This window comes from Peribacillus sp. S4 (genome assembly GCF_046715815.1).
Lineage (GTDB): Bacteria > Bacillota > Bacilli > Bacillales > DSM-1321 > Peribacillus > Peribacillus frigoritolerans.
Window position 1 is genome coordinate 3471932 of record NZ_CP175708.1, and the last position, 230686, is coordinate 3702617.

The 230686-nt window shown below is 41.4% G+C and carries 234 protein-coding genes, 5 pseudogenes and 2 riboswitches (2 of these 241 cut by a window edge); of the genes and pseudogenes, 34 read left to right on the plus strand and 205 right to left on the minus strand.

What is annotated here, in order from left to right; translation table 11 throughout:
* The 17 genes from hpaE to ACJ9PY_RS16465 form a co-directional block, all read right to left on the minus strand.
* On the minus strand, window positions 1–901 hold the 5' portion of the coding sequence (gene hpaE / locus ACJ9PY_RS16385; RefSeq protein ID WP_057276308.1) for a 5-carboxymethyl-2-hydroxymuconate semialdehyde dehydrogenase. 614 nt of this gene lie to the left of the window's left edge; only the first 901 of its 1515 coding nucleotides appear in the window; its start codon is at window positions 899–901; its stop codon lies beyond the left edge, outside the window.
* A gap of 77 nt (window positions 902–978) precedes the next feature.
* The gene (gene hpaI, locus ACJ9PY_RS16390) at window positions 979–1896 is read right to left on the minus strand and encodes a 2,4-dihydroxyhept-2-ene-1,7-dioic acid aldolase (protein ID WP_057276307.1); all 918 of its coding nucleotides are present in this window, start codon (window positions 1894–1896) and stop codon (window positions 979–981) included.
* Window positions 1897–2005: 109 nt separating this feature from the next.
* A complete protein-coding gene (locus tag ACJ9PY_RS16395) occupies window positions 2006–2683 on the minus strand; it encodes a GntR family transcriptional regulator (RefSeq protein WP_057276306.1) in 678 nt (225 codons plus the stop codon).
* Window positions 2684–2907: 224 nt separating this feature from the next.
* A complete protein-coding gene (locus ACJ9PY_RS16400) occupies window positions 2908–4092 on the minus strand; it encodes a pyridoxal phosphate-dependent aminotransferase (protein ID WP_063575758.1) in 1185 nt (394 codons plus the stop codon).
* A gap of 19 nt (window positions 4093–4111) precedes the next feature.
* Complete coding sequence (locus ACJ9PY_RS16405; protein WP_034307930.1) at window positions 4112–4588, minus strand: DUF5590 domain-containing protein; 477 nt, start codon at window positions 4586–4588, stop codon at window positions 4112–4114.
* A gap of 18 nt (window positions 4589–4606) precedes the next feature.
* Window positions 4607–4777, minus strand: a complete 171-nt coding sequence (locus tag ACJ9PY_RS16410; RefSeq protein WP_065310840.1) for a YpmA family protein — start codon at window positions 4775–4777, stop codon at window positions 4607–4609.
* Between the two features lie 150 nt (window positions 4778–4927).
* Window positions 4928–7708 carry an ATP-dependent DNA helicase DinG gene (gene dinG, locus ACJ9PY_RS16415; protein ID WP_411738592.1) on the minus strand — a complete coding sequence of 927 codons (2781 nt, stop codon included), beginning with the start codon at window positions 7706–7708 and terminating at the stop codon, window positions 4928–4930.
* A 160-nt stretch (window positions 7709–7868) separates the two neighbouring features.
* The gene (gene panD / locus ACJ9PY_RS16420) at window positions 7869–8252 is read right to left on the minus strand and encodes an aspartate 1-decarboxylase (protein WP_057276303.1); all 384 of its coding nucleotides are present in this window, start codon (window positions 8250–8252) and stop codon (window positions 7869–7871) included.
* Window positions 8253–8276: 24 nt separating this feature from the next.
* Complete coding sequence (gene panC / locus ACJ9PY_RS16425) at window positions 8277–9125, minus strand: pantoate--beta-alanine ligase (RefSeq protein ID WP_057276302.1); 849 nt, start codon at window positions 9123–9125, stop codon at window positions 8277–8279.
* Window positions 9122–9958 carry a 3-methyl-2-oxobutanoate hydroxymethyltransferase gene (gene panB, locus ACJ9PY_RS16430; RefSeq protein WP_053535578.1) on the minus strand — a complete coding sequence of 279 codons (837 nt, stop codon included), beginning with the start codon at window positions 9956–9958 and terminating at the stop codon, window positions 9122–9124. Before panB ends, panC begins: the two co-directional genes overlap by 4 nt.
* Before the next feature lie 342 nt (window positions 9959–10300).
* Window positions 10301–11281: a biotin--[acetyl-CoA-carboxylase] ligase gene (locus ACJ9PY_RS16435; protein WP_411738593.1), complete on the minus strand. Its 981-nt coding sequence runs from the start codon at window positions 11279–11281 to the stop codon at window positions 10301–10303.
* Window positions 11266–12450, minus strand: coding sequence for a CCA tRNA nucleotidyltransferase (locus tag ACJ9PY_RS16440; RefSeq protein ID WP_411738594.1), 1185 nt, complete (start codon window positions 12448–12450; stop codon window positions 11266–11268). Before ACJ9PY_RS16440 ends, ACJ9PY_RS16435 begins: the two co-directional genes overlap by 16 nt.
* A gap of 13 nt (window positions 12451–12463) precedes the next feature.
* Window positions 12464–13603 carry an N-acetyl-alpha-D-glucosaminyl L-malate synthase BshA gene (bshA, locus tag ACJ9PY_RS16445; RefSeq protein ID WP_063575754.1) on the minus strand — a complete coding sequence of 380 codons (1140 nt, stop codon included), beginning with the start codon at window positions 13601–13603 and terminating at the stop codon, window positions 12464–12466.
* Between the two features lie 7 nt (window positions 13604–13610).
* Window positions 13611–14321, minus strand: coding sequence for a bacillithiol biosynthesis deacetylase BshB1 (gene bshB1, locus ACJ9PY_RS16450; RefSeq protein ID WP_369314989.1), 711 nt, complete (start codon window positions 14319–14321; stop codon window positions 13611–13613).
* Window positions 14305–14730 (minus strand): methylglyoxal synthase, encoded by a 426-nt coding sequence (locus tag ACJ9PY_RS16455; RefSeq protein ID WP_328118643.1) that lies wholly within the window; start codon window positions 14728–14730, stop codon window positions 14305–14307. The genes bshB1 and ACJ9PY_RS16455 overlap by 17 nt, the downstream gene beginning before the upstream one ends.
* Before the next feature lie 18 nt (window positions 14731–14748).
* Window positions 14749–15549: a 4-hydroxy-tetrahydrodipicolinate reductase gene (gene dapB / locus ACJ9PY_RS16460; RefSeq protein ID WP_096337595.1), complete on the minus strand. Its 801-nt coding sequence runs from the start codon at window positions 15547–15549 to the stop codon at window positions 14749–14751.
* On the minus strand, window positions 15542–15901 hold the full coding sequence (locus tag ACJ9PY_RS16465; protein WP_369315034.1) for a nucleotide pyrophosphohydrolase: 360 nt from the start codon (window positions 15899–15901) through the stop codon (window positions 15542–15544). Before ACJ9PY_RS16465 ends, dapB begins: the two co-directional genes overlap by 8 nt.
* Window positions 15902–16068: 167 nt before the next feature.
* On the opposite strand from ACJ9PY_RS16465, the gene ACJ9PY_RS16470 reads away from it, so the two are divergent.
* On the plus strand, window positions 16069–16941 hold the full coding sequence (locus tag ACJ9PY_RS16470; protein ID WP_098937403.1) for a YitT family protein: 873 nt from the start codon (window positions 16069–16071) through the stop codon (window positions 16939–16941).
* A gap of 136 nt (window positions 16942–17077) precedes the next feature.
* Here the strand turns inward: ACJ9PY_RS16470 and ACJ9PY_RS16475 are convergent, their stop codons facing one another.
* The 34 genes from ACJ9PY_RS16475 to ACJ9PY_RS16640 all read right to left on the minus strand — a co-directional run bounded on the left by ACJ9PY_RS16475 (window position 17078) and on the right by ACJ9PY_RS16640 (window position 52115).
* Window positions 17078–17752, minus strand: coding sequence for a zinc metallopeptidase (locus tag ACJ9PY_RS16475; RefSeq protein ID WP_411738595.1), 675 nt, complete (start codon window positions 17750–17752; stop codon window positions 17078–17080).
* A gap of 85 nt (window positions 17753–17837) precedes the next feature.
* Complete coding sequence (gene ypjB, locus ACJ9PY_RS16480; RefSeq protein ID WP_034307968.1) at window positions 17838–18623, minus strand: sporulation protein YpjB; 786 nt, start codon at window positions 18621–18623, stop codon at window positions 17838–17840.
* A gap of 119 nt (window positions 18624–18742) precedes the next feature.
* Window positions 18743–19339 (minus strand): DUF1405 domain-containing protein, encoded by a 597-nt coding sequence (locus ACJ9PY_RS16485; RefSeq protein ID WP_098865335.1) that lies wholly within the window; start codon window positions 19337–19339, stop codon window positions 18743–18745.
* A 177-nt stretch (window positions 19340–19516) separates the two neighbouring features.
* Window positions 19517–20284 (minus strand): menaquinol-cytochrome c reductase cytochrome b/c subunit, encoded by a 768-nt coding sequence (locus ACJ9PY_RS16490; RefSeq protein ID WP_034307972.1) that lies wholly within the window; start codon window positions 20282–20284, stop codon window positions 19517–19519.
* A gap of 56 nt (window positions 20285–20340) precedes the next feature.
* Window positions 20341–21015 carry a menaquinol-cytochrome c reductase cytochrome b subunit gene (qcrB, locus tag ACJ9PY_RS16495; RefSeq protein WP_034307974.1) on the minus strand — a complete coding sequence of 225 codons (675 nt, stop codon included), beginning with the start codon at window positions 21013–21015 and terminating at the stop codon, window positions 20341–20343.
* A 3-nt stretch (window positions 21016–21018) separates the two neighbouring features.
* Complete coding sequence (locus ACJ9PY_RS16500; RefSeq protein ID WP_057276295.1) at window positions 21019–21525, minus strand: ubiquinol-cytochrome c reductase iron-sulfur subunit; 507 nt, start codon at window positions 21523–21525, stop codon at window positions 21019–21021.
* A gap of 160 nt (window positions 21526–21685) precedes the next feature.
* Window positions 21686–22147 (minus strand): YpiF family protein, encoded by a 462-nt coding sequence (locus ACJ9PY_RS16505; protein ID WP_053535588.1) that lies wholly within the window; start codon window positions 22145–22147, stop codon window positions 21686–21688.
* Window positions 22148–22308: 161 nt separating this feature from the next.
* Window positions 22309–22860 (minus strand): ReoY family proteolytic degradation factor, encoded by a 552-nt coding sequence (locus ACJ9PY_RS16510; RefSeq protein ID WP_034307987.1) that lies wholly within the window; start codon window positions 22858–22860, stop codon window positions 22309–22311.
* A 41-nt stretch (window positions 22861–22901) separates the two neighbouring features.
* Complete coding sequence (locus ACJ9PY_RS16515) at window positions 22902–24173, minus strand: tetratricopeptide repeat protein (protein WP_057276293.1); 1272 nt, start codon at window positions 24171–24173, stop codon at window positions 22902–22904.
* A 369-nt stretch (window positions 24174–24542) separates the two neighbouring features.
* On the minus strand, window positions 24543–25829 hold the full coding sequence (gene aroA / locus ACJ9PY_RS16520; RefSeq protein ID WP_057276292.1) for a 3-phosphoshikimate 1-carboxyvinyltransferase: 1287 nt from the start codon (window positions 25827–25829) through the stop codon (window positions 24543–24545).
* Window positions 25830–25851: 22 nt separating this feature from the next.
* Window positions 25852–26955: a prephenate dehydrogenase gene (locus ACJ9PY_RS16525; protein ID WP_057276291.1), complete on the minus strand. Its 1104-nt coding sequence runs from the start codon at window positions 26953–26955 to the stop codon at window positions 25852–25854.
* A 47-nt stretch (window positions 26956–27002) separates the two neighbouring features.
* Window positions 27003–28115: a histidinol-phosphate transaminase gene (gene hisC / locus ACJ9PY_RS16530; protein WP_411738596.1), complete on the minus strand. Its 1113-nt coding sequence runs from the start codon at window positions 28113–28115 to the stop codon at window positions 27003–27005.
* Between the two features lie 81 nt (window positions 28116–28196).
* Complete coding sequence (aroH, locus tag ACJ9PY_RS16535) at window positions 28197–28565, minus strand: chorismate mutase (RefSeq protein ID WP_082609239.1); 369 nt, start codon at window positions 28563–28565, stop codon at window positions 28197–28199.
* A 24-nt stretch (window positions 28566–28589) separates the two neighbouring features.
* Window positions 28590–29669: a 3-dehydroquinate synthase gene (gene aroB, locus ACJ9PY_RS16540; RefSeq protein WP_063575747.1), complete on the minus strand. Its 1080-nt coding sequence runs from the start codon at window positions 29667–29669 to the stop codon at window positions 28590–28592.
* 3 nt (window positions 29670–29672) lie between these two features.
* The gene (gene aroC, locus ACJ9PY_RS16545) at window positions 29673–30845 is read right to left on the minus strand and encodes a chorismate synthase (RefSeq protein WP_034308003.1); all 1173 of its coding nucleotides are present in this window, start codon (window positions 30843–30845) and stop codon (window positions 29673–29675) included.
* 361 nt (window positions 30846–31206) lie between these two features.
* A complete protein-coding gene (locus tag ACJ9PY_RS16550) occupies window positions 31207–31398 on the minus strand; it encodes a hypothetical protein (RefSeq protein ID WP_101226107.1) in 192 nt (63 codons plus the stop codon).
* A gap of 92 nt (window positions 31399–31490) precedes the next feature.
* Window positions 31491–32438 (minus strand): IS110 family transposase, encoded by a 948-nt coding sequence (locus tag ACJ9PY_RS16555; protein WP_411738497.1) that lies wholly within the window; start codon window positions 32436–32438, stop codon window positions 31491–31493.
* A gap of 225 nt (window positions 32439–32663) precedes the next feature.
* Complete coding sequence (locus tag ACJ9PY_RS16560) at window positions 32664–33479, minus strand: CheR family methyltransferase (protein ID WP_411738597.1); 816 nt, start codon at window positions 33477–33479, stop codon at window positions 32664–32666.
* Window positions 33480–33666: 187 nt separating this feature from the next.
* Window positions 33667–34113 (minus strand): nucleoside-diphosphate kinase, encoded by a 447-nt coding sequence (gene ndk / locus ACJ9PY_RS16565; RefSeq protein ID WP_034308008.1) that lies wholly within the window; start codon window positions 34111–34113, stop codon window positions 33667–33669.
* Window positions 34114–34209: 96 nt separating this feature from the next.
* Window positions 34210–35172: a heptaprenyl diphosphate synthase component II gene (hepT, locus tag ACJ9PY_RS16570; protein WP_053535594.1), complete on the minus strand. Its 963-nt coding sequence runs from the start codon at window positions 35170–35172 to the stop codon at window positions 34210–34212.
* A 34-nt stretch (window positions 35173–35206) separates the two neighbouring features.
* Complete coding sequence (locus tag ACJ9PY_RS16575) at window positions 35207–35917, minus strand: demethylmenaquinone methyltransferase (RefSeq protein ID WP_034308012.1); 711 nt, start codon at window positions 35915–35917, stop codon at window positions 35207–35209.
* 3 nt (window positions 35918–35920) lie between these two features.
* The gene (locus ACJ9PY_RS16580) at window positions 35921–36751 is read right to left on the minus strand and encodes a heptaprenyl diphosphate synthase component 1 (RefSeq protein ID WP_063575744.1); all 831 of its coding nucleotides are present in this window, start codon (window positions 36749–36751) and stop codon (window positions 35921–35923) included.
* A gap of 250 nt (window positions 36752–37001) precedes the next feature.
* Window positions 37002–37250 (minus strand): trp RNA-binding attenuation protein MtrB, encoded by a 249-nt coding sequence (gene mtrB / locus ACJ9PY_RS16585; protein WP_034308017.1) that lies wholly within the window; start codon window positions 37248–37250, stop codon window positions 37002–37004.
* A gap of 20 nt (window positions 37251–37270) precedes the next feature.
* Window positions 37271–37837, minus strand: coding sequence for a GTP cyclohydrolase I FolE (folE, locus tag ACJ9PY_RS16590; protein ID WP_034308020.1), 567 nt, complete (start codon window positions 37835–37837; stop codon window positions 37271–37273).
* 305 nt (window positions 37838–38142) lie between these two features.
* The gene (locus ACJ9PY_RS16595; protein WP_034308023.1) at window positions 38143–38415 is read right to left on the minus strand and encodes an HU family DNA-binding protein; all 273 of its coding nucleotides are present in this window, start codon (window positions 38413–38415) and stop codon (window positions 38143–38145) included.
* A 504-nt stretch (window positions 38416–38919) separates the two neighbouring features.
* On the minus strand, window positions 38920–40398 hold the full coding sequence (gene spoIVA, locus ACJ9PY_RS16600) for a stage IV sporulation protein A (protein ID WP_034308024.1): 1479 nt from the start codon (window positions 40396–40398) through the stop codon (window positions 38920–38922).
* 233 nt (window positions 40399–40631) lie between these two features.
* Window positions 40632–41357, minus strand: coding sequence for a hypothetical protein (locus ACJ9PY_RS16605; RefSeq protein ID WP_268936402.1), 726 nt, complete (start codon window positions 41355–41357; stop codon window positions 40632–40634).
* A gap of 13 nt (window positions 41358–41370) precedes the next feature.
* Window positions 41371–41568 carry a DUF2768 domain-containing protein gene (locus ACJ9PY_RS16610; RefSeq protein ID WP_048681698.1) on the minus strand — a complete coding sequence of 66 codons (198 nt, stop codon included), beginning with the start codon at window positions 41566–41568 and terminating at the stop codon, window positions 41371–41373.
* 698 nt (window positions 41569–42266) lie between these two features.
* The gene (locus ACJ9PY_RS16615) at window positions 42267–43640 is read right to left on the minus strand and encodes a putrescine aminotransferase (RefSeq protein WP_048681701.1); all 1374 of its coding nucleotides are present in this window, start codon (window positions 43638–43640) and stop codon (window positions 42267–42269) included.
* 302 nt (window positions 43641–43942) lie between these two features.
* Window positions 43943–46051, minus strand: coding sequence for a sigma 54-interacting transcriptional regulator (locus tag ACJ9PY_RS16620; protein ID WP_057276285.1), 2109 nt, complete (start codon window positions 46049–46051; stop codon window positions 43943–43945).
* An 853-nt stretch (window positions 46052–46904) separates the two neighbouring features.
* Entirely contained in the window at window positions 46905–48242 is a 1338-nt protein-coding gene (locus ACJ9PY_RS16625; RefSeq protein ID WP_063575742.1) for an APC family permease, read from the minus strand.
* Between the two features lie 375 nt (window positions 48243–48617).
* Window positions 48618–49670, minus strand: coding sequence for an NAD(P)H-dependent glycerol-3-phosphate dehydrogenase (locus ACJ9PY_RS16630; RefSeq protein WP_034308035.1), 1053 nt, complete (start codon window positions 49668–49670; stop codon window positions 48618–48620).
* A 16-nt stretch (window positions 49671–49686) separates the two neighbouring features.
* Window positions 49687–50997, minus strand: coding sequence for a ribosome biogenesis GTPase Der (gene der, locus ACJ9PY_RS16635; RefSeq protein WP_034308039.1), 1311 nt, complete (start codon window positions 50995–50997; stop codon window positions 49687–49689).
* 497 nt (window positions 50998–51494) lie between these two features.
* Window positions 51495–52115 carry a hypothetical protein gene (locus tag ACJ9PY_RS16640; protein WP_063575741.1) on the minus strand — a complete coding sequence of 207 codons (621 nt, stop codon included), beginning with the start codon at window positions 52113–52115 and terminating at the stop codon, window positions 51495–51497.
* Window positions 52116–52227: 112 nt separating this feature from the next.
* Between ACJ9PY_RS16640 and ACJ9PY_RS16645 the strand changes: the two genes are divergently transcribed.
* Entirely contained in the window at window positions 52228–52359 is a 132-nt protein-coding gene (locus ACJ9PY_RS16645; protein ID WP_065311210.1) for a YpzI family protein, read from the plus strand.
* A gap of 67 nt (window positions 52360–52426) precedes the next feature.
* Here ACJ9PY_RS16645 and fni read toward each other — a convergent pair whose 3' ends face one another.
* From fni to ACJ9PY_RS16745, 20 genes are all read right to left on the minus strand, one after another.
* Complete coding sequence (fni, locus tag ACJ9PY_RS16650; protein WP_057276316.1) at window positions 52427–53473, minus strand: type 2 isopentenyl-diphosphate Delta-isomerase; 1047 nt, start codon at window positions 53471–53473, stop codon at window positions 52427–52429.
* Between the two features lie 19 nt (window positions 53474–53492).
* A complete protein-coding gene (gene rpsA / locus ACJ9PY_RS16655) occupies window positions 53493–54632 on the minus strand; it encodes a 30S ribosomal protein S1 (protein WP_034308045.1) in 1140 nt (379 codons plus the stop codon).
* 215 nt (window positions 54633–54847) lie between these two features.
* Window positions 54848–55435, minus strand: a complete 588-nt coding sequence (locus ACJ9PY_RS16660) for a lysophospholipid acyltransferase family protein (protein ID WP_170946979.1) — start codon at window positions 55433–55435, stop codon at window positions 54848–54850.
* Window positions 55432–56106 (minus strand): (d)CMP kinase, encoded by a 675-nt coding sequence (gene cmk / locus ACJ9PY_RS16665; protein WP_057276282.1) that lies wholly within the window; start codon window positions 56104–56106, stop codon window positions 55432–55434. The genes ACJ9PY_RS16660 and cmk overlap by 4 nt, the downstream gene beginning before the upstream one ends.
* A gap of 195 nt (window positions 56107–56301) precedes the next feature.
* Window positions 56302–56487: a YpfB family protein gene (locus ACJ9PY_RS16670; RefSeq protein ID WP_098865327.1), complete on the minus strand. Its 186-nt coding sequence runs from the start codon at window positions 56485–56487 to the stop codon at window positions 56302–56304.
* Between the two features lie 201 nt (window positions 56488–56688).
* Window positions 56689–56937: a hypothetical protein gene (locus ACJ9PY_RS16675; RefSeq protein ID WP_411738598.1), complete on the minus strand. Its 249-nt coding sequence runs from the start codon at window positions 56935–56937 to the stop codon at window positions 56689–56691.
* A gap of 422 nt (window positions 56938–57359) precedes the next feature.
* Window positions 57360–58715 carry a germination protein YpeB gene (gene ypeB / locus ACJ9PY_RS16680; RefSeq protein WP_283928833.1) on the minus strand — a complete coding sequence of 452 codons (1356 nt, stop codon included), beginning with the start codon at window positions 58713–58715 and terminating at the stop codon, window positions 57360–57362.
* A 14-nt stretch (window positions 58716–58729) separates the two neighbouring features.
* The gene (sleB, locus tag ACJ9PY_RS16685; protein ID WP_371748539.1) at window positions 58730–59554 is read right to left on the minus strand and encodes a spore cortex-lytic enzyme; all 825 of its coding nucleotides are present in this window, start codon (window positions 59552–59554) and stop codon (window positions 58730–58732) included.
* Window positions 59555–59690: 136 nt separating this feature from the next.
* The gene (prsW, locus tag ACJ9PY_RS16690; RefSeq protein WP_034308057.1) at window positions 59691–60377 is read right to left on the minus strand and encodes a glutamic-type intramembrane protease PrsW; all 687 of its coding nucleotides are present in this window, start codon (window positions 60375–60377) and stop codon (window positions 59691–59693) included.
* Window positions 60378–60474: 97 nt separating this feature from the next.
* Window positions 60475–61440, minus strand: a complete 966-nt coding sequence (locus ACJ9PY_RS16695) for an asparaginase (RefSeq protein ID WP_411738599.1) — start codon at window positions 61438–61440, stop codon at window positions 60475–60477.
* Between the two features lie 27 nt (window positions 61441–61467).
* Window positions 61468–62436, minus strand: coding sequence for a YpdA family putative bacillithiol disulfide reductase (locus ACJ9PY_RS16700; protein WP_411738600.1), 969 nt, complete (start codon window positions 62434–62436; stop codon window positions 61468–61470).
* 153 nt (window positions 62437–62589) lie between these two features.
* Window positions 62590–63867 (minus strand): Glu/Leu/Phe/Val family dehydrogenase, encoded by a 1278-nt coding sequence (locus ACJ9PY_RS16705; protein WP_034308065.1) that lies wholly within the window; start codon window positions 63865–63867, stop codon window positions 62590–62592.
* Window positions 63868–64136: 269 nt separating this feature from the next.
* A complete protein-coding gene (locus ACJ9PY_RS16710) occupies window positions 64137–64712 on the minus strand; it encodes a genetic competence negative regulator (RefSeq protein WP_034308068.1) in 576 nt (191 codons plus the stop codon).
* 91 nt (window positions 64713–64803) lie between these two features.
* A complete protein-coding gene (locus ACJ9PY_RS16715) occupies window positions 64804–65697 on the minus strand; it encodes a MerR family transcriptional regulator (RefSeq protein ID WP_411738601.1) in 894 nt (297 codons plus the stop codon).
* Window positions 65698–65795: 98 nt separating this feature from the next.
* Window positions 65796–66614 carry a metallophosphoesterase gene (locus tag ACJ9PY_RS16720; RefSeq protein WP_411738602.1) on the minus strand — a complete coding sequence of 273 codons (819 nt, stop codon included), beginning with the start codon at window positions 66612–66614 and terminating at the stop codon, window positions 65796–65798.
* 91 nt (window positions 66615–66705) lie between these two features.
* Window positions 66706–67164 carry a YpbF family protein gene (locus tag ACJ9PY_RS16725; RefSeq protein ID WP_034308074.1) on the minus strand — a complete coding sequence of 153 codons (459 nt, stop codon included), beginning with the start codon at window positions 67162–67164 and terminating at the stop codon, window positions 66706–66708.
* 397 nt (window positions 67165–67561) lie between these two features.
* Window positions 67562–68314: a LysM peptidoglycan-binding domain-containing protein gene (locus tag ACJ9PY_RS16730; protein WP_411738603.1), complete on the minus strand. Its 753-nt coding sequence runs from the start codon at window positions 68312–68314 to the stop codon at window positions 67562–67564.
* Complete coding sequence (locus ACJ9PY_RS16735) at window positions 68292–68918, minus strand: lysostaphin resistance A-like protein (RefSeq protein ID WP_411738604.1); 627 nt, start codon at window positions 68916–68918, stop codon at window positions 68292–68294. The genes ACJ9PY_RS16730 and ACJ9PY_RS16735 overlap by 23 nt, the downstream gene beginning before the upstream one ends.
* Complete coding sequence (locus ACJ9PY_RS16740; protein ID WP_411738606.1) at window positions 68908–70413, minus strand: RecQ family ATP-dependent DNA helicase; 1506 nt, start codon at window positions 70411–70413, stop codon at window positions 68908–68910. Before ACJ9PY_RS16740 ends, ACJ9PY_RS16735 begins: the two co-directional genes overlap by 11 nt.
* Complete coding sequence (locus tag ACJ9PY_RS16745; protein WP_106026847.1) at window positions 70413–71477, minus strand: helix-turn-helix domain-containing protein; 1065 nt, start codon at window positions 71475–71477, stop codon at window positions 70413–70415. The genes ACJ9PY_RS16740 and ACJ9PY_RS16745 overlap by 1 nt, the downstream gene beginning before the upstream one ends.
* 290 nt (window positions 71478–71767) lie before the next feature.
* On the opposite strand from ACJ9PY_RS16745, the gene ACJ9PY_RS16750 reads away from it, so the two are divergent.
* Entirely contained in the window at window positions 71768–72016 is a 249-nt protein-coding gene (locus tag ACJ9PY_RS16750) for a ferredoxin (protein ID WP_034308087.1), read from the plus strand.
* Window positions 72017–72131: 115 nt separating this feature from the next.
* Here the strand turns inward: ACJ9PY_RS16750 and ACJ9PY_RS16755 are convergent, their stop codons facing one another.
* Window positions 72132–72713 (minus strand): ECF transporter S component, encoded by a 582-nt coding sequence (locus tag ACJ9PY_RS16755; RefSeq protein WP_034308089.1) that lies wholly within the window; start codon window positions 72711–72713, stop codon window positions 72132–72134.
* Between the two features lie 164 nt (window positions 72714–72877).
* Window positions 72878–73014, minus strand: a riboswitch (FMN riboswitch).
* Between the two features lie 320 nt (window positions 73015–73334).
* Between ACJ9PY_RS16755 and serA the strand changes: the two genes are divergently transcribed.
* Entirely contained in the window at window positions 73335–74909 is a 1575-nt protein-coding gene (serA, locus tag ACJ9PY_RS16760; protein ID WP_063575733.1) for a phosphoglycerate dehydrogenase, read from the plus strand.
* 47 nt (window positions 74910–74956) lie between these two features.
* On the opposite strand, the gene ACJ9PY_RS16765 is transcribed toward serA, so the two are convergent.
* The 18 genes from ACJ9PY_RS16765 to ACJ9PY_RS16850 all read right to left on the minus strand — a co-directional run bounded on the left by ACJ9PY_RS16765 (window position 74957) and on the right by ACJ9PY_RS16850 (window position 92947).
* Window positions 74957–76186, minus strand: coding sequence for a hypothetical protein (locus ACJ9PY_RS16765; RefSeq protein WP_098865320.1), 1230 nt, complete (start codon window positions 76184–76186; stop codon window positions 74957–74959).
* Window positions 76152–76712 carry an RNA polymerase sigma factor SigX gene (gene sigX / locus ACJ9PY_RS16770; protein ID WP_098865349.1) on the minus strand — a complete coding sequence of 187 codons (561 nt, stop codon included), beginning with the start codon at window positions 76710–76712 and terminating at the stop codon, window positions 76152–76154. The genes ACJ9PY_RS16765 and sigX overlap by 35 nt, the downstream gene beginning before the upstream one ends.
* 216 nt (window positions 76713–76928) lie before the next feature.
* The gene (locus ACJ9PY_RS16775) at window positions 76929–78722 is read right to left on the minus strand and encodes an ATP-binding protein (protein ID WP_098865319.1); all 1794 of its coding nucleotides are present in this window, start codon (window positions 78720–78722) and stop codon (window positions 76929–76931) included.
* The gene (locus tag ACJ9PY_RS16780) at window positions 78719–79435 is read right to left on the minus strand and encodes a response regulator (RefSeq protein ID WP_034308096.1); all 717 of its coding nucleotides are present in this window, start codon (window positions 79433–79435) and stop codon (window positions 78719–78721) included. Before ACJ9PY_RS16780 ends, ACJ9PY_RS16775 begins: the two co-directional genes overlap by 4 nt.
* A gap of 294 nt (window positions 79436–79729) precedes the next feature.
* On the minus strand, window positions 79730–80908 hold the full coding sequence (gene ccsB / locus ACJ9PY_RS16785) for a c-type cytochrome biogenesis protein CcsB (RefSeq protein ID WP_098865318.1): 1179 nt from the start codon (window positions 80906–80908) through the stop codon (window positions 79730–79732).
* Complete coding sequence (locus tag ACJ9PY_RS16790) at window positions 80901–82550, minus strand: cytochrome c biogenesis protein ResB (protein WP_098865317.1); 1650 nt, start codon at window positions 82548–82550, stop codon at window positions 80901–80903. Before ACJ9PY_RS16790 ends, ccsB begins: the two co-directional genes overlap by 8 nt.
* Window positions 82551–82568: 18 nt before the next feature.
* On the minus strand, window positions 82569–83099 hold the full coding sequence (gene resA, locus ACJ9PY_RS16795; RefSeq protein WP_098865316.1) for a thiol-disulfide oxidoreductase ResA: 531 nt from the start codon (window positions 83097–83099) through the stop codon (window positions 82569–82571).
* Window positions 83100–83309: 210 nt separating this feature from the next.
* On the minus strand, window positions 83310–84050 hold the full coding sequence (gene rluB / locus ACJ9PY_RS16800) for a 23S rRNA pseudouridine(2605) synthase RluB (RefSeq protein WP_034308106.1): 741 nt from the start codon (window positions 84048–84050) through the stop codon (window positions 83310–83312).
* Between the two features lie 304 nt (window positions 84051–84354).
* Complete coding sequence (locus ACJ9PY_RS16805) at window positions 84355–84882, minus strand: spore maturation protein (protein ID WP_411738607.1); 528 nt, start codon at window positions 84880–84882, stop codon at window positions 84355–84357.
* Window positions 84883–84896: 14 nt separating this feature from the next.
* Window positions 84897–85490 carry a nucleoside recognition domain-containing protein gene (locus tag ACJ9PY_RS16810; RefSeq protein WP_063575727.1) on the minus strand — a complete coding sequence of 198 codons (594 nt, stop codon included), beginning with the start codon at window positions 85488–85490 and terminating at the stop codon, window positions 84897–84899.
* A complete protein-coding gene (locus tag ACJ9PY_RS16815) occupies window positions 85483–86643 on the minus strand; it encodes a D-alanyl-D-alanine carboxypeptidase family protein (RefSeq protein WP_411738608.1) in 1161 nt (386 codons plus the stop codon). The genes ACJ9PY_RS16810 and ACJ9PY_RS16815 overlap by 8 nt, the downstream gene beginning before the upstream one ends.
* 158 nt (window positions 86644–86801) lie before the next feature.
* Window positions 86802–88448, minus strand: a complete 1647-nt coding sequence (locus tag ACJ9PY_RS16820) for an FAD-dependent oxidoreductase (protein ID WP_411738609.1) — start codon at window positions 88446–88448, stop codon at window positions 86802–86804.
* Between the two features lie 178 nt (window positions 88449–88626).
* Window positions 88627–89190 carry an alkyl hydroperoxide reductase subunit C gene (gene ahpC, locus ACJ9PY_RS16825; RefSeq protein ID WP_034308115.1) on the minus strand — a complete coding sequence of 188 codons (564 nt, stop codon included), beginning with the start codon at window positions 89188–89190 and terminating at the stop codon, window positions 88627–88629.
* Window positions 89191–89632: 442 nt separating this feature from the next.
* The gene (locus ACJ9PY_RS16830; RefSeq protein ID WP_063575724.1) at window positions 89633–90508 is read right to left on the minus strand and encodes a superoxide dismutase; all 876 of its coding nucleotides are present in this window, start codon (window positions 90506–90508) and stop codon (window positions 89633–89635) included.
* 120 nt (window positions 90509–90628) lie between these two features.
* Window positions 90629–91117 (minus strand): YpuI family protein, encoded by a 489-nt coding sequence (locus ACJ9PY_RS16835; protein WP_214923430.1) that lies wholly within the window; start codon window positions 91115–91117, stop codon window positions 90629–90631.
* Between the two features lie 22 nt (window positions 91118–91139).
* Window positions 91140–91556, minus strand: coding sequence for a hypothetical protein (locus ACJ9PY_RS16840; protein ID WP_034308118.1), 417 nt, complete (start codon window positions 91554–91556; stop codon window positions 91140–91142).
* A gap of 55 nt (window positions 91557–91611) precedes the next feature.
* Window positions 91612–92193: an SMC-Scp complex subunit ScpB gene (scpB, locus tag ACJ9PY_RS16845; RefSeq protein WP_411738610.1), complete on the minus strand. Its 582-nt coding sequence runs from the start codon at window positions 92191–92193 to the stop codon at window positions 91612–91614.
* Window positions 92180–92947 carry a segregation/condensation protein A gene (locus ACJ9PY_RS16850; protein WP_057278754.1) on the minus strand — a complete coding sequence of 256 codons (768 nt, stop codon included), beginning with the start codon at window positions 92945–92947 and terminating at the stop codon, window positions 92180–92182. The genes scpB and ACJ9PY_RS16850 overlap by 14 nt, the downstream gene beginning before the upstream one ends.
* A gap of 215 nt (window positions 92948–93162) precedes the next feature.
* Here ACJ9PY_RS16850 and ACJ9PY_RS16855 point away from each other — a divergent pair, with 215 nt between their 5' ends.
* On the plus strand, window positions 93163–93255 hold the full coding sequence (locus tag ACJ9PY_RS16855) for a YjcZ family sporulation protein (RefSeq protein WP_072273196.1): 93 nt from the start codon (window positions 93163–93165) through the stop codon (window positions 93253–93255).
* Window positions 93256–93420: 165 nt separating this feature from the next.
* A complete protein-coding gene (locus ACJ9PY_RS16860; protein WP_048680145.1) occupies window positions 93421–93957 on the plus strand; it encodes a DUF309 domain-containing protein in 537 nt (178 codons plus the stop codon).
* Between the two features lie 28 nt (window positions 93958–93985).
* Here ACJ9PY_RS16860 and ACJ9PY_RS16865 read toward each other — a convergent pair whose 3' ends face one another.
* The gene (locus tag ACJ9PY_RS16865; protein WP_411738611.1) at window positions 93986–94330 is read right to left on the minus strand and encodes a GNAT family N-acetyltransferase; all 345 of its coding nucleotides are present in this window, start codon (window positions 94328–94330) and stop codon (window positions 93986–93988) included.
* Between the two features lie 586 nt (window positions 94331–94916).
* On the opposite strand from ACJ9PY_RS16865, the gene ACJ9PY_RS16870 reads away from it, so the two are divergent.
* Complete coding sequence (locus ACJ9PY_RS16870) at window positions 94917–95777, plus strand: DUF1002 domain-containing protein (protein ID WP_057278872.1); 861 nt, start codon at window positions 94917–94919, stop codon at window positions 95775–95777.
* 343 nt (window positions 95778–96120) lie between these two features.
* Here ACJ9PY_RS16870 and lysA read toward each other — a convergent pair whose 3' ends face one another.
* The 5 genes from lysA to ACJ9PY_RS16895 all read right to left on the minus strand — a co-directional run bounded on the left by lysA (window position 96121) and on the right by ACJ9PY_RS16895 (window position 100846).
* Window positions 96121–97449 (minus strand): diaminopimelate decarboxylase, encoded by a 1329-nt coding sequence (gene lysA / locus ACJ9PY_RS16875; protein WP_098866123.1) that lies wholly within the window; start codon window positions 97447–97449, stop codon window positions 96121–96123.
* A gap of 271 nt (window positions 97450–97720) precedes the next feature.
* Window positions 97721–99187, minus strand: a complete 1467-nt coding sequence (locus ACJ9PY_RS16880) for a spore germination protein (RefSeq protein WP_231892250.1) — start codon at window positions 99185–99187, stop codon at window positions 97721–97723.
* Complete coding sequence (locus ACJ9PY_RS16885) at window positions 99168–99773, minus strand: stage V sporulation protein AE (RefSeq protein ID WP_063577676.1); 606 nt, start codon at window positions 99771–99773, stop codon at window positions 99168–99170. The genes ACJ9PY_RS16880 and ACJ9PY_RS16885 overlap by 20 nt, the downstream gene beginning before the upstream one ends.
* Before the next feature lie 43 nt (window positions 99774–99816).
* Window positions 99817–100239 (minus strand): stage V sporulation protein AB, encoded by a 423-nt coding sequence (locus ACJ9PY_RS16890; RefSeq protein ID WP_034308131.1) that lies wholly within the window; start codon window positions 100237–100239, stop codon window positions 99817–99819.
* The gene (locus ACJ9PY_RS16895) at window positions 100229–100846 is read right to left on the minus strand and encodes a stage V sporulation protein AA (protein WP_309138957.1); all 618 of its coding nucleotides are present in this window, start codon (window positions 100844–100846) and stop codon (window positions 100229–100231) included. The genes ACJ9PY_RS16890 and ACJ9PY_RS16895 overlap by 11 nt, the downstream gene beginning before the upstream one ends.
* A 208-nt stretch (window positions 100847–101054) precedes the next feature.
* Here ACJ9PY_RS16895 and ACJ9PY_RS16900 point away from each other — a divergent pair.
* From ACJ9PY_RS16900 to ACJ9PY_RS16910, 3 genes and pseudogenes are all read left to right on the plus strand, one after another.
* A pseudogene (locus ACJ9PY_RS16900) lies at window positions 101055–102399 on the plus strand (IS3 family transposase).
* A 290-nt stretch (window positions 102400–102689) separates the two neighbouring features.
* On the plus strand, window positions 102690–102815 hold the full coding sequence (locus ACJ9PY_RS16905) for a hypothetical protein (RefSeq protein ID WP_255256748.1): 126 nt from the start codon (window positions 102690–102692) through the stop codon (window positions 102813–102815).
* Window positions 102815–103002, plus strand: a pseudogene (locus tag ACJ9PY_RS16910) (transposase); the annotation flags it as partial. The gene ACJ9PY_RS16905 and the pseudogene ACJ9PY_RS16910, both read left to right, overlap by 1 nt.
* A gap of 156 nt (window positions 103003–103158) precedes the next feature.
* Here the strand turns inward: ACJ9PY_RS16910 and ACJ9PY_RS16915 are convergent.
* From ACJ9PY_RS16915 to spoIIM, 12 genes are all read right to left on the minus strand, one after another.
* Window positions 103159–104448: an NCS2 family permease gene (locus tag ACJ9PY_RS16915; RefSeq protein ID WP_187050872.1), complete on the minus strand. Its 1290-nt coding sequence runs from the start codon at window positions 104446–104448 to the stop codon at window positions 103159–103161.
* A 280-nt stretch (window positions 104449–104728) separates the two neighbouring features.
* Window positions 104729–105496 (minus strand): RNA polymerase sporulation sigma factor SigF, encoded by a 768-nt coding sequence (gene sigF, locus ACJ9PY_RS16920; RefSeq protein WP_034308137.1) that lies wholly within the window; start codon window positions 105494–105496, stop codon window positions 104729–104731.
* A gap of 13 nt (window positions 105497–105509) precedes the next feature.
* Complete coding sequence (spoIIAB, locus tag ACJ9PY_RS16925; protein WP_034308139.1) at window positions 105510–105950, minus strand: anti-sigma F factor; 441 nt, start codon at window positions 105948–105950, stop codon at window positions 105510–105512.
* Window position 105951: 1 nt separating this feature from the next.
* A complete protein-coding gene (gene spoIIAA / locus ACJ9PY_RS16930) occupies window positions 105952–106302 on the minus strand; it encodes an anti-sigma F factor antagonist (RefSeq protein WP_034308142.1) in 351 nt (116 codons plus the stop codon).
* Between the two features lie 131 nt (window positions 106303–106433).
* Complete coding sequence (locus tag ACJ9PY_RS16935) at window positions 106434–107600, minus strand: D-alanyl-D-alanine carboxypeptidase family protein (RefSeq protein WP_063575718.1); 1167 nt, start codon at window positions 107598–107600, stop codon at window positions 106434–106436.
* A gap of 206 nt (window positions 107601–107806) precedes the next feature.
* Window positions 107807–109111, minus strand: coding sequence for a pyrimidine-nucleoside phosphorylase (locus ACJ9PY_RS16940; RefSeq protein WP_411738612.1), 1305 nt, complete (start codon window positions 109109–109111; stop codon window positions 107807–107809).
* A 66-nt stretch (window positions 109112–109177) separates the two neighbouring features.
* Window positions 109178–109990: a purine-nucleoside phosphorylase gene (locus tag ACJ9PY_RS16945; RefSeq protein ID WP_048680164.1), complete on the minus strand. Its 813-nt coding sequence runs from the start codon at window positions 109988–109990 to the stop codon at window positions 109178–109180.
* Window positions 109991–111193, minus strand: coding sequence for a phosphopentomutase (deoB, locus tag ACJ9PY_RS16950; RefSeq protein ID WP_063575716.1), 1203 nt, complete (start codon window positions 111191–111193; stop codon window positions 109991–109993). It abuts the gene before it with no gap.
* Between the two features lie 296 nt (window positions 111194–111489).
* Complete coding sequence (gene xerD, locus ACJ9PY_RS16955) at window positions 111490–112383, minus strand: site-specific tyrosine recombinase XerD (RefSeq protein WP_034308151.1); 894 nt, start codon at window positions 112381–112383, stop codon at window positions 111490–111492.
* Between the two features lie 5 nt (window positions 112384–112388).
* Window positions 112389–112616, minus strand: a complete 228-nt coding sequence (locus tag ACJ9PY_RS16960) for a YqzK family protein (protein ID WP_034308153.1) — start codon at window positions 112614–112616, stop codon at window positions 112389–112391.
* Window positions 112617–112784: 168 nt separating this feature from the next.
* The gene (locus ACJ9PY_RS16965) at window positions 112785–113234 is read right to left on the minus strand and encodes a Fur family transcriptional regulator (RefSeq protein ID WP_034311309.1); all 450 of its coding nucleotides are present in this window, start codon (window positions 113232–113234) and stop codon (window positions 112785–112787) included.
* 119 nt (window positions 113235–113353) lie between these two features.
* Complete coding sequence (spoIIM, locus tag ACJ9PY_RS16970; protein ID WP_057278761.1) at window positions 113354–114001, minus strand: stage II sporulation protein M; 648 nt, start codon at window positions 113999–114001, stop codon at window positions 113354–113356.
* 139 nt (window positions 114002–114140) lie between these two features.
* On the opposite strand from spoIIM, the gene ACJ9PY_RS16975 reads away from it, so the two are divergent.
* Window positions 114141–114704, plus strand: a complete 564-nt coding sequence (locus ACJ9PY_RS16975; protein WP_057278762.1) for a GNAT family N-acetyltransferase — start codon at window positions 114141–114143, stop codon at window positions 114702–114704.
* Between the two features lie 36 nt (window positions 114705–114740).
* Here ACJ9PY_RS16975 and ACJ9PY_RS16980 read toward each other — a convergent pair whose 3' ends face one another.
* Complete coding sequence (locus ACJ9PY_RS16980) at window positions 114741–115922, minus strand: endonuclease Q family protein (RefSeq protein WP_411738613.1); 1182 nt, start codon at window positions 115920–115922, stop codon at window positions 114741–114743.
* Complete coding sequence (locus tag ACJ9PY_RS16985) at window positions 115923–116474, minus strand: NUDIX hydrolase (RefSeq protein ID WP_034308163.1); 552 nt, start codon at window positions 116472–116474, stop codon at window positions 115923–115925.
* A gap of 75 nt (window positions 116475–116549) precedes the next feature.
* On the opposite strand from ACJ9PY_RS16985, the gene mciZ reads away from it, so the two are divergent.
* The 3 genes from mciZ to ACJ9PY_RS17000 all read left to right on the plus strand — a co-directional run bounded on the left by mciZ (window position 116550) and on the right by ACJ9PY_RS17000 (window position 118343).
* Window positions 116550–116711 (plus strand): Z-ring formation inhibitor MciZ, encoded by a 162-nt coding sequence (mciZ, locus tag ACJ9PY_RS16990; protein WP_082854579.1) that lies wholly within the window; start codon window positions 116550–116552, stop codon window positions 116709–116711.
* 56 nt (window positions 116712–116767) lie between these two features.
* Window positions 116768–117676 carry an aldo/keto reductase gene (locus ACJ9PY_RS16995; RefSeq protein WP_187049719.1) on the plus strand — a complete coding sequence of 303 codons (909 nt, stop codon included), beginning with the start codon at window positions 116768–116770 and terminating at the stop codon, window positions 117674–117676.
* A 241-nt stretch (window positions 117677–117917) separates the two neighbouring features.
* A complete protein-coding gene (locus ACJ9PY_RS17000; RefSeq protein WP_034308168.1) occupies window positions 117918–118343 on the plus strand; it encodes an Ohr family peroxiredoxin in 426 nt (141 codons plus the stop codon).
* 45 nt (window positions 118344–118388) lie between these two features.
* On the opposite strand, the gene ACJ9PY_RS17005 is transcribed toward ACJ9PY_RS17000, so the two are convergent.
* Complete coding sequence (locus tag ACJ9PY_RS17005) at window positions 118389–118826, minus strand: MarR family winged helix-turn-helix transcriptional regulator (RefSeq protein ID WP_057278765.1); 438 nt, start codon at window positions 118824–118826, stop codon at window positions 118389–118391.
* A gap of 143 nt (window positions 118827–118969) precedes the next feature.
* Window positions 118970–119230, minus strand: a complete 261-nt coding sequence (locus ACJ9PY_RS17010) for a YqkE family protein (RefSeq protein ID WP_063575712.1) — start codon at window positions 119228–119230, stop codon at window positions 118970–118972.
* A 130-nt stretch (window positions 119231–119360) separates the two neighbouring features.
* On the opposite strand from ACJ9PY_RS17010, the gene ACJ9PY_RS17015 reads away from it, so the two are divergent.
* Complete coding sequence (locus tag ACJ9PY_RS17015; RefSeq protein WP_411738614.1) at window positions 119361–120263, plus strand: alpha/beta hydrolase; 903 nt, start codon at window positions 119361–119363, stop codon at window positions 120261–120263.
* Between the two features lie 42 nt (window positions 120264–120305).
* Here ACJ9PY_RS17015 and ACJ9PY_RS17020 read toward each other — a convergent pair whose 3' ends face one another.
* From ACJ9PY_RS17020 to ACJ9PY_RS17030, 3 genes are all read right to left on the minus strand, one after another.
* Window positions 120306–120629 carry an iron-sulfur cluster biosynthesis family protein gene (locus ACJ9PY_RS17020; RefSeq protein ID WP_034308178.1) on the minus strand — a complete coding sequence of 108 codons (324 nt, stop codon included), beginning with the start codon at window positions 120627–120629 and terminating at the stop codon, window positions 120306–120308.
* A gap of 189 nt (window positions 120630–120818) precedes the next feature.
* Window positions 120819–121151: a YolD-like family protein gene (locus ACJ9PY_RS17025; RefSeq protein WP_034308183.1), complete on the minus strand. Its 333-nt coding sequence runs from the start codon at window positions 121149–121151 to the stop codon at window positions 120819–120821.
* A 27-nt stretch (window positions 121152–121178) separates the two neighbouring features.
* The gene (locus ACJ9PY_RS17030; RefSeq protein ID WP_057278767.1) at window positions 121179–122438 is read right to left on the minus strand and encodes a DNA polymerase thumb domain-containing protein; all 1260 of its coding nucleotides are present in this window, start codon (window positions 122436–122438) and stop codon (window positions 121179–121181) included.
* 414 nt (window positions 122439–122852) lie between these two features.
* Here ACJ9PY_RS17030 and ACJ9PY_RS17035 point away from each other — a divergent pair, with 414 nt between their 5' ends.
* Window positions 122853–123512, plus strand: coding sequence for a C40 family peptidase (locus ACJ9PY_RS17035; RefSeq protein WP_063575710.1), 660 nt, complete (start codon window positions 122853–122855; stop codon window positions 123510–123512).
* 52 nt (window positions 123513–123564) lie between these two features.
* Here ACJ9PY_RS17035 and ACJ9PY_RS17040 read toward each other — a convergent pair whose 3' ends face one another.
* The 3 genes from ACJ9PY_RS17040 to ACJ9PY_RS17050 form a co-directional block, all read right to left on the minus strand.
* Window positions 123565–124092, minus strand: a complete 528-nt coding sequence (locus ACJ9PY_RS17040) for a DUF3221 domain-containing protein (RefSeq protein ID WP_063575709.1) — start codon at window positions 124090–124092, stop codon at window positions 123565–123567.
* Between the two features lie 149 nt (window positions 124093–124241).
* Complete coding sequence (locus ACJ9PY_RS17045) at window positions 124242–125033, minus strand: SDR family NAD(P)-dependent oxidoreductase (RefSeq protein ID WP_095678600.1); 792 nt, start codon at window positions 125031–125033, stop codon at window positions 124242–124244.
* 22 nt (window positions 125034–125055) lie between these two features.
* Window positions 125056–126024: an MBL fold metallo-hydrolase gene (locus tag ACJ9PY_RS17050; RefSeq protein ID WP_145504700.1), complete on the minus strand. Its 969-nt coding sequence runs from the start codon at window positions 126022–126024 to the stop codon at window positions 125056–125058.
* Between the two features lie 460 nt (window positions 126025–126484).
* Here ACJ9PY_RS17050 and proC point away from each other — a divergent pair, with 460 nt between their 5' ends.
* Window positions 126485–127606, plus strand: a complete 1122-nt coding sequence (gene proC / locus ACJ9PY_RS17055) for a pyrroline-5-carboxylate reductase (RefSeq protein WP_411738615.1) — start codon at window positions 126485–126487, stop codon at window positions 127604–127606.
* 110 nt (window positions 127607–127716) lie between these two features.
* Here the strand turns inward: proC and ACJ9PY_RS17060 are convergent, their stop codons facing one another.
* A complete protein-coding gene (locus tag ACJ9PY_RS17060) occupies window positions 127717–128148 on the minus strand; it encodes a VOC family protein (protein WP_411738616.1) in 432 nt (143 codons plus the stop codon).
* Between the two features lie 272 nt (window positions 128149–128420).
* On the opposite strand from ACJ9PY_RS17060, the gene ACJ9PY_RS17065 reads away from it, so the two are divergent.
* Window positions 128421–128972, plus strand: a complete 552-nt coding sequence (locus ACJ9PY_RS17065; protein WP_052137288.1) for a MerR family transcriptional regulator — start codon at window positions 128421–128423, stop codon at window positions 128970–128972.
* Between the two features lie 157 nt (window positions 128973–129129).
* On the opposite strand, the gene ACJ9PY_RS17070 is transcribed toward ACJ9PY_RS17065, so the two are convergent.
* The 5 genes from ACJ9PY_RS17070 to rnz form a co-directional block, all read right to left on the minus strand.
* Window positions 129130–129924: an ABC transporter ATP-binding protein gene (locus tag ACJ9PY_RS17070; RefSeq protein ID WP_048678506.1), complete on the minus strand. Its 795-nt coding sequence runs from the start codon at window positions 129922–129924 to the stop codon at window positions 129130–129132.
* Window positions 129899–130930 carry an ABC transporter permease gene (locus ACJ9PY_RS17075; RefSeq protein ID WP_411738617.1) on the minus strand — a complete coding sequence of 344 codons (1032 nt, stop codon included), beginning with the start codon at window positions 130928–130930 and terminating at the stop codon, window positions 129899–129901. The genes ACJ9PY_RS17070 and ACJ9PY_RS17075 overlap by 26 nt, the downstream gene beginning before the upstream one ends.
* Before the next feature lie 32 nt (window positions 130931–130962).
* Window positions 130963–131958 (minus strand): ABC transporter substrate binding protein, encoded by a 996-nt coding sequence (locus ACJ9PY_RS17080; RefSeq protein WP_411738619.1) that lies wholly within the window; start codon window positions 131956–131958, stop codon window positions 130963–130965.
* Window positions 131959–132165: 207 nt separating this feature from the next.
* Window positions 132166–132984 carry a squalene/phytoene synthase family protein gene (locus ACJ9PY_RS17085; protein WP_411738620.1) on the minus strand — a complete coding sequence of 273 codons (819 nt, stop codon included), beginning with the start codon at window positions 132982–132984 and terminating at the stop codon, window positions 132166–132168.
* Between the two features lie 63 nt (window positions 132985–133047).
* A complete protein-coding gene (rnz, locus tag ACJ9PY_RS17090) occupies window positions 133048–133989 on the minus strand; it encodes a ribonuclease Z (RefSeq protein ID WP_411738621.1) in 942 nt (313 codons plus the stop codon).
* A gap of 229 nt (window positions 133990–134218) precedes the next feature.
* Here rnz and zwf point away from each other — a divergent pair, with 229 nt between their 5' ends.
* Both zwf and ACJ9PY_RS17100 read left to right on the plus strand, forming a co-directional pair.
* Window positions 134219–135715 (plus strand): glucose-6-phosphate dehydrogenase, encoded by a 1497-nt coding sequence (gene zwf / locus ACJ9PY_RS17095; protein ID WP_063575706.1) that lies wholly within the window; start codon window positions 134219–134221, stop codon window positions 135713–135715.
* Window positions 135716–136212: 497 nt separating this feature from the next.
* Entirely contained in the window at window positions 136213–136386 is a 174-nt protein-coding gene (locus ACJ9PY_RS17100; RefSeq protein WP_411738622.1) for an asparagine synthase, read from the plus strand.
* 92 nt (window positions 136387–136478) lie between these two features.
* On the opposite strand, the gene gndA is transcribed toward ACJ9PY_RS17100, so the two are convergent.
* The 5 genes from gndA to mce all read right to left on the minus strand — a co-directional run bounded on the left by gndA (window position 136479) and on the right by mce (window position 142663).
* The gene (gndA, locus tag ACJ9PY_RS17105) at window positions 136479–137891 is read right to left on the minus strand and encodes an NADP-dependent phosphogluconate dehydrogenase (protein WP_411738623.1); all 1413 of its coding nucleotides are present in this window, start codon (window positions 137889–137891) and stop codon (window positions 136479–136481) included.
* A gap of 41 nt (window positions 137892–137932) precedes the next feature.
* Window positions 137933–139207, minus strand: a complete 1275-nt coding sequence (locus ACJ9PY_RS17110; protein WP_053535660.1) for a DNA polymerase IV — start codon at window positions 139205–139207, stop codon at window positions 137933–137935.
* 174 nt (window positions 139208–139381) lie between these two features.
* The gene (locus ACJ9PY_RS17115) at window positions 139382–140503 is read right to left on the minus strand and encodes a tripeptidase T (protein ID WP_048678525.1); all 1122 of its coding nucleotides are present in this window, start codon (window positions 140501–140503) and stop codon (window positions 139382–139384) included.
* 187 nt (window positions 140504–140690) lie between these two features.
* Entirely contained in the window at window positions 140691–142241 is a 1551-nt protein-coding gene (locus ACJ9PY_RS17120; protein WP_063575704.1) for an acyl-CoA carboxylase subunit beta, read from the minus strand.
* Window positions 142238–142663, minus strand: a complete 426-nt coding sequence (mce, locus tag ACJ9PY_RS17125) for a methylmalonyl-CoA epimerase (RefSeq protein WP_063594078.1) — start codon at window positions 142661–142663, stop codon at window positions 142238–142240. Before mce ends, ACJ9PY_RS17120 begins: the two co-directional genes overlap by 4 nt.
* 167 nt (window positions 142664–142830) lie before the next feature.
* On the opposite strand from mce, the gene prli42 reads away from it, so the two are divergent.
* Window positions 142831–142926 carry a stressosome-associated protein Prli42 gene (gene prli42, locus ACJ9PY_RS17130; RefSeq protein ID WP_156500278.1) on the plus strand — a complete coding sequence of 32 codons (96 nt, stop codon included), beginning with the start codon at window positions 142831–142833 and terminating at the stop codon, window positions 142924–142926.
* 37 nt (window positions 142927–142963) lie between these two features.
* On the opposite strand, the gene ACJ9PY_RS17135 is transcribed toward prli42, so the two are convergent.
* From ACJ9PY_RS17135 to ACJ9PY_RS17205, 15 genes are all read right to left on the minus strand, one after another.
* Entirely contained in the window at window positions 142964–143479 is a 516-nt protein-coding gene (locus tag ACJ9PY_RS17135; protein ID WP_034308230.1) for a L,D-transpeptidase, read from the minus strand.
* A gap of 30 nt (window positions 143480–143509) precedes the next feature.
* The gene (locus ACJ9PY_RS17140; RefSeq protein WP_411738624.1) at window positions 143510–144499 is read right to left on the minus strand and encodes an aromatic acid exporter family protein; all 990 of its coding nucleotides are present in this window, start codon (window positions 144497–144499) and stop codon (window positions 143510–143512) included.
* Between the two features lie 190 nt (window positions 144500–144689).
* A complete protein-coding gene (locus ACJ9PY_RS17145; RefSeq protein ID WP_034308235.1) occupies window positions 144690–145412 on the minus strand; it encodes an amino acid ABC transporter ATP-binding protein in 723 nt (240 codons plus the stop codon).
* A complete protein-coding gene (locus ACJ9PY_RS17150; RefSeq protein ID WP_057278878.1) occupies window positions 145405–146064 on the minus strand; it encodes an amino acid ABC transporter permease in 660 nt (219 codons plus the stop codon). Before ACJ9PY_RS17150 ends, ACJ9PY_RS17145 begins: the two co-directional genes overlap by 8 nt.
* 119 nt (window positions 146065–146183) lie before the next feature.
* Complete coding sequence (locus ACJ9PY_RS17155; protein WP_170946886.1) at window positions 146184–146987, minus strand: transporter substrate-binding domain-containing protein; 804 nt, start codon at window positions 146985–146987, stop codon at window positions 146184–146186.
* 1049 nt (window positions 146988–148036) lie between these two features.
* Window positions 148037–148474, minus strand: coding sequence for a BrxA/BrxB family bacilliredoxin (locus tag ACJ9PY_RS17160; RefSeq protein WP_034308239.1), 438 nt, complete (start codon window positions 148472–148474; stop codon window positions 148037–148039).
* A gap of 203 nt (window positions 148475–148677) precedes the next feature.
* On the minus strand, window positions 148678–149811 hold the full coding sequence (meaB, locus tag ACJ9PY_RS17165) for a methylmalonyl Co-A mutase-associated GTPase MeaB (RefSeq protein WP_268564106.1): 1134 nt from the start codon (window positions 149809–149811) through the stop codon (window positions 148678–148680).
* Window positions 149811–152003, minus strand: coding sequence for a methylmalonyl-CoA mutase (gene scpA / locus ACJ9PY_RS17170; protein WP_057278782.1), 2193 nt, complete (start codon window positions 152001–152003; stop codon window positions 149811–149813). Before scpA ends, meaB begins: the two co-directional genes overlap by 1 nt.
* Before the next feature lies 1 nt (window position 152004).
* Window positions 152005–153906, minus strand: coding sequence for a methylmalonyl-CoA mutase family protein (locus tag ACJ9PY_RS17175; protein WP_411738625.1), 1902 nt, complete (start codon window positions 153904–153906; stop codon window positions 152005–152007).
* A 318-nt stretch (window positions 153907–154224) separates the two neighbouring features.
* The gene (locus ACJ9PY_RS17180; protein WP_063575700.1) at window positions 154225–155508 is read right to left on the minus strand and encodes a dihydrolipoamide acetyltransferase family protein; all 1284 of its coding nucleotides are present in this window, start codon (window positions 155506–155508) and stop codon (window positions 154225–154227) included.
* Window positions 155509–155534: 26 nt separating this feature from the next.
* A complete protein-coding gene (locus tag ACJ9PY_RS17185) occupies window positions 155535–156518 on the minus strand; it encodes an alpha-ketoacid dehydrogenase subunit beta (protein WP_053535667.1) in 984 nt (327 codons plus the stop codon).
* A 12-nt stretch (window positions 156519–156530) separates the two neighbouring features.
* A complete protein-coding gene (locus ACJ9PY_RS17190) occupies window positions 156531–157526 on the minus strand; it encodes a thiamine pyrophosphate-dependent dehydrogenase E1 component subunit alpha (RefSeq protein WP_057278785.1) in 996 nt (331 codons plus the stop codon).
* A 24-nt stretch (window positions 157527–157550) separates the two neighbouring features.
* Window positions 157551–158972, minus strand: coding sequence for a dihydrolipoyl dehydrogenase (gene lpdA, locus ACJ9PY_RS17195; protein ID WP_411738626.1), 1422 nt, complete (start codon window positions 158970–158972; stop codon window positions 157551–157553).
* A gap of 131 nt (window positions 158973–159103) precedes the next feature.
* Window positions 159104–160201, minus strand: a complete 1098-nt coding sequence (gene bcd, locus ACJ9PY_RS17200; RefSeq protein ID WP_268564102.1) for a branched-chain amino acid dehydrogenase — start codon at window positions 160199–160201, stop codon at window positions 159104–159106.
* Between the two features lie 368 nt (window positions 160202–160569).
* Window positions 160570–162627 (minus strand): sigma 54-interacting transcriptional regulator, encoded by a 2058-nt coding sequence (locus ACJ9PY_RS17205; protein WP_411738627.1) that lies wholly within the window; start codon window positions 162625–162627, stop codon window positions 160570–160572.
* Window positions 162628–162832: 205 nt separating this feature from the next.
* Between ACJ9PY_RS17205 and ACJ9PY_RS17210 the strand changes: the two genes are divergently transcribed.
* Entirely contained in the window at window positions 162833–163069 is a 237-nt protein-coding gene (locus ACJ9PY_RS17210; protein WP_034308264.1) for a DUF2627 domain-containing protein, read from the plus strand.
* A 143-nt stretch (window positions 163070–163212) separates the two neighbouring features.
* Here the strand turns inward: ACJ9PY_RS17210 and ACJ9PY_RS17215 are convergent.
* From ACJ9PY_RS17215 to ACJ9PY_RS17350, 28 genes and pseudogenes are all read right to left on the minus strand, one after another.
* Window positions 163213–164141: pseudogene (locus ACJ9PY_RS17215) on the minus strand (transposase); the annotation flags it as partial.
* Between the two features lie 267 nt (window positions 164142–164408).
* Window positions 164409–165143 carry a glycerophosphodiester phosphodiesterase gene (locus ACJ9PY_RS17220; RefSeq protein WP_191928966.1) on the minus strand — a complete coding sequence of 245 codons (735 nt, stop codon included), beginning with the start codon at window positions 165141–165143 and terminating at the stop codon, window positions 164409–164411.
* 410 nt (window positions 165144–165553) lie between these two features.
* Complete coding sequence (gene spo0A, locus ACJ9PY_RS17225) at window positions 165554–166345, minus strand: sporulation transcription factor Spo0A (RefSeq protein ID WP_034308269.1); 792 nt, start codon at window positions 166343–166345, stop codon at window positions 165554–165556.
* A 329-nt stretch (window positions 166346–166674) separates the two neighbouring features.
* Window positions 166675–167967: a SpoIVB peptidase gene (gene spoIVB, locus ACJ9PY_RS17230; RefSeq protein WP_063575695.1), complete on the minus strand. Its 1293-nt coding sequence runs from the start codon at window positions 167965–167967 to the stop codon at window positions 166675–166677.
* Window positions 167968–168128: 161 nt separating this feature from the next.
* The gene (gene recN / locus ACJ9PY_RS17235; RefSeq protein WP_411738628.1) at window positions 168129–169844 is read right to left on the minus strand and encodes a DNA repair protein RecN; all 1716 of its coding nucleotides are present in this window, start codon (window positions 169842–169844) and stop codon (window positions 168129–168131) included.
* 22 nt (window positions 169845–169866) lie between these two features.
* The gene (gene ahrC, locus ACJ9PY_RS17240; protein WP_034308279.1) at window positions 169867–170316 is read right to left on the minus strand and encodes a transcriptional regulator AhrC/ArgR; all 450 of its coding nucleotides are present in this window, start codon (window positions 170314–170316) and stop codon (window positions 169867–169869) included.
* A 243-nt stretch (window positions 170317–170559) separates the two neighbouring features.
* Window positions 170560–171387 (minus strand): TlyA family RNA methyltransferase, encoded by an 828-nt coding sequence (locus tag ACJ9PY_RS17245; RefSeq protein ID WP_411738629.1) that lies wholly within the window; start codon window positions 171385–171387, stop codon window positions 170560–170562.
* Window positions 171388–171391: 4 nt separating this feature from the next.
* On the minus strand, window positions 171392–173284 hold the full coding sequence (gene dxs / locus ACJ9PY_RS17250) for a 1-deoxy-D-xylulose-5-phosphate synthase (protein ID WP_411738630.1): 1893 nt from the start codon (window positions 173282–173284) through the stop codon (window positions 171392–171394).
* A 249-nt stretch (window positions 173285–173533) separates the two neighbouring features.
* Complete coding sequence (locus ACJ9PY_RS17255; protein ID WP_057278792.1) at window positions 173534–174427, minus strand: polyprenyl synthetase family protein; 894 nt, start codon at window positions 174425–174427, stop codon at window positions 173534–173536.
* Between the two features lies 1 nt (window position 174428).
* Entirely contained in the window at window positions 174429–174662 is a 234-nt protein-coding gene (gene xseB, locus ACJ9PY_RS17260; RefSeq protein ID WP_411738631.1) for an exodeoxyribonuclease VII small subunit, read from the minus strand.
* Window positions 174659–176011: an exodeoxyribonuclease VII large subunit gene (xseA, locus tag ACJ9PY_RS17265; RefSeq protein WP_336866499.1), complete on the minus strand. Its 1353-nt coding sequence runs from the start codon at window positions 176009–176011 to the stop codon at window positions 174659–174661. Before xseA ends, xseB begins: the two co-directional genes overlap by 4 nt.
* 139 nt (window positions 176012–176150) lie before the next feature.
* Entirely contained in the window at window positions 176151–177026 is an 876-nt protein-coding gene (gene folD / locus ACJ9PY_RS17270) for a bifunctional methylenetetrahydrofolate dehydrogenase/methenyltetrahydrofolate cyclohydrolase FolD (protein ID WP_106026875.1), read from the minus strand.
* A gap of 69 nt (window positions 177027–177095) precedes the next feature.
* The gene (nusB, locus tag ACJ9PY_RS17275; RefSeq protein WP_034308295.1) at window positions 177096–177488 is read right to left on the minus strand and encodes a transcription antitermination factor NusB; all 393 of its coding nucleotides are present in this window, start codon (window positions 177486–177488) and stop codon (window positions 177096–177098) included.
* A gap of 450 nt (window positions 177489–177938) precedes the next feature.
* Entirely contained in the window at window positions 177939–178343 is a 405-nt protein-coding gene (locus tag ACJ9PY_RS17280; RefSeq protein ID WP_222620245.1) for an Asp23/Gls24 family envelope stress response protein, read from the minus strand.
* A 37-nt stretch (window positions 178344–178380) separates the two neighbouring features.
* The gene (gene accC, locus ACJ9PY_RS17285) at window positions 178381–179733 is read right to left on the minus strand and encodes an acetyl-CoA carboxylase biotin carboxylase subunit (protein ID WP_057278794.1); all 1353 of its coding nucleotides are present in this window, start codon (window positions 179731–179733) and stop codon (window positions 178381–178383) included.
* A gap of 14 nt (window positions 179734–179747) precedes the next feature.
* Window positions 179748–180248, minus strand: a complete 501-nt coding sequence (gene accB, locus ACJ9PY_RS17290) for an acetyl-CoA carboxylase biotin carboxyl carrier protein (RefSeq protein WP_034308306.1) — start codon at window positions 180246–180248, stop codon at window positions 179748–179750.
* Between the two features lie 622 nt (window positions 180249–180870).
* Window positions 180871–181452, minus strand: coding sequence for a SpoIIIAH-like family protein (locus tag ACJ9PY_RS17295; RefSeq protein ID WP_057278796.1), 582 nt, complete (start codon window positions 181450–181452; stop codon window positions 180871–180873).
* 14 nt (window positions 181453–181466) lie between these two features.
* Window positions 181467–182138 (minus strand): stage III sporulation protein AG, encoded by a 672-nt coding sequence (gene spoIIIAG / locus ACJ9PY_RS17300; protein WP_048681803.1) that lies wholly within the window; start codon window positions 182136–182138, stop codon window positions 181467–181469.
* A gap of 7 nt (window positions 182139–182145) precedes the next feature.
* Window positions 182146–182754 carry a stage III sporulation protein AF gene (spoIIIAF, locus tag ACJ9PY_RS17305; protein WP_034308312.1) on the minus strand — a complete coding sequence of 203 codons (609 nt, stop codon included), beginning with the start codon at window positions 182752–182754 and terminating at the stop codon, window positions 182146–182148.
* Window positions 182755–182770: 16 nt separating this feature from the next.
* The gene (spoIIIAE, locus tag ACJ9PY_RS17310) at window positions 182771–183979 is read right to left on the minus strand and encodes a stage III sporulation protein AE (RefSeq protein ID WP_411738632.1); all 1209 of its coding nucleotides are present in this window, start codon (window positions 183977–183979) and stop codon (window positions 182771–182773) included.
* A 30-nt stretch (window positions 183980–184009) separates the two neighbouring features.
* Window positions 184010–184390, minus strand: coding sequence for a stage III sporulation protein AD (gene spoIIIAD / locus ACJ9PY_RS17315; protein ID WP_223255841.1), 381 nt, complete (start codon window positions 184388–184390; stop codon window positions 184010–184012).
* Window positions 184391–184413: 23 nt separating this feature from the next.
* On the minus strand, window positions 184414–184617 hold the full coding sequence (gene spoIIIAC / locus ACJ9PY_RS17320; protein WP_034308319.1) for a stage III sporulation protein AC: 204 nt from the start codon (window positions 184615–184617) through the stop codon (window positions 184414–184416).
* A 21-nt stretch (window positions 184618–184638) separates the two neighbouring features.
* Window positions 184639–185154 carry a stage III sporulation protein SpoIIIAB gene (gene spoIIIAB, locus ACJ9PY_RS17325; RefSeq protein ID WP_034308322.1) on the minus strand — a complete coding sequence of 172 codons (516 nt, stop codon included), beginning with the start codon at window positions 185152–185154 and terminating at the stop codon, window positions 184639–184641.
* Window positions 185147–186079, minus strand: a complete 933-nt coding sequence (gene spoIIIAA, locus ACJ9PY_RS17330; protein WP_057278798.1) for a stage III sporulation protein AA — start codon at window positions 186077–186079, stop codon at window positions 185147–185149. The genes spoIIIAB and spoIIIAA overlap by 8 nt, the downstream gene beginning before the upstream one ends.
* A 1165-nt stretch (window positions 186080–187244) precedes the next feature.
* Entirely contained in the window at window positions 187245–187802 is a 558-nt protein-coding gene (gene efp, locus ACJ9PY_RS17335) for an elongation factor P (protein WP_034308328.1), read from the minus strand.
* A 26-nt stretch (window positions 187803–187828) separates the two neighbouring features.
* Entirely contained in the window at window positions 187829–188890 is a 1062-nt protein-coding gene (locus ACJ9PY_RS17340) for a M24 family metallopeptidase (RefSeq protein WP_057278800.1), read from the minus strand.
* The gene (gene aroQ / locus ACJ9PY_RS17345) at window positions 188887–189336 is read right to left on the minus strand and encodes a type II 3-dehydroquinate dehydratase (RefSeq protein ID WP_048677783.1); all 450 of its coding nucleotides are present in this window, start codon (window positions 189334–189336) and stop codon (window positions 188887–188889) included. The genes ACJ9PY_RS17340 and aroQ overlap by 4 nt, the downstream gene beginning before the upstream one ends.
* Window positions 189337–189429: 93 nt before the next feature.
* Complete coding sequence (locus ACJ9PY_RS17350; RefSeq protein WP_057278801.1) at window positions 189430–189942, minus strand: YqhR family membrane protein; 513 nt, start codon at window positions 189940–189942, stop codon at window positions 189430–189432.
* A 334-nt stretch (window positions 189943–190276) separates the two neighbouring features.
* Here ACJ9PY_RS17350 and ACJ9PY_RS17355 point away from each other — a divergent pair, with 334 nt between their 5' ends.
* Together ACJ9PY_RS17355 and ACJ9PY_RS17360 are read left to right on the plus strand one after the other, a co-directional pair.
* Complete coding sequence (locus ACJ9PY_RS17355) at window positions 190277–191233, plus strand: DUF1385 domain-containing protein (RefSeq protein WP_283928864.1); 957 nt, start codon at window positions 190277–190279, stop codon at window positions 191231–191233.
* Window positions 191234–191370: 137 nt separating this feature from the next.
* Entirely contained in the window at window positions 191371–191745 is a 375-nt protein-coding gene (locus tag ACJ9PY_RS17360) for an SA1362 family protein (RefSeq protein WP_048677789.1), read from the plus strand.
* A 22-nt stretch (window positions 191746–191767) separates the two neighbouring features.
* Here ACJ9PY_RS17360 and ACJ9PY_RS17365 read toward each other — a convergent pair whose 3' ends face one another.
* The gene (locus ACJ9PY_RS17365) at window positions 191768–192649 is read right to left on the minus strand and encodes a patatin-like phospholipase family protein (protein ID WP_411738633.1); all 882 of its coding nucleotides are present in this window, start codon (window positions 192647–192649) and stop codon (window positions 191768–191770) included.
* Window positions 192650–192734: 85 nt separating this feature from the next.
* Window positions 192735–193760 carry a spore photoproduct lyase gene (gene splB, locus ACJ9PY_RS17370; RefSeq protein WP_057278804.1) on the minus strand — a complete coding sequence of 342 codons (1026 nt, stop codon included), beginning with the start codon at window positions 193758–193760 and terminating at the stop codon, window positions 192735–192737.
* 137 nt (window positions 193761–193897) lie between these two features.
* Here splB and ACJ9PY_RS17375 point away from each other — a divergent pair, with 137 nt between their 5' ends.
* Window positions 193898–194083 (plus strand): hypothetical protein, encoded by a 186-nt coding sequence (locus ACJ9PY_RS17375; RefSeq protein WP_048688331.1) that lies wholly within the window; start codon window positions 193898–193900, stop codon window positions 194081–194083.
* A gap of 138 nt (window positions 194084–194221) precedes the next feature.
* Here the strand turns inward: ACJ9PY_RS17375 and ACJ9PY_RS17380 are convergent, their stop codons facing one another.
* The gene (locus ACJ9PY_RS17380; protein ID WP_145504681.1) at window positions 194222–196792 is read right to left on the minus strand and encodes a vitamin B12-dependent ribonucleotide reductase; all 2571 of its coding nucleotides are present in this window, start codon (window positions 196790–196792) and stop codon (window positions 194222–194224) included.
* Window positions 196793–197179: 387 nt separating this feature from the next.
* Window positions 197180–198016: a biotin/lipoate A/B protein ligase family protein gene (locus ACJ9PY_RS17385; RefSeq protein ID WP_048688324.1), complete on the minus strand. Its 837-nt coding sequence runs from the start codon at window positions 198014–198016 to the stop codon at window positions 197180–197182.
* Between the two features lie 201 nt (window positions 198017–198217).
* Between ACJ9PY_RS17385 and ACJ9PY_RS17390 the strand changes: the two genes are divergently transcribed.
* Window positions 198218–198601: a rhodanese-like domain-containing protein gene (locus ACJ9PY_RS17390; protein ID WP_034308355.1), complete on the plus strand. Its 384-nt coding sequence runs from the start codon at window positions 198218–198220 to the stop codon at window positions 198599–198601.
* 138 nt (window positions 198602–198739) lie between these two features.
* On the opposite strand, the gene gcvPB is transcribed toward ACJ9PY_RS17390, so the two are convergent.
* The 3 genes from gcvPB to gcvT are packed head-to-tail and all read right to left on the minus strand — an operon-like array spanning window position 198740 to window position 202660.
* The gene (gcvPB, locus tag ACJ9PY_RS17395) at window positions 198740–200197 is read right to left on the minus strand and encodes an aminomethyl-transferring glycine dehydrogenase subunit GcvPB (RefSeq protein WP_057278806.1); all 1458 of its coding nucleotides are present in this window, start codon (window positions 200195–200197) and stop codon (window positions 198740–198742) included.
* Window positions 200190–201536 (minus strand): aminomethyl-transferring glycine dehydrogenase subunit GcvPA, encoded by a 1347-nt coding sequence (gcvPA, locus tag ACJ9PY_RS17400; RefSeq protein WP_187049738.1) that lies wholly within the window; start codon window positions 201534–201536, stop codon window positions 200190–200192. Before gcvPA ends, gcvPB begins: the two co-directional genes overlap by 8 nt.
* 17 nt (window positions 201537–201553) lie before the next feature.
* On the minus strand, window positions 201554–202660 hold the full coding sequence (gcvT, locus tag ACJ9PY_RS17405; protein WP_411738634.1) for a glycine cleavage system aminomethyltransferase GcvT: 1107 nt from the start codon (window positions 202658–202660) through the stop codon (window positions 201554–201556).
* Between the two features lie 227 nt (window positions 202661–202887).
* A riboswitch (glycine riboswitch) is annotated at window positions 202888–202975 on the minus strand.
* A 377-nt stretch (window positions 202976–203352) separates the two neighbouring features.
* Between gcvT and ACJ9PY_RS17410 the strand changes: the two genes are divergently transcribed.
* Window positions 203353–205041: a DEAD/DEAH box helicase gene (locus ACJ9PY_RS17410; protein ID WP_057278810.1), complete on the plus strand. Its 1689-nt coding sequence runs from the start codon at window positions 203353–203355 to the stop codon at window positions 205039–205041.
* Window positions 205019–205816 carry a YqhG family protein gene (locus ACJ9PY_RS17415; protein WP_048688306.1) on the plus strand — a complete coding sequence of 266 codons (798 nt, stop codon included), beginning with the start codon at window positions 205019–205021 and terminating at the stop codon, window positions 205814–205816. Before ACJ9PY_RS17410 ends, ACJ9PY_RS17415 begins: the two co-directional genes overlap by 23 nt.
* A gap of 43 nt (window positions 205817–205859) precedes the next feature.
* On the opposite strand, the gene ACJ9PY_RS17420 is transcribed toward ACJ9PY_RS17415, so the two are convergent.
* From ACJ9PY_RS17420 to ACJ9PY_RS17460, 9 genes are all read right to left on the minus strand, one after another.
* Window positions 205860–206045 carry a YqzE family protein gene (locus ACJ9PY_RS17420; RefSeq protein WP_057278811.1) on the minus strand — a complete coding sequence of 62 codons (186 nt, stop codon included), beginning with the start codon at window positions 206043–206045 and terminating at the stop codon, window positions 205860–205862.
* Between the two features lie 115 nt (window positions 206046–206160).
* Window positions 206161–206547, minus strand: a complete 387-nt coding sequence (gene comGG / locus ACJ9PY_RS17425) for a competence type IV pilus minor pilin ComGG (RefSeq protein ID WP_053535692.1) — start codon at window positions 206545–206547, stop codon at window positions 206161–206163.
* Window positions 206540–207019, minus strand: coding sequence for a competence type IV pilus minor pilin ComGF (gene comGF / locus ACJ9PY_RS17430; RefSeq protein ID WP_082854575.1), 480 nt, complete (start codon window positions 207017–207019; stop codon window positions 206540–206542). Before comGF ends, comGG begins: the two co-directional genes overlap by 8 nt.
* On the minus strand, window positions 206967–207305 hold the full coding sequence (locus tag ACJ9PY_RS17435; RefSeq protein WP_063575683.1) for a type II secretion system protein: 339 nt from the start codon (window positions 207303–207305) through the stop codon (window positions 206967–206969). The genes comGF and ACJ9PY_RS17435 overlap by 53 nt, the downstream gene beginning before the upstream one ends.
* Window positions 207292–207735, minus strand: a complete 444-nt coding sequence (gene comGD, locus ACJ9PY_RS17440) for a competence type IV pilus minor pilin ComGD (RefSeq protein WP_034308382.1) — start codon at window positions 207733–207735, stop codon at window positions 207292–207294. Before comGD ends, ACJ9PY_RS17435 begins: the two co-directional genes overlap by 14 nt.
* 7 nt (window positions 207736–207742) lie before the next feature.
* Complete coding sequence (gene comGC, locus ACJ9PY_RS17445) at window positions 207743–208054, minus strand: competence type IV pilus major pilin ComGC (RefSeq protein WP_034308384.1); 312 nt, start codon at window positions 208052–208054, stop codon at window positions 207743–207745.
* Between the two features lie 77 nt (window positions 208055–208131).
* Entirely contained in the window at window positions 208132–209166 is a 1035-nt protein-coding gene (comGB, locus tag ACJ9PY_RS17450; protein ID WP_063575682.1) for a competence type IV pilus assembly protein ComGB, read from the minus strand.
* Complete coding sequence (gene comGA / locus ACJ9PY_RS17455; protein ID WP_372464768.1) at window positions 209150–210235, minus strand: competence type IV pilus ATPase ComGA; 1086 nt, start codon at window positions 210233–210235, stop codon at window positions 209150–209152. Before comGA ends, comGB begins: the two co-directional genes overlap by 17 nt.
* 94 nt (window positions 210236–210329) lie before the next feature.
* The gene (locus tag ACJ9PY_RS17460) at window positions 210330–210710 is read right to left on the minus strand and encodes a Spx/MgsR family RNA polymerase-binding regulatory protein (RefSeq protein ID WP_095678573.1); all 381 of its coding nucleotides are present in this window, start codon (window positions 210708–210710) and stop codon (window positions 210330–210332) included.
* A 215-nt stretch (window positions 210711–210925) separates the two neighbouring features.
* Between ACJ9PY_RS17460 and ACJ9PY_RS17465 the strand changes: the two genes are divergently transcribed.
* Both ACJ9PY_RS17465 and ACJ9PY_RS17470 read left to right on the plus strand, forming a co-directional pair.
* Window positions 210926–211627, plus strand: a complete 702-nt coding sequence (locus tag ACJ9PY_RS17465) for a helix-turn-helix transcriptional regulator (RefSeq protein ID WP_411738635.1) — start codon at window positions 210926–210928, stop codon at window positions 211625–211627.
* A gap of 85 nt (window positions 211628–211712) precedes the next feature.
* The gene (locus tag ACJ9PY_RS17470) at window positions 211713–211955 is read left to right on the plus strand and encodes a DUF2626 domain-containing protein (RefSeq protein ID WP_034308393.1); all 243 of its coding nucleotides are present in this window, start codon (window positions 211713–211715) and stop codon (window positions 211953–211955) included.
* A 52-nt stretch (window positions 211956–212007) separates the two neighbouring features.
* Here ACJ9PY_RS17470 and ACJ9PY_RS17475 read toward each other — a convergent pair whose 3' ends face one another.
* Together ACJ9PY_RS17475 and ACJ9PY_RS17480 are read right to left on the minus strand one after the other, a co-directional pair.
* Window positions 212008–213108 carry a class I SAM-dependent methyltransferase gene (locus tag ACJ9PY_RS17475; protein ID WP_411738636.1) on the minus strand — a complete coding sequence of 367 codons (1101 nt, stop codon included), beginning with the start codon at window positions 213106–213108 and terminating at the stop codon, window positions 212008–212010.
* A gap of 285 nt (window positions 213109–213393) precedes the next feature.
* The gene (locus tag ACJ9PY_RS17480; protein WP_057278817.1) at window positions 213394–214020 is read right to left on the minus strand and encodes an MBL fold metallo-hydrolase; all 627 of its coding nucleotides are present in this window, start codon (window positions 214018–214020) and stop codon (window positions 213394–213396) included.
* A gap of 233 nt (window positions 214021–214253) precedes the next feature.
* Between ACJ9PY_RS17480 and ACJ9PY_RS17485 the strand changes: the two genes are divergently transcribed.
* Entirely contained in the window at window positions 214254–214427 is a 174-nt protein-coding gene (locus tag ACJ9PY_RS17485; RefSeq protein ID WP_034308396.1) for a DUF2759 domain-containing protein, read from the plus strand.
* Between the two features lie 41 nt (window positions 214428–214468).
* On the opposite strand, the gene ACJ9PY_RS17490 is transcribed toward ACJ9PY_RS17485, so the two are convergent.
* The 7 genes and pseudogenes from ACJ9PY_RS17490 to ACJ9PY_RS17520 form a co-directional block, all read right to left on the minus strand.
* Complete coding sequence (locus tag ACJ9PY_RS17490) at window positions 214469–215641, minus strand: hypothetical protein (protein WP_411738637.1); 1173 nt, start codon at window positions 215639–215641, stop codon at window positions 214469–214471.
* Window positions 215642–215814: 173 nt separating this feature from the next.
* A complete protein-coding gene (locus tag ACJ9PY_RS17495; protein ID WP_411738638.1) occupies window positions 215815–216981 on the minus strand; it encodes a M14 family metallocarboxypeptidase in 1167 nt (388 codons plus the stop codon).
* Window positions 216982–217166: 185 nt separating this feature from the next.
* Window positions 217167–217286 (minus strand): annotated as a pseudogene (locus ACJ9PY_RS17500) (transposase); the annotation flags it as partial.
* 342 nt (window positions 217287–217628) lie between these two features.
* Window positions 217629–218973: pseudogene (locus ACJ9PY_RS17505) on the minus strand (IS3 family transposase).
* A 98-nt stretch (window positions 218974–219071) separates the two neighbouring features.
* Entirely contained in the window at window positions 219072–220925 is a 1854-nt protein-coding gene (locus tag ACJ9PY_RS17510; RefSeq protein WP_411738639.1) for an LTA synthase family protein, read from the minus strand.
* A 152-nt stretch (window positions 220926–221077) separates the two neighbouring features.
* The gene (locus ACJ9PY_RS17515; protein WP_411738640.1) at window positions 221078–222049 is read right to left on the minus strand and encodes an ROK family glucokinase; all 972 of its coding nucleotides are present in this window, start codon (window positions 222047–222049) and stop codon (window positions 221078–221080) included.
* 14 nt (window positions 222050–222063) lie between these two features.
* Window positions 222064–222273, minus strand: a complete 210-nt coding sequence (locus ACJ9PY_RS17520; protein ID WP_034308407.1) for a YqgQ family protein — start codon at window positions 222271–222273, stop codon at window positions 222064–222066.
* A 212-nt stretch (window positions 222274–222485) separates the two neighbouring features.
* Between ACJ9PY_RS17520 and ACJ9PY_RS17525 the strand changes: the two genes are divergently transcribed.
* Entirely contained in the window at window positions 222486–223343 is an 858-nt protein-coding gene (locus ACJ9PY_RS17525) for a hypothetical protein (RefSeq protein ID WP_411738641.1), read from the plus strand.
* On the opposite strand, the gene ACJ9PY_RS17530 is transcribed toward ACJ9PY_RS17525, so the two are convergent.
* The 5 genes from ACJ9PY_RS17530 to ACJ9PY_RS17550 form a co-directional block, all read right to left on the minus strand.
* Window positions 223338–224876 carry a rhomboid family intramembrane serine protease gene (locus ACJ9PY_RS17530; RefSeq protein ID WP_057278823.1) on the minus strand — a complete coding sequence of 513 codons (1539 nt, stop codon included), beginning with the start codon at window positions 224874–224876 and terminating at the stop codon, window positions 223338–223340. The genes ACJ9PY_RS17525 and ACJ9PY_RS17530 overlap by 6 nt on opposite strands.
* Before the next feature lie 163 nt (window positions 224877–225039).
* Window positions 225040–225228, minus strand: coding sequence for a hypothetical protein (locus tag ACJ9PY_RS17535; RefSeq protein ID WP_034308414.1), 189 nt, complete (start codon window positions 225226–225228; stop codon window positions 225040–225042).
* A 76-nt stretch (window positions 225229–225304) separates the two neighbouring features.
* Window positions 225305–225877, minus strand: a complete 573-nt coding sequence (locus ACJ9PY_RS17540) for a 5-formyltetrahydrofolate cyclo-ligase (protein WP_063575675.1) — start codon at window positions 225875–225877, stop codon at window positions 225305–225307.
* 182 nt (window positions 225878–226059) lie between these two features.
* The gene (gene rpmG, locus ACJ9PY_RS17545) at window positions 226060–226209 is read right to left on the minus strand and encodes a 50S ribosomal protein L33 (RefSeq protein WP_028391797.1); all 150 of its coding nucleotides are present in this window, start codon (window positions 226207–226209) and stop codon (window positions 226060–226062) included.
* Between the two features lie 117 nt (window positions 226210–226326).
* On the minus strand, window positions 226327–226935 hold the full coding sequence (locus tag ACJ9PY_RS17550; protein WP_057278825.1) for a hypothetical protein: 609 nt from the start codon (window positions 226933–226935) through the stop codon (window positions 226327–226329).
* 583 nt (window positions 226936–227518) lie between these two features.
* On the opposite strand from ACJ9PY_RS17550, the gene ACJ9PY_RS17555 reads away from it, so the two are divergent.
* Window positions 227519–227944, plus strand: a complete 426-nt coding sequence (locus ACJ9PY_RS17555) for a hypothetical protein (RefSeq protein ID WP_411738642.1) — start codon at window positions 227519–227521, stop codon at window positions 227942–227944.
* A 2-nt stretch (window positions 227945–227946) separates the two neighbouring features.
* On the plus strand, window positions 227947–228378 hold the full coding sequence (locus ACJ9PY_RS17560; RefSeq protein WP_411738643.1) for a hypothetical protein: 432 nt from the start codon (window positions 227947–227949) through the stop codon (window positions 228376–228378).
* A gap of 68 nt (window positions 228379–228446) precedes the next feature.
* Here the strand turns inward: ACJ9PY_RS17560 and phoU are convergent, their stop codons facing one another.
* The 3 genes in view from phoU to pstA are tightly spaced (at most 19 nt apart) and all read right to left on the minus strand, a layout consistent with a single transcriptional unit that may run on beyond the window.
* Window positions 228447–229100, minus strand: coding sequence for a phosphate signaling complex protein PhoU (phoU, locus tag ACJ9PY_RS17565; protein WP_411738644.1), 654 nt, complete (start codon window positions 229098–229100; stop codon window positions 228447–228449).
* Between the two features lie 19 nt (window positions 229101–229119).
* Complete coding sequence (gene pstB / locus ACJ9PY_RS17570; protein ID WP_371748449.1) at window positions 229120–229947, minus strand: phosphate ABC transporter ATP-binding protein PstB; 828 nt, start codon at window positions 229945–229947, stop codon at window positions 229120–229122.
* 15 nt (window positions 229948–229962) lie between these two features.
* Window positions 229963–230686: the 3' portion of a phosphate ABC transporter permease PstA gene (pstA, locus tag ACJ9PY_RS17575; RefSeq protein ID WP_411738645.1), read on the minus strand. It continues 155 nt past the right edge of the window; the window shows 724 of its 879 coding nt (coding positions 156–879); its start codon lies beyond the right edge, outside the window; its stop codon occupies window positions 229963–229965.

Sequence of the window (230686 nt, forward strand, 5' to 3'; positions counted from 1 at the left end):
TCGATTCATGGACAAATAATCTGGAATTGGCTGTGCAGCGCTCCCCATTGAACGAATAGATTCCCCATACCACTGAATCCAGGGCCTTTTCTAAATCGGCATCTTCAAAAATGACTGCTGGTGATTTACCGCCGAGTTCCATGGAAAAACGTTTCATTGTATCTGCACCATTTTTAATGATTTCAGCGCCGGTTGTCGTTTCTCCGGTAAAGGATATCAATTGGACTTCAGGATGGGCAACCAAGGACGCCCCCGCTGTCTCCCCAAAACCGTGAACAATATTGAATACGCCTTTTGGCAGACCGGATTGATCAATGATTTGAGCTAATTTATTGGCAGTCAATGGAGACCACTCCGCTGGTTTAAGGACACATGTATTACCTGTAGCCAGGGCCGGGGCGATCTTCCAGGTTTCTAACATGAAAGGTGCATTCCAAGGAGTGATTAATCCTGCCACTCCTATCGGTTTATGAATCGTATAATTGATGAAAGTGTCATCCACTTGATATGACTCTCCTATCAGCCTGCTTTTCACCATTTCAGAATAAAAACGGAAATTCTCCGCTCCCCTTGCCGCTTGTTTTTTTGTCTGGCTAATCGGCAACCCTGTATCCAGTGATTCCAAAAAGGAGATTTCTTCGGCATTTTCTTCAATTAGATCAGCAATCCTATTCATGTACTTCAATCTTTCTTCCACTTTCATCGTTCTCCATGGGCCATTATCGAATGCAGCTCTTGCGGCGGCGACCGCTTGATCAATATCCTCTTTAAAGCCTTCTGCCACATTATTGATTGCTTGATTATTAAAAGGGCTTAGATTTTCAAATGTTTTTCCTGAGATACCATCCACAAATTGACCATTGACGTAATGCTTCACATCCTGCACGGGAAAAGTTTGCATGATAAATCCTCCTTTAAAAATTAATTCGGGAAGATGACAAAAATCGTTTGGATTTGTGCAATCTTCCCAATCTAGCTTTATGACTGGATTTTTTGGTCAATCAACCCGTATGATTGAAGGGTTTCACGCAGTTCTTTTTCCAATGGTTCCGAAGGCGGTCCCATAGGCGGCCTTAATGCCGGATTGATTTTCCCCATCATCCCCATCGCAGCTTTTAATGGTCCTGGATTGGTTTCTTTAAACAAAACATCATTCAATGGCATTAATTTGTAATGGAGGTCAAGCGCCTTATCTACATCACCCTCCACCCAAAGGTTATAAATGTCCGCCACTTCTTTAGGAGTGATATTGGCAGTAGCACTTATATGTCCTGCCCCTCCAATAGCCAACATTGGATAGCATAATAATTCAATGCCAGAATATAAGAGAAAATCCCTTCCGCAATTCAATAAGACACGGTTCACATGTTCGAAATCTTTATTAGATTCTTTTACACCAATAATATTTTCACAATCTTCAGCAAGACGTGCCAATGTCTTCACTTCTAAATTCGTCGCCGTTCTTCCAGGAATGTTATAAACGATCAGCGGGATATCAACAGCATTGGCTACGGTTTTAAAATGATTATAAAGTGCCTGTTGATTCGGTTTATTGTAATAAGGTACGATGACTAAAGCAGCATCCGCGCCCATTTCCTGTGCCCTTTTTGTCAAATGCAACGTTTCTTTCTGATTGGCAGATCCGGTACCTGGTGCAACTGGAACACGGGCTTTTGCTGCTTTAATTGCCGTTTCCATCACTAATTCCCGTTCCTCAATCGTAAGTGAGCTCGGCTCGCCTGTAGTCCCGCATACCGAAATTCCATGGGAACCGCTTTCAATATGCCAGTTTACTAGATTTTCAATTGCCTTTACATCAACTTCCATCTTGTCATCAAAGGGAGTGATTACGGGTGCGATGGATCCTCTTAAACGACTTTTGATTTCCTTGTACATTTTTTCTACCACCTTTTTATTATTTGAATATTCCGAATAATTTAAGTGAAAAAATCGGCTTTGCTTTTATCAATAATCAATCGACTATAATAAAACAAAGCCTGGGTCATCAAAGTGCCTGATCTTGATTAGTTTCCGCCCTCTGCTTAAAAGTGCTTATCGCATTCAGTTTATGCTTTCTCACCAATGATTCAATTTCTTCAAAAGATGCTTTTTCCTTTAGGAGCTTTATGATGCTTTCATGTTCGCGAATCGATTGGACTGCGCGTTGAGGCACCATGGTGAACATGGACTTTCTGACTCTATTCATTCTTTGTTGTGCCTGTTTAATTTCCTCTATTAAAAAGGAATTTCCGCACTTTTCATAAATTTCCGCATGGAAACATTCGTTTAATTTACCAAACAGCTCTAATTCAAAGTTATGGAGGGCTTTTTCCATTTCATTGTTTAAATTAATTAGATTTTCAAAATCATGATCATTCATGGTTAAAGAACTGAGTGCAGCTGCATATCCTTCAAGCAGAGATAAAACAGAAAGAGTTTCAATGTATTCGCTCTCATTTATGCTTGTAACCACCGCTCCACTATAAGGCTTATATTGAATAAGGCCGTCAGATTCCAGTTGCCTGATTGCTTCCCTGACAGGAATCGGACTTAAACTAAGTTCTTTTGCCGTTTGATCGATAATGATCCGCTGTCCAGAACCATATGTTCCATCCAAAATTAATTTACGAAGGTGCTCATAAGCTAGTTGCTTTTTGCTGGGGTTTTTGCTTTTCTCTTCCATATTTTCATCATATATGAAATCATATATGATTGCAATCGATTTTCATTAAAAATCATATATGATTTTTCACATGCTTGTTTTGCATATATGAATGACCTGTGCCTATGAATAGACACAATGTATCAAGAAAATCCGGCAGCCCACGCAATGTCCCGCCTTCTTCACGTATCGAAATATAATCCAACTAAAAAACCTGCAGACTCAGTCTGCAGGTTTTTAATAAATTAGGCCATTTTTGAATTAACGAATGAATGTATTCTTTCAACGGCTGCTTCCAGCAGCTCCAGTGAAGTTGCATAAGAGAGTCTGATGTTATCAGGTGCACCGAACCCTGAACCTGGAATAACAGCCACTTGAGCTTCTTCAAGCAACGCAGTCGTAAAATCTTCGACATTGCTATACCCTGTTAATTCAACTGCACGTTTAACGTTCGGGAATAAATAAAATGCCCCTTGTGGTTTTATGCAGCTTACGCCTGGAATTTCAACCAATTTATCATAGATTTTATTCAAACGGCTTTCAAATGCTTGACGCATTTCCTCAACAGGCTCCTGTGTACCTTCATAAGCCGCAATCGCACCATATTGAGCGGTTGTCGTTGGGTTGGATGTGCTATGACTAGCAAGGTTCGCCATTGCTTTAATGATGGATTCATCACCGGCTGCATAACCTATTCTCCAGCCAGTCATCGAGTGCGATTTAGAAACACCATTGATGATGATCGTTTGCTTTTTCAATTCAGGTGAAATCTCTGCAATGGATGTATGTTTAGCATTTCCATAAACCAATTTTTCGTAAATTTCGTCGGAAACGATCAAGATATCATGAGCCAGGCAAACTTCCCCGATAGCCGCCAATTCTTCCCTGGAATAAAGCATGCCCGTTGGATTGCTTGGAGAGTTGATGATAACCGCTTTCGTTTTATCGGTAATTGCTTGTTCTAATTGTTCTTTCGTGATTTTATATTGATTTTCTTCCGTACCGACTATATAAACCGGCTTACCGTCAGCAAGCTTGATTTGCTCAGGATAGCTCACCCAATATGGTATCGGAACAATGACTTCATCTTCTTCATCCAGGATAGCTTGAAACAATGTGTACAGCGAGTGCTTTGCACCTGAGCCAACTGCGATTTCAGACGGTTTGTAATCCAAGCCCTGATCACGCTTCAATTTAGCCGCAATTGCTTCTTTTAACTTCGGCAGACCAGCGGATGGCGTGTATTTAGTTTGACCTTCATTCATGGAAAGAAGTGCTGCATCTATGATATGTTTGGGCGTATTATAGTCTGGTTCACCTGCACCCAAACCAATTATATCTAAACCTTGGGCCTTAAGTTCTTTTGCTTTTGCCGTTATGGCCAATGTTGTTGATGGCGTTAATGACTGAACACGGTTCGCTAATTTCATTTTAAATTAATCCTCCATTCTAAATGCTTCGATAATACTTTAGCCATTCCCCAGTTTTAAAATCATAATAGTCATAATTAAAGCGCTCGGATTCATCAAGATACGTTACTTCCCAAAGCGGGACGTTCTTTTCCATGCCTAGCTTAACCGAAATGATTTTTTGGGGATTAAGCTTTTCTTTGACAATGTTCATGATTTCTTTTTTTGATTTACCATCTTTATAGTTTTCCACTACTATTTCTTTCTTCTTGTCCTCAGGAAGCCAGACTATTTTTTTAGTCCCTTTTTCCCCCTTACCAATGATGACAGAGTATGAATCCTGCCCATTATAAAGGTAGAATTCTTCCATGGTAACAAGGCCGCCCTCTTCCTTTGCCTTTTTAAAAGCCTCATTACCAGCCTCTTTTTTAGGCTGCAACGCTTTAATATATGCCCCGCTGACAAATCCGATAAAACAAAGGACTAGGATAGAAGCAATAATCAACCATTTTTTCAAAGCTGCTTTTCCTTCTTTCTATGTACGATAAATTGTAAATATCGCTTTTTCTTGATCTTGGGAATCCAATGCCAGACCGAACATCAAATCATCTTTTTTCAATGTTCGGTTCAAGGAATCCACAATTTTATACAGATCAGGAGAATGTTGCAACCTGACTGTTGAAATTACTTCGATTTTACTTTCCATGAAAATGCCCCTCCATTTTAATAAATTGTCAACAACCACTGGTATGAATAGGATTTGAAGGCTTTACCACCTATCACATTATACCAGTTCAGTGGTTATTTTTCTTTAAAAATTATAAAAATTCCTGAATTAATGAATTATCAAGATCCTTTAAATCCACTCTTCTATCATTTCAGCCATTTCTGAAATAGTGCCTTGGTGCCAGTCCACTTTCGGAATCGCCTTTTGAAATTCAGTTCCATATTTAGCAGTGATGATGCGGCGATCAAGTATAACCAAAATCCCTTTATCTTCTGGAGTGCGTATAAGCCTGCCGAAACCTTGTCGGAACCTTAATAGGGCTTCGGGTAATGAATACTCAGAGAATGGATTGCGCCCCTGCTTCTCGAGAAGGTGGCATTTTGCAGCTGTCACTGGTTCATCCGGTGGCGAAAAAGGCAGCCTGACAATGATTAAACAAGATAAATCCTCGCCAGGGATATCGACGCCCTCCCATAGGCTTGTTGTCCCAAACAGGACCGCTTTCTCGAAGTTTTGGAAATTCCTGAGCAGCCTCATCCGGCTTCCGCCAGAAATCCCTTGTGCAAACAGGGTGAACTCATCCAGAACACCACAATCTTTGACCGAATGATAGGTTGCGCGCAGCATTTCATGCGAGGTGAATAATACCATCATTCTCCCTTTCGCTGCCTGAGCGGCAGCAATAATATGGTTTGCCGCGGTTTCGGAGAATTCCTCCACCGATAAATAATTGATATCTGGTAGATCATTTGGAACCAGTACCTTTACGAGTTTCTTATAAGGAAAGGGTGATGGAAAACTTGCTGTTTGCATAGGCTCATTCTCTAATCCGAGTTGTTCCTTAAAATACTTAAAAGAATCCTTCACCACAAGGGTTGCCGATGTCATGACCACACTTTTTTGGCGCCCGAAATAGGAATCCCATAGCCGTTTACTGCCTGCAATCGGCTGAACCGTCAAAGTCACCCCATGCTGAGGTGCTGCATTCGTATAATCAAGCCAATAAATATTTTCTTCATGCGGCTTGATGAAAAACTCATGCAAGGAGTCCCTGGTATCCTGTAAATGTCCAAGCAGCACCTCGATATCATTTAAGTGAAATAATGAATTTTTCCCTAATGGGGACTCATTATTCAATAAAAGGGCCAATCTTTTCTCTAACTCCGTGATGATGTATCCTAATAAATCTACCAACCGCTCAGCGACAAGAATCGCTTTTCCCCATCTTCCGTCATCTATTTTGAATGAAAGCCGTTTTGGACTTACAGAACGTGAAAGTTTTTCCGCCTGATTGGAAAGGTAATAAAAAAGCTGTTCGAATTCATACGAAAAATCACTAAGCTTTTGATCCAATTCATGTGAAGATCTCCCGTCCGTCAGTCCGTTATTCAAAAGCATCCTGTCCAATTTATATAATAATTGCTTTTGATCCGATGTCCCTAGTCTGTTCAAAATCGTCTTCACCGAAATGTAATTAAGCCTGCTCCCAAGCTGTTTGGATGCAGCCTGTTCCAAATGGTGTGCTTCATCGAGAACCAAATACCCTTTTTTGGGAATCAAGGCGTCTTCCGTAAGAAGATCCGTCATTAAAAATGAATGGTTAGTAATGATGATATCCGCCTTTGCAGCTGTTTTTTTTGCCCGTTCAAAAAAATCCAATTCAAGCCAGGGCTGTTTTAAACCGGCGTATGTAAGACCATCACTTTGAAGCCTATTCCAAAATAGCTGACCGCCGCTTGTAAGGTTCAATTCATCTTTATCACCTGTTACGGTCTCAGTAAGCCAAACCAATATCTGCATTTTCGTTAGGGCCGTTTCATAGTTATCTTCCTTTTCACGCAAAGCCCTTTCGAACTTTGCCAAGCTCAAATAATTGCTTCTCCCCTTCAGTAAAACAGCTTGAAAGGTAAAAGGAAGGATTTTCTTAAGCTTAGGAACTTCGTTTTGAAGTAGTTGGTCCTGCAACTGAAGCGTATACGTCGAAACGACGACAGGTTTTTGATGTTTTTTTGCAAAATAAACGGCCGGAAGCAGATAACCTATCGATTTACCAATACCGGTTCCAGCTTCAATGATTGCATCCTGGCTGGTTTCGAAAGAATTGTGAATCAGGTTCATCATATCAAGTTGTCCGCTTCTTGCTTCGAATGCAGGGAATGCACTTTGGAGCATGGCTACTTTTTCCTCATTGTCGAGCGGAAATTTAGACCCCGTGTCTTTATGATCACCTTCATGTTCAGCCTTTTTAAAGGCAAGGCCCCTATAAGTAATTAGATCAGGTGAATGGACTTCTGCTTTAGCTAGTTTGCTTGCAATGCAAGCATCTATTAATTCGGAAACCTCACTTTGTAAGGAATAAGATAATCGATACAACTGTTTAAGTGTCATGACTGGAAGATTCATCAGCTTTTTTTTCAATTCCAACAATAATAAAGCGGTGGCATATGCATCACTATCCGCTTGATGGGGCCTGGAATGATCTAGGTTTTCTTCTTTAGCCAGCTGGTGCAGCTTATATCCATCGGATGTTGGTTTTAATATTTTCGCTAACTCCACTGTATCAAGGGTGGAACCATAAAACGGCTCAAACCCGCATCGCACTAGTTCTTCCTGTAAAAAAGATAAATCAAATAAAACATTATGGGCAACAAAACAAGCCCCTTCTATAAGCCGGGCAATATTTTCTGCAACATCTTCAAAGTCAGGTGCATTTTTTACCGTCTCGTTGCTTATTCCGGTCAATTCTTCAATAAACAAGGAAATTTCCTGTCCAGGGTGGATGAATGTCGAGTATTCATCCACGATTTGGTCATTTTCGATGACCACTCCAGCAAATTGAATAATCCTATCTCCTTTTTTCGGAGAATTCCCTGTTGTTTCCAAATCGACCACTACATATCGTTGCATCATGAATTGTACACCTCAAACTTCGCTTTCTCCACTTCCTGATGGAATTCTCTTATCTTTTTTATACCATAATAATCGTAATAAAGGAAACAAGCCGTTCATCAAAAGACGAAAAGGGCCGGCACCTATATGCATGTTTCATGCACATGTGCCGGCCCTCCGCTTACATGATTGTAGCTGCAGGTTCGTTTGAAATTAAATCAATGATTTTATTGTATTCATCCATGATCGCAACTTTTGGTTTGTGATCTCCCAGTTTATCCTCAGAAACCATCACATAAGAAATGATTATCACGATATCATCCGGCTGCACCAGTCTAGCTGCCGCTCCATTCAAACACACGACACCGCTACCCCGTTCACCCGCAATCACATACGTTTCAAGCCTTGCACCATTATTATTATTCACGATGGCGACTTTCTCATTAGGCAAAATCCCCACCGCATCTATTATATCTTCATCAATCGTAATGCTGCCTACATAATTCAAATTAGCTTCAGTTACCCGTGCACGGTGGATTTTTCCATTCATCATCGTTCGAAACATCTCAATTCCCCCTGATCTTATGATTTATTCTATATATAAGGTGATATTATCAATTAGTCTTGCATGCTTGAACTTTACAGCCATTGCAATGATGATGTTTCCTGCCAGTGATTCAAGTGGTTTAAGTTCCGGGTATTGATAGACTTCAATATAGTCAATCACGCCACTTGTTTGGGCAGTAATATGTTCACTAATTAGAGCCGTGACGGTAGCTGCATTTCTTTCACCTGATTCAACCGCCTCTTTGGCCTTCAATAAACTTTGGTACAGCTCTTTAGCCTCCATGCGTTCTTGATCTGATAGGTTCACATTTCGCGAACTCTTCGCTAACCCATCTTCCTCGCGTACGGTATCTACAGCTACAAGCTGGATAGGGAAATTGAAGTCTTTGATCAGTCCATCTATCACGGCGACTTGCTGGGCATCCTTCTTACCAAAGTAAGCTCTATCGGGAAGGATGATATTGAAGAATTTCGTTAAGACTGTCGCTACACCATCAAAGTGTCCAGGCCTTTGTCTCCCGCATAAAACATCCGTCCTGCTTTGGACAACAACTTTCACAGATGGTTCTTCACCGTACATTTCATGGACTGTTGGATAGAAGAGATAATCCACTCCGCCATTGGCTGCGACATTTTCATCCCGTTCCAAATCCCGCGGATATGTTTCAAAATCCTCATTCGGTCCAAACTGCATCGGATTTACAAAAATACTTAATACCACAATATCATTCTCTTTGCGGGCCTTTTCCAAAAGGGTTGCATGCCCCTCATGCAAAAACCCCATTGTCGCTACATAGCCAATGCTTTTGTGATTGTTTTTTTCCTCTCTAAGTGCCAATTGCAAATCAGCTGCTGATGTAAAAGTTTTCATCTTTTTCCTCCGTAAAGTTCAGAAAGCTGCTCTTCCTTCATCGTGAATGTATGTTCTTCCGACGGAAAATCTTTAGATTTCACTTCATTCACAAAGCTTGTAATCGATTGGCCAATCAGTTCATTTGCATCTCCATAAACTTTTACGAATTTCGCTAGCCGGTCTACCCCATACTTGATGACATCATGGTAAACGAGGACTTGACCATCCGTTTCTGCACCTGCTCCAATTCCAATGGTTGGAATTTCGAGGTTCCGTGTGACGAGTTCCCCCACTTGATATGGAACACATTCAAAAACTACTAGCATCGCCCCTGCAGCTTCACACTTTCTCGCATCTTCCAAGAGTTGTGCTGCACTTTCTGCATCTTTTCCTTGCACTTTATATCCGCCCAGAACACCGACGGATTGAGGAGTCAAGCCAAGATGGGCTACAACCGGGATGCCTGCCTTTGTCAATGCTGATATTTTTTCAACAACATCATCCGCTCCCTCGAGCTTCACGGCGTCCGCATGACCTTCCTGCATGATCCGGGCTGCATTCTTCAGTGTTTCATCCATAGATAGGTGATAGCTCATAAAGGGCATATCCGTCACGACAAATGTATTTGGTGCCCCGCGTTTTACTGCCTTTGTATGATGGATCATGTCATTCACCGTAACTGGAATCGTTGAGTCATACCCCAATACGACCATTCCTAAAGAATCACCGACTAAAATCATGTCTACACCTGATTGTTCGGCTAACTTTGCTGACGGGTAATCATAAGCCGTGAGCATGACAATCTTCTCTTGATTTTGTTTCATCTTCAAAAAATCTCCGGACAATTTCATTACGTTTCCTCCTTTTAATGGAGGAGATGAAAACATCAGCGAAAACTGGTGTCTATACATTCATGCGCAAAAAAAGGACTGACTAAAAAAGTATCTGTTTCGCTACGAAAAATGGCATGAAAAGCCACAATTCGATCAATAAACAGCACTTAGCTTTTTAGTCAATCCCTTTGTTTCATCAGAAGTTTCATCCCTCCGTCCCAGTCCAGTTCTCTGGATCAAGGCAGATTTTCAAATAATTTGGTATTTATGGGGGTGCAGTTCACATGAGATACTGCCCACTTGCATTATATCAAGCAAATTTGAAATTTTCTATTTAATTTTCACGAATTTGACAAAAATCTACTGAATTTCAATATCAGCAGAATATATGGAATGTACGGTACCTTTTCCGTCTTCGAGAAGTAAAACGCCTGAATCCGTTATGCCCAATGCTTTTCCGACAATCATGTCATTAACGGTACTGGCTTTGATTACCTGTCCAAGACTGATCGCATAACTCTCCCATAAATCCTTTATAGGCATGAACCCTTGATCTAAATAGAGTTCGTACAGATTTTCAAGACGAAATAATGCTCGTTGAATGACCTTGGACCTTGAAATCGTCCCTCCACTTTCTATGAGTAGGGAGGACGCTTTTTCCTGCAGTTCTTCAGGAAAATCCTCCAATTGCTGATTGATATTCATTCCAATTCCGATAATGACAGAATGGATTCTATCTGACTCCGCCTGCATCTCCGTCAGGATGCCCACCACTTTCTTGCGATTCACCAAAATATCATTCGGCCACTTTATCTGCGGCTTCAAATCAGTGGTATCCTCTATAGCCTGAGCTACAGCGACCGCGGCCAATAATGTAAGTTGTGGCGCCTCATGAATCGGAATTTTTGGTCTTAGGATCAGACTCATCCATATCCCGCTGAATTTTGGGGAATGCCAAGATCTCATTAGCCTTCCTTTGCCGGATAACTGCTCCTCGGCAACGACGAGGGTTCCCTCCTGAACGCCTTCATTTGCTAGTTGATGCGCAATTTTTTGAGTGGATTCAACAGTTTCCTGATAATGGATCATCTTGCCGATCGTTTTTGTTTCCAAGCCAAGTTGTATTTCGCTCTCGGACACTTTTTCCGGCGCCGATAGGATCCGGTAGCCTTTTTTCCTAACAGCTTCGACATTATATCCTTCACTGCGCAGATCTTCTATATGCTTCCAGACCGCTGTGCGCGAACAGCCAATGTATTCAGCAATTTCCTGACCGGATATAAACGCACCATCCGCTTTTGAGAGGGCTTCCATCAGCTTTGTTCTTAACTCAGATTGCATTTCACCAGCCACCTCTTAATTTCTTCTTTATCATTTCTTAATTCTTCATTCAAGACAGCTTTCAATATTTTTTCCAAGTATTCCTTGACCCATGGACCTGGCTTCTCTTGATGCCAAATCAATAAATCCGTCCCCGTGACGGCAAGATCCGAAATTTGTTTTATAATAAGTTCATTGTAGCGTTGGTGTGCATTCTCTTCAGCATCCGATACATTCCCGGCATTCAGTGCAGCTCTGACTTTAGCAGCTTGTACCGTTATGCCATGACCTGCCTGAAATACATCGATGGCTGATGGTTCCTTACTCTTCACCAGCTTTATCGTACGTTGAACGTTTCTTATCGTTTTCAATGGCAGCTTCCATGCCCTCAAAGCCTCTTCGATTTCTTGATCCTTTGTGTGAATCATGATGATAGACCATATCTCTGCCGCATTCAGTTGATGAAGCGGCAGGTTCAGTAAGTCCATCAGATGATCTTTTTTACTTGAGAATAGAGGCAGGTATTGATATAATCCGCTTTCCAGCAAGAGTGAGAAAGCCTTTATCTTATTGGAGCCGGCCGCTAGTTTCTCAAATTCAACCAGGATTCTTTCGACAGCGATTTCACTGATGTTCTGGGCGTTCTCTTTAAGGGAATCAAAGGTTTCTTGATCCAGTTCAAAATCAAGTTGACTGACGAACCTTAAAGCACGCATCATTCTCAATGCATCTTCATGAAACCTTTCATGCGGGTTACCAACTGTGATAATCCTTTTTTGTGCCAAATCACGCTTACCATTAAATGGATCGATGATCTTTCCGGTCTTATCCATTGCTATTGCATTCATGGTAAAATCTCTTCTTTGCAAATCTTCGGTCAAAGAACGGACAAACTTTACGGCATCGGGCCTGCGAAAGTCCGAATATCCGCTTTCCGTTCTAAACGTCGTAATTTCGTATGTACCCATATCCGTAATGACAAGCACTGTACCGTGGTCGATTCCGATATCAGCCGTATTAGGAAAAATCCTTTTGATTTCCTGGGGTGTTGCGGAAGTAGCGATGTCCACATCGTTTATTGTCCTGCCAAGGATATAATCCCTTACAGAGCCGCCAACGAAATAAGCCTCATATCCTGCTTCTTCAATCAATTCCAGAATGGGTACTGATTTCAAGAATAACCGATCCATCAGCGTCTCCTCCCTATTCCATGGATTTACCTTCAAGTGCTTGAATGTAGATGGCTTCATACTCTGACATAACCGTATCACTATGGAAATCAGTATTGGCCCTTTCCAGCGCAGCTTCAGAAAAGCGTTTATGTAAACTCGGGTCGCTTAAAAGTCCAACCGCTTTTTCAGCAACCATTTTGACATCTCCCAATTCACAAATATAACCAGTCTCCCCATCAACGATGACTTCAGGTATTCCCCCGATATTCGTCCCGATACAAGGAACTCCGCATGCCATCGCCTCGAGCAGCACAAGTCCGAAACTCTCTTTTTCCGATAACAGGAATATCAAATCACTGATTGAATATAATTCCGCAAGGTTATCCTGCTTACCAAGGAACAAGACCGCATCATCGATTCCAAGATCTTTAGCCAATTTCAATACGGTTGTCACTTCCGGCCCATCTCCTACGAGCAGTAGCTTTGCAGGCATTTTCTTTTGAGTTAAATAAAACGCCTGGATGACATCTTTCACTCGCTTGACCGAACGGAAATTCGAAACATGTATGATCACTTTTTCATCTTCCCTGATTCCGTATTCATCCTTAAGGTAATCTGAATCGGATTTATGGTACTCTCTTTCATCAATGAAATTATAAACGGTTTTGATTTCCTTATCCGGCGCGATTAATTCGTGCGTTTGCTGAACAAGGGAATTAGATACTCCTGTAACGACATCTGATTGCTCTATGCCGAATTTAATCAAATTGGTCAATGAGGGATCCTGGCCCAAAACGGTGATATCCGTACCATGCAGTGTCGTTACGATCTTTACTTCATTACCTGACATCTGTTTTGCAAGGATCGCACAAACAGCATGTGGAATTGCATAGTGAACGTGAAGGATATCTAATTTTTCCCGTTTTACGACATCCGCCATCTTGCTCGCAAGCGCCAAGTCATATGGCGGATATTGAAAGACTGAATATGAGTTCACTTCAACCTGGTGATAAAAAATATTACAGTACATCTTATTTAAGCGAAAAGGGATGCTTGAAGAAATGAAATGTATTTCATGTCCCTTTTCTGCAAGCATCTTACCTAATTCAGTTGCTACGACACCAGAACCCCCAACTGTCGGGTAACAGGTAATTCCAATTTTTAATTTCATAAGATTATTATTCTCCTAACAAGTCGGCATCGATCAGTAACGGTTTTTTTGTCATGAATCCCTCCGCAAAGGCGACACCCACTTCTTTGCCAAACATCCGCTCCCGTGCCTCTACAGTCTCGATATAGCCATTAACTAACGGTGTTTCTACAGATACCTGACTTTTTTCGAATTGGCTCCCATATGCCCTAAGGCTATCCAGCTTTTTCGATATTGTAGACGTGATATCCACGACGAAGTCCGGTTTGTGAAACCCATTGATCATATAATAGTGCATATTTTGGATACGATGGGAACCCAGACCTTCTTCTTCCATATACTTTCTTACTCCTGCCGAAAAAACTGCTTCCTCGACTAATTTGGCACAGTTACCATGATCGGGATGGCGATCTTCCAAAAATGGTGCAAATACAAGTGCAGGTTTATATTGGCGAATGACCGTGATGATTTGGTTTATGTATTCCGCCTTCATGTATAGTCCCCTGTCGGGTAGATTAAGGGAAATCCTCTTCACCCCAAGGATTTCAGCAGCCTTATCGGCTTCCTCTTGCCGCAGTGGAACGGTTCCATTGGACGACATTTCAGCTTTTGTCAAATCACAAATGACAATTTTCCTGCCTTGTTGCACATATTTAGCGATTGTGCCACCCATACCGATTTCAACATCATCAGCATGTGCCCCGAAAGCCAGGATATCTATATTACTTTTGTTTATCATTTATCTCACCTTGTTTTTGCCGTAGTTTTAGCCAGTCCATATACCCATGTTTTAAACCTTGTATGAGCACTTCTGCAGTGCCCATATTTGTTGCCAAGGGAATTTCATATACATCTGATAGGCGGATAAGCGCAGATACATCAGGTTCATGCGGCTGTGATGTCAAAGGATCGCGGAAAAATAGGACCATGTCCATTTCTCCGCGTGCAATCATTGCACCTATTTCCTGATCTCCGCCAAGAGGTCCTGAATGAAAACGATGGACAGGCAGTGATACTTCTTCCTTGATTCGTTTCCCAGTCGTACCTGTTGCAAATAATTCATGCTGCTCAAATACATCTTTATAGGCTGTCACAAATTGAATGATATCTTCTTTTTTCATATCATGGGCAATTAAGGCAATTTTCATAATAAATCCTCCTGATCCCTATTCAATAATATTTTCCAAGCCGTATACAAGAACATCCAATTTCATGACGGTATCAACAGCAAGTTTGACTCCTGACATGAAGGAAGCTCGATTAAAGGAATCATGCCTAACCGTCAATAGCTCTCCATCACTTCCAAAAAGCACCTGTTGATGGGCAACGAGTCCCGGTAGACGGACACTGTGGATATGCATGCCATCTACATTTGCACCTCTTGCCCCCTGGATGGTTTCTTTTTCATTAGGGTGCCCCTGTTGTTTTGTTTCACGTACCGCTGCAATCATGTCTGCCGTTTTGGAAGCAGTTCCAGAAGGTGCATCCAGTTTTTGATCATGGTGCATTTCTATGATTTCCACATCCGGGAAATACTTTGCGGCCATTTGGGAAAACTTCATCATCAAAATGGCGCCAATTGCAAAGTTTGGCGCGATGATGCAACCAATGCCTTTTTCTTTTGTCAATGAATCCAGCTTTGCTAAATCTTCTTTTGTAAAACCAGTCGTTCCCACTACAGGGCGGATGCCATGATTAAGTGCCGTTTCTGTATGGAACATGCCCACTTCCGGTGTGGTCAAATCGATCAATACGTCTGCCTCTACAGAAGAAAAGCATTCATTTATATCAGAAAAAACCGGTGCTTCAATCCCGTGAAAACCTTCTATTGCGGAAAGGCTTTCCCCGTTATGCTTGCGATCTATGACAGCTGCCAATTCAAACCCTTCTGTCCTATGTACAAGCTTCACCGCTTCATTTCCCATTCTGCCTCGTGGACCTGCTACAATCACTTTCACTTTACTCATCTTTACCTTCCTCCTCCATTTCCTCTTCTTTTCTTGTCCATCTATCTTTATCGCGGGTTGTGAATTTTTCCATGACCAAATCATGCGAGTTTTGAAGATCAATCCCTAAAGAATTGGCAAAACAAATCAACACAAAAAGCATGTCCCCCAATTCCGCTTCAATGGTATTCTCTTCCTCTGTCGCCTTCTTTGGTTTTTCACCATGGTAATGATTGACTTCCCTAGCCAATTCCCCAAGTTCTTCAGACATGCGGGCGAGCATGGCCAGAGGGCTGAAATATCCTTCTTTAAATTGTCCTATGTATCGGTCGACTTCCGCTTGCATTTGTTGGATCGTCTTTTGATTTTCCATATGAGTCACCCATTCTTGATTTTCGTTTTCAAACATCATACCTTCTCCATGTTAGCTAAAAGTGAAACAGATGACAACAGATACGTTTGGAATCAAAATTGCCCATAGTTGGTTAATTAGTTATAATAAGTAAATTGATGCTATGCAAACCTTTGGAGGTATGGGACATGCTTTTGGGCTTAAAATTGAAAAACATCATATTTATCCTTTTTGGGGCTGGAATATTCGCTTTTGGCCTTGTGCATTTTAACATGCAGAACAACTTGGCCGAGGGCGGATTCACCGGCCTCACCTTGATTATATATCAACTTATCGGGATAAATCCTTCTTATTCTAATTTGATTTTGAATATTCCCTTATTTTTAATCGGGTGGAAATATTTAGGTCGCACATCTTTCTTTTATACGATTATCGGAACGGTTGGCCTCTCCGTTTGGCTATGGGTTTTCGAGAGATACGAATTTGAAATCAATCTCGGTAATGATTTGATGCTTGTGGCATTGTTTGCCGGGGTCTCGGTCGGTGTCGGGCTGGGCATCATTTTTCGTTACGGCGGTACAACAGGCGGAGTGGATATCATTGCCCGTTTTGCCCATCGTTACTTAGGTATTGGCATGGGTCGGACCATGTTCATCTTTGATGCCGTCGTCATTGGCCTATCGATCCTTACCTACCTGGATTACCGGCAAGCGATGTATACCCTCGTTGCCGTTTTCATAGGTGCCCGAGTAATCGACTTTATGCAAGAAGGAGCCTATGCTGCTAGAGGTGCAATGATCATTAGTGATAAAAACAAGGAAATTGCCGAAAAAATCATGAATGATATGGAGCGGGGCGTAACTGTATTAAGGGGCTATGGGTCCTTTACACGCAATGACCGGGAAGTCCTCTATTGTGTTGTTGGGAAAAATGAGTTAGTCCGCTTAAAAAATGCCATAACTTCTGTGGACCCTCATGCATTTGTATCAGTCAGTGAAGTTCATGACGTATTGGGTGAGGGCTTTACCCTTGATGAGAACAAGAATCCCATTGAAAGGTGATCCATTGACTGTACATACCGATTGAATGCAACCCTTATGAATGTTGCCCTGTCCAAATGAATTTTATTAGCAATGTGCAGCAAATACTCTTAAAAATGAAAAAAGGACCCCATCCCAAGATGGTGTCCTTTTCTCATTAATCTTCTTCCCTCATTCCTGTATACATAAGCAGAAGACGAACTAATTCCAGTACGGCTACAAGAGCGGCAGCAACATAAGTCATCGCAGCGGCACTTAATACTTTTTTCGTTTCCCGTTCTTCATCGTTCCGGATGACCCCGGCGGAAACGAGTTGATCCATCGCCCTAGAAGAGGCATTGAATTCAACCGGCAGGGTAATCACTTGGAACAATACAGCGGCTGCCATAAATGCGATACCCGCCAATAGCAACTGAGGAATTGAAGCTAACATCCCGATTAAAATCAAAATCCAAGATATGTTAGAGCCAAAATTAGCTACCGGTACTAATGCATGACGGAAACGCAAGAATGCATAGGCTTCTTTATCTTGAATCGCATGTCCAACTTCATGGGCTGCTACCGCTACACCGGCAACTGAATGGCCGTGATAGTTATCCGATGATAAACGCACCGTTTTATCCCTTGGGTCATAATGGTCCGAAAGCATTCCAGGTGTCTCTTCGACCCTGACATTGAACAGTCCATTTTGATCTAAAATGGCCCGCGCCGTCTCAGCACCGCTCATACCGGAAGAGGCCGATACCTTTGAATATTTTTTATATGTGCTTTTCACTTTCATTTGTGCATAAATCGGGATTAAAATGATAATCGCCAAATAAATGAAATACATGGTATCCTCCTATAACTATTATTACTCTTAATTCTATGGATTGAAGGCAACCGTGTCAAATATAGTGTTCTCTTCCCCTGTCTATTTAATCATTATGTTCTTTCCTTGGTTTTTCCCTATCACCTTTATATTTTCTCCAGCCTACATAAGAAAGCGTCATGATAATGATTGAGCCTGTCGATATGATGACCCACCAAAGGGAAGGATCTGCATCATCTTCACCCATATCATCAAAAATGGAAGTTAGTTCGTTTTGCAACGCATCCAGTTCCTTCTGACTTTCTCCATCACTGATTACCTCCGGACGGTATTGGTTGATGTATTGAATCCTCGTGTCCAGTTGCTGCATCGTTTCTTTAGAAAGGTCGACTTTCAAGCTTGGATATATCATTTCATATTGTGATAGGAATAAGTTCAATTGGCTATTGAAGGTAATTGTGTCTTGATTGATCGCGGCATTCTTTGTCTGCTGGAAAGAATTCATCATTTGATCCTCCATCTCTGTCCAAAGAGGCTGATGGGTGGACTTGACCGCATCAACAACAAGCCGGAACTTTGTAACAGAATTAACCTTTTCGGAATCTCCCTTGTTCATATCCTTTATTGTCATCAACGCCTCATTATGAGCTACTGTGATAATTCGAAGTTCGTCCATGTCAAGGATCTGCTCTTTCGCTGTCTCTTTTAAAAACCGGTCAGAAAAAAACGTCAGCATCTTTTCCGAATCTCCATATCGCTTCAACTTGGTCATTTCCAAGGCTCTATCGGAAATGTTATCTAATTGCTCCAAACTTGAAGAGGATTCTGCATAGACAGGGAAATGTAAGACGACAAATAAAACAGCAATGGTTAATATGAATTTTTTCAACATGCTACTCGTCCCTCCTCATATCTCTACTAAAACGATATGAAAGAAAAAACATGAGTAGACCTCGTTCAACATAAAAAAGTTAACCCTGATTTTACAAAGCTGTATTTAGAGTTAACTTTTTAATGGATGAAGGATAGGGTGGTCCGCTTTTTTCTATATCCAAAGTACCAGCCGACAAAAATGGATAGTATACTGAGCCAAAAAGTGAAATAACCTATCGAATTCATATATACCAATAAATCACGATAAATTGGCATCATTTCGAAAACATAATCGATTATGTCATTATGTATGGTCCAAATCCCTGCCACTATCAAATGCCAAGGTTTTATTCGATAAAATGGTGCATATAATACCCCTTGTATCGCCATCCCCAAATGAGAAGCCATTAACATATAACCTTCCCATGGCAATGAACCGGTTGTCACGAAGGTCATCAAATTCATTGCAACCGCCCATATTCCATATTTGAATAGTGTTATGATCGCCAACGCTTCCATAAGTCCGAAATTCCTTCTTAACAGGAACCCCAATAAAACAAATACAAAAAACAGGCTAGCTGTCGGGCTGTCCGGTACAAATGCCAAAAAAATCGCCGGAGTGTTTTCCAATTGACTACCATACCAATAATATCCATAGGCAGTACCGAATATATTTATTAATAATAACAAAGCGAGCATTTGCCGGTTTGCAAGCAAACTGTAAATAACATTCATTCTTTTACCCTCACTTACATTCTCAAGTATATTCATTTTACAGGCCATCAACCAGAAAACCAAGTATTCATTTCAAATTCCTCTCATATACGCTTCAATTTACCAATAAAAAAGCCGACAACCGTAGTCGTCAGCTTTATTTGCAGCCTATGAAAGAAATTGAAGTTTATGGCTATATTACTTTGTCGATAAACCAGATACAAATTCAGCTAATGTTTTCAGTTCTTCATCTGTACCTTTGAACATGCCAGCTGGCATGGCACCCTGGCCTTTGACTGCGATTTTAGAAATTTCTTCTGGCTTCAATCCAGTGTCAATTAAGCTTGGCGCTCCTGCTCCACCAGTTAATTCTGCTCCGTGACAGCTAATACAGCCATTGGAATCCATCAGTTTATACCCATCGCTCTCTTTATCAATGTCTGCACCTTCCACGATGGCTCCTTGCTTCTTGGAAGCTTCCCAATCGTGATGGGCTGCGGACTCCCATGTTAGATAGAAAACGCCGGCCATTGCCAATAGCATGAAGCCTACAGCAAAAGGACGTTTCGCCGGGCTCCGCTCTGGACCACGATCTAGAAAAGGTGCCAAGAGCAACGCTCCGAAAGCCAAGCCGGGTATTACCATGGACCCGATAGCATTATAAGGACCTGAAGCATAGGTATACTTAAGTAATTGGTAAAGGAATAGGAAATACCAGTCCGGCAGCGGAATATACCCTGTATCTGTTGGATCTGCTATCCTTTCCAATGGTGACGGATGTGCGATTGTCAGGCAAAGGTAGCCTACAAGAAATACAGCTCCTACCATCCATTCTTTTAAAAGGAAATTAGGCCAAAATGCTTCAGTTTTCCCAGGATATTCTGAATAATCTTTCGGAATATTCGGTTTACGGTCCGCGGAGATACGCGAGTCACCTACGAATTTCATACCTTTCCCACGATGCATTGAACAATTCCCCTCCTTTATGAAAAGGTTTTTTTGGTTTTTGGTTCACCATTCTTTTATAGCGGACCTGAAATACCTTGTTTTCGGATCATCAGGAAATGAGCCGCTAGTAAAGCAAATAATGCTGCTGGCAGGAAGAATACATGAATTGCAAAGAATCGTGTCAATGTCTGTGCTCCAACGATGGTTGGATCTCCTGCTATCAATGTCTTGAGTGCCGGTCCCATCAACGGTACCGATTCGACAATTGTCAACGTAACTTTCGTTGCGAATAGCGCTTTCATATCCCATGGCAATAAATAACCAGTCAAGCCTAATGCCAGCATGATGAAGAAAATCAATACGCCGACCATCCAGTTCAATTCACGCGGTTTTTTGTAAGCTCCCTGGAAGAAGACACGAAGAGTATGTAAAAACATCATAACGATAACTAGACTTGCTCCCCAGTGATGCATACCACGGACAATTTGACCGAAGGCAACTTCATTTTGCAAATAATAAACAGATTCCCAAGCGTTTTTAATGTCCGGGACATAGTACATCGTCAAGAACATGCCTGACAAGATTTGGATGACCGTAATAAAGAAAGTTAACCCACCAAAACAATATACGAATGCAGAAAAATGATGTGCGGGGTTAACATGTTCAGGAACCTCATGGTCAGCAATATCCCGCCATAACGGCGTAATATCTAAACGCTCGTCCACCCAGTCATATAACTTTGTTAGCAATGTTTACGCCTCCCCGTGCGGTTTTAGTTGACCCAAATAAAGTATTCCGTCTTTTTCTTTCGTGTCAAAGACATCCAATGGTGAAACTGGCGGTGTCCCTTTCACATTCACCCCATCTTTCGTATACCTGCCGTAATGGCAAGGACAGAAAAATTGATTCGGATTAGTCTTATCCGTATTCCACCCTACCGTACAGCCTAAATGTTTACAGATTGGAGATAAAGCAACGATCTTACCATCATCCGTTTTGTAAACCCAAGCTGTATTTGTTTCTTCAGACTCATACCACCCATCGACCTGTTTAAAACTAAAGTCGACACGGGTTGGTTCGGTAGTGAGTTCACCTACCTTTTGCTTAGTTGCAACGTAATCCCCGCCTTTATCAGCTGATAATACAGGATCAATTGCAAACCTAACCATAGGCATCAACATACCGGCCGCCATAAATCCACCAACGCCAGTAAGTGTGTAATTAAGGAATTGACGTCGTGAAACATTATGCTTGCTCATGCGTTTTCCCCCCCTCTATTACTATACTGAGAGCCCAAAGGACCAATAAATAGCGACACTATAAAACTAGGACATTTCCATGATATCTCAATAATTTACCAAGGTCAATATTTGTAAAACCCAAAAGGTGGCAACTATGTGTCAAATAATGCGAAAAATCCTACTTTTTTTCATTTTTCCAATTATAAGAGAAAATATCAAGGATTTGGAGAACTTGCTGGTTAATCATTTCCCTTGCTTGTTCAATTTCAAGCCCCTCCAAGGGAATGGCAGGAATCCATACTAAATTATTTTCTAATTCCCGCTCTTCTTTTTTCCACTCGAAATCCGATGTAAGAAAGAAAACATGCTCGAAATTATTTTCTTTCACTTCATTGGCCCAACGCTTTAACCGTTCAACCTTATCCATTTCATCGCTTAAATAATGAAATGTCGGCAATAAAAGAATTCTACCTTTCATCTGCTTTTCAATTTCCAAGCTTAAAATGGTAAGAAATTCATTCATTGAGCCCGTTTGCTTCATTTGCCCTTTAAAAGATAGGGGAACCAAAGGAATCAAAACGGTATCCACATACTCTTTTGATTGCATATACATGTCAAGATCTTTTGCTGTCCATTTCATGTTTTTTCTTCACTCCCGATTTTTGAATCAACTCCTTATCATTTTACCATTATTTTTATAACATCTTTACCATATACCCATAGTCTTTACAAAAATGTGGATTTTATCAATATTTTATAAAAAATAAAAACCTTTCCTGTTTAAGGAAAGGTCAATTTATTTCATCCAAGTACTTTCAATTGATTCAATTGTTCGGTTAAATCCTTAAATGCTTGTTCATCATGCTTATCAAGTGCTTCATCGATTTCCTTAAGAAGACGGTCCCTTTGAAAATACAACATGCTTCTTTCTAAAAATTGTTCAGCTAGCAGCTGATCTTTTTCATTCGATGCCGTCGATTTCGGCATGAAGGGATTATGCTCGAGTACCGCTGCATATTGATAGGAAGAGTAAGACGATTTAAAATTAAGCTGAATATAAATGTCTTCGTCCCGATTTAAACGGATATCATGAAAAGATTTCTCTGCATCGGTCGTCATGATATTGGACTTATAGAACCTGAAAGGGACCTCATCCACACAATGTGTCGACATGATCAGTCCACGTGGGCAATATTGTGCATTTTCTACAAAATGAACCTTTTTCATCAGTTGATCATGACTCATTAAGTAATTCAATATCCACACGCATTCTCTTCGTTTCAGTTGATAATGATTTAAGAACCACCGAATAAAATCCTTCTTCTCATTCACAGAAACAGGGGCAGCCACCATGAATTCCCTCCTCTGTCTTGATTTAGTTTTATTTCACTTATCTACATTTCCTCTGTGCTTTCACCTAGCCGCTCCAAGATCATTGCATACTCATCATTCGCCGGATTCATCTCAAGCAGCTTATTAAATACTTCTCTAGATGTGGCTCTGTCTCCTTCTTCAATTAAAAAGAAACCATAATCTTCAAGGAAATCTTGATTGCTCTTGAATGAATTATATGCTTTATGATAGCTGGTTAATGACTCTTTAAATTGTTCGGTATGCTGATAAGATACAGCAGCAATCCAATCAAACTGAGGATCATCCTCTCCATATCGCCTTACTTCACCTATACACTCCAATACATCTTCATACCTTTCTTGGTGCATATACAATTTCAAAAGGGTGAGTGCAGCTTCCAGATATCCCGGATCAATGGCAAGTGCTTCTTTAAATAGATTTTCAGCCTCTTCGTCAAGCCCGCTTTTCAAGGCTATTTTACCACCGAAGAAGTAAAGTTCCTTATTGAATTCATCAGCCTTGATTCCTTCTTTGACCGTTTTCAAGGCATTTTCGAGATCTTCAAGATGTTCATAACTCTTTGCCAGGTACAAATATAGTGAATGATATTCATGATCTAATTCTTTCAGTTCAATAAACTTTCGTACGGCTGTCTCATAAAGACCTGCCTGAAAAGCAGTAAATGCATATTCAAATAGAGTATTGATTTCAAGTCCGTCCTTCAAGGCCTTCTCAAAGTGCGGAAGGGCCTCCTCGAACTTGCCCGAGCTGCTTAATGCTTCAGCAAGCCTCTGATTGACATTAACACCAGCGATTTCTTGTTCCTGTTCCAAAACCTTTATGTAATTTGCAATGGCTTCCTGATCCCTGCCTTGATGAAAGAACAGTTCAGCTAGTGCAAAATCAATGATGATCTCATCTGGAAGCATTTCCTTAGCCTGCAGTAATTTCCGTTCGCTGACCTCATCCATCCCCTGCAATTGATAAAGGTCCGCTTCCAAAAGCAAAGCACTTGGATATACTTCATCATCTGCACTTACTTTTTCAAGCATCAGCATCGCTTCATCTTCCTGGTCCATATCAATTAGGATTTCCGCCAACGAAACAATCAATTCTCCTTCATCGGGATAGAGTTGCAGCAGATGTTCAAAGAGATCCTTTGCCTCTTCCGCAAAGCCAAGCTGGAGCATTTCTTCGGCCAGCAATAAAATGTCCTCTGCTGACTCTGATGATTTAATTCGATTTATATGTTTAAGAGCTTCTGTTAATTCCCCTTTTTTTAAATGCTGTATAACTTGTTCCACTGTGTTCATTGTTGAATCCTTCCTTTTGCATGATAGACTTGGTCCCTAGTCATACACACTCACGCCCTAATGTAATATACTCTGCCATTAAGAACAAAATACCATGTAATCGCGAGATGCATAGTAAACAGTATTCATTAGTTTACCATACTGCAGCCTTGTATTCCATCGATGAAGTCCCCTCCCATTCTCATTAAAAAAAGGTTACTAGTTAATTCTCCATGCTACGGTAAATCTCCTTTTTGATCTTGAACCCCTTTTTCATTATTTTCATGATCAATTCAGGTACAAAACACCCCTGATGTTAGCGCTTTCAACACTTTTAAGCATTTAAAAAAAGTTTACAGACCAAATAAGGTATGTAAACTTTTTTTATATTTACTTTATCAATTGCGTCAAATGCCCAAAAAATTGTGGGTATGATACATCGATGGCATCAGGGTCGGCAAGTTCCACTTCCCCATCCGTTATCAAAGCAGCTACAGCAAGCATCATCCCGATACGATGATCCCCATGGCTTGTAACCATACCTCCATTCAGGGCTTTACGGCCTTTGATGATCAATCCGTCTGCTGTCGGGGTTATATCTGCCCCCAGGATGGAAAGCTCATTTGCAACAGTATCAATTCGATTCGTCTCTTTCACTTTTAATTCTGCTGCATCCTTGATCGTCGTTATCCCTTCTGCCTGTGTCGCCAGAAGTGCAATTACCGGTATTTCATCGATGAGACGGGGAATTAAATCACCGCTGATGGTCGTTCCTTTTAATCGGGAGCTTCTGACCGTGATGTCACCTGCAGGTTCTCCCTCGCTCGTCTTCTTCTCTATCGTGATATCAGCCCCCATCGATTTCATGACTTCGATGATTCCAGTCCTTGTCGAATTAAGGCCCACATTCTTTAATACCACTTCACTATTTTCCGTAATCGCTGCAGCCACCATGAAGAAAGCTGCCGAAGAAATATCACCCGGCACATGGATGGCCGTCCCTTTGAAGACTTGATTTCCGCTTACTTTAATCGTATGGCCGTCCTTTTCGATTTTACCGCCAAACTCCTGGATCATTCGTTCTGTATGATCACGGGTCTCTTCCGGTTCGATAATGATCGTTTCACCTTCTGCCTGTAAACCGGCCAAGATTATCGCAGATTTCACCTGTGCACTCGCTACAGGCAATTCGTAGCGAAACCCTTGTAATTTGCCTCCTCTTATGGCGAGGGGGGTATATTCGGCTCCTTTTCGGCCATCAATGGTTGCTCCCATCTGACGTAGAGGGTTGACTACCCGGGTCATTGGACGTTTGGCTATCGATTCGTCACCTGCCAAAACGGCTGAAAAATCCTGTCCTGCCAATATTCCCATCATTAACCTGATCGTGGTACCAGAATTTCCGACATCCAGTACTGATTCAGGTTCCTTTAATCCATTAAAACCTTTGCCTTCAATTTTGACGTGCTGGCCATCTTGTTCAATATGGACTCCAAGCTGCTTAAAACAGGAAATCGTACTTAAACAATCAGCTCCCGGAAGAAAATTAGTTACTGTCGTTTCCCCTTCGGCAAGGGCTCCAAACATTATCGAACGATGGGAGATCGACTTATCTCCAGGTATGGCAATCGAACCACGCAATGTTTGGATTTTTGTTTGTAATTTTTTAGTATTCATAAAACCATCCTTCCCTATATTATTATGCCAGGATCGTTTCATAATCTGTATGTCTTGAAATACACTCCGCAGCTTTTATGCGATCAACATCCGTTTGGAAACTGATGACCAGCACACCGTATATCTCTTCCCTGGTTTCAATGATCCTTATGTTTGTAATGCTGATACCTTCTTGTGCCAAATATCCGGTAATCTCAGAAATTATTCCGGCATAATCCGGTATATCGATATATAAATCATAAAACGCTGGTATGGCGCCTTTCGCATGTGTCGGCAAATCATCCCTGAAAATCTTGGCATCGGTAAAGAATCGAAGGATTTCTTCACTTTCTTCATTCGCAACCAGACCTTTTATATGCTCCATTTCATTCAGCCAATCATTCATTAATTCAAGCAGCACATCACGGTTATGTAACAAAATGTCACGCCACATTTCCGGACTGCTTGAGGCGATTCTGGTAATATCCCGGAACCCACCAGCTGCGAGCCTTGAAATCAACTTGTTTTCCTTACTGTAATTTTCTGCCTGCTTAACGAGCCCTGATGCGACAATATGCGGAAAATGACTAATGACCCCAGTCAGCTTATCGTGTGTGGCAGGACTAACAATAAGAAAGTTAGCTCTTGTCCCCTGCAGCCACCCTTTCAGCTGCTCAACTTTTTCTTCTTTGATGGTGTCCCCGGGAGTAAGCAAATAAAATGCATGTTCAAATAAATGTAATTTGGCTGCCGCAGCGCCGCTCTTATGGGAACCAGCCATAGGGTGCCCCCCGATGAAGGCCACCCCTTTATCTATCAATGGTTTCGCTGCCTTAACGACTGTATCCTTCGTACTTCCAGCATCAGATATGAGGACATCACTTTTCAAATCCATATCAGCCAATTGAGCTAAAATCTTCACGGTTTCATTGACAGGCACAGCAAGTAGAATCAAATCAGCTTCACATGCTCCCGCTTCCAAAGATGATACAGAATCATCAATGATCCCCAATAGCATCGATAGTTGAATATTCTTTTCACTTAGGTCCATACCAACAATCACGGCTTCAGGATGTGCATGGCGTACAGCCATGGCCAGTGATCCGCCTATTAGACCTAAACCTATTACAAAAACCTTACCCTTCACTCTTCTCTCCCCCGCATCTTTTATGCTCCTCTAGGTTTGATGAAACGTTAAAGCAGCGAATCAGAAGGTGCCTCAACTTCATTCAAAAAAGCTTTAATAGCATGGATCATTCCTTCATTTTCTTCCGTGGAACCAATCGTTACCCTCAGGCTGTTAGGAAAACCGAAAGATTTCCCCGACCTTGCGATGAAGCCGCGCTCAAGCAAATATTGAAATACCACATCGGCATCCTGTTTAAAATGGATAAAGATGAAATTACCTTGTGACGCGTAATAAGCCAAATTTTCCTTATTGCAAAATTCATAGTACTGCTTTAGCCCTTTTTGATTTTCTTCCTTGCATTTTTCAATGAAGGCCTGATCTTCCAAAGCGACGATAGCAATATTCTGTGCAAATGTGTTCACATTGAATGGTTCCCGGGATGGATCTAGTTTCTGGATGATATCCTCATCCGCCAAACCGTACCCTACCCTAAAACTGGCAAGTCCATAAATTTTTGAGAAAGTCCGGAGTATGATCAAATTTTTATATTTATTGATCCATTGATTCGTTCTAGGGTAATCCTCAGCCGTTGCATATTCACAATAAGCTTCATCCAAAACGATAAGAACATCTTCCGGCACTTTTTCGATGAACGATAATAAGTCCTGTTCCGAAATGTATTTACCTGTTGGATTATTTGGTGTACAAAGCCATACAACCGATGTTTCATCATCTATTACTTTAAGCATTCCTTCTAGATCATGAGCACCGTCAATATGAGGAACTTCCCTTATTTCCGCTCCTTCTAGTGTGGCATTATGGCGATACTGCGAAAAAGTGCCTGTTGCCATGACCGTATTCTTTCCAGCTCCCAATAGACTCCTGGAGATGATTTGAATGTTCTCATCAGATCCATTTCCAAAAATAAGCTGTGTTTCTTTCACACCTGTATGTTTCGCAACAGCTTCCCTTAGCATCGTTGCATATCCATCTGGATAGATGGCAAACGAATGGGTTGAATTCCTAACGGATTCCTTGACCTTTTCCGAACAGCCAAAAGGATTTTCATTTGAAGCTAATTTCGTGATTTTTTCCAGCCCGTATAATTTTTTCACTTCATCAGTGGATTTTCCCGGTTGATAAGACTTCAAGGAAAGGACCGCATCATTCCATTTCATGTCAATCACCTCTATATATTTATCACTTTAAAGTAAGAAAGTGTGAGAATAGTATATCATATTAATAGATTTATAATCATCTTATATCTGCTTTGTCAAATCTGGCCGTAATACCGTAGCCCCTGCCTGGTATACATGCTGTATCTCTTTTTGAGATTTTGTCGTATTTACGTGGATCATGACCCGGATGCAAAATGGCAAGGAATTGCTCACCGGTATTTCTTTCATGCATGTAACCGGTACATAAGTCCAGCCTTCGAATTTCCTCAAGGCTTTGGCAGGGAAGACAGAACGAATCTCTTCCGTAGCAGAAAAAAATACAGAAGCTACCATATCGGGATCAACTTCGTTGACCTGAATGATCTCGGCCATCAACTTTTCGACAGCTGAAATCACTTCCATTTCTGTGTCACTTTCTACTGTAGTGGCACCCCTTATTCCTCTTATCACACATAGTCCCCCTTCTACTGAACTCTAAATCATCTCCGCCATTTCCTCTATCAGCTCAGAGTCGGCTATATCCATTAATAGCGGTGACCCCACTTCGTTTAGCAGGACAAAGGTAGCTGCATCATTGACCGATTTTTTGTCTGTTTTCATTAATTCTAGCAGCATTTCATGTTCAAGTCGGGTTGGAATGGTTATTTCATAACCTAAAGAAGAAACCCAGGCAATAAACTCATCTAGTTTAAAATCAAGATCCACTTTCTTTCTGCTTAGTTTAAGAGCATATACCATCCCGATTAAAATCGATTCCCCATGCGTAAAGTTTCCGTATCCCATTGAACCTTCCACTGCATGTCCAAGCGTATGACCAAAATTCAAAAAGGCACGAATGCCGTTTTCCTTCTCATCCTCTTCGACAATTTTAGCTTTAATGCCAATCCCTTTTGTAATCATGGTAAGGAATTGCTCATCCGTTATATCATTCAAATCAACAATATTCGACTTTAACCATAGATAAAGCTCATTATCTGCTATCAAGGAATGTTTAATGACTTCTGCAAAACCTGACCTTAATTCTTTAAGTGGCAGAGTCTTTAAAAATTCCAGATCATAAATGACCGCTTCAGGCTGATGAAAGGCCCCAATCATATTTTTCCCTAGCGGGTGATTGATGGCAACCTTGCCGCCCACTGCACTGTCGTGGGCAAGCAAAGTCGTCGGAACCTGTATAAATGGAATCCCTCTCATAAATGTAGCTGCAACGAATCCAGCCAAGTCACCGACTGCACCGCCGCCAAGGGCAATAATCAATGACTTGCGATTAATCTGTTGTGTTAAGCAGAAGCTTTGGCATTCATAAAACACATCGAATGTTTTGGCATGCTCCCCTTCTGGCACTACATGATGCAAGACCGGTTTTCCCGTCTTGATCAGGGCGTCCTTCACAGTCTGCAAATGAAGTGCCGCCACCTTCTCATCAGTTATGATCAGAATCTTGTTTAGATGATTCAGCTCATGTGTTATTAATTCGGGCAATTCATTGATTGCCTTCTTGCCAATTAAAACCGGATATTGCTTGGAAGCCGTTTTTATTTGGATGGATTCCATGATTTAAAACCCCTTTACTTCTTCCCGATATGATCTTATGTACTCTGCTAATTGCTCATAACGATCTGAAGGGAATTGATCAACGATGGCAGCTGCTAGTTCCCATGCCACTACCGCCTCAGCAACTACTGCTGCTGCAGGAACGGCACAACTATCGGAACGCTCGACACTTGCTTCAAACACTTCCTTCGTATCAATATCAACACTTTTCAAAGGTTTATATAAAGTGGGGATCGGCTTCATCACACCGCGTACAACTATCGGCATTCCAGTTGTCATACCGCCTTCAAAACCTCCAAGGCGATTGGTTTTCCGGTAATAACCCTGTTCTTCATCCCATGCGATTTCATCATGGACATCACTGCCGAATAGATGGGCCGCTTCAAATCCTAGACCTATTTCCACCCCTTTAAATGCATTGATGCTCATTATAGCTGCGGCTAGTTTTGCATCAAGCTTACGGTCATAATGCACATAACTTCCCACTCCTACCGGCATTCCTTCTACAATGACTTCGACGATTCCGCCGATGGAATCTCCTTTTTGTTTCGCTTCATCTATTGCATCCTTCATCTGCTGCTCTACGTTTTTGTCGAAACATCTAACGGAAGATTCTTCTGTTACCTGTTGCAATTGCTGGATCGTTTCGTATTTTGGCGGTTCTGCCTTCACTCCGCCAATTTCCAAAACATGCGATGCCACTTCTATCCCCAATAAAGACAATAGTTTTTTTGCGACAGAACCTGCCGCCACCCTTACTGTCGTTTCACGGGCTGAAGATCGTTCCAGAACATTTCTCAAATCGCGGTGCCCATATTTAATCCCGCCGTTCAAGTCGGCATGACCAGGGCGAGGCCGGGTGATTTTACGTTTAATTTCTTCAGCTTCCTCTTCTGAAAGCCCTTCACTTCCCATAATCTTTGTCCAATGTTTCCAATCATCGTTCTCGACCACCAAAGCAACCGGTGAACCGAGTGTGTAGCCATGTCTGATTCCTGAAGAAATAAAAGCCTGATCTTTCTCGATCTGCATCCTTCTTCCACGTCCATGCCCTTTTTGCCGGCGTCCCAATTCTTGATTGATATCCTCATTCGAAATCGGCATTCCTGCCGGTAATCCTTCAATGATAGTAGTCAGTTGCGGACCATGTGATTCTCCCGCTGTTAAATATCTCATCTTCCAGCCCCCTTTTAGCACTTTAAAGTGTATATGTATCAATATACCACAATTTTATGAAATGTGGGTATATGTAAAACGTAAAAACCATATTGTTTGAATTTAATCACTTTTCACTCTATTTTACAAGTACTTAAACATTTTCGATATAGTTTTTCTTTCAAATCAGAGTTCTACTGGGATTTGCTATTACTCGACAAACGAAAAGGACTGAACGCCCATGAGCAGAATCAGTCCCTTTTTTAAAAAGTATTTACTTTTTTGTATGAAAACACAATAGTAAAAAAGCCATGCTAAAATAAACCCTCCATATTCTCATTTTTTTGATGGGGGTAAATGTACTATGTCGTTATTTAACTGGTTATGCAGTTTGTTGTTCAGATGGAGCGATTGTATAGCCTTTCTTTTTTAGGTATTCGATCATTTTTAATTCTTTGTTATTTTGTTTTTCTTCAAGGTAATTTGAGCCTAGTTCATGATAAGGTTCTCCTGTTTTTAAGATGTTGTAAGTAATTGTTAATAGTAAATGGGCAGATGCGATTCGTCCCTTCATTTTCCCCTGTCGTTTAGTAATCCTTTTTCGATGTGAAGCAATTCGATTATTTTGCCTTGATGTTGCTAATACACATTCTACGGCCATTGTTTTTAAAGCTTTATTTCCTTGTGTGGTTTTACTCGTTTTTTTTTACCAGCACTTTCGTAATTTCCAGGACTCACACCAGCCCAAGAGGCAAGATGTTTAGCTGACTTAAATACGGACATATCAACACCCATCTCCGCAATAAAAGTGGCTGCGGCAGCTTTGTTCACACCAGGTATACCATCCAATAATTCTACTTCCTTACGATAGGGGGACAGGAGTTGATCGATTTGTTTTTCCAATTCTTCTATGGTTTGTTCTAAATAACCCATATGATCCCAATGGTAACGCAACATATCACGATGATGACGGCGAATACGACCATTAATTGCACTGGCAATGTCAGTTATACTTGCTTTTGTTCGCCAATCCACCATTTTTCGAAGACCATCGGTCTCTATTTTTTCACCATTTAGAATCGCTTCAAGGATACGACGTCCCGATAAACCAAAAATGTCTGATAGAACGGATGTTAGCTTGATATTAGCATCTTGAAGGATTTTGTGAATGCGATTCTGCTCTGATGTGCGATGATGAATCAATTTTTTTCGATAACGAGTAAGATCTCGTAAATCACGAATATCCTCTGGTGGGACAAAATTGTTTTCAATAAGTCCGCATCTTAGAAGCTTGGCAAGCCATTCGGCATCTTTCACATCAGTTTTACGCCCTGGAACATTTTTGACATGTCTGGCATTGGCAAGAACAAGGTGAAAAGAACCTTCGAGTATATTCCATATTGGTTTCCAGTAGACTCCGGTACTTTCCATCACAACATCGGATACCTGAAGGGTAGCGAGCCAATCACTTAAAGCCAAGAGTCCCGTTGTTGTAGTGGAAAAAGTTTCAATAGAGGTCTTTGGCTTTTTATTTAATGGACCAAATAATACACAGGCTACTACTGTTTCTTGGTGTACATCTAGGCCAGCACACCGTTCAATCATTGCTTCCATAGGAGAAATCACCTCAAAAAAGATTAACAATACATATGACAGGAGATTTGTTACAAAAATTTTTGTATACGTACTAGCAGTACACTAAATGGTTCTTCCATACTGTCACAACCAGTTTCTTATACAGGGTATCTTCCTTAAGATCCACCAAAAAAAGTTCAGCCTGGTTGTATTGTTATTTTCCATTATTGTCAAGGGGTTAATGGGTTAGACTCTATTTTGAGTTTAGATTTTCGTAGTAGATGGTGGCGGCGAGGAGCGCCGCCATAGGAGTTTCTTATAAAAAAATGTGTCGATCGTTTCAAATTGATATTTTCCAGGGGTGAATATTTGCTCTGTACTTCCTACAAAAAAAACCCCGCCGCTTCTTAGTGATGCACTGAATTTTTCATATAACAAATTTTTGGCTTCTTCCGTGAAATAAATTAGCACATTGCGGCAAATGATTAAATCGAACCCCTGTTCAAAACGATCAGCGAGAAGGTTTTGCTTTTTAAATGTCACCCTTCTCTTGATTTCTTCATCAACGCGATAAAATTCTGCTTTTTTTTCAAAGTATTTCCTTTTGATTTCTTCAGGCACTTCATTTAAGGAACGTTCAGGATACATCCCCAATTCCGCTCGCGCCAACACATTTTCATCCAGATCCGTCGCCAATATCTCTATCTGGCTAAGTGGAACCAGATTGGATAAAATCATGGCAAGTGTGTATGGTTCCTCTCCAGTTGAACAGGCCGCACTCCAAATCTTCAACTTTTTTTTGCTTGCTAATAAACCTGGAAGGATTTTCTGCTCCAACACCTTCCATCTTTTCGCATTTCGATAAAATTCGGAAACATTGATTGTCATTCTATCCAGAAACTCATTTAAAACTTCGGGATTGGTTTGAATGTCTTTATGGTATTCACGAAATGAATGATATCCTCTTTTTTCATATAGAGATGTCAATCGCCTTTTCATTTGCCCTTCCTTATATAATGCCAAATCAATGCCTGTCAGCGTTTTGATATTGCAAATAAACTCTTCATATTCTTGAGGCATTCCTACGACTCCCCTGCACATAATTATTTAAGTGGTCCTTCCCTATATATATCGGAGAGTGCCATATTTTCTTTAAACTACAATAATTCCTTACCGTGCCGGTAAGCTAAAAAAGCAATGCAAAAAAAAACGGGTTCCATCGCATAATGACGATGGAACCCGCTTCCTATATAGTGATGAGTACTAATTAATAAACCCACTCGTTTACAAGTTTAGAATACTCAACAAGTTCTTCTTCTTTGAAGAATAAACCGATTTCACGTACAGCGCTTTCAGCTGAATCAGATCCGTGAATGATGTTTTTGCCGACAGTTACCGCAAAATCGCCACGAATTGTTGCTGCTGCTGCATCTTTAGGGTTAGTAGCACCCATCATTTGACGTGCTGTAGCGATTACATTTTCACCTTCCCAAACCATTGCGAAGACAGGACCTGAAGTAATGAAGTCCACTAATTCGCCAAAGAAAGGACGTTCTTTGTGCTCGCCATAATGTTGCTCAGCCAATTCTTGAGAAATGACCATTAATTTTGCTCCTGCAAGAAGGAAGCCTTTCTTTTCGAAACGGGAAACGATTTCACCGATTAAATTGCGTTGAACGCCGTCAGGCTTTACCATTAAAAAAGTTCTTTCCATGAATGTCACTCCTAATATGTATCATTGTTATTTGCCTATATAAGGCAATACTTTTAGAATATTACCATTGTTTGATGAGTTTCGCAACTCCCATTATCAAAACTTTCTTTTTCCGATATTTTTCGCGATATCCGATAAAGTTTTTCTAGCTTTAATGGCAGGAAGACCCTTCAACTCAGTAAAAGCTTTTTCTAAATACATATCACTGATCCTCGCTGCCTGTTCAATGGCACCGGAAGTTTTTATCGCATTGATTATATGGGACATTTCATCTTTTGGCGTATCTTCCCGAACAGTTTCGATAAGCTTTTTTAACTTTGGATCCTCCATAGCGATCAAAACGGGTAAAGTGATATTACCTTGAATCAAATCACTCCCGGCCGGTTTACCAAGCTCTTCTTCCGACGCCGTAAAATCCAATATATCATCGGTGATTTGATAGGACATACCGACATAATATCCGAATTTAAATAGCTTTTCGTGAATTCCCTCTTCAACACCTGCTGAAATGGCTCCCAACTGGCAGCTGGATGCAATGAGCAATGCCGTTTTCCGTTTGATCCGTCTAAAATATATCCGCCAATTCTGTTCGAAATTATACTTATCTTTAATTTGTTCAATTTCCCCAAGACATAGTTCAACCATGGTATCAGCGAGAATTTGATGCGCAAGCGGAGACTCGATGACCGCCATCATTTCCAGTGCACGAGCAAAAATGAAGTCGCCTGTGTACATGGCGACACGATTATCCCATTTCGACTTGATGGTAGCCGACCCCCTGCGTAAATCCGCATCATCCACAACATCATCATGTACAAGGGAAGCCGTATGAATCAGTTCCAGAGTCGCTGCGACATGCTTTACGACATGAATATCATAGTTGCCAAACTTCGCACCCAATAGGACGAATACCGGACGGATCCGTTTTCCACCGGATTGCAGTAAATGCAGGGAAGCTTCCCTTAAAACCGTGGAATCCGCTTCAATTGCGGCTTCCAGCTCTTTTTCTATTAATTGCAAATCTGCATTCAAAAATGAATACATCATTTTAAATTTCATACATTCCACCCAGCTTTGTCCATTGCTATTCTGCTTATTTTGAAGGCTTGTACCCGAAATGTGTTGCTGCTACCCCACCGAAATGGGCTTTATAACTGACATTTTCCATTCCTGCCTGCTTAAACATGTTTTCAAGCTTTTTCATGCCTGGGAAATCTCGAGCCGATTCCTGCAGCCATGAGTATTCACTATAGCTTTTTGCGAATAATTTGCCGAACATGGGCATGATGAAACGGAAATAAAAATAATATCCCTGTTTAAAGCCTAGCATCGTTGGCTGTGACGTATCCAGGCAAACGACCATACCACCTGGCTTCGCTACACGGTTTAATTCTTTAAGCACTTTCATGTAATCAGGGACATTCCGCAGCCCGAAACCGATCGTGACATAGTCAAAGCTATTATCCTCAAAAGGAAGTTCCATTGCATTCCCATGCATTAGGGAAACTTGATCCAGATTGAGTTCCTTCACCTTTTGTTCGCCGATTTTCAGCATGTTTTTACTAAAATCCAGACCAACAACCTTTCCTTCTGGTCCTACTTCATTAGCAAGGGCAATGGTCCAGTCCGCTGTTCCACAGCATACATCCAGTGCATGGGCGCCTTTTGGGACATTCATGATGGCCATTGTAGCCTTCCGCCATTTAAGATGCTGTTTAAAGCTGATGAGGGAATTCATCTTGTCATAATTTCCGTAAATCTTTTCAAAGACATGATGAACTTTTTGCTCTTTAGACTGCTCCATGATTCACCCTTCTTTCACATATGAATTTGCCATACTCTCTGTTTGTTCCAAGATGGCCTTCACTCTTTCCAGTAGTTCATCATCCAACTTTGCCAGCTTCCGCATCGAGCGCTCTACGGATTGCCTGGCATCCCTCAGGCACTTGTCGAATTGGGTGCGTACCAGTTCTTCCTTTTCCGAAATGGGAACATCCCCACCGATCGAGTCATCAAAAGGCATTTCCCTTAGGGCATCAAAAACTATTGATTCCCCCGACTTCATATAACTTCTCTTCTCGGCATGCAACCGTTTTACAAGCAGCAGATCTTCCGATATCTCTATCCAGGCAGGCTCATTATAGTAATCCGCAAGTTTCTGAATCAGCGAAGCCTCGATCGCTTTTATCGTCATTAAAAGCGTTGGTACATCTTGAATCGACCCTTGTTGGTATAGAATGATTTTATTATCATTTATTTTTTTTATCGCGCTTGAAAGGATACGGATCATATCAACATTACCTATACTGGCAAGCCCTTGATAATATAAGCCACTATAGTAATCACCGGCAAGCACTTGTAATTGGCGATTTTTCAATACCTCCGGCGACTCGATTCCTTCACCCGAATTTGAGACGATTTCATGGGTATCCAGAGCTATTTGCACTAACATGGTTGAAATGATGTATTGATTCCGTTTTTCGCTTGTAACGTCCAAATCGTTAAACAATCCCCAAAGCAACATCAGTTTATCTTCGTCCAAGCTTGGCTTTTGTATATACTTCAACAAATATGGATGTTGAGCTTTCGTTTCTATTAATCGTTTTAATTGCCTTATGTCGTCCGTTATGTTTAACAATTGAGATCACCCTTGCATCCCCGAAAGATAATTTTTTTCATACATACATATTGGTTTCTGTCTGTGTAAAATACACATTATTATACCATAAAAACAATCAGATGAAATGGTCAACGTTTATAAAATGAAACTTCCAAAAACAAGGAAATCATCGACTTTTGCTCTTCAAAAAATGGATGCGGGAAATTTACAGCTTGTTAAACGCGATATCAGGTGATTGATTTATAATTAACCAAGCATTGAGAAACGATCATTTGTCAGGTGAATTCTTTTTGGAATCACTTTCTATCTCTCCGAATGGAGTATAGACCTTTGCATGGCCCCTGATTTTAATTGCCGAGGTATGCTCCGTGAATTGTGCGATCATCACCTCTCCTGAGTCCAGTTTTTCGGAGTGGTGAAACTTGGTGTCCGTTCCCCTTGTCAACCCGATGACATTCACACTATCCTCAATGGCTTTGATTACGACAAAATCATTCAGAATCTTTTTATCATTCATTTTTTCCTGCCCCCATATCCTTAGTCTTTAATGAATGCCAGTACTTCAGCTCTAGTACGGTGATCCTTCGCAAACGTTCCCCTTACAGCTGAAGTCACTGTTTTAGATCCGGGTTTTTTCACGCCTCGCATGGTCATGCACATATGTTCAGCCTCTACTACAACCATTACACCATGAGGCTCGAGCTTTTCCATTATCGAGTCTGCAACTGTAGAAGTGATGCGCTCTTGAAGCTGCGGACGCTTCGATACAGCCTCAACGGCCCGTGCCAATTTGCTTAAACCAGTCACTTTTCCGTTTTTCGGAATATATGCTACATGGGCTTTCCCGTAAAAAGGGACTAAATGATGTTCACATACCGAGTAAAACGGAATATCCTTTACAAGTACGAGTTCTTCATGGTCCTCCCCAAAAACAGTATCGAAATATTCCTTTGGATCCTGATTAAGTCCAGAAAAAATTTCTTCATACATTCTGGCTACACGAGCAGGAGTATCCAGCAGTCCTTCCCTCGTTGGGTCTTCCCCTACAGCCTCGAGAAGCATTTTAACCGCTTCTTCTAATTTGGCATGATCAACATTAGCCATTTTTTGTACCTCCTAAAAAATCAATAATATTATGTATTCAGATAAAAAAACCAAAGCGCGTTGCACCCGGAAATCCATAATTGCAATTATAAAGCGACCGATTACCCAAAGATTGAAGCCCTTTAAAGGCGGTTTCGCCGGAAGCGGTTTCGGATGGGTATTTTCTTGTGACAGATTTACCATCTGAAGCGTATCTAAAATATTCACTGTCTTTTATATTATCACAGATGGAAATTAAGAAGCAAAAAAAGGACCGCGTTTTCACGCGGCCCTTTTCGGTTAAGCACCCGTATGTAATGGTAGAATTACTTCACTGCATCTTTCAGCGCTTTACCGGGTTTGAAAGCTGGCACTTTGCTAGCTGCAATTTCGATTTCGTCACCAGTTTGTGGGTTACGCCCTTTACGAGCCGCACGTTCACGAACTTCAAAGTTACCAAAACCGATCAATTGGACTTTATCACCGTTTTTTAGAGCTTCTAAGATTGTATCAAAAACAGCATCAACAGCTTTTGTAGCGTCTTTCTTAGAAATTTCAGTTGCTGTAACAACTTCATTAATTAATTCTGTTTTGTTCATGCCATTCACCTCCTCCCAAAAGGAATCTTTATAAAAAATCATTATTACAACACTATAATAGTGATTTGATATTAGCTTCGGTCAAAAAATTTTCATTCCCTGACAATCAGGGATTACCAAGCCGATTTAATTTCCAAATAATTCATTCAGAAATTTATAAATAGGTTGAAATCGCTGTTATAACGCGTTTTCTGTATGTAGATTATCACAAATCCTATAAGCTTAGCAAGGGAATTCAAAAAATAATGGGAATCTTTTCATCAATAATTGTATATATTATAAATTTTGTCTTTCGCTATTCATCATTTCCCTTTTTTATAGAAATTAAACTTATTATATTGCTGAAAATCGCTTAACCACAAGGTTTTTTCAAGATTATACTAAAGAACAGCAGATTAATTCAAATATTAGCGTTCATAAATGATATTTTTCTTTCGATCCTGCCGTTTCTTCCATGTAAAAAGACCAATCCATAAATGGAGTTGGTCCGGCCTTAAACGTTTTCTATAAGATGATGGCAATCAAACCGCCACTGCCCTCATTAATAATCCTCTCAAGTGTTTCTTTTAATTTATAGCGTGCATTGTCTGGCATCATCGCTAATTTCACCTGTATGCCTTCCCTTACGTAGGAACTTAGGCTTCTTCCAAAAATATCGGAGTTCCAAATGGAAAGTGGATTGTCTTCGAAATCCTGCATCAGATACCGTACTAATTCCTCACTTTGCTTTTCCGTACCGATGATTGGCGAGAATTCGGATTCGACATCGACCTTGATCATATGGATGGAAGGAGCTACAGCTTTTAGCCTGACACCGAACCTGGCTCCCTGGCGGATGATTTCCGGTTCATCAAGACTCATATCGTTAAGGGATGGGGCTGCGACACCATATCCTGTTTGTTTAACCATTCTCAACGCATCGGCCACCTGATCATATTCTGCTTTCGCATACGCAAAGTCCTGCATCAATGATAACAGATGATCCTTGCCCCGAATCTCCACACCGACAATTTCCTTCAGAATATCATCATATAGTTCATCCGGGGCGTATAGGTCTATTTCTGCAACCCCCTGCCCCATCTCAATGCCTGCAAGCGCTGCACGGTCAATGAACTCGAATTCATTGAAATGACCGACTACACGATCAACATCCCTCAGGCGCTTAATGTCCTTGACTGTCTCTTTAACCGCTTCCTGGTAACTTTCCCTTAACCAATGATCCTCGCGCAGAACCATTACCCAGCTCGGGAGATTAACATTGACCTCGAGAACAGGAAATTCGTACAAGGCCTCGCGCAGTACGCTGTAAACATCCGATTCCCGCATTCCTTCGACACTCATGGCCAATACGGGGATATCATACTTTTCCTGCAAGGATTCCCTCAGTGCTACCGTATTCGGGTGGTGAGGCTGAACGGAATTGACAATCATGATAAATGGCTTGCCAACCTCCTTCAATTCTTCGACGACCCTTTCCTCGGCCTCTAAATAATCACTTCGCGGGATTTCTCCTATCGAACCATCCGTCGTAACGACCACACCTAATGTGGAATGATCCTGAATTACTTTACGAGTACCGATCTCGGCAGCTTCATTGAACGGAATCGGCTCTTCATACCAAGGCGTGTGAATCATGCGGGGACCATTTTCATCCTCATACCCTTTTGCCCCGGGTATTGTATAACCGACACAATCGACTAAACGGATGTTCACGTCGAGACCTTCAGCTACTTGAATCGATGCTGCCTGGTTCGGTACGAATTTGGGTTCCGTCGTCATGATCGTCTTTCCGGCAGCACTTTGTGGCAATTCATCCTGTGCCCTGGCGCGGTCCGCCTCAGACGGTATATTCGGAATGACGACTAGCTCCATGAATTTTTTAATAAATGTGGATTTTCCAGTCCTGACGGCACCGACCACCCCCAAGTATATATCGCCACCGGTCCGTTCAGCTATATCTTTAAAAATATCTACCTTTTCCAAGGTATCCCCTCCCGAATTAGAGTTTTGGGATTTCGTTTATCCATTTGCATTTATTTAGGACAATATATATCTATGATGTTGTCCTAAAAATTTATTCCATTTATTTCCCTGGTTCAATCCCTTCCTCCACCAGAAATTTTTATATAAGGGTTGTTATTTTAAAAGTAAGATGAAATAAAGATAAAAGAAATAACCCTTCCCCTACAATATATTTTGCAGAAGAAGGGTTATGCCTATTTTGTAAGAAATATTGGAGTATTTGTTTTTTCATCAATTGTATATGGTAACGAATAGGCAGGGACGAACTCCGAACTCCGCACCAGCAGTTCCCGGATATCTTCACCTTGCTTGATTTTCCCCTCATTCTTCTTCAATGCCTCAAGTAAATCCGGGGTATAATCAACAAAAACGCTGCCTTGACCATCGACTACAAGGTATAAATCTTTTTGTGAAAATGGACTCGTGACCGTCGGAGCTTCCTTCAGGCCCATCTTTTCATAATCAAGCGTGAAGACATTATCGGATAACCTTTCCTTAAACGGCGGGTATCCGTTGCTTTGCTGATAGGCAGTCAATCTCAAGGAAACATCCTGAATCTTCTGCGCCATCCTGACATCCAACAGCTTTACAGTCGGATCTTTTTCAACATTAACGAGGATGTATTGAAAGACACCCCCTGATTCAAAGGCATTGTCCGGCGGTTCAGCCATATACCTCGGCGAAATCTTAGAAAATTTTATGACATATTTTTGATAAATCGGTGTCCCTGCATCTTTAGTAACTATCGGCAGTATGCCGCCTTCATCCTTCTGAAATTGATCCACTGCACTTTGGACGGATTGTATTTGTTCTTTATAAGGCAGTTGGTTTTGCATTTTTTGCTTCTCCGGATATAAGCAGCCGGATAATGATACAGAGATGCATAATAAACATAATATTTTGAAAAAATTTCTCATCATTTCTCCTCACCTATCAAGTGGTTGGCCCGCTAAGAACAACGATAAGGATGATCAAGCCGGCCAGAATCATAAGTATGTATGCGATAATTGCTGTCAAGACTCTCCAAAAACCTTTTAATTTATAGCGGCTTAAGTAGATTAGAAATATAGAGATAACCATAAAGCCCATAGCTATAAAGGATATCCACATTTTTTGCAGAGCAGGTGTCATATCTTCATCACTCCTTTTTCCAGAAATTATTATAACATACCAAATTACGTTAAAGGAATTAAATCCTTGTCCAATCTGTGTAATTCCCGTTTTCATTACTCGTTCTCGTGAAAAAAAATTCTGAGATCCAGTTATAAAACGAGAAATATGTAATTATTCCCTCCTCCAAGCAACAAAAAAACAGCGCAATGACTGTTTCAGTTTATAAACAAACTCGATAATAATTGAGTTTGTCGACAGTTTTTTAAGGTGTTTAAAATTTGACCGTTGATTGGAACGTAGGGCACTCGCTTTACCGGAAGGTCCGCCCTCGGCTCTATTAGCGCCTGTGGGGTCTCCCTTGGCCCCGTTTTCCCGCAGGAGTCTCGTACGTTCCGTTCCAGTCAACCTTGTGTTAACAGGAAGATAAGCTCCTTATTTAAGGGTGAATACTCGAGGTGGTGAGGATACCTTTGATCAGCTTGAAATGTTTACTTAGAACACCTCTTGCAGATTAGTAGAATGGAGGTTCCCATTCATGTAAAGAAGATGGCCACCTGGACTTGACGAAGGGGAGAAATGGTGGAAATAATGACCTTGGAGAGTTCATCATTATCTAAAACTGCTACAAATTCAAAAAGGTTTCGGAATGATACCATTCCGAAACCTTTTTATCTACAGTCTGAATCAGCCAAAGGCTGTTTTTCTGCTTTTTTTAATTAAGATTGAAGAGTTGGCAAGACTTCTTTAAACGCTTTAATTACTGTATCGACTTCATCCAGCTTAATAGTCAATGATGGCTCGATCCTGATTGTTTTGGAATTAATAAGCGTACCTGCCACCAAAATGCCTTTATCAAAAAGGGCTTTTGAGAATTCATAACCCACTTCATCTTTATGGAACTCAATACCGATCATTAATCCTTGGCCACGGATTTCCAGCACCTTATCTTTGTGCTCAGCAGCCACTTCCCTTAACCCATTTAAGAAGTATTCTCCAACTTCCGCAGCACGCTGCGGTAAGTTTTCTTCTAAAAGTACGTCGATCGTAGCGATGGCCGCAGCACAAGCTAATGGATTTCCACCAAATGTCGTAGTATGCATGAATGGATTGTCGAACCAGCTTTTAAATACTTTCTCATTGGCTACAACAGCGCCTGCAGGCATTACACCGCCACCAAATGCTTTCGCTAAACAAATAATGTCCGGAACAACATCATATAGCTCAGAAGCGAACATTTTACCTGTCCGTCCCATTCCTGTTTGCACTTCATCCAAGATCAATAACGCATCATATTCGTCACATAATGCCCGAACCTGCTTTAAATAATCCTGCGGAGGCAGAATGACCCCTCCTTCACCTTGAATAGGCTCTAACAGTACAGCAGCAACATCTTCACCGACCAATGCACAACTTTCAAACGTTTTTCTCATCATATCCACATCACCGAACGGTACATGGCGCACACCTGGAACCAACGGGATGAACGGTTTTCTGAACATGCCCTTTGCCGTTGCCGATAGGGAACCAAGGCTTTTCCCATGAAATGATTTTGTCGTGGAAATGATCGTGTATTTGTCACTGTACATTTTAGCCAACTTAAGTGCAGCTTCCACGCTCTCGGTACCGCTGTTCGTAAAGAATGAGTATTTTAGATCTCCCGGTGTGATTTCGGCAAGGATCTTGGCAAGCATTGCACGTAATGGATCAAGTAAGTCCTGGCTATGAAGGGCTTGTCTTTGCAATTGATCGGTTACTGCCTTTACTACTTTAGGGTTACGATGGCCAACATTATAAATACCAAAGCCACCTAAACAATCAATATATTTTTTTCCATTTACATCCGTAAAACAGGAATCTTGATCAGACCACTCCACCGAAGCGAACTGTGTGTCTTTAGTGACCGTCTTCCGGTATTCCAAAAACCCAGGGTTTACATGGTTACGGAAATTCTCGACCGTTTCTCTTGTTACCCACTGTGCATCTTCTTTTGAAATTTCTTTCTGCTCGATTAATTGAAGAACTTTTTTAATATAATCTTGAGTTGCTGATTGGTTAGCTTGAGTGTTTTTACTTTCTACGTTAATTGACATTTTATAATCTCCTTTTTTTATAGCTTTAGTTGATGGGTTAATTAAGTTTGCTTGTTTTATGAAACTTTGATGCTTACCTCCCTTTTTTCTTATACTTACTAATCAAGCAAGAAGCATGCCAAGTTAATTAACCAATAAATCGCATTTTTTTAAAAAAACCACTCTAAAACTATGCAAATATGCATATCGTTATTTCACTTTGCATAATCAAGTTTGGGAAATCATTGAAAAGCTTCGAAAATGCCTTCATAAAAATAAAAGCCGTTGACAAGTGATTTTCATCACTCGGCAACGGCTTTTGATCAAAATGCATCATTTTCGATTTTCTTACTTTGTTGTTCAGCTAATACTTTTTGATACTTCCTGCTCACTGACGATTGACTTATCCCGAGCGCTTTAGCCGCTTTGGTCGTGGTTTTATACTGTTTCATGGCAAGCATGATCAATTGTTCTTCCACATGATCCTGCGCTTCCTGCAGCGGAAGGATTCTCGTAATGATGGGTTTCGTTTGTTTAAAGTCACTGCCCACAGGTATGAACCTTTGAATGAAGTCAGCATCGATCATCTCTTCATCTGCAGAAACAACCAACCTTTCAATCATGTTCTGCAACTCACGAATGTTTCCCGGCCAAGTATAGACTTCCAGTATATTTAATGCATCAGGGGAAAAGTGATAATTCCGCTGATACCTTTCATTCAGTTTTTGCAGGAAATGAAAGGCTAGCGGCGGTATATCCTCCGGCCTTTCCCTTAATGGGGGCACATGTATGGGTATGACGTTCAACCGATAGAATAAATCTTCCCGGAACGTGCCCATCTCGACCATTTTTTCCAGACTCTTATTCGTGGCCGCAACAATTTGAACATCAATGGAAATGGGTGTAGTGCTGCCAATCGGAATCACTTCCTGTTCCTGGAGTACCCGCAGCAGCTTGACTTGCAGATGTATGGGCATGTCACCAACTTCATCCAGGAATAAAACACCTTTATTGGCCTGCTGAAAGTATCCTACCTTCCCATTTTTATCCGCTCCTGTAAAGGAACCCTTCGTATAACCAAACAATTCACTTTCGAGAAGGTTTTCCGGAATCGCCCCGCAATTTATCTTCAGGAAAGGCATTTTAGATCGCCTGCCCATTTTATGAATGGCTTCAGCTATCACTTCTTTACCTACTCCCGACTCCCCATTAATTAATACAGTAGATGAAAAATGGGCGATTTTCTTGACTTGGCTGATTATCTGCTCCATTTTAGGACTTGCAAAAACCAACTCTTTATAAAATTGATCCTGTTTTTTGAAAGAGTCCAGTTCTTTCCTCATTTCATTTAATTCCGATTTCAATTGTGTCGTTTCAGTTATATCCCTTGATGCAATGACTATTCGATCTATTTCCCCTTTTTCATTGAACACAGGGGTGCCGACGGAAAGGACTTTCTTATTCATTTTCGTATCTTGGACAATCGATACTTTCTTTTTTTGTTCAAGGACTAACCGGGTTACCGAAGGATTAAAAATCCCTTCATCCTCTAATTGCAAGAGATTCTTCCCGATATAATCTTTTAAGTCCTTCCCCCAGAATCCCGAGATGATGCTGTCACTATAGCGCAGCAGCTCTCCTTTTTGATTGACTACAAGTATTTCATCATAGATATTCGCTAAAATGGCATTCAAATCTTTATTCGAGCTTTTTATCAATTCTATTTCCATGGCCATTTCCTCAACCATCGGTAAATCCTGAACAATGATGATCAGGCCTTCGACTTCTTTTTCATGGTTCAGAATCGGGCTATAGTCGACAAGCACACTCATGACATCAGTAATCTCCAACTGATTCAGAATACTGCTCCCGCTGGCAAACACGCTATGTATATGCTGCTTATTGAAGATGCTCGCAGCAGGTTCATTAAGGACTTGTTCAGAAGGTTTTTTTATCATCTTCAAGCCTGATTCATTGAAGTTCACGATATTCTTTTCTTTATCAGCCACAAATATCCCCATAGGAATGGAGGTTAATATAACATTTAACAGGTCTAAATTTTGTTTGCTGTCCTGCTTGAATAATTCAGCTAATACATCTTCCCTTTTTACATAACCGGTTAGCAGGCCATCATCCGTTTTTATCAGTACGATAGGCTCACCGATAATTTGAAACAAATGCGGCAAGGAAATGTTAGGGTGCAATTTACAGACATTATCAATCGAAAAAGCATACTGTAAAAGCTGATCGACTGTCGTTATTTTTTCATTTAACGGGAGGTCATCCATGCGGATATACGCAAACACTTGATTTTCCTTCATAAGAAAGAAGAAAGGTTCCTGTATCTCATGAATATTTTGGTCTGAAAATGTAGGCTGATCAATTGTTATAGTTATGAATGGTCTAATTTTATCATCCGGAATAGATAACACAGTTTCACTCTCCTTTTGTAACCTAACCTATATTTTATCACAATTCCGAATTGCAAGATAAAAAATAAGAGGCACCATTACTCATATCCAGCATTTACCTTTACTCATCCCACGACAAAAGGGTCCTTAAACGGACCCTTTTGACCTAAAAACCTGATATGCAGCTTAGACTTATTTTATAAAGGACCGTCCACCTTATCTTATACATTCCAATCATGTTTGAATTTTGCTTATTCCTGTTTGTTATAATTCATGGATGGCCGTCCTCTGCTAGGGCTTTTTATACAGATAGGACAGCTCCCTCCATACCGTCATTACGGCTTCATACCCTGTTTTCAACACTATAAGGAACCAAGGGGGGTAACATATATGCTTCCATGCTTCTGCCCCCGTCGCTATTCCTTATTCATCCCCCTACATAATTTCCCAGATAAATAACACCCACTTTCCCAACCATGACACGGGATCCGTCACAATAATCAGTAAATTCAATGCTTATGGAAAGGTCAGTACAGAAGGAAATTTATTAAAAGCAATATAATTGAAATGAATAATTAATCCACCAGTGTCGACTAACCTGCAAAAACAGGCGTATGTATGAATGGACATATAAACCTATACCGAACCTGCCGAAAGAATGACTTTGCCAACATTACATAACCGTACGCCGGGAAAAGCATTACCATGAAAGCTCCCGGGCACCATACTAAGCGACATATTCTTACCCTAAGCGCTGAATACATGTTGCTAACGCCATGAACGGAATAGACAACAAGCAATAGCATTAATGACCTCTTCATTTCTCATCAGGCATATAACACCCTCCCTCGTGTAATGAAACAGTAGAATAAATTCACTGTGCTTTTTCAAATTGGAATAACGGAGGGGATTCCGTAAACCATTTTGTCCGATATAGAAGATAACCAATCCCAATTACCGCCCAGACTATTCCTAAAATCAAGGAACTCATCTCGAGATTAAGCCAAAGGATGAAGACCGAAGCCGCGCCTAAAACCGGGGACAGAATAGTTGAAAGAAAACCTTTAATCGTTCTGAAGCTTTTGTTTCTTATCGAATGGACGATTACACAAATATTCACGAAGGTAAAAGCGATTAATGCCCCAAAGTTTATGAGGGAAGTGGCCGTAACCAAATCAAGGAATAAGGCAACCAGTGATATCGACCCGACAAAAATGACATTAAAAAATGGCGTGTTGTACTTGGGGTGGACAAACCCAAATAGTTTTTTCGGAATCATTTGGTCACGCCCCATGACATATAGCAACCTAGAAACACTAGCGTGAGATGCAAGACCGGAGGCAAGCGTACCGCATAAGGTTCCTGCAAGAAAGAATGCCTGAAATAACTTCCCGCCCACGAAAAGGGCAATTTCCGGAGAAGCTGCTTCAGGATCGCTAAAACGGGAAACATCCGGGAAAAATAACTGTGTAAAGAATGATGCCGTCACGAATAAAACCCCTCCGATCAGGGCAGTCAAAAAGATGGCCCGGGGGACCGTTTTGGATGGATTCGGTGTTTCTTCCGATAAAGTAGTGACTGCGTCAAATCCCAAAAAAGAAAAACAAAGGATTGTAGCACCAGTTATGAGCGACGAGATTTCCATATGGGGCCCGATGAATGGATGAACCGACAAGACCTCTCCAGTCCCTTCTCCACCCATGACTCCTTTAACGACAAGTGCCCCAAAAATGATGATGACCAACATTTGAAAAAAAACAAGGAAGCTATTAAAGTTGGCCGCAAAATTAACATTGAATAAGTTAATGACTGTCATTAAAAGGACAAATGCCACCACCCATATCCACGGGTATACTTCCGGAAAAAGAGCAGTTAAGTATATTTTTGTCAAAATGCCGTTCACCATCGGTAAAAATAAATAGTCAAGTAACGAAGACCACCCGACGAGGAAGCCTAAATGCGGACTGATCGTTTTTTGTGTGTACGTATAGGATGAACCTGCCTGCGGATATATTTTAACCATTTTTCCATAACTGGCTGCTGTAAACAACATTGCCAAAAGAGCAATGATATAAGCGGTCGGCACATGCCCCCCGGTTTTTTCGGAAACTATCCCGAATGTATCAAAAACAACCATCGGCGTCATATATCCAACACCGAGCAATACGATATGCCACAAGTTTAATGACCTTTTCAGATTACCTGTTTGCATGTATCATTCCCCTTCCTTTTATGCGAGAAAAGTTAAGACAAACTTTTCTAGCCTCCCTTATAAATTGTTGGTCATATTACACTTCGCAATTTTCATACCAAAAAAAAGGGTCGATTTTTAACAAAAAACAAGGAAATATGTAGAATGATTTATGCAAATTCGAATAATCTATTCAATTATTCATAAACAGAAGATTTTTTGCCAATAAAAAAAGCAGAAGATATTTAGATATCTTCTGCTCATTTGACTAAATCCCCCGTGCCGAGGTCAAATTACTAGTTTACTTTCGTTGCATTGTATGCTGATACACGGCAAGGCGCATCATCAAATGCCTAATTTAATGAAATTCTTTTATGAAAATCAACAGATTGGAGATTAATCCTGCTGCCTGCTGTCCAATATGTTAAAAAGTTCTTCCATCTCATTCGTTTTTGAACGATTCATCAAAAGGTCAACTGCCTTTTTCACTTCTTCCCCATTGAATAAAACATCGTACAGGGCTTCGGTGATCGGCATATTCACTTCGTACTTTTGGGCTAGTTGATAGGCTGCTTTAGTGGTTCTGACACCTTCAACGACCATACCCATGTTTTCCAAAACTTCTTCAAGCTTTTGCCCTTTACCAAGCATATTCCCAGCTCTCCAATTACGGGAATGAACGCTTGTACAAGTGACGATCAAGTCGCCAATTCCAGCTAAACCTGAAAACGTTAGTGGGTTAGCCCCCATGGCCACCCCTAGACGGGATATTTCAGCCAACCCTCGAGTCATTAATGCAGCCTTGGCATTATCCCCATAGCCTAAACCATCCGTGATGCCGGCAGCCAAAGCGATGATGTTCTTTAAAGCCCCTCCGATTTCAACACCAATCAAGTCCGGATTCGTATATACACGGAAATTATTATTGATAAAGATGTCCTGAACCCTTTCGGCAGCTTTCATATTCTTTGAAGAAACGGCAACTGTTGTCGGGTGACGTAAACTGACTTCTTCCGCATGGCTCGGTCCTGAAAGAACCACTATATCCTTAAGCCATTCTGACGAAGAGACTTCTTCAATCATTTCCGATATACGAAGCAGGGAATCAGGTTCAATTCCCTTACTCACATGAACGATTGTCAACGGTTTATCATGAGCCTCTTCAATCTGGCCAAGCACTTCCCGGTAGGCTTTTGTCGGAACAGCCAAGATTATTATTTCAATCCCGGCCAATGCTTCCTTAATGGAAGAATAACCTTTAATCCCCAAAGGCAATTCAATCCCAGGCAAGTATTTTTCATTCGTATGATTTTGATTGATTTCATCGATTTGTTTCTGATTATGTCCCCATAATCTCACTTCATGCTGGTTATCAGCGATTACAAGCGCTAAAGCAGTCCCCCAGCTCCCAGCTCCAATCACTGCGATACTTTCTTTTTCTTTTACCACGGTATAACCACCTTTACTATTTTCTCTGGCGTCCAAAAATTCGTATTGGTGTTCCTTCAAAACCAAAGGCATCCCTAATTCGATTTTCTAAAAATCTCTCATATGAGAAATGCAATAACTCCGGATCGTTAACGAATACGACGAAAGTTGGCGGCTTGATGGCTACCTGTGTCGTATAGTAAATTTTCAAACGGTTTCCATTATGAGTCGGTGTCGGATTCATTGCCACGGCATCCATTACCACTTCATTCAATACATTTGTCTGAACCCGGATAGCATGATTCTCACTAGCCTGATCAATGACCGGTATTAAGGTATGTGTCCGTTTTTTCGTTAAGGCAGAAAGATAAATGATTGGCGCATAATCCAAGAACAGGAAATGAGCACGGATCTTTTCTTCAAAATCCTTCATCGTTTTTTCATCTTTCTCGATGGCATCCCACTTATTGACGACGATGATGACCGCCCTACCCGCTTCATGGGCATATCCCGCAATTTTCTTATCCTGCTCACGAATTCCTTCTTCAGCGTTCAGGACTACAAGAACAACGTCTGAACGTTCAATTGCCCTTAATGCACGAAGTACGCTATATTTTTCCGTACTTTCATACACCTTGCCTTTTTTCCGCATCCCTGCTGTATCAATAATGACATACTCTTTGCCATTATACTTATACGGAGAGTCAATCGCGTCACGAGTCGTACCTTCAATATCACTGACAATGACGCGTTCTTCACCTAACAATGCATTGACCAGAGAAGATTTACCTACGTTCGGTCTTCCAATCAAACTGAATTTAATGACATCATCAGCATAATCCGGGCCGTCAAATTTAGGGAAATGTTTAGCCGCTTCATCCAGAAGGTCACCAAGACCAAGTCCATGAGACCCGGAGATCGGGAATGGATCGCCAAAACCTAACGCATAGAAATCATAAATTTGATCTTTCATTTCTGGGTTATCGACTTTATTTACTGCAAGGACAACCGGCTTTCTTGATTTATAGAGTATCTTTGCGACCTCTTCATCAGCAGCCGTTACACCTTCACGACCATTCGTCATAAAAATTATCACATCAGCTTCGTCAATGGCAATTTCAGCCTGCTGGCGAATTTGTTCTAGGAACGGCTCGTCACCGATATCAATTCCACCTGTATCAATAATGTTGAAATCATGTGTCAACCATTCACCCGAACTATAAATCCTGTCCCGGGTCACTCCTGGAACGTCTTCAACAATCGAAACCCGTTCTCCAACTATTCTATTAAAGATTGTCGATTTTCCCACGTTCGGACGACCGACTATCGCAATTACCGGTTTTGGCATTGCTATTCACCCTTTCTGCTACTATATCTCTGTCAAAGTCACGAAATTCATGAATGCATTTATTACGGTTGCTTTGCATTATTGATTTTCATAATTTCCTTTTAAAGGAAAAGGTTGTATTCATCATCATTTAAAGGAATCTTTCATCAGTAAGGATAATCCCCACTGATGTTCAGTTAAACTCATCAGGTATTCACGGGCGGTTTGTCCACTTGACGCCCCGGTTCCTTAGGTGACATGAAGCTGAACCCTCTGCATGCTAAAACTTGATTCTAAACAGCCCCAAAAAATGAAGAAAGCTTCGGCATACGGCTTCCTTTTTAATTGTTTAGAGCATTTTACGATTTATCTACAGACCTCTAACTATCCTATAGTAACAAATTTCTCGCCAATCAACAATGATTGTATGAATAAAAGCCTTCCAATTCCAATTGGTTCCATTTATATTTCTGCCTTTTGATAAAACAGATAATACCCCATACTAATTTTCTCCATACTCATTGATTAAAATTCTCTTTTCCTTGTTTTGATAAAAATCTCGAATGGGAAATTGTATAAATGTATTGGCCAACCAGTTCCAACATTCTCCACAGTATGTTTGCTCCCAATACCAGCACGGCATTATCATGCCATGCGTAAGCAAGGGCCACATAAGGTAAAGAGTGGTAAGCAAGTAATCCGGAATATATGATATCTCCCAGCAGCATCCCAATTAAAAGGACGAACAATCGATGTTTCCAATTTTTAAAAAGTAATAATATAAGATAATTCAGGAAAATACACAATAGATAAGAAGGTTTCATTATGAGCCATATCGGATCAAGTAAAGAAAAAAGTTGAAAACTCGCATAGGCGAGAGTGATAATAAGACTTCCGCTGATCAGTTCCATCATCTTGATGATTGATTTCTTCCTAATATATACACACAGAATAAAGAAAAGATACGGTCCGCTCAAATGCACGGAAACCAACGGAGACTCCAGTTTATAGCCCGCTAATACCATTACGGCTAATAGATGAAAAAGAAAATCAAAACGAAAGGGAACCGTTTTCGGAATAAAATACATGACAATGACCCAAACTATCCATGAAATCCAATAAAATATAATTCCATCCATGCAGCGTCCCCCCTTTTAGGAACATTATGGGTTGTTTATTCAAAGTATAAACGTTAAGCACGGCATTAAATGAGGAAACCTTACCCCATTCATTTAAAAAGGAGGTGTGAACATGGGAAAAGATCGACAAGAGAAGAAATTAAGAGAAAGTAAACGGGTGGAGTCCGACAGGGACCAATCACTGGGTCATAAAGGGGCAACAAGAATGGAAAGCCCTGAAGAGGCACGAAAAAGGAATAGTTAAGTCTATCCATGAACAAAAAGGAAGCATCTCCATTCGATCCAATGAGATGCTTCCTTTTTGTGGTCATTCATTTAGCATACGCGGAACAATCAATGCCTCTTTGAGATAACCAATGATAGGTATTTCCTTTGATGACTAATTTCGATTTTCTTAGCTCTGAGATATTACCGCATCCGAGTGCAGTCATGATGACCTTTAAATCTTCATGTATGTAATGTATTTCTTTAATCAAATGCTCCAAGCCCAACTCTTTATATAGCTTGAGGAAATGTCCAGCCAATCCGACACCTTTCGCTCCTAGCGCCAGGCTTTTTGTAATTTCCAAAGGGCTTTGAATGCCACCCGACCCAATGACTGAAAGCTGTGGTGAAACATTCACTGCTTCGACAATCGAAGCGGCTGTCGGTATGCCCCATTCATTAAAATATCCGAGTATTTTTGCTCGTCTTTCATTCTCGATTTTAGCAAAATTCGTTCCGCCAAACCCGCCTACATCAATGATTGAAACACCTACGGAATGTAATTGCCGTACCGTTTCCATACTCATCCCAAATCCAACTTCTTTTACGATGACAGGAATTCCGATCGTTTCATTGATTTTTTCTATTCTCGAAAGGGTACCCGCAAAATCCCTGTCCCCTTCAGGCATCGTCAATTCTTGGATGACGTTAATATGTATTTGAAGGGCATCGGCCCCGATCATTTCGCTTGCCCGCTTAGCCTGTTCAACTGTTGCTTCACCACCGAGATTACCAATCAACACACCATCAGGATTTTCCTTCCTTACAACTTTGAAAGAAGCTTGCTGGCTAGGATCCTTGATGGCTGCCATTTGCGATCCTACCGCCATGGCGATTCCCGTTTCCCTTGCAGCAATGGCTAGGTCACCATTCAATTTTTCCGTTTCAGGGCCTCCGCCTCCGGTCATGGCATTTATAAAAATTGGCGAACTTAATTCAAGTTCGCCAACTTCTGCTGTGAGGTTCACATTATTCAAGGAAATACCTGGTAAGCTTTGGTGAATAAACGAAATATCTTCTAGTCCGGTTTGATGCTGCTGTCCTGTCTTAAGCGCAAATTCTATATGATCTAATTTTCGTTGTTTTCTCTCCAAGGCCATCACCATTATTATCTTATTTTAGTTTTTTCAATTGATCACCGATCATTTCACCTAACTGAAAACCCTTCGATTCTTCAGGCATCTCATAATCTGATGTGTTGTAATTGGATTGAGGTTCTTCAAGTTCCTTGATGCTCAATGATAAACGCTGATCCGTTTCATTGACTTCCAGCACTTTCACTTCGACAGACTGGCCTTCTTTAAGTACTTCTTGCGGTGTGGCAATATGCTTGTGTGAAATTTGTGATATATGGACAAGCCCTTCTACGCCTGGAAAAATTTCCACGAATGCACCAAAAGAAACAAGGCGTTTGACGATACCTTCCAGTTTAGAGCCTTTGGCAGCTTTTTCTGCAATTCCTGCCCAAGGTCCAGGAAGGGTATCCTTGATGGAAAGTGAAATCCTTTCATTATCACGATCGATGGATAGCACTTTCACCTGCACCTTATCCCCTTCGGACACGACATCGGATGCCTTGTCGACATGCTGATGGGAAAGCTGGGAAATGTGGACAAGGCCGTCTACGCCACCAATATCCACGAACGCACCAAAATCGGTAATCCTTTGGACCACACCCTCAAGCACTTGCCCGCTTTCAATCTTATCCAAGACGTTTGCTTTTTGCTTTTCCTTTTGGTCCTGGACCACTGCCCGATGTGAGAGGATTAAGCGATTTTTGTCTTTCTCAAGTTCAACGATCTTGAATGTTAAAGTTTTGTTTTTGTAATCAGAAAAGTCTTCAACGAAATAGTCTTCTACTAGAGAAGCTGGAACAAAACCACGTACGCCTAGATCTACGACAAGCCCGCCTTTGACGACATCTTTAACTTCAGCCTCAAATACGTCTCCATTTTCAAATTTCAATTCCAGGTCATCCCATGCTTTAAGAGCGTCAATTTTACGTTTTGATAGAATGAGAGCTTCTTCTTCGACTTTAATGACTTCCAGCTCCAATGCATCACCTTCCGAAACGGCATCTGACGCCTTTTCGACATGCAGGCTTGAAAGCTCACTGATAGGTATGATTCCATCAGTCTTGCTGTTTTCCACATCGACAATGACCTGTTTTTCTTCTACCTTTGAAACGGTTGCTTTAACTTGATCCCCAACTTTGTAATTGTTCACTTCTACTTGGTTCATATCTTCTGTCATTACTAACTCCTCCTTAACCCATGACTGATCAGCAAATTTCCTCTTCATCGGCCACATATTTTATTTAAAGTGGTTCAATAAAAACACTTTCCTAATAAAGATAAAAACAGTTTTTTTTAGAGTAATAAAGTTATATTCCTTTTCATCGGCAATAAGGAACAATACCCTTATTTTATAAATTCTAACAAAATCAGAAAATTGTCAAGTATGAAGGACTATTTATGCTCGGAAATCAATTTCCCAATATGCTCCATGATGATCTTGGTGGCTTCATCGGCTGATATTTTCTGTTCACGATATTCGGTAAAATTTATTGGAGGACCGTAAACGACCTTCAATGGACGTAAAAATTTATATGGGCCGATGATTGCACACGGTATGATAACGGCATCAGACCGCAACGCAAAAAATCCTGCCCCCGCCAAACCTTCTCCCAATTGACCAGTTTTGCTTCTGGTTCCCTCGGGAAACAGACCAATCGCCTTGCCCTCCTTCAAAAGCTTTAAGCCTTTCCTAAGGGATTCCCGATCGCTATTGCCACGTTTCACGGGAAATGCATTTACTCTTGGTAATATACCCTTTAAAACAGGTGCATGAAACAACTCTTCTTTCGCCATGAAATGAATATCTCTTGGAGATGTCATGCCAACTACGGGCGGATCCAAATTATCAATGTGATTGGCACAGATCAATACCCCGCCCTCTTTAGGGATATGTTCCTTTCCGAGTGTTTTAACCCTAAACGAAGGCGTTAAAACGCCTTTTACGATGTTCTTGGCAAATGTGTAAAAATCCAATGTCATCTTTTCCTCTCTTCTATTAAAGACATGATACTTTCTGCAACTTCCTGAATCGATAATGAGGTCGTATCGATTTCGATAGCATCCGCTGCCTTTTTCAATGGCGATACCTCGCGTTCGGAGTCCAGCTTGTCCCTTGTTGCGATTTCTTCCCTTAATTTTTCGATATCTGATGGAAAACCTTTCAATATATTTTCCTGATGCCTCCGCTGTGCCCTTTCATCCACAGAAGCGATTAGAAATACCTTTACTTCGGCGTTTGGTAACACATGCGTACCGATGTCCCTGCCATCCATGACGACACCGCCATTTTCACCTAAGATTTGCTGCCTGCGAACCAATTCCTCCCGGATGCTCCGGTGCTTGGCCACTTCCGAAACGGAACCAGTCACTTCATTGTTCCTGATTTGGGCTGTCACGTCCTCGTTATCCAAGAAAACCAACTGCCCATTTTCACTTGGTCTTAATTCGATTTCCGTATTGATGAGAACTTCTGATAATGCTTGTTCATCATTAAGAAGAATCTTTTGATTAAGGGCCTTATAGGTAATGGCCCTATACATTGCCCCTGTATCCACATATATGTAATTGAACTTTTCTGCAACAATTTTAGCAACCGTGCTTTTTCCAGCAGCAGCTGGTCCATCGATTGCGACTGATAATTTTTTTTTCATAAATCCTCCCAAGAATCCTACAATCATGCTGATTATTTATTACCTTTTCATTTTATCACAACTAGCGGGAAAATCATTAATAAAAGGGATGTGTACGATCAAAATCACCTTTGTTCTTTTTTTGATCCCAACAGCCATCAAACGTTATCGTTTTACTGAAAATCTTCTTACAAAAAAAAGCGGGTATCACCGCTTTTACTTATGGGGCCCATTGAATGTTTCAATGATTTTCGTATAATTATTGCTGGTGACACCTTCATACCTCGAGAGCTTGGTCAAATCAAAGATTTGCTCCTCCCTGCTCAAAAGGAATTGGAAAAAAAATAAGCAGGCCAATTGGATGATGATCACTTTAATTAATAGTCTTTCAAATGTTTTCATATAAGCCGCCGCACCCTCCATCCGTTTATATTAGCAGTATGGATGGAATCGCTGTTTTTCATTCAATCAAGTTAAACATGCAAACCTTTTTTCTTTAAATCCACCTGCTTTTCAAATATAAACCTCATTAATGTCTGTATATCATTTTTTGAAGGTTCACGAAATTGGACGTGCAGCAGCATATTTCCATGCTCTTTTCCGTTACGCGAATGACTTTGCTTTTAACCTTAAATAATGAAACTCACCTGATTTCATCGTAAGCGGCATCCACAGGTATAATTGCGAAACCGATTGAATTGCAGTGCCTCTTAAAAGCCTTATGGAAGCTCCGCCAGCGCTGATATCCTCCGTTAATGTGCGAAAAGGGATAGACTCGGAATGTTCTGGATGAATGGCCGTATCCAAGGTTGCATCCAGGAGTACGAATTTGCCTCCACTGGATTTTAACAAACGTTTCTGCTTCGGGCAGCATTAGTTGCATCATGGGTATTCTACCTTTCACTTTTCCAGGCACTTCAGACTCGAATACATAAACAGCCTGCTTCATTGGAAAATGTGACATTGAATTGTGTCCTATCCATAAGGAATGCAATTTTTCCAGTCTCTACATCGATGGGAAAGTCCGTATGGAAACAACACGTTCCCATTTCTACAAACATTCATTTGAACTTTTCCTTCTGTGGTACGTATTTCGGTTCGAGTATTGATATATCACCAATTTTAAACATCGTCGTCCACGTCCTTTTCGATAGGAGGAAACCACATAATACCTCTACGGCCCATATAATCCAATAATCATGAAGTTATTACGTCATAAGAAAAAGGGAAAGTGACTAAGCACATTTCCCTACAACTTATGATTGGCGATTGTTTTAAATTAAATTCTCATATACCGGTTCGGAATTCTTTAATTTTTCCACCTTTTCTTCTTGACCGGTATCTGCATTAATGAAAATACGGTAGGTATCGTCTTTAATCGTACCGAGAAATTCATAACAAAGAACTTCTTCACCAATATCATTGGTGATTAACGCCTTTCCTTCTTCCATTATTTTTACGTTGCTGTTGATTTTGTCCTTTGCTTCTTTCTCGGATATGTTCGGATTCCCTACGTCCCTGGTTTTATGTGATTTTAAATACTCATCAGCTGAAAAACCTATAACGGATCCATCATCCAATGCGATTTTGACCTTGACTGAATCCGGGTAAATCTTGACTCCATTTTCTGATGTTACGAAATTCAATAATGCGATATTATCGTATTGAGCACTTTCAAATAATTCAAGTGAACTGAAATCATGTTCCTTTAAAAAGGCTTCGGCTTTTGTATGGGCTTGATTCAAATCAATATTTGTTTTGTTCACGTCTCTATTATTGATATACCAAATAGGGTAACCGCCTTTTTTTGTCAAATCCATATTCAATTCAGTATCTGAATCTTTATCGAGGATGCTCACACTATAAAATCCATAATCGGAACCTTTTCCATTTTCCTCCACATTCACCTTCAAATTTTTGCTTTTTGAGTGTGCATAGTTTTTTGCTGTCGCGATTGCTTCTTCTTTCGTAATGGTTTCACCTTGCAAATTTTTGAAGTTTTCATCCCTCTGTTGTGCAGAAGTAAAAGTCGGGTTCATCTCATTTGTTTCCCCGTACCCAGATACTTTTTTCTCTACCGTCTTTAATCCGTCAATGATCGTGTTATCCGAATTTTCTTTCCCTGATGCAAGAGCCATCTCGACATCCATCCATCTTAAATTGTTTTTAAGGACTAGATACTGCACTTTCCTTAACTCGCCCTGGATGTCGCCTGCCTGTGTGTACAAGGATTGCAGTGTCGCATATTCCTTATCATCCAATGGTTCTTTTTCAAGGTCCCGTACCGCTGTTTTATAACTGAAGTCCGCAATTTTCGATAAAAATTCCTCTGTCTTGTTAAAAGGAAGCAAGGTCAATGGCAACTGCCCGACATCACTCTGGGCTTCGGAAGTGATACGCCAAACATCTGTTAACGCCGGACTTAATGAATAACGTGAATTCATGGCCAAAGTACTGCCGACCTTATCGTGCAATAAATCCACTTGATAGCTTAAATCATGAAAGGCACGCTGATACGTATTTTCCGCGTTGATTAATACAGCATTTTTTTCCTTATGTTCTTGATAACCCCAGAATGCAGTTCCCGCAACAACTACAACAAGCAGGGCAATCACTATATTCCTGATCATTTTCCTTCACCTCTTTACTTACAAAAGATATGTTTTCCGATTCTTTTAATTTGTTCCCTTGACCAGATCCATTTACTTGTTGCCGTATCGGGATTAAAGTAATATTCTGCATTACCGCTTGGATCCCACCCATTGATAGCATCCACCACGGCTTCTTTCGCCCTTTCGTTCGGTGTAAGCCAAATCTGTCCATCCGCAACAGCCGTAAACGCCCCAGGTTCAAAAATCACTCCCGAAATGGTATTAGGAAATGCGGCACTTTCCACCCTATTCAGGATTACAGCTGCAACGGCAACCTGACCTGTATATGGCTCCCCTCGCGCCTCTCCATAAACGGCATTGGCCATCAGCTGTATATCGTTTTGAGAATACCCCCCTGGAAGATTGGCAGATGTCGTTGGTTTGGAAGGGGCCTTTCCGGTAGCGGTCCCTCCAGTTCCATTTCCTTTCGCTTTTACCTGTTTTTCAATGGGGACCCCCCCAAAATAGGTGAACTCGTTTCCTTTATTGATTTGCTCATGAACCCATGCTTTATTGAAATTAGACGCATTCGCTAACTTCTGTTTTGTTGTAGTCCCTGCTAAACCATCGATTGGCAGCCCGAAATCTTGTTGAAAGTTTCGAAGTGCCCAATAAGTGCCCCATCCATAGGCTCCATCAATCTTTCCGTTATAGTAACCGATGTTTTGCAGGCGTGCCTGCAGTTCAATTACATCATCTCCAACCGCACCTTTTTGAATGACTTGGCTCGAAAAGGCATTTGTTCTTGTTTCCGGGTAAATTCCGAAACATATAGTTATACACGAAAACAGCAAAAGCCATTTCCATTTTGACGAAATTCCTTTCATCAAAAACACTCCTCTTTTTCTTGAATTAATGTAATTCTATTTTCTTCTTTACTGGCTTTTTTATTCCAAACATAAAAAAAACGGAGCGGGCAAAATATGCCAGCACTCCGTTTTTTGATAGTATTCGTCATTTGCTAAGGTAGTGATTCTGTGAAAGTTTTTCTGCGTGAAAGTCGGACAACAAACGTGCTTTCTTTACTTTTTTCATGCCTAACCACCATAGATAAATCATGAATGGCATAATAAAGTACACCCAAAATTTTTGGGAAACCAAAATATAATCGTAAACCCCATGTAACGAAATTGGTATGATCAATGCCAATAATAAATAGACCCTATTATTCGAAGCCGAAAATTTCGCCTTGCCCAAATAATATCCCATGATCACACCGAACAAAGCGTGACTGGATACAGGGAGAACGGCCCTGAGAAAAGCGTGTTCCACCCCGTTGGCCAGGAGGTACAAAATATTCTCCATTGTGGCGAATCCAAGGGAGACTGCAGCTCCGTAAACAATCCCATCATATGGCTCATCGAATGCCACATGCTGATAAATAACGTAAATGAGTATGAACCACTTGAAGAATTCCTCAAGCAGTGCAGCCCATAAAAAAGCATTTGCTAAATCCGTATTCAAGATATGTTCGGTTTCGAGCACATACTGTATGAACATAATCGGCAATACAAGAAAAACACCGAATATAAATGTTTTGACCACAACCGATATCGGTTCGGTCTCATATTGATCTTTCAAATAGAAATAGCTCAGTAGCGCCAATCCTGGCGCAATAGCCGCTGACAACATGACCAGCATTAGCTGACCCTCTTTTCATCTTCGTTTCCTTAATCGTACCATGGAATGAAGAAAAACTGAATCCAAGAATCAACTCTTCCATTTTTTATTTAATCCTTCAGTACTTAAAGAAGGTCTCATCTATAGGGTTTTTGCTTGCCAGCATGACAGCTAACTTGATTCGTGCCTTCTTGCTGTCATAATCAGCGCCCAAAATCACACCGCGTTGTTTTAGATCAAATGCGCTGCCTTCATAATCATAAGCTGGGTACACTTTTCCTTCTTCTGCACTTGTAGTCATGATGATCGTGATTCCTTTATCGATTGCAGCTTGTATGGAGGTTACCATTACAGGGGTGACTTGTCCCCTTCCTACACCCTCGAGCACGATGCCTTTCGCACCGTTTGCAACCGCAGCATCAATAAAGAGGCCATCAGCTCCTGTATGGCACTTGATGATATCGACCCTTGGGATGGGATTCTGAATATCAAAACACTCCCTATGTAAAGGTTTTTGATAGATGCTCACGACATCATTATCAATTATCCCCAAATATCCATAGCCAAAAGATTCGAATCCCTGTAAATTGGAAGCATGAACTTTTTTGACATACTTTGCTGAATAGATCCGCTCATTAAAAACGACCACTACCCCAACATCCCTAATAAGATCACTTGCAGCGCATAATATCGAATTCCTTAGATTGGAATATACATCGGTGCCCACTTCTTGAGGAGAACGTTGGGAGCCGGTTAATACGATTGGACGTTGGTCCTTACTCGTGACATCAAGGAAATATGCCGTTTCTTCAAGTGTATCCGTACCGTGTGTCACGACGATTCCCGTAACTTCGGGATCCTCCAATTCCTTTTGAATGGCTAAATTAAGCTGTTGCATTTTCTCAAAGGACATGGACATGCTTGAAATCTGGAAAAGATTAACCACCTTAACCTCGATATCGTTGGGCAATTCGCAAAGTGATGCCAACTCATGGCCAGTCAATGCACCAGAGGCCAGCATACCATTCACAGTTTCTTTACTGGCAATAGTCCCACCAGTCGTTATTAGCGATATTTTTTCCATACGGTCACTGCTCCTCATTTATATCATTCACTTTTCTTTAACGGCCAAATGATAGGCAATCAATCCACCATGAAACCTGCCGTTCTCGATGAAGATTTCGTTCGCATTATTTCCGGCTGCCAGAACTCCTGCAATATAAAGACCTTTAACGTTCGTTTCCATCGTTTCCTCGTTATATGCAGGCCTTCCAGTCTCCTTATCAATAGTTATGCCCATTGCAGCTAATAAGGAATGGTCAGGATGGTAACCAGTCATTGCAAATACAAAATCATTTTTAATGACTTTTTCCTCATCACCTACATGATAAATCACGCTGTCTTCCGTTATCCTGTCGACATTCGCATTAAATTCCATCTTGATCGTTCCATTGCGGACTAATGATTCGAATTCCGGAAGAATCCAAGGTTTGATACTTGGAGAGTAATCCGATCCTCTATAAAGGACTGATACCCTTGCTCCTGATTTGACCAATTCCAAAGCTGCATCCACACTTGAGTTTTTGCCACCGATGACTGCAACATCACAATTAAAGTAGGGATGGCCCTCCTTGAAGTAATGAAATACTTTAGGGAGCTGTTCGCCCGGTATGCACATATAGTTAGGATGGTCATAGTATCCGGTCGATATGATCACATGCAGAGCTGTATAGTCCCCTTTCGATGTCTTGACTAAAAACTTGCCATCTTCTCTTTTTTCCACTTTTTCCACTTTTTCGAATGTATTGACCCGCAATTCTTTCCTTTTGACTACCTCCCTATAATAGGCTAGCGCCTGATTGCGGACCGGTTTACGGTTTTCGATTATAAAAGCGACATCACCAATTTCCAGTTTTTCACTCGAACTGAAAAATGTTTGATGTGTCGGATAACGGTAAATGGAATCAACCACATTTCCTTTTTCAATGATCAGGGACTGTATTCCCACTTCTTTAAGAGCGATCGCAGCAGCCAATCCACACGGGCCCCCACCTATGATAATGACTTCTTCAACATTCATCTTTATTCTCCACTGCCTTTCCATCCACTATGTGATACGTTCGTCTAAAAATAAAAACTCCTATCAATACATGATAGGAGTTTTTACAATTCATTTCAATGATAAAGCAATGAACATGATGTTAACTATATATTAAAACCGATTTGAATCCTTTTAGATCCAACCACGGAAGCGAGAAGCTTCAGCCATTTTTCTTACGCCGATCATATAAGCCGCTAGGCGCATATCAACGCGTCTTGATTGAGCAAGTTCATAAATGTTATTAAAAGATTTTATAAGGATTTTTTCCAGCTTTTCGTCCACTTCTTCTTCAGACCAGTAATACCCTTGATTATTTTGTACCCATTCGAAGTAAGAAACCGTTACACCGCCAGCAGAAGCAAGCACATCAGGAACAAGAAGGATTCCGCGATCCGTCAGGATTTGTGTCGCTTCAATTGTTGTAGGTCCGTTAGCTGCCTCGACAACGATTGATGCTTTGATATCCGCAGCATTTTCTTCAGTGATTTGGTTTTCGATTGCAGCCGGAACTAAAATATCACATTCCAATTCAAGCAGTTCTTTATTTGAAATTGTGCTTTTAAACAATTTCGTTACGGTTCCGAAACTATCTCTCCGATCGAGAAGATAATCGATATCCAATCCCTCCGGATCATGGAGTGCACCATATGCATCTGAAATACCAATGACTTTAGCACCTGCGTCATGCATGAACTTAGCTAAGAAACTACCTGCGTTACCAAAACCTTGAATGACGACCCGTGCCCCTTTAATATCGATGCCGCGTTTTTTGGCAGCTTCATTGATACAGATCGTTACACCTTTAGCAGTGGCTGATTCACGGCCATGAGAACCACCAAGCACTAGCGGCTTACCCGTAATGAATCCTGGCGAGTTGAATTCATCCATACGGCTGTATTCATCCATCATCCAAGCCATGATTTGGGAATTTGTAAATACATCAGGTGCCGGGATATCCTTAGTCGGCCCCACTATTTGGCTAATTGCACGAACGTAGCCCCGGCTCAGTCTTTCAAGCTCACGGAATGACATATTACGAGGATCACAAACGATACCGCCTTTACCCCCGCCGTATGGCAAATCTACGATGCCGCATTTCAAACTCATCCAAATGGATAATGCCTTCACTTCACGTTCCGTTACATTAGGGTGAAAACGGATACCGCCTTTTGTAGGCCCAACAGCATCGTTATGCTGCGCACGGTAACCCGTGAAAATTTTAACCGATCCATCATCCATGCGTACCGGTATCTTCACCGTCAATAAACGCAAAGGTTCCTTCAACAGCTCAAAAACTTCTTCCGGGTAACCCAACTTATCCAAAGCTTTATGTATTACAGTTTGGGTTGACCTCAGTACGTCGTGTTTTTCTTCTTCATTTACATGGCTATTGCCTTTTGCCGATTCCATTAAAAGTACCTCCTAGAATATCTCATCCATATATAATATTATAATGTACAAATAGTCCTCTTCATGTGCTAGTATACACCTTCGTTACATTTATGCAAGAGTAAAAACGGGAAATTAAAAGTTGGAAATATTCTAAAAATGAAAACGTTATCATATCAACTGCTTTCTTACTCTTTTACCGTATATCTTGTTCGGCCGAAAGTTGACATAAAAAAAGGCAAACCACATTTTTTACCGTAATGCGGCTGCCTTGTCTTCTTTGTTTTACATCAGCTAAAATGTTTGAGCAAAACATGTATCGCTTCATTTTCGATGATACATGTTCCATATTCATTGATGCGGCTGAGTGTCAATGTAGATGCATGGCCATACTCAGCCGCTAGAGATATGACCGTGTCATATGTCGTGTCTTTAACATTTTCGATAAGTAAATAGTATCTACCCTCAAAATGATAAAGGGTACTTTTAAGCAAACCTTGAAAAGATAATCTATGAGATAATTGGACGATATCTTCAAAGTCATCGAAAACATAAAGAATATGGGGGAAATCATCAATTTTCACCTGTAAATCCAAAAATTCCTCTTCGTCTGCCAATAGTTCCTCTTCTTCCTTTGTCACAATGATTATCAACCCTTGTGCAGGCAAGGAGAAAATTTCGATTGCAATGGAGCCACTCATTTTAAAGCTGAGTTCTTCGCACGCTTCTTCGACCATATCCTGAAATAGCTTGTGGACCTTTAAGGAATTCCCTAAAATATCTTCTTTCGTTATGCCTCTATCAATTAAATCATCAAGGGTCAAAAAAATCTTGATTTTATTATTAGTTAATCGCTCCAGCTTCATAAAAAAATGCCCCCTGGTTACCATCTTCATACATCATATGAAGCCTTGGTCTTAGAGTGCATATCCATTATTTCTCCTAATACGGCCGTCGCTAACCTTTCAGCCACTCCTCCCATTTCGATTGCGTGTCCCCCATTAAGACTCCGCTGAAGGAAGTTCGGTCTTCTTCAGAAATAAGGCTCAAAGCCGCACCGCCAAGACCCACCTTCAAATCCGGAAAATCCTTTATTAACGCTTCAACCAGCTTAAATGTTCCATCAAGATTCTCTTTCAGTGAACATGACATGAATAGGTAAGAGGGCTTAATGATGTTTAGAACGGTGAAAAGGTCCTTATCAGCAATGGTTTCTCCTAAATAAATGGTTTCAAACCCTTTCCGCTTCAAAAAAATGGTGAAGATTAATAGTCCAAATTCATGTTTTTCACCGGGAGCGCAGACGGTAAGGGCTTTCGGAAGAAAACCATTAGTCGGAATTGTATGCATAACCGAACTGATCCTGGATTTTATTATGTTCGACGCAAAGTGTTCATGAGCGGAAGTAATTTCTCCCCTTTCCCACTTATCCCCAATCTGAACCATTATTGAACCAAGTACATCCACTATGGTTTGTTCGATTGTATACATACTGAATGCCCGGCTTATCAGCATATGGGCTTTATTTTCATTGAAATTCAATAGAGCTTCGATTAATTCATCCGATAATTTAATCGCTTGTTCATCCTTACGGTTCGTTTCAGGAACTCCAGGCGCTAGGGTGCCTGTACTTTCGAGAAGTGAAACGGCTTGGCTTATTGTAAAACCTTGCTTTGTTTTAGTAATGAGCCACTTAAGGATTTGCAGATGTTTTTCAGTATACAGCCGGTGCCCCGATTCATTCCTTACAGGTTCGATAAATTTATAGCGCCTTTCCCAAGCCCTAAGGGTTCCCGACTGAATGTCCAGCAGCTTTGAAACTGCCTTTATATTATATTTACCTTCTTGCATGGTTTTACAAGGCCTCCAATAACTGTACGATCATTTGATGAAATTATAGTGGATTTTTCAAGGTCTGTAAAATCCCGGTATACTCGCTTAAAAGCAGCCTAATAGGTTTTTTCCACAGCTTCGCCTATTTCGGTGTCTGTCCCCCTTTTCAGGGTGAAGAGGTGCGTTTCAGGCTTAGCTTCAAGCCTTAAAGGCACTGCGCTTGTCCCATAGCCATTACTCGTCATATATATACAGCCCCCCTCTTTTTTAACGCTTCCGATCTGATAGGGCCCGAATCCGAATATGCGAATCTGCCCGCCATGGGTGTGACCTGACAGGACAAGACTAATATGGTGTTCCGGATTCAACTGTTTCTTGACCAATGGATTATGGCTCACCAAAATCCGGAAATCTTCATTCCCGCAATCCGACAGGGCAAGGTCAAGCCTATCACGTTCTTCCGATATATCATCAATGCCCAGAAGAGCGATTTTGCTTCCATTCTGAGACTCAAAAGAAACAGCTGTATTATCAAGGATCTTCACCCCATGTTTCAAAAGAGTCGCATCCAATTCATGGAAGTCTCCTTCATAATCATTATTACCCCAAACAAAATAAAGGGGACCAAGTTCTTTTAACTTCAATATATTTTTTTCCACACGTTCTAAGGGAACCCCGCTTTCCCTAATGTCACCGCCGATTATCACCAAATCTGCCTTGTCACGTGTTTCCTCAATCAATTTATCCGCAACGATACGCCGATGAAGATCGGATATAAAAAAAATCCGCACATCGCCAAAGCCTTCAGGAAAGTCTTTGAAAAATAGGTCTTGAGAAATCACCCTATCTTGCATAGCCGTACGCCACATGTAAAAGATCATGGCAAATGACAGCAGGATGATGATTAAAAATAATCCAGATAACCATAACATCATCGTTAAACCTTCTTTCCATCCTTATCCAAACGTACTTTCATATAACCATAAAACGGTATTACCCGCAATTAAATATGATTTAACGCGATCATCATTTATTTTCATGATATAGGTTAATATCATAATTCTTCTTCATCATTTCAAAAACCTTATGGCGATTTTTCCATTCTTCCTCTTTTTCCCACAATTGCTTACTTTTATTAATGATTTCACAGCGTAGCAGTTGAAACTCCTTTTCAGCTTTATCTAGCTTTTTTTTAATTAAAACCATATATCCATATAGACCAATCGCTGCCGCCAAAAAAAGGAAATGGCTAAAATGGTCGACGAAAACACTAAACATACTGAAAAAGGAATAAGAATAAGGTACAACGATATAAAAATAAAGATAAATCATAAAAAGGACAGCAACAATCATGGTTGCCCATAAGCTTTGAAGGTGCTTCTTTTTAAGTGCCTCGAATTTTTTCTTCCGATCCACGACATTTTGCAGCATTTGTTTTGTTGCTTGATCCGTTTTCTCATCCAGTAAAATGATTGTCGATTCCATCGCATTTCCTCCTCTGCTCTTTCAAATCATGATATGAAAGAGTAGAGGAAAAAATGATAATGTACCTGTCACGATGGCCTTCATACTTAACCAAGTTGAACAATATTAAAAATACCCTGCCTATAAAGACAGGGTCAGACTGGAGACAAACTCGTTTTAGGTTTTTAAAATTTGAATGTTGATTTTCACTTCAGGCACTCGCTTTCCGAGGCGGCCCACCCTCGGCGCCATTGCGCCTGCGGGGTTCTCCCTTGGACATGCTTTCCCCGCAGGAGTCTCGAACACCCGCTCCAATCAACTTTGTTTTAACATTAAGGTAGAACTCCTTTTGCCTAAAGTCTTTTTTGTTTTGAAATAGAAGGATTTAAAAACTTAATTTTTTCTTAAGGTGCCATCATTATTTCTTGATCGGAATTTTCAAAACCTGACCCCTGGAAATTTCATTGCCATTCAGCCCATTCCACTCCCTGATCAGAGCAATCCCTTCCTGTGATTTGTAATAATTCATTGAAATGCGAAATAATGTTTCTTCACCTTGAACAGTATGTAAAACAACTTTGTATGCCTCTTTATCCGATTTAGCGGCTTGTACATTTTTCTTTTCTGCTGCTGCTTTCTTTGCCTTTTCCTCTGCTTCTTGCTGCACTTTGGCCTTTTCCTCTGCTTCTTGCTGCGCTTTGGCTTTAGCCTCAGCTTCTCGCTGCACTTTAGCCTTTTCTTCAGCTTCTTCCTGTGCCTTGGCTTTTTCCTTAGCTTCCTGCTGCGCTTTGGCCTTAGCCTCAGCCTCTTCTTTTTCTTTCTCCGCTTCAGCCTTTGCCGACTCTTTTTCCTTTAAGTCCTCTGCCGTTGCTGTAGTTGGAATCGATTCTTTATCTTCCTCTTTTAAGACGACTTGGTCACTTTTAGTAACAGGTAAAGGCCTCTCCTGAAAATATGTATAAAGGCTGTAAAATCCAATTGGAAGCAAAATGAAAAATAACGCTAATAATTGTATCATTGGAAGTTTAATCTTCACTTTACTTTTTTTCTTTTTATTCTGGTGGACTTTGCTCCGTTTAGGCAATGATGACTTAGCCTTCTGGCGTTCAATTCGCGAACGAAGTTCACCAGCCTGATCATTTTCTTTTTCATTCTTTTGCACCCGGCTCATTCAAGTCACCCCCTTTCTTGCTAAACCCTCTTTGCTTTTTGTTCCTGATTAAAATACCAAGGATAAAGTCAATCAAAAAGTGGGCCGTTATCGTCACGATGATATTATTAGTCATTTCAAATAGAAAACCGATAAAGAAGCTCAAAACCAATACATTTAAAAATAAAAACCAATTAAAAAGGTAACGATAATGAACAGCTGCAAAAATGAGGCTCGTAAGTAGCAACCCAAAATGTGTTTGCAACACTCCTCGGAATAATACTTCTTCACTTATCGCTACCACCAAAGCTACGACAAATATCATCGGGTATGACAAATTACTGAAAATACGTTCATTAATGCCGCCATCATCGTGATAGGAAGATGGTGTCACTTTCATAAGCAATATGTCAATTAACACGACAATGACTCCCGCAGGAACACCAATCAGCAAAATGTTCAGGTCATCAAAGATAAATAAGTCGAAAAAAGCAGAACGGTCTCTAAATAAAATAATACCTAAAAAGGTCGCTAACGTTAAGAGAATAATTTGTGTAAGAAACAAATTATATAGCAACTGTTTATCTGTAAGTTGTTTAATTAATTCAGCTTGCTTATTTTTCATTGCCATTTTCCTTCTTTAGTAAGATATAAGCCAATTCCTTTTTCCAAGTGGAAAAGGAATTGGCCGGATCCACCATTACTTCCGGCCAAACATCTGCCATTTTTTCGGTATCCATCCCACAGATATCACAGCAGATGGGGTTCGCTTCCCGATGCTTTTCTCCAAAATAGTCCAGTATCCCTGAACGGCGACATTCCTGTGCATATATCCAGTGAAGGAATTTATGCAGCTTTTCTTGATTCCTGATTTTCCTCTTCTTACAATACTCTTTCATCTCTGCCACTTGATCCTGGTTATTGCCCATAATAAACTGGGTAAAAAAACGGAGCTGGATTTCGTTTAACGAAAAGGATTGCGACAGCTGCTCTTTTTCTGAGGGGGTCAAATTCGCCAAATTCTTTTGTGATTCATTAAGGAAAGAACATACACCATCGATTTGCGAATCCGTAGGCAACTGTTGCTCCATCAAATGAAGGGGAAGCCCTTCATCCCCTTCGCTATATAATAAGACAGCCACACTTTGTTTCCGGTCTCGCCCCGCCCTGCCAATCTCCTGAAGATATGCTTCCATCGTGGACGGGATATGATAATGGATAACATATCTGACATCCGATTTATTCACACCCATTCCAAAAGCACTTGTTGCGCATATGATTTTCAGCTGGCCGGAAATGAATTGCTGCTGAATGAGCATCCTTTGTTCCTGCTCCATTCCACCGTGATAATAATTGACACTATCGATCCCGTTATCCTGTAAAAAACCAGCGACTGATTCCGCCACTTTTTTAGAGGAAAAATAAATAATTCCGCTTCCGGTAAATTTCCTGACAAGCTCCAGCACACGGGCTAGCTTCTCTTCGTAGCTGAACATTCGCTCGATAATAATGGCAATATTTTCACGATCAACCGATGAAACCATTTCCTCGGCCTGCCCAATGTTAAGTTTAACAACGATGTCCCTCCGGACCTCATCGGTTGCAGTTGCCGTCAGGGCAAGCGTCAACGGATTATTCAGCTCACGCCTCACTTCTCCTAAATTCAAATAATCCGGACGGAAATCGTAACCCCATTGTGAAATGCAGTGTGCTTCGTCTATGACGAACAAACCTATTTCTATGGATTTCAAGGATTTTATCACACCATCGATGCTCAGCATTTCAGGAGATAAAAAGATAAATCGATAACTATGTAACCGATCGAAGGCTTTCCTTTTTTGATTAAGCGTCAAAAAAGAGTTGAGGGTCAATACACTTTTTTCGCCGCTCATCTTCAGCTGATCCGCTTGATCCTGCATTAAAGATAATAACGGGGAGACAATTATGACAGTCTTATTCACCAGATAAGCAGGCAGCTGATAACATAATGATTTACCTGACCCGGTTGGGAGCATCGCTAATGTATGACGGCCGGACATCAATGATTCAACCACTTCCTTCTGTCCAGGACGGAATTCATCAAAACCGAATTTTTCTTTGAGGACTCGTTCTATGTTCATCATCTCTCACCTATTTTCGCAAGTACAAGTCTTATTTGGAAAAAGCTTATTTGTTTATTATCGACCATCTGCTTGATAGCTTTAAGCTTTTTTGTACCAAGTTCCTTAATCGCTTCAGCAATTTCCCTCTCATCCTCGATTGTCACATAATCGGAAATCGGAAAATCCTTTTCCGATAAAACAATTTCTACGAGGTGATCTTCGATGGTGTTGACTTTCAATCTGCGGATTTCAGCTATTTCACCGAGGTTTTTCCCTTCCTGGATGTATCGTAAAGTAGTCTTTGTAGATTGTGTCAAATGAGGATTACCACTTCTTTTCCAATCATTGGTTAATGAGGATAAGAGAGGGTAATCACCACCCGTTTCCATTTCTGCAAGCATTTGATGCAATGAGTCAAGGAATGTATAGCGAACATACTCTTCTTCCGTATTTTTCCTTTTGGCAATCTGTTCAAACGTTAGACCAATCCTGTTTATCCCGGTCAATTTCAAAATGAAAATGTCTCGTTTCATATCACTTTGATTTTCTAAAAGGGATACCAGTTCATCATATAAATGTTGGGCAATCAACGCTCGATCCTGACGATTGGCATGTAAAAATTCCTTTACGAAGAATTGAATTTTGGGATTTCGTTGTATCGGATAAAAACGTCTTTCATTGTGGACAATATGGGATATGGTTTGAATGAGTAAATTTAACCTTCCCCAGAAAACAGGGGTGATATTGTGATACTTCCAACCATTTAAATACTCCGGAAAAGGATTATTTTTAAAGTAATCGTCCAACATTCGTTCACCTTGCAAACTAATTTCATATGCATCCGGTTTATCCGTTAAATTAATTAAGTCATGCTTAAGTGAATGTTCAATGTTTTGATTTAATTGCTGACGGGTAAATCGAGGCATTGTCCCAAAAATATCCGTTAACCCGAATAAATGGGCATCTTGGATGGTTTGTGACGATTTCTTCCCCTGCAGCATATGGTATATAGCATAAATGGAGCGCTCACCTTGAAATTTTTTTATCGCATATAGAATGATGGCCTGTAGATAATTATTCATGGGACTCACATCCTTGTTTCATTTAACCAATAAACCCATTGTAACAAAAATCTGCAAAAACCGCCGTTATTATTGATGAATACAACGGAAATTATGTGACTAAATGACGAAACATGGAAAGGGCCAAGTTAATTTTTTCGATGTTTTTCGTTGACATTCAACTACATGATAGTTATTATCAATACAATTTCTATTGAAAAGTTTGGCATTCGGTCTTACAATAGGAAAGAGATAATAATCTGAAATAAAAAGATTATCAGTTGTTAATCAACTTAGGAGGGGTTATATTCATGGCTAAATTTACTATTGTGGATAAAGAAACATGCATAGCTTGTGGAGCTTGCGGAGCAGCTGCACCAGATATATATGATTATGATGACGAAGGGATTGCATTTGTTACCCTTGACGATAACGAGGGTATCGTTGAAATTCCAGATGTACTTATAGACGACATGATGGATGCATTTGAAGGATGCCCAACGGATTCCATCAAAGTTGCTGACGAGGCATTTGACGGAGATGCACTAAAATTCGAATAAAGGTACAAGCCATTTTCAATCGAGAATGGCTTTTTCTTTTGGCCAAAAAACAGGCATAAAAAAAACAACCGGATATGGATATCCGGTTGTTTTTTCATATCTATCGTCAATGCCGTTAAGCATTTTTATATAATGTTTGCTTATTGATCCATGTCTGTAATTTAATGAACAGCAACATGAATACAGATGTGATGAGCACGCCTTTAATAACGTTGAAAGGCAAGATTGCCGTCGTAACGAACTTTCTCGACTCGGGCGCCGACATGGCATCCCATCCCATAAAGAAGGTATAAGCCGGTAAAAAGACAAAATAGTTTAATACGCTCATGAATACTGCCATGGAAACTGTTCCCGCAAGTAAGGCGAACGTCATTCCTTTTTTTGAATTGATTTTCTGAAATACATAATAAGTCGGCAAGACAAACAGTATTCCAGCTATAAAGTTAGCGATATGCCCCACAGGCACAGCAGTCAAGGTCCCTGTCATGACTAAATCCAATAGGTTTTTAATGAACTCGACTAGAATTCCAGCCATCGGACCGAAAATCAATGCCGCCATCAGTGCTGGTATGTCGCTAAAATCAACATTGAGAAAAGGCGGGAATCCTGGAAACGGGAAATTTAAAAGCATCAATAAATATGAAATGCTTCCCATCATGGCAAGTGAGACCATTTTTTTCACTTTGTTCTTTTTCATAGTTCTCTCTCCTTCTTTTCCGATCTACCTGAAAAAGAGGTTAGGATTCCAAAATATGTTGATGTTCAATAAAAACCCTTTAATTCCAATGGAATTAAAGGGATAAATTAAAGGTTACATCAAACAAACGTTCAGCAAATAACTGTTGAAACGCACTAAGGAACCTCCATCTTCTCCCATCCAGACTATACTGTCGGCTTTGGAATTACACCAAATCCTGCCTTGTAAGGCTCGCGGGCTTAGAAGTAGAAATTCCTTCATCACCGCCGGTGGGGAATTGCGCCCCGCCCCGAAGATAGACCTATAAAATTTTTTATACTTCCCATTATATCTGAAATGCCTTTTTTTTGATAGCATTTTTTCTCATTTGATGCATGTAGGATGAATATCGATTGTCGCAGTGAACGGCTTAAAACAAACAGCGGATTTACAATATGGCAATTCGAAAATTTTTCGCAAAAGGAGCGAAGCTATTTATATCGCCACCTTAAACGGATGATCAGTTGAAAATCATTTGTTTAAGCGCTTTCATTCAGATATGCCAAATTGACATTATCAGCATTTCAATTGTAAAATTAACTGAAATTTAAGATAACTTTTTCCTTAGGAAGGTGTTTAGACGTGTATCGGATTTTAGTAGCAGACGCCATTAAACCAGAAGGACTTGGACCGCTTTCAGAGGCATCCAATATTCAGCTCATTCAGAAGACCGTAGAGGAAGCTGCAAACGAACTTGATCAGATCGATGCAATTCTTGTGAGAAGTGCAACAAAGGTTTCGGAAGATTTAATGAACCGTATGCCGCAGTTGAAAATTATAGCACGCGCTGGTGTCGGTGTTGATAACATAGACATCCCCGCAGCGACAAAACGCGGGATTGTCGTGGTTAATGCACCTGACGGCAACACCATTTCAACAGCTGAACATACATTCGCGATGATGGCTTCATTAATGCGCCACATTCCGCAAGCTTATGCTTCATTGAAAAATGGGGAGTGGAAACGTTCCTCCTATACGGGAACTGAACTTCGTGGAAAAACATTAGGCATAGTTGGCTTTGGACGCATCGGAGGGGAAATTGCCAAACGTGCTAAAGTGTTTGGCATGGATGTCATTGTCTATGACCCGTTCCTGACTGTAGATCGTGCAAAGAAAATGTCCGTAACGGCCCTGCCATTGGATGAATTGCTTCCTAAAGCAGACATCATTACTGTTCATACACCACTAACGAATGAAACTAGAGGATTAATTAATAAAGAAAAACTGCTTACCTGTAAAAAAGGGGTTTATGTACTGAACTGCGCCCGTGGTGGAATTCTAGACGAAGATGATTTATATGAAATGTTAGTTCAAGGGCATGTTGCAGGGGCGGCACTGGACGTTTTCGTCGAAGAACCTCCACTTGGCCATAAACTGCTGGAACTGGACAGCGTCATTGCTACACCGCATCTAGGCGCTTCCACGAAAGAAGCCCAATTGAATGTCGCCGTACAGGTTGCCCAAGAAGTTTTGACCTATTTCGAAGGAAATCCAGTCTCAAGTTCAATCAACCTTCCAGCCATATCTAAAGAAGTGTTTGAAAAGGTACAGCCATTCCATCAACTTGTTCAGCAAATGGGATCGATTGCTTCCCAGTGCATGAATGAAGGAATTCAGGAAATCTCCGTTACATATGCAGGAGAATCTTTGGATTTCGATACCGCGATTCTTACAAAAAGTTTAATCTCCGGCTTTTTAAGATCAAGAGTCGATGCATCAGTCAATGAAGTGAATGCCTTGTTGATCGCAAAAGAGCGTGGCATAACCATTGGTGAAAAAATCTCTACGGACTCTTTAGGTTACTCGAATTTGATCAGCCTTAAAGTAAAAGGTGACAACCGAGAATTAACAATAAGTGGGACCTATATCGAAAATTACGGTTCTCGAATTGTAAGTTTGAATGGTTTCAAAATTGACTTTCACCCAGAATCGAATTTACTTTATATCCAGCATACCGATAAACCCGGTGTAATCGGTAACGTAGGTAAGGTCCTGGGTGATCACGGAGTGAATATCGCCACCATGCAGGTTGGCCGAAAAGAAGCTGGCGGTGAAGCCATCATGGTTTTGAGCTTCGATTTACCATTAGAAGACAACATGAAACAGTTTTTAATGGAAACAGAAGAAATTACGTTCTTGGCCCGTATTTCATTATAAGAAGAAAAAAGTGCCCGCAGCGCGGGCACTTTTTTCTGTTAATGCATTCAATTCACTTGGTTCGGTGCTTCGGGCACCATTATGTCTTCAGTTAAATTCAGCTTTCCCACCTCTTCAATAGGAGCATTTTCAAACTTCACTTTTTCAAAACCAAAATCCTTAGCTATGAAGAGTATGGCTTCTAAAGCTTGAAGGGTTTCCTCACTATTTTCAATAACGGCTTGATCTGATAGGTGAATGGTCACAAGATCTCCATTAGTGCTTATCCTTTCCCATTTCAGGTCATGGGGGATTGCAGGTGAAATTCCCTCGATGTCCGCCTCCCCTTTTCCGGCTTGAAGCGCCTCCTCAAAGTCCCGATAACCCATATTGCTTGGAACAAGGAAACTTGGAGAGGACTCATCCCTTTGATAAAGAAGGTATGTGCGTTTTTTTTGATGAGGTATATCCACCTCCTTTAAATATCCCGCATGCGCAAACCTGGCACCTTGCTTACCTTCTGTAGAAAATGTCATTTTCTTTATATTGTTATAGGAAAGCGTTTCTTCCATCGAATGGAGAAAAAGTGTATCTTCAGCCAACAGTCGGCTTTTTTCTGGAAAATCGATATGGGCAGTGTTTATATCGTTTCCTTGGCTAATCTTTATATCAAGTGGAAAATAGTCAGATAGCCCATATTGTGCTTCATCAATATCGGACATTTGATTAACTAACTGATTCAGTGTATCACTTTCATCATGATGTTTAAGTTTAATTGAAATGGGAACGATGAAATTCATTTGATCATCCGGGACACCCATCGTAATGATCGAGGCATTTTTAAGGTCATCCTGGTAGATCGCTTGTTCAAATGTTTTTTCCTTTTCCCCTTTTCGCGGTTCCATTTCTGAAAACTTGTCTTTGGATTCGATTTTCGCTTGGTTACTCGAAAACTCTTGAGCTTCCTGTTTATCTTCTGAGGACTTTTCTTGGTTACTTGAATCCTTCCGTTCAAGATCTGCCATTTCCTTACTTTCAGATAGAGATAATTTCCCACTGCTGCCGCTGTCTTCTCGACTTGTCGTTCCTTTTTTTTCAATAATGAACGATGATGCCAAAACAACCATTAAGAATAAGGAGGCAACACCCGCGAACAGAGGTATCCAGTGTTTCTTCTTCTTTTTCTTTTTATCATGTATTCTCGCATACACCTCTGCCTTGGTCCGGTCATCTTTTAATGTCGGAAGCTCGCGCAGCATGTCTTCAATTTCGCTTTCTTTCCAACGGGATCTCCTCAATGCGGTGGCCCTCCTTTCCTGATAAATCTTCCATCAACTTTTTAATGGCCTTCAAAGCTCGGTGCTGGGTCGTTTTTACCTTACTTTCACTCCAATTCAATACTTCAGAAGTTTCCGTAATGGACAATCCCTGAATATATCGTAAAATGATCACGGATCTTTGATTCGTGGTACACCGGTTTAAGCATTGGTAAATATCTTGGATTTCATCGTTCTTGATAGCCACTTCCTCCGGAATGGGCTTTTCATCTTTCAGCAATTGCCTATCCCAATCAAAATTAGGAAAGATTTTGTCTTTCCAACCTTTTTGTTTCCGAAAGTGATCAATCGTCACATTTCTGGCAATCGAATACATCCACGTTTTTTCACTGCTTTTTCCTTCGAAGCGTTCATAGGCCTTCATCACCCGGATATAGACCTCCTGAACAAGGTCTTCGGCGGTTTCTCGATTTTTAGTCATATAAAAAATGAATTGATATATTTCCTGATGATATTTTTCATAAAGATCGTGGAAAACGGAATCCATCATTTCCCCACATCCGTTCATAAATATAGTCGTCAATCCTAAACAAAAGTTACATACTTCGGCTTTAATCTTATTATAAAATTCCGTTAATTTCCACATATCAGGTACTTCTTATTTTGTGTCCTAAAAAAACAAAGACAAGTTGGATAGACATCCAATTGCCTTTGTCTTCGCAGTACTTTATGAAACAAGATTATCTGGCGATCCACCTGTCATTCATTCAGCGTTTTCCATAATTCGAGGCAAAATGATACTGAATGTCGTCCCTTTATTAGGTAAACTGTTTACCGAAATGTAGCCATCATGGGCATTGATTATATTTTTTACGATTGCCAAACCCAATCCGGTACCCGAACGGCCGCGGGTCCTTGCTTTATCCGCTTTATAAAACCTCTCGAATACAAAAGGCAGATCCTCTTCGGGAATTCCAGATCCAGAGTCCCTCACATCAATGATCAGTCCCCTTCGATCACTTGTCCTCTGAATGACATCAATGTTACCGCCTGGGGGAGTATGACGAATCGCATTATCAATTAAATTGGTCAAAACCTGTTCAATACGGTCCGGATCGAAATGCCATTGAATCTGATTGTCTTGCAGGCTGGCTGATATTGTAATCCCTTTTTCTTTAGCCAGCCCAGAAAACTTACTTGTAATCCTCTTTAAATATGGAGAAACGGGTACACATTCATAGCTTAGATTCATTTTACCCGATTCCAATTTAGCTAGATCGAGTAGATCATTGACTAAACGTCCCATTCTTAAAGATTCATCATAGATGATGCGGGCCATTTCCACCTTTTCCTCTTCACTGCCCGCAATGTCATCTACAATCGCTTCACTATATCCTTGCAACATTGAAATCGGGGTCCTTAACTCATGGGAGACATTCGCTATGAAATCAGTCCTGAGTTTGTCCATACGTCTTTCATCACTCATATCCCTTATGATGGCCACCGCTCCCCGAATATTGTCGCCATTTGTATATAGCGGACTGACAATCAATCCCCAATTACGGCCCTGCAAGGTAATTTCACCGACTTGTTCCTTATCGAAGGACTCAGATTCATCAAAAAGATTCATCAAAACCAAAGGGACATTCACATTATCTTCCCGGTTATAGCCCTTTTCAAAATACCAGGATTGCAGAAACCTTTCCGCTGGCGGATTCGTTTCAAGAATTGTGCCGTCTTTATTGAAGGTGATGACCCCATCTGCCATACTGCTAAGAATGCTGGAGAGATGTTCCTTTTCCTGACTAAGTGCATTCATGTTGAATTTCAGTTGCTTTCTCATCTGATTAAACGCTATGGCCAGCTCACCGATTTCATCTTGAGTCAGTATTGGAACCTTTGTATCAAATTTCCCCCGGGCAATCGCTAGGGCGGCTTCCCTCATCTTCACCAATGGAGCATTGATTCTTGTAGATAAAAAGAAAGCAAAAATCGTTGTCAAAATAATGGCGATGCCTGCTGCCAATAAAATGAACTGTGTAGTGGATTTTGTGGTTTCTTCCATGGACTCCAACGATTGAAATAGGAACACTTCATCCTGTTCCCCATTCAATTCAAGCGGAATGCCTACCACGATTGCGGATAAGCCCTCGTTTCCCGCATCATCCGATAGCGCCATTTCCTTTTTTACAGTCTTTCTTTCCGTAAAAACCTTGAGCAATTCGGGGTCTTTTTTAATGAGTTCCGGCGTGATTTCAAACTCATTATCTCCACCGATGGATGTGAATACCATTTTGTCATCATTAAGAATGATCATTTTCGTTTCATTGCCTATTAATTCCGAAGCTATTTGTAATACCTCATTGCTGGATCCCTGATGTTCATTGGTCACCTTAATGATTTGTTCAGCCGTTTTGGTTAAATCATTTTCAATATTTTCAATTTGGAAATTCTCAAAGAATTCGACCAGCAGAACGGTTAAAACAATTAATACAAACGACACGAGCAATAGGATCGTGGCCCATAGCTTCCCTACAACACTGCCCCATAGCATCAGTCATTAATGACTTCGAACTTGTAACCTACACCCCAAACGGTCACAATCATCTTGGCTGCGTTTTCGGATATGCGGTTTAATTTTTCACGCAAGCGTTTAACATGCGTGTCTACAGTTCGAAGATCTCCAAAGAATTCATAGTGCCATACTTCTTTTAACAATTGCTCCCGGTCAAAAACCTTATCTGGGGATTTCGCCAAGAAATATAACAATTCATATTCTTTCGGTGTTAATGAAACCTCTTTGTTATCAGCAAGTACACGGTGGGCATCATTATCTATTGTTAGATGCGAGAAGACGATCACATCTTTTGCCGTCGTTTCCGTCTGCATGTAACCTGTGCTTGAAGAGCGACGCAATAAAGCTTTAACCCTTAACACGACTTCACGGGGACTGAACGGCTTTACGATATAATCATCAGTCCCCACTTCGAAACCTTGAACACGGTTCACTTCTTCCCCTTTAGCCGTCAGCATGATAATTGGAGTCGTTTTCTTTTCCCTTAATTCACGGCAAACTTCGATTCCATCTTTCCCAGGCATCATAATATCCAATAAAATTAAATCATAATCATTTTCAAGGGCTTTTGTTAAAGCCATATCTCCATTTTCAGCTTCATCGATTATGTATTCTTCCCTTTCCAAATACATCTTTAGCAGCCGGCGGATTCTTTCCTCATCATCCACCACGAGAATTTTAATAGCGTTATACATTATGTAATCAGCCTCCTATCATATATTCTACAAAATGAATACTTCCATGACTAATACTTTTTCCTTACATCGTACGATAAAGAGCCGATTTCACAAGGCTTCCATGAACCTTTCACCATTTTGTCACAAAAAAGACTCCGACCGCCCATCAAGAATGGATAATTACTATTTCACCGAAATATTCCCATTGAATAGGATTGACAGAAAAAGGGATCATTTTCTAGAAAAATCGATAAGCCAACTCTCGACGTTTCTATCAAAAGACCCCCTTCATCTAAACATTACAATACAGAATCAAGCATATGAATGCAAACCAGCAATAACAAGATTGACGAAAATCAGGTTAAACATGATGATGGCAAAACCGATGACGGCAAGCCAAGCCGATTTTTCCCCTTGCCACCCCTTTGACATCCGCAGATGCAAGAAAGCCGCATAAAACAACCAAGTAACCAATGCCCAGACCTCTTTCGGATCCCAGCCCCAGAATCGTGTCCAGGCCACTTGGGCCCAGATCATTGCAAAAATGAGGGCACCGAGTGTAAAGATCGGAAAACCGATAAGGACCGAACGATAACTAATCTCGTCCAATAAATTCAAATTCACATTTTTAACGATCGGTTTAATCAAAGCTGCCACTCTTTTGCGAGCAATCAACCTTATTAAACCATACAGGACGAGTCCCATGCCGAATGACCAAAGAACAGTATTCAGTTTCTTGGCATTGATCAGTGGAGGCATGTCCACCAGCGGTTCAAATCGATCCGTCTCGATGAGTTTCCCTTCATTGGGCCCTACCAATGCCGGCAGGTTGAATTCCTGTTTGACTTCGGCACCTTTTTTATCGACCCAATCAAAATTCGCCTTATAATCCATGGCAGCAAAAGAAGAAGTGATGATGACGAAACCGATGGTGCAGACTAATGTGAACATGATGACTTCAAGCCAGAACGTTCTTTTGCTTGATTGTGTCTGATCAACGAACTTGATTAAATAAATGATGGCAGTAACGAAACTTATGGCAAGGATTGACTGTCCTGCCGCTGCAGTCGTTACATGAATATGGAGCCAATCACTCTGCAAAGCAGGGATGAGTGGCGAAATTTCTGTAGGGAACATACTTGCATAAGCGATTATCAATAATGCTATCGGTAAAGCGAATAGCCCAAGGGCAGGTGTTTTATAAAGAAAATAAATTAATATGAAAGCACCGACCAGCATCATTCCGAAAAAGGTCGTAAATTCAAACAGGTTACTTACCGGGGCATGCCCGGCAGCAATCCATCTAGTGAAGAAATACCCAATTTGCGCCGCAAACCCGATAATGGTGACGAAAATGCCCAGTTTTGCCCATTTGTTTTGTTTCTTTTCCTCCGCACCGCGTTTATCCTTGATCGATCCCCCGAATAAAAAGGTAGCGATCAGATATAAAATGAAAGCTGCATATAAAAGGTTACTGCTTAATTCAGCCATTTAAAACTTCCCCCTTACTAGAAGATTTCTCCTCTTCAAGTTGATCCATTGGTTCGGAAAGTGATGTTGATTCTATCGCTTGTTTTATATCTCTTTTAATGCCGTGCCAGTTTTTGTTTGTATGGCCGGCCAAAAGTATCTCATCATCTTTCCTCTTGATCCATATACGCCGATGATTCCAATAAGACCCTTGGACAACGCCGATCATGAAGATGATACCACCCGTGAATAAGATCCAAAGGGTTAAATCCTTCCTGACGGTCAAAGCCGTGACATCTTGGGTTTCCACACCATTAAAAGCCATTTTATAAGTGTTTTCCCCTAAAGGCTCCACAGTCTCCTTAATCGCTACGAAACTGACTTCACCCTCTGGCTTATCCGGAGTATGCATCTTAAAGATAAATGCTGGATTATTCGGAATCTTCGATATCGTTCTAGGTTCGCCTTTTTCATCGAACTCGAAATCAGGGAAGTAACTGATCAAGTCAACGGAATATCCTTCTTTCAACTCGTATTTCTTTTGCGGGTTGTTCAAATCAACCTTTAAGCTTCCATATTTCTCTTCGGTTTTTTTATTTATCAAATTAAAAGCCATCGTACTGAGCTCATCCAATTTATAGTCTACTTGGTAAAGGGCATAATGATCATGTTTCAGAGGTTCATTGACTTTGATTTTATAATCTTTAAGCTTATCAAGGTCCACTTTTTCCCCTGGTAAGGTTTCTCCCTTGCGCTCATAGAGCGTAACATCGGATTGATATGTTTTAGCGATCGTACCGGTTTTATCAATTGCAGCACTGTACTGCTTATCTTCTTCACTCTCTTTGTCATACACCTCTAAGGTAAATTCATTATTCTGAAGATAGTATTCACCATTTGTACCGGGGATTTCTTTCCTCTCGCCTTCACGCAGCCAAAGTACTTTGTCGATATACATCCCAGGGACGGAACGCAATAATGCTCCAATTAAGAAAATGATAAGTCCAATATGATTGACATAGGGTCCCCAACGTGAAAAACGACCTTTTTCGGCAAGTATATGACCGTTTTCCTCTCGTATATGATAACGCTGCCTTTTTAGTCTATCCTTTACTTCTTCAAGGTTAATATCGTGGTCTTCAAGCTTTGTCACCCCATAAATCCGCTGACGTTTCATGAAACCGTCATGACGTGTGACCCCTTGCTTTTTTAACGATCGATATAACGGAAAGAACCGGTCGATACTGGCAATCAATAGTGATATGCCCAGCATGCCTATGATAATCAAATACCACCATGAACTATACAAGTTATGAAACCCGAGTTCATAATACACCCTTCCGAACCAGCCATATTCCAGTTCATAATGCTCTGCAGGCGTCGCGGTTGAAGGGATGTACATTTCCTGGGGTAAAATCGTCCCGATAGCTGAAGCGATCAAAGCAATGACTATGAGCGTCACCCCGACCTTAACGGAAGAAAAGAAATTCCATATTTTATCGATGATCGTTTTTTTATATGTTTGTGAACGCCTGGCACTTCCTTCATATCTCATATCAATAAGCTGATTCTCTTTTTCGTTACCAAGCACCATTCCGCATTTCCCGCATATCTTTGTGCCAAACGGATTTACATGACCACAATCGCATTTTACTTCTTTCATGTCAAAAACTCCCCAATATTATGGTTTAATTCTCTCCATATGCTTTTGGATGCTCTCTTCTGTCAAAGCTCCGGTAATGATATCTATCACTTTCCCCTCTTTATCAACCAAAAAGGAGACAGGCAATATATCCACGCGGTAAGCATTTTCCACTTCCCTACCTTTATCGATCATGACAGGAAAGGTAAGGTCATGCTTTGTAATGAAATTATCGACAGCATAGTCAGATTCCCCGACGTTAACGGCCAATATCTCAACGCCCTGGTCTTTAAAGTTTTTATACTGATTTTCCATATAAGGCATTTCATATTCACACGGCTTGCAATATGTACCCCAAAAGTTCAGGAAAACGCCTTTTCCCTTGTAATCTGAAAGTTTATGCTCTTTACCTTCCATATCAGTCAAGACGAAATTGGGTGCATCGGATCCTTTTCTCAGGCTTTCATTCTTATCTTTAGTGAAGTTCGTATAAAGGGCAAACACTAAAGCTGCACCTAATAGCAGGAGAATGATGGTTCTGCTAATGAGGCGTCGCTTCTTTTTATCCATAGAGATCCTCCTAAGGCCACACTAAATTTAACCATACCATTATACCATTTAACGCCATGTCCTTTATATTTGCATTTCTGAAGGTTTTGTGACATTCTTTCCCGATTCATGAAGGAAAAGGTATTTACAGGTTGTTTTCCACCACCCATTTCTTCCAGGGGAAGAGTAGGGGTAGTGGTTTCAACCTATCAATACAGGCAAAATACTAGCTTACATTCTCCGCTGTTTAGGCTCGGTCGTTGCTAAAGTCCGCATTAATTTAACTTCATGTGGAGTCAGCTCCCGGGAATCCCCTGCAGTTAAACCATCCAAGGTCAAGAAACCATATTGCTCCCTCTTCAATTTAATGACGGGATGGCCAATTGCTTCGAACATCCGGCGAACTTGCCTATTCCTGCCTTCATGTATTGTGATTTCAACTATGGCCGTTTCCTTTTTCTTGTCGGTAGACAATACCCTTGTCTTGGCCGGAGCAGTCTTGCCATCCTCCAACTTGATTCCCTTATCCAGCTTTTTCAAGCTTTCACGCAAAGGCATCCCTTTCACTTTCGCCACATACACTTTATCCACTTCATGCTTCGGATGCATTAACGTGTTTGCAAATTCCCCGTCATTGGTTAAAATCAACAAGCCCGAAGTATCGTAATCCAAGCGGCCAACTGGATAAATCCGTTCATTGATGTAAGGGAAAAAGTCCGTTACGACTTTTCTGTTCTTATCATCAGAAACGGCCGAAATGACGCCGCGCGGTTTATAGAATAGGAAATAAACCGGAGCTTCTTTTTCAAGCGGGACTTCATTAACCTCAACCTTATCATTAGGCCCCACTTTCACACCTAATTCCTTCACTACTTTGCCGTTCACTTTTACCTTACCTTCTAAAATCAACTCTTCTGCTTTACGGCGGGAAGCCAGTCCAGCATGTGCTATCACCTTTTGTAATCGTTCCATCTATCTTCACCCCATAGTATAATCATTCGTTTGTTATTGTCTATACATACACAATCATACAATTATTACATATTGAGAGGCAAAAACAAAAGGTTTTTCGCGATTAAGAGCTTTTCTTTTATTATTACACCAATAATGGGACGGTTAAATGGGTTGGTTTCCATAATGAGTGTAACATAGCTTATTTTTCCATACAAAAAAATGTTTCTTTTGATGAAAGATTGAATACACCTTAATAATGGATGGCTGCTTTTAAGAAAAAAGACAAAAAAAAAAGAAATGGAATTGTCCATTTCCCTACCTTTTAATTCATGCCGAAAACCAGTGTGACGATAATAACGGCAGCTATGATTCCGATCAAGTCTGCCAAAAGGCCGACCTTAAGGGCATCACCCATTTTTTTGATTCCGACGGCTCCAAAATAAACGGTCAATACATAGAACGTGGTATCCGTACTTCCCTGAATCGTGGCAGCCAAGCGGCCAACAAAGGAATCCGGTCCATAAACCGATATCAGGTCGCTGGTGATTCCTAAAGCCGCTGTTCCGGATATTGGTCTAATAATCGCAAGGGGTAAAACCTCAGACGGAAAATGAAGAAAGGAAAGCAAGGGGTTTAGTGATTGTACAATGAAATCCAAGGCCCCTGATGCCCTAAATACTGAAATCGCCACAAGCATCCCTACCAGGAAAGGAATAAGGGAAAAGGACATGTTGATTCCTTCTTTCCCCCCCTCAACGAAGGTCTCATAGGTGGGAACTCTTTTCAATGTGCCATACAGTAATATTCCGAGGATCAAAACCGGTATCATCCAAATTGAAATGGTGGTCATCCAGTGCAACATCCTTATTCCCTCCCGTTCCTCTTTCTCCTGTAATAAAAATATCGATCTATCGCGATTCCTCCAACGGCAGAAATGGCCGTTGCTATTATGGTCGGAAATACGATGTCCGTCGGGGAGTGGGCATCGTAGTTCATGCGGATCGCAATGACAGTGGTTGGAATCAACGTTACGCTTGAGGTATTGATTGCTAAAAAAGTGACCATCGAGCGGCTGACCGTTGCTTTTCCTCCATTTAGTTTCTTAAGCTGTTCCATGGCTTTTATACCAAGAGGCGTAGCTGCATTCCCCAACCCGAATGTGTTTGCCATCATATTGGAAAGTATATACCCCATAGCGGGATGATTAGGAGGCACTTCAGGGAATAGCCATCTCATGAACGGCTTGAACAAGTTGGATAGTTTATCTAACAGCCCCGATTCCTCCGCAATTTTCATCAAACCCAGCCAAAAGACAAGTATGCTCATCAGTCCCAGGCAAAGGGTGACCGCTTCCTTTGCGCTGACAAATAGAGCTTCATTCACCTGATCCATCGTTCCATTAACCATGCCAAAGACGATACCGATCACGAACATCCCGACCCAAATGTAATTAACCATTGCGTCCGATTCCCAATACCGCTTCAAATACTTCAGCCCATGAAGATTGGAATGATTGTTGCTTGAAGCTTTCTTTTGCTTCCCCATAAAAAATTGACCGAGTTCCTATTTTCTTCCCATCAAGATAGATGGATGCTCTGCCGACAACTTCCGGGATTTCCCTTTTATCATCCCAAGCCTTCTGGGGCTTCAACAATTTCATTTTCACTTTGACCAATTCTCTCTCTTCGTTTGTCAGTGGGTATGAAAAATCATTTTTAATGTAGACATGTCCTTTATATATTTTATTTTCCATGTTTTCCACCATGCCTGCGGGTAAAATTTCTGTTGGCTTATAATCCTTAAAGGCCGATTCGTACATATGAATATGATCATTCCAATCATCCGGACCATTCAATGTCACAGCAATCAGGTCATGCTCGTTTTTTGTTGCCGTCGTGACCAAGGTACGTTTTGCTAGTTTCGTATACCCTGTTTTCCCCCCTGTGCAATACTCATATAATTGTGTAAGTAGGCGATTTTTGTTCTTCCATACATAATCCCATTGTTCTGTGGAATTAGGTGCCCTGTGTTCCTTTGTGCCGGCAATCTTCGCATACGTTTCATTTTGCATGGCATAACGAGTGAGAATGGCCATATCATAGGCGGTTGAATAATGGTTCTTCGTATTATCCAAACCATGTGGATTTGAAAAATGGGTATCCCTCATCCCTATTTCTTCCGCCTTTTGATTCATCATCCAGACGAATCCATCCAGGCTTCCGCCAACCTTTTCGCTGATTGCCACTGCTGCATCATTACCTGAACGAAGCATCAAGCCATATACCAAATCTTCGAGCTTAATTTTTTCTCCTACTTTTAAGTAAAGGGAAGATCCCTCCGTCCCGAAGGCATTGCTGCTCACCCTCACTGTCTCATCCATCTGTCCCGATTCAATAGCCAAGATGGCCGTCATTATTTTCGTAATGCTTGCTATGCGATTCTTTTCATGAGCATTCACTTGATAAATGACCCTTCCGCTATCCTCATCCATTAAAATCGCGCTATGGGCACTTACGGATACATTTGCATAGGCGCTTTGTACAGGTGCCATAAAAGACAACAGGAGAATGACGATACACAAACTCGATAACCCTTTATATAGAAAACGCATGAGTGCCCCCTCGTCTCTTTACTTGTTTTTGTACAAGTTTATGCAAAGGGACAAGGGTTATGAATAAAAGAATCTAAACCCTGATGTTATCCACTGTTTTCAAGGGAAGTTTTCCAAAAAAAAAAATCGATAGGGACTCCTATCGATTTAGTGTTCTATTATACTAATAGTGCAGCGATTTCATCAATTTTCTTAGCTCCGAATACCACTTGTTCATCATTGATGATCATGGCCGGCACGCTCATGACTTTATATTTCTTCTTGATTTCCTGGAAATTGCTTATATCGACCATTTCAGCTTCAACGTTAGGGTTTTCAATCGCTATGCGCTGTGCACCCACAACAACGTCTGGACAGTAGTGACATGACAATGAAACCATGACCTTAATGTTCGCTTTTTTACTGATTCCCTTGATTGAATTCAATACGGCTGAATCCAATGCTTGACCAGGTCCAGCCAGGTTATAGATGGCCAAAATGAAGGAATTCAACTCATGGCCGCCTGGTACACCGTGGAATTTGACGCCACTGTATACACCATTTGAATTTAAGAGGGCAACGACAGGGAACTTATCCGCATTGATTTTTTCTTCGATTTCCGCATTTTCCCCTTTGTTGTATAACTCAAGATGAAGCTTATCGCCTAATTCCGCAACATCTAACAGGAAGTCTCGCAATTCTATTGATTTTGGCAAACTTTCATCGACAATGGACACCATAGTAACGTCGCTCTCCATCTTACCGAAGATTCCCTTTAATTGGCCACGTAACGCATCACTTAATAAAGCGCTCTTGCCTGCTGGGACAGCTGCCTGTTCTTTTTTCGCCGGTTTTTCAACTTCAGGTTCATCCTTGATTCCCAGGCGATCTTTTTCTTCCTCAATATATTTGCCGGCATCCGTTGCTGCAATCGCTCCATCGGATACAGCTGTGATAATCTGGCGCAAGGATTTTGGCCTTAGGTCGCCCGCCGCATAGACACCATTCACATTAGTCTTCATATCATCATCGGTTAAAATGTAACCAGCATCATCCATTTCGATATGGCCCTTGAATATCTCTGTTTTCGGCTCGTAACCTATGAAAACGAATACGCCAAATGTATTGTCTTCTTCCTTCGCCTTATATTCAAATTCTTCTTTGGTAACGTTATTGATGAAACGTGCTCTTTGAATCATCCCGTCTCCATGAACCCCAAGGATTTCCGTATTGAATTTCACTTCAATCTTATCATTTGCCATTACTTTATCAACAATGGACGGGGCACACGAGAAGCTTGATTCACGGGCGATGATTGTGACTTTTGTAGCAAAACGTGTCAGGAATATCGCTTCTTCAGCGGCTGCATATCCTGCCCCGATAACGAAAACTTCCAACCCTTCAAAGAATTCACCATCACATGTTGAACAATAAGCTACACCGCGGCCAGTGAATTCCTCTTCACCTGGAAATCCTAATGTTCTTGGAGAAGCACCCGTTGCAATGATGACGGCGCGTGCATGGTAGTCCCCGCCAAGGGTTTTAACGACTTTCACCTCTCCGGAGAAATCCACACCCGTTACATCAGCTTTGACGAACTCAACGCCAAAGTCTTCGTTTTGAAGCTTCATTTCTTCAACTAACCTAGGACCCGATATATGACGGATACCAGGATAATTGGCTATTTCCGATGTAGTTGCAGCTTGACCGCCACCAGTGCCCTTTTCAAGAATTATCGTCTTTAGCTTCGCTCTTCCTGCATAAACACCGGCTGAGAGGCCTGCAGGACCGCCGCCAATAATTAATAAATCATATATTTTTTTCATCTTTTGTGCTCCTTGCTGAATGATTATAACGTGCTAAACTGATTATTTTGAAAAACAAAAGGCACTTATTTTAGGTAAGTGCCTTTTGTCATTGTATCATGTCGGACGATTTGTCCAGTAATCGTAATCAATGCTGGGTATGTCCATTACCTGTAGAAATGGGCCCTCCCATTAAAAATTAAAGTTTACCTACAAGGTCTAGGCTTGGTTCAAGAGTATCTTCACCTGGAGTCCATTTTGCAGGGCAAACTTTATCTCCATGTTCCGCTACGAATTGTGCAGCTTGAACTTTTCTTACAAGTTCTTCTGCATTACGGCCAATTCCTAAATCATTGACTTCGTATGCTTTAATTTGTCCTTCTGGATTTACAATGAAAGTTCCACGTAGAGCCAATCCATCTTCTTCAATCAATACACCGAATTGACGGGATAAAACGTTTGCTGGGTCAGCTAACATTGGATATTGGATTTTACCGATTGTATCAGTAGCATCAGCCCATCCTTTGTGGCTGAAATGAGTATCTGTTGAAACTGAGTAAACTTCACAACCAATTTCCTTGAATGTTTCATAGTTATCTTGAAGATCGGCTAATTCAGTTGGACATACGAAAGAGAAGTCAGCTGGGTAGAAAAAGAATACTGCCCATTTCCCTTTAACATCTTCAAGTGTAACTTCTTTGAATTCTCCTGCATGGTAAGCTTGTACTTTAAAATCTTCAACTTGTTTATTGATCAATGACATAATAAATTCCTCCAATAGCTATTTTTTTATCTGCTCCTGTTTATAATAATTATTAAATAGAAACTAGTCAATAAATATACCTTAATAATTTTTAAGTTCACAAATTGGTCACAGTTTTTATATTAATATAAATTAATTATTTTTAAAATCCCATAGCACTTCAAATTAGCTTTTTCAACACATTTCCAATATTATTTCTAGGTTTCAAATAAGACACATGCTCATTATTTCGTGAGATGATTTCCTCTCCTTTTCAATCTAATTATAATATCCAAATGAGAATCATAAGTCGCTTTCTAATAAAAATTTTCAGGTCTCCTTCATATCTTTCCCATATTCCCCCTAAAAAATTCTTGTTTCGAAATTTCAATCAAAAAAAACGAACCTTGACGGCCCGTTTAGTTGTAATTGGTTCTCCAAAGACATTTCTATATTTTATCAGTTATTGCTTTTTCCAAATAAGCTTTTTCGCTTCGGTGAACCTTACGGCTATTTTCGGCCAGTTTACAACGTCCCACCATTTGTCCACATAGCCTGCCCGATTATTTTTATATTGCAGGTAATAAGCATGTTCCCATACATCAAGAACAAGGATTGGGATCGTATCCCACTGGGTCAAAACCATGTGCAATTCCGATTGAAGTATTTCTAGCCGCCGCGCACGCGGAGACCAGACTAATATCGCCCAGCCAACACCTTCTACTTGTTTGGCAGCCTCACTAAAATGACTTTTAAAAGCTGCAAAGCTTCCAAAATCCTTCTCAATCTGTTTAAGTAAATCCCCCCTTGGCTGTCCGCCCCCTCCCGGAATCATCACTTCCCAGAACAGCGTATGGAGATAATGGCCCGATCCATGAAAGGCTGCTTCCTTTTCCCAATGTTTCAACAAGGAAAAATCATTCGTTTCTCTCGCTTTTTTCATCATCAATTCCGCTTTATTCAGACCATCGACATATGCTTGATGATGCTTATCATGGTGCAGATACATGATTTCCCTTGAGATCGTCGGTTCCAACGCTTCATAGGCATAAGGTAACGGCGGTAACGTATGCTTCCCAATCGGCACTGATTGCCTTTCCTGTATATTGAATTCTCTAGCGAGTTCTTCAATTTCCTCGTAGACCCGACCCATCTCTTCTTCAATCAGGACCATATCCTCATAATCCATTTCTTCCTCATCCATATTCTTTGCCAACCCGGAAAGACGTTCAATATTTGACAGCAACGGCGAATCGGTGATATCGATCTTCTCAAGATATTCCATCACTCCATCAACCCAATCACTTACCTCTTTAGCATAATCTTTTACCTCTGACATCTTGCAACCTCCCCCTATTCCCATACACATAAATCATCAAAGTATTTTATGTATCGATTAAGCGGAGATTCCATTTATAGCTAAAAAAAACAGCTAGGCTTATTAAGCCTAGCTGTTTCATTATCTTGACTGCAACATTTTCGTCCGGTAATCCGTTTCATAAAACTCCAATTCTTCACGCATGGTCTGGAATCCACTTTCCACGGCCTTCAGAATGGATATTATGCTGTCAGGTACACTTTGGTGAAATTTAATCGAGTTTTTTCCTGTATAGGCAGATCTGCTGTCCTCAAACCACCGATCTGATTTTGGGGAAAAGTATTCTTCGATACATTGATGATAAACTCTATAAAGCGTCTTTTCAGCTGCAGCTTTATTGAAAACATCATTTTTCAGAACGATTTGGCAAGCCTCCAAGCCCTCTTCACAACTTACAAGCATTCTTCTTAAACTTGAAAGGATTCCTTTATAATAGGCTTCATCCCCGCTTTTTTCTTCTTGCAGCTTAGAATAGGTCGTCTCATTTATAAATTCTTCCAGTTGAGCCACTGTCGTTTCCAAAAAGCCCTTTACATCCTCAAGCTGAGATTTTACCAATGTATTCCCCAACCGTGAACCCTCCTCAAATTGATTAAGATTGAATATAATAGTCAACATGTGATTCTATATCATATGGTTTAGCTTGGTCAATAGATATAAACACTTTCTCCAATTTTTCAAAATCTATATTTTCGAAATAACCAGCCAGCTCTTTTTCTGCATTTATATATATTCGTTTTCGGTTAACCAGGCCCGGGTCTTTGAGTAGACAGACCATGGCGATGATGTCAGCCATATAAATATCTCTGTTAGGGCTTTTGAATAGGGGGTTGGCGGGATATGGGGTCCAAAGAGTGACCATCTCATCAAAATAGCGAAGATACAGTACATTCAGCGTCTTTTCTTCTCCATCCTTTATGTATTGTATAACGGATCGATTAAAGAAGTCCTCAGGTGAATTTGACTTTTCCTTTTCAAGCCCAAATCCATTGCATGCTACAATTCGCACCCGCAATCCCCCCGCATTCATTTTTTTCTATATTATCACAATTCAAAGAAAAATGTTATTCGATTGTTTGCTGAAATTTTTCAAAAAACAAATCGGCTTCACCACTTTCAAAGCTATCATCCGAATTATCGGCGAGAGGCGGTAATTCATCTATGGAATTCAGGCCGAAGTAATCCAAAAACTCTTTTGTTGTCCCATATAAATAAGCCCGGCCCGAGCCTTCAGCACGTCCTACCTCTTTAATTAAGACTTTGGTGACAAGTGTATGAATGGGGCGTTCCGTTTTCACTCCGCGTATTTCATCAATTTCAGCTCTAGTAATCGGCTGCTTATAAGCAATGATTGCGAGTGTTTCCAATGCCGCCTGGGATAAGCCTTGAGTGCTTGATGTTTCGACTAGTCTTTTCAAGTAATCCGAGTGCTCTTTTTTTGTCGTCATTTGATAAACGCCCGCTATTTCGATCACTTGAATCCCGCGTACATCCGATACATATTCTTCCTTTAAACTTCCAACGATGTCCGTTGCTTGATATTCCGTAATTTCCAGGACCGAGGCAATTTGTTTGACAGAGAGCCCTTCATCTCCGGCAGCAAACAATAATGCCTCAAGAATCCCTTTCCAATTAATAACTTCCAACTGGTTCTACACCTTCCTTAGCAGCAATCATGATTTCAGAAAAATTACCTTCTTGTTCAACGATGATTTCATTAAGTTTCATCAGTTCCAGCACCGCCATGAAAGTGATGACGATATGCTCCTTGACCGGGATCGAAAACAGTTCAAAAAAACTTTTCTTCCCTTTAATGGACTGTAACTCCATCTTGATTTCATCCATACGTTTCTCTATCGATATCTCTTGTTTCGTTACTTTCGTGTAAAGCGGCTTTTGAATTTTTTGCCTTCTCAGCAATTTTTGCAGAGCCCCCAACATATCATATAGACTTATATTCAACTCTTGTTTATCACTTTCCGCTTCTTTAACATAAACAGATAGATCACTTGGGGGTTTGGTGAACATCAAGCTTCTTTCTTCTTCCATCCCTTTAAATTCTTCGGCTGCATTTTTATACTTTTTATATTCTAATAGTTTTTCCACAAGCTCATCCCGTGGATCTTCCTCAAATATTTCCCCATCTTCATCAATCATTTGCTCATCTTCATGCTTTGGAAGCAGCATTTTACTCTTGATGGCAAGCAGTGTTGCAGCCATCACCAGATATTCGCTGGCCACATCCAATTCCAGATGCTGCATCGTATGGATGTAACCTAGGTATTGATCTGTAATATCAGCCATCGGAATATCGTAGATGTCTATTTCCAGGCGATTTATCAAATGCAGGAGTAAATCCATCGGACCTTCGAAAGCGTCAATTTTTATGTTATAACCCATTAAATTACCTCATTTAAATCTAATTGGCCGATATAGACCTATTTCTTTTACTAATCAAGTATAGTGGATTGCCGCCCTTTATCCAAATAATAATTTACTGTCCATAGAAAAGTTTTTATTTGGGATTACCGTCAAATGGGTCGGTGCCCAATCACATTCTGAAATCCAACATAACCTAGAAATGTAAGAATAGCAGAACAAAGGAGGTACTCATTATGGGTGCAGGTGGTTTTGGAAACGGCGGCGGATTCGCGTTTATTGTAGTATTGTTCATTTTATTAGTTATCGTCGGTGCTTCTTGGTGTTAATGGGAGACTGATGAATCAGCTGATTGCCTTGCAATCAGCTTTCTTTATTTTCCAGGAAAAAATTCTATGCTAAACTTAGTGAGTATACATAGCGGATGTTAAGCTATAAGAAAATGGCTTTTTGCCATACTTAGTTGATTCCATCAAACAAAAGGGGTGCTCCTATTGACTTACGCGGAAGACTACCTTTCTTTCCTTGTCCATTTCCATGGAACGAGGGATTACTTCGAATGTCATGAAATCCTTGAAGAATATTGGAAGGAAACCGCACCAAAAGAGCGTGACTCTCATTGGGTCGGGCTCATTCAGATTGCGGTTGCCCTGTATCATGATCGCAGGGGAAACAAAAAAGGGGCTGCAAGGACCCTGTCTAAAGCCTTGGCAAATCTCCACCTAAAAAAGGCCGAGCTCCTGAAGTTGGGACTCGATCCAGAACGACTGTTCAAATTGCTCGAGGATACACATGAGCGAATGTTATCACAAAAGCCATATAAAAGCATCAATCTGCCAATATCGGATCAAAGACTGATCGAAAAATGCCAATCCATGTGTTCGCAAGAAGGATCCATATGGGGTGCGGATAGCGACATGACCAATACATCGATAGTTGATAAGCACCTAATGCGTGACCGTTCGGATGTCATTTCAGAAAGGGCTCGACAGCTATCCCTTCGAAAAACAAGAATGGAGGACCGCCCTTAAAGGCGATCCTCCATTCAAGCTTTCATATTCAGAAATCTTCACACCTGTCAAGAAAGCTTTCCGTAAACTCATTTGCTTTTAATTCTTTGTCAGGATATTGGTCCTTGATGGCCCTGACCATCGTTTTACCGATACCTTGCTTCCGGAAGGATGGATTTACAGATATATGTTGTATCTCAATGTGGGTTGGAGAGACTTCTATACCGATCAGGCCCGTAATCTCTTCATCTTTCCATAAGAACAGCTGTAGGTTTTCATCCGTTTCATAATTCTTCATCGTATTCCGAAGCGTTTTTATCTCTTTTTCATTTGGCATGAAAGATAATAATCCCATGGCAAACTTCTCATAACTTTTCTTATACTTAATCAACATAATATCCCTCGTTACTAAATAACGTTTTTATTATCTTCCTGTTTCCAATTAATTTGCTTTGAATAATAATCCTCACATATAACATTTACATCATACATAAAAATCCCGTTCGTTTCAACATCACTTTCAGCACTTGATTTATCAATGGGCTATGTGCTAAGCGATAAACAGCCAGTATACGATTCCCCATATCAAAGCGATAATAAGCATCATAAGTAAAAGAGTCTTATTACTTTTCCTCATCCCATACTCCCTTTATGAATGGTCCAAATATTTAAATAACGAATTCATTCTACTATAACTTAACACAATCTGACAAATATCCTTGCAATCTTGCTTCAATTTTACTACATTGGTAAAGTGATCTAGGTTCATAGAGTGCCATCTTAGGTATAAAAGACAAAGATACCCCCAACTTCTTCGTTTAAATGAACGTAGCTATTTGGCTATAAATTTTTTTCAGGAATATATGTATCTTTTTTAGCCTTTGTTTCGTCAAATACTATGAATCTGATTTAAAGTGCCGCCCTTTTATTGAAAGATTCCCAATTCAGCAGGAAAGTTAAGGAGGATTATCATGAAAAAAATGAATAAATGGGTCATTGTAACCATTTTATTATGTCTATTATTGCCATATAAGGCTTTTGCAGATGCAGCTGTTGGTGAAATGATCGTCACACTTGGTGAGAATTTGACAAATGAACAAAAAAGTATGATTTTATCAGAAATGAAAGCACCAAATGATGTTGAGGTTTTAACCGTTACAAATGCGGAGGAACACGAATACTTAGGAGACTATATCGCTAGCCGTCTAATCGGTACAAAAGCGATTTCATCCTCTGCGATTACTTTGGAGGAAAAAGGTACCGGTCTTAAACTTGAGTCGAAAAACATTAACTGGGTTTCCGATGAAATGTATATCAATGCACTGGCTACTGCAGGAGTAAAAGATGCTACCGTTTATGTCACCGCACCTATACCCGTTTCCGGTACAGCGGCTTTGACAGGAGTCATTAAAGCCTATGAAATATCTGCCGACAAGAAGATTCCTGAAGATGTGAAACAGGCAGCGAATGAGGAAATGGTGAAAACAGCAAAATTGGGTGACGAAATCGGTACGGAAGAAGCCTCTGCACTTGTTACGAAAATCAAAGAGGAAATGGCTGCAAATCCACCAGCCAATACTGAAGAGGTCCGTGAGGTTGTCGAGTCTTCAGCAAAAGACCTTGGAATCGCCTTAAATGAAGATCAAGTACAAAGTTTAATTGATTTATTCAATAAGCTAAAAGAATTGAATATTGATTGGAACGCTGTCGGTGATCAGCTGACTGCAGCTAAAGATAAACTTTCCAATTTTCTTGAATCCGAAGAGGGTCAATCATTTCTGGATAAATTGAAAGAAGTGTTCAGTAGTTTAATAGACGCAATCAAATCACTTTTCAGCTGATTCAAATAAAAAAAGGATGGCCAATGCCATCCTTTCAGACGTAGACAAACTCGATGAAAATCGAGTTTGTCTATTTTTATGCCTGTACAATTTGAGCGTTGAGTTCCACTGAAGGCACTCGCTTTCCGCGGGCGGTCCGCCCTCGGCGCTATTGCGCCTGCGGGGTCTCCCTTTGACGCGCTTTTCCCGCAGGAGTCTCGTCCCCTTTCTGTTCTAATTAATTCCTGAGGTCTTGAAGGTATTGCTATTGGTTATTTGGTTCGGGAACATCATTTGAGCAAAGTTACGTTTTCCAAAGCCCTTTATTTACAAACTGAAAGGATGGCCAATGCCATCCTTTTTTCTATTCTTTATTGACGACTGCCGCTTCATGAAGGGCCAAGTCCAAATGGATAAGATCTTCGTAAGTTTCGCGTTTGATGACCAACCGGGCTTCTCCCTTTTCGGCAAAGACGACAGCCGGTCTCGGAATGCGATTGTAATTATTCGACATGGAATATCCATATGCCCCTGTACAAAATACCGCCAAGACATCACCGCGGCCGGCTTTTGGCAATGGTAAATCCCAAATCAACATATCTCCGCTTTCACAGCATTTTCCGGCAATGGACACTGTCTCTTCCACAGGGTCGAGCGGCCGGTTTGCAAGAATGGCATCATATTTAGCTTCGTAAAGAGCGGGACGTATATTATCACTCATGCCCCCATCTACGGCAATATATTTACGGACATTAGGAACTTCCTTTTCAGAACCCACCTTGTACAGTGTCGCACCGGCGTCTCCGACCAATGAACGGCCAGGTTCGATCCAGATTTCAGGCATCACTAAATCAGAATCAGCAATCAGGTTCTGCACTTCCCTAACGATCTCCTCAACATATTGAGACGCCGGTAGCGGGTCGTCCTCTTGTGTATACCGAATCCCGAATCCCCCTCCGAGATTCAATACCTGTGGTTGAAACCCTACCGAACCGTGCCAATCACTCAGCTTGCCGATAATTTTTTGGGCTGCCAGAAGAAAACCGGTCGTTTGAAAGATTTGGGAACCGATATGGCAGTGTAATCCAAGAACTTCCAGAAACTCACTATGAAGCGCTTGTCGAAGGGCAGCTTCTGCCTGGCCGTTAATAAGATCAAAACCAAATTTCGAATCTTCTTGCCCTGTCAAAATATAATCATGCGTATGGGCTTCAATACCCGGTGTTACACGAAGAAGGATTTTCACCTTTTGTTCACGGTTTGTACAAATTTCTTCCAACAGTGTCAACTCTGAAAAATTATCGACTACTATACAGCCAATGTCATGATCCAAAGCCATATGTAGCTCTTCTTCACTTTTGTTATTTCCATGGAAGTGAATCCGTTCTGTTGGGAAATTTGCCTTAATTGCCGTATATAATTCCCCCGCAGAGACAACATCGAGAGACAGTCCCTCTTGCTCAGCCAACTGGATCATGGCAATCGAAGAAAAGGCCTTACTTGCGTAAGCAACTTGTGCTGTAACCCCCAATTCCTCAAAAGTTCTCTTGAACCCCCTCGCCCGTTCGCGAATTAGCTCTACATCATAAACATATAATGGTGTACCAAATTGTTCGATCAATTCGATCGTGTCCACTCCGCCAATCTCCAGATGTCCACGTTCATTGACACCGCCGGTTCCGTACAAATGCATGATAGCCTCACCTTCCTGACTTAAAACTATTAATAAGAAATGAGGCAGCCTCAAATAAAGAAAACCTGCTGTAAAGAATCCTCTATATGATCCAGCCTCATCCGAATCAATTATCCCATGTAAATATTGTTCTCTATGACTGCTTAGTAGTTCGAAGGGAAAGACAGATTGGTTTAAACTCCAAAGAGTCATAGTAGCTTTATCTCTTTGTGAAGCCTAACTTTATCGCTTTATCCGAATAAAAATAAATTACCACAACTTTTCGACAACATCAACCTTTAGATTTTCTCGGCTGTCTATATAGATCTTGGGGATGTACAATGCTCGGACGTTCTATAGTACCAGGATAAGGTCTTCTTAATATTATATGTGACAAGGCCTTCGGCTGAAACGGGAGAAGCGGCCATAAATAAGGTGTATTTAATGTTTTTATACTAGTGAGCATGATCAAATAGAGTGTGATGCCTATGACTAAGCCAGGCACTTTAAATAATGCGACCAAGACTATCAGTGCTAAACGGGTAATTTTATTTGCAACTCCTAGTTCTAAACTCGGTGTGACAAATGTACCTATTGTCGCTACGGAAGCGTAGAGAACCACTTCAGGAACAAATAGGCCAACATCTATCGCTATCTGTCCTATCAAAACTGCCGCAACCAAGCCCATTGCCGTGGAAAGCGGGGTCGGGGTATGAACGGCTGCCATCCTTAAAAATTCTATCCCAATATCGGAAATGAAGATTTGGATCACAATGGGTATATGTGTTTTATCATTCGGCCCGATAAACTCGAGCTTCTCCGGCAGGAGGGAAGGCTCTAAACAGAACAATAACCATATCGGCAGCAAGAATAACGAAACGAAAATCCCGAGAAAACGGACCCAGCGCACCAAGGTCCCGACGGCAGGCGCCTGCCGATACTCTTCGGCGTGTTGCATGTGATGGAAAAGGGTGGACGGGGTAATGATGACACTCGGTGAGGTATCCACATAAATAAGGACATGGCCCTCAAGCAAATGCGTTGCCGCCACATCAGCCCGTTCCGTATATCTGACAAGCGGGTATGGGTTATACCTTTGCTTTACGATGAACTCTTCGATCGTTTTATCAGACATCGTTATGCCATCAACCTCAATATTATTCAATTCCTTTCGAACGATTTCTATTAAATCCGGATCGGCAATATCTTTAATGTAGCCGATGGATATATCCGATTTCGATCGTTCCCCCACATGCAGCATTTCGAAACGTAATCTTTCATCCCGGATTCTTCGTCTGGTTATCGCCGTGTTTATGATGATATTCTCGACAAAACCATCCCTTGATCCACGGACGACTTTTTCGGTATCGGGTTCTACCGGCTGTCTCCCGGGATAACTCCTGACATCCACGACCAGCCCTATTGGTTTACCATCAACAACAACGACGATTAAACCGGATAATACCTGATCAACAAGCTCATCCATCGTCTTTATTTCCTGAACGGATTGGTGTACGAGCAAGTCTTTGACTACATCAAAAACTTTAGTAGACACGATATCGGCATTTTTGTTATGAATGAGAGAATCGAGGATATCAATGATGTACTCCGTATCCGTCAGCCCGTTTATATAGTAAAGATGTACATCTTTTCTTAAGACCTTTATCTTTCTTACTCCTAAGTCAAAGCTGACGCCTAGACCTACTTTCTCTTCCATGTATGCGTCAACTTCCGCTACCCTACTCGGAATCGGCATCATGTTTTGAGGTTTTTCTGAAGTCACCATGACCACTCCTTTCCAATATGATTTCCACCGCTAGCTTCGTTATCGGTGCTCCTCTTTTAAAATCGTCCTGATGGGACATTTTTCCGATATCTCCTATCCCAACTACTATGGGAACATGTAATTGATCGATGCAATACACCGTATCTCCTGTTATCTTGCCCAGCTCAAATTCCTCGGCGCCGTATTTATCAACCCCGTTCGGTGTCAAATTACCATCACGGTCAATACAGATATCCACCTTGGTCCACTCTTCCCTTCTAGTCTTTGAAGCGACCGCTATCACGCCAAGGACATCAATATCAGGGTGTCCGGCAACTACCTTCATTGCCTGTTCGCCTGATCCTTCTCCTATAAAACCGCTATCATCAAACATGACCAATACAGGATCATACTTCGCCTTTTTTATTAATTCAACTAACTCCAAGCCCGTATATCGTGATGGATTACCTTGGGACATGGAGATACATCTTCCCCCTATTTCCTTGGCTACATGCTCGACAGCCCGTTTTGCGTACTCATCTCCATCCGTAATCAATATCACTTTTCGTTTGGTCACCATCTTGGGCCTACCTTTCATCATCAGGAATAGTTACCTCTTACACTTATAAGTCGACAAAATAAATCCATTGGAATAATGATCCGGCTATTTTCCCCAATACGAGTGCCATTAACAAATAAATGATCTTCTCTTGAATTCCGATTCGTTTTGAAAGAACTGGAAATACATTCAGGACTTCAGTTAAGGCAGCCGCAAGCATCCCATTAAATATCCCGTCAGCCAAACCGATCGGAATTAAAAGAAAATGCGGAAGTGAAAGTTCCGTTTCCTGTAATCCTAACCATGTCCCTGCGACAACTCCGGCAATGATGGCTCCTTCATAGTAATGTATCATTTTCATTGTTTTTGTCAGCTGAGTCAGTCTTGGAATCACCCCAAGTACAGTTAAAAACGCTACAAAACCGGCACCTGTTGCAAACCCCCCGGCTAAACCGACAAAGATTCCGAAGATGATTTTACCGGTCATCAAGGTGGCGCACGTTTTCCTTATTTTCATTCATGATTACATAACGGTCCAAATCCTGCTGATAGTTGAACATTTCAACCTCGAGCGGACTAGGTTCCTCATTGAAGCGTTTTTTAAAGAAATGATTAAAAAATAGAATCATGCCCATACCAAGGCCGAAGCTATATGGGATTTGGATCAATAACGGCTTATCTTCCACTTTTCCCGTTATTATAGTAAAGATTTTTTGATGCACTTCCCCCATGCTGACATCCACATGAAAATTCATGATCGTCATCCCGCCGCCGACAAATAACAAAAACCAAACCAAGGCGAATGTCAGGTATGACATTTTCTTTTTCGAAAGGATGATTTCGATGATCGTTTGGGAAGGGCCGAATGTTTCCACTTCAATAGTCGGATCCACCTTGCGGATGGACATGATAACTTGAGCTAAATCGATGACAATAATATTCTTATCTTCCTTCTTGACCGTTAATAATATGATTTCTTCAATTTTGGTAATCACTTCTTCAGGTCCGATTATCCTTGCAATATCTTTTATCCTCACCGTTTGATTTCCCTTTGCTTGTACACGGTTCCTCATCCTGATATATACAACTGCCATTATCATCACATCCCGACCTTTTATTTCCTTATGCTAGTAGTATGGATTGGAAGCAGTTTGAAAATGCAGGAAGTGAACCATGTCCAAATATTACTAATTTGAAACCAAAAAAAGACACGCTGCAATGACAGCATGTCTCAAACTGTAAACAAATTTGAACTGCCCCGTAAATGTTAGACACCAAACTAACATTTACGGGGTGTTTTTTATGGCTAATTTTTCTGCCGAACAGAAAATATTCATTACACGACTTTACCTTGAAGGAAAGCACAGCTATATGGATCTTCAAAAAATATTTGAAGTTTCGTATCAAGTGATTCAAGGATGGGTTCGTTTATACCAAATTCAAGGAGCCGATGGATTTAAGAAATCCTATACAAGTTATTCTACGGAGTTTAAAATGGATGTACTTAATTATATGAATGAAACGGGTATATCTTCTTACGACGCAGCCGCAAGGTTTAATATTTCATCTCCAGCACTAATTCGGACGTGGAGAATAAATGTTAATGCCTATGGATTAGATGCCCTAATTTCTAAGAAAAAGGGGAGACCATCCATGAAAAAAGATATCAATCCATCCAAACAAATTGAAGGTTCGGTTAAAGAGCTTGAAGAACGAATTAAACAACTAGAAATGGAGAATGCGTATTTAAAAAAGTTAAATACTTTAGTTCAAATGCAGGAAAAATTACAACCCAAATCAAAGCGCAAGTAATTTATGAACTAAAGTCCATTTATGAGGTTGTGGCCTTAATTAAAGTCGCTGATATTCCACGTAGCACGTACTATTATTGGGAAAAACGCTTGAATCGAGAAGATAAGTATTCGAAGGTAAAAGCCACTATTCAGTCTATCTATCATGAACATAAAGGACGTTACGGTTATCGTCGTATCACAAAAGAGTTAAAAAAATATGGGTTTTCTCACAATCCAAAGACCATCAACCGCCTCATGAATGAAATGGGCGTAAAATGTTTAGTCCGTATGAAAAAGTATCGTTCGTATAAGGGGCGTGTTGGTCGAATTGCCCCCCATATTTTACAACGTGATTTTCAAGCCGAGAAAATGAATCAAAAATGGGTAACAGACGTAACGGAATTTCATTTATTTGGGGAGAAACGTTACCTATCCCCTATCCTTGATTTATGTAATGGTGAAATTATTGCCTACAAAGTGATGAAACGCCCTGTTTATAAACTTGTTGGAGATATGTTAGATGAGGCGATTAAACACCTAAAACCAGAAGATACGGTCATCCTCCATTCGGATCAAGGGTGGCATTATCAAATGAAGAAGTATCAAAAAACCTTAAAAGATTCCCGCATTATACAATGTCCCGTAAGGGAAATTGTTTAGATAACGCAGTCATTGAAAACTTTTTTGGCTTGTTAAAGTCTGAATTGCTTTATCTCCAAGAGTTTGAAAGTATGGAGCACTTTGAAAAGGAATTAGATGATTATATACATTACTATAACCACAAACGAATGAAGGTAAAATTAAAAGACCTGAGTCCGATAGAATACCGAACTCAGGTCTTAGAAGCTGCTTAAATTATATGTCTAACTTTATTGGGTCAGATCAATTCGATTAAAAACGAGTTTGACTACAGTTTTTTTGCTTGTACAAACTTGGACGTTGATTGGAACGTAGGGCAATCGCTTTCCGCGGGCGGTCCGCCCTCAGCGCATTTGCGCCTGTGGGGTCTCCCTTGGACTCGCTATTCCCGCAGGAGTCTCGCACACCCGCTCCAATCAACATGTTTAAAAATTTGGATTGAACTCCTCTTGACTACAGTCTTTTTTGTTTTAAAATAGATCTATTAAAATTTGAGGTGATGAGGATGCTTTCGAAACATCATCTTCAACGAGATCAACTTGAAATGATCACTTTAGATCAACTGGTGCCGGCGAACCATTTGGTTCGTAAAATGGAGGCTTCCATTGATCCAGTCATCATCAAGATGTAAAACCTTTATATGCGAAACGTAAAGAAACGATTGAGCATGTATTCGCAGATGCAAAAGAAAGCATTGTATGCGTTGGATAACTTTAAGGGGACTTAAAAAATTGTTGATGCAAACGATGCTTACTTTCGCTGCCATTAATTTAAAGAAGATGGCCACGTGGACATGGCAAGGTCCTAAAATCCCGTAACATAGTGACTCGAAGAGCCCAAATCTCTTAACCTTTGGTCAAAATTTCAAAGGGAATTTTAAAAGGGGTTTGGAATTTTTTAATTCCGAACCCCTTTTGCCTACAAACTGAGACACCTGCAATGTCAGAGATGTCTTTTTGGTTTACATTCAACTATTAATGAGTGGGGAAGAAAATCAGCTGAACCAAAAATATCAACCCAAAAATATATATGAGCGGATGTACCGATTTTCCTTTTCCGCTGAATACCTTCATTAGGGGATATGTGATGAACCCAATTGCAATCCCTGTAGATATACTTGAAGTAAGCGGCATCGTTAAAATGATCGCAAATGCCGGAAATGCCTCATCAAAAATTTTCCAATTGACTTTAGCCAGACCTTCCATCATGAAACATCCCACGATGATCAAAACGGGTGCTGTGATTGCCTGAACGGAAGAAATTGCCGATATCAATGGAGAAAAGAAAATCGATACAGCAAACAAGATGGCCACGACAGTAGCGGTCAATCCCGTACGTCCGCCTGCAGCCACTCCCGTACTCGATTCCACATAGGCAGTCGATGGGCTTGTACCAAACATCGAGCCGACTGTAGTCGCAATCGCATCACCTAAAAAGGCTTTCTTGGCACGAGGGATTTTCCCATCCTTCGTTAGTCCTGCCTGTTCTGTCACGCCAATCAATGTGCCTGTCGTATCGAAGATCGTCACAAGTAAAAAGGCGAAGACAATTGAATATAAAGAATTCGTGAAGACCCCAGCGATATCGATATCGAAAAATACCGGTGTCGGAGGTACAGATAAGACCCCATCGAAGTCGAGCAAACCGATAAAGTAGGCAATGATTGCCGTAACGATCATGCCAATGAAAATGGCCCCTTTTATATTACGGGCCATAAAAATCAAGGTAATGAATAAGCCTGCTAACGCTAAAACGGTTCCTGGCTGATGTAAATCGCCAAGCGTCACCATCGTTGATTCATTTGGCACTATGATTCCAGCATTTTTCAATCCGATAAACGCAATGAATAAACCAATTCCGGATGTAATGCCATATTTTAATGAGTTAGGAATCGCATCAATTATCATTTTACGCAAGCTAGTCACGCTAATTAATAGAAATAGCAAACCAGCAATGAAAACCGTACCGAATACGGTCTGGTATGAAAGGCCCTGTGCCCCCACCACGCTGGCAAAATAAGCATTCAAGCCCATCCCTGGTGCTATCGCTATCGGGTATTTTGCAACGAGCCCCATGATTAGGGTACCAATCACCGCTGATATGACCGTTGCCATGAAAACTTGTTCAAATGGAATTCCGATTGAAGACAATAAAGCCGGATTCACAATGAGGATATAAACCATAGTCAAAAATGTCGTAACACCCGCCATGACTTCTGTACGGACATCCGTCCCATTTTCTTTCAGGGAGAAAAACTTTTCCATAAACATATTTTAGACCTCCAGATCTAAAGGAATCACCGACAACCGTTTGCACGAAAAGACAAGGTGTCCTAATATTGTACTGCATCGACGTTTTTCCTGTTCATTATTCATTGAAAGAAAGATAAAAAAACGAATGAGAAACGCGACCTTTACTATAATATTCGTTTTTATCCCTAAATTCAACTAAAAATTCGGCCCCATCCCTAGTTTCATCTTAAATCACTTTTACTTTTTCCTAAAATCAGTATTTATTTTCAGCTCAATAAAAAAACCACATGAATCACTGATTCATGTGGTTTTTCATTTGCTGAAGAATCTTCTTCTCCAGCCTTGATACCTGAACTTGGGAAATACCAAGCCTTGCCGCCACTTCCGATTGCGTCTGATCTTTATAATACCTCAGGAAAACAATCAGCCTTTCACGTTCATTCAATTCATGTATGGCTTCTTTCAAAGCGATTTGATCGAACCAGGATGTTTCATTATGGTCGGCAATCTGGTCAAGAAGAGTAATCGGATCTCCATCATTTTCGTAAACCGTTTCATGGATCGATGAAGGGCTCCTGCTAGCTTCTTGGGCCATGATGATTTCCTCTGGCGACAGCTCTAGATGTTCCGCCAATTCATTGACAGTCGGAACGCGGCCATACGTCTTTGAAAGTTCCTCTTTGGCCCTGCGAATTTTATTCGCCATTTCCTTTAATGACCGGCTTACTTTAACCGTTCCGTCATCACGGATAAAACGTTGGATTTCACCAATGATCATAGGCACAGCATACGTTGAGAATTTCACTTCAAACGATAAGTCAAATTTATCCACGGACTTCAACAGACCTATACAGCCTATTTGATAAAGGTCATCCGGTTCGTAACCACGATTGAGGAATCTTTGCACTACTGACCATACAAGCCTCAGATTGCTATTGACAATCAGATTCCTTGCATCTTGGTCACCGCTCTGGCTGCGTTGGATTAAATTCCGCAATTCCTCATCTTTTAAATGGGGCTGGCCTTTCTTGCTCTTCTCGTTTTTAACCTCCACATCCATATGCAAGTCTCCCTTAATTGCACAAAGCTCTGCTTGTAGTTAAGTGCTTTTTTAATCGAATGATCGTGCCTTCGCCCTTATGGGAAATTATATTGATTTCATCCATGAAGTTTTCCATGATGGTGAATCCCATACCGGAACGTTCAAGTTCGGGTTTTGTCGTAAATAAAGGCTGTTTAGCCTCCTCGACGTCTTCAATGCCCAGTCCTTCATCCCGGATGGTCAATTCCACAGTATCGCCTTCGATGACCACTGAAATGTAGACCCAACCTTCCGGGTCACTCTCATACCCATGGATGATCGAATTCGTAACGGCTTCTGACACGACAGTCTTGATCTCTGTCAATTCATCCATCGTCGGGTCCAATTGGGCAATGAATGCCGCAACAGTTACCCTGGCAAAAGATTCATTTTGGCTAAGTGCAGAAAATTTCGTTTCCATTTTATTTTTCATATTAGGCAACCCCCAGTCTTTGCAAAGCGTTTTTTTCGGATAGTTCCATTTTAACAATTTTAAACAACCCTGACATCTCAAATAACCGCTTTACTGCTGGAGAAATTGCACAGACCACCATTTCACCTTGCTTTTTGTTTACCTGCTTATAACGGCCCAAAATAACCCCGAGCCCTGAACTGTCCATAAAATCCAATTCTTCCATGTTGAGGATGATATGCTTGATATTATGCTTTTGAATGGCTGCCTCTGCCTGATTTTTCAATTTTTCTGCTGTATGATGATCTAAATCACCTTTGAGACGAATGCACAATACGCGGTTTTTCGCCTCCATATTAATCGTAAGACTCATTATATACAGCCTCCTTCACTGTCTTATAAAGAGTCAAATTCTCTTTTTCACCTGCCGATTCCTCCTTACTAGCAAAACTAGTGGAGTTTCGCCTAAATTAGTACGATTAACAGGCAATGCGACAATTTATTCTATTTCGAATGGGTAAACATGCCGAAAGCCCGTTTATACAATTGCCACCAGCTGGCATTATCAACAGTTTCCTTCGCAACAATTGGAGATTCGACATATACCTTACCGTTTTTCTTCAATTCAAGCGTACCAATTTCATCACCTTTTTTAATCGGGGCATCCAAATCTTTATCAAGCGTGATTTTTTTTGTAAAGTCCTTGGCCGTTCCGTTTTTGGCTGTCAAAACTGAAATAGGTTCACTTGTGACGCCCACCACGGTTTTCTTTTGCCCTTTACTTACCTTGGCTTCACCTAACACCTCACCGCGTTTATAAATGGGGTATGTGATGTATTGTGAAAATGCATAATCTAACATCTTGGTAACCTGAGCGTTTCGTTCCTTTGGAGAAACGGCTCCGAAAACGACGGCAATGACACGCATATTCCCTTTTTTGGCAGTCGCTGTCAAACAATATTTCGCTTCATTTGTGAATCCTGTTTTCAGTCCATCGACCCCAGGATAAAATTTCACTAACCTATTCGTGTTGACAAGCCAAAATTTCTTTTCGGTATTTTCACGGAGATAATCTTCATATGTACCCGTGAACCTTGTAATCGTATCGTATTTCAATAATTCCTTCGCCATGATCGACATATCATGTGCTGAACTGTAATGATCTTTAACAGGAAGTCCCGTTGCGTTTTGGAACTTTGTATTTTTCAACCCGAGGTCTTTCGCCTTTTTGTTCATTTCCCTGACAAACTCTTCTTCCGATCCAGCTAGACGTTCAGCCATCGCCACCGATGCATCATTCGCCGAACCAATCGAGATGCCTTTAAGCATTTGTTCCGTGGTCATTTCTTCACCTGGCTCGAGGAAGATCTGGGACCCGCCCATCGACGCTGCATACTCACTAGTCCTGATTTTCTCCTTCATGCTGAGTTCGCCTTTATCGATCGCTTCCATGATCAGCAGCATCGTCATGATTTTCGTCATGCTTGCCGGTGAAAGGCGATCGTCTGCATTTTTATCATAGAGAACAGTACCTGTATCCCGTTCAATCAAAATAGCGGATTTAGCATTTGCCGCCAATTCGACTCCTTTTTCTTCAGCTGCTTTTGTATGCGGGATGTTAAAACCCAATGCTACCAAAACGGTTAAAAATACAGAAAGAATCCGCTTCATCTCCATACCCTCCAATCTTTATATTTTTTATTTTTTCCATTAAACCCATTTTTATACAAATAAAGATGAATTTTGAACATATACTGGATATAGGGTAACAAAGTGAACCAAATTAAAAGAGGATGCGCATGGGCATCCTCTTTTAAGAATTCAATGGGATAAACGTAAAAAGGCCGCTCAAAAGCGCGGCCTTTTTTGGGAAATGTTTATTCCATGATCTCTTTATAGATCAATGTAGGTTTTTCTATTTTCTCTTTTGAAATCGCAATGCTTTCATACAATTTTTCTTTCACCTTTGTAACATCTTCAAAATTGCTGTAAATCGTCACAAGTGATTCACCTTTTGTCACGGTTTCCCCGATTTTTTTACGAAGTACCAGTCCGACGGCCAAATCAATCTCTGATTCTTTTGTCGCCCGCCCGGCGCCTAACAGCATGGCTGCCGTTCCTACTTCATCAGCGATGATTTCCGATACATATCCGTCCTCTTTCGCTTCCAGCTCGAAAGTATGAGCAGCCTGCGGTAGTTTTTCCGGCTGATCTACAACCGAACCATCGCCTCCCTGCGCTTCCAGGAAAATCTTGAATGAGTTAAGTGCAGAACCATCCTTGATCGCATTTTCCAGCAAGGTTCTTGCTTCTTCCAGCGAGTTTGCCTTTTTGGCAAGGTATACCATATGGCTTCCCAGTGTTAAAGAAAGTTCCGTTAAATCTTCTGGTCCCTCTCCTTTAAGCGTATCGATGGCTTCTTTCACTTCTAAAGCATTTCCGATTGCGTAACCCAACGGTTGGCTCATATCGGAAATGACAGCCATCGTGTTTCGTCCCACATTGTTTCCGATGCTAACCATTGCATGCGCCAATTCTTCGGAATCTTCGAGAGTTTTCATGAAAGCGCCCGCTCCCGTTTTAACATCAAGTACGATTGCATCAGCACCAGCGGCGATTTTCTTACTCATGATCGAGCCAGCAATCAAACCGATACTGTTAACGGTACCCGTAACATCGCGCAATGCATATAACTTTTTGTCGGCCGGAGTCAGGTTACCGCTTTGCCCAATGACAGCTATCTTATTTTTATTGACAAGTCTGATGAACTCGTCATTTTCTATTTCGACATGAAATCCTTTTACAGACTCCAACTTATCGATCGTCCCGCCTGTATGGCCAAGACCGCGTCCTGACATCTTTGCCACTGGAACACCAACAGCAGCAACCAATGGTCCAAGCACTAGAGTTGTGGTATCACCCACACCGCCTGTTGAATGTTTATCGACCTTAATTCCTTCAATCATCGATAAATCTATTTGATCTCCCGATTCGACCATTGCCATGGTTAGATCAGCACGTTCCTGCTCGTTCATGCCTTTAAAATAAACAGCCATTGACCAAGCGCTCATTTGGTAATCCGGAATCGATCCATCGGTAAACCCATTGATGATGAACTGTATTTCTTCTGTAGTAAGAGCCTTTCCATCACGCTTTTTCTCGATTAAGTCTACCATTCTCATATTGGAATCCCCACTTTTTAAAGACACCGATTTTCTTTAGGTGTACTTGTATTTTTTTGGTTCGTTTTATATGTCTTTAACGATTTGCTTAACAAATTCAAGAAAACTGCTTTTCACTTTTTCAGTCGTTTCAATTACCTCTTCATGTGACAAAGGCTGATCCAGAATGCCTGCGGCCATATTGGTAAGGCATGAGATTCCGAGCACCTTCATTCCGCTATGCCTTGCTACGATAACTTCCGGGACTGTCGACATACCAACTGCATCCCCGCCAAGGATCCTTGCCATTTTCACTTCTGCCGGTGTCTCATAGGTCGGTCCTGTATTACCGATATAGACACCTTCTTTAATATCCAATCCTAGTGAAGCTGCTATTTTTTTTGCTTGCGTCCGAAGGTCTTTATTATAAGCTTCCGACATATCAGGGAATCTAGGGCCGAAACGCTCTTCATTAGGACCAATCAATGGGTTTGCCCCCATTAAATTAATATGATCCGTAATGAGCATCAAGTCACCTGGTTGATAGCTTTCATTAACGCTTCCGGCAGCATTCGTTACGATTAACTGTTCAACACCAAGAAGTTTCATTACACGGACAGGGAAAGTGACCTTCTCCATGGAGTAACCCTCATAAAAGTGGAAACGTCCTTGCATCGCGACAACCTTTTTGCCACTTAATTGTCCAATGACAAGCTGTCCAGCGTGTCCTTCAACAGTCGATACTGGGAATTCCGGGATTTCGTGGTAAGGAATCGTTATCGGATTTTCAATTTCATCCGCCAATACTCCAAGTCCGGAACCAAGAATCAGTCCTATCTCCGGAGAGCCTTCAATTTTACTTTTTATGAATGACGCAGCTGTCTCTATTTTATTAAACATCTATTTATTCTCCCCTAAATTTAGATCGCCCAATATACTTTTTCCGAAGGCAGGCATTTTCACATCAAAATTAGCAGCGACCGTCGCCCCAATATCTGCAAATGTATCTCTTATCGGGAGTTCGGCACCTTCTGTAAATCGTTTGGAATAGACTAACAATGGTACATATTCACGTGTGTGATCAGTTCCTTCATGGACCGGATCATTCCCGTGATCGGCAGTGATGATCAATAAATCATCCTCTTTCAGTTTATCAAGGACTTCAGGCATACGGGCATCGAATTCTTCCAATGCCTTTCCGTATCCCTCTGGGTCGCGGCGGTGACCGTATAAAGCATCGAAGTCGACTAGATTAAGGAAACTTAACCCTTTGAAATCCTGTTCTACCGTTTGGATTAATTTATCCATTCCATCCATATTGGATACGGTCCTTAATGATTCAGTGACACCTTCCCCATCAAAGATATCCGAGATCTTCCCGATTGCAAGGACATCATATCCAGAATCTTTCAATTCATCCATTACTGTCCGATCGAACGGTTTCAATGCATAATCATGACGGTTAGGCGTTCTTTTGAAGTTGCCTGGTTCACCAGTGAACGGTCTGGCAATAACGCGTCCAACCTTGAACTCATCAGCCATTGTCACTTCACGGGCAATTTCACAAATCTTGTATAATTCGTCTATCGGGACGATATCTTCATGTGCAGCAATCTGTAATACGGAATCAGCTGATGTATATACAATCAGCGCACCCGTTTTCATATGTTCCTCGCCAAGCCTCTCAATGATTTCCGTGCCGCTCGCCGGGACATTCCCAATAATTCCCCGACCCATTTTCGCCTCGAGTTCATTGACTAATAATTCCGGGAAACCATCTGGAAATACACGGAATGGAGTCGATATATTCAACCCCATGATTTCCCAATGTCCAGTCATCGTATCTTTTCCTGTAGAGGCTTCCTTCATTTTCGTATAGTATGCGAGAGGTTGCTGAGCTTTTTCAATTCCCTTGATTTCACGGATATTGCCTAAACCCAATTTTGCGAGAGTCGGCATGTTCAATCCGTTCATTTTTTCTGCGATATGGCCGAGTGTATCCGCACCTTTATCGCCGAATAAATCTGCATCAGGTGCTTCGCCAATCCCAACTGAATCCATAACTATTACAAATATTCGTTTAAATGCTGAATTCCCTTTCATGAGTCATTCCTCCTAAAATAGTAAATCACTTTTTATACTCTCTATAATACCCTTATTCTGCTCAGTTACTCTTCATTTAAATGAAATCGCAAGAACGTCAGAAGTCTGACCTCTCTACATTGTAAACGATTACCATGATGGAGACAAATAATATATTTCGGAATGAAACAAAGTGCCATAAGATGTGCGTTAGAATCATCAGCATCCCTTATAGCCGTCTCGCCGACACAGAAAAGGCTGCTCCTTCAACTGCCTTGCAGTTAAATTCACAACCTTTCTATCATTCTATTAATCCTTTAAGCTCGCGGATGGAATTTTGAATAGACATCCTTGATCCGTACGTTCGTAATATGTGTATAAATTTGAGTTGTCGAAATATCCGCATGACCAAGCATTTCTTGGACGGCACGTAAATCAGCCCCATTCATCAATAGATGTGTCGCGAAAGAATGTCTCAGTGTATGTGGTGTAATTTCTTTTTCAATTTGTGCGGATTTTACAAGTTTTTTTAGAATCTTCCAAAATCCCTGCCTTGTCAGCCTGTTTCCATGATGATTCAAAAAAAGCGAATCTGTCCTGTGCTTGGGGCTGGCCATTTTCCCCCGGGAACTTTCCAAATAATGTTCAATCGCACCCAATGCAGTTTGTCCAATCGGAATGATCCTCTCTTTATTTCCTTTCCCTACACAACGGACAAAACCCATCGATGCATGGACATCACTCACATCCATGGATATCAACTCACTGACACGCATACCCGTCGCATACATCAGTTCGAGCATTGCCTTATCGCGTAAGCCGAATTCATCCATTTTCTTCGGGGCTTCCAATAGTGCTTCAACCTCTTCCATGCTTAATACCTTTGGAAGGCTTCGTTCCGGTTTTGGCGTTTCTATATGTATGGACGGATCCTGATTTGTTACTCTTTCCCTTAGAAGAAATTGATGAAAAGACCGAATGGAAGCTATATGACGCGCCACCGTCTTCGATGACTTCCCTTGATCCTTTAACTGCACGAGAAAATGCAGGATGTTCACCCGCCGCGAATCATTCCAATCTTCAATGGTTTCAACATCTTTCAGAAAGCTCCAATATGATCTTAAGTCACGCTCATACGAGACGAGCGTATTCTTGGCAAGTCCTTTTTCAATGGTTAAAAAATGAATGAAATCCCTAATTTGATTCTCCATATTCATTACTCCCCGTTTAAATAAAACAACATTAGGCGTTCAAGCCATGCATCATCACCCGTATCAACAGCCTTCGATACTTTTACAGCCATGCCTTTCGGTTCATCATAACGATGATAACTTTGATATTCCTGATTTAACCATACCATTCCTATATAAAAAAGAACAGTGAAGCTAACAAAGAGAATCATCACTTTAGCCGTGTGCAAAATAAGCGATAATGATGTTTTCATCCTTTCCCCTCCCATTCGACCCTTTGTATCAATCTATGCCCAACAGGACAAGTTTTATACGTATTTCGGAAAGGAGAGAAAACAAAAACAGCTCTTACTTGAGAAAACCAGCTATTAAAATGCAGAAAACCTTCTCCATTAAATGGAAAAGGTCCGTCTTCATTCACCTTAATTTTCTTCTTTGTCATGACATCGATGACAAATGCCATGAAAGGTTAATCTATGGTCTTTTATCTTGAAGTTCCAGTCGCGTTCCACAATGTCTTCTACGTCTTCAAGTAGGTCTTCCTGGATTTCATCTACCGCACCACATTCCACACAAACAAGATGATGATGGAAATGCGCAGCTCCTTCTTGTCTTAAATCATAACGGGAAACCCCGTCTCCAAAGTTAATTTTATCTACTATTTTCAATTCAGTCAGCAACTCTAGCGTACGGTAAACTGTTGCCAATCCAATTTCCGGCGACTTTTCTTTGACAAGGAGGTAAACGTCTTCTGCGCTTAAATGATCCTCTTCATGCTCAAGTAAAACGCGGACGGTCGCTTCTCGCTGAGGCGTTAATTTGTAGCTGGACGAGTGTAACTGCTTTTTTATCCTATCAATTCTGTTTTCTATTTCCATACCTAATATTCCCTCCCGCGCCGCTATCTTATCCATTATATCAAAAGAGGGAAAACTGTCAAAATAGATTTCTTGTTAATGATAAAAAAATTTGCGGGAACGGTATATATCCATCAATGACCCAATAAACTTACGACATTTTTCATTAAAGAAGGGGATAGGTACGCTTCAAATGCAGCAGCCGTAATCAAGAATAACCCTGACAAAACCAATGAGAAAATATACCGTGAAATTATCGGCTTCAGCGGCTCACGAATCTGCTTAAGGAAAATCCGGCTGATCATTTTCATGGATAGTGAAACGGCAAGGACGGTTATTACGATGAATATCGGGACGATGAATATATTTTGGGGCAGAATAGCGACAAACGATAATAAGAACCCGCTCCATCCCATTTGATTGACTAAAAAGCCGACCGTGAATCCAACGACCATCCCTTTTATAAATAACAAAACCAGGATGACAGGCAAACCGATGACCGATATTCCGAGAATCCAGATGACCCCGATATATTTTATATTATGCATAATACTTTGGCTGAACATATCATGCGAAGATGCAAATTCACCTTTGGATACTTGTCCGAAAAATTGCGATAAATAATAGAACAAGTCTTCCTTTTGGGTAAAGCTCAAACTATTCACCAATATTGCCCCAAAAATGACACCCATCAAAAAAAGCACAGTGATAAAGACATATAATGAGGAATGTTCGTTAATATGTTTCATTACGGCATTTTGTACGACAGATTTTTTTTTCATCTTTCATCCTCCCAACTCCGCTTACTAGAATCTATGTTTTCACTCTTTCATTTATGCTAAGAAAACTTTCCCCTTCAGCCGAACACATTGAACCTAATTTATGTTATAATTTTCCACATTAATGAGATGGAGGCAGGATATGAAAGCTATATTAATGGATTTTCCCGAAAGAATTGAAACCCCTCGATTATATCTAAGACCTTGTCAGCCTGGCGATGGCCTGGACCTTTACGAAGCCATTGTCCATTCTAAACCTGAATTGAAACAGTGGCTGCCGTTTGCCCATCAAGATGTTTCTTTGGAAACTTCTGAACAGAACGTCCTTAAGGCCTTTGCGGACTTTATTTTAAAAGAGGATATCAGACTCCATATTTATAGGAAAGAAGACGATCAATTCATCGGCTCCACTGGTCTGCACCGAATCAACTGGGATATTCCTAAATTCGAAATTGGCTATTGGATTGATACGAGATTCAGTAAACTGGGCTACATAACGGAGACAGTGGAAAAGTTAACTAAATTCGCCTTTTACCATTACGGTGCAAAACGGGTCGAAATCCGCTGTGACCCTAATAATATTGCCAGCAAACGGATTCCCGAGAAGCTGGGGTTCACCCTTGAAGGAATTTTGCGTAATGACTGCCTTAGTGCAGACGGCATGGAAGTGCGGGACACCTCCATTTATGCAAAAACAACAAATTAAAAAAATCCTGACAGATCTCATCTGTCAGGACTTTTTTCAGGTTAATTCCTTTTTGACCTTTCCGTACTTTCCTCCGCCCCCCACTTCAAAAGAAAGCGTCCCTTTTCTGGCAGAATCGATGTAGACCGCCAATTTTTCAGGAACGATTTCCATTAGCTGTTCAAGCGTAACTTCATGAAGGATATTCATCTCTGTTCCAAATGCCACCAGCAGTTTTTCCATGGATTTAGGTCCGAGTCCCGGGATGAAGTCGAGTGGCACTTGATGGATATACGGCGGCCTTTCCTTTCCGTCTCTTCTGTCCATCCCGGAAACGGAGAGTTCTTCAATCCTGGCCGATACCCCTTTAATAATGGATTTATTACCACACTCAGGACATTGTTCACTATCCCTCAATACCTGATGTAAGCACCCTGAACATACGGTTTGATGATACTTTCCCAATAAGGGGTTCAATCCATAATTAACGGTCACCTTGCGATTCCCTGTTTCTTTAAGGGCTTTTGCCAGCTCATTGAAACTTGGTTCTTCAAGCAGGACTTTTTGATATTCACGAGCGATTTTCCCAAGCGAATGCGCATCGGAATTTGTTACGAATACATAGGAGTCCAACTCCTCGATATCCTTGACCATTTCTGTATCCGAACTTAAACCAAGCTCGATGGCATCAATTAGCTCCGGATCGAATACTTCAGTCAGACTGGATCGCACCCCTTTTCCATATAAGCTTTTAAATGGGGTGAAAACATGTGCCGGGATAAACAGGCCGCCCAGTGACTTCACGATTTTTTGCAGCGTTCTTCCATCACAATAAATCCTTTGGGAGCTCAAGGTGATATTTTTAACATGTCCGCTCATCCATGAGGAGAATTCCTTCATCGCTTTTAAAGTGGGAAAATAGGCGAGAACATGGATCGGTCCATTACAATTTTGATCATAAATTTCAATCTCCGAGCCCGGAATGATGGTTGTATTCTTGTATTGAAGTCCGCCTTCAGTCTTTTCCGTGATTTCGCCATCAAGAATCCCCGCTTCAATCTCTTCGATAATTTCAGGAGAATGACAATCGATTATCCCGATTAGATCAAGGCCCTTCCTTTCACTTGCCACTTGCAGCACATTGCTGAAGGTTAACGTTTTAGCACCTGTTATTTTCACGGCCCTTCCGCTTCTCGTTCTGCCTATATGGATATGCAGGTCAGCGTAAAACTCTTTCATTTATGATGTCATCGCCTTTTTCAACTGCAGATACTGAACTGCATATGCCGTTTTAGCATCCTGGATCTTCCCTTCATCCATATAAGTTTGAGCTTCCTCCAGCGTGAGTTCCAGCATTTCGACAAATTCATCTTCATCCAGCGGTGCCGCATTTTCTTTCTTTTTCAAATTGTGGGCCACATACAGGTGGACCAATTCATCGGCGAAACCTGGGGATGTATAGAAGGATATGATGTGCTCCATTTTTTCACATTCATAACCTGTTTCCTCTTCCAGCTCCCGTTTAGCCGACAGAACCGGTTCTTCGCCTTTTTCAAGCTTCCCTGCAGGGATTTCCACCAAGCTTCTTTCCAGCGCTTTACGGTACTGTTCAACCATGATGATTTTATTTTCTGACGTGAGAGCTATGACGGCAACGGCTCCCGGATGCTTGATTATTTCACGTTTACCCGTTTTCCCATCAGGAAGCTCTACATCATCCACTTGCAGGCTGATTACTTTTCCTGTGAAGATTTTTTCCGAAGACAGCGTTTTTTCTTCAAATTTTTTCATCGTGACCACTCCTCTGTTCTAATTGCAGCATGATTCCTCATACATTTTACCATAATAGAGATGGAGGGCGATTTAATGAAAGTTTACGTATTGGAAAAAAGCGTTACTTTATCCGGAAAGAGCTGGGAAATTATTCAAAAACTAAAGCAATTACAAAATCAATATGTTTATGTCAATGATTGGATTGCCGACATTCACGATCAGGTGCCACCCACTCCTTTAAAACGGATCAAGTGAATTCTTTGAGTGAAATGGATTTCTCCTTTACAATGAATGTAAAGGGAGTGGATAACATGAAAAAACGCAGACTAGGAAATTCTGACTTGCTAGTTTCTGAAATCGGGCTTGGATGCATGTCACTGGGGACTGTTGAAAATCAGGCATCCGAAATCATACAGGCCGCTTTAAATGAAGGAATCAATTATTTCGATACGGCCGATTTATATGATTTCGGTATGAATGAAGAAATCGTCGGAAAGAATTTAAAATCGGTCCGCGATAAGGTATACATAGCCACCAAGGTCGGAAACCGCTGGAATGAAAATAAAGATTCCTGGAGCTGGGATCCATCCGGCGCTCATATTAAAACGGCAGTAAAAGATAGCTTAAAGCGATTGGGGACTGATTATATTGACCTATATCAGTTACATGGCGGCACCCTTTCAGACAATATCGAAGAAACGGTAGAAGCATTTGAAGATTTAAAAAAAGAAGGCTATATCCGATATTATGGAATTTCCTCGATTCGTCCGAATGTCATCAAGGAATTCACTGAAAAGTCTGAGCTTGATTCCGTGATGATGCAGTTTAATCTGCTCGACCGCCGCCCAGAAGAGTGGCTGTCCCTTTTAGCCAACAAACAGATCAGCGTGATCGCCCGTGGGCCCCTTGCCAAAGGGCTGCTCAGTGAAAAAATGCTTGAAAAGGCAAATGAGGATGGATACCTTGACTATAGCTATCACGAACTTAAAGATTTGCTTCCGCAAATAAAGGACAAACTTTCCGATAGGAAGTTGAATGAAACGGCACTTCAATATGTATTGTCCCATCAAAGCGTAGCTACCGTTGTTCCAGGAGCAAGCTCAGTACAGCAGCTACGTGATAACTGCCAAGCTGCCAACAGCCCTTCACTGTCCACAACCGAGTTGGATATCCTGAAGCGGTTGACCAAAGTGAACAAATATGAAAGTCACCGGAATTAAAAAAGAAATGTCAGGACAAACCTTTAGGCTGCTCTATCTCCGTTTAACCAACGGGATAGTCAGCCTTTTTCCGTTCCATCTTTTTTTCGCCTTCTTTACCCAACTTCAAGTTTCCGATCATTCTAATTCCTTCCAAAACCCATTTAACGGTTTTAAACTTATCATTGGACATCCTAAAATTAATGTTGTACAATTCAGTTGTGCACAATCAAAAATAAAAAAAGATAAGGGAGAAAAAATGATGACAAAAACATTATTTACAACGTCTGTAACAGTCGATGGCGGAAGAGAAGGAACGGCAATTTCTGCTGACGGCAACTTCACGGTTGATATTGCGATGCCTGGAACACCAAGGGCTAAACAGATGCCTGAAGCATCTAATCCGGAACAGCTTTTTGCAGCTGGATATGCTGCATGTTTTGATAGTGCTTTGCAATCAGTTGGTAAAATTGAACGCGTTTCTTTCGATTCAAAAGTCACCGCAAGCGTCAGTCTATTGATGGGTGAGATGCATCAGTACAGCTTGGCTATAACTTTGGCTGTGAAGGGATCCGGGGTCGACAAGGAGACATTCGAAACCCTTGTTCATAAAGCGCATCAAATGTGTCCTTATTCAAAAGCAATCAACGGCAATGTGGACGTCGCCTTTGAAATAGATGTAGATTAAATCCGACAAATAGACGCTTGGGGAACCCCAAGCGTCTTTTCTTTGCTAAAATTGCTGTAAAGTTTTCAATAGTTGGAGCAGTGAAGCTTTTAAATCCTCGACCACCTTCTTATCCTCACCCGACATTGCCGAAATGCGATCGGGAATGAAACAGGCCTCTGCCTGTAAACCAAGTCCCTTTTCCGTCAGCTTAATCATGACAGACCGTTCATCTTCAGTGGAACGTTCACGGACAATCAAGCCATTCTGCTCCATTCGTTTCAACATGGGGGTAAGCGTTCCTGAGTCGAGGGCAAGGAGCTCCCCAAGTTTTTTTACTGTAAGTGTATCCTGTTCCCATAATAGAAGCAGAACAAGATATTGAGGATATGTCACTTCAAGTTTATCAAGCAACGGTTTATATTTCTTCGTCATTTCCCGCGAACTTGCATAAAGCAGGAAACATAATTGGTCTTCCAGCACTTTTTCTATTTTATTTTGCATCCCATCACCAGCTAATAGTAGTCCATCCGATATGAAAGCATTTCGAACTTATCTTTAATATAATCGTTATACTTTATAAAATAAAGGAATTCCTGAACAGAAAAAGGGAGCCAGCCCTTTTAAAATTTTAACTGCTCCCTGTTCTATTTATAGTTCTTCCAGTTCAGATTGCTTTCACCCAATAGTTCTTCGAATGATTTATTCTTTTCCCGCTGCTTTCTTTCTTCACGTTTTTTTTCTTCTTCCGCTTCCCTTTTCTCTTGTTCAGCCTCATTAAGTTCTTTTTGCTTTTGACGAAGCTGGGACATGATATCTTGATTGATCATATCACCGAGTTTCAATGAAGATGAATCTTTATCTTGGTTTTTGCTTTGACTTTGTTTTCGCGGCTGTTTCTTTTTCATCCTTAAAACCTCCTGGCCATTTATGAAATAATTATATCACGACTGCCGTTTTCCTCATCATGGTTTTCAAACAGTGTTTTCCCATTTCCCTCATGGTAAAATAAAGAAAATCATTCGAGGAGGTCCTTTCATGAAGAAATGGTGGTTTACACTGGCTGGAATCCTAGCGTATATCATCGGCGTCGGCCTTTATTTTTCCAATCGGATCATGTATATGAAAAAGAAGGAAGATGATTTTATCCAAAATCGTGAAATCATGGCTAAACGCCTGATCACGGAGGATTTTGATAATCTGCCTAAATCGGAAATTTGGGTATCGTCACCATCCGGATATTCCTTGAAATGCTTGTTTATCGAACCCCATGACACCAAAAAGTGGGTGGTCATTTCTCATGGTGTGACGGAGAACAAAGTCAATTCGATTAAGTACATGAACATTTTTCTTAAGCGGGGCTTCAATGCGATCATTTATGACCACCGCCGGCATGGGGATTCCGGTGGCAAGACGAGCAGTTATGGACATTATGAAAAATTCGACCTGAAGGCCGTAATCGATGAATTGAAAAGACGTAAAGGGCCCGACCTTCATATTGGCATTCATGGAGAATCCATGGGGGCCGTAACCCTGCTTTTATATGCCGGAATGCTTGAAGATGGTGCTGATTTTTACATTGCCGACTGTCCATTTTCAAACTTCGAGGATCAGATCAAACACAAGCTCAAGCATGAAGTCCCATTTCCTTCTTGGACCGTATTTCCGCTCGGGCGTACGTTCATCAAACTCCGTGACGGATATTGGACCAATGAAGTGTCCCCAATCGATTATATGAAAAATATCCTAAAACCCGTGCTCTTCATCCATAGTGAAAATGACAGTTTCATTCCCGCTTCCATGACAGCGGAATTATATGCAGCAAAAGAGGGCCCAAAACAGCTGTACATCGCTAAAAAAGGGGCCCACGCTCAATCTTATAATGAAAATCCAAAAGAATACGAAGATCAAATCGATCAGTTTCTAAAAAAACTTGTCTGAGAAGAAAAGAGAGGGTGTCCACGATCCCCTCTTTTGCTTTAGTTAGATTTTATTAAAAAAGCTCATCCTCGGATTTAAGATTTGATTCGGACTTTTTAATTGAAAGCTGTTCGCTTCCGGAACAAAATCTATTTTCATGACTTCATCAAGAAAAATCATTTTTGATTTCTCAACATATAGCGGAATTCCGTTCGTTTCCACTTTTTCGGTACCTTCTTCAGGTTCGTTGACCCACCATAGCGCCGTCACACCACTTACCACGCAGCCGCAGCCATCAGTATCATATTTCAACTGTAAATATCCTTCTTGTCCCTGTACCTTACCGGCTATTTTCCCAGCCGCTGTTTCCGTCCATTCAATATACATGATTGCTGCCTCCCGATGTCTTTGCATTCCCCCATTATAAACGATAAAAACGTTTCTGTTAAAGAAACTGCCTGCTTCCATATACAAGATCTGCCCTCGCGGAAATCACTTTCCTCATGGACCGTTCTAACAACATGATGCCGTTTCGAAAATGAAAGGCTGTCCCTTGGGGAACAGCCCTTCCGCTCATCATTCCATTATCCTTACATCCGCTATATCGGAAAGCCTGATATAGTGAGCCTGCTCAAACCGGTCAACGATATGAAGCTTTTGGGTGAGCTCATTATAATAATGGATCCTGCCGATTAACAGCTGATACCGGTTTCCTTCATAATGAGCAATCGTGACATCCTTTCTTTCCTCCATCGCTTCCCCCATTACCGCATTCATTTCTTCCAGTTGCTGTTCATCCAGGATGCGCTTCGTTTCATAGCCATCCTCCACCGCCCAATCACGGAGCATCTTCACATGTTCCGGCAACATCATCGATGTCCATTTGATACGGCCGCGATCACGAATCATTTCTTTTCCCTCCTTTCAAAGTCAGCCTTACGCCTTATGCCCACCAAGCAGCTTGCTTCGGTATACGGCTGTACCTGCTTCTGTATACGAAACGGCACGCAATAACGATTTGGCTCCATATTTGTGGCGGATTCGATCAACCGTGTAACTCAATTCCCGCTTCTTCCAGCGCGAAGCATCAAATAAAGTCAGCTGCATTTCATTATCATCCACAATATTCGAGAGTCTGACCTCTATGCTTCGAACCGTTTTTTGCTTATAGTTCTCATGGAAAAGCTCCAGGCAAACTTTATATAACTCCATCGTGATGTTGGTCGGTTCGTTAATCGAACGCGAACGATGGAAACCTCCGCCAAACTCATCCTTGCTGTAACCAATGCCTAGGCTCACCGTTCTTCCTGCCTTACGATGGGTGCGTGCCCTTCTTCCAACTTCTTCGCAAATTTCCAGCATGACCTGCTTTACCTCATGCTCATCCTTATAATCCCGCAGCAGGATTTGACTTTTGCCGAAGCTGACCTGCCCTTCGATGATCGCTGCCCCCATATCGGATAAATCTATTCCCCAGGCATGGTGGTAAAGCTGATTGCCCATAATTCCAAACTTCGCTTCAAGTAATTCAAGATCATAATTGGCAAGCTGCCCAACCGTAAATATACCCATTCCATGAAGGGTTTTTTCTACGCGCCTGCCGATCCCCCACATTTCACGAAGCGGAGAAATCGGCCAAAGTTTGCTTGGCACATCCTCATACTTCCATTCCGCAATCCCTTTATGTTTGGCTTCCAAATCAAGGCAAAGTTTTGCCATGAGCATATTCGGTCCAATTCCAATGGCACAGGGGAGCTGTAATTCCCGTTCAATTTCATCTTTTATCTTTTCAGCTATCATGCGGGCATCTCCCCATAAAGAAGCAGCACCATCGACTTTCACAAAACTTTCGTCCACACTATATACGTGAATCGCTTCTTTTGGCACATAACGGTTGAACAAGCGGGTGATTTCCGTCGAAACCCTTAAATAAGTCGCCATTTTAGGTTCAACGACGACAATCCTCGGGTCATTCGGGATTTCAAACATCCGCGAACCTGTCTTGATGCCAAATTCCTTCTTCATCTTTGGAGAAGCCGCGAGCACAATGCTCCCTGTCCTCTCCAAATCACCAACCACCGCCAAATAACAATCAAGCGGGTCCAGACCAAGCATGACCGCTGAACAGCTTGCATAAAAACTTTTCATATCGATACACATAATTGATTGTTTCGGCATCGTCCCATAATCCATCATTTCTTCACCCTAACAAGAATATACGTTCGCTTTATTATATTCATAACTTTAACCGAATATACGTTCTTATTCAATGGAAGTTTTCATACAAATTTCTACTTTTTATTGTAATTTCCTTGAAAAATATAATAGATACTAAAAATGGATAAAATACCAAATTTAAACTGAATATCCAAATTGTTTTTTTGAAAAAGATTAATTGGTAGCTTGAATAATTTTAAGTAGGTCCATATGCTCGGTTTTTTAAAATTCCCCCACCCTTTTCAACAGACTTTCGTCTACTTGGAAGTCAGTCTTAATGCTCATTTTTTGTAATGAAACTGTAACCAAAATTATGTCTATTTGTCATAATGGTATTGTAGGATAATATTGTTAAGAAATAATAGAGAGATAGATAGAGAGGAAATGAAAATTATGAAGAAATGGATCGCTTCAGCTGCTGTTGCATCTGCCATGATGCTAACCCCACTGCAAGCCTTTGCCAATATTGGAGACCAAACCCTCAGACCCGGAATGACACATAGTGATGTCAAACAACTACAACAACTATTAAAAACCAAAGGTTATTTCACATATTCAGGTTCACTGACTACATATTACGGCACCTATTCTGTATCTGCAGTAAAAAAATTCCAAAAAGCCAAAGGGTTGACTGTTGATGGAATTGCTGGCCGAGGCACATTTAATGCGCTTGGTGTTTATAATGTCAATAATACTAGCTTGATCAGCTATGCAAAAACCTTAATAGGCAAACCCTACAAATGGGGCGGAACAACACCGACTGGATTTGACTGCTCAGGCTTCGTCTATTACGTATTCCAGAAATCTCAAGGAATTACCTTACCGCGTACAACATCCTTGCTCTATTCCAATACAGGTTTAAAAGTATCTTCACCAGCTAAAGGTGATCTTGTATTCTTTGATACTTCTTCTGGAAGAACAGGAGTATCCCATGTTGGGATCTATATCGGAAATGGCCAATTCATTAGTGCTACGTCTTCTAAAGGAATAACCATTACGGATATGGATAATTCTTATTGGAAACCAAAATATTTAGGTGCGAAAACTTTATAAAATCCAGGACAAACAGCCGGACAGAATTTCAAAGTGATTCAGTCCGGCTGTTTTATTTTATATATAATATTTCATCCGTTACATCCTCAACTGTCACAATGAATGAAGAATCCAAGTTGGAACGATTCATCATTTCGATATTATAAACATGCTCTGAGGGTAAATGGACGACTTCGAGAACCATGAATCGCTGACTTTCCGCTTTGCTGACATGATCGAGAGCAGCAATGACCGCCCTTTGTTCGGCTAAGCTGTTTTCATCCGTCAAAACAAGAATCAATTCAGCTTCCGCTTTCCCAGGAAATGATTTCTTCACCCCGCCCCGGTGCCATGGTTTCACTTTCATCCCGATTTCCAGTTCGGAATAATCGAGGTCATTACCATGTTGATCTTGAATATATGTATCATTGGTCACCTTATAGTACGTCCCTTTAATCAAAATCCTCTTATCGTCAAGATCCGTAATGAAACCTTCTTCCCCTTTATCAATGGATTCATCCATGTTCCAATCGGGGGATTGACAGCTGCCCAGTATAAAGGCGACGAATAAATATATATAAAGGTTTACAATCATCTTCATGAAAATCCCTCCTAATAGAAATAGACGGATTCCCCATGAAAAAGTTACCCATTCATATGATAACTTCGCTTAATTCAAAAGGGGAATGTCATCGACATTCCCCTTTACCTATTATTGGACCATTTTTCGTCTGGGATCGAAAGACTAGCCTACTTTTTAAAAAATGCTTTTTTTCCTAATGTTTCGGTGATCTTCGGAAACATGTTATACCATTTCCCAGCTAAATTCATCCAGCCAGGGAGATTGATTTCCCTCTTGTTGGTCAGCATCGCCGCTACGATTTTAGCAGCGACATCTCCAGGCTTAAGCATGAATTTTTCAACGTTCTTTAAGTATGTACCTGATTCATCCGCAATGTTAAAGAAATTCGTTTCTATAGGGCCAGGATTGACTGTGGTCACAAAAACATGATCTTCCATCAGTTCGAGCCGAAGTGCGTTTGAATAGCCAAGAACTGCGAACTTGGTAGAAGAGTACAATGTTGATTTAGGAGTGGCGATTTTACCGGCCTGTGAAGCGATATTGATGATATGCCCCGATTTTCTCTGCTTCATATACGGCAGAACCAGCTTTGTGCAGGCCATTAAGCCAATGACGTTGACAGCAAACATTGCTTTCGTTTCATTTAATTCCGTATCCTGCGCTTCTTTAAACGTGCCGAAACCAGCATTGTTGACCAACACATCCACTTCACCTATTTGCTCATGGATGTCATTAAAAACATTTGTCACCTGATCAGTGTCTGCAACATCAAGCTTATAGGCATATGCATCAATCCCATATTGGGTGATCAGTTCATTCTTTAGTAGCAGTAATTTATCCATGCTTCTGGCCAAGAGGACGAGACGGCCTCCCTGTTTTGCACTTTGAATGGCAACTTCCTTGCCAATCCCTCCGGAAGCACCGGTAATAACAATAACTTTACCTTGTAACTTATTCAAAAAAAGCGGCCTCCTTCGAACATTAAGCGATTGAATACAGAATGACCCCTGATTGGATTTCTGTTTGGACTTCACCCAAGTCTTCTAAATAGTCCAGCTGACCGACCGTTTCCGAAAGTGTGAGGCCCACTTCCTGAAGGTATACTTTCGGAAATAACTGCTGACACACTTCAAAGACAGATAAAGGCTTATCTTGGAGCATGCTTTTCACCTGCATGGCACGGTTATGCTGCCGATCGAATCTATATTGAATCAAGTCTGCAACTTCATCTCCTGCCACTTCAGATCCATGTCCTGAGTAAACAGTGGATATGGGGAAATCCAATAATTTTTGAAGTGATGCATTATATTGCAGTAACGGACGAGGCCTCATGCCTCCAGGGAGTAAAGGTGGTTCCATTAATGGATTAGGTGAAATCTTGGCAAGCAAGTGATCGCCAGCGATCATGACCCCGTCACTTTCCCGGTAAAAAGATAAATGGCTTTGCGCATGCCCTGGAGTCTCGATCACTTTCCAGCCTGGAAGACCAGGAAGCTCATCCCCCTCAGCTAAATATCCATGCAGCTTCCGTTCACTAAGGAAACGGATTTCGTCGCGGTTATGGGTCAGTTTATTTTTCAGCTCTTCTGCCACTCCGAACTTTTTGGCATAATCAAGGAAAAAACGATTATGGGTTTCAAGGAATTCATCACTGATAGTCAGCCAGCGCTGATTATTTTTGTGTCCATAAACCGGGATATCCTTTTCAAAGAAATCGAGTGCACCAGCATGATCGGGATGATGATGGGTTAAAATGATTTGTTCGATATCAGTCAGTTTCAGACCTAAATCCCCAAGACCGTTAGTCAAGGCTTCCTTTGAACGTTTGGTTTTCACACCAGTATCGATTAATGTTAAAGCATCCCCTTTAACGACATAAACATTCACATCACCCACTGCAAACGGCGTGGGCAAAGCAATTTTCGCAATATCTCCATTCCAATTCGCCATAATCTTTTCCACCTTAGAAAATTATATTTATATAAATCTTTCTATACGCTAACCAGGATTCTAAGTATAGCTATCATGTATAATTAACATTTTACATGTATTTTAAATCACTGTCATTATTTTCACATAATTCATGTCTACTTTTTATCGTCCATGCATATATTATCATTGACAGAGTACTGATATATCCTTCATAATCACAAGTAATTAAAGACGGCGTGGCATTGATTAAGGCCAAGTAAATTTATGATGGCGTAAAGAGAGTGAAGCTCGGAATGTGCTGAAAGGCTTCATCGCCCCCTCATTATTGAACCTACCTTATGAGCCTTCAGGAAAACCTGACGTAATTCCCGCGTTAGAGGAATCAAGTGCAGCTTTTCTGTATTTATTATGGAAAAGTTGAACAAAGGTGGTACCACGGAAGCTAGACCTTTCGTCCTTTATTGGATGAGGGGTCTTTTTGTTTTTCATAAAGGCTCTTTTCGTAAAGATTGTTATTTTTAAACGAAACTATTTAAGGTTGATTGGAGCGGAAGTGCGAGACTCCTGCGGGAGCAGCGGGACAGGTGAGACCCCACAGGCGTTTACGCCGAGGAGGCTCACCGCCCGCCCCGCAGAAAGCGAGCATCTTGAAGGGAAATCAACCACAACTCACTACCTGGTAAATAGCAACAAAGTATGTGAAAACAGCCTTCATAAAATGGCCGAAAATTCAAAAGAAAAAGGAGCGGGAAATATGAAAAAAATCGCGTTTATCGGAGCTGGATCGATGGCAGAAGCAATCATTTCGGGGCTGGTGACCCAACAGGTAATTGAACCAGAAAATATTTTTGTAACAAATAAATCAAATGATGATCGGTTCGTTTATTTAAAGGACCAATATGGTGTAACTGCAACACGATCACTCCAGTTATTAGTACAGGATGCGGACCTTGTCGTACTGGCGGTGAAACCGAAAGATATTTTAGAAACGATGCAATCAATAAAAGAATACATTCGTGAAGAAATGCTGTTCATTTCCGTTGTTGCCGGGGTTCATACAACAAGCTTGGAAGGAATCGCCAACAAGCGGTTTTCGATCGTCCGTGCCATGCCTAATACATCGGCAGCTGTAGGAAAATCAGCAACGGCCCTTGCGGCTAACTGTCATACGGAAGACTCGCAATTACAAACGGCGATTACCCTTTTTGAAACGGTGGGTACGGTGGCAGTGGTCGAAGAATCCCAGCTAGATGCGGTAACAGGCTTATCAGGCAGCGGTCCTGCTTATATTTATTACTTGGTCGAGGCATTGGAAAAATCAGCGGAAAAAATAGGGCTCGATTCCGAAACCGCTAAGCAATTGATTCTCCAGACATTGATGGGCGCAGCCGACATGTTACAGAAATCACCTAAAACGCCTGCCGTACTAAGAAAGGAAGTAACTTCACCAGGCGGAACGACTGAAGCAGGTCTGAAAGCACTACAAGCACACCAAGTGGAAGATGCATTCATTGCCTGTGTACAAGAAGCGACAGAGCAATCGAAGCGAATGGGCAATCAAATAAGTAAAGAACTGGCCAAATATGTAGTTTCGCAGTAAGCCTCATGATGATGATCGGCTGTTGCCTGGCCACTCCTGCAGCAGTGGCAGGCAACAGCCCTTTTTATGATCCATACGCCTTATAAAGGGTAAATCTTCTGAAGTGAGCGTTACTTTATAATCAGCATATCATTTTCATCGAAACTCCAGTCCTTCGAATACGCAACCTCCCAATAGTAACCATCGGGATCTGAAAAATATCCGCTGTATCCTCCCCAAAAAACATGCTGAGGTGATTTCTCGATTGTTCCCCCAGCATTTTCAGCCCTTTTGATCACTTCATCCACTTCTTCAATTGATTTAGCATTATAAGCGAGTGTAAGACCCGGGAAACCATTTTTCTTAGGCGGTTCCATCTCATTAATGTCTTTTGCTAGCTCCTCTAAAGGATACAAAGCAAGTTTCGTACCGGCATTATTAAAAAAAACGATTGCGGGATCGTCCTCTTTAATCAATGTACGGAATCCCAACCCGTCCCGGTAAAACCTTAATGATTGAGCAATATCCCTGACACCTAAAGTTATAATGTTGATCCTGTTCATGCTAGTCCTCCTTTTCCATGTTTTAAGGGTAAATTCGACATCTGGATCACTTTTCCCTTTTTAGCTTGATTGACCAGCACCCACACCAATAGCAAATGCTTCTTAAAGACCACTTTGCAAAAAGCAGCTCAACGGGGAATTCCACCTTGGATTGCCCCTCATGCAAATTACGTAGGAATTCCACTTTCTTTGCCGAATGAATACATGTTTTGTCATCTGTAAAGGAATTCCCCCATACTTATCGAATTCAACAAGCAAAAGGGGGAATCTCGATGAATACAAGCGCAGTTGCCCGGTTACTGAATGTTTCCCATAGTACGATTCAACGCTGGGTCACCCAATTGAACATGGAAGTAGAACGGAATCAGCTTGGCCACTACCAGTTTTCGGATGAAGACATTGCATTATTGAGAAAAATCCAAGATCAGCTTAACGAGGGCATCATTCTCCAAAAGGTCAGCATCTCAGAGAAAAAGATTAGAAAAGCAACCCTCCAAAAACACTCCGAACCGAATAAAGAACATGATCAACTGCTTGAACGGGTCATCAGGCTGGAAAATGGCCTGAAAACAAAAGCGGACGATGTTGTATCCTATCAGCTTTTACAGCACAGAAGTGAAATGGAAGAAATGCACAAACTCGTTAAAAAGCTTGAAGCCCGTATCGAAGCGTTAGAAACACCAACGGGCCAGCACTTTGATTATTTCCTCGCGGCTGAAGAGGCTGCTGCCACTAAAAAAACGAAGAAAAGGCCATTCATAAAAATGATTTTCGGAAACAGAAAGAACGATAGTTCATCATGGAGCACAGCCGACAGCGATTGACATCTATTATCAAGATCTTTCATGAGCACCCCACGAATAACCATTTTTGTAAGGCAAAGCATCTCTTCAAAAATAGGACCCGATCTTATTAATTACCCCAAAATAAAAAGGCCCTGACCCAAGATTAAACTCACCTGGGTCGGGCCTTTTCATCATTTTAAATCAACACTGCACGGTCATTGATCATTTTTTCGCCTTTGATGCGTTGGAATTCGTTAAGCAGTTTTTCGACGGTTAACTTCTGCTTTGCAGCGCCTCTGGCTTCAAAAATGATCTGTCCCTTATCCATCATGATCAGGGAATTTCCAAGATCGATTGCCTGCTGCATATTATGAGTCACCATCAACGTCGTTAATTGGTTCTTTTCGACGATTTCCTTTGTCAGGTTTGTAACAAGTTCTGCCCGCGAAGGATCAAGCGCTGCAGTATGTTCATCAAGAAGCAGGATTTTAGGATCGGTGAAGGTCGCCATCAGCAGTGATAGTGCCTGACGCTCCCCTCCTGACAATAATCCCACTTTTGCAGTCATCCGGTTTTCCAAGCCTAAATGAAGGGTGCCCAAACATTCTTTAAAAAGTTCTTTCCGTTTTTTTGTCACCCCAAAGCCTAAACCTCTTCTATTGGTTCTGCCATAAGCAATTGCCATATTTTCTTCAATCGTCATATGCGGTGCCGTACCCAGCATGGGATCCTGAAAAACGCGTCCAATCATTTTTGCACGGGCATGTTCTTCAATGGCCGATACGTTTTCACCATCGATGATGACTTCACCGGCATCAGGGAGAATCTTACCGGAAATCATATTCATCAAAGTCGATTTACCTGCTCCATTACTACCGATGACTGTTACAAATTCACCTTTTGTCATCTGCAGTTCCAGATTTCCAAGGGCTAGCTTTTCATCTGGTGTTCCCTCATTGAACACTTTATAAATCTGATTTAACCGAAGCATATTCTTCCCTCCCTTTCGGTAAAGTGCCATCATGACGTATCTGTATTTCTTTAAGCCGCCTTTTCTTCCGGGTTTTTTCCTTTTGTTTATCGGAAATTTTTGGAATGACAAGTGCCCCGACCACAATAAGTGCCGTAATTAATTTAACATCTCCCGTTTCAAGGAATTCAACGCGAAGTGCCAAGGTTACGACGATCCGGTAAATGATCGCCCCTCCAATGACAGCCAGCGTAGCACGTGCAATCGTTTTTGCCCCGAATAGAGCTTCACCGATTATGACGGATGCCAATCCGATGACAATGATTCCAATCCCCATGCCTATATCGCTAAAACCGTTATATTGGGCAACCAGGGATCCCGAAAAAGCCACAAGTGCATTTCCGATTGCAAGTCCTAAGATCTTCATGTTGCCGGTATGGGAGGAAAAACTCTTGACCATTGCTTCATTATCACCAGTCGCCCGTAAGGCAAGACCAATTTCCGTTTTTAAAAACGCTGACATTCCCGCTTGGATGACTACAGCCACAACCAGCATAACGATTAATATGGCCCACGTTTTTGGCAGGCTGTCACCGAGACCCACGAATGATAAAAGACCATTCAACAAATTGTCCAGCCCAGTGCCAGCCCAGGCATCCTGGATATTCGTGATAATGGTTGTTTGGGAAAGCAACGGAATGTTGGATGCACCCATGATCCGCAAATTGATCGAATAGAGCGCAATCATCATTAAGATACCTGCCAAGAGAGGATTGATTTTCCCTTTTGTATGAAGGAACCCCGTTATCGTCCCAGCGATGAACCCTGCCACCATGGCACACAACGTGGCTACGATCGGCGAGTAACCGTTAACGATCATAATCGCGGCAACAGAGGCCCCTGTCACAAAACTGCCTTCCACAGTCATATCCGGGAAATCGAGAATCCTGAATGTTAAATAGACACCAAGTGCCATGATTGCATAAATCATTCCCGACTCAAAAGAGTTGAATAAGGCTGAGAACATTTTTTTCTTCCTTCCCCGAACAAAAGCAGAGTTTATTTTACAAACTCAGCATCTGCTTTCCATTCTTCTTTTATTTCAACACCCATATCTTTTGCTGCTTTTTCATTGATGACCAATTTCAGTTTTTGTGGATATTGAACCGGGATATCTCCAGGTTTTTTACCATCCTTCAGGATTTCAACCGCTTTTTGCCCCGCTTCATAACCAATATCATAGTAACTGAAGCCATATGCTGCAAAACCGCCAGCATTCACGGAATCAAGCTCGCCGACAAATAAGGGGATATCTTGATCATTTGCCACGGAAATGACCGATTCCAGTGCAGAGACAACTGTATTATCAGTAATGATATAGAAAGCATCCGCTTTTCCGATTAATGATTCCGTTGCCTGTTTAACATCCGCTGAAGTCGAGACGGACGCTTCCACAACTTTCAATCCAGCTTTTTTCGCTTCCGCCTTCACATTTTTTATTTGGACGACTGAATTTTGCTCCCCTGTGTTATAAACCGTTCCAATCGTTTTGGCGCCAAGCTCTTCCGCTAGGAATTTCATTGACTTTGCAATGGCTTCAGGATGGGAATCCGTCGTACCCGTCACATTTCCGCCTGGTTTTTCCAAAGAAGTGACAAGCTCCCCCGCTACAGGATCGGTAACCGATGTAAAGACGATCGGAATATCCTTGGTCGCATTTAAAGCACTTAGAGTACTAGGAGTCGAATTCGCAAATATCAGATCCACTTTATCCCCAACGAAGTTATTGGCAATCGTTTGGCTGTTGTTTTGGTCACCCTGAGCAATTTGAAGATCATATTTAGCATTGATGTCACTATCCTTCAATGCCGCCTGGAAGCCTTCATATGCTTGATCCAAGGAATCATGCTGAACGATTTGTGTTACCCCAATGTTAAAGGTATCCTTTCCGCTTTCATCCTTTGCCGCATCTTTTTCCTTTTCATTTCCACACCCAGCCAATAATAAACCTGCGACCAATGTCATGGCTGCAGTTGAATATAATTTCTTTTTCATATTTTCCCCCCGCTTTTTCCTTATTTAAAATAATGTTTTTCTAACGACGCCAGCTTTTTTCGCTTTTATTTCCTAAATTATAATCGTTTAGTCCCAATTATTCCAATATATTTTTTAACTTTTTAGAATTTTTTGAGTTCTGCATGTAAAACATGAAAAAAGCTGCTGTGAAAGGTATGGTAACTTTCACAGCAGCTTTTTGAAAAATCAATGTTCGACAACCTGGCTGACAATTTCGGTAACGGTAGCCCGATCAATTTTTTCTTTACCTTCTTTTAGGGCTTTCAATGTAGCTTTTGCCAATTCCAAAGGTATTTTACAGAATTGGATGATGTCCTTCGTTTCAATCTCTTCAATGTACGCATCGGCTAATGCAAGATTACGCTCCGTATGGGCAAACATCTCGTCGAAACCCCAGCCATCCGGATAAAAGTTCACACCACGTTCTGCATCTTCCTCGCGGTTACGCAGGATATTGACCGTTTGGAGTCCACGGCCAAATGCGATGGCAAGTTCACGGTCCGTTTCGGTTCCATCGTACCAGTTCCACATATCAGACAGCATGACCCCGACTAAACCTGCAACATAATAAGTGTAATCATCGAGTTCCTCTTCATTATGGATTTGCCAGTCCTTAATAACCCATTTTGCCATGCCTTCGGCCATTTCCTTTGTAGACTCCAAGACTTTATCTTTTGCACCGGGTGGACAAAATTCAACCCAGTCCGAAAGAAACAGGGTCACCTCGGGCAGTTCATCCTTATATGGTTCAAATAACTTTTGAAGATTCTCTTCCTTGAAATCCGCATCCGGCAGCTCACTAAGGGCCTGTAACAAAGAAACCTTACTATCTGCTGGAAGACTTGGGTGGTCCTCGATCTCATCGATGGCGCGCATGCAAAGGTATGCAGCTCCAATACCCTCTTGCAATCCCTTTGGAAGATAACTGATTGGAATGAAAAAAGTCCGGCTTGTTTTTAGGAGAAACTCCATTGCTTTAGTATGTAGGTCACTTTTGTCAGTCATATTTACACTCCTTTAAATATCCAATGAACAATTGATTAATTATATCAAACATTGGCTTTGATTTCAGCTGTCCGATTCCTCTGAATACAAAGGAACTTTAATCGCCATCAGATCTTCACCCATGATCGTATTTGCAAAGATTGCTTTGCTTTCCTCTTTTAGCCTCTCAGCATCCTCTGGAGTATACCGTGAGCTGATATGCGTAAGGATTAGATGCTTAGCTCCCGCTTTCAAGGCCGTTTCTGCAGCCTGAACGGTGGTCGAATGATAATAGGCTGATGCCATTTCAGATTCTTCCGCTGAAAATGTAGCTTCATGAACAAGGTAATCCGCCGATTCAGCAAGACTGAGCGCATTGCTGCACATTCTTGTATCACCAAGAATCGTGATGATCCGGCCTTTTTTCGGAGTACTGATATAGTCCTTCCCATTTATGACACGGCCATCATCGAGACAGACCGTTTGTCCATTTTTCAATGCTTTAAAAAGAGGCCCCGGCTTCACACCTTCGGAACGCAGCCGGTCTACCAGCAGGCTACCCGGACGATCTTTTTCAACAATCCGATAACCGATGCTGTAAATGCCATGATCAAGCGACTTGGCCGTCACTGTGAATTGTTCGTCCTCAAACACTGTGCCTTCTTCTATTTCGATGATTTCCAAGGGATATTTTAAATGAGTCCCACTCACCTGTAAGCTCGTCTTAATGAATGAATCTATCCCTTGTGGACCATATACGGTCAATTTATCCACTCCGCCCTGAAAAGATCTGCTGCTTAAAAAACCAGGCAGTCCGAAGATGTGGTCACCATGTAAATGGGTGATGAAGATCTTTTCAACCTTTCGCGGTTTGACCGCCGTTTTTAATATTTGATGCTGTGTTGCTTCCCCACAATCGAATAACCAAATAGTCCCTCGTTCTTCCAATAATTGAAGGGCGATCGATGTCACATTCCGCGCTTTGGCCGGAACGCCAGCGCCTGTACCCAATAAAACGAAATCCACTCATACTACCTCCGTTGCAAATACTTTATGCCTTAACTATAGCATAACCAAGGTGCTCTTTCATTTATGACCCATTAAAACCGAAACCAAATTAAACTTTTAATGAAATCTGAGAAAAAATGCGCAAATTGATTGCTTTGAGGGAAAGCTAAACGTAAAATTAGAAATTGGTACACATACGGGAATTCCAACTTTATAGACAGATTTAACGGAAAGTTGAGGTTTTAACATGACAGAAAACAATAAACCCACAGCATTGATCATGATTTTTGGTGCTACCGGAGATTTAGCGAAAAGGAAATTGTTTCCTTCCATATATCGACTATTTCAAAAAGAGAAAATCAATAAGTTCGCGGTCGTCGGTGTGGCAAGGAGGCCATTGACGAACGAGGAGTTCCAAACAAGTGTCAAGGACTCGATTCTTACGTTCGGACATGCGGAAGAAAAGGTCGATGAATTCATTTCCCATTTCCATTATCACTCCCATGACGTCTCAAGTTCGGAATCATACTTGCAATTAAAAGACATTGCCGAACAATTAGATGGACAATATCAATTAGAAGGAAACAGGATCTTCTATTTGGCGATGGCACCTGAGTTTTTCGGAACGATTGCCGAACAGATTAAAGCTCAAGGCCTGAGTGACACGGATGGATATAAACGCCTGGTCATCGAGAAGCCATTTGGACACAGTTTTGAAACAGCACAACAATTGAATGAGCAGATTCGGACTGCATTCGCTGAAGATGAAATTTACCGCATCGATCATTATTTAGGTAAAGAAATGGTACAAAATATCGAGGTCATCCGTTTTTCCAATGCCCTTTTCGAGCCGCTATGGAATAACAGATATATATCCAATATCCAGGTTACTTCAAGCGAAACACTCGGCGTTGAAGAACGCGGGCGTTATTATGAAACCAGCGGTGCCCTAAGGGATATGGTCCAAAACCACCTGCTGCAAATGGTGGCCTTGCTTGCAATGGAACCCCCGATCGCTTTGACGACTGAAGAGATTCGAAGCGAAAAAGTACGGGCATTGCGTTCACTTCGACCAATGAAGGTCGACGAAGTCAACCAATACTTCGTTCGTGGCCAGTATGGTGAAGGAACGATAGACGGTCAAATGCTTCCGGCCTACCGAAATGAACATAATGTAAATCCCGAATCCAACACAGAGACCTATGTTGCGGGTAAATTGATGATTGATAACTTCCGTTGGGCCGGTGTTCCTTTTTATATCCGTACCGGTAAGAGAATGGATGTCAAATCAACGAATATCGTTGTTCAATTCAAAGATATTCCAATGAATCTGTATTATAAAACGGAAGAAACGCTGAATCCGAATCTTCTTGTCATCAATATCCAGCCTGACGAGGGTATCACATTGTACTTAAATGTCAAAAAATCCGGGACGACATCCAATACAAAGCCAATGAAGCTGACCGTCTCGAACAAAGGGATCGAACACATCAATTCTCCCGAGGCATATGAAAAGCTATTGTTTGACAGCATGCGCGGGGATGCTACAAACTTTACGCACTGGGACGAGGTTGCCCTCTCATGGAAGTTCGTCGATACCATTTCCAATGCATGGGAAAATACTAAAGACGAGTCTTTCCCTAACTATGAAGCGGGATCAACAGGTCCACTTGCATCCGATGAACTCCTGGCGGAAGATGGACATATTTGGTGGCAAGTCAAGAAAAACGAAAATAATAATTGAAATGATAAAGGGATGCAGATTTGAATCTGCATCCCTTTTTTTCATGAAACACTCTTTCTCAGCAATTTATTCCGGATAATATGAAACAATTGCTTAGACTTGGACATTTCTTCCTCTTTTTCTGAATTAAGCCAAAATGAAACACCGGATTCTAAGGCAATGAAAAATAAAAAAATGGCTACAGCCCACCAGATGATGAACATAAAGTCCTCCGCTCCTTCTCTCTTCCTACCTACTGTATCCTAAGGTCCGCCCATCTCTTTCAATGTTTATATTCCTTTTTCCACAGGTGTTTAAACCTAAAAAAAGCAGGAATGAATGTCATACATCATACTACGATTTCCCTAAAAAAGGTAAATTAATTGGAACTATTTACAACTAGTTCGTTTTTACTATTTTTACCCTTATCTATAAAGAATGGTAAGCCTTTGCTGAGGATAAACTAAAAAAGGTGCTTAGTGACAGTACCGCTAACTTCGATGTGGAGGGATTAAACGATGGACATTCGTGAAGGATTAATTCCAACAGCCTTGGGCACAGCCGTGACAGCTGCGGGTTATGCAATGAAGCAGACCCGGGGTTCAAACAAAATGGTAGCTAATACAATTTTTGGTTTCGGTTTGGCACATGTTGTATTAGGGGTCATTGATCTTGTAGAGCATCGGAGATAGTAATAAAAGGGGGCGCCAAGCGCCCCCTTTTTACATGATGAAACAAAAAAGCCGGCTTAAAGGGGATCTCCTTCCAAGCCGACTTGAACTTTTTATTTTTCCATCCATTCGGTATGGAACGTTCCTTCTTTATCAATGCGTTGGTAAGTATGAGCTCCAAAATAGTCACGCTGAGCTTGAATCAGGTTAGCTGGCAGTGTTTCTGTACGATAGCTGTCGAAATAGGCAAGTGCCGATGACAAGCAAGGAACCGGGATTCCGTTCATCACAGCCGTTGATACTACCTCACGTAAAGCTCCTTGGTAACTTTCGACGATCCCTTGGAAGTAAGGATCTAGAAGAAGATTTTTCAAGTTCGCTTCACGATCGTACGCTTCCTTGATTTTTTGGAGGAATTGTGCACGAATGATACATCCGCCACGGAAAATCATCGCGATTTCCCCATATTGCAAGTTCCAGCCATTTTCTTCTGATGCTGCTTTCATTTGTGCAAATCCTTGTGCATATGAACAGATTTTGCTCATATAAAGTGCTTTTCGGATACTTTCAATCAAAGCCTTTTTGTCGCCTGTAAATGAATCGTTTTTTGGACCGCGAAGGATTTTACTCGCTTCGACACGCTCGTCCTTGATTGCTGAAATAAACCGGGCAAACACGGATTCCGTAATGATTGGAAGCGGAACACCAAGATCAAGCGCACTTTGACTTGTCCATTTACCTGTACCTTTTTGGCCAGCTTTATCTAAAATGACATCGACCATCGGCTTGCCGGTTTCTTCATCATATTTTTTGAAAATATCAGCAGTAATTTCAATTAAATAGCTATCAAGTTCCCCTTCATTCCATTCAGTAAAGACTTCATGGAATTCTTCAGCAGATAGTCCAAGGAGATTTTTCAGAAGGAAATAAGATTCGGAAATCAATTGCATGTCCCCGTATTCAATACCATTATGTACCATTTTAACATAATGACCTGCCCCATCCGGTCCGATATACGTGCAGCAAGCATCACCATCGACCTTAGCTGAAATATCCTTCAAAATCGGTGCAACAAGTTCATATGCTTCTTTTTGACCTCCAGGCATGATGGAAGGACCTGTTAGTGCTCCTTCTTCCCCACCTGACACGCCTGTACCGATGAAATGGATGCCAAGCTTGCTTAACTCCTCATTGCGGCGCTGAGTGTCCTTGAAGAAGGTATTCCCTCCATCAATAACGATATCACCTTTTTCAAGCAACGGTTTTAATTGCTCGATTGTTGCATCCGTTGCCGCTCCGGCTTTAACCATCAATAAAATTTTGCGTGGTGTTTCCAAAGAATTGACGAATTCTTCAAGCGTATAAGCGGCTGTTACGTTTTTGCCTTCCGCTTCCTTCATCATCTCGTCCGTTTTTGATCCTGAGCGATTATATACGGAAATTGAATATCCCCTGCTTTCAATATTAAATGCAAGGTTCTTGCCCATTACGGCTAGTCCGATAACGCCAATCTGCTGTTTTGTCATGATTCATCTTCCCTTCTCTCTATCTTTACACAGCTTGTACGCTATTCTTTGTCAAAAGAAGGATCATTCCTCCTGGATTGCTCAAAGAAATCTTTGCTGAAGCTAGTGTCTGTTCCTATTGAACGTTTTTTCAAGGGTAATCCCTTTTTAATAATATTTTCTCCGTACTTATTTTGCAAGTGTTCCATCGCATCATACAGAGGTTCTTTTTCTGCATCCTCTTGAAAGGAAAAAATATCCAGTTGCTTGAAGGCCGACTCTTTTTCGATGACATCATAGGCTGTGACACCAAGAAGCCTGATTCCTTCCCCATTCCAATTTTTCATGAAGAGATCGATAGCTTCATCCAAAATATCCTTTTTTTCAAAAACTGGATTAGGAACCGTCCTGCTTCTCGTAATTGTCCGGCGGTCTTTGTAACGGATCGTCACACCTATTTTTTGACCAAGGAGGCGTTTATTTCTCAAGCGGACGGCAACTTTCCCGGAAAGCTTTTCCAATACACCGATCAATTCTTTTTGATTGGCGGAGTCATGCGGAAGAGTTGTCGAATTTCCGATGCTCTTATGCTCAAAAATCGCTTCGGGATCCACTACCCTTGGGTCAATTCCATTAGCCCTATCTTTCAAACGGATGCCATTGATCCCAAGAAGCTGTTTAAGTTGACTATCATTGGCGTGTGCAAGGTCCCTGATCGTCATGATCCCGATAGTTTGAAGCTTTTCCGATGTCTTATCCCCGATGCCATGCATTTCGCCCACTTGTAAGGGCCAGAGCTTTTCCGGAATGTCCCGTTTCCTTAACACGGTGATCCCCATAGGTTTCTTCATATCAGAAGCCGTTTTGGCCAAAAATTTATTAGGGGCAATCCCGATACTGCAAGGGAGATCCATCGTATTAAAAATTCTTTCCTGAATGCTATTGGCTATATCTAAAGGCGAACCCAATTCGGCGCATTCACTGATATCCAGATACCCCTCATCAATCGAAACCGGTTCAACCATCTCTGTATATTGCCTCAAAACATCGAAAATAGCCAGTGATGCCTTTCGATAGCGCTCGAAATTCGGTTTCTGAATGACTAATTGAGGACATAATTTTTTCGCCTGCCAAATCGGCATGGTCGTTTTAACCCCGAACTTCCTCGCCTCATAGCTGCAGGTGACGATTATGCCCCTTCTCTCTTCAACATTGCCTGCAATGGCAAGCGGTTTGCCTTTCAATGAAACATCATATGACATTTCCACTGAAGCATAGAAACTATTCATGTCTACATGGAGAATGACCCTGCCATTTTTGGGATACATGTCCTTCATGTTTGACCGTCACATCCTTGTAAAAATAAAAAACATTTCTATTAAAGTATCCCTATTTATCTTTGGTAACCACGCTGAAAGATGCTTCCACTCCAAGAAAAACAGCCATCATATCATTGATGACTGTACATATATTCCTTCAATACTTTGAACATCTTGACCTATTATGGGTGATTATTCCCCTGAAACTTCTTTGATGATAGTGATGACCATTTCAGCTAGCTTCGTTAATTCCTCAACTGGAATTCTTTCATTCGTAGTATGGATATCTTCATAGCCCACTGCGAGATTGACAGTAGGGATGCCAAAGCCTGCAATGACATTTGCATCGCTTCCACCGCCGCTTTTAACCAGCTCGCATGGACGGCCGATTTTCTCTGCTGCCTTTCTTGCGATTTCGACAACATGGTCACCAGCACCATATTTAAAACCAGGATACATGACGGTAACTTCAACTTCAGCGCGTCCGCCCATTTCAATGGCTGCAGTCTCGAAAGCCTCTTTCATTTTCGCTACCTGTATTTCCATTTTTTCAGGGATCAAGGATCTTGCTTCTGCAAGGATTTCAACATGGTCACAAACAATATTGGTTTGCTGTCCCCCCTGGAAACGTCCGATATTGGCTGTCGTTTCTTCGTCGATTCTGCCTAATGGCATTCTAGAGATTGCTTTGGCAGCGATCGTAATGGCCGAAACGCCTTTCTCTGGAGCGACACCAGCGTGAGCAGTCTTGCCTAAAATGGTTGCGGACACTTTCGCCTGAGTAGGTGCAGCAACAACCACATTGCCCACTTTTCCATCACTATCAAGTGCAAAACCGAATTTAGCCGTTACAAGGGAGCGATCCAATGCCTTTGCCCCTACCAAGCCAGATTCTTCACCGACTGTAATGATGAATTCGATGGTACCATGTTCGATATTCTGTTCTTTCAACACTTTAAGCGTTTCTAACATGACTGCTAATCCAGCTTTGTCATCCGCCCCTAATATGGTCGTTCCGTCTGACACTATGTATCCATCTTTGATGGAAGGCTTGATTCCATTACCCGGTACAACCGTATCCATATGGGAGGTGAAATAAATGGTATCTACGCCTTCTTTCGTTCCTTTTAAAGTACATACTAAATTCCCTGCACCATGACCGGTGACTGCTGTTGTATCATCTTCAAAAACTTCTACACCAAGTGCCCCGAATTTTTCTTTCAGCACTTTGGCGATGGCTGCTTCATTTTTCGTTTCGGAATCGATCTGCACCAATTCCATAAATTCATTAACTAAACGTTCTTCATTAATCATAAAATAAAACCTCCAAAAAAGTTTTCCTCTTCAATTATACTTCTAAAAGCGGCGCCCCGGCAAATAATGTGGCATGCTGGTCCTAAGACTGTTTTAAAAAGTGAATGATGACTTATTTCAAAATGATATCTTCCCCCGTATGGAAAAGAGCCCAAAACAGATCGTTAGGGCTCCTTGCAAAGATTGATCACAACGGGATATTACCGTGTTTTTTCCATGGTCGAGTTTCTTTTTTGTTGCGTAGCATATCAAGAGATTGAATGATCTTAATCCTGGTTTCACGGGGATCGATAACATCATCCACCATCCCAAGACTTGCGGCGACATATGGATTGGCGAACTTCTCACGGTATTCTTCAATTTTAGCTGCTCGTGTCGCTTCCGGATCTTGGCTATTTTGAATTTCACGCGCAAAAATGATATTTGCCGCTCCAGCAGAACCCATTACAGCGATTTCAGCATTCGGCCATGCAAACGTAAGATCCGCACCGATGGATTTACTATTAAGAGCCACATAAGCTCCTCCGTATGCTTTTCGCAGAATGATCGTCAATTTAGGTACTGTTGCTTCCGAATAAGCATATAGCAGCTTTGCACCGTGGCGAATGATTCCGCCATGTTCTTGTTTAACGCCGGGGAAAAACCCTGAAACGTCTTCAAACGTAATAAGCGGAATGTTAAACGAGTCACAAAAACGAATAAAACGGGCAGCTTTATCTGATGAATCTATATCAAGTCCCCCTGCCAATACCTTTGGCTGGTTACAGACAAGCCCCACTGATTTCCCTTTGATCCGCGCCAAGCCGACCACTATGTTTTTCGCAAAGCCCTCTTGCACTTCCATAAAGGAATCCTCATCGACAACCTGCTCCAATACTTTCCGAACATCATATGGCCGGATCCCTTCATAAGGGACTACATCTGTTAAGTCCGGCCGGTAGTCATCTCCCTCATCCGCTTCCAAAACCGGTGGCTTCTCTTCATTATTTTGTGGAAGATAGCTCAAGAGACGTCTAACGTCTGCCAAAACTTGCTCCTCAGATGCTCCTTTGAAATGGGCATTACCGCTTATGGTATTATGTACAGCCGCTCCGCCCAATCCTTCGGATGAAATCTTTTCGCCTGTAACCGTTTCAATGACTTTAGGACCTGTTATGAACATTTGGCTCGTTTTTTCAACCATGAAGACAAAGTCGGTAATGGCTGGGGAATATACGGCTCCGCCTGCACAAGGTCCCATAATAACCGAAATCTGTGGAATGACCCCTGAATATATGGAATTCCGGTAAAATATTTGGCCATATCCGTCTAGCGAAACTACGCCTTCTTGAATTCGCGCCCCACCAGAATCGTTTAAACCGATGAAAGGGGCTCCATTTTTCGCTGCCAAATCCATAACATTGGCAATTTTCAGGGCATGCATTTCACCGAGTGCACCGCCAAAAACAGTGAAATCCTGTGAAAACAGATAAATGTCGCGGCCGTTGACCTTTCCGTAACCGGTGACAACCCCTTCTCCCGGCCCTTCTTCCTTTTCCATGCCGAAATTGGTATTACGATGTTTGATGAAAGGATTAAGCTCGATGAAAGTACCTGGATCAACTAGAAGTTCAATTCTTTCCCTTGCCGTAAGTTTGCCCTTTTCATGCTGCTTATCGATTCTTTCTTCACCGCCGCCCATTTCCACTTTTCGGCGTCTGTCATATAGGTCATTGATCGTATCATAAATGTCTGTCATTTCTGCTCCTCCTTTGATAATGCTTGTTCACAAAGCTCATATAATACTCCCGCGGTAGACTTTGGATGAACGAAAGCAACATCCGCATTGTGCGCTCCCTTTCTTGATGAATCATCAATCATGCGCAATCCAGCTTCTTTGATTTCTTTTATTCTATCTTCGATGTCATCGACGCCTAGTGCCACATGATGAATCCCTTCACCGCGTTTTTCGATGAATTTAGCGATTGGGCTTACAGGTGACAACGCTTCCAACAATTCCAAACGGGTATTGCCTGCCAGGATGAAGGCCACTTTCACTCCTTGGCTCTCCACTGTCTCGATTCCTTCAAGTTTCAACTTCAACGTTTCCGTGTAAAGCGGCAAGGCTTCATCTAGTGACTTGACGGCAATACCGATATGATCGATATTTTTAATCATCATAAAAACCCCCATGCTATGTATTATTGGATGACTCCATTAAAATACTACTAATCTTGCATTAAAGCCTTTTAAGATTCGGAATAATATGAACATTATACTTTTACTTGTTTCTACTAAATGTTCAAGTTAAAATAAAATCAATCAAACTGTATTAAGGGAGAGAGCATATGGGAAACAGGAAAATCAGAAAGATCGTCGTGTATTTAATGCTTATCTCAATGTTATTAATGAGCTTATTATCAGGGATCGCATTTCTTTTGTAATAGACACCGGGGAGGGGAGCATGAAGCTTCCCTCTCTTTATTTTATCGCTCCGTTTTTCTTAGCCAGCGTTTTGAAATCCTCGTTCGATAGGGTGATCAACACCTTAGTGCCGATGGGGACTTTTTCGTACAATCGCTCCACATCGGATTTATGCATTCGTACACAGCCATTTGAAATATATTCACCAATCGATGATGGCTGATTCGTACCATGTATGCCGTATATCCTCCCATCGGTATTTCGCGCATCGAATCCAATCCACCGCGACCCCAAAGGGTTCCTGGGATCACCGCCAGGAATATTCTTTTTCCGGTAATATGGATTGACCGCTTTTACTTTGACCGTGAAGATCCCTTCAGGTGTCAGTTCCTGACTCTTTCCCGTACCGACCGGCAGAATCTCCTTGACCTCGTTATCATCAATGAACGCCAATTTATTGTTGGCTTTATTGATGATGATAAACGGATCGCCAGGCTTAACCGATTGAGGCTGGGCCTGTACCTGTAACGGCCACAAAGATAGCATAAGCAACAAAGAAAGGATCCATTTCATTTGTATCATTCCTTTACTTTTTTGCTTAGTTTAAGCCAAGTGCCTCTTTTTCATTCGGTTGCCGGTCAGCTTGGGTAATCCCTTGAAGGAATGCTTCAACAATAAATAGCGCTCCATTTCCTTCATGAGCTGCAGTAATGCAGCCCTGGATTCGAACTCTTCACGTGTATGCGGCAGTGCCATTCCCCTAAAATGGATCTCCATTTCTTCAAGCTTCTTCAGATAAAGGATGGCCGTATTTTGTGGGTGGACGTTTTCTGCCAAATCTTCTATAAAATCAGCCACTATCCCGCTTTGTTTGACGACCAACGGAATATTCGTGACCAGGGGAAGAATTCGTTCAATTATTTCAAATTGCTTTTCACGCATTTTGAAATAATTGTAATACAGGTCTTCTTCCCTTAAGAAATGATTTTCCACGTCCCTGAAGGCAAGGCTCTTGGCTTGATTAAGAAGGTTGGCTGTTTCGGTGATTTCCTTACCATCCCATGTGTGATCATTATCCCTCAAATAGCGGACAATTCCCATCAAGATCGCACTGAAGTTCGTTTCGATACTTTCCTGATAGGCCAGCAGTTTGTCATCGACACTGGGCATGTACAGATTCATGACAAGTGCCACTCCAACTCCAACTGCAATTAATATCGTTTCATTGATCAGCAGGGAAAAAGTGATGTTACCGGCCCCATATAGGTGCATGATGATGACGCTGCTCGTCACGATCCCCTCATTAATCTTCAAGGCAACTGCCGTTGGAATGAAAATCAAGAGAATCAAACCTATTATCAGCGGATGGAATGCGATGAACTGAAATAATAGGGATGCATAGGCCATTGCGATCAAACAAGCTAAAAACCGGTGCCAGGAGGCATACACCGACTTCTTTTTTGTAACTTGGATGCATAAGATCGCAATGATTCCCGCGGCAGAGAAATATTCGAGATTAAGCATTTGTGCAATAATAATTGCCAGGGTGGCCCCCAAAGCAGTTTTAATCGTCCTGTATCCGATTTTAAACATTGTTATGTATCACCTGGCTCTTTCTCCATCTATTATAATACTATCAGGAAATCAGAAATTTTTACAGTCCTTTGCGAGTTAAATTTCCAATTTTTCTAAATACATGCACGCAAAAATACATTATAGGAAAAAAATAAAAAAGGTAACTAAACGTTACCTTTTTTCACAATTATATACTATTTGCTTTAGCTTATAAAACTTTTTCCAAGAAGTCTTTTGCACGCTGGCTTTTCGGATTGGAAAAGAAATCTTCCGGAGCACTTTCCTCAACGAGCAGACCCCCGTCCAGGAATAGTACTCGATCGGCCACTTCTTTGGCGAAACCCATTTCATGCGTTACAATCAGCATGGTCATCCCCGTATGTGCCAGTGACTTCATAACCTCGAGCACTTCTTTTACCATCTCGGGGTCAAGCGCTGAAGTCGGCTCATCGAAAAGCATTACTTCCGGGTTCATTGCCAATGCCCGTGCAATCGCGACCCTTTGTTTTTGTCCGCCTGACAGACGATTCGGATAAGTCGATTCTTTATCGGCCAAACCGACTTTAGTCAAGAGCTCACGAGCTTGTTTTACAGCCTCGGCCTTTGATAATTTTTTCACCTTCATAGGTGCATATATCAGATTCTCCAGTACGGTTTTATGTGGAAATAAATGAAAATGCTGAAATACCATTCCGACATTTTCACGCACTTTCATGATATTGGTCTTTTTATCAGTGATGATTTGATCTTTAAACCTGATTTGACCATCAGTTGGAGTTTCAAGCATATTGATGCAGCGCAAGAAAGTTGATTTTCCCGAACCGGATGGACCGATGATCGCTACCACTTCACCCTGTCCTATCTCGGTGCTGATTCCCTTTAAAACCTCGAGCTTACCATAATTTTTTTTGAGTCCATCAATTTTAATCACTGCGTCTCATTCTCCTTTCAATCACTTTGCCTAAGATGGTGAGAATCATGACCATCACATAATAAATGAGACCGGCAAATAAAATCGGCTCGAAGAATTTATATGTCTCACCGCCGACAATATAAGCACGGCGCATGATATCCCCTAATCCAATAATTGTGACAACGGCTGATTCCTTCGTTAAGGAAATCAATTCGTTAACAAGGGATGGCAGGATGTTCTTGATGGCCTGCGGAAGGATAATATTAAGCATCATCCCTGAATAGGGAACCCCAAGTGCAAGTGCAGCCTCTCGTTGGCCTTTATCGACCGCTAAAATGCCTCCCCTGATAATTTCAGAGATATATGCAGCTGAATTTAGCCCGAATGCTAAAAATGCTGCTTGGAACGCTTCGATTTGAATCCCTAATATTTGTGGTGAACCAAAATAAATCAGCATTAATTGCAGCACCAAAGGGGTACCGCGAAAAATGGATGTATAAAAGTCAGCAATCCAATTCAATGGCTTGATTCTGCTGATTTTAAGTATAGATAATAATATTCCCAAAACAAATCCGATTACTGCCGCTACCGCTACAACCTTTAATGTAGTCGGCATTCCCTCCAGGATATATGGAAGGGAAGGCATAATCCTTTCAAATTCCAGATTCACTCCATTCATCCTCTCTTATGAAGGCCGTTATCTTGGGCCTTCCTCCTGCTTCATTTTATTAACAATAAAGCGCGGAAAAACGTTCAGAAGGCATTCTGAACGCTTTTCATCTCTCTGTTTTATTCAGTTTCACTGCCACCGAACCATTTTAATATTAATTTTTCCATTTCACCATTTTCCATCATTTTTTTCAACTCGGCATTGAATTCTTCAGTTAACTTGCTTCCTTTTTGGAAAGCGATTGCCGAACCGGCATCTTGATCACCAGACTTGATCAAATGGCCAACCAATTCTTTATTATCTTTCAAGTAGCCTTTTGCAACAGTATCTTCCATGATCACGGCGTCAAAACGTCCTGTTGACATTTCTTGAACAACCTCAGGAATACGATTCCGTTTTTCAACTTTCATCCCGATATCTTGGGATTTATTCAAGTCATTTGCCAATGTCTCCTGAATGGATGCAAGCTGTACGCCTACCGTTTTCCCTTTTAAATCTTCAACAGTTTTGATTTTACTGTCCTTTGTCGTGATGATCATGTTTTTAGCTGTATAGTAAATATCACTGAAATCGACTGATTGCTCACGTTTTTCTGTTGGAGTCATTCCGGAGATAACGAAATCGACCGATTTATTTTCCAGGGCAGGCACAAGACTATTAAAGTCAATGTCCTTCACTTCGACCTCATAACCTAATTTTTTTCCGATTGCTTTAGCGATATCAATGTCAAATCCTTGGATTTCATCACTTTTAGATGTTTCAACAAATTCAAATGGCGGATAATCCGCAGATGTTCCCATTACCAGGACCTTCTTGTCTTCATTGTCAGCTGTGTTCTTATCTTCTTTCTCTGATGTTCCGCATGCCGCTAAAATACCTACTAATAAAATAGAAGTAAGCAACAATGCTAACTGCTTTTTCAACTTCATTATTATTCCTCCAAAATGATATTTTCAATTCTCTTGTTATTAAATTAGGTTAGTTAAATTTCGAATAACTAATATTCATACACTAATGTGTATTTTAACACACTCTAATAATTATTCAATAACGTAAATAATAGATTCATTTTTCAGAATATTATCATAATTCAACATCTGGGCTTCGTGCTTTCTCATCAAAGGTAATATATCCGCCTCCATATCTATCTTCTTTCCCAAAAGTTCCTGACTTATGCAATTTCATGAATAAAAAAACCCACCGATTGGGCGGGTTCAGACTGTAGACAAAATTCGAACAAAAGCCAGTTTTCATATAGTTTTTTTCTAAAAAAAGTATTTCTATTGATTCCAGAAATCCGCTCCCTTTCCGCCGACTGTCTGCCAATGCCTCCTCACAAGCGCCTGTGGGGTCTCGGCTAGCCAGTTACTCGGCAGGAGTGTCGCTCATTTCTTCCATCCTTTAAGGATTACTATAAAAAAACATGAAGGATCACCTGTTCTTTAATTTGGTTCGGGATGTCCAGCCTCAGGTTTTTTTCTTAAAATTACATTCCAGTTGATTCCAGAAATCCGCTCCCTTTCCGCCGACTGTCTGCCAAGCCTCCTCAGCGCAAGCGCCTGTGGGGTCTCGGCTAGCCAGTTACTCGGCAGGAGTGTCGCTCATTTCTTCCATCCAGTTAGGATTACTATAAAAAAACATGAAGGATCACGTGTTCTTTAATTTGGTTCGGGATGTCCAGCCTCAGTTTTTTTTCTTAAAATTACATTCCAGTTGATTCCAGAAATCCGCTCCCTTTCCGCCGACTGTCTGCCAATGCCTCATTAAAGCAAGCACCTAAAGGGGCATAAAAGCCAATTATCCGGGAGGGCTGTCGTAATCGCTGCAATCCAATTATGATTTAAAGTAATAACCACCTATGATGATCTAGCCTTGTTTGAAGATCCTGTTCAGGATGAGATCATTCCGAATCTCTTTTTGTTGACAAACTAAAACCCGCCGATTGGGCGGGTTTTTAGTTTATCGATATGGATTAAACTTCTTCGCAATATTGATCGAAGTAGTCTTGTAATTTTTCTACTACAGACATCGGGTGGTGCCCTTCAATTTCATGGCGTTCTATCATGGTGATGATTTTTCCATCCTTCAGCAGTGCAAATGATGGGGATGACGGCGGATATCCTTCGAAATAGTCACGGGCTTTTTCCGTCGCCTCTTTATCTTGCCCAGCAAAAACGGTTACAAGCTGATCTGGGCGTTTATCATTATGGATTGCATGAGCAGCTGCAGGTCTAGCTATTCCCCCAGCGCAGCCACAAACTGAGTTTACCATAACAAGTGTCGTTCCTTTTTGTGCAAATACTTCCTCTACTTCTTCGGGAGTGGTCAGTTCTGTATATCCAGCAGTCTTAATCTCATCGCGAGCCTGTTTGACTACGTCGTTCATTAAAAAATTAAAATCCATATTCATGGCATTTGCTCCTTCCAAGTTTTCTCTTCAATCCTATCATAACAATTGCCTCTTCGTGATTCAATAAATTTACCTATTAAAACCGCATAATCCGTTCCGAACATGTTTAAAACGAAAAGGGAGCGGGAATCATGTGTGTAACAACAAGACTTACAAAAGGATGGGGCAGGCGTGGGGGATGATCCATGCCTGCCCCATCCCATTTATTTTTCATTAGCCTTAAATGTTTCTGCAAAAGATTGAAAGGCCTGCTTAACAGCAGCAGTGACCGTTTTATTCCCTGACATCACTTGATTCTCGAGCATAGGGAGAAGACTCTTGACGGTTTCATTTTTATAAAACATCGTTTTAAGCTGGTGATCGATCAATGAATAAAGCCATTCCCTAGATTGCATTCTTCTCCGTTCTTGAAAAACACCCGATTCCTTGGTCATTTGGGAAAATTCATTCAATACATCCCAAAGTTCAGGAATTCCTTTACCGGTTATGGCGGAACAAGTATATGCCTTTCCTGCCCAACCCTTTGTGGCTGGCTGAAGGAAGTGCAAGATTCTGCTATATTCGGATTTCGTCCTAATCGCCAGGGGGAGGTTCTCGCCGTCGGCCTTATTGACAACAATTCCGTCCACAAGTTCCAGAATCCCTTTTTTCATCCCTTGCAATTCATCTCCGGCACCCGTTAGGACAAGGAGCATGAAGAAGTCGACCATACTTCGAACTATAGCTTCACTCTGACCGACCCCGACAGTTTCTATCAATATCACATCAAATCCTGCCGCTTCACAAAGCAACATCGTTTCCCTCGTTTTGCGGTGAACCCCGCCCAGAGTTCCTTCGGATGGTGAAGGTCTTATGAAGGCATGGGGGTTTCTAGCCAGTTCCTCCATCCTTGTCTTATCGCCCAGTATACTTCCGCCATTGACCGAAGAGCTTGGGTCGACGGCTAGAACGGCAACCTTATGGCCCCTGTCACATAAGTAGGTTCCGAACGTCTCGATGAAGGTACTTTTCCCGGCACCGGGCACTCCGGAAATCCCGATGCGCATTGAGTTCCCTGTATGAGGAAGGATGGCTTGCAATAATTCCTGTGCATGATCCAAATGGTGGGATGCATTGCTTTCAACCAATGTAATCCCTTTGGCTAGCTTGGCCCTGTCCCCTTTTATGATTCCCTCTTTAAGTTCATGGACCGGTATGTTTACATTATGTTTTTTGACGAATTTGCTTTTTGAAGGTTTGTTTTGGCTGGCTGCTAATTCCACACCTGGCTTTAATGAAGAAGCAAAACCTTCCTTATTGTTAAGATCGACCCACTCCGGCTTCTTGTCTTCACTCATTATTGGGCCACTTCCTCATATCCGAGGCGATTGTATATTTCCTGAAGCACTTTCTTTGCTGCCTGAGGAATGACCGTCCCAGGTCCAAAAATGGCTGTAGCGCCATTTTCCATAAGATAATCATAATCCTGTGCAGGGATGACGCCGCCTACGATCACTATGATGTCCTCTCGTCCCAAGTTCTTCAGTTCCGTCATAAGCTGCGGCAACAATGTTTTATGGCCGGCAGCTAGGGAACTCATTCCGACTACGTGCACATCATTTTCCACGGCCTGGATGGCGGTTTCTTTCGGTGTTTGGAATAATGGACCGATATCGACATCATAGCCTAAATCCGCAAACCCCGTTCCGACTACTTTAGCTCCGCGATCATGACCGTCCTGGCCCATTTTAGCCATTAACAAACGCGGTCTTCTTCCTTCATTTTCAAGGAATTCTTCCGTCATGCGGACGACTTCCTCAATTTCCGCTTCTTTTGAGTATGCCGAGCTGTATACGCCGCTGATAGAACGGATCGTTGCTTTGTGACGTCCAGCCACCTCTTCGATCGCATCGGAGATTTCACCTAATGAAGCCCGTACTCTTGCTGCTTGCACAGCCAGTTCAAGAAGGTTACCCTCTCCAGTTCTGGCCGCCATTGAAAGCGCTTTAAGAGCTTCATCCACCTTTGCCTGATCACGTTTCGCCTTCAATTCGCTCAATCGCTTAAGCTGACTTTCGCGAACTGCTGTATTGTCAATCTCCAGTATTTCAATCGGATCTTCTTTTTTCAACCGATACTTATTGACGCCTACGATCGTTTCATCTTGAGAATCGATTTTAGCCTGACGCTTTGCAGCGGCTTCCTCGATCCTCATTTTTGGAAGGCCGGTTTCAATTGCCTTCGCCATTCCTCCCAGACCTTCGATTTCCTCTATGTGAGCCCAAGCCCGTTCGATCAATTCATTAGTGAGCGATTCTACATAGTAAGAACCTGCCCATGGATCGATTACTTTTGTGATTCCGGTTTCCTCCTGCAGATAGAGCTGTGTATTACGTGCAATACGTGCCGAGAAATCCGTTGGCAGGGCAATGGCCTCATCCAATGCGTTCGTATGGAGCGACTGTGTATGTCCAAGTGCAGCCGCATGCGCTTCAATAAGGGTCCTTGCGACATTGTTAAACGGATCCTGCTCAGAAAGGCTCCAGCCGGAGGTTTGGGAATGAGTCCTCAATGCCATCGCTTTATTATTTTTCGGTTCGAATTGTTTCATCAGTTTTGACCAAATGAAACGAGCCGCCCGCATTTTCGCCACTTCCATGAAATAGTTCATTCCTACAGCCCAGAAGAATGACAGGCGTGGTGCAAATTTATCGATATCAATGCCTGCTTTCATTCCGGTACGTGCATACTCAAGCCCATCCGCCAACGTATAGGCAAGTTCGATATCAGCCGGCGCCCCCGCTTCTTGCAGATGATAACCGGAGATGGAAATGGAATTGAACTTGGGCATATATTTGGAAGTATACTCAAAGATATCAGCTATGATTTTCATGGACATTTCAGGCGGGTAGATATACGTATTCCTAACCATGTATTCCTTTAAGATGTCATTTTGAATCGTGCCTGAAAGCTTATCCTGTGTTACGCCTTGTTCTTCAGCTGTCACGATATAAAACGCAAGGATCGGTAATACTGCACCGTTCATTGTCATTGACACGGACATCTGATCAAGCGGAATGCCGTCGAACAGGATCTTCATGTCAAGAATGGAATCAATGGCAACTCCCGCCTTCCCCACATCACCGACAACGCGCGGATGATCGGAGTCATAACCGCGGTGTGTAGCTAAATCAAAAGCAACTGAGAGCCCTTTTTGCCCCATCGCCAGATTACGTCTGTAAAACGCATTGGATTCCTCAGCAGTCGAAAAACCTGCATACTGCCGTACCGTCCAAGGACGATTGACATACATCGAAGGATAGGGACCCCTTGTAAAAGGAGCGATGCCTGGCACACTTTCCATATGCTCCAGGCCGCGAATATCTTCCTCAACATAAAGCGGTTTGATTTTTATTTGTTCATTGGTTTCAAACAGAAGATCCTCAATGTTTTTCCCAACGGCCTTTTCGACTTCCTTTTTCCATGCTTCCACTGTACCTTTCATCTCGGACTTAGCAGGATTTATAGCAGAAAAATTCGGTTTTTTCATTTCAGTTCACCCCTAGCTTCTGCAATAATTCAAGTAAAATGGATATTGCATTCATTTTAACATGGATAAAATCTTTGACCCCGGCTTCTCTTAGTGTAATCTCCAATTCTTCTTGCTGCTTGCCGGCACTATAAATAGTGATTTCAGGGAATTGCTTTTTAATTTCTTTGATGATGACTGGCGCTAATTCCGAATAGTCACCATCACTGCCGCAAAGACAATAGATTGGGAGCTTGGTCGCAGCTACATAATCGATTGCTTCCTCAACGGTTTGACATCCCTTACTGCCGATTGTTTCAATACCACCTGCTGCCGCAAGACTTTGAACGAAATCTGCACGAGGTTTATAGGATTTGAGATTTATCAAATTAATTAAACCGATAGTTGGAGCCATTCCGCTTATTCCTTTAAACTTTTCACTGCGTAGTCTTATCCGTTCGAACTGACTGGATACCCGTTCCAATTCAAGTGGGGTAATGCCAACCGGCTTCGCAACTTTCATATACGACACATGTTTATCCTTTGTGGTGTTTTTAATCTTATCAGCGGGATTCGGATATACATTCGTTCCGATGATACTTTCTTTTCTGAAAGCCGCATTTTGAACTCTTTCTTGGTAAACTTCAGCTATTTCTTTCTGAAGGGTACCTTGTTTAATTAGCTCCAGAATCCCTCCAGCTGCATCGATTTCAAGGAATTTTGCCCAAGCCTTTTCAGCCAATTCATCCGTTAGTTGCTCAACATACCATGAACCGCCAGCAGGATCGACAACTGTTGTAATATTTGTTTCTTCTTTTAAAATCAAATGAGTATTACGGGCAATTCTTTCTGAAAACTCATCGGTTTCACCGGTTGCGTGTGTAAATGGATGGATTTGAAGATATTGAATGCCTCCAATAGCTGCTGCAAAAGCTTGGTTCGTGGTCCGAAGAATATTGACGTGCTGATCATATAGCGTTTCCGTCAACTCGGAAGTTACGGCATGTATCGTCATTTTAAAATGGTCCGATGCTGTATCGAAAGCTTCTGCAAGACCTGCCCAAAGCCTTCTGGCAGCCCTCAGTTTAGCGATGGACATGAAGTAATTTGAACCCATTGCAAACGAGAATACTATTTTTTCGGAAACCGCAGCAATAGAAAGCCCCTGCTTTTGCCCTTCCAATAGATATTGGACGGCTGCCGATAATCCGTAAGCTATTTCTTGTACGGCATTGGCTCCTCCATTATGGTAGACTGCCGTATTAATCAAAACTGTTTTTAAATCACTGCCTACCTTCTGATAATCCTGGATCGTCTTCAGCCAGTCTGCAAAATAGTTATCCGTATCTTCTGGCAGCTGACCGCAAATGAGCCATTCTGCAATTGGATCTTCAGCAATGACGCCTGTCAATTGGGTATTTTGTGCTTCGGCAACAGCTTTGAATTGAGGGAATAATTCTTTTTGTTTCCCCTTAAGGTCAATGAAAACCGGCATTTCTTTTAATGGGATTTCCTTAAACAATGTTTCAGCCCTTGCTCCCCCGGAAAGCAATCGTGCAGGGTATGCCACGACATTTTGACCGCGCTTGAATGAAGCCCTCATCTTTTCATTTGCTTCTTCAGCCGTGATACCGCTTACAGGTTGAACGACAAGCCAAGGTTTGTCATGATATCCCGTTGGGGACGTTCCTCGGGTGAAAGGGAAAAATCCTGGCAATTCAGCTACTTTTTCCGTTGATTCCGCCTTTTCTGTATAGAGTGGATATAAATCGATGCCCTCATATGTATTCGTTTTAAGCTTTTCTACACTTTTCCCTTTTAAACTTACTTCCGCAGCTTCTTTCCACTCTTCAAAAGAAGGCTTAGGAAAGGTTATGTTTTTTACATCTTTAAGTTCCATCTGTAATCGCTTTCTTATCCTCATACGCCCTCTTCCTTCATTGGTAGAACGAACGCTCAGTCAGTTTTGGATAAGAAAACCACCCTCCCGTCAATTTGATCTGGATTATACTAACATTCTACCATAATTTTCTTGAAATTTAAGACAATAGAAATTAGCAAACCTGTTATTAGGGAAATCACTAGCCTATTTTGCCTCTTCACATCAAGTACAGCCCCTGACCTGTATTAGAACAGCCCTTAATAAAATAATAGCAAAAATAAAATTTTTGTCGATGTTTTTCTACGGAAAAGCGAAGTGCAAAAAAAAAGGAAGGACCTTCCGGCCTTCCTTTTCTTCATTTTAGTATATGGGAGTGTTGTCTTTGGAAATCTTTTCGATGATTTCTTTAACCCTCGCGAGGAATCGTCCGCATACCAGTCCGTCCAAAACACGATGATCAAGTGATAAACAGAGATTCACCATATCTCGTACTGCAATCATGTCATTAATGACCACTGGACGTTTTACAATCGTTTCAACCTGTAAAATGGCTGCCTGTGGATAATTGATGATTCCCATTGACTGGACAGAACCGAATGAGCCAGTGTTATTAACAGTGAACGTACCACCTTGCATATCCTCTGCTTTTAACTTACCTGACTTCACTTTGGATGCAAGTTCCTGTATTTCCCTTGCTATACCTTTGATTGATTTTTCATCTGCATTTTTAATGACCGGAACAAATAGGGCATCTTCAGTTGCAACGGCTATCGATATATTGATTTCTTTCTTTTGTACGATTTTTTCGCCGGCCCACATCGAATTCAGTTCTGGAAATTCCGTAAGGGCTTGAGCAACCGCTTTTACGAAAAAGGCAAAGTACGTTAAATTATAGCCTTCTTTTTGTTTAAAATCGGATTTTAGATTATCACGCAACTTCACCATATTGCTGGCGTCAACTTCCACCATCGTCCAAGCATGCGGAATTTCGTGCTTACTTTTCAACATATTGGACGCAATTGCCTTACGGATGCCGGTGACCGGTATTTCCTTGTCACCAGCCGCAGTCGGCACGTTTGTTACAGGACTTGTTTGACGATTGACTTGAGGGGCGATCTCTTCAGGAGCCGCATCGGAAATTGCGGAAGGCTCATCCGCCTTAGGAAGATTCCCTGATTCAACAAGTTTCAGTAAATCTTTACGGGTGATCCGTCCCTCATTCCCCGTTCCTTTAACTTTTGATAGATCGATTCCATGCTCCTGGGAAAGTTTTAACACAGCTGGTGAATAGCGAGCTTTCCTTGATGGTTCTGCCGCTTGCTGTACATCTCTTATAACAGGTGCATCAACTTTTTCCTCATTATGAGAAATTTGCCCAGCATTTTCATTATCCGTCTTTCCCGTTTCAACTTCAATCGAGCAAATGACTTCTCCGACTGCCAATGTTTGATTCTCATCCGCTTTCAATTCCTTGATGATGCCGGTGAAGGAAGAAGGAACCTCAGCATTTACTTTATCCGTCATCACTTCAGCTAGCGGGTCGTATTTCGTGACATGATCTCCAGGCTTCACAAGCCATTTACTGATGGTTCCCTCTGTGACACTTTCGCCTAGTTGGGGCATCTTCATTAATTCCATAGCCATAATTCGTTCCTCCTTCTTAACAGTCATTAATACTCGGCCAATTCCCTCATTGCTTTTTCCACTTTATCGGGATTCACCATGAAATGTTTTTCCATCGTTGGCGCATAAGGCATGGCAGGTACATCCGGGCCGGCCAATCGTTTTACAGGGGCATCCAAATCAAAAAGGCAATGCTCGGCAATTATGGCTGCGACCTCACTCATGATGCTTCCTTCTTTATTATCTTCCGTAACCAGTAATACTTTCCCCGTTTTAGAAGCTGCTTCTATGATGGCATCCTTATCCAAAGGGTACACGGTACGCAAGTCAAGAACATGTGCAGAAATTCCATCTGCAGCTAATTTTTCTGCTGCCTGAAGGGCAAAATGCACACAAAGGCCATAGGAGATGACTGTAATGTCTTCCCCTTCCCTTTTCACATCCGCCTTACCGATTGGAAGTACATAATCTTCAGTAGGCACCTCACCCTTGATCAAGCGGTATGCACGTTTATGTTCAAAGAAAAGCACTGGGTCTTCATCGCGAATGGCAGCTTTAAGCAAACCCTTTACATCATACGGAGTGGAAGGCATCACAATTTTCAAGCCCGGCTGATTGGCAAAGATCGCTTCAACCGATTGCGAATGATAAAGAGCTCCATGAATTCCCCCTCCATATGGAGCACGGATTACCATAGGACAGCTCCAGTCATTATTGGAACGGTATCTGATTTTGGCTGCCTCTGAAACGATTTGGTTAATGGCTGGCATGATGAAATCAGCGAATTGCATCTCGGCTATCGGCCGAAGCCCATACATGGCGGCTCCAATTCCAACTCCTGCGATTGCAGATTCTGCGAGCGGGGTATCGATGACCCTGTCTTCACCGAATTGGTCGTATAAACCATTAGTGGCTTTAAAGACCCCACCTTTTTTTCCTACATCCTCTCCCAATACGAATACACGGGAATCTCGTTCCATCTCTTCCCTCATTGCCATTGTCACGGCATCTATATAAGAAATCACTGGCATTCTATTACCCCCTTACTTTTGTGCATACACATGATTCATAGCACTTTCAGCCTTTGGATATGGAGCACTTTCAGCATAATCGGTTGCTTCGTTGACTATCTTCATTACTTCATCATTCATTTGTTTCTCAAGGTCATCATCCATGATTCCCACTTCTTTTAAATAGGCTCCAAACGTCATTATGGAATCCTTCGTTTTGGCTTCGGCCACTTCGTCCGCCGTCCGGTAGCTTCGGTCATCATCATCACTTGAATGTGGTGTGAGCCTGTATGAGACGGTTTCCACTAGTGTAGGGCCTTCTCCCCTTCGTCCACGGTCAGCCGCTTCTTTCACCGCAGCATACACGGCCAATGGATCATTGCCATCCACCGTTATTCCAGGCATCCCATAGCCAATCGCCCTGTCGGAAACATTTTCACACGATAGCTGTTTCTCTATAGGAACGGAAATCGCATATTTATTATTTTCACACATGAAAATGACCGGTAGCTTATGCACACCTGCAAAGTTAGCCCCTTCATGAAAATCGCCCTGATTGGATGAACCTTCCCCAAACGTTACGAAAGTCACCAAATCCTTACCTTCCATCTTCCCTGCAAGGGCAATTCCGACTGCATGCGGGACCTGTGTCGTTACAGGCGATGAACCAGTGACGATCCTATTTTTCTTTTGACCAAAATGACCTGGCATTTGGCGCCCGCCGGAATTGGGATCTTCCTCTTTCGCGAAACCTGAAAGCATCAAATCTTTTGCGGTCATTCCGAAGGTAAGCACCACACCTACATCCCGGTAATAAGGCAGTACATAATCCTTTTGCCGATCAAGCGCAAACGCTGCCCCAACCTGTGCAGCTTCTTGCCCCTGGCAGGAAATCACGAAGGGAATTTTCCCGGATCGGTTTAAAAGCCACATGCGCTCATCAATTCTGCGGGACAAAAGCATTGTCCGGTACATATCTAAAACCGTTTCCTCATTTAAGCCTAATTGTTCATGACGTTTTTCTACCATCATAAAACCTCCTGACCTTATTCTTTAAGAATGTATGGCACGTCCATCGACAGCAAGGGCCGCCTCCCCGATTGCTTCGGAAAGACTTGGGTGCGGATGAATTGTCTTGCCTATCTCCCAAGGTGTCGCATCAAGCACTTTTGCAAGTCCAGCTTCTGAAATCATATCCGTAACATGTGGCCCGATCATATGAACGCCCAGTATATCATCCGTTTTCTTATCGGCGATGATTTTGACAAAACCATCCGCTTCCCCAAAAACAAGGGCCTTACCGACTGCACGGAATGGGAATTTCCCTATTTTAAGGTCATAGCCTTCCTTATTTGCCTGATCTTCCGTCAAACCGACACTTGCAGCCTCAGGGCTTGAATACACACATTTAGAAATGAGCGAATAATCCAGCGGTTCCGGTTTTTTGCCTGCAATATGTTCAACGGCCGTAATACCTTCATGGGAGGCAACGTGTGCCAATTGCAGACCGCCGATACAGTCACCGATCGCATAGATATGTGATTCCTTCGTTTGGAAGAAGTCATTGGTTTCAATAAAACCTTTTTCTTTCACAATCTCCGTATTTTCAAGGCCAATCCCTTCAACATTTGCTGACCTTCCTACGGAAACCAGCATTTTTTCAGCTGTGAATTCCTCTACCGAACCTTTGACTTCAGCAGAAATGGATACTGACTCACCCGTTTTCAGGGTTTCAGGCAATACCTTGGCACCTGTAACAAATTTGACGCCTTTTTTCGTTAGGAGACGAAGCATTTCACTGGAAATATCATTGTCTTCTGTCGGGATGATTCTATCTGCATATTCCAGTACTGTCACTTCCACACCAAAATCATTGAGCATCGAAGCCCATTCAATGCCGATAACTCCACCGCCTACAATAATCATCGATTTTGGCAGGCTCTCAAGCTTTAGAGCTTCATCCGATGTAAGCACCATTTCCCCATCAACCGCTAAACCAGGCAGTGTCCTCGGACGCGAACCGGTTGCAATGATGACATTCTGGGGAATGAGCATTTCATTTTCACTGCCATCATTCATTTCCACGGAAATTGTCCCAGGCATCGGTGAAAATATAGAAGGACCAAGTATACGCCCTAACCCTTCATAAACCGTTATCTTTCCTTGTTTCATCAAGTGCTGAACTCCTTTATAGAGTTGATCGACCACTTTAGTCTTTCTTTCCTGCACTTTAAGGAAATCTACCTTTACATCCCCGGTAACAATACCGAATTCCTCACTTTTCACTGCAGTCTGATAAACTTCCGCACTCCTTAAAAGTGCTTTCGAAGGGATACAGCCTTTATGTAAACACGTTCCGCCGAGCTTGCCTTTCTCCACGACAGCCGTTTTCAATCCTAATTGAGCAGCCCTTATTGCCGCCACATACCCGCCTGTTCCTCCTCCGAGGATAACGAGGTCAAATTCTTCAGCCAAAACCACTCCTCCTCACAAATACATTCAATTTGTCACCATTTTTACTTGCCCTATGTTTATTACGTTATCCATGTTGAAAATTCCTGTGTTTATTTAAAAAAACACAGGAATCTAATCTTGTAAAATTACATTCATTTTCTTCCATTCAGGATATGTTTTTCATTTTGCAGGAATTGGCTCCTTGAATTCCTCATGCGAGCAATTCGCTCCTCTGCCATCCTATCCGCTGCTTTATAAGTTGGGATTTGATCACGTTTTGCAATCTCGATGACTCTTTCAATTGTATCATAAACCGTTTCCACTTTCTTAAGGGCTCTTTCCCGATTATACCCTAAAAGCTCATCGGCCACGTTTATGACTCCCCCTGCATTAATTACATAATCAGGAGCATATATAATCCCTTTTTCATGAATTTGATCGCCATGAACAGTTTCCTTTAATTGATTATTCGCAGCACCTGCAATGACCTTCGCCCTGATTTGATTGATTGTTTGATCATTTATGACAGCCCCTAATGCACAAGGTGCATAAATATCACATTCGACTCCATAAATTTCATCTGGATTCACTGCAGTCGCCCCAAAGGATTCAACCGCACGGGCTACGCTTTCTTTATTGATATCCGTAACGATGAGCTTGGCGCCCTCCTCATGAAGATGACGGCATAAGTTATAAGAAACATTCCCGACACCTTGGACTGCAATCACTTTGCCTTCTAAGGAATCAGTTCCGAATGCCTCTTTTGCAGCAGCCTTCATACCGCGGTATACCCCATATGCCGTTACTGGGGAAGGGTTACCCGAAGAACCGAATGCAGGGGAAATCCCTGTGACAAAATCCGTCTCCTCATGAATGAGATCCATATCCTCAACCGTTGTACCTACATCTTCAGCTGTTATATAACGGCCATTCAGCCCTTGGATATACCTTCCGAATGCACGGAACATTTCTTCATTTTTATCCTTACGCGGATCGCCGATGATGACTGTTTTCCCCCCGCCTAAATTCAAGCCGGCAGCGGCGTTTTTATATGTCATTCCTCTCGAAAGCCTTAAGGCATCTTCAATGGCATCTTCTTCAGATGCATACGTCCACATCCTTGTGCCTCCAAGCGCAGGCCCTAATGTTGTATCATGAATGGCAATAATCGCTTTCAAACCCGATTGTTTATCCTGACAGAATAGCAGTTGCTCGTAATCATACTTCTCAAGATATTTAAAAATTTCCATAAAGGAATCCTCCCTAGATGTTTTAATACATGTCAGATATGAGACTAATGAATTTCTCCTCATTCTTACTTGTTCCTACGTTCGTTTTAAATAAAATCCGCTACTCACATGATATTTTCCCCATGGGGAATGGTTCCCTTGAAAAACCCATGCACCTTTAAATATGCAAATAACATGCCAATAAAATACATAATCAACATCTTTTTATCCAAAAAAAGGACATGCTGGTTAATATGTCGGGCAACTATAGCCTATAACAAATTCAAAAAAATTTCATGTCAGAAGTGGAGTCTCGCTTAAATTAAAATAAATCAGAAAATTCCATGCATTATTTTTCATAGTGTGCAAATAATTGCATGCAAAATTTTTCACAGTTTTAGTTTTTCCATTTTATAATATAGATTTCTAACTGAAATCCCCAGCGCTTTTGCCGTAAGTGTTTTATTTCCCTTGTGGGTATGGAACGCTTGCTCAATGATTTCGGCTTCATACTGGTCTATTATCTCCGAGAGCGGTTTCCCCGATACGTAGCCGGAAGGCTTCATTAATAATTTCTCTTGATTTAATGGAAGCTCTTCGATAAAATCCGGAATATGATGGATATCAATGATTGTCTCGTTCAATTTCATGAAAATGATTGCCCGTCCTAAGATATTTTCCAGTTCCCTCACATTTCCCGGCCAGTTATAGATTTGCATCTTATGTATAGCTGCTGCTGTAATTCCCTCTATGCTCCGTCCATACTCCTGATTGATTTTATTAATCAAATGCTCCGCCAATTCTCTCAAATCTTCTTTTCTCTTTCTTAATGGAGCAATGAAAATAGGCATGCGGTTCAGCCTGAAATATAAGTCTTCCCTGAATGATCCTTTTGCGATCGCCTGTTCAAGATTGATGTTCGTAGCAGCTATGACCCGGACATTGATGGGGATCGGCTTCGTCCCCCCCACCCTGACAATTTCCTTTTCTTGTAAAACCCGCAGTAATTTAGCTTGGATGTTGGCTGGCAATTCACCAATTTCGTCCAAAAAGATACTCCCTTGATTTGCCTCTTCAAAAAAACCGACCTTTCCGCCCCTGCTTGCCCCGGTAAAGGCTCCTTCATCATAACCGAATAGTTCACTTTCAAGTAATGATTCCGAGATGGCAGCACAATTTACCCGAACGAATTTATTGAACTTCCTATCGCTCGCATTATGGATGGCATGTGCAAATAACTCTTTTCCCGTCCCTGATTCCCCTCTTAATAAAACAGTAGCAGGTGTTCTAGCCGATAATTTCGCCTGTTCAATGGGAAGCTTCATCTCTTCGGAAGCCCCAATTATATCATCAAAGGAATATTTGGCCTGCAATGTCCGGATGATCTGTCTTGCCCGATTAAGTTCGTGGGTCAAGGCTTGAATTTCCGATACATCATGAATGACGCCAACACTTCCTTTCAGGCACCCATCCACGATGATTGGAGCAACATTCACGATCACTTCCTTGTGTTTTGGGCCGACACGCATATTGACACCACGAACAGGTTTTTTTGTCTGAAGCACTTTCATATGCATACTTTCGCCTTCGTAAATATCGATGGAAGCCGGTTTACCGATCACTTGGGTCTTTGTTAAGCCAGTGATTCTTGTATATGCCGGATTGATCAAAAGCCCCCTTCCTTGATCATCCACAACAGATATGGCTTCATCACTGGATTGAATGATTGCCTGGAGCATCGTCTGTATCTCTTTTAAATCAGTGATCTGCTCCGCCAATTGCACAGCTTCCATCTTATTCCTAAACACGGCAAAAGCCCCTATGATTTCCTTATCGGCATTCACCAGAGGTATCCTTGTCGTTATGAGTTCCATCCCATTGCCAAGGGTGATTTCCTGATTCACTTCTTTTTGGTTCGTTTGCATCACTCGCAGCAATCCTGTTGATGGGATGAAATCTTTGATCTGTCTCCCAATTACATCCTCGCGCTTTGTGTCTGATGCACGTTCCGCACTATCATTGAACATGATGATGAATCCTTCATGGTCAATCACCACCATCCCTTCACTGGTCGTATTAAGGATCAAATCCATTTTTGCGGAGGTATTCTCCAATTTACTTATTAAACGATTTTTCTCTTCAAACAACTTAGTCATAATGAGGGCGACACTTCCAGGAATGAGAATCGTTTGTTCGCCCATGTCCCTTTTTATCTTTTTATAGACAGACGGGTCACCGGTCGTATCAAATATGATGTCCAAATCCCACTTCAATCCCATGCTCCAATTAGTCACGGTAGGAATCCTCCGTTCCTTCGCAGCAAGCATCCCTTCAGCGGATTCATTCGTATCAGCCATACAAACAATGGAGAATACTTCACTTTCCGATAGGAGTTTCAACACGGTCGTCCCTCCCACTCCTCCCCCTACTATCATGACCTTTTGCATCAGCCATCCCCCTTAAGAAATAATTACCCCTTTAAATAGATCATTCCCTGCAATTTTTTTCATACTCCACACCATTTTACCATATCGGCCCCCATTAAAAACAGCCGCCAACTCCCAGTCATTATCTAGATTCCCGTTACTTGACAAATAATTTATATCCTTTATCATTTTTTAAAGATGGAATTTTCGGAAGGGATTTGACTGCATGAAACGTTTAATCGCTTTTTTGATTCTTTTTATACCCGGTGCCTTTGCTGCCTATGGCATAAAAATAATGAGGGACATGGTATTCGGTATTTTACAGCCTCCCTATCCATTCCTTTGGCTGCAATTTTTAATAGGACTGCTCATTACGATAGGCGGAATAGCCTTTATCGCCGGCTTCGTCCTACATCGAGATCGAAAACAAAATAAGGTCCAGAGCAGGTTCAATAAATTTTAAACGCAAAAAGAAGGTGCCTTGTATGGCACCTTCTCAGTTTGTAGACAAAAGGGGGTCGGAATTAAAAAATTCTGAACCCCTTTTGAAATTCCCTTTAAATTTTCGCCTAAAGTTAAGAGATTGGGGCTCTACGAGCCCACATGTTAGGCCATTTTTGGACCTCGCCATGTCCAATTGGCCATCTTCTTTAAATTAATGGCAGCGAAAGTAAGCATCGCCTGCATCAAGTCCCCTTAAAGTAGTCCAACGCATACCATGCTTTTCTTTTGCATCTGCGAATACACGCTCAATCGTTTCTTTACGTTTTGCACATATAGGTTTTACATCTTGATGGTGACGCAGATGATCTGCTTCTTCCACACGTGTTTGCCAGATATGCCTTGTCACCACTTTTTGACAGTCTTTGCTTTCTGTACACCGAGATAAAAATGAGCATGTTGTACAAATTTGTTTTGGCGATTTGTACTCGCGATAGCCCTCTTTATTTGTTGTTGAGTACTTTAAAGTTTCGCCCGAAGGTCAAAGGTAACAATCAAAATGTTCATCGGATACATAGTCCTGTTTGCGGAAAAATCCTTCTTTGGTGCGAGGACGTGTATAAGGTAAAGCCGGTATGATTTCTTTGTTAAATAGGTAGCTTGTAATCGCTGGTGTTTTATAAGCTGCATCTGCGGCAACGGCTTCCGCTTTTCCAACTTTCTCAATCACTTGTTCAACTAGTGGCTCTAAGATCTGACTGTCATGTATATTTCCAGGTGTTACAATCGTTCCCAATACAAAACCGTTGCGGTCTGCGGCCGCGTGGAATGAATAGGCAAACTGTTTTGTTCGTTCATCTTTCACATAGTAGCCACTCTCAGAATCCGTTGTACTTTCTTTAATCTCTTTGGTCTCTTCTTTATCAAATTTATCTAGTGGAAAAGGCTTTTTTCCATGGTTTTCACGATCTTGATTGATTTCTTCTTGAAGACGTCCTTGATACGCTCGTGTTTCTTTACGAACGATTTTCTTATTTCCGTTTATTCGCACTGGCTTTCACATGTATGGAATCCACGAAAACGTGTTCAGCACTTATTAACTTTTTATTAGCAGCTGTCATTAATATGCAAAAGTTGTTCCATCTAAAAGGTAAGACAAAGTTGATTGGAACGGAAGGTACGAGACTCCTGCGGGAAAAGCGCGTCTAGGGGAGACCCCGCAGGCGAAAGCCGAGGAGGCTCCACGACCGCCCGCGGAAAGCGAGTGCCTGGAGTGGAAATCAACGTCCAAATAGACAAACTCGATTTTCATCGAGTTTGTCTATAGTCTGAGAAGGTGCCTTGTATGGCACCTTCTTTCTTTATCTTGACTTCAATTCTTCTCTTATCCGTACCGCTGCTTTGGGGAAATCGGTTATGATGCCGCTGCACCCCAATTTGAATAACCGCTTCATCTCGGTTTCTTCATTAATGGTATAGGGCCTTACAGGAACACCCATACTAACCGATGATTGAATGAGTGCATCAGGGGCAGCACGGATATTTGGGTGAATTGCACTTCCGCCTATTGCCTTGGCATATATCCACGGCATGTATAGGCCATCCCTATATAGCGGTGCCGTTTCCAATTCTGGTGCCAATCGATGACAATTGACCAAACTGTAATGATTGAAAGAAGAAAGGATTATCCTTTCCTCCATTTCGTAGGTACGGATGAGCCGGATGACTTTCTCTTCCAAGCCTGGATACAGAAAAACCGTATTTTTCAATTCAATATTGCAAAAAAGCTGATTATCATTAAGCCAAATAAACAGTTCTTCAAGCGTGGGGATCTTTTCTTCACCAAAATTACCCTTATGGGTTGCGGAAGCATTAAGGGTTTTCAACTCCTTTAATGTCCGGTCTTTTACATACCCCGAGGCATTCGTGGTCCGATCGAGCTTTTCATCGTGGATGATGACCACTTCTCCATCTTTCGAGAGCTGGACATCCGTTTCAATTCCGTCCGCACCGACACGGGCAGCTTCCTTGAACGCCGACATCGTATTTTCCGGATGAGTTCCTGCAGAGCCTCGATGTGCAAAGATTAAGGTCATGATGAAACGCCGCCTCTCTCAAAAATTGTTATACACCGATTTTATGAACAGAAACAGCAAATTATTTTCATCTAGATCAATTCTACAATCAAAACGCAGGTGATTATTTTCTGCATAGAAGGTTCCTTTCCTCAAATCACTCCATTCCCTTTTACTATGTGCCGCTTTTTAAACCAAACAAAAACGCCTTTTATTTATGGGATTTGCTGCAAAATCCAATAAATAAAAGGCGTTTAATTTTTTTAACCGGCGTAAAAAGATTTGAAGTTGCCGATTAGAAAAAATCACGAAGCAACTTCTTCCTGTCCTTTACCTCCAGACGGAGAGTTCCTATTTATATTTAGCGGCTCTAGCCTTTATAAGGTCAATAGTTACCCTGAGTCTTAACAACCGGTATTACCCTACCCCTGTCAAGAAGCTTTATGTTCGAGGCGCAGCTTATCGGCAACCATGGCAATGAATTCGGAATTTGTAGGTTTTGCCTTTGTCATGCTTACGGTATAGCCGAAAAGAGATGATATGGATTCTATATTTCCACGGCTCCAGGCCACTTCAATCGCATGCCGGATAGCACGTTCAACTCGGCTGGCCGTAGTATTGTATTTTTTTGCGATATCCGGATATAAAACTTTTGTGATGGAACCCAATAATTCTATATCATTATATACCATGGATATGGCTTCCCTTAAATACAAATAGCCCTTAATATGTGCAGGCACTCCAATCTCGTGAATGATGCTTGTGATGCTTGCATCAAGGTTCTTCGGTTTGGATTCATTTTGGGGACGATAGCTAAATTGACTATGATTTTTTAAAACCGCCTGCCCTTTACCGCTTACCTGACGGATGTGATTGGCCAGATTTTCCATATCAAATGGTTTCAGGATGAAATAAGACGCACCCAAATCAACTGCTTTTTTCGTAACATCTTCTTGACCAAAGGCAGTAAGCATTATCACATTAGGCATGGCACCCCGTTTTACTTCACGAAGTTTCTCAAGTACACCTAACCCATCTAAATGAGGCATGATAATATCGAGGATCAAAATATCCGGATCAACGCTTTCTAGCATACCCAGGCAATCTTGACCGTTATGTGCCACCCCAATCACTTCCATGTCTTCCTGTGCAGAAATGTATTCTTCCAGAAGGCCAACAAGTTCTCTATTATCATCTACAACGCACACCTTAATTTTTTTCACGCTTGATTTCCTCCTCAACTACAATTGGTCTTTTTTTCTATATGACTAAATTCTATTGTAATTGAACTTTTCGACAATGGAAACTAAATTCCTTTTATTTTTGAAAAAATATAAGGAATTCAATATTATTCTCCGGATATCTCTTGTTTTCGACTTCGTTTGCTATTGGAATAAACCGTTTGTCGAAAAATCTTCATATCGTTTTCATTTTATCACATCGTTCCAAAAAAACCTCTATTTTTTGAAGAAATCAAAATTAATTCCGACCTAAACCTATGCTAATCATAATTTTCCATTAAAAAGGGGCATCCAAAAGGATACCCGGATTCTTAGCTTGCCTTTTCATAATTATCTTTGTCGTATATATTTATACCGGCTTCGTTTAACATCCATTCGATATGGACTCCATACCCACTTGTAGGATCATTAACGAATACATGGGTGACTGCACCGATTAATTTCCCATTTTGAATGATAGGACTGCCGCTCATACCTTGAACGATCCCACCCGTTTTTTGAAGCAATTCTTTATCCGTCACTTTTAAGACCATTCCTTTGATTGCAGGAAACTTCTGTGGGATGGAACTGACGATTTCGACATCGAATTCCTCCACTTCAGAACCATTCACCACTGTAAGGATTTTTGCTGGCCCTTCCTTTACCTCATGGGAAAGGGTGATGGGGAGTGGTTTGTCGTTAATTCCATTTTTAAAGTCTTGATTTAATTTCCCAAAAATGCCAAAGGGACTATTACGATTGATATTTCCTATTTTTTCTTTATTGGAAGAAAAGCGTGCCAATTTTTCTCCCGGATCACCATTGCTTCCTTTTTCGATGGAAGTGACCGTCGATTGAACGATCTGTCCGTCCTTAACAACAATCGGCTTTTTTGTATCCATATCGGATATGACATGTCCCAACGCCCCATATTTTTTTGAATCCGGGTGATAAAACGTCATCGTTCCGATGCCAGCTGCCGAATCACGGATATACAAACCCAATTTGTAAGTTCCTTCATTCTTATCTTTTAGCGGGAATAAGGTACTATGAAGCACTTTATTATCACGGTTAATGACAATTTTCAACGCCTCACCCTTTTCACCTGCCTGCTGAACAAAAGGGGTTACATCCCCCATCTTCTTTATCGTCTGACCATTGATTTCTGTAATAATATCACCGATTTCAATTTTCGCTTTTTCTCCCGGTGATTTTTTCCCCTGCGCCGTATCAATAAGATGATGACCTACTACGAGCACCCCAAGAGTATTAAGCTTCACTCCAATGGATTGGCCTCCAGGCATGACCCTAAAGTCTTTTAACACCCTGATGTCGACCTTTTTGGCAGGCAAGCCTGCTACATCGAGTAACACTTCATTCGTACCTGGTTTCTCGGCACCAAGCGTAATCGAAGCTTGTTCATCATGAAGTGAAATTCCATCACTGGATCCCGAAGTTTTTGCAGAAACAGGCAATGATTTGGAAATACTATATTGACTTCCTTCAAATAGTACAAGATGATTTGGAATTAAAAAATATTCACGAGATGGCTGGTATAACCCTAATGTTAATAGCGAAACAAGGAGAATTCCACCGATGATCCTGTTTATCCATATAAATTTCAATCCATTCACTCTCCTCGCTCTCTGAAACTTTATGGCTACACCTTTAATTTAGCCCTCATGACAGTCATTTATAACAGGTGCAAAAAATAAAAGCTATCCGTTTTTGGATAGCTTTACAATGAATGCTTATGATAAGTTTAAATAATCTTCTTACAGGCCCATCAAGATGTAATCTTCAGCCTTTTGGCCAGCTGGATTAATTCATTGGCATGTTGTTTCGTCAAGTCCGTAATCTCTACTCCCGAAATCATCCTGCCAATTTCTTTTATTTTTTCAGTTTCCATTAGCGGCTTGACCGAGGTATGCGTGCGTCCAGCCCTGACATTTTTCGCTATGAAAAGGTGAGTATCCGCCATGGCTGCCACCTGTGGCAAATGGGATATGCACAATACTTGTGATCCAGTTGCCACTTTATAGATCTTTTCGGCAATGGATTGTGCAACCCGTCCGCTCACACCTGTATCCACTTCATCAAATATAATGGATGTTATGCCTTGATGCTTGGAGAAAATGCTTTTCAAAGCCAGCATGATCCTCGACAGTTCTCCACCAGATGCGATTTTAGAAAGAGGTTTTAACGGTTCACCTGGATTGGTGGAAATATAAAATTCCATTGAATCCAGCCCTGACTGATTAATGCCCCTATCTGACAATTCATCGAAAGTATAGGCTGTCTGAAGGAAATGAGGTTCAAAAATTGTTTTTTCCATATATAGATCCTTTAATTCCTGATGAATCTTTTTGGTTAGCTGCTGAGCGAATTTCTGGCGAAGTTCAGACAGATTCTTTGCTTCGACGATAAGATCTGCCTTGATGGATTTCATTTCCTTTTCAAGCTTCGCGATATGGGTTTCCCTATTTTGCAGCTTTTCGACTTCTTCTTCAATTGCGGCCCCATATTCCAGGATTTCCTCGATGGTCCGTCCGTATTTACGCTTTAATTGATTTATTTCATTAAGTCGACTTTCAATGAATTCCACACGTTCTGTATCATAATCCAAAGAGTCCAATTGGTCCCGGATGTTTGACACAGCCTCTTCGAGCAGGAAGTAGCTATTTGAAACGGTTTCAGAGCTGTGCTTTAAACCTTCATCAAGCCCTGCCGCTTCCTCCAAATTATTCATGGCTACGGAAAGCCAATCAATTGCATGCTGCTCACCATTTAAAGCATTATAACTGGTTTGCAGCGCTTCATGGATTTTTTCGAAATTATTAATTTTCTTCCGTTCTTCCATCAATTCTTCATCTTCGCGTAATTTCAAATCAGCTTTTTGGATTTCATCGAATTGAAACTGGATCAAATCAAGGCGGTGGACCATTTGCTGTTCATTTTGGCTCAAACCATTCAATTGTTTAGAAGCGGTTTCATATCGTTTATATAGCTTTTGGTATTCAGTGAGTGCAGATGCGATTTTTTCACCGCCGAATTGATCGAGCAGCGGAAGATGGAGTCGTTCATCCATTAATTCCTGATGTTCATGCTGACCATGGATGTCTATCAATGTTCGCCCTATCTCACGTAAAGTGGAAATCGTCACCAGCTTCCCATTTACCCTGCAAACGCTTTTACCGCTTTGTGAGATATCCCTTCGAAGTATCGCCATCCCATCATTCATATCCAGGCCAAACTCTTCCGCTTTGGCAAAGACCGGGTGTTTTTCATCTTCAATTTGGAATAATCCTTCTATTTCAGCCTTCGACTCACCATGCCGAATGAACTCTGCAGAACCACGTCCCCCAACCAAGAGATGAACGGCATCTATTATGATTGACTTCCCTGCCCCTGTTTCTCCTGTCAAGACCGTCAAGCCTTTCTCAAATGAAACGGACAGGCTGTCTATGATCGCAAAATTCCTAATCGATAGTTCTGTTAACAAACTAGATCACCTCACAACATTATTAGAGCATGTCCAAGAATTTGCCGGAAATGATCTTTGCATCTTCCTCGGAACGGCAGATAATTAAACATGTATCGTCGCCGCCGATCGTCCCGAGTATTTCTTGCCAATTTAAATTATCAATCAATGCACAGATGGCCTGGGCATTACCCGGGAGCATTTTCATAACCAGCAAATTGTTGGCTGAGTCAATGCGTACAAAGGCATCGACAAGGATTCTCTTTAATTTTTGAAGTGGATTGAAACGTTGGTCGGCCGGCAGACTGTATTTATACCTTCCATCCGTTAAAGGAACTTTTACAAGGTGAAGCTCTTTAATATCCCTTGAAACGGTGGCTTGAGTTACATTGTATCCAGCTAATTTCAATTCTTCAACTAACTCATCCTGTGTTTCGATATCATTATTCGTTATAATGTCCCTTATTTTTATATGTCGTTGTCCTTTATTCATAAGTAGAAGCACCTCTTCTCAACTGTTGCTCATTTAATGGTAATGGTATCACTTTCAATATTAATGTTATCGGATTTTTATGCAATTGTACAACTTTTTTCTCTAAAATGAATACAAGTCTAATTTTTGCACTTACCTATTTTATGTATCCACTCATAAATGATTCAATTCCATGACGACAATGCATAGTCAAAAAGCTCCTTTAGCCAACCATTCAGCCAAAGGAGCCATACAAAGTTCTAGCTATTCTTTTTTAAATTGGGCATGGGCCTCTCCAACGATGTCATCAACCGTTTTCGAAAGCAATAATGCTCCATCTTCCTTCGGCCCTTGCCAGTGTAAGTGAAGTAAGAATTCAATATTTCCATCACCGCCGGTAATCGGTGAGAAGGAGGCATCCTTAATATCATAGCCTTCCTTTAAAGAAAAAGAAATGATCTTATCCAACACTTGTTTATGGATTTTGGGATCACGAACAATCCCCTTTTTACCCACTTGATCCTTCCCGGCTTCGAATTGCGGTTTAACCAAGGCAACGACATCACTATTCGGGACGAGCAAGGTCTTTAGTACCGGTAAAATTAACGTAAGCGAGATGAAGGAAACATCAATGCTTGCGAAGTTTGGCATCTCCCCGTCGAAATCGGCGGGTGTAACATAACGGAAATTGGTTCTTTCCATTACTTTTACCCGCTCATCTTGCCTAAGCTTCCAGGCAAGTTGATTATAGCCGACATCAAGCGCATAAGACATTATGGCGCCATTTTGCAAAGCACAATCCGTAAACCCGCCAGTTGATGATCCGATATCAAGCAGTATTTTTCCATTCACTTGTAAATCGAATTCCCTTAATGCCTTCTCAAGTTTAAGACCGCCTCTTGAAACGTAAGGCATGACTTTTCCTTTGATCGTGAATTCTAGATCGACCGGCACTTTTTCCCCCGGTTTTTCGTATCTCTCTTCATTCGCGTAGACAAGGCCTGCCATAACCATACGCTTCGCTTTTTCACGTGTATCGGCCAAGCCTTGTTCTACAAGTAATACATCCACTCTTTCTTTCATCACTTTCATATTTTCAGGCCCTTTTTTCTTTTTTGGGTGTTATCATTTTAATCTTTTTGATGGCTGTATCAGTCGTCAGACCGATTTCTTCAAGAAGTTCATCGACGCTTCCATGTTCAATGAAATAATCAGGTATCCCCATTCGATCTATAATTGCCCCATAAAATCCTTGATCATGAGCATATTCAAGAACAGAACTACCAAAACCACCTTGAAGAACCGCTTCTTCTATTGTCAGGATTGGCATTTTTTCACCAAGGAGACTGCTTAGCATGTTCTCATCCAAAGGCTTAATGAACCGGGCATTGACCACCTTCACTGAATAATCCTCTTTCTCGAGCAGTTCTGCCGCTTCAAGAGCCATGGGAATCGTTGTGCCGAAAGTTAAGATGGCAGCATCCGTTCCTTCTTTAAGAACTTCCCACGAACCGATCGGAATCTGCTGTAATTCAGCATCCATCTCTACTCCCCAACCATTCCCACGAGGGAAACGCATGGCAATCGGACCATCATTATATTTTAAGGCCGTATTGACCATATGCTGGCCTTCGTTTTCATCTTTCGGCATCATCAGCACCATATTCGGTACGTGGCGCAAGAAAGCAATGTCGAAAACGCCTTGATGCGTTTCACCATCGGAACCAACCAATCCGGCACGATCGATTCCTATGAATACGTTCAAATTTTGACGGCAAATATCATGCACCACCTGGTCATAAGCCCTTTGCAGGAAGGTTGAATATATAGCCAGGAATGGTTTCATTTTTTGCGTTGCCAATCCGGCTGCAAAAGTTGCAGCATGCTGCTCGGCAATCCCTACATCATAAAAACGCTCTGGGAACTCTTGAGAGAAGCCCACCAATTTCGAACCTACGGGCATTGCAGGTGTAATCGCGACAATCCGCTCATCGTCACGGGCTAGCCTGCTGACAGTATCGCTTACGAGAGCGCTCCAAGCAGGACCCTTACTAGGGGATTTCACGAAATCACCTGTCTCGATCTTATATGGGCCAGTCCCATGCCAGTTCCCGGTTGTGTCCAACTCGGCAGGAGAATATCCCTTGCCTTTTTTCGTGATGACATGCAGCAGGACCGGTCCCTTCGTTTTCTTGGCATATCTTAAATTCTCAAGCAATTCTTCATAATTATGTCCATCTACTGGTCCAAGATAAGTGAATCCGAGTTCTTCGAAAAAGATTCCTGATACCAATAAATATTTCATGCTATCCTTCAAACGTTCAGCTGTAGCCGCAAGTTTACCACCGACTGCAGGAATTTTTTTCAAAAGCAGCTCCAATTCATCTTTTGCCCAGTTATATTTACCTGCTGTCCGCAATCTTCCCAATATCGTGTGTAAGGCACCTACATTGGGGGCTATGGACATTTCATTATCATTCAGGATAACGATCATGTCCTTTTTTTCATCACCGATATGATTCAACGCTTCAAGCGCCATCCCCCCTGTTAGGGCACCGTCTCCGATTACAGGCAAAATAAAGCTGTTTTCCCCTTTGATATCACGGGCAGCCGCCATCCCCATTGCAGCTGAAAGGGAAGTCGAACTGTGACCGGTTTCCCAAACATCATGGGGGCTTTCAATCATTTTAGGAAAACCGCAAAGACCTTTATATTTCTTTAAGGTGTCGAACTCTCCTGCTCTGCCAGTCAGGATTTTATGGACATAGGATTGATGTCCGACATCCCATAAAATTTTATCATTCGGACTGTTGAATTCTTTATGCAAGGCTATAGTCAACTCGACGACACCTAAATTGGGACCAATGTGCCCACCGGTCACCGATAATTTTTCCACAAGGAATTTCCGTACTTCCACACTTAACTCGACAAGTTCTTCATTATTCATCTTCTTCAAAAAAGAAGGGTCTTTTATAGATAGAAGATCCAAACAGGACCACTCACTTTCTGTCATTTTCGGTGATTAGCATAAACAAAGCCTCATGAAAGAGGGCTATGGAAGACTTGACCGAAAAATTGGTTTTAAGTTAAAAAATAGCCGCCAACACCCAGGTGATTTCGGCGGCTTATTATACCTATTTTATCACGTATCTCAATTAAAAAATTCATTTTGATTTTCACATATTTTTGCACAATGAGTATACCACAAAACCTCAATTGATAACAAATTTAGCCACAATCAATGATTACGGTTCGCAATTAAATCAGTTAGTTCATTCAACAAACCCGTTTGTAAGGTTGTTTTTCCTAAAGCGGCATGGGCAAGTTCTATATGATGTTCCAACTTTTGCTTTGCCCCTTGAAGGGTTAGTAAAGAAGGATATGTACTTTTATGATTCCCCACATCACTGCCAACCGGCTTGCCGATCAACTCGACTGACCCTTCAATATCCAGAATATCATCGCGAATTTGAAAAGCTAGCCCCAGGTGGTATGCAAAGTCACGTAAATGCAGTTGCTGTTCTTCACTCGCCCCTGCTAATATAGCACCGGAAAGGATGCTTGCAGTCAATAACTTCCCTGTTTTATGTTCATGTATATACTCCAATTCCTGAAGGGTCAGCTGTTTATTCTCACCTTCCATATCGGCAACTTGCCCCCCAACCATTCCTTCGGCTCCGGCGGACTTCGCAATTTCACTTACAAGGTTCAGCTTCATTTCAGCCGTGACCTCGGGATTGGTCATATCCGTCACCAATTGAAAGCTATAAGTAAGAAGTGCATCACCTGCCAGTATGGCCACCGCTTCACCGAACACTTTATGATTCGTCGGTTTTCCGCGGCGGAGATCATCATCATCCATTGCCGGAAGGTCATCATGAATCAAAGAATATGTATGAATCATTTCTATGGCAGCCGCTGCAGGAATCCCTATCCTCAAGCTTTTTCCAAAGGCCTCCAAAACCGCAAAGACCAATAATGGGCGAATCCGTTTACCCCCTGCCTGCAGTGAATAGATCATGGCTTCTTTGACTACTGCCGGGGCTTTAAGTTTATTGACATATTCGACGATTTCCCGTTCTATAATTGCCTTATATTCATTTGAAAACATTTCAAAGGACGCCGTACCCATGTCATTCTTCCTCCTGTACAGCAAAGTTTTCAAGTTCCCCATCTTCGCGTAAAATTTGAGTCAACTGATCTTCAACAGCCTTAAGCTTTGAATGGCAAAGCCTTGATAAATCCATCCCTTGTTTATATATCAAAATGGCTTCTTCCAAGGGCACATCGCCTTCTTCCAACTGCTCTACAATTTTTTCAAGATTCTCCATCGCTTCTTCAAATGTAGCTTCCTGTTTTTTTGTCATGATTCAATCCGCTCCTTAATTTCTTTAATTTCACATTCAAGAGTTCCATCTTTTATCGAAACCGCTATCTTATCCCCTTTTGATACTTGCTGTGTACTTTTTACTAATGTCTCATCCTCAGCAAAAACCAATCCATAGCCCCGTTCCATGATTTTTAGTGGACTGAGAGCAGATAAAGTGGCTGTAATATGGACGAACTGCTGAGATTTATGCCGATAGATGGCTTCCATGGCCCTCCGTAAAACCTTTGCATGCTGCTGCAGTTCATCTTTCGCATTTTTCACCGCTTGTTCAGGATGCTGCTTTTTCAAAATATCGTTCAGCTGATTCAGCTCATCTCTCTTTTTCATGAAATATCGCGTGCTGGTCCTCCCTAGCCTGTCCATCGTCTTGTCTAGTTGTTCCAGCTTCTGTTCGTACATTTTATGTGGGTAACGGAAGGCATAAGACCTCTCCATCCTGGTCAAACGGGTTCGTTCAAAATTCACTGCTTCTTGAATGGAGCGGGTCAATCGATTCTTGCGGTTCATCAGGCGTTCGAGTATTTCATTCAAGTGAGGAACCGCTAACTCTGCTGCACCAGTCGGTGTAGGAGCACGCATATCGGCGACAAAATCAGCAATCGTAAAGTCGGTTTCGTGACCGACAGCAGAAATTACAGGTATATCGGAATCATATATAGATTCAGCCACTATCTCCTCATTAAAGGCCCATAGTTCCTCGATCGACCCGCCGCCCCTTCCGACAATGAGAACATCGCTTTCCGCCCTTGCGTTCGCCATGGAAATTGCCTTGGCAATCGATTTAGCGGCATTATTCCCTTGTACAAGAGCTGGATAAACGATGATCCTGGCGATCGGATATCTCCGCTTGATGGTTATCAGAATATCTCTTAATGCAGCTCCGGTCGGTGAAGTTATGACCCCTACAGACTTAGGGTACTGCGGGATCGGCTTCTTGTGTTCGGCCAAAAACAAGCCTGCTCCCTCCAGCTTTTTCTTCAGCTGTTCATAAGCAAGATATAAATCCCCCACACCATCAGGGGCCATGCTTTTCACATAAAGCTGATACTGTCCTCCAGCTTCATATAATGATATATCACCCTTAACAAGTACCTTCATGCCATTTTCAGGAAGGAATTTCATCCCTTTATTATTGGCGGCAAACATGACGGAGAGAAGTCGTGCCTTCTCATCCTTTAAAGTAAAATACATATGTCCGCTTGTATGTTGTTTAAAATTTGAAATTTCACCTTTTATGTATACATTTTGCAAATGGGGGTCGGCATCGAACTTCCTTTTGATGTACTTCGTTAAAGCCGACACACTCAAATATTGTTGGTTGCTCATATAATGTCTCCTTCCGATGGAAATCGGATATAAAGAAAACTCACCTATAGATTATCATAAATCCATGAATGGAAAAAAAGCGGTCTCCCGTTATTATAAAACAAGAGGTCCGCTTCTTTAAAATAATTTAACGTTTTTTTCAGCTTTTTAATGCTTGCTTGTTTGATTCAAATGCTTTTTGAGCAGATTTGACCGTATTCTTCATAAGCATCGTAATCGTCATGGGACCAACGCCTTTAGGAACAGGTGTAATGTATGAAGCCTTATTTTTCACTTCATCAAACGCCACATCACCGCAAAGCTTCCCTTCATCATTCCTGTTCATTCCGACGTCAATGACGATTGCGCCTTCTTTAATATGGTCACTCGTGATCGTGTCCCTCTTTCCGACCGCTGCCACAACGACATCGGCTTGCTTGGTATAATAAGCAAGATCCTTTGTCCGTGAATGACAGTATGTAACGGTTGCATTTGCGTTTAAAAACAATTGTCCGGCTGGTTTTCCGACGATATTACTTCTCCCTACGATGACAACATGCTTACCTTCAAGGTCATAGTCGATATACTCAAGCATCACCATGACGCCGTACGGAGTACAAGGTAAAAATGCATCTTGTCCCGTCATCATCCGCCCAATATTAATCGGGTGGAATCCATCTACATCCTTTTCAGGGGAAATCGCTTCAATAATCGCCTTTTCCTGAATATGTCCAGGCAAGGGCAGCTGCACCAATATACCATGAATGCTGTCATCCTGGTTTAATTCAGCAATGCTCTGAATTAATTCCTCCTGAGAGAGATCCGCAGGCTTTTTAATTAGTACGGAATGCATACCCAAGTCCTCACAGGCCTTTTGCTTATGGCGCACATAAGTTTGAGATGCTTGATTGTCACCCACCAGGATTACAGCTAAACCCGGAACGACATTTTTTTCACGTAACTGTTGAACTTCCTTACTGATTTCCTGCCTAACTGACTCTGCAATTTCTTTACCATTAATGATTTGAGCTGACATGTGTTTATTCCTCCCAAGTTAATTTTGCTAAAGAAATTGCTGAGAGAATCCTTGTTCAAGGCTGCAGCTTTAGCTGCCGCTTTTCACCTTCACTTTGGATAAAACGGCATTTACAAAGCTGCTTGATTGATCATCACCGAATTTCTTAGCAATTTCAATAGCTTCATTCATTGCAACACTTACAGGAACATCTTCACTGTGAACCATTTCATAAACCGCGATCCGCAGTAAATTCCGATCAATGTTCGCCAGTCTTTCCAACGTCCAATTCTCTAAATTGTCCCTGATCATTCCATCAATTTGTTCACGATTTTCCGTTATCCCCATTACTAATTTCTTGAAATAATTATCAGTGGGAGCACCATCCAGTACGCTTTCCATTGCTTCTTCTGCATTCGAGTTGGCAATATCTATCTGATATAGTGCTTGAAGGGACTTTTCACGGGCTTCTCTTCTTTTCATAATCTTACTCCTTTTACATCTACTATTATATATGAAAATGCTAGAACAAACGAACATTAAATAACATTTTTTCAAAAATATTAAGATTCTCGCCATATTTTTTATAAAAACAAGCTAAATCCCACTAAATTAAAGGCCAAAATATTCAATATCTTGATTCAAGATTACATCTCAAGATTACTTTCCATTTAAACGGCCAACACAGTCCCATACTTTTTGAAAGTGTCAAAAAGCTCTTGCCTAGCTTTCATGCTCATATTTCACCTTTTACACTCTAACAGAAATCACCCTTGAATTAAAGGGAAATTTCCAGACACCGCCTTATTATGTTCATTTAAATTTAATATTATAAGCAGGCTCCAAAAACGGGTATCTTGGAGTTTACTTTCAAAAAAACAAAAACCCGGCTTTTTGCCGGGTTTTTGCTGGTGTGAATCGAATGAAGCCCACTTACACTTCTTGTTCGTAATCCGCTTCTTGTTTAGCGTTTTCAAACGCAATGCCCACTACATGAATGTTCACTTCGCCAGCGTCGATAGCGGTCATATTCAACAAAGCTTCACGAATGTTATCTTGCACTTCCTGAGCAACTTTCGGAATTGAAACACCAAACTTCATGACACAATAAAGTTCGACTTTGATGGATTCTCCCGTTAAGTCCACTTTAACACCTTTACCGTGGTTCTTTTTACCAAGCTTTTCAACAACACCCGTAGCGAAATTCCCGCGCATATGTGCAACACCTTCAACTTCCGATGCAGCGATACCCGCAATCACCTCTATCACCTCAGGCGCAATCTCAACTTTGCCCAGCCCACTATTATAATCATTCATTTCGAGTAATTGGCCTTCCATTTCACTCATTCAAAAGCACCTCCTGTCTTCCTTTACATTATGAGTTCATTACATCATATATTTCAAGGAATTTGGTATTAAATTCCCCGGAAACAAATTGTTCATGCTGAAGTAACTTAATATGGAAAGGAATTGTGGTACTGATCCCTTCAATGACAAACTCACCCAAGGCGCGTTTCATCTTCTCGATTGCCTCTTCCCTAGTCGGTGCATGGACAATCAATTTAGCGATCATGGAATCGTAATACGGCGGTATCGAGTACCCAGGGTATGCCGCAGAATCCACACGAACTCCGTAGCCGCCTGGAGGTAAATACATTTGAATCTTACCTGCGGAAGGCATGAAATTCTTTTCTGGATTTTCGGCATTGATCCGGCATTCGATAGACCATCCGTTATAAGTGACATCCTCTTGCGAAAGCGATAGTTTGTTGCCTGAAGCAACTTTAATCTGTTCTTTAATCAAATCCACGCCCGTTACCATTTCTGTAACTGGGTGTTCAACCTGGATACGTGTATTCATTTCCATAAAGTAGTATTTTCTATTCACATAGTCATAAATAAATTCTACTGTTCCGGCTCCTGAATAGTTTACGGCAAGTGCAGCCGTCACAGCGGCCTGCCCCATTTCCGCACGTATTTCACCATCCAACGCCGGTGACGGGGTTTCTTCAACAAGTTTTTGCAAACGTCGTTGGACCGTACAATCACGCTCACCTAAATGGATGGCGTTGCCATGATTATCTGCCATGACCTGTATTTCAACGTGACGGAAGTCCTCGATGAACTTTTCAATATACACGCCAGGATTCCCGAATGCCGTCGCGGCTTCCTGTTGTGTGATGTTAATGCCCTTAATGAGATCTTCTTCCGTCCTTGCGACGCGGATACCTTTACCGCCTCCGCCTGCAGTAGCTTTGATGATGACTGGATAGCCCATTTCATTAGCTAGTGCTACACCCTCATCCGTATCTTTGATTATGCCTTTAGAACCTGGCACGATCGGTACACCAGCTTTGCGCATGGTTTCCCTTGCTACGTCCTTTGTACCCATTTTATTGATCGCTTCAGGGCTAGGACCGATGAAAATGATATTGCATTCACGGCATAGCTCGGCAAAGTCGGCATTTTCAGCTAGGAAACCATATCCCGGATGAATTGCATCGGATCCCGTTTTCTTGGCAGTGCTGATAATGTTGGTTTTATTTAAATAACTGTCTTTTGATAATTTAGGACCGATGCAATATGCTTCATCAGCAATTTGAACATGTAATGCTTCTTTATCTGCTTCTGAATAGACAGCAACAGTCTCGATTCCTAACTCCTTGCATGCCCGGATGATACGGACAGCAATTTCCCCGCGATTGGCAATTAATACCTTTTTGATCATTTAGAAACAGCTCCTCATTCCGGCTTTACTAAAAATAATGGTTGACCATATTCTACAAGCTGACCTTCTTTTACAAGGACTTCAACGATTTCACCGCTTACTTCAGCTTCGATTTCATTGAAAAGTTTCATGGCTTCCACGATGCAGACGATGGAATCCCCCGTTACTTTATCGCCTGCTTTTACGTATGCAGGTGAATCCGGTGCAGGAGATTGGTAGAATGTCCCTACCATAGGGGAAGTGATTTTATGTAAATTTTCCTGTTCAGTGACGGCTGCAGCCGGTTTTGCAGGTTCAACAGCTTTCGGTACTTCAGGGGCAGGGGCCGCTGCGGGCTTGACCTCTACAGCTGCATTGGCTTGAACAACATCTGGAGCAACTGCTGCTTGGTGTAATACTGTACCCGTTTCGGTTTTTTTCAATTTAATTTTCGTTCCTTCATTTTCGAAAACGAATTCACCGATATTTGATTGATCGACTAACTTAATAATTTCACGAATTTCTTGCACTTTCATTTTGTGGCACCCCTTGTCTAATTTAATATGAGTTTGTGAGGCAATAATATTTTATGTAACCCTACCCTTAGCTTATCCTACTTTGTCCAATACTGCACAAAGTAGCCGCTTTCTTTACGCGAATGCGAATAAACTGACTACAAACCCCATCTGTATTATAACAGATATTTCACTTTCTCAAAATATTGTTTCCCTAAGAAAATTGAAAAGTTTATGACCAGCTTCTAACATCATACAATATTAGCTTATACAAATTCAATGATAGATTAATTGTTACCGAATATCCATACTTCCATCTTACACCTTTATTATAATATTGTGAATATATATCAACTTGGGCACCTTAACGCTTGCTCTTTAATTTTGCATTTCTTTCCTGGAAAACCGCCATAATATCCATTGTAATTACTTTTCTAGAATATTACGGATGATCATTATCACCATTTCTATTTGAGTTCCTGATTCCAATCGACATAAAAAAGCTTTTCCTCTAAAGTTTCCAGGTTTGTGAGATAGTTTAAAAAATCATAATAAAAAGCCTCCCATTTTTTTATTAAGGGGGCTTTCAAATTTTTATGAGGTTGAACTGTTCTGTATCAGTCACTTTTTTCTGTATGTGTGTTTACTTTTCCGGTTGGAAATCGACCACTACATTTTGTGCATCGCTCACTTCTTTCCTTACGAGGCGGATAATGTTATTTGCCTCTGTTTTCGTTTGTTTATCCGCCTTGACACTCACCTTAACATCCGTTCCGTCCACCCGGACCAGTGCGGCATTGTAATCCATGGCAACAATTAAGTTTTCGATGATATTTTCTTTCACTTTCGTTTCACTTAATTGTTCGATTTTTGCATAAGCCTCGTCTCTTTCTTCAGCTGATAGTTCTGTGTTGCCCATCTTTGCAGTCAATTCTTCATTCAGCTTCGCCCGTTCATCTTCAATCTGCATCCTTAACGATTCGAACTCATCTCCAGATGCAATGGTTACAGAGGAACCTTCTGTATTTTTGGAAGTTTCTTTTTCACTTTTGTTTTCCCCTTTTGTCTCTGCTTTGTTCTCTGTTTTATTTTCTTCCTTTTCCATTTGCTCTGTTGCCGTCATATCGGCGGCATTTTCTTCAGGAGCGGTTAAATAATAGACTGAAAGCACAACGACCAGACTTAGCATAGTCAATAACCAAACGGTTTGTTTTTTTAATAACATGTAGATTTTCCCCCTTATTTTTTAGGCATGACAGAAACCCTGTGACTCGGTACATCAAGTGAGCGTGTGACAGCCTCGATGATCCACTTCTTTATTTGAATGTTTTCGGCCCCTTTTGCGACTACCAGGACTCCTCGTACACTAGGTTTTTTCGTTTCCGAAATGATCGGTCCTTCTTTTTCACCGCTCTTGACCAAAACTAGCTGTTCATCAACGGATGTGTCTTCGACCGTCCTTTTGCCGCCTTCCTGGTCGGTTTCTTCAGTGACTTGTTTTTGGGTGACTTTATTTCTTTCATATACTTTTTTCTCGGATGCATCGACGTAGATTACGACTTTCACATCCTGTACGCCTGCGATGGATTCTAGCGCTTCCTTCATTTCATTCTGTAGATATATTTCATAGTCTTTTGTAGTCTTGAATTCTGATTTCTTCTGGCCGAATGTTTCAACATCCCCATCTTCTTCCTGCTGTTTATCATTATTGAATACAGTCGTCACTTCAGATGTTTGTCCCGTCTTGTTGGTGGTTAACAAATTCCCGGCCATCATGATTCCCGATCCCAAAAGGACAACGATTAGAGCATAGACATACAGGGAAGGTTTTTTTTCCTTAGGCTCTTTTTGGTCAGGGTCTTTATTTAATAGTTTTTGCAGCCAGGATAATGGACCTTTGTCTTTGTTCAATACTCAGTCACTTCCTTTCCCCGGCGATTTCAATGATCTCTTCATCAACAGACCAACTTGTTGCCAGAAACCTTTTGACAGCATCCAGATTGGCATCATTCGAAGTGGATGGGCTATCTGTATTGATATCAACCTTCGCTACTGCCTCTATCTCCGAGTTTTCTTTCCCTTCTGCCTTTTCCAATGAGATGGTTATGTTCTGCAGATCATCAACACCCGGCTCTTCCTCATTCTTGACCCCTACATCAATTGAACTAATCCTCATGTTATAATCCGCCATCAGCTCCTCTTCCACTTCTGCCTGTAAGTCAACAGCCATTTGTTTTAAAATATATGCACCCTGGGTAGCTTGTATTTCTTTTTTCTTCATTTCTGTCAAATTTCCTAAATCTTTTTTTTTCTGATCCTCAAATTCACTAGTGGCCGCAGTGAGAATATCATCGAAATCCTTATTGAATAATCCCAATATAGGAGTGATGATGATTGCAATCAGTAAAAGCCCGATAACCATTTTGGCATACTTCTGTAAAGCTGAATTCGGCAGAAGCATATCGATCACAGTAGCCAGCAGTACAAATATGATGATGTTGGATACCCAGCCAGCTAAAAAACTCACCAAGTCCTCCTCCTTTCTAACGAACCATCAGGGTAATGTTTCCAGAGGCGATGATTACCGTGATACTTAAAAAAAACATGAGTGAGACAATGGCCAATGCGGCGAAAATATAAATCATGCTTTTACTTATGATGTCAAGGCATTTTATTACAGGTCCTCCGCCCAGCGGCTGCAAAAGACTCGCTGCCAATTTATAGACAAAAGAAATCATCAGGATTTTTATGGCGGGAAATGTGGTAATGAGCAAGAGAATGATGACGCCTGACAATCCCACTGTATTTTTCAAAAGGACGGAGGCACTAATGACCGTATCCGTTGCATCGGTAAACATGCGCCCTATGACCGGTATAAAGTTACCTGTCACGAATTTGGCTGTCCTGATCGTCACTCCGTCAGCTACAGCTGAGGATGCTCCCTGAACGGAGATCACACCAAGGAATATGGTCATGAATGCTCCAAGGATCCCGATGGCAAAATTACGGAGAAGTTGTGCCAGCTGTGTCACTTTGTAATGTTCGGTCAACGTGCTAACTATGCTTAAAATCGCTGCAAAGAATAATAACGGAAGGACGACGAACTGAATCAAGATGCCGCTTGTATTCATCAAAAACATCAATACCGGATGAAAGAAGGCTGCCGATATAAGTCCGCCTGAAGCAGCTATCAATGCCAAGAGTAAAGGGATGAGCGCCATTAAAAAGGAAATCATCAAATCTATCGTATCTTTTGTATATTCAATCGCCACATGAAAACTGTTAAGTGCCAAAATGATCAGCACCATATAAACGATTGCATAAGCGACCTTACTTACGGAGCTTTGCTCGAACGCATTCTGCAAAGACTGGAGGAACATGCTGAAAACGGTTAATAAAATGAGTGACCCCAGCAGCTTTCCATTCACGAGCAGTTCATGAAAAATGAATTTTGTGATTCCCTTTATCCATTCATCAAATGAAAATTTCTTATCGCCGCTTACAAAATCCATGAAGCTCCCTTTCTGGCTTTCCGGTAAGAATCCTCCATATTCCGTAACGATGTCATCCCAATATTGTTTGAGCTCATCGACGCCCAGCCTTTCTATTTGGGCTTGTACCAGTTCGGACTGCATGATCGGCTCTTGATCAACTTCACCATTTTCTGGATTCTCGGCAGCTTGTCCAATAGATGCATGCAAAAAAAAGAGTAAAACGAATAGTATGGATAAGTAAGGCATCCGCTGCTTCATACATTCACCTCATTGACTAGGAGTAATCCATTAACTTGGGAGCATCTGTAGAATCGTTTCGATAATGACGGTCAAAATCGGAATCGCCATGGCAAGAATCAAGATTTTTCCGCTCAATTCTATTTTGGAAGCGAGCGAACCTTGCCCTGCATCTTTTGTAATTTGGGAAGCGAATTCTGCAATATAGGCAATTCCGATTATTTTTAAAATGGTCTCTAGATACACGGTATTTACATTCGCATTAACTGCAATTTTTTCTAACATTAGAATGATTTCGTATATCTTGTCAGCTAAAAAAAGAAAAATGGAGCATCCTACAAAAACAACAAGCAGAAATGCTAAATTTGGTTTTTGCTCTTTGACGATCAGTGCCAAAAAGGTGGCAACTAGGGCAATGGCCACGATTTTTATGATTTCAATCGCGAATCCCTCCCTTACTGAAATAGAAATACAGATTTAATTTTTTGAAATAAATCCTCTACTACAGAAGCAACCATGAATAAAATATAGATAAATCCGAAAAGTGTCACCCACTGGGCATATTCCTTCTTCCCAACCTGATCGAGTATCGTGTGAAGAAATGCCACTACAAGCCCCACACCCGCTATTTTAAATATGATGTCCACGTCAATGCCCATTTTCATTCCCCCCACATATTCCTACATCAGCAAGATGATCAATAATAGCCCTGATAAAAAACCAAGACTTTTCATCATTTTTTCATATTTCCCCTGGCGGTCGAGTGCATCGGTTTCTTCCCGTTCCAGATGTGCCATTGTTAGCATGATTTGCTTTTGCTGATGATATTTATCGCTTTTTCCAAGCGTCTCCCCAAACTGTGAAAGAATCTCGAATTCTCCCTGTTTTAAAGCAAGGGATTGCCATATTTTCTTCAAACTATCATCCCATGCTTCTTTGACGGTGGTTTCACCTGACTCGAGCCGATTTGCAAATGTATCGAAAAAGCTGGACAAAGGTTTGGCCATCTGTTTAGAAAGTTTCCTAGCCGCTTCTTTCAAAGGTGTATGACCGAACATGATTTCAGCTTCAAGCGATTGCATGGCGACTTTCAGCTGTCTCAGTTGACGAGGCCTCATACTTAATTTTTTCGCCGCTTCAAAACCTGCCCAAGTCGTCGCTATAATAATTATCGCTGCTCCTATTAACTTAAACATGCGGGTTCACACTTTCTCCCAAGTAAATGGGAACCCCTGCTGCATCAAGGACTTTGTAGCCCCTCCTACCGGATTTACTTCTTTTTAATTCAATAAAGCGTTCAAAGATGTTTTGCTTTAATATTTCAGCGATAATGGGTCTCTTCTTGATTTCATCCAGTGTATGGCCATGCGTGGTTATCATGAGTTTAATACCTGCATTCACGGCTTCCAGCACAGCCTGCGTATCCGCTTCCCTGCCTATTTCATCCACGATCAATACATCCGGGGACATCGAACGGATCATCATCATCATCCCTTCCGCTTTAGGACATCCATCGAGCACATCAACCCTTGTTCCGAATTCGAGCTGCGGCACTCCATGCACACATCCGGCAATTTCTGAGCGCTCGTCCACTATCCCCACCTTTTGAGGGGCAATGCCGAGTTTTTCATTACCACTGGATATCATTCTTGCAATATCACGTAATATGGTCGTTTTTCCCGTTTGCGGAGCACCGATCAACATGGTATGCTGCCATTCCCCGTCATATAAATATGAAGTGAGAGGTTCAGCTGCACCTATTTTTTCACGTGCAACCCGAATATTGAATGAGGAAATATCCCTGATCGCTTTGACCGAACCATTTTCCAGGATCACCTTGCCAGCAAGCCCCACCCGATGTCCGCCCGCTATGGTTATATATCCTCGCTTTAATTCTTCCTCAAGCGTATATAACGAAAATTGACCTATATTATTCAATAATTGATCTGCATCCGAATGGGTCACTTCATAGGAAAAAAAGTATGGTTCCCCCCCTACAATGACCTCAAGCGGCCTGCCAACCCGAATTCGCAGTTCTTCCATCCTATCGATCACCATCGGTGTCATACCGCGGAGTTGCTCGTATAAACTTTTCGGTAAAAAAGAAAGAATCGTTTCCATTTTGACAATCCTCCTGTATACACCACTTTCAATAAAATATATGCCGACAAGCACGCAATGATGACAGGCTATTAAAGAAACGGACCATTTATTGATTTTTTATAACTTCCTGGATCTAAAAAAGACCGAGAAATTAATCTCGGTCTAAGTCTTAGTTGATTTCAGAAATCCGCTCCCTTTCCGCCGACTGTCTGCCAAGCCTCCTCGGCGCAAGCGCCTGTGGGGTCTCGGCTAGCCAGTTATTCGGCAGGAGTGTCGCAAATTTCTTCAATCGATTAAGGATATAGGAAAAAAACATGAAGGATAATCTAGTCTTAAGAATATTCGGGATGAGACTAGCCTACAGTTTTTTCATAATAAAAGTTGCAGTTGATTTCAGAAATCCGCCCCCTTTCCGCCGACTGTCTGCCAAGCCTCCTCGGCGCAAGCGCCTGTGGGGTCTCGGCTAGCCAGTTATTCGGCAGGAGTGTCGCAAATTTCTTCAATCGATTAAGGATATAGGAAAAAAACATGAAGGATAATCTAGTCTTAAGAATATTCGGGATGAGACTAGCCTACAGTTTTTTCATAATAAAAGTTGCAGTTGATTTCAGAAATCCGCCCCCTTTCCGCCGACTGTCTGCCAAGCCTCCTCGGCGCAAGCGCCTGTGGAGTCTCGGCTAGCCAGTTATTCGGCAGGAGTGCCGCAGATTTCTTCAATCCAGTGAGGGTTCCACTCCATAAAAAAGTAAAACATGAAGGGTAACCAAGTCTTCTTATAAAATCATGGTTTGGGATGAGACCATACGGACCTTCCAGACTGGGAACTTGAGGAGATGAGGATGCTTTTTAAACATGATCATGATTCGATCAGCATGAATGATTACTTTAGACCAACTGGTGCCAGCTTGTAAAATGGAGATTAAAGAGGACTATCGTGTGTACAAATCATCCAATTGCATTTGTGCAGGACTCGTTCATCTTTATCACAGTGTTGTACAGAAAGTAAGGACCTTCAGAAAGTGGTGGCACTCCATATTGGCAGGAATATACGGAAGAAGCAGATCATCTGCGTCATCATGAAGTCCAATCCCATAAAAAATCAAAAAGGTTTCGGAATGAAACCATTCCGAAACCTTTTTGTCTGCAATTTGAGGCCGAGATATTAATCTCGGCATTCTTTCATTTATGCACGTGATACGTAAGAACCTTCATTTGTATTGATCAATAGTTTGTCACCTTGGTTGATGAAAAATGGCACTTGAACCGAAAGGCCTGTCTCAAGTACGGCTGATTTCGTGCCGCCTGAAGATGTATCGCCTTTAATTCCAGGCTCAGTCTCCGCCACTTCTAGTTCCACTGTGTTTGGAAGTTCGACACCAAGAGTTTCCGCTTGGAAAGTCATGATATGTACTTCCATATTTTCCTTTAGGAACTTAAGTTCACGTTCAATGCTTGAAGCCGGCAGCTCGATTTGGTCATACGTTTCGTTATCCATGAATACATGGCTGTCTCCACTTGCATAAAGGTACTGCATCTTGCGGTTTTCGATATGTGCTTTAGCAACTTTTTCACCAGCACGGAATGTTTTCTCCTGGATTGAACCCGTACGAAGGTTCCGAAGTTTAGAACGTACAAAAGCTGCACCTTTACCAGGTTTAACGTGTTGGAACTCGATAACCTGCCAAATTCCATTGTCTACTTCAATCGTAACACCCGTGCGAAAATCGTTTACAGAAATCATAAATTTGTCCTCCTACATGTACATGTTTACAGAATGATTAACTCTTTAGTTGAATGAGTAAGTGCTTCGTTACCGTCAATTGTAACGATTGTATCATCTTCAATCCGCACTCCGCCTACGCCCGGTAAATAAATACCCGGTTCAACGGTTACAGCCATACCAGGTTCTAAAATGATATCAGACCTAAAGGATAATGCTGGACCTTCATGAACTTCAAGGCCGATTCCATGTCCGGTCGAATGTCCAAAATACTGCCCATATCCCTTTTCTTCAATTAGATTTCGAGTTAGTGCATCCGCTTCCCTGCCAGTCATACCGGGTTTGATCCCAGCCATTCCTCTCAGTTGAGCTTCTAAAACAATGTCATAAATATTAATAAGTTCTTCACTTGGCTTGCCAACCGCTAATGTCCGAGTGATGTCAGACACATACCCGTTATAATATGCCCCGTAATCCAATGTGACAAAATCGCCTTTTTCGATGATTTTATCAGTAGCCACTCCATGCGGAAGTGCGGACCTTATGCCGGATGCTACTATAATATCGAAGGAAGAAGAAGTTGCCCCTTGTTTCCTCATAAAGAATTCAAGTTCATTGGATACATCCAGTTCCGTAATCCCTGGACGCAGGAAATCCAGAATATGCGTAAACGCAGCATCAGCAATAGCAGCCGCTTCCTTTAATATCTTAATCTCTGACGAAGTCTTTATCAAGCGTAAATTCTCAATAACCCCAGACACCGGCAAAAGTTGGCCATCAATGGCCGCTTCATAAGCTTTATATGTAGCATAAGTCAGGTGCTCTTGCTCAAAACCCAGCTTGCCGATATTCATCGCTTTAGCCTGCTTGCCGACTTCTTCCATGATGGTTCCTTTGTGTTGAACGACTTCATAGTCCGGTGCCTGCTTGCCCGCTTGTTCCACGTATCTGAAATCAGTGATGAATTTAGCTTCTTTTTGGGAAATGAGGACAACGCCTGCACTTCCCGTGAAGTTGGTCATGTATCGGCGGTTATATGTACTGGTGATCAAAAAACCATCAATGCCCACCTTTTCCATCGAGGCTCTTAAGTGCATTAGTTTATTCATTTAATTTCCCCCTTTGCAATCTTTGTGATCGCCTGCAACGCCAATTCATAACCGTGTATCCCCAAGCCGACAATCTGTCCCGCCGATACCGCAGCGGTCACTGATTCATGTCGAAAGCTTTCACGGGCATGTATGTTCGAAATATGCACTTCCACCACTGGAACATCAATTCCGGCTATTGCATCACGAATCGCATAACTATAATGAGTAAAAGCCCCAGGATTAATGATAATCCCGTCGATCCCATGATCCTCTGACCAATGGAGCTTGTCGATAATCGCTCCTTCATGGTTAGTTTGAAAAGAGGTTAATTCCACATTTAACCCTTGTGCTTGCAGCATTAATTGCGCTTCCACATCCGCAAGCGTCGAGGATCCATAATGCGCAGGTTCCCGCTTCCCCAAGCGATTTAAATTCGGACCATTGATTAGTAAGATTTTTGTCATCATCAAACACCTGCTCATGTTAAAAGAATGCTTTCCATGAACATTCTATCATAATTCCAAATTGTCTTACTACTTTTTTACAACCAAGAGCAATCAGCTTTCCGATTGCTTCTCGGCCTTGTTTTTATGGCGTATATATTCCTGATGATCATATGATATAGAAAACCCTACAAAAAGACCGTATATAATAAAAATGCATACACTTGTTATAACCGTATTTGCTGACATTTTATAAAAGGTTGGCAAATCGATGAACATCGGTTTCAGGACAAATACAAGTAAAGCCCAGCAGACCACCCCCAAAAAAATACCCGGAAAAATACTCTTCATCCTTTTAAAGAGACTATAGTATATAAAAGCGATCCCCACGGATAGAATTCCGAATAAAATCATGGTCATTACCGTACCGAGCCAATGATCGATCCAGGTCATATTTGACCACGAAGTCAATATGAATTTTGGGCTAAAATCCATAAAGTTAACATAATGGGCTAGGATTCCGATAAAACTGGCTAAAGCCCCCCCAACAAAACCGACAGCAAGTACATTGTAGATTAACATGCTTTGATATTCCTGTTGAATTTGTCCATTTTCATTAGAAGACATATCAAACACCTCCGCTACGTAGTATGCCCTTTGTTAAATAGAACTATTTTTTTTTATTATTGGGGAGGAGAATCACTAGAGGTTTTGTGATTAATTCTGTATGATTAAATCATAAATAATCTGCTTTTTTCAGAGGAAAATCCCCTTCCTCTGTTGAAATTTATAATGTACACAGGATAATACCTTCCTGTGATTCAACATTCAAAAAGCAATTGCAGGGGAAAAAGCTTCCATTCCATTTTGGAGGACCGCCTTAAACCCTTGTGATGCTTGATAATACACATGTTAGCACCCATGAGAGAGCTACGTGAATAACTATTAGGTTGGTGTAGAAATGTCTGAGGTTCAAAAACCCGTTTATGGAGGGCAGGCTGTAGTGGAAGGCGTCATGTTCGGTGGCAAACATCACACAGTCACTGCGGTACGCCGCAAAGATTCGACGATTGTATATTATCATCTGCCGCGTGAATCGAAACCTGTTGTAAACCGCTTAAAAAAAATACCGTTTCTACGGGGTATCGTATCACTGATTCAGTCAAGTGCCACCGGTTCGAAACATCTTAACTTTTCAACTGAACAGTATGAAGAAGAAGAAGACGGGGAAAAACAGGTCGAAACGAAAAAAGAGACGAAAGACCCCTCTAAATTAAGTCTTTGGCTAGGTGTTGCCGTGATCGGTGTGATCTCCTTCCTATTTGGGAAATTGCTTTTCACCTTGATTCCTGTCTTCCTCGCAAAATTGACAGAACCCATTTTCAGTGGCCATACGGCTCAGGTATTAGTGGAAAGCTTGTTCAAGCTGATCTTACTGCTCGTATATATTTATGTAGTTTCCTTGACGCCATTGATCAAGCGGGTCTTTCAGTATCACGGAGCAGAGCATAAGGTGATCAATTGCTTTGAAAGCGGAAAAGAATTGACGGTTGCAAATGTGCAGGCAAGTTCCCGCCTTCATTATCGCTGTGGCAGCAGTTTTATTTTATTTACTGTCATTGTAGGGATGTTTGTCTATCTTCTTGTACCAATAGATCCGCTATGGGTTCGTGTCGTCAATCGCATTTTGCTTATCCCCGTCGTGCTCGGCATAGCATTCGAAGTCTTGCAGTTGACTAACAAAGTAAGGGACACTCCCATCCTGCGTTACCTTGGCTATCCCGGCCTTTGGCTTCAGTTATTGACAACCAAAGCCCCTACCGATGATCAAGTCGAAGTCGCATTGGCATCCTTCCAAGAACTGTTGAGGATGGAAAAAGAGACCGAAAAAGGTTTAGATTCGGATGTAATTGTGTAAAACATCTATACACATTTTGATGATGAAAAATCATATACTAACTAAATGAATGATCTTCATTTTTTTCAAATATTTCACAATTAGAATGTTTAAAATAAGCTAAAAATGCTTATGATGCTCTTAAGGAGGTGTCTTTGTTGAAACGTTTCATATCTTTCATGATATACGGAATCATCGCCCTCGGAGTCCTCGGACTATTGAGCCGACTATTTAATGACCCGATTGGCTTTTTTAGAAACATTCTCATAATAGCCATTGTCGCAGGGATTATTTATATGATTTATACCGGATTAACAAAGGGAAAACCAGTTAAGAAAGAGCAGCAAGCATTCCGAAAGGCTGCCCGCCAATCGAAAAAAAGGCTAAAAAACCGAACTTCGAAAAAAGATAATGTGGCTAGCTTCTCTGCAGCAAAATCATCAAAGAAAATAAAATGGAGAAAGAAAACGGATAGTCACTTAACCGTCATCGAAGGGAAAAAGAATAAAAAGAAAAATCGGGCTTCTTTTTAAGAGCCCGATTTTTTATTTATTATCAATAAGTCCATTTTTTAAGGAATTCTTTCGTACATTGCCTGCCTTTATCGATCAATTCACCCTTTTTTTCATCATTCAGATTAAAATCCATTGCAGAAATTCCCTTCATCGGGATGAATACAATATTATGGACGTGTTTCTTGGAAATATACCTAGCATCATGGGCATCTTTCATCGTTTTGAATAGTGCGGAGAACAATTCGACCGCATTATCCACCTCATGCGGTTTCCATATCTCATCGACGCTTAACCGCAAGCCAATGACCGGTCTCTCCTTTCTAACATGATCTGAATTGAATAACCACATTGGAAAATTGCTTAACACACCTCCATCAACAAAAAGGAACTTGCTTTTTCCGACATTAAGTTTGACTGGCTCAAAGAAATACGGAATGCTGCAACTCATTCTTACTGCCTTTGCCACTGGAAAAGCGCTTGGGTCTATTCCATAATTAGGCAAATCATCAGGCAGTACGACCAATTTCCCATTTGAAATGTCAGAGGTTATGATACGGAGTGATTTCGGCCGAACATCCTTAAAGGTAACTACATTCCTTTCGGCAAGTTTACCGGCGACCCATGTTTCCAAGGCGTTGCCTTTATAAAGGCCCAGTTTCCAGTATAAAAGAAGCCATTTGGCAAATGGGATAGGCAAAAGACCACGCCTTTTATCCAGCAGGCCGCTTAAATCTATATCAAGAAAAAGCTTTTCCATTTCTTTTCCCGTGTACCCAGCCGCTACGAATGCTGCAATTATGGATCCTGCACTCGTCCCTGCTGTTCGATGGAATTCAAATCCCTTTTCTTCTAATTCCTGCAGGGCTCCCACTAAACCATAGCCTTTAATCCCGCCTCCGGAAAAAACGCCGTCAATAATCATAGCTGCCCTCCCCTAATCCGGTCTTTACATTTCTAAGCAGGATTAGAGCGATTTATGACAGTTTCAAAAAGAAAATTGCCTTGATTCAGGTAAAATACTGAATTTCCGCTTTCGGGAAAAATTCCGCTATATACCCACGAATGGTCGTTTCCAGTTCTGCCGCTTCCTCGTTTTGATAAACATATTTACCAATTCCATATCGGCCCCATTTATATTTACGCTTCGTTTCGTCCAGTTCCAATTTTGTTTTCGGATAGTTTTTTTGAATCACTTTTTTTGCTGGACCAGTGAACCGATGCTGGATTAATTCGAAAGTCAAGTCAGGGATATCCACCCCTTTTAAGGCCTCACTCAACCGTTCGAATAATTCATGGTAGCCCTCCTTCCATGCTTCATGACGGTATATTGGAGCTACGATAAAACCCAGGGGATATCCGGCACCTGCCACTTTACGTGCCGCTTCCATCCTTTCTTCGAAGCTCGAAGTCCCGGGTTCGAAATTTTTTATCACATAACGTGAATTTATACTGAAGCGAAATCTCGTTTTTCCATTATGTTCAGCATCCAACAGATGATCGACATGATGGAATTTAGTGACGAACCTAAGAACCCCATATTCACTTTTCCCAAAATACTCTATGGCCCTTTTTAATGAATGTGTCAAATGATCAATTCCGACGATATCCGATGTACAGGCTGCCTCAAAACGGGTAATTTCAGGCTTTCTCTCATTTATATATTTTTCGGCTGCCTCGAAAATCTCGTCAAGATTCACATATGTCCGAATATATGGCTTTGATCCGAGTGTCGTCTGTAAATAACAATAGTGACAATGCCCCATGCACCCTGTAGCAAGAGGGATGGCATATTCAGCAGATGGCTTTGAAGAATCGAATTTCAATGTTTTTCTGATTCCTATCACGAGTGTCGATTTGGCGACACGATATTTTTGCAGATCATTTTCTCCAGGAAGATCCCTAATTTGGTTATGCGATGTGGTCTCACGGATTTCAATGTTCAAATCTTCGAATTTCTTCTTCAATTCCCGGCCAAGCGGGTATTCCAATGCCCTTGGCTCGATATATACTAACTGTGGCATAAATGGTTTCATTTCGATCTCCATTCTTTTTTCGATTTGTTCATACTTTCAATCGAACTACACAATCTAATTGATAAGGATAGTTTTTCTTTATTCTTTTATCCTCATGATTGTTTTTACTTGGAAATTCAAAATGAAGGAGATGCGATATGGCTAATAAACGAGACTTCTTGACAAATGGAATGGGAAAACAAACGATCACCGTTCAAACAGATAATAAATTTCCAAATCCAAGGAATATACCGGGAGACTCTGTCGATGAATTTTCAGTATTGAAAGATGGCAACCAATATCTAGCCGAAAAGGAAATAGGGCAGCAAAATGAAAATGGTTGATTGAACGTGAAAAGAAGACCGAATTTACGATTATTCGGTCTTCACCTATTGGTATATATCACTGCCCTGGATTAATGACTCTAAAAAAAGCCGTTAAGATAGCTTTGCAGCATACTTAACGACTTCCTTTGCATCAGCTTATAGCCCGCATTTCAATTGCGCTCCGCAATTCGTGCACGTATTGCATCCGCCCATTTCCTGAACTTCACCCTTACGGCATACGGGGCAAGTGTTACCCACTTCCGAACCAATTGTAACATTCGTCGAACGCAGCTCATTTATCGTATCGACCAATACAACTTTTTTCTTTTCTTCCACATTTGTCAATTCATCCATTTCAAGCTGCTCGTCCATTTGGTTTTCTTCCGCTTTGAGCGTAAGGACCTGACTGTCACGGCTGCCATCCACATATACCGTTCCGCCTTTTGCTCCGCCTTTGTATAGACGTTCATATACCTTTTCAACTTGTTCGACAGTATATCCTTTTGGGGCATTGACCGTCTTGCTGATCGAGCTGTCAATCCAGCGTTGAATGATGCATTGAACATCAGCATGTGCTTCTGGAGCTAATTCCATAGCGGAAATGAACCATTTTGGAAGCTCTTCTGTATCGGCTTCTGGATGGCGATCCAAGTATTCCTGTACAATGTCAGCCTTAACTTCAATGAATTTACCAAGACGGCCGCTGCGGAAATACGTGAAGGAGAAATATGGTTCAAGACCTGTTGATACCCCAACCATCGTTCCTGTACTTCCCGTAGGAGCCACTGTCAATAAATGAGAGTTACGGATACCATGTGCAGCAACACTTTCCCTGATATCTTCCGGCATTTTTTCCATAAATCCGGTTTGTGTGAAACGTGTTCTAAGCTCATTGGTTTCTTTGTCCGTTGACCCGATCAGGAACGGGAAACTGCCTTTTTCTTTAGCAAGTTCCACCGAAGCCCTGTAAGCTGTGGTCGCAATCGTTTCAAACACCTTGTCAACCAGGATATTTCCTTCTTCAGAGCCATATTCCGTTTCACAGTAGATCAACAGGTCATGCAGACCCATTACACCTAGTCCAACCCGTCGCTCGCCCAGTGCCTGTTTTTTGTTTTCATCCAAGAAATAAGGAGTTGCGTCAATGACATTGTCCTGCATGCGCACACCGACTTCAACTGTCTGCTTAAGTTTCTCGAAATTAACCGTTTTGCTTTCTTTATCAGCCATTTCAGCCAGATTGACAGCAGCAAGGTTACATACTGAATATGGAGCCAATGGCTGTTCTCCACAAGGGTTCGTGGCTACAACCTGTTGACCGTATGCTTTGGCATTCGTCATTTCATTTGCATTATCGATAAAGAAAATACCTGGTTCAGCAGAATATGTTGCACAAATGTTTATTAAGTTCCAAAGCTCTTTAGCCCGGATTTTACGGTAAACACGGACTTTATGACCCATTTTCTCCCATTCGCGAACATCGCCGACATTATGCCATTCTTTATTGTAAATGGCCATTTCTTCGGCATTATAGCTTTCAACATCAGGAAAACGCAATTCATATTCCGCATCTTGTTCAGCCGCTTCCATAAATTCCTTGGTCAGGCAAATGGAGATATTGGCTCCAGTCAAGAAATCCGAATTATGGACACTGTATGTTCCGCCTGTACGGATCTTTTCCTCTGCATCCCTAATGATTTTCTCGCTGAACCCGCCTTGGCCAGGAATCTCCTTATAATTGATGATCCCTTGATACATAGCCGTTTCCTGTTCCGTGTGCGGCGTGAATTTCAATTTATCCGTGGCATATTTCTTGATGGCTTCATCTTTGGTGTTTTCCACTAGGTAACGCAAAATCCTTGGATTTTGCATTTTGGAAATGATGAACTCTGCAATATCGGGATGCCAATCAGCAAGCATGATCATTTGCGCGCCTCGTCTGCTGCCGCCCTGTTCAACAAGATGCGTCAGTTTTGCAATATCGTCAAGCCATGACACTGAACCCGAGGATTTTCCATTCACCCCTTTTGCCAGAGTGTTTCTTGGACGCAGTGTCGATCCGTTCGTACCCACTCCGCCGCCGCGGCTCATGATTTCCATCACTTGTTTCCTATGTTCTGAAATACCTTCACGTGAATCCGGTACGAATGGCATTACATAGCAGTTGAAATAAGTAACATCCGTATTGGAACCTGCACCGTATAATACTCGGCCTGCCGGGACGAAATTAAGGTTCTTTAATTCTTCATAGAATTTATTGAACCATTCCGTTCTTTTTTCTTCCGTGGTTTCCACTGATGCCAATCCCGTTGCATTACGTTTCGCAATTTGTTCATAGTATATTTCAAGAGGCTTTTCGATTATATCCAACGGACGGTTTACAATTCCCGTCTCAACTTCTTCCGGATTATCCAATACGCCACGGAATTCTTCATCCACCAATACCTTGGCTTTTTTGGTTTCCCAATCAATTTCAACGATGTAACCGAGACCCCTTGCTGGGAATTTCGGATCTTCCTTAATCGTCAACACGACGAAATCGCCTGCCGAGAGTGTGATTTTTTCAGTATCCTTAAAAGAATAGCGGTCAAGCATGACTAGACGGGACACTCCCTTATGCGCCATTTTCATATCAGCAGTTACAGGGTGAACCTGGGGAAATAAAGAAATATCCTTATTCAACCTTTCTAGATCAACCTTTAAAGCTTCTTTTATTACAACCGACATAATTCCCTCTCCTTTATATGTTTCATGATCCGTTCTTGCTGCCGCAAAAATCCTTATGTAGCCTTACATGTCCGTTTCGCTTAACAAGTACCCTAAATTTATCATAGCGAAACTCAAAAATCAACATATAGTGTCGCATTAAATATTTCAACTACTATATATTGTGTTTGTTTTGAATAACTTTTAATTTTGTCAAACGTTAAATCAATTAATATAGTTAGCAAAAGGGAGGAAAATGTCGATTTATAATAATTTTTCATCAGATTTCAATTAATTTGGACCTTGCTTTTTCCCCATCCCTTTTAGGGCTTATCCCTGCAAGGGATGTGTTATTCGGTCAAACAAATCTGAAAAAACTTTTTATTATCCACTCTAATTATGCTTCCTCTATCTCATGAAATTCCATTCATCGCTTTCATATTTGCTTTCTGCAATTGCCTTCACTTCCAGCAATTGCTTTTCGGTGAGGACATATGGCTCTAAATCGACCGAAAGTCCTTCGGCAAAACCTTTTTCGAAAGCTTCTTTCGCTTCAGGGATGGTTATCTTTCTCCCGGCAATGTCATTCATGGCCACAGCTTTGTTTTTTAAGTTTTTTTGCATTCTCTCTTTAACCCTGTCATTTGAGAATTTAAATACGCTAAAGAGCTTATCATCATCAAGCTCAAGCAAAATGGACCCGTGCTGAAGGATGACGCCTTTTTGCCTGGTTTGAGCGCTGCCAGCGACCTTCCTGCCCTCAACGACCAGTTCATACCAGCTAGGTGCATCAAAGCAGACGGAAGACCTGGGCGATTTTAAAGCCGCTTTTTCCTGTTCGCTTCGAGGCACGGCAAAATAAGCATCCAATCCAAGATTCCTGAACCCCATCAATATTCCTTCAGAAATGACACGATAAGCTTCAGTAACGGTTGTTGGCATTCCCGGATAGGATTCTGGAACGATTACACTATAAGTCAATTCATGTTCGTGCAGTACCGCTCGTCCTCCTGTCGGCCTGCGAACAAAACCAAGGCCCTGCCTTTTGACCTCTTCCAGATCAATCTCCGCTTCTGCCTTTTGAAAATAACCGATCGACAATGTCGCTGGATCCCAGCCGTAAAAGCGTATGATCGGCGGAATTTCCCCTTTGCTTTGCCAGTTTAACAGGGCTTCGTCCAGCGCCATATTAAAAGCCGGTGAACAATACCCCGAATCTATAAAACCCCATTTTTCTTTAGTCATCCTTACCCCTCGTTTCGATAGACGTTTTTCAATCCCCCACAAAAAACTCACATGTAGTAGTTTAACAGACTTTAACACTCTAAAAAAGAAAGTGCTATCAAGTCATGAAGAATTTGATGAAAATTCTTTTTGATTATTGGGTAAAGCAATTATATAATAAAGATTGTCTGTATTCGTTAAGGTAGAAGGGAGTTTTTATGTTTGGAAATATTATATACACTGCTCATCATCCTCGGAGTGGTTATTGCGTATTCACTTTTTAATTGGTACCGCCAGCGTAAAATCGTTAAAACACTAACACAGGACGAATTTATCGCCAACTACAGAAAAGTGCAGCTAATTGATGTGCGGGAACCGAATGATTTCGAAAATGGTCATATCTTAGGCGCAAGAAACATCCCTATGACTCAAATGAAAACCCGCTTGGTCGAAATTAGGCCGGACAAGCCTGTATATTTGTACGCTCAAAGCGAAATCATCAGCGGCAGAGCTGCAGCCATGCTATACAAAAAGGGCTACAGGGAACTTTTTCACTTAAAGGGCGGTTTCAAGATGTGGACCGGGAAAATCAAAGCAAAGAAATAAGACCCATCTCGGCATGGGCTCTTTTTAATTCCATAGCTCAAGTAAAAGAAAGTCAACAGTTGGACTTTAATGGAATCTTACATAAACATGAAAAATCCCCGCCGGAAGGCAGGGATTTTTTTCGTGTAAGCTACTAATCTAGGCTTGATAACGCAAAATGGGTTTTCTTGCAGCAAGAGTTTCATCAAGCCGCTTTATAACGGTTGTATGCGGAGCTTCCTGAACGATTTCCGGAGTTTCTTCCGCTTCCTTGGCAATCTGGATCATCGCATCGATGAACGCATCCAGCGTTTCTTTTGACTCGGTTTCAGTCGGTTCTATCATCATTCCTTCTTCCACGTTCAACGGGAAGTAAATGGTTGGAGGATGATACCCGAAATCCAGCAATCTTTTAGCTATATCGAGAGTCCTTACCCCCAATTTCTTTTGCCGGCGTCCGCTTAATACGAATTCATGCTTACAATGACGATTATATGGTAAGTCAAAATAAGGTTCCAACTTGCGCATCATATAATTGGCATTGATGACCGCGTTCTCTGTGACGGCTTTAAGGCCATCAGGACCCATTGAACGAATGTACGTATATGCCCTCACGTTTATTCCGAAATTACCATAATAAGGTTTTACCCTGCCAATGGATTGCGGACGATCATAATCAAGGACGAATTGCTCGCCTTGCTTGACTATAAGAGGTTTAGGCAAGTAAGGAATCAAGTCGGACTTCACACCTACAGGACCAGAACCCGGGCCGCCGCCTCCATGCGGGCCTGTAAATGTTTTATGGAGATTTAAATGAACCACATCAAAGCCCATGTCACCCGGTCGTGCTTTTGATAGGACTGCATTCAGATTCGCTCCATCATAATAAAGCTTCCCACCTGCGTCATGGACAAGTTGTGCCATTTCCAAAATATTTTCTTCAAACAATCCCAATGTATTGGGGTTCGTCAGCATCAAGGCCGCCGTATCAGGTCCGACAACACGTTTTAAATCTTCAAGGTCGACTAACCCATTTTCATCGGACTTCACTGTAATCGTTTCTAGTCCGGCAACAGTGGCAGAGGCAGGATTCGTACCATGGGCCGAATCAGGTACAATCACTTTCGTCCGTTCTGTATCGCCATTCGCTTCGTGAAAAGCGCGAATCATCATCAATCCTGTCCATTCACCGTGGGCACCTGCTGCAGGCTGTAATGTCACTTGGTCCATCCCGGTGATTTCCGTTAAGTGTTCCTGCAAATCAAATAATAGTCCCAATGCTCCTTGTACAGTAGCGGGATCTTGATATGGATGGATATGGGCAAAACCGTTGAAACGTGCCACATTTTCATTTATTTTCGGATTATATTTCATCGTGCATGAACCCAGCGGATAAAAACCCGAATCCACCCCATGATTCCGTTTGGAAAGTGCAGTATAGTGACGCATGATATCCAGTTCGGACACCTCAGGAAGCTTTGCCTCTTCTTCACGGATGTAGTCGGCAGGAAGAATTTCTTCGAGCGGAATAGTTGCAACATCCATTTCTGGCAGACTGTACCCGATCCGGCCGGAAGTACTGATTTCAAAAATGAGTGATTGATCTTGATTATTCATGTTGATCCCCCAATTCCTGCGCAAGTGCATCAATTTCTTCTTTTGTTCTTAGTTCAGTTACCGCAACCAGCATATGGTCTTTCAATTCAGGATAAACCGTCCCTAAATCGAAGCCGCCGATCATCCCTTTTTCAAAAAGGTTTTTATTGACCTCTGAAAACGGAGCAGGCAGTTTAATGACAAATTCATTAAACGAAGGACCGTCGAATATCACTTCCACCCCTTTGGCCATAATTGCTTTTTTCGCATAATGTGCTTTTTGAATATTTTGCACGGCCATTTCTTTGACACCCTTTTTCCCAAGCGCGGTCATTGCAACAGAAGCGGCCAAGGCATTCAAAGCTTGATTGGAACAAATGTTGGATGTGGCTTTGTCACGGCGAATGTGCTGTTCACGAGCTTGAAGCGTCAGGACAAACCCTCTTTTTCCATTCTCATCGACCGTTTGACCGACGAGTCTGCCCGGAACTTTCCGTACAAGTTTATTAGTAACCGCAAAATATCCACAATGAGGGCCACCGAATGCCGCTGGAATGCCGAATGGCTGAGCATCCCCCGTTACGATATCTGCACCGAGTGCACCAGGGGATGTCAAAGCTCCCAATGCAAGCGGATTACTGGAAACGATAAACATGGACTTGACGCCATGAATGATTTCTTCCATTTCTTTCAATGGCTCGATCCGGCCAAAAAAGTTCGGGTATTGCACGATCACTCCTGCAATGTCATCATTCGCCAATTCCCTTAAAGCAGCTAAGTCCGTCACACCGTCTTTATGAGGAATTTCGATCACTTCCACGCGTTGCCCTTTTGCATATGTCTTCACAACTTCTCTTGATTCAGGATGAACGGTTCCTGAAATGAGAATCCTCTTCCGCCTTGTCTGTCCTGAAGCAAGCATCGCTGCTTCAGCCAGCGCCGTCCCGCCGTCATACATGGAGGAGTTAGCCACATCCATGCCCGTCAATTCACATATCATCGTTTGATATTCAAAGATTGCTTGAAGCTCGCCCTGTGAAATTTCAGGCTGATACGGTGTATATGCCGTATAAAACTCAGAACGGGAAAGAACATGATCGACGATGACCGGCGCATAATGGTCATAGACACCCGCACCAAGGAAGGAAGCATAATTTTTAAGGTCCGCATTCTTTGCAGCAAGCCTTGATAATTCTTTCATTAATGCAGGTTCCGATTTAGCAGGCTTGATATCGTATTCTCCTTGAAAACGAACGCTTTCAGGGATATCATTGAAAAGTTCTTCAGCAGCGGATACCCCTATCGCTTCCAGCATTTCTTGTTTATCTTGCTCTGTCATGGGTAAATAACGATGTTTCATCTAATGACCATTCCCCTCTATTTACGTGGTTTTTTATAAAAAGGTGTTTGTATTATAACGGCTTTCAAACGTTTGGAACGGATTTCCACTTCGACTTCCGCATCCAGCACCGAAAATTCCTTATCGATAAGTACCAATCCAACGTTTTTCTTCAATGTTGGCGATTGGGTACCAGTCGTGACCACGCCAATGACTTCATCACCGCTGTATACCTTATACCCATGACGTGGAATGCCACGGTCAATCATTTCAATTCCCACAAGCTTCCGGGGAGCCCCTTTCTCCTTTTGCTCAGCAAGAACGGCTTTCCCGAAAAAATCAACTTCCTTATCCACTTTTACTGCAAAACCAATCCCGGCTTCTATCGGGGTGATGTCAGCTGAAAGCTCCTGCCCATACAGCGGCAGTTTCGCTTCAAAACGCAGGGTATCACGAGCACCTAAACCAATCGGCTGAACCCCCTCTTCCTTACCGGCATCCATAATCGCCTTCCAAAGGGCAGGGCCATTTTTACTGTCGCTATATATTTCAAAACCATCTTCACCAGTGTATCCAGTACGGGAAACCAGCGTGGAGATACCGTTAATCATGACATTATCCTTGAACCTGAAAAATCCAATTTCACTTAAGTCAGTACTTCCCGATAGTTTTTGTAATATCTTCTCTGCAGCTGGTCCTTGAAGTGCCAGCTGTGTATAGTCACTTGAGACATTCGTAATTTGGGCATCTTCCGTTAAATTAGCTTGCAGCCAATTGAAATCTTTTTCTGTATTCGCTGCATTGACCACGAGCAGATAGTCTTCCTCAGCCCTTTTATACACGATAAGATCATCAACCGTGCCTCCGTTTTCATAACACATGGCGGTATATTGGGCCCCGCCCTGTTGCAGCTTTGATATATCATTTGTCAGCATCTTCTGTAAAAAGGAAAGGCTCCCAGGCCCCTTAACATCGACTTCCCCCATATGGGAAACATCAAATAACCCCGCTTTTGTCCGTACGGCTTCATGTTCATCCTTTATACCCGAAAATTGGACAGGAAGTTCCCAGCCGCCAAAATCAATCGTTTTACCTCCGTATTCACGATAAACCTCAAATAGTGGTGTTCTTTTTAAATTGGTCAAAAAATGACCCCCTTCAGATTTTTTTAAAAATTAATTGGCTTCATTATCAAAAGCTTCTTGTCATTACACATCAGATACAAGCTGATTCATGATGTGAAAAAAGCACAAAAAAGGACAGAGAAAGCCCGTTTGAGCTTTTTCTCTGTCCTGAAACCTGAAAGTTTACCTATGTAATAGGTTTTCCCCTTTGGTGGCCGTCCCATAACGGGCGGCGCTCTCCAGAGTTGCGTCCAATAAGAGTTCTTTTGCCTGAGAGATTCACTGCTAAGTTTGCTCCTTCGGCGCTACATCCGTAGTCTCTCCCCTTATCTTCACCCGCATATAAATGGTCTACCATTGAAAGGAAGCCAATAAGCCCCAAGCATCGGTAAAACCTTTGAGCATAAATGGAATGCATTCTCTGCCAATTCTCCTAAAACTTCAGAAACCGTTTGACTGATCTCCTTCAGTAATCTTGGATAAACTAGGAGCCTATAGCCCATACTAAGAAAACGCGAACTGCAAAATCGATGTACAAACATTCTTTGTAGCGTTTGGAAATTGGAATTTTCTAAATATACTTATATCCTACCCTAAGAAACTTATCTCTGCAATATTTTTTAAAAAAGAAATATTTTTCTTACTTCACATATGAAATGTTCGGGTTTTGACCTTATATTAAGGAAATTATGATTTAAGAGGGAGTTATTTCTATGAAAATCAATATATCCTTCAATTCTGAATGGAATGACGAGTTTCTGCAAAAGATGGAAAATGACGGTCCATGGGGAAATTGGGAGCTTTATAAGTTGGCGGTTCAAATGGAGGAAAACCTTATCATCCCTGATTTTGAAGGTTTACAGGCGCCCAAGCACCTTCCTCAGCTAACCCCGCTTCCCCATCAATTGGAAGCGGCGAAGCAAGTAGTGGAAAAAATGAATGGAAAAGCCATTTTGGCTGATGAAGTAGGGCTGGGAAAAACAATTGAAGCAGGCTTGATCCTAAAAGAGTATATGATTAGGGGCCTTGTAAAAAAAGTATTGATCCTTGTTCCGGCTTCCCTTGTCACACAATGGGCATTTGAATTGAATACCAAGTTTCATATTCCGGCAGTCGTTCAGAGAAAAAGTTATGTCTGGGACTCCTGTGATGTAGTCATTTCATCAATTGATACAGCGAAACGCGCTCCACATCGAGATATCATCTTTACTCAGGAATATGACTTCATCATTATTGATGAAGCTCATAAACTTAAAAATAATAAGACGAAGAACTATGAATTCGTCCAAAATCTGAAAAAGAAATTTTGCTTACTCCTGACAGCCACTCCGATTCAAAATAAAGTCGAGGAGATATTCCACCTCGTTTCGTTATTGAAACCGGGCCACTTGGGAAATGCCTCACTCTTTTCGGAAAAGTATAAAGGGAAAGGCCGGAACATAACTGAAGATGAACACCTAAAGGAACTTGTCAACACTGTCATGATTCGAAACCGGCGGGCCGATACTGGCATTGAATGGACAAAACGGCATGTGGAAACCATCACCATTGAATTTTCTCCAACGGAACAAGCATTATATGATGCTGTTTCCAAATTCAAGCCAATTTCGGATGGATCAAAAGGAAGCGCCTTTTCGGCTCTCACTCTCCAAAGGGAAGCATGCAGCAGCAGAGAGGCTGTCTTTTATACATTAAAGAATATGAGAGATAAATACGATCAGCCTTCCCCTGATTTTTTGGCAAAGCTTGATGATTTATTTACTAAAGTGAATGAAACGGTCCAGAACTCAAAGGCTGAAAAAGCTTTGGAACTGATCAAGAAAATTGATGACAAAGTGATAATCTTTACGGAATATAGGGCGACTCAACTATATCTCCAATGGTACCTACAGCAGAATGGAATTTCTTCTGTTCCTTTCCGAGGAGGTTTTAAGCGCGGAAAGAAAGACTGGATGCGTGAATTATTCCAAAAGAACATTCAGGTATTAATCGCAACAGAAGCTGGCGGGGAAGGGATAAACCTTCAGTTTTGCCATCACTTGATTAATTTTGACCTGCCCTGGAACCCAATGAGGCTTGAACAGAGAATTGGACGGATTCACCGCCTTGGTCAGGAAGAAGATGTGATGATTTATAACTTTGCCACGAAAAATACAGTTGAAGAACATATACTGAAGTTACTATACGAAAAAATAAATTTATTTGAAAAAGTAATCGGTGAATTGGATGATATTTTAACCAAACTGGATATTAACAACATTGAAGAATATTTAATTGATGTGGTCGGCGAGTCCAAAACAGAAGGCGAAATGAAAATCAAGATGGATAATTTTTCATCGTTGATCCAATTCGCTCAATCAATGAAGGAAGGTGAGGTTCATGCAGCAACGGGAAATTCATGATTTTTTAATCACTTTCTTTAAAGCCAACGATTGTGAAATACTGGATAATGCACCAACCCACCTTACAGTGCAATTGACGATTGAGATGGATAAAGAATTAATGAACAGACCCTTTTATTGGCATTATCTAGAAAAAACAGGAGGTGTTCCGAACCCGGCACAAATCACTTTCATTACCGATCCAGAACAAGCTCCATCCGATTTAAAGGGAGAAATGATTCATTTTGGCTCCCCTCGTCTTCACCAGATTATTCAATCAACCAAAAAGCTGGCAGGGTATACTAGACTTTTTGAGAATACGCCTCCATCAAAAGGCAGAAATAATCCTTTGTTTCCTTGGCTGACCCTGAATGTGAAAATATCCTATCAATGCGACCGCAAAAAAGATACTTTCATGTCAATCGGACTGAATTTAATCTCGGGGGAAATAATGGAAGGGTTTCACCATCGGGTTTTACCGATTAACGTCACCCCGAAAATACCGGATTATTCCTTTACGCTTTCACCTCTGATCATGCCCAAGAGTGGATTGGCAAGACTTGATACATACATCAGAACCAGTTTCGAGGATGATGACCATTCCTGGGCGGAGGAAGCAATGCTGCGCTGGCAGAATGACTTGAATTTATTGGAGCATTTTTACAAGGATATGGACGAAAAAAGTGAGAGCTATTATACCGAAAAAGAAGCACTAAAAGCACAATATGAACCCAACATCAGAATATCCATCATCAACGGAGGATTATTTTACCTTTCAGATAGGGCGTTGGGATAAGGAAAAAACAAAAAAACAGATGTCCAAGTTCAGGACATCTGTTTTACTTTTTGATCGTTTTCCTTATAAACATCGACAAAGCAAAAGGGACAATGCCAAACCAATGTGACATACCCTGGTTTTTATCCTCTTTTCTGTGAAGGCGTTTTTCTTTTCGTTCTTTTTTCGTCAGATTGAAATACTCGACAAGCTGCTGCGTCAGATATTTAATATAAGCGTTTGTAGACATATAAAATCATCACCCTACGCAAAGTATGTCCGGTTTACGCTTTTTTTATTCCTTTCCTTGCTCCCTTCACCGTAAACCTGTCGCGTTCCCTAATAAAATGGTGTTGATTTTGCTATTACACAGCTTGCTTCTCCAACCATTCTTTCACTTCCCCCGCTTCTTTATCGTATTGAATGATGACCCTGCCCTCTCGATCATTTTTAGTTTTGGAAGAAAACTCGATATAGACGTAAGGACCTTCTTGCTTCATTAAGGAATATCGCACCACACCATTGGGATATGATATTTCCCCCTGGATGATTTTCGGAATCTCTTCGCCCCACTCTGCCGTCACATCCTTGATGGCTAGATGGACAAGATGGTCGGCCACAAGCGACTCTTCCACTTCTTTATAAAACTTTTTATCAATGATAAACTGGTCGATCATTAGTATCGTGAACATGATGAAAACACTCGCCACAATCATGACCATCGGGAAAACGACTCCTTTTTGATTATTCATCAATTTTCGTATCATTCCTAAAGAAAGGATGAAATCTTCGACTGAATGTAGTCCCTGCTTTATCCGTTATATTTATAACAATGACACTGCCATCCTTATTGACCTGGAATTCCGAAATGTTCTGCAAGATGACCTCATGCCCCATACCATCCACTCGTCTTCGGACCTTATCTTCATATTGTTCCAGCGATGCTAATTGTTCACCTGAAAGCAAATATAATTTATTTCCCATTACATCTTGTGCTTTGGAACTCCGGACCTCCTGCTTCACTTGCATGGTAAAGACCTCCCACTCCTTAGGATGCAATTTATCAACGGACCTCATCTGGGTGTGAATGATCGAGAAGAGCTGCAGAACAAAAAGCGACGTCGTCATTAAAATCAATAATGAAAAAAGCAATTCGATCATCGTAAAGCCATCATTTTTTCGCAGCATCACAAATGGATTCCCAATTACCCGTTTCATGTTCATAGCGTACACACCCTTCAATCATTCCCGGGAAATCCCCATGGTCCTTCCAAAACAATTCAAAGCTTCTTTTTTTGTAAATGATTTCCTGACCAACTGCTTGAATCTCCCCATCCATGAACGCCGTCAATCTTTCATATAATAAATGGTGGGCTTCGGTCCTTACTGGAATATCTTTCCGCTGCGTCAATACCTCTTCAAGAATTGGTAAAATGGCAAGGGCCAGAAATATACAAATAGAAAATGCGGCCATCAGCTCAAGGTAGACATACCCTTTACAATTTCTCAATCCGGAACCTCCCTTTACCGATATTGAGGACCAGCTTGTACTTTCCCTTTGAGGTATCAATCATAATCGTTCCGGCTTTGGATGCATTTCCATATTGATTAAAATGAAAGCTGAACCCCAAAGTGCCGCTTAAAAACTGGATATCCTCTGGTATGCTTCTCTCTAAAACGATCCCCTCCTTATAAGACGAAACGGTATAAATCTTTTCGGTATTATCAATATGGAGGTAAATCAAGCTCTTATGACTGATGGCATACTGTTGAGCATAGAAAAGATCTTCATGAAATTGTGAAAGAAAAAGCCTATTTTCCATTCCTTTAGTGAAGCTGGGATATAGATTAGGACCAATGGAAATTAGGAGTACAAAAATAGCGAGGACAATAAGGGTTTCAGATAGTGTATACCCACCATCGGAATGCCGTATATTCACTTCTCTCCTACTCAACGACCGTTATCTTTCCTTTACTATCCAAACTAATTTCATCCCCATTAGGGCAGGATGTCTGTTTGAGATAGCCTTGACTTTCCAATTCACCGATACTTTCGGGCAGTTTAGCATTATCGATTTCATAAGCCTGCACCTGTGCTTGGGCCATCTTAACGAAAGCTTCACATCCTTTAGACTGGATTGTGGATTGGTTTTTCGTGATATTGGGGATTGTTATAATCAAAAGGATGGATATCACCAGTAAAACAATAAGCATTTCTATTAGGGTAAAACCACGTTCATTCATCACTTTCTTCAACATATCATCATGCTCCTAAAAGCATCTGAATACCAGATGACCTTCGGGCATTTTCACCTCCGGAATACAAAAATGAAATCCTATAAACCTTCGAGCAGTGAGAACATCGGCAGCAAAACCGCCAAATAAATGGACACGATCAAAAGACCTATCAGTGAAAACATTAGAGGCTGAATGATTTTCAAGATTGCATTCATTCTCTCTTCAATTTTCTCCAGTATAAAACGACTGTAATGAAGTAACTCGGCATCAAGTCTGCCGTATTTTTGACCATTTGCAGCGACGACCGGTAAATTCCCATCAAAATATGGGAGCTCCCGAAAAATCATTTCCAGTGATCTGCCCTCGATCAGATCATCCTTGATGATATTGCAAAGTTTTTGGTAAAAAGGCTGCTGTTGATTTATCGAGAATAATTTGATGCTATCGTTAATCGATAGTCCTCCGGAAAGCAAGCCACTGAATTGGCTTGCAAAAAAATAAGTTTCGTATAATTTGATGAACCTCCCGAATATCGGAATTCCCATCAAAATCCTTCGCTGCCTTAATGGGCATAATCCATTGAACCAAAATCGTTTGAGTGCATACAAGAATAGGAGCAATCCGAGTAGTAAGAAGGGTAGTGCTGGAAGAATGAACGTGGAGGCTGACATTAATCTTAAGAGAATATGCTGATCGACATCCATCGTGAAATAGATGGTCTGGAATTGGGGAAGGAGAACACTCTGAAGAATATAAAAAACGATGCTTACAAAAAAGACTAAGAATACGGGATACACCATTAACTTTTTTACTTTATCCATATCCTCGATTCTTTTCTTCCAATATCGCCCACCTTCTTTCAACGCCCGTTCCAGGTCGCCATATTGTTCTCCATAAAATATATAACTTACAAGCTGCGGATGAAAATTAAGATGGGTCAGCACCATGTGCAACGGGTAGCCGTTCCTTAAATCGGCTATAGCCTGAGTGAAGTCTTCCGCTTTCTTCTTTGATTCCTGAAACTCAAGAAAATGTAAAGCTTCCGCCAAAGGATAACCATGATTCAATAATTCACCTAGCTTCGAAATAAAGACCGCCTGCTCTTTTACCTTCCATTTACTTTTTGGTTTCATGGTAGACCAGCCGTTCATATTCCTGAGATCCCACATAGCCCATCGCAACCGCTTTTCCGATTTCATCCTTTAATTGGCGGTAGCTGACCGTTGCCATTTCTTTTTCATCTCCCATTATCCGGAGAACTTCAGCCAGGCTTTTTCCATATAGCAATTCATATACACTTGCCCTTTTATTCCTTGCAGTCATTTTGCATGCTAAAGCACAGTCCCCTTTACACGGAAGACATCGCAATTCAACCAGCCGCTGCGCTGTCACGCCAATCAAAGTCTGTTCAACCTCAAGTAAGCTGACACCAAATTCCAGTAATCTGGAGATGGCGCCCTGGGCGTCCCTCGTATGCATGGTCGTTAGTATCAAATGACCGGTTAATGCGGCACGGACTGCGATTTTGGCAGTTTCTGCATCCCGGACTTCCCCAACCATGATCACGTCCGGGTCATGCCTCAGAACAGCTTTTAGGCCGACTGAATACGTAATGCCCGCCTTTTCATTGATTTGGACTTGCAATACCTTTTCGGATACATTTTCAATGGGATCTTCAAGTGTAATGATATTTCGATTGATCATCTCATGGGCGTGGTGAAGCAGGGAATATAGTGTCGTGGTTTTCCCACTGCCGGTCGGGCCGGTAAATATGAGCATGCCATGGGAATGCTTCAAGAGTGCAATCAATTTTTGAACGGTGTTTGGAAATAAGGATAACTGTTCTAGAGGAAGGATATTCTGTTGGGGTATTAAGCGGATGACCAAACTTTCGAGATGGGCAGTGGGTAAAGTGGAAAGGCGGAGTCCGACCACCTGGTTAGCCAAATTGATGGTGATGGCACCACTCTGGGGCCTCCTTTTCTCCCCTATATCCATCGAGGCAAGGAACTTCAAATGGGCGATCAGCCTTTCAGCTTCAAAGAATGATAATGTTTCCTGGGGAACAAGCTTATTGTCTATCCTGAATTGGATGTGAGGCCCCTCTCCGCGAAAAAAAATGTGGATATCCGATGCCGATTCCACGATGGCACGGGTTAGTATTTTTTCTGCAGTCTTTTCAATCGATATCAATTCATTCATCACCTCCTATGTTTCTTGTTGTATTGATTCGACAATCCACAACAAATTCCTGCTTCAGAATAAAAAAAATTCCCGAAAAACTTCGAGAATCATCTCACATGCTTATTTTCAAATCAAGTCTCCGGGAAACCAAATTTCTTAATGCATCTACATTATGGCCAATCACCAGTTTTTCCCCGTCTATGAGAATGGGCCTTCTTAATAACTTCGGTTCTTTTGTTAATAATTGGATGACATCAGAAAGCATCATTTCGTCAATATTAACTTGTAAGTCTTTGTAAGCTTCACTTCTTGTCGCCAAGACTTCATCAAGTCCCTCCGATGTCAATTCAAGAATTCTTTTTAACTCTGCTACAGTTGGAGTCTCTCTGAATAAATGTCGCTCATCGAAGGAAACTTGATTGGCGCTTAACCATTTTTTTGTTTTGCGGCAAGATGTACAGCTTGGATACGAAAAGAAAGTTAACTGTGCCATACTAATCACTCCCCGTTCACATTTTGTATACATTTATAGTTTATACAATTATTGTACAACGTTTGTATAATTAATGTATACATATTTGCTTTATAAAACCGTTTTAAATGTGAACGTTTTTTAAACTAAAGAGTGTTTGCCCTTTCCCTTATTCCATTTTTTTCTGCCTGCATTATAATGGACATAGGTAAACTATGGAATAGCAGGAGGGTGTAATGGAACAAACGTTAAAAATAACAAACGTGTTAGCTGATCCCACCAGATATTATATATATCAGCATATAGTGAACAACCATGGTGATGTATCGGTACAGGAAATCGCCGATTCATTCAACATCCATCCAAATGTTGCCCGTCTACATTTGTCAAAACTTGAGGATATCGATATGTTGACCTCGATTTCCCGAAAGACCGGGAAAGGCGGCCGCCCAAGCAGACTTTATCGATTATCTGACAAAGTCATACAGCTTCATTTTCCATATAGGAACTATCAGCTGCTTGCAAAGATTGCCGTCCAGTCGATGATGACATTAGGGGAACAAGGAAAACAGGCTCTTTATGCAACGGGAAAAGTATTTGGGGAGGAATTGATCAATCAGCAACTTGCCCTGAACTCGACATCGATCGATCGGCTTGCTTTTGCGGAAAAAGTCAACATGCTTAAAAATGCGGCTACCATTGCAGGGTTATCTCCTGAAATACAAGCAAGCGAAGAAGAAAATAAAATATCCTTCCGTATCTTCAATTGCCCGTTTAAGGAAGTTACTGAAGTCGAGCCAGGAACAATCTGTTCCATGCATAATTCATTTTTAAAAGGTATGTTCGAAGCCTTGTTTGAGAATGTCACTATTGTGGAAATAGAAAATATGATGTCCAATTGTGCAGCATGCTCATACCAGGCTTCGGTTCTCACATAGAAACAAAAGGCATCCTTTACATTACCTTACAATTTCATTTATAATTATTTAGAATGTACACGACTAGACATAAGGAGGGATTCGGATGGAACGCATGTTCAGAGTATGTGGATTTTGGACAGGAATTATGGCCATTTTCTTTTATCTTGGCCATATGCATCAAACGTCTTTGCTTTTCTTTGCACAAACGATCTTTTTTGTACTTTTAAGTTATTTGAAATTATCCGAGCGCATGTATATCTATGTTTTCGGCGCCTATCTTACCGTTTTCTTTGCAGGATTTTCCTACTGGAGCGTATTTATGATGACTCCGGGTGCTGCTCATTAAGAACAAGCAATATTACATAACCCATGAATTTGGATTCATGGGTTTTTACTTGTCACCATTCAGGAAAGATCCTTACATCATCTGCTAAATTCTTCGATTGAAGCAACACTTTGAAATGTTCACTAAATCCCCCAGGAACGATCAGCCCCCGGATTGCCCGATTACGCTTTGCCGTTTTCGAGAATGGATCAGTTCCTTGATGGTCCTTCAATTCCTCTAGTATCCCTGCTTTAAGCAAGAATTCATTTTGAAGAAAAAGCCCTCGATTGGAAAGATCCTTTCTTTTTCCAATCTCGATTAATGTGTCAAAATGGATATGTGTCGTCAGATCCATATCACCAGGATACATAAGTGCATCTTTAATCATTTGATGGCGATAATAGCCCCTCAAGCTCCCTTGAAGATGAGTTGGCTCCTTCCATTCCCTATCGGTATAGCCATAATCAATTGTAAGGAGAATACCCGATTCGATACAGGAAACGATCTTCTCATATTCACGGATCATGTTTAGCGGAACTTCGTATCGTTGTTTTTCATTTAAGGTGATTTTTCGTTCAGTAAGGTAAGAAAGAATGTCAGGGTTGTCCAAAGGTTCTCTCTCTTCTACTAAATCTCCTTCTTTTTCAGTGACGAATACCTCTACCAAGGCTCCCTTATACTTTTCAATGACATACACAGGCAACGCGTCGAAAAGTTCGTTTGAAAAGACGATTCCATTTACATTCGTCCATTTTTCTAAACTGGCAGCAGAAACTGCCTGTTTGAATATCCCTAAACGTTCGTGCTGAATCATTCTATGAAATGGACTGCCATCCACAAGAACATAAGTTAAAGAGTCCCATATCTGCGGTTCCGTTTCTTTTATGTAAACGAGGATGTCATACGCCAGTTTACCGTCCCCTGCGCCGACCTCGATGATTCTTGGTGAAACTCCGCATCTTTTTATCAAATATACGAACCATCTCGCCAGTGATCTCCCAAATGCATCCCCAACATTGCCGGACGTATAAAAATCACCTCTTGGGCCAATCTTCTCTTTTGCGCGTGCATAGTAGCCTATTTTTGGCGTATATAAAACAGCATCCATATAGTCATTATAGGAGATTCTTTTTTGCGGGTTTCCTGCAATCAATTCCTTTAAATGATTTTTCAACACAATAGCCTCCGTCTCCATGATTTTCCATCTAACATAGTAAATAAGTTTTTTAACGACATTTATACATGAACACAAAAATAAAGTTCACAAAATGTTCAATTTTCATCTCGCAGTTATAACAGTGCATCCACTAAATGAATTTCATAGGAGGCTCAAAAATGCACATTGGGGAAGACCCTGTTTTTTTATATTCAGTATAGTTCCGGAATTGACCCATTTCAATATTTTTACATAATTAAGAACTTAAAAAAACAGGTGCCACAGCGGCACCTGTATAAGTAATTATCTCAAAAAGGGATTGGTATTCTTTTCATCCAGAATCGTCGTGACAGGGCCATGACCTGGAAAAACGATAGCATCATCAGAAAGTGTCAGCAGCTTCGTTTCAATGCTATTTAAGAGCACTGACTCGCTTCCGCCTATTAAATCGGTTCTGCCAACGCTTCCTTGGAACAAGACGTCCCCAGAAAAGAGGAGACGTTCGTCCTTCACATAATACGAAACGCTCCCTGGTGAGTGTCCAGGGGTTTCGAATACTTCGAAAGTGAATCCTCCAATCGTAAGCTCTTGCTCATTTGCCAAGATGTGATCGGCAGGCTTCATTCGCATTGGATTTTCAGGGAACCAGTTTTGAGAACCATTCAATGCTGGATCAAGTAGCCACTTGGCCTCTTTTTCATGAATATATGCAGGGATTCCATAATGATCCCGAATAGCATCCAGAGCACCGATATGGTCAAAATGTGCATGTGTCAATAAAATCGCTAAAGGCTTTAAATTTTTTGTTTGTATGTACTGTATAATTTTCTGTGGCTCTTCACCCGGATCGAAAATGATGCAATCCTGTCCATCGGAAACTACATAACAATTCGTTTGCAGCGGGCCTAGAGGAATTTGTGTCCATTTCATTTCCATCAACTCCAATATGATTTTCTATCTTTATCTTACACTAATTAAGCTGCTAATGTTAATTCAGTTTTCTCATGTCATAGAAGTGTCACCTATTAAGCCTCGACAAATAATTGAAAAAATATTAAGATATTAACAAATGCAATCTTTTCTACATATTTTTGGTAGTTGCCTTATTCTCTGGGTATATTATTAGGGATTAGGTATTCATTACGAAAAAAGGGGGTTTTGACATGATATTAATGGTTGTTTTCGGACTTGTGGCTATATTAGGAGTAGCAGCTGTGTTTACCTCATTAAAAAAGAGAAACTTCTTAGGATTCATTTTTGCAGCCGGCAGTGCGGTCGTGTTTGGCTGGTTCACTGTCATGACTGTCATCAACAGCGGTTTTCCTGTTGCCCATTGAAGAAAAAAGCTCGCCATCCGGCGAGCTTTTGTTTTAGGTTATCATGTTTGTTTGAACAATCTTTGTATTTGATGGGTTTTCATATCAATGATTTTCTCAAATTGATATCCATATAAGCAGAAGTTGCCATCAAGCGAACAGCTTAATGGTTCATTTTCCATGTCCTTCATCAATTCTTCTTGTGTGCCTTTTTCCCAATTAAATTTAGTTAAGGTAAACCTTCCCTCATATTGGTCCGCATCTTTTGATTCATTAGGAATAAACGTTATGAATTCCTTGTTTTTTTCAATGAAATCATAGGATGGAATGACCCAATCTGAAAAGCTTTTCAATAGTGGCACGGAAAAAGAGTGGATCGGCTTGTTTGTCGGATCATAAAATGCATATGTACCCCGATCTTGTTTTTCTGTCTCCACTTGAATCGTCATCAGCGATTGCTTGATTTTTTTAAAGTGAATGACATCGAGCATAAGGCTGTCTGCCCCATCCCCATGCAGCGCTTTTCTTTCTAGGGGAGCCGTCAAAGCAGGTTCTTCTTTGTCCCAATCCAAAAACATCAAGTCATTTTCACTTGCCCATTGAGCAAAAGGCTGTGGAAAGTCCAGGGTTTCCATAGTTTGTTCATCTGGATTCAATACATAACTGCTGTATGTCCAATCTTCATAAAAGCTCGATACAAACAACCGGCCATCTTTAAATGAATTCCACTCATAAGCTAATTCATAGGCTGGGATTGCCACGGAATACAGTGGATTCCCCGTTTTATCAAGTATTGTAATTGATGCTTTATCCGAAGAGGTAAAGGACGACAACAAAATATGCGTACCAGACGGACTGATCGATACTTCAGAAAACGCAAAAGCCGGCTGATAGAAAACGGAAGTTTCATTCGTTTCCAAATTCCATGCCATCAACTGGGATAATTCATTACCATCCCGCTTCACAGAATATAAAATGGTTTTTGAATCCAGCCATCCAAAAATGGCTTCGATTTTTTCCGTTTCTGCGGTCGGGACCTTTAAATTGCTTACTGAAGTTTCCTGGTTAGATTGGGAGTGTTCTTTTTCCGTATCATTTACGGGTTTACTAAGGTCCTTGGAAGGCTCACAAGCCGAGATAAGAAGGATAGTGGAGATAAATAATGGGACGAAACACAACATCTTACAAATGGAAAGCCGCATACAAAGTGCTGCTTTGGATACTTTAATCTCCACACACCTCCCACTTCAAAACTAAAACGCCTGGCATATGTGAGCGAGACATTAGAAAGAGAGTAAGGATTAACCAATCGAGTCCTTACTCTCTTTCATTATAAAGTAAAAAAGAGAAAATGTGGCGGATAATGATCTTATATTTTTTTGGAAGTATATTCCTTAGGGGGAATGCATCACATATATAGTCCTGCCATCAAAATCTTGACGGAATCTTCATATATACCAGGCAAATGGGATAGCGGAAGCGGATTGATGCCCTTTCCCAGTTCGATTGTGAATCCACCGCGTTTGAATTCCTGAATGAACCAATCTTTATACCCAGCATGGCTGTCAACGTATTTTACGGCCCGATATCCGCTGCGCTCCTCAAACTCTCTCGCAACATTCGCTGCCTGTTCAGGTTCATGTCCCTCATATCCCCAATAGAATTCTTTTCCCTGGGTGTGAAGTGCAAGCACTCTTTCAAAATTCCGTCTTATTGCCAGCTCCTTCATGGCCAATGCTTCTGGTTCTGATAACGCGGTTTCTCCTGGAAAATCCCTCGGGGCAGGGGATTTTGGAATCTTTCTGCGCTTTTCAACCTCCCAGTTAGCAGGATATTGGTTATTCAGGTCTACACCGCGGATATTGGCTTTCCAAGCATAAAAGGCAGGATTGCCACTATTTATTTTTAAAACATCAACCTTCCCCTCTGCCGCCTCCTCCCCCTTTAGGACAAGGTCGACTCCATCCGGATTCACCATTGGAACGATCGAAATGGACATATTCCGGTAGTACGGCATACAGTCCATTCCGCAAAGTGTACGATCATTCGTTACTGCCAGCAGAAAATCATTCAGCCATTTCATCAAAACAGCCGTAGTGATCCATTCATTAGCGTGGAATGAACCGTTATAATGTATGATCTTTTCACCTTGACCGATTCTTACCTCAAGGAGTTCTTTTCCCAGCACACTCTTTCCGACTGATTCAACCTTAATAAAGGGGTAATGACAAGATAGAACATCAAGATCGTCAAGAAGTGATTGATACTCGTAGGGCTTGTCGGTGACTATCACGGGATTCATCACCCGGACGGGTACCGAAAAAGGCTTTTGTCCATCTTGATTCAATAATACTATCCCATCGATTGGCAGGTGATATTGTAAAGCGATTTCAGCAAAATCGATATCTAACCGGGACTCTTGCTGAACAATGTATCCAGGTATCTGTACTTCGATGCCATTTGGCAAAACTCCGCCAGTAATGGCCGGATTGGCATCCTCAATCAAAACCCGGGGAATTTGGAACAATTGACTGTAATATGCCAAATCATCCCCGCTTCTGCTCACAACTTTCATTCAGCCTCCGCCCCTTTCATTGTTTTATCTTTATGAAGGGAAAAACAGAAAGATGTTCAGGAAGTCTCTTGTTTCATAATTGTAAGGGATACTGATTTCCCTGAAAAAGCGAAAAAACCTGGATTGCGCCAGGTTTCAGGTTGTAGACAAAAGGTTAAGAGATTTGGGCTCTTAGAGCCACTATGTTATGCCATTGTAGGACCTTGCCATGTCCACGTGGCCATCTTCTTTAAATTAATGGCAGCGAAAGTAAGCATCACTTGCATCGATAATTTTTTAAGTCCCCTTAAAGTGGTCCAACGCAAAGTTGAGAAATGAAGGTATTTTATCATGAAAACCATAGCCTAAGAACCAACGTTAAGCCATATTTGTTTCCGTTTTAAAACAAAAAAGACTGTAGGCAAAAGAAGTTCTATCAAGATTTTTAAACATAGTTGATTGGAACGGAGGGTGCGAGACTCCTGCGGGAATAGCGAGTCCAAGGGAGACCCCACAGGCGCAAGGTGCGCCGAGGAGGCTCCCGGACCGCCCGCGGAAAGCGAGTGCCTGAAGTGGAAATCAACGTCCAAATTTGTACAAGCAAAAAAACTGTAGACAAACTCGATTTTCATCGAGTTGATCTGACCCAATAAAGTTAGACATATAATTTAAGCAGCTTCTAAGACCTGAGTTCGGTATTCTATCGGACTCAGGTCTTTTAATTTTACCTTCATTCGTTTGTGGTTATAGTAATGTATATAATCATCTAATTCCTTTTCAAAGTGCTCCATACTTTCAAACTCTTGGAGATAAAGCAATTCAGACTTTAACAAGCCAAAAAAGTTTTCAATGACTGCGTTATCTAAACAATTTCCCTTACGGGACATTGTATAATGCGGGAATCTTTTAAGGTTTTTTGATACTTCTTCATTTGATAATGCCACCCTTGATCCGAATGGAGGATGACCGTATCTTCTGGTTTCAGGTGTTTAATCGCCTCATCTAACATATCTCCAACAAGTTTATAAACAGGGCGTTTCATCACTTTGTAGGCAATAATTTCACCATTACATAAATCAAGGATAGGGGATAGGTAACGTTTCTCCCCAAATAAATGAAATTCCGTTACGTCTGTTACCCATTTTTGATTCATTTTCTCGGCTTGAAAATCACGTTGTAAAATATGGGGGGCAATTCGACCAACACGCCCCTTATACGAACGATACTTTTTCATACGGACTAAACATTTTACGCCCATTTCATTCATGAGGCGGTTGATGGTCTTTGGATTGTGAGAAAACCCATATTTTTTTAACTCTTTTGTGATACGACGATAACCGTAACGTCCTTTATGTTCATGATAGATAGACTGAATAGTGGCTTTTACCTTCGAATACTTATCTTCTCGATTCAAGCGTTTTTCCCAATAATAGTACGTGCTACGTGGAATATCAGCGACTTTAATTAAGGCCACAACCTCATAAATGGACTTTAGTTCATAAATTACTTGCGCTTTGATTTGGGTTGTAATTTTTCCTGCATTTGAACTAAAGTATTTAACTTTTTTAAATACGCATTCTCCATTTCTAGTTGTTTAATTCGTTCTTCAAGCTCTTTAACCGAACCTTCAATTTGTTTGGATGGATTGATATCTTTTTTCATGGATGGTCTCCCCTTTTTCTTAGAAATTAGGGCATCTAATCCATAGGCATTAACATTTATTCTCCACGTCCGAATTAGTGCTGGAGATGAAATATTAAACCTTGCGGCTGCGTCGTAAGAAGATATACCCGTTTCATTCATATAATTAAGTACATCCATTTTAAACTCCGTAGAATAACTTGTATAGGATTTCTTAAATCCATCGGCTCCTTGAATTTGGTATAAACGAACCCATCCTTGAATTATTTGATACGAAACTTCAAATATTTTTTGAAGATCCATATAGCTGTGCTCACCTTCAAGGTAAAGTCGTGTAATGAATATTTTCTGTTCGGTAGAAAAATTAGCCATAAAAAACACCCCGTAAATGTTAGTTTGGTGTCTAACATTTACGGGGCAGTTCAAGTTTGTCTACAGTCTGAAACCTGGATTGCGCCAGGTTTCCTTTTTCAACGCTGCTCATAAAATCGGAGTAAATCTCCGTAAATGATTTTGTCGGAGTAATCAAGCTCCTGCTTTGCCTTTTCCAAATACTTCTCACATGAATCCTTTGCAGTCGCCGCCCCGGTGTTTTTATCATAGCAGGTATCCATCGTATAGAGGTAATCCTTCGTGATGAAACTGCTATCGCGAAGAACGGTGAACTCTAATTTCTCTTCGGAAAATAGATCTTTGCCGAATTCAATATAATCATCATTTTCAATTCCCAATAAATGAAGGAGAGTCGGCCTTACATCAATTTGGCCTGCAACGGTGGAAATCGTTTTTCCCTTCTGCCCGGGGACATGTATGATGAGTGGGACACGCTGAAGCTGGATCGATTCGAAAGGAGTAATTTCCTTCCCAAGGAACTGGCTCATGGCAGAGTTGTGATTTTCAGAAATTCCATAATGGTCTCCATATAGAACAATGATGGAATCCTCATATAATCCATTACGTTTCAAATCGCCGATAAACTGTTTCAAGGATTCGTCGGTATAACGTACGGTCGGAAAATACTGATTCAATGTTTTGGAATTAGAATCGTAAGGTTCCAATGTCCGGTCTTCTTCATTCAAAGTGAATGGAAAATGATTGGTTAACGTTATGAACTTGGCATAAAAAGGCTCAGGCATCCTCTTCAAGTGAGAAATTGATTGCTTGAAGAACGATTTATCATTCAAACCCCAATTGATGGAATTCCCTTCAGACACTTTGTATTCATCACTATCATAAAACCGTTGGTACCCAAGAGAATCGTACATTATATCACGATTCCAAAAGCTTTTATTATTGGCATGCAAGGAAGCCGTATAGTACCCTTTTTCCGTTAAGATTTCAGGTGTGGCTTTGTATTCATTTTGGGCATGAGTGAAAAATACTGCACCTCTACCTAAAGGATAGAGGGAATTCTCAATAATGAATTCTGAATCGGATGTTTTCCCCTGGCCGGTTTGGTGATAAAAGTTATTGAAATAATAGCTATCTTTAATGAATTGGTTCAGAAAAGGAGTGATTTCTTCCCCGTTGACAGTTTTATTGATGACAAAGCTTTGAGTGGATTCCAATGATATAAGAATCACATTTTTGCCTTTTGCCAGACCATAAAGTTCATCATTAACTTCTTTTTGATTGGCACGGACATAATTTTCAATTTCCGACAATTCACTGCCATCAGCAAGTGCACGTTGAGCTGATGATTTCGTCTGTAATATTGCATCATAGAGGTGATAATGGTACGTACCGATATTCTTAACGAGGATTTCGCGGTCAAACGTTCTTGTCAGGAGTTCAGGACGCGCCGCTTCCGCTAAAGCTAAGTTAAAAAATGTCACTCCTAAAGCCATTAACAAATAGAATTTACGGTCCTGGGGATTGTAACGACTTTCATGGAATGCTTTTGGTTTGTATTTCAGCAGAAGCATCAAGCACAGAATATCGGCAAAATACAATAGATCACTCGGATTGATCAATTCATGTACACTGCTTCCAAGGTCGTTCATATTGCTCGTTTGAAAAAGAACGGGAATGGTTAAAAAATCATTGAAAAAGCGAAAAAAAACAAGATTGGCAAAGAGGACGAAGGTGATGAAAAAACTCATGATCAATAAGTATGCAGTCCGTCTATTTTCTTTTAAAAATAGATTCACGCCAAGTGTAAGTAAAAGGAAACTGACAGGATTGATGAATAGTATGAACTCCTGGATCCAATTATCAATATCTATCTCAAAACTTGTTTTATAGGCGATATATGTTTTAAGCCAAAGTGAAATCAATACGACCCAAAACAATGAATATCCCTGTTTTTTGAAGACCCTTTTCAATCCTGGTCCCTCCTCATCGAAGAAGCGCTGGATCTGCGATCCAGAGCGCCTCAATAATGGGTCATGGTTCTCCCCCTCAAAAAGGGGGAACTATCTTTAAATATTCCATCTTTTTTTCTTATAACCCCAGATTGCCAGAGGGCAGCATGGAATCACGTATTCATTTGGCTTTTAATGAGCCAGGCTGCACCTATTACCCCTGCATCATTGCCTAGAGTGGCCAGGCTGATTTTCGTTGATTTACTAACCCGTTTGAATGCATACTTTCCGAATGCAGAACGGACAGTATCAAGCAAAATGTCTCCCGCTTGTGAAACGCCGCCGCCAATGACGATTTTATCTGGATTCATGACATTCCCAACATGTGATAGTGCCAGCCCCAAGTAATTGCCTACCTTATCCACCACAGCTTTGGACAAGGGATCACCTTCTGCGGCGCATTGGAATAACAGTTTGGAAGTAACCGTATTCCCCTCTTCTACTTTCTGCTGAAGCAATGACTTTTCATCGGCAGCATTTAAGGCTTCTAAAGCCATACGGACGATTCCCGTTGCCGAAGCAACCGTTTCCAAACAACCAGTCTTGCCGCAATTGCATGGTGCCCCTCCGTCCGTTACGACCGTTATATGGCCTACTTCCCCAGCAGCTCCACTGGTACCATGGACGATTTGGCCATTATGGATGATTCCGCCTCCTACACCCGTTCCCAGAGTGACACAAACGAGGTCTTTGGCTCCATTACCGGCACCTTTCCACATTTCTCCCAAAGCTGCCATATTGGCATCATTATCGATCACAGCTGGAAGAGCTGTCTCCACCTCCAATAAATCTTTTAAAGGATAGTCCTTCCAGCCAAGATTGACGGCTTCATATATGGAACCGTTAACAAATTTCACGGGACCGGGAGCACCCATTCCTATCCCTACTATCTTACTCTTCGGTTCATTAAGTTCCACGAGCTTCGCATCAATTGCTTTGGCTATGTTAATCGTAATGTATTTTCCCTTTTCGGAGATGTCCGTGCTGATTTCCCATTTATGAATGATTTCTCCGTACAAATTGATTAAAGCCAGTTTGGTAGTTGTACCGCCTAAATCCACACCCATCAGCCACTTTTCCATCATTCTCACCTTTTTTATCAATTTTTTTTCTGTTTTTCCCTTTCAAGAGACGATTGCTGCCTGATTAAAAGAATCGCCATTTGATAATCTTTCGTATCCATCATCTGCATACGGTGGAGTTCCCTTATTTCGGCCTCCATCAGTTCAAGCTCGGCTAAGCGATCGCCAATATAGATAAATGTACCAAATCTTTTCAAGTATTGTTGAAGATCATAATATGTTTTCATAGTAAACCTCTTTACTCTTTTCTTTAGGAAAGTATATCGAATCAGCACCTCTGTAACAAGCGCCCATTTCCTCTTTTGATAATTTCCCCATCCCCCTCATACATGTCCAACTGTATTCATATGATGAAATATCAAGAATGTGGACTCCTTTGATTGATTTAACAGCTTAATGTTTTTAAACCATTCATCACGCGTGAAAACGGAGGGGAAAAATGAAAGTACAATTGAAGTATACCGTCATTTTGGTTTTAACCACCATTTTTGTCATCCTTTATTTATCAAATCATAAACGGACAGAGGAAACCATCATTTTTTTTCCCATCGATTCCTCGCTCCATTTTGAACATGCTGCCACCCACCTGACACCTAAAGGTACCGGGGATTCCACCTATACCATCACTTGGAGGGTGGATTCTACGTTGGACCAGCCTGCTTACTTACGTCAGGATGTATCGCTTTTATACAAAAATGGAAAATTGGCAGGGGCTTTAAAAAATTGGCGCCAAAATAAACAAGAACTCTCTCAAAAAGCGAAATATAAAGAATCCGAGAGTGGGCGTTATGAAGCTGTAACGTTTCATTATGCCGAGGTTCATCCAAGTGACACCATTTTCACCAGTGCCCAGCAGCTCAGTAAAGATAAACTCTATACAGTAACGACACCGGTTTTTCAATTTTTCCACCGCCCCCTTTCAGAAGAACAGATTCAGTGGAAAAACACGTTGGACGGCTTGACAGATCAAACGGTTCGAAATGGTTTGGAGAAAGCCGGGCAAGCCTTTCAGGTCAATCTTGATCAGTACAAAATCATTTCTTTAACAGATCTGCCTTCAAAGAAAAATCAATGGCTTGCTGCCTTCCCCCAATTCAAACGGGAAGAAATTGTGGGAAAACTATGGGAAGGACTATACAAAAATTATGTGTTGGGAGTAAAAAAGGAGGATGGCTCCACTGTGAGTCCACAAGGTAGCACCATCCCCCTATTGCTTATGGCGAAGAATCAAAGGGAAATACTTGTCTTGTTTACCCTGAAAGACGGTACTCCAATCATGCTGCGTCAAGAGTTATAGTTGCTTTTCAATTTCTTCCAGTAGTTTAGTGTATGACTTATTATCCGGGGCAAGCTCAATAGCCTTATCAGCTTGCTCTTTAGCTTGGTCGAATGATTCGAGATTCATGTAGACCAAGGCAAGATTGTAATGGGCTTCATGCAAATCCGGATTACTTTCAATCGCTTTTTCATAATAACCCTTTGCCTTGTATATGTCCTTTTTATCAAAAGATAAATTTCCGAGCATAAAGAGCGATAGCGGTGCATCAGGATTTGAATCCACATATTTGAATAGCATCTCTTCCGCCTTATCCTCTTCATCATCATCAATATACTTTTGGGCCATCATTGCCATGGTATTATCATCGATAGCTGCACTTTCCTGATGATTGAAACCAAATTGCAGCAGGGAATAGGTCAGTATTACCGTCCCGATCAGAAAAGCCAGCTGCCGAAGGATATTCTTGGATTTTGGCAGATGGACCACTCCAGCAGCCAAGAACCCACCGATCAAACCTCCGATATGCCCTGCATTGTCAATTCCCGAAACGCTGAAACCATATATTAAGTTAATGATGATCAACACGATCACCGATGAGCCCATCGAGCGCATGAATAATTTCGGATAGACGATGCCAAAGTACAAAAGTGCCCCAAAACAGCCAAAAATGGCTCCGCTCGCTCCTGCGGAAAGGTTCGGGGTCATGATGAAGCTGCCTAGAGTTCCAGCGAAACCAGCGAATATATAGATGAAAAGAAACCTGGCATTACCGTAAATCCTTTCAACTTCAGCACCAATCAAATACAGCGAAAATGTATTCATCAGTAAATGAATGAACCCAATATGGACGATCATCGGTGTAAAGAACCGCCACCATTCCCCTTGGATGATATAAGGGGAAAATTTAGCGCCAAACTCAATCAAAGTCTTGGAATTGGTGCTGCCCCCATTAAACTCCATCAAGATGAACACTGCTATTTGTACCGCCATGAATATATATGTAAAGAATGGCTTATTGGCATTTTGAAATACCTTCTGTTCGGCCTTAGCCTTTTTGACTGACTCGGAGATGGCGTTCTTCTTTACTTCAAGAACCTTTTCCTCATCTATTTCATTTTCCTCAAGAACTTGAATTGAAAGTGGTTTTTTCAAAACATGTTCAAGGTTTTGCAACGAATCATGAAAGTTCTCACAAGTTAGAAGGAATGTGTTGACATCCGTCTTTTTAAAGGAGGCCACACGTGAACTAAAGTCATGATCATCGACCGGGGCGAATTTACTAACATAGATACTTAAAATGTTTATGGGCTTTTTGTATAATTTCCTTCTGATTCTTTCCCCATTCTGCAATGTTCGCTCGATATCGCGTTTCAGCCAATTAGCCCAATCCAAATCATGGCGGATGAGTCTTATGACTGGAAACTCCTTATTCTTATCGCTCTCAAGCCAAATCTCCTGATGGTTTTCCGTGACTGTGATCATTCGATAATCGTAATGGGCAGACAACTCCCTTATGGTTTCCCAAAAAAAATAATCCTCTTTAAATCCCAATGCCTTCCCCACTTTCCAATGAAACTTAAGCTTCTAAAATTCCTGTTCTTTAATTAAAACTATAGACGAAATCATGTAAAAAGTAAAAAGGAGACTGTTTCCCCGCTCCTAAAAATAAAAAAGGAACCCTCGGTCAGGTTCCCTTTTCAAGATGCCGGCATCCTCATTTGGTCTGAGTGAACATGCTTTGCATCATTTTATCCCTGAACATTGGCATATCCAAGGATTTAGTCACTAGAAATCTTCTCAGTATGCCATTGGACAGCGCAACATTAATCAGGCGGTACCGGTTTTTGTAACCAGCATAAACAGCTAAACCAACCAAGAAGATTTGAATAATTAATCGAAGCATAACAATCCCTCCTATCAATAGTGTGATACAGGATAGGATTTTTATGAGCTAAAAGTGATAATTAATGAACTTCTTCTTAATGGGCGTACGTGCGTATAACCTTGGATGGGGTAATGAGTTTGCCCACCGCTAGATCATGTACCTCTATCGGGAGTTCATCCATTAATTGGAGCTCGTATGTAAGGGCCAATGTATCTCCTCGGTAATTAGATAGGAAACGGTCATAATAACCCCCTCCAAAGCCTAGGCGATACCCTTCCTTGGTAAAAGCAAGTCCGGGTACGATCAATGCGTCCAATTCCTCTTTGCTGGCCTTGGCTGTTTCAGCCACTGGTTCCAGCAATCCGTAATAAACAGACTCGAGCTGATTGAAGGACGAAATTTTTTTGAATTCCATTGTCTTTTTTTCGGGATCACATTTTGGTACAGCCACTACTTTTCCTTCGCTCCATGCTTGTTCGATGATCCGTACCGTTGGGACTTCAGGCGGAATGGAGATGGTGATGCCAATGGTATCAGCATTTTTCCATTCTTCCAAAGCAAATAAGTTTTCAGCGATTCTGGTGGATAGTTCTTCATGTTCCTCTTTAGTCAGCTGCATTAAACGGGACCTAACTTCTTGACGGAGCTTATTCTTGTTTTCTCTCATCTCTTCCGACTCCTTTATTCTACTTCTATCATTATCTCATAATATTTGTCCATTTACGAAAATACGGTGTCGGAAATCGCCGAATCATTCGTGCATTCTGGTGAATATATTCACTAAAGGAAAAAGAGAAAAGAGGGACTTAAAAAAATGCATAAAAAAAACAACAGGAAAAATCCTGTTGCTTACTTTGTTTCACGGTGAGTCGTGCTGCGTTTTTCTCTTGAGCAGTATTTTTTAAGCTCAAGACGGTCTGGATTGTTACGTTTATTTTTTTTAGAAATATAGTTACGGTCTCCACATTCAGTGCAAGCTAATGTAATATTTACGCGCATTGTGTATTTCCCTCCAAACATATTGACATTTTCACATAGGACTTTTCTATAATATCATTATTCAATGCGAATTGCTAGTATGTTTTTCGGGAAATTCAACATTACTTTTTCGTATTCTTAATTGTTTACGTTTTGCATCGTCAGGAGGAGTTGATTATTTATAACTTTCGCTTCTTCTTTCGTATCAGCATGAATGACCCAAGCCACAGCTTCCACACATTCTTTCGGTAAGATTTCCGTTTCTAGCGTAAACACACTGGTAACTTCCCCTTTGGCGAGCGGTGAATAAGCCAGGAGACCTTCTTTCAATGATTTGAAGCATCCTTCTTGATAAAGGCTTCCCTTACCTTGGATGCAATATTGAGAGATGCTTTTCCCTTTCACCAATCCCCCCAATAAGGCAATCGATTGAGGGGCTACATGTAAAATCGCCCGTTCATTCGGGCTGTAAAAAGCCACCGCCTGCCTTTCGAAAGCGTTTTCATAGTGAAAAAACACTTTTGGCCGCTTGGTCTCGAATGAGGTATTCCTGATCGTGAACTTCGAAAAGGTCACCTGCCCTTGGGTATACGTCTGTGAAAGTGTCCGGATCTCTCCATTAGGATGACTCATCATATCCTCCTCAGGATACCAATCAAAACTCTCATCCATCCATAATCCAGCCTTTAATCCCTTACGAAATAATTCCTGGTTATCCTGTGGCATATACGCGGATAGCGAATTCATATAATCATCCCTTCCCCTTCTTTTATCTTTATATTACTTATCGTTAGGCGCTGACAGTGAAACTATCCACTTTAAATTCTGCACACCATTTTCTTATAGGATCATTGATTTTTAATAATTCAAAATATTTCGTTTTTTCGATTTATTCTATCTTTATGTTAGCACTGAATTGGCTGATGGACAATAAACACATTTTGTCGAATTTTATGTACGTTATCTTTCAAAGGTTTTTTTCCCATTTTCATGCCTAATTTTTTTCCATCAACGACGGTCACATCGCTTTTCGACAATATTTGAAAAAAACAGACAATAAATGAAGTTTACTGCCTACTTCCGAAAATATAAAAATATGAAAATCCCCAATTTTTTTCGAATATGCGTAAACTATAAGTATATTGTCGAAAATTATCTTCTAAGGTGAAAACATGGAAACACTTATCGTCCTTCTCATCATTTCCTTTTTCGGTAAGGCTGTTTTCACATACTTTGTTGCTATTTACCAGGTAGTGAGTTGTGGTTGATTTCCCCTCCAGATGCTCGCTTTCCGCGGGGCGGGCGGTGAGCCTCCTCGGCGTAAACGCCTGTGGGGTCTCACCTGTCCCGCTGCTCCCGCAGGAGTCTCGCACTTCCGCTCCAATCAACCTTAAATAGTTTCGTTTTAAAAACAACAATCTTTACGAAAAGAGCCTTCGGTAAAGATAAAGTTGCCAAATTAGAAGAAGATTTGGAACAGATGACACTAACGTATATGCAGGATATCTACCAATTAAAGAAGAAGGTGAAGATTCTTGAAGAGGAATTCGTTATCCAGGACGACCCTGTTCCCTCTGTAAAGGATCAATCAACTGTCACTTCCAATGGTATCGAACCCATACATGAGATTCTAAAAAGCCAGGTTCTATCTTTATATAGTCAAGGTCTCACTTTGGACCAGATCGCTAGACAATCCTCGTTAACGAAGGAACAAACCAATTCAGTGATTGAGCAGCAAAGATTGCGGGATGAATGAACATGAATAAAGCAAGACTGCAAGGTCTTTCCGCCGGCATCATTTTTACAACAACAATCTTTGCTGCCTTTTATTATGGAACCGATAAGTTCGAAGGCACTACTCCCACTGCGGAGGAAGCTAAGGAATTGCTCGTAAAGAAGGGATTCGTCGTTACACTTCCTACCGAGGAAGCTAAAAAGACCGTCCAACCGAAGGATCCGGATAAGGTTTTAATGGAGAAGGAAGCTTCAACCTATACAATTAAAGTGAAAACGAATATGACCACATCCGAGATTGCCGATCTCCTTTCCAAGGAAAAAATCATCGATGATGCTGCTGAATTTGAAGCTTACATGAATGACCGGGATTTCTCGAAAAAAATACAAATCGGCGAGTTTGTTGTTACGAATAATATGACATATAGACAATTGGCCAATACATTGACACATTAATGAATAAGAGAGACTTTTAAATGGACTATGTCCGAGAAAAAGCCTCTCTTTTTTCAATTAGGATAGGTTCATTCATTCCTGCTGATATATCTCCCTCTTACAAGGAAGTAAATATTCTCTGCGATATTCGTTGTATGGTCCGCTGTCCTTTCCAAATATCGAGCAATTAGGGAAAGCTGCGTAACCTGCTGAAGGTTTTTTTCATCTGAAAGGCGTAGGAGACTTCGAATCATTTCTCCATAAAATCGATCAACCTCATCATCCATTTCAATGATTTCTCTTGAAAGAACAACATCTTCCTTCTCAAATGCTTCTATTGAAAGTCGAATCATCTTTAATGTAATATCATGCATCTGCTTTAATGGTGTTAAAGGCAGAATAAATGGCTGGTCACCGATCCGGATCGCCGATTTGGCGATATTCACACCAAAGTCTGCCATCCTTTCAATATCCGAGGCAATTTTTATGGCAGCAATGATACGCCTTAAATCAATCGCAACCGGCTGTTGCTTAGCAATCAGTAAAATCGCAAAGTCATTTATTTCCTCTTCCAGTAAATCAGCTATTGTATCATCATCAATAACTTCAAGAGCCTCATCTACATTATTGCTTTCCAGTGCGGCATATGATTTTGATATGGCACCTGAAGCTAAATTAGCCAACATCACGATTTTCTCTTGCAGCTCTTTCAATTGAAGCTCGAAATTTTCACGAACGATCATTATCGCATCTCCTTTTCTCTTAACCGAAACGTCCGGTAATGTAATCTTCTGTTCTTTTATCATTCGGATTAGAGAAGATGGTATTTGTATCAGAATATTCGATGACTTCCCCATTTAAGAAGAAGGCTGTTCTATCTGAGATACGTGCTGCCTGCTGCATGTTATGGGTAACGATGATGATGCTGAAATCCTTTTTCAGTTCCTGGACCAATTCTTCTATTTTCAACGTGGATATCGGATCAAGGGCAGAAGTAGGTTCATCCATTAGAATGACATCTGGTTCGATTGCCAAACATCTGGCAATACAAAGACGCTGTTGCTGTCCACCTGAAAGTCCATATGCATTTTCATGCAGACGGTCTTTCACTTCATCCCAAATCGCTGCCCCTTTTAAACTCTTTTCGACAATCTCATCAAGAATTTTTTTATTTTTAATTCCATGGATCTTTGGTCCATATACAACATTTTCATAAATGGATTTAGGAAAGGGATTAGGCTTTTGGAAGACCATCCCCACCTGTGTCCTTAAGTCTTCCACCTTATAGGACTGATCAAGGATATTCCTGTTCCTATATTTAATCTGTCCTGTCGTTTTCACATCCGGGACTAGTTCTATCATTCGGTTCAATGTTTTAATGTAGGTGGATTTCCCACATCCTGAAGGCCCTATGATGGCCGTCACTTCATTTTGGTGCATATCCAGATTAATATTTTTCAAAGCATGGTTTTCTCCATACCATAAATTAAGATTGGATGTTTCATACACCTTTTCCGACAAGGCAGCTGATCCGACATTATCGATTTCGATAGCCGGTGACTCTTTTTCTCTCGTTAAGGTCATATTCATGCTTCCTTCCTCCTATCAGTATCTTTTCTGGAATTTATTTCGAATTATAACGGCTATTGAATTCATGAATATTAACAGGATGAGTAAAACGATGATTCCCGCGGCAGCAACCTGCTGGAATTCCTCCTGCGGACGAGATGTCCAATTATAGATTTGCATTGGCAGCACTGTAAATGTATCCATGACCGTTTGAGGTAAAAAGGCGATGAACATTGGTATGCCAACCACCACCAATGGCGCCGTTTCACCGATTGCCCGTGACAAAGCAAGTATTCCTCCAGTTAAAATGCCAGGTATCGCAGCAGGCAGGACCACTTTCAAAATGGTTTGCCACTTTGTTGCACCCATTCCAAACGAAGCTTCCCTTAAATCACGAGGTACGGCACGTATGGCCTCCTGTGCAGCGACTATGATGACCGGGAGAACGAGTAGGCTCATGGTCAGGCCCGCCGCCAATATGGACCGGTCCAAGGCAAGAGCACGAACGAAAACCGTTAAGCCCAGTAGTCCAAATACAATTGACGGGACACCTGCCAGATTGGAAATATTCACTTTGATAAAAGTGGTGATCCAATTCTTCCTCGCATATTCCTCTAAATAAATGGCCGTTCCAACACCAAGCAGCAGGGAAACCGGGGCCACCACTACCATCAACCATATTGAACCGATCAGCGCTGCCTTTATACCAGCCTCTTCAGGTTTCCTGGAAGCGAAATTCTGAAGGAAATCCCCATTCAGA

Coding starts and splice junctions, on each gene's coding strand:
- rpmG (WP_028391797.1), bottom strand. CDS start 226,209: ATGCGCGTAAATATTACATTAGCTTGCACTGAATGTGGAGACCGTAAC.
- spoIIM (WP_057278761.1), bottom strand. CDS start 114,001: ATGAAAAAAAAATCTGTCGTACAAAATGCCGTAATGAAACATATTAAC.
- ACJ9PY_RS16790 (WP_098865317.1), bottom strand. CDS start 82,550: ATGAAAGAAGTAAAATGCGATTGTGGTCATGTAAATCCGTTTGGCACA.
- ACJ9PY_RS17480 (WP_057278817.1), bottom strand. CDS start 214,020: ATGAAATGGACACAAATTCCTCTAGGCCCGCTGCAAACGAATTGTTAT.
- ACJ9PY_RS16695 (WP_411738599.1), bottom strand. CDS start 61,440: ATGGAAAAAATATCGCTAATAACGACTGGTGGGACTATTGCCAGTAAA.
- gndA (WP_411738623.1), bottom strand. CDS start 137,891: ATGACAAAACAGCAGATTGGCGTTATCGGACTAGCCGTAATGGGCAAG.
- xseB (WP_411738631.1), bottom strand. CDS start 174,662: ATGACAAAAAAACAGGAAGCTACATTTGAAGAAGCGATGGAGAATCTT.
- meaB (WP_268564106.1), bottom strand. CDS start 149,811: ATGAGTGAAGACAAGAAGCCGGAGTGGGTCGATCTTAACAATAAGGAA.
- ACJ9PY_RS16810 (WP_063575727.1), bottom strand. CDS start 85,490: ATGGTTAATTACATTTGGGTCGGGATGTTCGTGATCGGTATCGTCTTT.
- ACJ9PY_RS17135 (WP_034308230.1), bottom strand. CDS start 143,479: ATGAAATGGATCCTTTCTTTGTTGCTTATGCTATCTTTGTGGCCGTTA.
- mtrB (WP_034308017.1), bottom strand. CDS start 37,250: ATGAATGATAAAAAGATTCTGAATGATTTTGTCGTAATCAAAGCCATT.
- ACJ9PY_RS16945 (WP_048680164.1), bottom strand. CDS start 109,990: ATGTTTAATAAAATAGAGACAGCTGCGTCATTCATAAAAAGTAAAATT.
- mciZ (WP_082854579.1), top strand. CDS start 116,550: ATGAAAGTTTACGTATTGGAAAAAAGCGTTACTTTATCCGGAAAGAGC.
- spoIIIAA (WP_057278798.1), bottom strand. CDS start 186,079: ATGGAAACGATTCTTTCTTTTTTACCGAAAAGTTTATACGAGCAACTC.
- bcd (WP_268564102.1), bottom strand. CDS start 160,201: ATGGAAATTTTTAAATATCTTGAGAAGTATGATTACGAGCAACTGCTA.
- ACJ9PY_RS17520 (WP_034308407.1), bottom strand. CDS start 222,273: ATGAAAACATATTATGATCTTCAACAATACTTGAAAAGATTTGGTACA.
- ACJ9PY_RS17255 (WP_057278792.1), bottom strand. CDS start 174,427: ATGGGTACGGCGTCCTTTGAAATGTTTTCAAATGAATATAAGGCAATT.
- ACJ9PY_RS16470 (WP_098937403.1), top strand. CDS start 16,069: ATGCTTTTGGGCTTAAAATTGAAAAACATCATATTTATCCTTTTTGGG.
- aroB (WP_063575747.1), bottom strand. CDS start 29,669: ATGGAATCCATCCAAATAAAAACGGCTTCCAAGCAATATCCGGTTTTA.
- prli42 (WP_156500278.1), top strand. CDS start 142,831: ATGGGAAACAGGAAAATCAGAAAGATCGTCGTGTATTTAATGCTTATC.
- ACJ9PY_RS16625 (WP_063575742.1), bottom strand. CDS start 48,242: ATGCAAACAGGTAATCTGAAAAGGTCATTAAACTTGTGGCATATCGTA.
- spoIIIAC (WP_034308319.1), bottom strand. CDS start 184,617: ATGGGCATTGACGTGGACATCATATTTAAAATAGCGGGTGTGGGGCTT.
- folD (WP_106026875.1), bottom strand. CDS start 177,026: ATGTCAGCTCAAATCATTAATGGTAAAGAAATTGCAGAGTCAGTTAGG.
- ndk (WP_034308008.1), bottom strand. CDS start 34,113: ATGGAAAGAACTTTTTTAATGGTAAAGCCTGACGGCGTTCAACGCAAT.
- xerD (WP_034308151.1), bottom strand. CDS start 112,383: ATGGAGAATCAAATTAGGGATTTCATTCATTTTTTAACCATTGAAAAA.
- ahrC (WP_034308279.1), bottom strand. CDS start 170,316: ATGAATAAAGGACAACGACATATAAAAATAAGGGACATTATAACGAAT.
- ACJ9PY_RS16465 (WP_369315034.1), bottom strand. CDS start 15,901: ATGGAAAATCAAAAGACGATCCAACAAATGCAAGCGGAAGTCGACCGA.
- ACJ9PY_RS17160 (WP_034308239.1), bottom strand. CDS start 148,474: ATGAATATGGATTTTAATTTTTTAATGAACGACGTAGTCAAACAGGCT.
- ACJ9PY_RS16830 (WP_063575724.1), bottom strand. CDS start 90,508: ATGTCAGAGGTAAAAGATTATGCTAAAGAGGTAAGTGATTGGGTTGAT.
- ACJ9PY_RS17035 (WP_063575710.1), top strand. CDS start 122,853: ATGAAGAAATGGATCGCTTCAGCTGCTGTTGCATCTGCCATGATGCTA.
- dinG (WP_411738592.1), bottom strand. CDS start 7,708: ATGATGCAACGATATGTAGTGGTCGATTTGGAAACAACAGGGAATTCT.
- ACJ9PY_RS16750 (WP_034308087.1), top strand. CDS start 71,768: ATGGCTAAATTTACTATTGTGGATAAAGAAACATGCATAGCTTGTGGA.
- ACJ9PY_RS16735 (WP_411738604.1), bottom strand. CDS start 68,918: ATGAAAAATAAGCAAGCTGAATTAATTAAACAACTTACAGATAAACAG.
- ACJ9PY_RS16885 (WP_063577676.1), bottom strand. CDS start 99,773: ATGGTGACCAAACGAAAAGTGATATTGATTACGGATGGAGATGAGTAC.
- ACJ9PY_RS17280 (WP_222620245.1), bottom strand. CDS start 178,343: ATGGAAGGCCAATTACTCGAAATGAATGATTATAATAGTGGGCTGGGC.
- ACJ9PY_RS17000 (WP_034308168.1), top strand. CDS start 117,918: ATGACAAAAACATTATTTACAACGTCTGTAACAGTCGATGGCGGAAGA.
- ACJ9PY_RS17005 (WP_057278765.1), bottom strand. CDS start 118,826: ATGCAAAATAAAATAGAAAAAGTGCTGGAAGACCAATTATGTTTCCTG.
- panB (WP_053535578.1), bottom strand. CDS start 9,958: ATGAAATTGTCCGGAGATTTTTTGAAGATGAAACAAAATCAAGAGAAG.
- gcvPB (WP_057278806.1), bottom strand. CDS start 200,197: ATGAATAATCAAGATCAATCACTCATTTTTGAAATCAGTACTTCCGGC.
- ACJ9PY_RS16865 (WP_411738611.1), bottom strand. CDS start 94,330: ATGTTGATTAAGTATAAGAAAAGTTATGAGAAGTTTGCCATGGGATTA.
- ACJ9PY_RS16905 (WP_255256748.1), top strand. CDS start 102,690: ATGCTTTCGAAACATCATCTTCAACGAGATCAACTTGAAATGATCACT.
- ACJ9PY_RS16555 (WP_411738497.1), bottom strand. CDS start 32,438: ATGGAAGCAATGATTGAACGGTGTGCTGGCCTAGATGTACACCAAGAA.
- folE (WP_034308020.1), bottom strand. CDS start 37,837: ATGGCTAATGTTGATCATGCCAAATTAGAAGAAGCGGTTAAAATGCTT.
- ACJ9PY_RS17210 (WP_034308264.1), top strand. CDS start 162,833: ATGAAACGTTTAATCGCTTTTTTGATTCTTTTTATACCCGGTGCCTTT.
- aroA (WP_057276292.1), bottom strand. CDS start 25,829: ATGAATACTAAAAAATTACAAACAAAAATCCAAACATTGCGTGGTTCG.
- ACJ9PY_RS17295 (WP_057278796.1), bottom strand. CDS start 181,452: ATGTTATTAAAAAAACAAACCGTTTGGTTATTGACTATGCTAAGTCTG.
- ACJ9PY_RS16960 (WP_034308153.1), bottom strand. CDS start 112,616: ATGAAAACATCATTATCGCTTATTTTGCACACGGCTAAAGTGATGATT.
- ACJ9PY_RS17245 (WP_411738629.1), bottom strand. CDS start 171,387: ATGAAAGTGATGAAAGAAAGAGTGGATGTATTACTTGTAGAACAAGGC.
- spoIIAB (WP_034308139.1), bottom strand. CDS start 105,950: ATGAAAAATAAAATGGAAACGAAATTTTCTGCACTTAGCCAAAATGAA.
- ACJ9PY_RS16855 (WP_072273196.1), top strand. CDS start 93,163: ATGGGTGCAGGTGGTTTTGGAAACGGCGGCGGATTCGCGTTTATTGTA.
- ACJ9PY_RS16745 (WP_106026847.1), bottom strand. CDS start 71,477: ATGAATAATTATCTACAGGCCATCATTCTATATGCGATAAAAAAATTT.
- comGC (WP_034308384.1), bottom strand. CDS start 208,054: ATGTTGAAGAAAGTGATGAATGAACGTGGTTTTACCCTAATAGAAATG.
- ACJ9PY_RS16725 (WP_034308074.1), bottom strand. CDS start 67,164: ATGGAATCGACAATCATTTTACTGGATGAGAAAACGGATCAAGCAACA.
- ACJ9PY_RS17560 (WP_411738643.1), top strand. CDS start 227,947: ATGAATAAAGCAAGACTGCAAGGTCTTTCCGCCGGCATCATTTTTACA.
- ACJ9PY_RS16435 (WP_411738593.1), bottom strand. CDS start 11,281: ATGCAATCTGAGTTAAGAACAAAGCTGATGGAAGCCCTCTCAAAAGCG.
- comGA (WP_372464768.1), bottom strand. CDS start 210,235: ATGAATGAATTGATATCGATTGAAAAGACTGCAGAAAAAATACTAACC.
- ccsB (WP_098865318.1), bottom strand. CDS start 80,908: ATGGCTGAATTAAGCAGTAACCTTTTATATGCAGCTTTCATTTTATAT.
- ACJ9PY_RS16575 (WP_034308012.1), bottom strand. CDS start 35,917: ATGGAGCAGTCTAAAGAGCAAAAAGTTCATCATGTCTTTGAAAAGATT.
- zwf (WP_063575706.1), top strand. CDS start 134,219: ATGACAGAAAACAATAAACCCACAGCATTGATCATGATTTTTGGTGCT.
- ypjB (WP_034307968.1), bottom strand. CDS start 18,623: ATGTTGAAAAAATTCATATTAACCATTGCTGTTTTATTTGTCGTCTTA.
- ACJ9PY_RS16820 (WP_411738609.1), bottom strand. CDS start 88,448: ATGAAAAAAATATATGATTTATTAATTATTGGCGGCGGTCCTGCAGGC.
- ACJ9PY_RS17375 (WP_048688331.1), top strand. CDS start 193,898: ATGGCTAATAAACGAGACTTCTTGACAAATGGAATGGGAAAACAAACG.
- ACJ9PY_RS16410 (WP_065310840.1), bottom strand. CDS start 4,777: ATGGAAAGTAAAATCGAAGTAATTTCAACAGTCAGGTTGCAACATTCT.
- ACJ9PY_RS17075 (WP_411738617.1), bottom strand. CDS start 130,930: ATGTTCTCAGCCTTATTCAACTCTTTTGAGTCGGGAATGATTTATGCA.
- ACJ9PY_RS17355 (WP_283928864.1), top strand. CDS start 190,277: ATGTCTGAGGTTCAAAAACCCGTTTATGGAGGGCAGGCTGTAGTGGAA.
- ACJ9PY_RS16895 (WP_309138957.1), bottom strand. CDS start 100,846: ATGGCAGTTGTATATATCAGGATGAGGAACCGTGTACAAGCAAAGGGA.
- spoIIIAE (WP_411738632.1), bottom strand. CDS start 183,979: ATGAAGCAGCGGATGCCTTACTTATCCATACTATTCGTTTTACTCTTT.
- hepT (WP_053535594.1), bottom strand. CDS start 35,172: ATGAAATTTAAAATGATGTATTCATTTTTGAATGCAGATTTGCAATTA.
- hpaI (WP_057276307.1), bottom strand. CDS start 1,896: ATGTACAAGGAAATCAAAAGTCGTTTAAGAGGATCCATCGCACCCGTA.
- bshA (WP_063575754.1), bottom strand. CDS start 13,603: ATGAAATTAAAAATTGGAATTACCTGTTACCCGACAGTTGGGGGTTCT.
- ahpC (WP_034308115.1), bottom strand. CDS start 89,190: ATGTCATTGATCAATAAACAAGTTGAAGATTTTAAAGTACAAGCTTAC.
- ACJ9PY_RS17070 (WP_048678506.1), bottom strand. CDS start 129,924: ATGCTTCGGTTAAATCAGATTTATAAAGTGTTCAATGAGGGAACACCA.
- ACJ9PY_RS17535 (WP_034308414.1), bottom strand. CDS start 225,228: ATGCTTCGATTAATTATTCAAATCTTCTTGGTTGGTTTAGCTGTTTAT.
- ACJ9PY_RS16935 (WP_063575718.1), bottom strand. CDS start 107,600: ATGAAGCGGATTCTTTCTGTATTTTTAACCGTTTTGGTAGCATTGGGT.
- cmk (WP_057276282.1), bottom strand. CDS start 56,106: ATGAAAAAAAAATTATCAGTCGCAATCGATGGACCAGCTGCTGCTGGA.
- ACJ9PY_RS16605 (WP_268936402.1), bottom strand. CDS start 41,357: ATGATGAGAAATTTTTTCAAAATATTATGTTTATTATGCATCTCTGTA.
- ACJ9PY_RS16995 (WP_187049719.1), top strand. CDS start 116,768: ATGAAAAAACGCAGACTAGGAAATTCTGACTTGCTAGTTTCTGAAATC.
- ACJ9PY_RS17380 (WP_145504681.1), bottom strand. CDS start 196,792: ATGTCGGTTGTAATAAAAGAAGCTTTAAAGGTTGATCTAGAAAGGTTG.
- ACJ9PY_RS16850 (WP_057278754.1), bottom strand. CDS start 92,947: ATGGGTTATAACATAAAAATTGACGCTTTCGAAGGTCCGATGGATTTA.
- ACJ9PY_RS16890 (WP_034308131.1), bottom strand. CDS start 100,239: ATGACCGGTAAAATCATCTTCGGAATCTTTGTCGGTTTAGCCGGGGGG.
- ACJ9PY_RS17115 (WP_048678525.1), bottom strand. CDS start 140,503: ATGATTAATGAAGAACGTTTAGTTAATGAATTTATGGAATTGGTGCAG.
- pstB (WP_371748449.1), bottom strand. CDS start 229,947: ATGAATATGACCTTAACGAGAGAAAAAGAGTCACCGGCTATCGAAATC.
- ACJ9PY_RS16595 (WP_034308023.1), bottom strand. CDS start 38,415: ATGAACAAAACAGAATTAATTAATGAAGTTGTTACAGCAACTGAAATT.
- ACJ9PY_RS16780 (WP_034308096.1), bottom strand. CDS start 79,435: ATGTATAACGCTATTAAAATTCTCGTGGTGGATGATGAGGAAAGAATC.
- ACJ9PY_RS16400 (WP_063575758.1), bottom strand. CDS start 4,092: ATGAAATTAGCGAACCGTGTTCAGTCATTAACGCCATCAACAACATTG.
- panC (WP_057276302.1), bottom strand. CDS start 9,125: ATGAAAACTTTTACATCAGCAGCTGATTTGCAATTGGCACTTAGAGAG.
- ACJ9PY_RS17460 (WP_095678573.1), bottom strand. CDS start 210,710: ATGGCACAGTTAACTTTCTTTTCGTATCCAAGCTGTACATCTTGCCGC.
- ACJ9PY_RS16490 (WP_034307972.1), bottom strand. CDS start 20,284: ATGCATCGTGGGAAAGGTATGAAATTCGTAGGTGACTCGCGTATCTCC.
- ACJ9PY_RS16615 (WP_048681701.1), bottom strand. CDS start 43,640: ATGTCAATTAACGTAGAAAGTAAAAACACTCAAGCTAACCAATCAGCA.
- ypeB (WP_283928833.1), bottom strand. CDS start 58,715: ATGATCAGGAATATAGTGATTGCCCTGCTTGTTGTAGTTGTTGCGGGA.
- der (WP_034308039.1), bottom strand. CDS start 50,997: ATGCCAAAACCGGTAATTGCGATAGTCGGTCGTCCGAACGTGGGAAAA.
- ACJ9PY_RS16870 (WP_057278872.1), top strand. CDS start 94,917: ATGAATAAATGGGTCATTGTAACCATTTTATTATGTCTATTATTGCCA.
- ACJ9PY_RS17185 (WP_053535667.1), bottom strand. CDS start 156,518: ATGCCAGTGATTTCTTATATAGATGCCGTGACAATGGCAATGAGGGAA.
- ACJ9PY_RS17495 (WP_411738638.1), bottom strand. CDS start 216,981: ATGAAAGTTGTGAGCAGAAGCGGGGATGATTTGGCATATTACAGTCAA.
- ACJ9PY_RS17010 (WP_063575712.1), bottom strand. CDS start 119,230: ATGAAAAAGAAACAGCCGCGAAAACAAAGTCAAAGCAAAAACCAAGAT.
- ACJ9PY_RS17065 (WP_052137288.1), top strand. CDS start 128,421: ATGAATACAAGCGCAGTTGCCCGGTTACTGAATGTTTCCCATAGTACG.
- ACJ9PY_RS16940 (WP_411738612.1), bottom strand. CDS start 109,111: ATGAGAATGGTAGACTTAATCGAGAAAAAGCGTGATGGAAAGGCTCTT.
- ACJ9PY_RS16985 (WP_034308163.1), bottom strand. CDS start 116,474: ATGAAAAAATTTGAAGAAAAAACGCTGTCTTCGGAAAAAATCTTCACA.
- ACJ9PY_RS16975 (WP_057278762.1), top strand. CDS start 114,141: ATGAAAGCTATATTAATGGATTTTCCCGAAAGAATTGAAACCCCTCGA.
- dapB (WP_096337595.1), bottom strand. CDS start 15,549: ATGAGTAAAGTGAAAGTGATTGTAGCAGGTCCACGAGGCAGAATGGGA.
- ACJ9PY_RS16980 (WP_411738613.1), bottom strand. CDS start 115,922: ATGAAAGAGTTTTACGCTGACCTGCATATCCATATAGGCAGAACGAGA.
- ACJ9PY_RS16515 (WP_057276293.1), bottom strand. CDS start 24,173: ATGAACACAGTGGAACAAGTTATACAGCATTTAAAAAAAGGGGAATTA.
- ACJ9PY_RS16500 (WP_057276295.1), bottom strand. CDS start 21,525: ATGAGCAAGCATAATGTTTCACGACGTCAATTCCTTAATTACACACTT.
- ACJ9PY_RS16730 (WP_411738603.1), bottom strand. CDS start 68,314: ATGAGCCGGGTGCAAAAGAATGAAAAAGAAAATGATCAGGCTGGTGAA.
- ACJ9PY_RS16455 (WP_328118643.1), bottom strand. CDS start 14,730: ATGAAAATTGCCTTAATTGCCCATGATATGAAAAAAGAAGATATCATT.
- ACJ9PY_RS16700 (WP_411738600.1), bottom strand. CDS start 62,436: ATGAATGTTGAAGAAGTCATTATCATAGGTGGGGGCCCGTGTGGATTG.
- ACJ9PY_RS16880 (WP_231892250.1), bottom strand. CDS start 99,187: ATGATGCCGATTCCGAGTAGGGTAGCGGAAGTTGACGCATACATGGAA.
- ACJ9PY_RS16670 (WP_098865327.1), bottom strand. CDS start 56,487: ATGAAAACATTTGAAAGACTATTAATTAAAGTGATCATCATCCAATTG.
- ACJ9PY_RS16715 (WP_411738601.1), bottom strand. CDS start 65,697: ATGCAAGAAGGTAAATATAATATAAAGGCAGTTTCAAAGCTGCTGGAC.
- panD (WP_057276303.1), bottom strand. CDS start 8,252: ATGTTTCGAACGATGATGAATGGAAAAATCCACCGTGCACGGGTAACT.
- ACJ9PY_RS17410 (WP_057278810.1), top strand. CDS start 203,353: ATGAAAATCAATATATCCTTCAATTCTGAATGGAATGACGAGTTTCTG.
- comGF (WP_082854575.1), bottom strand. CDS start 207,019: ATGAACATGAAACGGGTAATTGGGAATCCATTTGTGATGCTGCGAAAA.
- ACJ9PY_RS17025 (WP_034308183.1), bottom strand. CDS start 121,151: ATGATTCGTGATCGCGGCCGTATCAAATGGACATCGATGATGTTGCCG.
- efp (WP_034308328.1), bottom strand. CDS start 187,802: ATGATTTCTGTAAACGATTTTCGCACGGGTGTTACGATTGAAGTAGAC.
- ACJ9PY_RS17015 (WP_411738614.1), top strand. CDS start 119,361: ATGAAGAAATGGTGGTTTACACTGGCTGGAATCCTAGCGTATATCATC.
- ACJ9PY_RS17340 (WP_057278800.1), bottom strand. CDS start 188,890: ATGAATAAACTAATGCACTTAAGAGCCTCGATGGAAAAGGTGGGCATT.
- ACJ9PY_RS17415 (WP_048688306.1), top strand. CDS start 205,019: ATGCAGCAACGGGAAATTCATGATTTTTTAATCACTTTCTTTAAAGCC.
- ACJ9PY_RS17140 (WP_411738624.1), bottom strand. CDS start 144,499: ATGTTTAAAATCGGATACAGGACGATTAAAACTGCTTTGGGGGCCACC.
- ACJ9PY_RS17110 (WP_053535660.1), bottom strand. CDS start 139,207: ATGAAGGACATGTATCCCAAAAATGGCAGGGTCATTCTCCATGTAGAC.
- ACJ9PY_RS17385 (WP_048688324.1), bottom strand. CDS start 198,016: ATGACTAAAGAAAAATGGGGTTTTATAGATTCGGGGTATTGTTCACCG.
- ACJ9PY_RS17085 (WP_411738620.1), bottom strand. CDS start 132,984: ATGACTGACAAAAGTGACCTACATACTAAAGCAATGGAGTTTCTCCTA.
- mce (WP_063594078.1), bottom strand. CDS start 142,663: ATGATGATTAAAAATATCGATCATATCGGTATTGCCGTCAAGTCACTA.
- ACJ9PY_RS17515 (WP_411738640.1), bottom strand. CDS start 222,049: ATGATGGAAAAGTGGCTGATGGGTGTGGATTTAGGCGGTACAACTACC.
- ACJ9PY_RS17540 (WP_063575675.1), bottom strand. CDS start 225,877: ATGAGAGAAAACAAGAATAAGCTCCGTCAAGAAGTTAGGTCCCGTTTA.
- spoIIAA (WP_034308142.1), bottom strand. CDS start 106,302: ATGAGTCTTACGATTAATATGGAGGCGAAAAACCGCGTATTGTGCATT.
- ACJ9PY_RS17060 (WP_411738616.1), bottom strand. CDS start 128,148: ATGAACAGGATCAACATTATAACTTTAGGTGTCAGGGATATTGCTCAA.
- aroQ (WP_048677783.1), bottom strand. CDS start 189,336: ATGACAAAAATCTTACTAATCAATGGTCCGAATTTAAATCGCTTGGGG.
- ACJ9PY_RS16755 (WP_034308089.1), bottom strand. CDS start 72,713: ATGAAAAAGAACAAAGTGAAAAAAATGGTCTCACTTGCCATGATGGGA.
- ACJ9PY_RS16560 (WP_411738597.1), bottom strand. CDS start 33,479: ATGCCTCAAGAATATGAAGAGTTTATTTGCAATATCAAAACGCTGACA.
- ACJ9PY_RS17030 (WP_057278767.1), bottom strand. CDS start 122,438: ATGATGGATTATGGGACGATGCCGAAACAATCAATTATGTGTATCGAT.
- ACJ9PY_RS17020 (WP_034308178.1), bottom strand. CDS start 120,629: ATGTATATTGAATGGACGGAAACAGCGGCTGGGAAAATAGCCGGTAAG.
- ACJ9PY_RS16645 (WP_065311210.1), top strand. CDS start 52,228: ATGGGAAAAGATCGACAAGAGAAGAAATTAAGAGAAAGTAAACGGGTG.
- ACJ9PY_RS17420 (WP_057278811.1), bottom strand. CDS start 206,045: ATGTCTACAAACGCTTATATTAAATATCTGACGCAGCAGCTTGTCGAG.
- ACJ9PY_RS16740 (WP_411738606.1), bottom strand. CDS start 70,413: ATGAACATAGAACGAGTCCTCAAAGAAAAATTCGGTTTTGATGAATTC.
- bshB1 (WP_369314989.1), bottom strand. CDS start 14,321: ATGATAAACAAAAGTAATATAGATATCCTGGCTTTCGGGGCACATGCT.
- ACJ9PY_RS17365 (WP_411738633.1), bottom strand. CDS start 192,649: ATGATTATTGACGGCGTTTTTTCCGGAGGCGGGATTAAAGGCTATGGT.
- comGB (WP_063575682.1), bottom strand. CDS start 209,166: ATGAAACCAAAAAGTAAATGGAAGGTAAAAGAGCAGGCGGTCTTTATT.
- splB (WP_057278804.1), bottom strand. CDS start 193,760: ATGAAACCATTTATGCCACAGTTAGTATATATCGAGCCAAGGGCATTG.
- ACJ9PY_RS16710 (WP_034308068.1), bottom strand. CDS start 64,712: ATGAAGCTGGAGCGATTAACTAATAATAAAATCAAGATTTTTTTGACC.
- aroC (WP_034308003.1), bottom strand. CDS start 30,845: ATGAGATATTTAACAGCGGGAGAATCACATGGTCCGCAACTGACTACT.
- deoB (WP_063575716.1), bottom strand. CDS start 111,193: ATGAAAGGGAATTCAGCATTTAAACGAATATTTGTAATAGTTATGGAT.
- comGG (WP_053535692.1), bottom strand. CDS start 206,547: ATGAATAATCAAAAAGGAGTCGTTTTCCCGATGGTCATGATTGTGGCG.
- ACJ9PY_RS16720 (WP_411738602.1), bottom strand. CDS start 66,614: ATGATGTTATGGTTATCTGGATTATTTTTAATCATCATCCTGCTGTCA.
- ACJ9PY_RS17180 (WP_063575700.1), bottom strand. CDS start 155,508: ATGGCTATGGAATTAATGAAGATGCCCCAACTAGGCGAAAGTGTCACA.
- ACJ9PY_RS16915 (WP_187050872.1), bottom strand. CDS start 104,448: ATGGAAAAGTTTTTCTCCCTGAAAGAAAATGGGACGGATGTCCGTACA.
- rpsA (WP_034308045.1), bottom strand. CDS start 54,632: ATGACAGAAGATATGAACCAAGTAGAAGTGAACAATTACAAAGTTGGG.
- ACJ9PY_RS16510 (WP_034307987.1), bottom strand. CDS start 22,860: ATGGTGGCTGCCCCTGTTTCTGTGAATGAGAAGAAGGATTTTATTCGG.
- hisC (WP_411738596.1), bottom strand. CDS start 28,115: ATGAAATGGAATGATGCGGTCCTTTCCTTGAAGTCTTATCAACCGGGA.
- resA (WP_098865316.1), bottom strand. CDS start 83,099: ATGGATAAAAAGAAGCGACGCCTCATTAGCAGAACCATCATTCTCCTG.
- phoU (WP_411738644.1), bottom strand. CDS start 229,100: ATGATCGTTCGTGAAAATTTCGAGCTTCAATTGAAAGAGCTGCAAGAG.
- nusB (WP_034308295.1), bottom strand. CDS start 177,488: ATGAAAAGAAGAGAAGCCCGTGAAAAGTCCCTTCAAGCACTATATCAG.
- ACJ9PY_RS17080 (WP_411738619.1), bottom strand. CDS start 131,958: ATGAAAAAGAAATTATATTCAACTGCAGCCATGACATTGGTCGCAGGT.
- ACJ9PY_RS17470 (WP_034308393.1), top strand. CDS start 211,713: ATGGAACGCATGTTCAGAGTATGTGGATTTTGGACAGGAATTATGGCC.
- ACJ9PY_RS16640 (WP_063575741.1), bottom strand. CDS start 52,115: ATGGATGGAATTATATTTTATTGGATTTCATGGATAGTTTGGGTCATT.
- sigF (WP_034308137.1), bottom strand. CDS start 105,496: ATGGATGTGGAGGTTAAAAACGAGAAGAGCAAGAAAGGCCAGCCCCAT.
- ACJ9PY_RS17465 (WP_411738635.1), top strand. CDS start 210,926: ATGGAACAAACGTTAAAAATAACAAACGTGTTAGCTGATCCCACCAGA.
- ACJ9PY_RS16485 (WP_098865335.1), bottom strand. CDS start 19,339: ATGAATGTTATTTACAGTTTGCTTGCAAACCGGCAAATGCTCGCTTTG.
- ACJ9PY_RS17205 (WP_411738627.1), bottom strand. CDS start 162,627: ATGCAAAAGGTCATGATAGTAGGGGGAGGAGTGGGAGGGACGACCGTG.
- ACJ9PY_RS17485 (WP_034308396.1), top strand. CDS start 214,254: ATGATATTAATGGTTGTTTTCGGACTTGTGGCTATATTAGGAGTAGCA.
- sigX (WP_098865349.1), bottom strand. CDS start 76,712: ATGGATTCCGTTTTCCACGATCTTTATGAAAAATATCATCAGGAAATA.
- lysA (WP_098866123.1), bottom strand. CDS start 97,449: ATGCATTTGTACGGAACCGGCGGTGTCAATGAACGTGGACATCTGGAG.
- ACJ9PY_RS17175 (WP_411738625.1), bottom strand. CDS start 153,906: ATGAGGATAAGAAAGCGATTACAGATGGAACTTAAAGATGTAAAAAAC.
- ACJ9PY_RS16610 (WP_048681698.1), bottom strand. CDS start 41,568: ATGACACCTGCTCTGCAAAAAATGTGGATATCCTTTATAGCTATGGGC.
- accC (WP_057278794.1), bottom strand. CDS start 179,733: ATGATCAAAAAGGTATTAATTGCCAATCGCGGGGAAATTGCTGTCCGT.
- ACJ9PY_RS16815 (WP_411738608.1), bottom strand. CDS start 86,643: ATGCGTTTTCTATATAAAGGGTTATCGAGTTTGTGTATCGTCATTCTC.
- ACJ9PY_RS17040 (WP_063575709.1), bottom strand. CDS start 124,092: ATGAAGATGATTGTAAACCTTTATATATATTTATTCGTCGCCTTTATA.
- ACJ9PY_RS16705 (WP_034308065.1), bottom strand. CDS start 63,867: ATGGAATCGGCAAAAGGCAATAGCCATGTAAATGAAGAAGAAAAACAC.
- gcvPA (WP_187049738.1), bottom strand. CDS start 201,536: ATGAAACATCGTTATTTACCCATGACAGAGCAAGATAAACAAGAAATG.
- accB (WP_034308306.1), bottom strand. CDS start 180,248: ATGAAAGTGCAAGAAATTCGTGAAATTATTAAGTTAGTCGATCAATCA.
- scpA (WP_057278782.1), bottom strand. CDS start 152,003: ATGAAAAAACCGAATTTTTCTGCTATAAATCCTGCTAAGTCCGAGATG.
- rluB (WP_034308106.1), bottom strand. CDS start 84,050: ATGGAACGATTACAAAAGGTGATAGCACATGCTGGACTGGCTTCCCGC.
- spoIIIAB (WP_034308322.1), bottom strand. CDS start 185,154: ATGTTTAAGTTAATAGGAGCAGCGATAATTATTATAGCGACGACTTGG.
- ACJ9PY_RS17120 (WP_063575704.1), bottom strand. CDS start 142,241: ATGACAGACATTTATGATACGATCAATGACCTATATGACAGACGCCGA.
- ACJ9PY_RS17220 (WP_191928966.1), bottom strand. CDS start 165,143: ATGACCTTAATCTTTGCACATCGAGGCTCTGCAGGAACTCATCCGGAA.
- prsW (WP_034308057.1), bottom strand. CDS start 60,377: ATGCTGGTCATGTTGTCAGCGGCTATTGCGCCAGGATTGGCGCTACTG.
- ACJ9PY_RS16475 (WP_411738595.1), bottom strand. CDS start 17,752: ATGTATTTCATTTATTTGGCGATTATCATTTTAATCCCGATTTATGCA.
- ACJ9PY_RS16505 (WP_053535588.1), bottom strand. CDS start 22,147: ATGAAATGGACAGCAAAAGATCTTGACATGTATATGCAATCAAAAGAG.
- ACJ9PY_RS16660 (WP_170946979.1), bottom strand. CDS start 55,435: ATGACATTGGATTTTTACACATTTGCCAAGAACATCGTAAAAGGCGTT.
- ACJ9PY_RS16440 (WP_411738594.1), bottom strand. CDS start 12,450: ATGGATCGGTTATTCTTGAAATCAGTACCCATTCTGGAATTGATTGAA.
- ACJ9PY_RS16805 (WP_411738607.1), bottom strand. CDS start 84,882: ATGACCACCATTTCAATTTGGATGATACCGGTTTTGATCCTCGGAATA.
- ACJ9PY_RS17190 (WP_057278785.1), bottom strand. CDS start 157,526: ATGGTAGAAAAACGTCATGAACAATTAGGCTTAAATGAGGAAACGGTT.
- ACJ9PY_RS16395 (WP_057276306.1), bottom strand. CDS start 2,683: ATGGAAGAGAAAAGCAAAAACCCCAGCAAAAAGCAACTAGCTTATGAG.
- ACJ9PY_RS17525 (WP_411738641.1), top strand. CDS start 222,486: ATGAAAGTACAATTGAAGTATACCGTCATTTTGGTTTTAACCACCATT.
- ACJ9PY_RS17050 (WP_145504700.1), bottom strand. CDS start 126,024: ATGGCGAATTGGAATGGAGATATTGCGAAAATTGCTTTGCCCACGCCG.
- xseA (WP_336866499.1), bottom strand. CDS start 176,011: ATGAGCAACCAACAATATTTGAGTGTGTCGGCTTTAACGAAGTACATC.
- ACJ9PY_RS17350 (WP_057278801.1), bottom strand. CDS start 189,942: ATGTCTTCTAATGAAAATGGACAAATTCAACAGGAATATCAAAGCATG.
- ACJ9PY_RS17550 (WP_057278825.1), bottom strand. CDS start 226,935: ATGAATTCGCTATCCGCGTATATGCCACAGGATAACCAGGAATTATTT.
- ACJ9PY_RS16550 (WP_101226107.1), bottom strand. CDS start 31,398: ATGAAGGGACGAATCGCATCTGCCCATTTACTATTAACAATTACTTAC.
- ACJ9PY_RS17100 (WP_411738622.1), top strand. CDS start 136,213: ATGGACATTCGTGAAGGATTAATTCCAACAGCCTTGGGCACAGCCGTG.